The 187,034-nt window shown below is 73.6% G+C and carries 188 protein-coding genes, 4 tRNA genes and 3 pseudogenes (1 of these 195 cut by a window edge); 96 read left to right on the plus strand and 99 right to left on the minus strand.

Going from position 1 to position 187,034, the window contains the following annotated elements; genetic code table 11:
* Positions 1-552 carry the end of a C39 family peptidase gene (locus tag FXF50_RS12705; RefSeq protein ID WP_148427467.1) on the plus strand. 789 nt of this gene lie to the left of the window's left edge, so 552 of the gene's 1,341 nt are visible here — the last part of the coding sequence; the start codon falls outside the window, past its left edge; its stop codon occupies positions 550-552.
* Between the two features lie 55 nt (positions 553-607).
* Here FXF50_RS12705 and FXF50_RS12710 read toward each other — a convergent pair whose 3' ends face one another.
* Genes FXF50_RS12710 through mqnE form a run of 4 tightly spaced genes read right to left on the minus strand, consistent with a single transcriptional unit; the run spans position 608 to position 3,060 of the window.
* Entirely contained in the window at positions 608-1,093 is a 486-nt protein-coding gene (locus FXF50_RS12710; RefSeq protein WP_148427469.1) for a hypothetical protein, read from the minus strand.
* Positions 1,094-1,146: 53 nt separating this feature from the next.
* Positions 1,147-1,425: a DUF4229 domain-containing protein gene (locus FXF50_RS12715; protein WP_148427471.1), complete on the minus strand. Its 279-nt coding sequence runs from the start codon at positions 1,423-1,425 to the stop codon at positions 1,147-1,149.
* A 26-nt stretch (positions 1,426-1,451) separates the two neighbouring features.
* Complete coding sequence (locus tag FXF50_RS12720) at positions 1,452-1,880, minus strand: hypothetical protein (RefSeq protein ID WP_148427473.1); 429 nt, start codon at positions 1,878-1,880, stop codon at positions 1,452-1,454.
* Positions 1,881-1,890: 10 nt separating this feature from the next.
* A complete protein-coding gene (gene mqnE / locus FXF50_RS12725; RefSeq protein ID WP_091315414.1) occupies positions 1,891-3,060 on the minus strand; it encodes an aminofutalosine synthase MqnE in 1,170 nt (389 codons plus the stop codon).
* Positions 3,061-3,300: 240 nt separating this feature from the next.
* Here mqnE and FXF50_RS12730 point away from each other — a divergent pair, with 240 nt between their 5' ends.
* The 4 genes from FXF50_RS12730 to FXF50_RS12745 all read left to right on the plus strand — a co-directional run bounded on the left by FXF50_RS12730 (position 3,301) and on the right by FXF50_RS12745 (position 9,489).
* Positions 3,301-4,929: a C40 family peptidase gene (locus FXF50_RS12730; protein ID WP_187399644.1), complete on the plus strand. Its 1,629-nt coding sequence runs from the start codon at positions 3,301-3,303 to the stop codon at positions 4,927-4,929.
* 108 nt (positions 4,930-5,037) lie between these two features.
* Positions 5,038-6,555: a hypothetical protein gene (locus FXF50_RS12735; RefSeq protein WP_148427477.1), complete on the plus strand. Its 1,518-nt coding sequence runs from the start codon at positions 5,038-5,040 to the stop codon at positions 6,553-6,555.
* 187 nt (positions 6,556-6,742) lie between these two features.
* A complete protein-coding gene (locus FXF50_RS12740; RefSeq protein ID WP_148427479.1) occupies positions 6,743-8,728 on the plus strand; it encodes a DEAD/DEAH box helicase in 1,986 nt (661 codons plus the stop codon).
* Positions 8,729-8,868: 140 nt separating this feature from the next.
* Positions 8,869-9,489, plus strand: coding sequence for a putative glycolipid-binding domain-containing protein (locus FXF50_RS12745; RefSeq protein WP_148427795.1), 621 nt, complete (start codon positions 8,869-8,871; stop codon positions 9,487-9,489).
* Positions 9,490-9,493: 4 nt separating this feature from the next.
* Here FXF50_RS12745 and FXF50_RS12750 read toward each other — a convergent pair whose 3' ends face one another.
* From FXF50_RS12750 to FXF50_RS12760, 3 genes are read right to left on the minus strand one after another with little or no spacing between them, the layout of a single operon-like run.
* Positions 9,494-10,585, minus strand: coding sequence for a PLP-dependent cysteine synthase family protein (locus FXF50_RS12750; RefSeq protein ID WP_148427481.1), 1,092 nt, complete (start codon positions 10,583-10,585; stop codon positions 9,494-9,496).
* A gap of 10 nt (positions 10,586-10,595) precedes the next feature.
* Positions 10,596-11,438 carry an SDR family oxidoreductase gene (locus FXF50_RS12755; protein ID WP_148427483.1) on the minus strand — a complete coding sequence of 281 codons (843 nt, stop codon included), beginning with the start codon at positions 11,436-11,438 and terminating at the stop codon, positions 10,596-10,598.
* Positions 11,439-11,484: 46 nt separating this feature from the next.
* Positions 11,485-11,943, minus strand: coding sequence for an Lrp/AsnC family transcriptional regulator (locus FXF50_RS12760; protein WP_148427485.1), 459 nt, complete (start codon positions 11,941-11,943; stop codon positions 11,485-11,487).
* Positions 11,944-12,211: 268 nt separating this feature from the next.
* On the opposite strand from FXF50_RS12760, the gene FXF50_RS12765 reads away from it, so the two are divergent.
* Entirely contained in the window at positions 12,212-12,478 is a 267-nt protein-coding gene (locus FXF50_RS12765; protein ID WP_013473529.1) for a BldC family transcriptional regulator, read from the plus strand.
* A gap of 48 nt (positions 12,479-12,526) precedes the next feature.
* Here FXF50_RS12765 and FXF50_RS12770 read toward each other — a convergent pair whose 3' ends face one another.
* Positions 12,527-13,171, minus strand: coding sequence for a UbiX family flavin prenyltransferase (locus FXF50_RS12770; protein ID WP_148427487.1), 645 nt, complete (start codon positions 13,169-13,171; stop codon positions 12,527-12,529).
* 142 nt (positions 13,172-13,313) lie between these two features.
* On the opposite strand from FXF50_RS12770, the gene FXF50_RS12775 reads away from it, so the two are divergent.
* Positions 13,314-14,273, plus strand: coding sequence for a terpene synthase family protein (locus FXF50_RS12775; RefSeq protein ID WP_148427490.1), 960 nt, complete (start codon positions 13,314-13,316; stop codon positions 14,271-14,273).
* A gap of 7 nt (positions 14,274-14,280) precedes the next feature.
* On the opposite strand, the gene mqnP is transcribed toward FXF50_RS12775, so the two are convergent.
* The gene (gene mqnP, locus FXF50_RS12780) at positions 14,281-15,192 is read right to left on the minus strand and encodes a menaquinone biosynthesis prenyltransferase MqnP (protein WP_148427492.1); all 912 of its coding nucleotides are present in this window, start codon (positions 15,190-15,192) and stop codon (positions 14,281-14,283) included.
* Entirely contained in the window at positions 15,192-16,652 is a 1,461-nt protein-coding gene (locus tag FXF50_RS12785; protein WP_148427494.1) for a menaquinone biosynthesis decarboxylase, read from the minus strand. The genes mqnP and FXF50_RS12785 overlap by 1 nt, the downstream gene beginning before the upstream one ends.
* Positions 16,653-16,805: 153 nt before the next feature.
* Between FXF50_RS12785 and FXF50_RS12790 the strand changes: the two genes are divergently transcribed.
* Positions 16,806-17,678: an alpha/beta fold hydrolase gene (locus FXF50_RS12790; RefSeq protein WP_148427496.1), complete on the plus strand. Its 873-nt coding sequence runs from the start codon at positions 16,806-16,808 to the stop codon at positions 17,676-17,678.
* A 9-nt stretch (positions 17,679-17,687) separates the two neighbouring features.
* Here the strand turns inward: FXF50_RS12790 and FXF50_RS12795 are convergent, their stop codons facing one another.
* The gene (locus tag FXF50_RS12795; protein WP_148427498.1) at positions 17,688-18,248 is read right to left on the minus strand and encodes a carboxymuconolactone decarboxylase family protein; all 561 of its coding nucleotides are present in this window, start codon (positions 18,246-18,248) and stop codon (positions 17,688-17,690) included.
* Between the two features lie 64 nt (positions 18,249-18,312).
* Here FXF50_RS12795 and FXF50_RS12800 point away from each other — a divergent pair, with 64 nt between their 5' ends.
* Entirely contained in the window at positions 18,313-18,783 is a 471-nt protein-coding gene (locus FXF50_RS12800) for a MarR family winged helix-turn-helix transcriptional regulator (protein ID WP_148427500.1), read from the plus strand.
* Between the two features lie 53 nt (positions 18,784-18,836).
* Entirely contained in the window at positions 18,837-19,049 is a 213-nt protein-coding gene (locus tag FXF50_RS12805) for a hypothetical protein (RefSeq protein WP_148427502.1), read from the plus strand.
* Here FXF50_RS12805 and ccsB read toward each other — a convergent pair.
* From ccsB to hemL, 6 genes are read right to left on the minus strand one after another with little or no spacing between them, the layout of a single operon-like run.
* A complete protein-coding gene (gene ccsB / locus FXF50_RS12810; protein WP_148427504.1) occupies positions 19,034-20,005 on the minus strand; it encodes a c-type cytochrome biogenesis protein CcsB in 972 nt (323 codons plus the stop codon). The genes FXF50_RS12805 and ccsB overlap by 16 nt on opposite strands.
* The gene (locus FXF50_RS12815; RefSeq protein WP_148427506.1) at positions 20,005-21,624 is read right to left on the minus strand and encodes a cytochrome c biogenesis protein ResB; all 1,620 of its coding nucleotides are present in this window, start codon (positions 21,622-21,624) and stop codon (positions 20,005-20,007) included. Before FXF50_RS12815 ends, ccsB begins: the two co-directional genes overlap by 1 nt.
* A complete protein-coding gene (locus tag FXF50_RS12820) occupies positions 21,624-22,463 on the minus strand; it encodes a cytochrome c biogenesis CcdA family protein (RefSeq protein WP_148427508.1) in 840 nt (279 codons plus the stop codon). Before FXF50_RS12820 ends, FXF50_RS12815 begins: the two co-directional genes overlap by 1 nt.
* Positions 22,463-23,035 (minus strand): TlpA disulfide reductase family protein, encoded by a 573-nt coding sequence (locus tag FXF50_RS12825; protein ID WP_148427510.1) that lies wholly within the window; start codon positions 23,033-23,035, stop codon positions 22,463-22,465. The genes FXF50_RS12820 and FXF50_RS12825 overlap by 1 nt, the downstream gene beginning before the upstream one ends.
* Positions 23,035-23,682, minus strand: coding sequence for a histidine phosphatase family protein (locus FXF50_RS12830; RefSeq protein ID WP_091315477.1), 648 nt, complete (start codon positions 23,680-23,682; stop codon positions 23,035-23,037). The genes FXF50_RS12825 and FXF50_RS12830 overlap by 1 nt, the downstream gene beginning before the upstream one ends.
* Positions 23,683-23,686: 4 nt before the next feature.
* The gene (gene hemL, locus FXF50_RS12835; RefSeq protein WP_148427512.1) at positions 23,687-25,024 is read right to left on the minus strand and encodes a glutamate-1-semialdehyde 2,1-aminomutase; all 1,338 of its coding nucleotides are present in this window, start codon (positions 25,022-25,024) and stop codon (positions 23,687-23,689) included.
* A gap of 150 nt (positions 25,025-25,174) precedes the next feature.
* Here hemL and FXF50_RS12840 point away from each other — a divergent pair, with 150 nt between their 5' ends.
* Positions 25,175-25,507 carry an STAS domain-containing protein gene (locus FXF50_RS12840; RefSeq protein WP_148427514.1) on the plus strand — a complete coding sequence of 111 codons (333 nt, stop codon included), beginning with the start codon at positions 25,175-25,177 and terminating at the stop codon, positions 25,505-25,507.
* Between the two features lie 87 nt (positions 25,508-25,594).
* On the opposite strand, the gene FXF50_RS12845 is transcribed toward FXF50_RS12840, so the two are convergent.
* Together FXF50_RS12845 and FXF50_RS12850 are read right to left on the minus strand one after the other, a co-directional pair.
* Positions 25,595-27,187, minus strand: coding sequence for an ABC transporter permease (locus FXF50_RS12845; RefSeq protein ID WP_148427516.1), 1,593 nt, complete (start codon positions 27,185-27,187; stop codon positions 25,595-25,597).
* A 76-nt stretch (positions 27,188-27,263) separates the two neighbouring features.
* Positions 27,264-28,166: an ABC transporter ATP-binding protein gene (locus tag FXF50_RS12850; protein WP_148427518.1), complete on the minus strand. Its 903-nt coding sequence runs from the start codon at positions 28,164-28,166 to the stop codon at positions 27,264-27,266.
* Positions 28,167-28,233: 67 nt separating this feature from the next.
* Here FXF50_RS12850 and FXF50_RS12855 point away from each other — a divergent pair, with 67 nt between their 5' ends.
* Positions 28,234-28,755, plus strand: coding sequence for a GbsR/MarR family transcriptional regulator (locus FXF50_RS12855; protein WP_255510011.1), 522 nt, complete (start codon positions 28,234-28,236; stop codon positions 28,753-28,755).
* A gap of 4 nt (positions 28,756-28,759) precedes the next feature.
* Here FXF50_RS12855 and FXF50_RS12860 read toward each other — a convergent pair whose 3' ends face one another.
* Positions 28,760-29,317, minus strand: a complete 558-nt coding sequence (locus FXF50_RS12860; protein ID WP_148427520.1) for a two-component system response regulator — start codon at positions 29,315-29,317, stop codon at positions 28,760-28,762.
* Positions 29,314-33,666, minus strand: a complete 4,353-nt coding sequence (locus FXF50_RS12865; RefSeq protein WP_148427799.1) for a HAMP domain-containing protein — start codon at positions 33,664-33,666, stop codon at positions 29,314-29,316. Before FXF50_RS12865 ends, FXF50_RS12860 begins: the two co-directional genes overlap by 4 nt.
* A gap of 182 nt (positions 33,667-33,848) precedes the next feature.
* Between FXF50_RS12865 and FXF50_RS12870 the strand changes: the two genes are divergently transcribed.
* Entirely contained in the window at positions 33,849-35,912 is a 2,064-nt protein-coding gene (locus tag FXF50_RS12870; protein WP_148427522.1) for a SpoIIE family protein phosphatase, read from the plus strand.
* A gap of 123 nt (positions 35,913-36,035) precedes the next feature.
* On the opposite strand, the gene FXF50_RS12875 is transcribed toward FXF50_RS12870, so the two are convergent.
* Positions 36,036-37,511 carry an FAD-binding oxidoreductase gene (locus FXF50_RS12875; RefSeq protein ID WP_255510012.1) on the minus strand — a complete coding sequence of 492 codons (1,476 nt, stop codon included), beginning with the start codon at positions 37,509-37,511 and terminating at the stop codon, positions 36,036-36,038.
* A 100-nt stretch (positions 37,512-37,611) separates the two neighbouring features.
* On the opposite strand from FXF50_RS12875, the gene FXF50_RS12880 reads away from it, so the two are divergent.
* Entirely contained in the window at positions 37,612-39,708 is a 2,097-nt protein-coding gene (locus FXF50_RS12880) for a S9 family peptidase (RefSeq protein ID WP_148427526.1), read from the plus strand.
* A 72-nt stretch (positions 39,709-39,780) separates the two neighbouring features.
* Here the strand turns inward: FXF50_RS12880 and FXF50_RS12885 are convergent, their stop codons facing one another.
* Positions 39,781-40,722 carry a threonine/serine dehydratase gene (locus FXF50_RS12885; protein ID WP_148427527.1) on the minus strand — a complete coding sequence of 314 codons (942 nt, stop codon included), beginning with the start codon at positions 40,720-40,722 and terminating at the stop codon, positions 39,781-39,783.
* 63 nt (positions 40,723-40,785) lie between these two features.
* Between FXF50_RS12885 and FXF50_RS29305 the strand changes: the two genes are divergently transcribed.
* The gene (locus FXF50_RS29305; RefSeq protein WP_187399645.1) at positions 40,786-40,944 is read left to right on the plus strand and encodes a hypothetical protein; all 159 of its coding nucleotides are present in this window, start codon (positions 40,786-40,788) and stop codon (positions 40,942-40,944) included.
* A gap of 34 nt (positions 40,945-40,978) precedes the next feature.
* Here FXF50_RS29305 and FXF50_RS12890 read toward each other — a convergent pair whose 3' ends face one another.
* The 3 genes from FXF50_RS12890 to FXF50_RS12900 form a co-directional block, all read right to left on the minus strand.
* Positions 40,979-43,096 (minus strand): bifunctional polysaccharide deacetylase/glycosyltransferase family 2 protein, encoded by a 2,118-nt coding sequence (locus FXF50_RS12890; RefSeq protein WP_148427529.1) that lies wholly within the window; start codon positions 43,094-43,096, stop codon positions 40,979-40,981.
* Between the two features lie 2 nt (positions 43,097-43,098).
* A complete protein-coding gene (locus tag FXF50_RS12895) occupies positions 43,099-43,518 on the minus strand; it encodes a hypothetical protein (RefSeq protein WP_148427531.1) in 420 nt (139 codons plus the stop codon).
* Between the two features lie 163 nt (positions 43,519-43,681).
* Complete coding sequence (locus FXF50_RS12900) at positions 43,682-44,248, minus strand: TIGR03086 family metal-binding protein (protein ID WP_148427532.1); 567 nt, start codon at positions 44,246-44,248, stop codon at positions 43,682-43,684.
* Positions 44,249-44,280: 32 nt separating this feature from the next.
* Between FXF50_RS12900 and FXF50_RS12905 the strand changes: the two genes are divergently transcribed.
* Positions 44,281-45,117 (plus strand): AraC family transcriptional regulator, encoded by an 837-nt coding sequence (locus FXF50_RS12905; protein ID WP_148427534.1) that lies wholly within the window; start codon positions 44,281-44,283, stop codon positions 45,115-45,117.
* Between the two features lie 9 nt (positions 45,118-45,126).
* Here FXF50_RS12905 and FXF50_RS12910 read toward each other — a convergent pair whose 3' ends face one another.
* The 6 genes from FXF50_RS12910 to FXF50_RS12935 are packed head-to-tail and all read right to left on the minus strand — an operon-like array spanning position 45,127 to position 50,725.
* Entirely contained in the window at positions 45,127-46,665 is a 1,539-nt protein-coding gene (locus FXF50_RS12910; protein ID WP_148427536.1) for a SpoIIE family protein phosphatase, read from the minus strand.
* Between the two features lie 2 nt (positions 46,666-46,667).
* Positions 46,668-48,032 (minus strand): sensor histidine kinase, encoded by a 1,365-nt coding sequence (locus FXF50_RS12915; RefSeq protein WP_148427538.1) that lies wholly within the window; start codon positions 48,030-48,032, stop codon positions 46,668-46,670.
* Positions 48,029-49,042: an ATP-binding SpoIIE family protein phosphatase gene (locus tag FXF50_RS12920; protein ID WP_148427801.1), complete on the minus strand. Its 1,014-nt coding sequence runs from the start codon at positions 49,040-49,042 to the stop codon at positions 48,029-48,031. Before FXF50_RS12920 ends, FXF50_RS12915 begins: the two co-directional genes overlap by 4 nt.
* A complete protein-coding gene (locus FXF50_RS12925; RefSeq protein WP_148427540.1) occupies positions 49,039-49,458 on the minus strand; it encodes an ATP-binding protein in 420 nt (139 codons plus the stop codon). Before FXF50_RS12925 ends, FXF50_RS12920 begins: the two co-directional genes overlap by 4 nt.
* Complete coding sequence (locus tag FXF50_RS12930) at positions 49,455-49,865, minus strand: STAS domain-containing protein (RefSeq protein ID WP_148427542.1); 411 nt, start codon at positions 49,863-49,865, stop codon at positions 49,455-49,457. The genes FXF50_RS12925 and FXF50_RS12930 overlap by 4 nt, the downstream gene beginning before the upstream one ends.
* Positions 49,865-50,725 (minus strand): STAS domain-containing protein, encoded by an 861-nt coding sequence (locus FXF50_RS12935; protein WP_148427544.1) that lies wholly within the window; start codon positions 50,723-50,725, stop codon positions 49,865-49,867. The genes FXF50_RS12930 and FXF50_RS12935 overlap by 1 nt, the downstream gene beginning before the upstream one ends.
* A 162-nt stretch (positions 50,726-50,887) precedes the next feature.
* Here FXF50_RS12935 and FXF50_RS12940 point away from each other — a divergent pair, with 162 nt between their 5' ends.
* Positions 50,888-51,244 carry an STAS domain-containing protein gene (locus tag FXF50_RS12940; protein WP_091315546.1) on the plus strand — a complete coding sequence of 119 codons (357 nt, stop codon included), beginning with the start codon at positions 50,888-50,890 and terminating at the stop codon, positions 51,242-51,244.
* A gap of 10 nt (positions 51,245-51,254) precedes the next feature.
* On the opposite strand, the gene FXF50_RS12945 is transcribed toward FXF50_RS12940, so the two are convergent.
* Positions 51,255-52,547 carry an MFS transporter gene (locus FXF50_RS12945; protein WP_148427546.1) on the minus strand — a complete coding sequence of 431 codons (1,293 nt, stop codon included), beginning with the start codon at positions 52,545-52,547 and terminating at the stop codon, positions 51,255-51,257.
* Positions 52,548-52,596: 49 nt separating this feature from the next.
* Between FXF50_RS12945 and FXF50_RS12950 the strand changes: the two genes are divergently transcribed.
* From FXF50_RS12950 to FXF50_RS12970, 5 genes are all read left to right on the plus strand, one after another.
* Entirely contained in the window at positions 52,597-53,280 is a 684-nt protein-coding gene (locus tag FXF50_RS12950; RefSeq protein ID WP_148427548.1) for a FadR/GntR family transcriptional regulator, read from the plus strand.
* Between the two features lie 41 nt (positions 53,281-53,321).
* A complete protein-coding gene (gene mscL / locus FXF50_RS12955; RefSeq protein ID WP_148427550.1) occupies positions 53,322-53,792 on the plus strand; it encodes a large conductance mechanosensitive channel protein MscL in 471 nt (156 codons plus the stop codon).
* Positions 53,793-53,869: 77 nt separating this feature from the next.
* Positions 53,870-54,118, plus strand: a complete 249-nt coding sequence (locus FXF50_RS12960) for a hypothetical protein (RefSeq protein WP_148427552.1) — start codon at positions 53,870-53,872, stop codon at positions 54,116-54,118.
* 29 nt (positions 54,119-54,147) lie between these two features.
* Positions 54,148-54,513, plus strand: coding sequence for a hypothetical protein (locus FXF50_RS12965; RefSeq protein ID WP_148427554.1), 366 nt, complete (start codon positions 54,148-54,150; stop codon positions 54,511-54,513).
* Positions 54,514-54,535: 22 nt separating this feature from the next.
* Positions 54,536-54,811, plus strand: a complete 276-nt coding sequence (locus tag FXF50_RS12970; protein WP_148427556.1) for a hypothetical protein — start codon at positions 54,536-54,538, stop codon at positions 54,809-54,811.
* Here FXF50_RS12970 and FXF50_RS12975 read toward each other — a convergent pair whose 3' ends face one another.
* The gene (locus FXF50_RS12975) at positions 54,812-56,026 is read right to left on the minus strand and encodes a benzoate/H(+) symporter BenE family transporter (protein WP_148427558.1); all 1,215 of its coding nucleotides are present in this window, start codon (positions 56,024-56,026) and stop codon (positions 54,812-54,814) included.
* Between the two features lie 58 nt (positions 56,027-56,084).
* On the opposite strand from FXF50_RS12975, the gene FXF50_RS12980 reads away from it, so the two are divergent.
* The 5 genes from FXF50_RS12980 to FXF50_RS13000 all read left to right on the plus strand — a co-directional run bounded on the left by FXF50_RS12980 (position 56,085) and on the right by FXF50_RS13000 (position 60,777).
* Positions 56,085-56,648, plus strand: a complete 564-nt coding sequence (locus FXF50_RS12980) for a helix-turn-helix domain-containing protein (RefSeq protein WP_148427560.1) — start codon at positions 56,085-56,087, stop codon at positions 56,646-56,648.
* Positions 56,649-56,741: 93 nt separating this feature from the next.
* Positions 56,742-57,461: a PP2C family serine/threonine-protein phosphatase gene (locus FXF50_RS12985; protein WP_148427562.1), complete on the plus strand. Its 720-nt coding sequence runs from the start codon at positions 56,742-56,744 to the stop codon at positions 57,459-57,461.
* 51 nt (positions 57,462-57,512) lie between these two features.
* Positions 57,513-58,712 carry an enhanced intracellular survival protein Eis gene (gene eis, locus FXF50_RS12990; protein ID WP_148427564.1) on the plus strand — a complete coding sequence of 400 codons (1,200 nt, stop codon included), beginning with the start codon at positions 57,513-57,515 and terminating at the stop codon, positions 58,710-58,712.
* Positions 58,713-58,752: 40 nt separating this feature from the next.
* Positions 58,753-59,502, plus strand: coding sequence for a ZIP family metal transporter (locus FXF50_RS12995; RefSeq protein ID WP_148427566.1), 750 nt, complete (start codon positions 58,753-58,755; stop codon positions 59,500-59,502).
* Positions 59,503-59,589: 87 nt separating this feature from the next.
* On the plus strand, positions 59,590-60,777 hold the full coding sequence (locus FXF50_RS13000) for a hypothetical protein (RefSeq protein ID WP_187399646.1): 1,188 nt from the start codon (positions 59,590-59,592) through the stop codon (positions 60,775-60,777).
* Positions 60,778-60,796: 19 nt separating this feature from the next.
* On the opposite strand, the gene FXF50_RS13005 is transcribed toward FXF50_RS13000, so the two are convergent.
* Positions 60,797-61,879: an NAD-dependent epimerase/dehydratase family protein gene (locus FXF50_RS13005; RefSeq protein ID WP_148427568.1), complete on the minus strand. Its 1,083-nt coding sequence runs from the start codon at positions 61,877-61,879 to the stop codon at positions 60,797-60,799.
* Positions 61,880-61,915: 36 nt separating this feature from the next.
* The gene (locus FXF50_RS13010) at positions 61,916-62,215 is read right to left on the minus strand and encodes a hypothetical protein (protein WP_091315588.1); all 300 of its coding nucleotides are present in this window, start codon (positions 62,213-62,215) and stop codon (positions 61,916-61,918) included.
* A gap of 128 nt (positions 62,216-62,343) precedes the next feature.
* On the opposite strand from FXF50_RS13010, the gene FXF50_RS13015 reads away from it, so the two are divergent.
* Positions 62,344-62,415, plus strand: a tRNA-Lys gene (locus FXF50_RS13015).
* A gap of 278 nt (positions 62,416-62,693) precedes the next feature.
* Here FXF50_RS13015 and FXF50_RS13020 read toward each other — a convergent pair.
* Complete coding sequence (locus tag FXF50_RS13020) at positions 62,694-63,518, minus strand: LLM class flavin-dependent oxidoreductase (RefSeq protein ID WP_148427570.1); 825 nt, start codon at positions 63,516-63,518, stop codon at positions 62,694-62,696.
* Between the two features lie 415 nt (positions 63,519-63,933).
* Between FXF50_RS13020 and FXF50_RS13025 the strand changes: the two genes are divergently transcribed.
* On the plus strand, positions 63,934-64,332 hold the full coding sequence (locus FXF50_RS13025; protein ID WP_148427571.1) for a hypothetical protein: 399 nt from the start codon (positions 63,934-63,936) through the stop codon (positions 64,330-64,332).
* 276 nt (positions 64,333-64,608) lie between these two features.
* Positions 64,609-64,794 (plus strand): annotated as a pseudogene (locus FXF50_RS13030) (NUDIX hydrolase); the annotation flags it as partial.
* Positions 64,795-64,901: 107 nt separating this feature from the next.
* Here FXF50_RS13030 and FXF50_RS13035 read toward each other — a convergent pair.
* Positions 64,902-65,411: a hypothetical protein gene (locus tag FXF50_RS13035; RefSeq protein WP_148427573.1), complete on the minus strand. Its 510-nt coding sequence runs from the start codon at positions 65,409-65,411 to the stop codon at positions 64,902-64,904.
* Positions 65,412-65,487: 76 nt separating this feature from the next.
* Positions 65,488-65,712, minus strand: a complete 225-nt coding sequence (locus FXF50_RS13040; RefSeq protein ID WP_091269831.1) for a winged helix-turn-helix domain-containing protein — start codon at positions 65,710-65,712, stop codon at positions 65,488-65,490.
* A 699-nt stretch (positions 65,713-66,411) separates the two neighbouring features.
* Here FXF50_RS13040 and FXF50_RS29310 point away from each other — a divergent pair.
* The 3 genes from FXF50_RS29310 (at position 66,412) to FXF50_RS13060 (ending at position 68,818) form a co-directional block, all read left to right on the plus strand.
* The gene (locus FXF50_RS29310; protein ID WP_187399647.1) at positions 66,412-66,585 is read left to right on the plus strand and encodes a hypothetical protein; all 174 of its coding nucleotides are present in this window, start codon (positions 66,412-66,414) and stop codon (positions 66,583-66,585) included.
* 434 nt (positions 66,586-67,019) lie between these two features.
* Complete coding sequence (locus FXF50_RS13055) at positions 67,020-67,529, plus strand: SigE family RNA polymerase sigma factor (RefSeq protein ID WP_148427807.1); 510 nt, start codon at positions 67,020-67,022, stop codon at positions 67,527-67,529.
* Positions 67,530-67,546: 17 nt separating this feature from the next.
* The gene (locus FXF50_RS13060) at positions 67,547-68,818 is read left to right on the plus strand and encodes a hypothetical protein (protein WP_148427577.1); all 1,272 of its coding nucleotides are present in this window, start codon (positions 67,547-67,549) and stop codon (positions 68,816-68,818) included.
* A gap of 135 nt (positions 68,819-68,953) precedes the next feature.
* On the opposite strand, the gene FXF50_RS13065 is transcribed toward FXF50_RS13060, so the two are convergent.
* Positions 68,954-69,250, minus strand: coding sequence for a hypothetical protein (locus tag FXF50_RS13065; protein ID WP_187399648.1), 297 nt, complete (start codon positions 69,248-69,250; stop codon positions 68,954-68,956).
* Positions 69,251-69,388: 138 nt separating this feature from the next.
* Here FXF50_RS13065 and FXF50_RS13070 point away from each other — a divergent pair, with 138 nt between their 5' ends.
* The 3 genes from FXF50_RS13070 to FXF50_RS13080 are packed head-to-tail and all read left to right on the plus strand — an operon-like array spanning position 69,389 to position 71,964.
* The gene (locus FXF50_RS13070; RefSeq protein ID WP_148427579.1) at positions 69,389-70,333 is read left to right on the plus strand and encodes an ATP-binding cassette domain-containing protein; all 945 of its coding nucleotides are present in this window, start codon (positions 69,389-69,391) and stop codon (positions 70,331-70,333) included.
* Positions 70,333-71,073 carry an ABC transporter permease gene (locus FXF50_RS13075; RefSeq protein ID WP_148427581.1) on the plus strand — a complete coding sequence of 247 codons (741 nt, stop codon included), beginning with the start codon at positions 70,333-70,335 and terminating at the stop codon, positions 71,071-71,073. The genes FXF50_RS13070 and FXF50_RS13075 overlap by 1 nt, the downstream gene beginning before the upstream one ends.
* A 54-nt stretch (positions 71,074-71,127) precedes the next feature.
* Entirely contained in the window at positions 71,128-71,964 is an 837-nt protein-coding gene (locus FXF50_RS13080; protein WP_148427583.1) for a DUF4097 family beta strand repeat-containing protein, read from the plus strand.
* 3 nt (positions 71,965-71,967) lie between these two features.
* Here FXF50_RS13080 and FXF50_RS13085 read toward each other — a convergent pair whose 3' ends face one another.
* Complete coding sequence (locus FXF50_RS13085) at positions 71,968-75,087, minus strand: BTAD domain-containing putative transcriptional regulator (RefSeq protein WP_148427585.1); 3,120 nt, start codon at positions 75,085-75,087, stop codon at positions 71,968-71,970.
* 44 nt (positions 75,088-75,131) lie between these two features.
* Positions 75,132-76,211, minus strand: coding sequence for a hypothetical protein (locus FXF50_RS13090; protein ID WP_148427587.1), 1,080 nt, complete (start codon positions 76,209-76,211; stop codon positions 75,132-75,134).
* A gap of 183 nt (positions 76,212-76,394) precedes the next feature.
* Here FXF50_RS13090 and FXF50_RS13095 point away from each other — a divergent pair, with 183 nt between their 5' ends.
* Positions 76,395-77,276, plus strand: a complete 882-nt coding sequence (locus FXF50_RS13095) for an SdrD B-like domain-containing protein (RefSeq protein WP_148427589.1) — start codon at positions 76,395-76,397, stop codon at positions 77,274-77,276.
* A 103-nt stretch (positions 77,277-77,379) separates the two neighbouring features.
* Here FXF50_RS13095 and FXF50_RS13100 read toward each other — a convergent pair whose 3' ends face one another.
* Complete coding sequence (locus FXF50_RS13100; protein ID WP_305069334.1) at positions 77,380-78,177, minus strand: SAM-dependent methyltransferase; 798 nt, start codon at positions 78,175-78,177, stop codon at positions 77,380-77,382.
* A 115-nt stretch (positions 78,178-78,292) separates the two neighbouring features.
* Between FXF50_RS13100 and FXF50_RS13105 the strand changes: the two genes are divergently transcribed.
* Complete coding sequence (locus FXF50_RS13105; protein WP_148427592.1) at positions 78,293-78,775, plus strand: hypothetical protein; 483 nt, start codon at positions 78,293-78,295, stop codon at positions 78,773-78,775.
* Here FXF50_RS13105 and FXF50_RS13110 read toward each other — a convergent pair.
* Positions 78,748-81,132: a glycoside hydrolase family 65 protein gene (locus FXF50_RS13110; RefSeq protein ID WP_148427594.1), complete on the minus strand. Its 2,385-nt coding sequence runs from the start codon at positions 81,130-81,132 to the stop codon at positions 78,748-78,750. The two genes, FXF50_RS13105 and FXF50_RS13110, sit on opposite strands and share 28 nt — an antisense overlap.
* A 136-nt stretch (positions 81,133-81,268) precedes the next feature.
* Here FXF50_RS13110 and FXF50_RS13115 point away from each other — a divergent pair, with 136 nt between their 5' ends.
* Positions 81,269-81,898: a phosphatase PAP2 family protein gene (locus FXF50_RS13115; protein WP_148427596.1), complete on the plus strand. Its 630-nt coding sequence runs from the start codon at positions 81,269-81,271 to the stop codon at positions 81,896-81,898.
* A gap of 21 nt (positions 81,899-81,919) precedes the next feature.
* Here the strand turns inward: FXF50_RS13115 and FXF50_RS13120 are convergent, their stop codons facing one another.
* A complete protein-coding gene (locus FXF50_RS13120; protein WP_148427598.1) occupies positions 81,920-82,693 on the minus strand; it encodes an A24 family peptidase in 774 nt (257 codons plus the stop codon).
* 590 nt (positions 82,694-83,283) lie between these two features.
* On the opposite strand from FXF50_RS13120, the gene FXF50_RS13125 reads away from it, so the two are divergent.
* Genes FXF50_RS13125 through FXF50_RS13180 form a run of 12 tightly spaced genes read left to right on the plus strand, consistent with a single transcriptional unit; the run spans position 83,284 to position 92,263 of the window.
* On the plus strand, positions 83,284-83,850 hold the full coding sequence (locus FXF50_RS13125; RefSeq protein WP_148427600.1) for a hypothetical protein: 567 nt from the start codon (positions 83,284-83,286) through the stop codon (positions 83,848-83,850).
* A complete protein-coding gene (locus tag FXF50_RS13130) occupies positions 83,844-84,812 on the plus strand; it encodes a hypothetical protein (RefSeq protein WP_148427602.1) in 969 nt (322 codons plus the stop codon). The genes FXF50_RS13125 and FXF50_RS13130 overlap by 7 nt, the downstream gene beginning before the upstream one ends.
* Positions 84,809-85,471 (plus strand): SAF domain-containing protein, encoded by a 663-nt coding sequence (locus FXF50_RS13135; protein WP_148427604.1) that lies wholly within the window; start codon positions 84,809-84,811, stop codon positions 85,469-85,471. Before FXF50_RS13130 ends, FXF50_RS13135 begins: the two co-directional genes overlap by 4 nt.
* The gene (locus tag FXF50_RS13140; RefSeq protein ID WP_148427606.1) at positions 85,471-86,304 is read left to right on the plus strand and encodes a ParA family protein; all 834 of its coding nucleotides are present in this window, start codon (positions 85,471-85,473) and stop codon (positions 86,302-86,304) included. Before FXF50_RS13135 ends, FXF50_RS13140 begins: the two co-directional genes overlap by 1 nt.
* Complete coding sequence (locus tag FXF50_RS13145) at positions 86,294-87,823, plus strand: CpaF family protein (protein WP_148427608.1); 1,530 nt, start codon at positions 86,294-86,296, stop codon at positions 87,821-87,823. The genes FXF50_RS13140 and FXF50_RS13145 overlap by 11 nt, the downstream gene beginning before the upstream one ends.
* Before the next feature lie 4 nt (positions 87,824-87,827).
* On the plus strand, positions 87,828-88,727 hold the full coding sequence (locus tag FXF50_RS13150) for a type II secretion system F family protein (protein ID WP_148427610.1): 900 nt from the start codon (positions 87,828-87,830) through the stop codon (positions 88,725-88,727).
* The gene (locus FXF50_RS13155) at positions 88,727-89,587 is read left to right on the plus strand and encodes a type II secretion system F family protein (protein ID WP_148427809.1); all 861 of its coding nucleotides are present in this window, start codon (positions 88,727-88,729) and stop codon (positions 89,585-89,587) included. Before FXF50_RS13150 ends, FXF50_RS13155 begins: the two co-directional genes overlap by 1 nt.
* A 27-nt stretch (positions 89,588-89,614) precedes the next feature.
* Complete coding sequence (locus FXF50_RS13160; RefSeq protein ID WP_148427612.1) at positions 89,615-89,818, plus strand: hypothetical protein; 204 nt, start codon at positions 89,615-89,617, stop codon at positions 89,816-89,818.
* Positions 89,818-90,306 (plus strand): TadE family protein, encoded by a 489-nt coding sequence (locus FXF50_RS13165; protein WP_148427614.1) that lies wholly within the window; start codon positions 89,818-89,820, stop codon positions 90,304-90,306. The genes FXF50_RS13160 and FXF50_RS13165 overlap by 1 nt, the downstream gene beginning before the upstream one ends.
* Complete coding sequence (locus tag FXF50_RS13170) at positions 90,303-90,773, plus strand: TadE/TadG family type IV pilus assembly protein (RefSeq protein WP_148427616.1); 471 nt, start codon at positions 90,303-90,305, stop codon at positions 90,771-90,773. Before FXF50_RS13165 ends, FXF50_RS13170 begins: the two co-directional genes overlap by 4 nt.
* Positions 90,774-90,826: 53 nt before the next feature.
* Positions 90,827-91,201: a hypothetical protein gene (locus tag FXF50_RS13175; protein ID WP_255510020.1), complete on the plus strand. Its 375-nt coding sequence runs from the start codon at positions 90,827-90,829 to the stop codon at positions 91,199-91,201.
* Positions 91,202-91,216: 15 nt separating this feature from the next.
* Positions 91,217-92,263 carry a LysM peptidoglycan-binding domain-containing protein gene (locus tag FXF50_RS13180; RefSeq protein ID WP_148427620.1) on the plus strand — a complete coding sequence of 349 codons (1,047 nt, stop codon included), beginning with the start codon at positions 91,217-91,219 and terminating at the stop codon, positions 92,261-92,263.
* 22 nt (positions 92,264-92,285) lie between these two features.
* Here FXF50_RS13180 and FXF50_RS13185 read toward each other — a convergent pair whose 3' ends face one another.
* The 3 genes from FXF50_RS13185 to FXF50_RS29315 form a co-directional block, all read right to left on the minus strand.
* Positions 92,286-93,137: a Rieske 2Fe-2S domain-containing protein gene (locus FXF50_RS13185; RefSeq protein ID WP_148427622.1), complete on the minus strand. Its 852-nt coding sequence runs from the start codon at positions 93,135-93,137 to the stop codon at positions 92,286-92,288.
* 51 nt (positions 93,138-93,188) lie between these two features.
* Positions 93,189-93,830: a 5,6-dimethylbenzimidazole synthase gene (bluB, locus tag FXF50_RS13190; RefSeq protein WP_148427624.1), complete on the minus strand. Its 642-nt coding sequence runs from the start codon at positions 93,828-93,830 to the stop codon at positions 93,189-93,191.
* A 63-nt stretch (positions 93,831-93,893) separates the two neighbouring features.
* The gene (locus FXF50_RS29315) at positions 93,894-94,040 is read right to left on the minus strand and encodes a hypothetical protein (RefSeq protein WP_187399650.1); all 147 of its coding nucleotides are present in this window, start codon (positions 94,038-94,040) and stop codon (positions 93,894-93,896) included.
* Here FXF50_RS29315 and FXF50_RS13195 point away from each other — a divergent pair.
* Positions 94,040-94,873, plus strand: a complete 834-nt coding sequence (locus FXF50_RS13195; RefSeq protein WP_148427626.1) for an SDR family oxidoreductase — start codon at positions 94,040-94,042, stop codon at positions 94,871-94,873. The genes FXF50_RS29315 and FXF50_RS13195 overlap by 1 nt on opposite strands.
* 53 nt (positions 94,874-94,926) lie before the next feature.
* Complete coding sequence (locus FXF50_RS13200) at positions 94,927-95,691, plus strand: crotonase/enoyl-CoA hydratase family protein (RefSeq protein WP_148427628.1); 765 nt, start codon at positions 94,927-94,929, stop codon at positions 95,689-95,691.
* 4 nt (positions 95,692-95,695) lie between these two features.
* Here FXF50_RS13200 and FXF50_RS13205 read toward each other — a convergent pair whose 3' ends face one another.
* Positions 95,696-97,180, minus strand: coding sequence for an NAD(P)/FAD-dependent oxidoreductase (locus FXF50_RS13205; protein ID WP_148427630.1), 1,485 nt, complete (start codon positions 97,178-97,180; stop codon positions 95,696-95,698).
* A 92-nt stretch (positions 97,181-97,272) separates the two neighbouring features.
* On the opposite strand from FXF50_RS13205, the gene FXF50_RS13210 reads away from it, so the two are divergent.
* Positions 97,273-98,373: a serine hydrolase gene (locus FXF50_RS13210; protein WP_148427632.1), complete on the plus strand. Its 1,101-nt coding sequence runs from the start codon at positions 97,273-97,275 to the stop codon at positions 98,371-98,373.
* Here the strand turns inward: FXF50_RS13210 and FXF50_RS30245 are convergent.
* Both FXF50_RS30245 and FXF50_RS13220 read right to left on the minus strand, forming a co-directional pair.
* Positions 98,289-98,525 (minus strand): deoxyribodipyrimidine photo-lyase, encoded by a 237-nt coding sequence (locus tag FXF50_RS30245; RefSeq protein WP_370464095.1) that lies wholly within the window; start codon positions 98,523-98,525, stop codon positions 98,289-98,291. The two genes, FXF50_RS13210 and FXF50_RS30245, sit on opposite strands and share 85 nt — an antisense overlap.
* Complete coding sequence (locus FXF50_RS13220; RefSeq protein WP_148427634.1) at positions 98,522-99,448, minus strand: phytoene/squalene synthase family protein; 927 nt, start codon at positions 99,446-99,448, stop codon at positions 98,522-98,524. Before FXF50_RS13220 ends, FXF50_RS30245 begins: the two co-directional genes overlap by 4 nt.
* A gap of 64 nt (positions 99,449-99,512) precedes the next feature.
* On the opposite strand from FXF50_RS13220, the gene FXF50_RS13225 reads away from it, so the two are divergent.
* The 10 genes from FXF50_RS13225 (at position 99,513) to FXF50_RS13270 (ending at position 106,724) form a co-directional block, all read left to right on the plus strand.
* Complete coding sequence (locus tag FXF50_RS13225) at positions 99,513-100,670, plus strand: polyprenyl synthetase family protein (protein ID WP_148427636.1); 1,158 nt, start codon at positions 99,513-99,515, stop codon at positions 100,668-100,670.
* 29 nt (positions 100,671-100,699) lie between these two features.
* A complete protein-coding gene (gene crtI, locus FXF50_RS13230) occupies positions 100,700-102,181 on the plus strand; it encodes a phytoene desaturase family protein (protein WP_187399651.1) in 1,482 nt (493 codons plus the stop codon).
* On the plus strand, positions 102,178-102,783 hold the full coding sequence (gene idi / locus FXF50_RS13235; RefSeq protein WP_148427640.1) for an isopentenyl-diphosphate Delta-isomerase: 606 nt from the start codon (positions 102,178-102,180) through the stop codon (positions 102,781-102,783). The genes crtI and idi overlap by 4 nt, the downstream gene beginning before the upstream one ends.
* Complete coding sequence (locus tag FXF50_RS13240) at positions 102,773-103,720, plus strand: MerR family transcriptional regulator (protein ID WP_148427641.1); 948 nt, start codon at positions 102,773-102,775, stop codon at positions 103,718-103,720. The genes idi and FXF50_RS13240 overlap by 11 nt, the downstream gene beginning before the upstream one ends.
* 76 nt (positions 103,721-103,796) lie before the next feature.
* A complete protein-coding gene (locus tag FXF50_RS13245; protein ID WP_148427643.1) occupies positions 103,797-104,591 on the plus strand; it encodes a polysaccharide deacetylase family protein in 795 nt (264 codons plus the stop codon).
* A 155-nt stretch (positions 104,592-104,746) separates the two neighbouring features.
* Positions 104,747-104,819, plus strand: a tRNA-Glu gene (locus FXF50_RS13250).
* A 32-nt stretch (positions 104,820-104,851) separates the two neighbouring features.
* Positions 104,852-104,925 (plus strand) — tRNA-Asp (locus FXF50_RS13255).
* Between the two features lie 75 nt (positions 104,926-105,000).
* Positions 105,001-105,074 (plus strand) — tRNA-Phe (locus FXF50_RS13260).
* Between the two features lie 220 nt (positions 105,075-105,294).
* Positions 105,295-106,308 (plus strand): hypothetical protein, encoded by a 1,014-nt coding sequence (locus FXF50_RS13265; RefSeq protein ID WP_187399652.1) that lies wholly within the window; start codon positions 105,295-105,297, stop codon positions 106,306-106,308.
* A 155-nt stretch (positions 106,309-106,463) separates the two neighbouring features.
* A complete protein-coding gene (locus FXF50_RS13270; protein WP_148427645.1) occupies positions 106,464-106,724 on the plus strand; it encodes a hypothetical protein in 261 nt (86 codons plus the stop codon).
* 467 nt (positions 106,725-107,191) lie between these two features.
* On the opposite strand, the gene FXF50_RS13275 is transcribed toward FXF50_RS13270, so the two are convergent.
* Entirely contained in the window at positions 107,192-107,605 is a 414-nt protein-coding gene (locus tag FXF50_RS13275) for a VOC family protein (protein ID WP_148427647.1), read from the minus strand.
* Positions 107,606-107,809: 204 nt separating this feature from the next.
* Here FXF50_RS13275 and FXF50_RS13280 point away from each other — a divergent pair, with 204 nt between their 5' ends.
* Positions 107,810-109,027 carry a low temperature requirement protein A gene (locus FXF50_RS13280; protein ID WP_187399654.1) on the plus strand — a complete coding sequence of 406 codons (1,218 nt, stop codon included), beginning with the start codon at positions 107,810-107,812 and terminating at the stop codon, positions 109,025-109,027.
* A gap of 97 nt (positions 109,028-109,124) precedes the next feature.
* On the opposite strand, the gene FXF50_RS29840 is transcribed toward FXF50_RS13280, so the two are convergent.
* Complete coding sequence (locus FXF50_RS29840; protein ID WP_255510023.1) at positions 109,125-110,093, minus strand: hypothetical protein; 969 nt, start codon at positions 110,091-110,093, stop codon at positions 109,125-109,127.
* Between the two features lie 195 nt (positions 110,094-110,288).
* Between FXF50_RS29840 and FXF50_RS13290 the strand changes: the two genes are divergently transcribed.
* Positions 110,289-110,804, plus strand: a complete 516-nt coding sequence (locus tag FXF50_RS13290) for an SRPBCC family protein (RefSeq protein WP_187399655.1) — start codon at positions 110,289-110,291, stop codon at positions 110,802-110,804.
* A 10-nt stretch (positions 110,805-110,814) separates the two neighbouring features.
* On the opposite strand, the gene FXF50_RS13295 is transcribed toward FXF50_RS13290, so the two are convergent.
* On the minus strand, positions 110,815-111,522 hold the full coding sequence (locus FXF50_RS13295; protein WP_148427653.1) for a DUF2786 domain-containing protein: 708 nt from the start codon (positions 111,520-111,522) through the stop codon (positions 110,815-110,817).
* A gap of 30 nt (positions 111,523-111,552) precedes the next feature.
* On the minus strand, positions 111,553-111,942 hold the full coding sequence (locus FXF50_RS13300; RefSeq protein ID WP_091315731.1) for a hypothetical protein: 390 nt from the start codon (positions 111,940-111,942) through the stop codon (positions 111,553-111,555).
* 166 nt (positions 111,943-112,108) lie between these two features.
* Here FXF50_RS13300 and FXF50_RS13305 point away from each other — a divergent pair, with 166 nt between their 5' ends.
* Positions 112,109-113,458 carry an ABC transporter substrate-binding protein gene (locus FXF50_RS13305; RefSeq protein ID WP_148427655.1) on the plus strand — a complete coding sequence of 450 codons (1,350 nt, stop codon included), beginning with the start codon at positions 112,109-112,111 and terminating at the stop codon, positions 113,456-113,458.
* A 56-nt stretch (positions 113,459-113,514) separates the two neighbouring features.
* On the opposite strand, the gene FXF50_RS13310 is transcribed toward FXF50_RS13305, so the two are convergent.
* Positions 113,515-114,258 carry an enoyl-CoA hydratase/isomerase family protein gene (locus FXF50_RS13310; RefSeq protein ID WP_148427657.1) on the minus strand — a complete coding sequence of 248 codons (744 nt, stop codon included), beginning with the start codon at positions 114,256-114,258 and terminating at the stop codon, positions 113,515-113,517.
* A 52-nt stretch (positions 114,259-114,310) separates the two neighbouring features.
* Positions 114,311-115,168: a 3-hydroxyacyl-CoA dehydrogenase family protein gene (locus tag FXF50_RS13315; RefSeq protein ID WP_148427658.1), complete on the minus strand. Its 858-nt coding sequence runs from the start codon at positions 115,166-115,168 to the stop codon at positions 114,311-114,313.
* 168 nt (positions 115,169-115,336) lie between these two features.
* Here FXF50_RS13315 and FXF50_RS13320 point away from each other — a divergent pair, with 168 nt between their 5' ends.
* Positions 115,337-115,624, plus strand: coding sequence for a hypothetical protein (locus FXF50_RS13320; protein ID WP_107075368.1), 288 nt, complete (start codon positions 115,337-115,339; stop codon positions 115,622-115,624).
* Positions 115,625-115,669: 45 nt separating this feature from the next.
* On the opposite strand, the gene FXF50_RS13325 is transcribed toward FXF50_RS13320, so the two are convergent.
* Complete coding sequence (locus FXF50_RS13325) at positions 115,670-116,446, minus strand: bifunctional 2-polyprenyl-6-hydroxyphenol methylase/3-demethylubiquinol 3-O-methyltransferase UbiG (protein WP_148427660.1); 777 nt, start codon at positions 116,444-116,446, stop codon at positions 115,670-115,672.
* Positions 116,447-116,559: 113 nt separating this feature from the next.
* Here FXF50_RS13325 and FXF50_RS13330 point away from each other — a divergent pair, with 113 nt between their 5' ends.
* Positions 116,560-116,937, plus strand: coding sequence for a PPOX class F420-dependent oxidoreductase (locus FXF50_RS13330; RefSeq protein WP_091315749.1), 378 nt, complete (start codon positions 116,560-116,562; stop codon positions 116,935-116,937).
* A gap of 93 nt (positions 116,938-117,030) precedes the next feature.
* Here the strand turns inward: FXF50_RS13330 and FXF50_RS13335 are convergent, their stop codons facing one another.
* Together FXF50_RS13335 and FXF50_RS13340 are read right to left on the minus strand one after the other, a co-directional pair.
* The gene (locus tag FXF50_RS13335) at positions 117,031-117,240 is read right to left on the minus strand and encodes a BldC family transcriptional regulator (protein ID WP_007073996.1); all 210 of its coding nucleotides are present in this window, start codon (positions 117,238-117,240) and stop codon (positions 117,031-117,033) included.
* 257 nt (positions 117,241-117,497) lie between these two features.
* The gene (locus FXF50_RS13340; protein WP_148427662.1) at positions 117,498-118,337 is read right to left on the minus strand and encodes a hypothetical protein; all 840 of its coding nucleotides are present in this window, start codon (positions 118,335-118,337) and stop codon (positions 117,498-117,500) included.
* A 175-nt stretch (positions 118,338-118,512) separates the two neighbouring features.
* Here FXF50_RS13340 and FXF50_RS13345 point away from each other — a divergent pair, with 175 nt between their 5' ends.
* Together FXF50_RS13345 and FXF50_RS13350 are read left to right on the plus strand one after the other, a co-directional pair.
* Complete coding sequence (locus tag FXF50_RS13345; protein WP_148427664.1) at positions 118,513-119,595, plus strand: Glu/Leu/Phe/Val dehydrogenase; 1,083 nt, start codon at positions 118,513-118,515, stop codon at positions 119,593-119,595.
* A 300-nt stretch (positions 119,596-119,895) separates the two neighbouring features.
* Positions 119,896-120,114 carry a DUF3073 domain-containing protein gene (locus FXF50_RS13350; RefSeq protein ID WP_091315761.1) on the plus strand — a complete coding sequence of 73 codons (219 nt, stop codon included), beginning with the start codon at positions 119,896-119,898 and terminating at the stop codon, positions 120,112-120,114.
* 143 nt (positions 120,115-120,257) lie between these two features.
* On the opposite strand, the gene amcA is transcribed toward FXF50_RS13350, so the two are convergent.
* The 5 genes from amcA to FXF50_RS13375 form a co-directional block, all read right to left on the minus strand.
* Entirely contained in the window at positions 120,258-120,494 is a 237-nt protein-coding gene (amcA, locus tag FXF50_RS13355; protein WP_139131895.1) for a multiple cyclophane-containing RiPP AmcA, read from the minus strand.
* Positions 120,463-121,566 (minus strand): cyclophane-forming radical SAM peptide maturase AmcB, encoded by a 1,104-nt coding sequence (gene amcB, locus FXF50_RS13360; RefSeq protein ID WP_187399665.1) that lies wholly within the window; start codon positions 121,564-121,566, stop codon positions 120,463-120,465. Before amcB ends, amcA begins: the two co-directional genes overlap by 32 nt.
* Before the next feature lie 124 nt (positions 121,567-121,690).
* Positions 121,691-122,845, minus strand: a complete 1,155-nt coding sequence (gene purM / locus FXF50_RS13365; protein ID WP_148427667.1) for a phosphoribosylformylglycinamidine cyclo-ligase — start codon at positions 122,843-122,845, stop codon at positions 121,691-121,693.
* 60 nt (positions 122,846-122,905) lie between these two features.
* Positions 122,906-124,435, minus strand: coding sequence for an amidophosphoribosyltransferase (gene purF, locus FXF50_RS13370; RefSeq protein WP_148427669.1), 1,530 nt, complete (start codon positions 124,433-124,435; stop codon positions 122,906-122,908).
* 171 nt (positions 124,436-124,606) lie between these two features.
* Complete coding sequence (locus tag FXF50_RS13375; RefSeq protein ID WP_148427671.1) at positions 124,607-124,960, minus strand: sterol carrier family protein; 354 nt, start codon at positions 124,958-124,960, stop codon at positions 124,607-124,609.
* 159 nt (positions 124,961-125,119) lie between these two features.
* Here FXF50_RS13375 and FXF50_RS13380 point away from each other — a divergent pair, with 159 nt between their 5' ends.
* Positions 125,120-127,144 carry a carboxypeptidase-like regulatory domain-containing protein gene (locus tag FXF50_RS13380; protein WP_148427673.1) on the plus strand — a complete coding sequence of 675 codons (2,025 nt, stop codon included), beginning with the start codon at positions 125,120-125,122 and terminating at the stop codon, positions 127,142-127,144.
* 106 nt (positions 127,145-127,250) lie between these two features.
* Here FXF50_RS13380 and FXF50_RS13385 read toward each other — a convergent pair whose 3' ends face one another.
* The 4 genes from FXF50_RS13385 to purS form a co-directional block, all read right to left on the minus strand.
* Complete coding sequence (locus FXF50_RS13385) at positions 127,251-128,000, minus strand: 2-phosphosulfolactate phosphatase (protein WP_148427811.1); 750 nt, start codon at positions 127,998-128,000, stop codon at positions 127,251-127,253.
* Positions 128,001-128,010: 10 nt separating this feature from the next.
* Positions 128,011-130,764 carry a phosphoribosylformylglycinamidine synthase subunit PurL gene (gene purL / locus FXF50_RS13390; protein WP_255510014.1) on the minus strand — a complete coding sequence of 918 codons (2,754 nt, stop codon included), beginning with the start codon at positions 130,762-130,764 and terminating at the stop codon, positions 128,011-128,013.
* A 61-nt stretch (positions 130,765-130,825) separates the two neighbouring features.
* Positions 130,826-131,509 carry a phosphoribosylformylglycinamidine synthase subunit PurQ gene (purQ, locus tag FXF50_RS13395; RefSeq protein WP_091315779.1) on the minus strand — a complete coding sequence of 228 codons (684 nt, stop codon included), beginning with the start codon at positions 131,507-131,509 and terminating at the stop codon, positions 130,826-130,828.
* Positions 131,506-131,769: a phosphoribosylformylglycinamidine synthase subunit PurS gene (gene purS, locus FXF50_RS13400; RefSeq protein ID WP_091315782.1), complete on the minus strand. Its 264-nt coding sequence runs from the start codon at positions 131,767-131,769 to the stop codon at positions 131,506-131,508. Before purS ends, purQ begins: the two co-directional genes overlap by 4 nt.
* 470 nt (positions 131,770-132,239) lie before the next feature.
* On the opposite strand from purS, the gene FXF50_RS13405 reads away from it, so the two are divergent.
* Together FXF50_RS13405 and FXF50_RS13410 are read left to right on the plus strand one after the other, a co-directional pair.
* Entirely contained in the window at positions 132,240-132,923 is a 684-nt protein-coding gene (locus tag FXF50_RS13405) for a DUF1986 domain-containing protein (protein ID WP_148427675.1), read from the plus strand.
* A gap of 13 nt (positions 132,924-132,936) precedes the next feature.
* Complete coding sequence (locus FXF50_RS13410) at positions 132,937-133,515, plus strand: YbjQ family protein (RefSeq protein WP_187399657.1); 579 nt, start codon at positions 132,937-132,939, stop codon at positions 133,513-133,515.
* Between the two features lie 10 nt (positions 133,516-133,525).
* On the opposite strand, the gene purB is transcribed toward FXF50_RS13410, so the two are convergent.
* From purB to FXF50_RS13425, 3 genes are all read right to left on the minus strand, one after another.
* Positions 133,526-134,947, minus strand: coding sequence for an adenylosuccinate lyase (purB, locus tag FXF50_RS13415; protein WP_148427676.1), 1,422 nt, complete (start codon positions 134,945-134,947; stop codon positions 133,526-133,528).
* Between the two features lie 54 nt (positions 134,948-135,001).
* Positions 135,002-135,253, minus strand: coding sequence for a hypothetical protein (locus tag FXF50_RS13420; RefSeq protein ID WP_148427678.1), 252 nt, complete (start codon positions 135,251-135,253; stop codon positions 135,002-135,004).
* Positions 135,254-135,396: 143 nt separating this feature from the next.
* Entirely contained in the window at positions 135,397-136,689 is a 1,293-nt protein-coding gene (locus tag FXF50_RS13425) for an acetyl-CoA C-acetyltransferase (protein WP_148427680.1), read from the minus strand.
* A gap of 54 nt (positions 136,690-136,743) precedes the next feature.
* Here FXF50_RS13425 and FXF50_RS13430 point away from each other — a divergent pair, with 54 nt between their 5' ends.
* The 7 genes from FXF50_RS13430 (at position 136,744) to FXF50_RS13460 (ending at position 143,984) form a co-directional block, all read left to right on the plus strand.
* Complete coding sequence (locus tag FXF50_RS13430) at positions 136,744-138,102, plus strand: 3-oxoacyl-ACP reductase (RefSeq protein WP_148427682.1); 1,359 nt, start codon at positions 136,744-136,746, stop codon at positions 138,100-138,102.
* Positions 138,103-138,407: 305 nt separating this feature from the next.
* Complete coding sequence (locus FXF50_RS13435; protein ID WP_255510021.1) at positions 138,408-139,319, plus strand: MaoC/PaaZ C-terminal domain-containing protein; 912 nt, start codon at positions 138,408-138,410, stop codon at positions 139,317-139,319.
* A gap of 85 nt (positions 139,320-139,404) precedes the next feature.
* Positions 139,405-140,157 carry an NUDIX domain-containing protein gene (locus tag FXF50_RS13440; protein WP_148427686.1) on the plus strand — a complete coding sequence of 251 codons (753 nt, stop codon included), beginning with the start codon at positions 139,405-139,407 and terminating at the stop codon, positions 140,155-140,157.
* On the plus strand, positions 140,154-141,128 hold the full coding sequence (locus tag FXF50_RS13445; RefSeq protein ID WP_148427688.1) for a serine/threonine protein kinase: 975 nt from the start codon (positions 140,154-140,156) through the stop codon (positions 141,126-141,128). The genes FXF50_RS13440 and FXF50_RS13445 overlap by 4 nt, the downstream gene beginning before the upstream one ends.
* A 10-nt stretch (positions 141,129-141,138) precedes the next feature.
* A complete protein-coding gene (locus FXF50_RS13450) occupies positions 141,139-142,095 on the plus strand; it encodes a hypothetical protein (protein WP_148427689.1) in 957 nt (318 codons plus the stop codon).
* Positions 142,092-143,342 carry an adenylosuccinate synthetase gene (locus tag FXF50_RS13455; RefSeq protein ID WP_148427691.1) on the plus strand — a complete coding sequence of 417 codons (1,251 nt, stop codon included), beginning with the start codon at positions 142,092-142,094 and terminating at the stop codon, positions 143,340-143,342. The genes FXF50_RS13450 and FXF50_RS13455 overlap by 4 nt, the downstream gene beginning before the upstream one ends.
* Positions 143,343-143,366: 24 nt before the next feature.
* Positions 143,367-143,984: a DedA family protein gene (locus FXF50_RS13460; protein ID WP_148427693.1), complete on the plus strand. Its 618-nt coding sequence runs from the start codon at positions 143,367-143,369 to the stop codon at positions 143,982-143,984.
* Between the two features lie 9 nt (positions 143,985-143,993).
* Here the strand turns inward: FXF50_RS13460 and FXF50_RS13465 are convergent, their stop codons facing one another.
* The gene (locus tag FXF50_RS13465; protein WP_187399658.1) at positions 143,994-144,632 is read right to left on the minus strand and encodes a TetR/AcrR family transcriptional regulator; all 639 of its coding nucleotides are present in this window, start codon (positions 144,630-144,632) and stop codon (positions 143,994-143,996) included.
* Between the two features lie 77 nt (positions 144,633-144,709).
* Here FXF50_RS13465 and FXF50_RS13470 point away from each other — a divergent pair, with 77 nt between their 5' ends.
* From FXF50_RS13470 to FXF50_RS13485, 4 genes are all read left to right on the plus strand, one after another.
* A complete protein-coding gene (locus tag FXF50_RS13470; protein WP_091315823.1) occupies positions 144,710-145,162 on the plus strand; it encodes an SCP2 sterol-binding domain-containing protein in 453 nt (150 codons plus the stop codon).
* Position 145,163: 1 nt separating this feature from the next.
* On the plus strand, positions 145,164-146,378 hold the full coding sequence (locus FXF50_RS13475) for an acyl-CoA dehydrogenase family protein (RefSeq protein ID WP_148427697.1): 1,215 nt from the start codon (positions 145,164-145,166) through the stop codon (positions 146,376-146,378).
* A gap of 174 nt (positions 146,379-146,552) precedes the next feature.
* Positions 146,553-148,118 (plus strand): AMP-binding protein, encoded by a 1,566-nt coding sequence (locus FXF50_RS13480; protein ID WP_148427699.1) that lies wholly within the window; start codon positions 146,553-146,555, stop codon positions 148,116-148,118.
* 93 nt (positions 148,119-148,211) lie between these two features.
* Positions 148,212-149,777, plus strand: coding sequence for a N,N-dimethylformamidase beta subunit family domain-containing protein (locus tag FXF50_RS13485; RefSeq protein WP_255510015.1), 1,566 nt, complete (start codon positions 148,212-148,214; stop codon positions 149,775-149,777).
* A gap of 103 nt (positions 149,778-149,880) precedes the next feature.
* On the opposite strand, the gene purD is transcribed toward FXF50_RS13485, so the two are convergent.
* The 4 genes and pseudogenes from purD to FXF50_RS13500 form a co-directional block, all read right to left on the minus strand.
* Positions 149,881-151,128 carry a phosphoribosylamine--glycine ligase gene (purD, locus tag FXF50_RS13490; protein WP_148427701.1) on the minus strand — a complete coding sequence of 416 codons (1,248 nt, stop codon included), beginning with the start codon at positions 151,126-151,128 and terminating at the stop codon, positions 149,881-149,883.
* Between the two features lie 88 nt (positions 151,129-151,216).
* On the minus strand, positions 151,217-151,783 hold the full coding sequence (locus FXF50_RS29845; protein ID WP_255510022.1) for an endonuclease domain-containing protein: 567 nt from the start codon (positions 151,781-151,783) through the stop codon (positions 151,217-151,219).
* A gap of 216 nt (positions 151,784-151,999) precedes the next feature.
* Positions 152,000-152,209 (minus strand): annotated as a pseudogene (locus tag FXF50_RS29850) (type IV toxin-antitoxin system AbiEi family antitoxin domain-containing protein); the annotation flags it as partial.
* Positions 152,210-152,296: 87 nt separating this feature from the next.
* Complete coding sequence (locus FXF50_RS13500; protein WP_148427705.1) at positions 152,297-153,586, minus strand: adenylosuccinate synthase; 1,290 nt, start codon at positions 153,584-153,586, stop codon at positions 152,297-152,299.
* Between the two features lie 122 nt (positions 153,587-153,708).
* On the opposite strand from FXF50_RS13500, the gene FXF50_RS13505 reads away from it, so the two are divergent.
* Complete coding sequence (locus FXF50_RS13505; protein ID WP_148427707.1) at positions 153,709-154,707, plus strand: diacylglycerol kinase family protein; 999 nt, start codon at positions 153,709-153,711, stop codon at positions 154,705-154,707.
* A 74-nt stretch (positions 154,708-154,781) separates the two neighbouring features.
* The gene (locus FXF50_RS13510; protein ID WP_148427709.1) at positions 154,782-157,004 is read left to right on the plus strand and encodes a chromosome partitioning protein; all 2,223 of its coding nucleotides are present in this window, start codon (positions 154,782-154,784) and stop codon (positions 157,002-157,004) included.
* 46 nt (positions 157,005-157,050) lie between these two features.
* On the opposite strand, the gene FXF50_RS13515 is transcribed toward FXF50_RS13510, so the two are convergent.
* Positions 157,051-157,479 carry a DUF3151 domain-containing protein gene (locus FXF50_RS13515; RefSeq protein WP_148427711.1) on the minus strand — a complete coding sequence of 143 codons (429 nt, stop codon included), beginning with the start codon at positions 157,477-157,479 and terminating at the stop codon, positions 157,051-157,053.
* A gap of 261 nt (positions 157,480-157,740) precedes the next feature.
* Between FXF50_RS13515 and FXF50_RS13520 the strand changes: the two genes are divergently transcribed.
* Positions 157,741-158,952: an LOG family protein gene (locus FXF50_RS13520; protein ID WP_148427713.1), complete on the plus strand. Its 1,212-nt coding sequence runs from the start codon at positions 157,741-157,743 to the stop codon at positions 158,950-158,952.
* A 55-nt stretch (positions 158,953-159,007) separates the two neighbouring features.
* Here FXF50_RS13520 and fbaA read toward each other — a convergent pair whose 3' ends face one another.
* The gene (gene fbaA, locus FXF50_RS13525) at positions 159,008-160,033 is read right to left on the minus strand and encodes a class II fructose-bisphosphate aldolase (protein ID WP_148427715.1); all 1,026 of its coding nucleotides are present in this window, start codon (positions 160,031-160,033) and stop codon (positions 159,008-159,010) included.
* Positions 160,034-160,170: 137 nt separating this feature from the next.
* Positions 160,171-160,548, minus strand: a complete 378-nt coding sequence (locus tag FXF50_RS13535; protein ID WP_148427719.1) for a phage holin family protein — start codon at positions 160,546-160,548, stop codon at positions 160,171-160,173.
* Between the two features lie 138 nt (positions 160,549-160,686).
* Here FXF50_RS13535 and FXF50_RS13540 point away from each other — a divergent pair, with 138 nt between their 5' ends.
* A complete protein-coding gene (locus FXF50_RS13540) occupies positions 160,687-160,899 on the plus strand; it encodes a hypothetical protein (RefSeq protein WP_148427816.1) in 213 nt (70 codons plus the stop codon).
* Positions 160,900-160,932: 33 nt separating this feature from the next.
* Here the strand turns inward: FXF50_RS13540 and FXF50_RS13545 are convergent, their stop codons facing one another.
* A complete protein-coding gene (locus FXF50_RS13545; protein ID WP_148427721.1) occupies positions 160,933-161,988 on the minus strand; it encodes an LCP family protein in 1,056 nt (351 codons plus the stop codon).
* Positions 161,988-162,470: a SigE family RNA polymerase sigma factor gene (locus tag FXF50_RS13550; protein ID WP_148427723.1), complete on the minus strand. Its 483-nt coding sequence runs from the start codon at positions 162,468-162,470 to the stop codon at positions 161,988-161,990. The genes FXF50_RS13545 and FXF50_RS13550 overlap by 1 nt, the downstream gene beginning before the upstream one ends.
* A gap of 177 nt (positions 162,471-162,647) precedes the next feature.
* On the opposite strand from FXF50_RS13550, the gene FXF50_RS13555 reads away from it, so the two are divergent.
* The 4 genes from FXF50_RS13555 (at position 162,648) to FXF50_RS13570 (ending at position 169,160) form a co-directional block, all read left to right on the plus strand.
* Entirely contained in the window at positions 162,648-164,192 is a 1,545-nt protein-coding gene (locus tag FXF50_RS13555; RefSeq protein WP_148427726.1) for an LPXTG cell wall anchor domain-containing protein, read from the plus strand.
* Between the two features lie 113 nt (positions 164,193-164,305).
* The gene (locus FXF50_RS13560; protein WP_148427728.1) at positions 164,306-165,781 is read left to right on the plus strand and encodes a 3' terminal RNA ribose 2'-O-methyltransferase Hen1; all 1,476 of its coding nucleotides are present in this window, start codon (positions 164,306-164,308) and stop codon (positions 165,779-165,781) included.
* Positions 165,778-168,294 carry a polynucleotide kinase-phosphatase gene (locus FXF50_RS13565; protein ID WP_148427730.1) on the plus strand — a complete coding sequence of 839 codons (2,517 nt, stop codon included), beginning with the start codon at positions 165,778-165,780 and terminating at the stop codon, positions 168,292-168,294. The genes FXF50_RS13560 and FXF50_RS13565 overlap by 4 nt, the downstream gene beginning before the upstream one ends.
* A 50-nt stretch (positions 168,295-168,344) precedes the next feature.
* Positions 168,345-169,160, plus strand: coding sequence for a DedA family protein (locus FXF50_RS13570; RefSeq protein WP_148427732.1), 816 nt, complete (start codon positions 168,345-168,347; stop codon positions 169,158-169,160).
* 239 nt (positions 169,161-169,399) lie between these two features.
* On the opposite strand, the gene FXF50_RS13575 is transcribed toward FXF50_RS13570, so the two are convergent.
* From FXF50_RS13575 to FXF50_RS13655, 17 genes and pseudogenes are all read right to left on the minus strand, one after another.
* Positions 169,400-169,777 (minus strand): helix-turn-helix transcriptional regulator, encoded by a 378-nt coding sequence (locus FXF50_RS13575; protein ID WP_007073957.1) that lies wholly within the window; start codon positions 169,775-169,777, stop codon positions 169,400-169,402.
* 57 nt (positions 169,778-169,834) lie between these two features.
* On the minus strand, positions 169,835-170,374 hold the full coding sequence (gene pyrE / locus FXF50_RS13580; RefSeq protein WP_148427734.1) for an orotate phosphoribosyltransferase: 540 nt from the start codon (positions 170,372-170,374) through the stop codon (positions 169,835-169,837).
* Positions 170,375-170,540: 166 nt separating this feature from the next.
* Positions 170,541-171,347: an SDR family oxidoreductase gene (locus tag FXF50_RS13585; protein WP_148427736.1), complete on the minus strand. Its 807-nt coding sequence runs from the start codon at positions 171,345-171,347 to the stop codon at positions 170,541-170,543.
* A 185-nt stretch (positions 171,348-171,532) separates the two neighbouring features.
* Positions 171,533-172,141 (minus strand): annotated as a pseudogene (locus FXF50_RS13590) (hypothetical protein); the annotation flags it as partial.
* A gap of 72 nt (positions 172,142-172,213) precedes the next feature.
* Positions 172,214-172,945: a hypothetical protein gene (locus tag FXF50_RS13595; protein WP_148427738.1), complete on the minus strand. Its 732-nt coding sequence runs from the start codon at positions 172,943-172,945 to the stop codon at positions 172,214-172,216.
* 84 nt (positions 172,946-173,029) lie between these two features.
* The gene (locus FXF50_RS13600; protein ID WP_148427740.1) at positions 173,030-174,052 is read right to left on the minus strand and encodes a hypothetical protein; all 1,023 of its coding nucleotides are present in this window, start codon (positions 174,050-174,052) and stop codon (positions 173,030-173,032) included.
* A gap of 10 nt (positions 174,053-174,062) precedes the next feature.
* Positions 174,063-175,631, minus strand: coding sequence for a polyamine aminopropyltransferase (locus FXF50_RS13605; RefSeq protein ID WP_148427742.1), 1,569 nt, complete (start codon positions 175,629-175,631; stop codon positions 174,063-174,065).
* Complete coding sequence (locus tag FXF50_RS13610; RefSeq protein ID WP_148427745.1) at positions 175,628-176,401, minus strand: hypothetical protein; 774 nt, start codon at positions 176,399-176,401, stop codon at positions 175,628-175,630. Before FXF50_RS13610 ends, FXF50_RS13605 begins: the two co-directional genes overlap by 4 nt.
* Positions 176,401-176,823 carry a DUF350 domain-containing protein gene (locus FXF50_RS13615; RefSeq protein WP_148427747.1) on the minus strand — a complete coding sequence of 141 codons (423 nt, stop codon included), beginning with the start codon at positions 176,821-176,823 and terminating at the stop codon, positions 176,401-176,403. The genes FXF50_RS13610 and FXF50_RS13615 overlap by 1 nt, the downstream gene beginning before the upstream one ends.
* Before the next feature lie 38 nt (positions 176,824-176,861).
* Positions 176,862-177,290 (minus strand): DUF4247 domain-containing protein, encoded by a 429-nt coding sequence (locus FXF50_RS13620; protein WP_148427749.1) that lies wholly within the window; start codon positions 177,288-177,290, stop codon positions 176,862-176,864.
* The gene (locus FXF50_RS13625) at positions 177,287-177,778 is read right to left on the minus strand and encodes a DUF2617 family protein (protein WP_148427751.1); all 492 of its coding nucleotides are present in this window, start codon (positions 177,776-177,778) and stop codon (positions 177,287-177,289) included. The genes FXF50_RS13620 and FXF50_RS13625 overlap by 4 nt, the downstream gene beginning before the upstream one ends.
* Before the next feature lie 2 nt (positions 177,779-177,780).
* Positions 177,781-178,413, minus strand: coding sequence for a DUF4178 domain-containing protein (locus FXF50_RS13630; RefSeq protein ID WP_148427753.1), 633 nt, complete (start codon positions 178,411-178,413; stop codon positions 177,781-177,783).
* Between the two features lie 93 nt (positions 178,414-178,506).
* Positions 178,507-178,884, minus strand: a complete 378-nt coding sequence (locus FXF50_RS13635; protein ID WP_148427755.1) for a hypothetical protein — start codon at positions 178,882-178,884, stop codon at positions 178,507-178,509.
* A gap of 100 nt (positions 178,885-178,984) precedes the next feature.
* Positions 178,985-181,576 carry an ATP-dependent chaperone ClpB gene (gene clpB / locus FXF50_RS13640; protein ID WP_148427757.1) on the minus strand — a complete coding sequence of 864 codons (2,592 nt, stop codon included), beginning with the start codon at positions 181,574-181,576 and terminating at the stop codon, positions 178,985-178,987.
* An 85-nt stretch (positions 181,577-181,661) separates the two neighbouring features.
* Positions 181,662-182,303 carry a TetR/AcrR family transcriptional regulator gene (locus tag FXF50_RS13645; RefSeq protein WP_148427759.1) on the minus strand — a complete coding sequence of 214 codons (642 nt, stop codon included), beginning with the start codon at positions 182,301-182,303 and terminating at the stop codon, positions 181,662-181,664.
* Between the two features lie 89 nt (positions 182,304-182,392).
* Positions 182,393-183,496 (minus strand): hypothetical protein, encoded by a 1,104-nt coding sequence (locus FXF50_RS13650; protein WP_148427761.1) that lies wholly within the window; start codon positions 183,494-183,496, stop codon positions 182,393-182,395.
* A 35-nt stretch (positions 183,497-183,531) separates the two neighbouring features.
* Complete coding sequence (locus FXF50_RS13655; RefSeq protein WP_148427763.1) at positions 183,532-184,614, minus strand: hypothetical protein; 1,083 nt, start codon at positions 184,612-184,614, stop codon at positions 183,532-183,534.
* Between the two features lie 31 nt (positions 184,615-184,645).
* Here FXF50_RS13655 and FXF50_RS13660 point away from each other — a divergent pair, with 31 nt between their 5' ends.
* The 3 genes from FXF50_RS13660 to FXF50_RS13670 all read left to right on the plus strand — a co-directional run bounded on the left by FXF50_RS13660 (position 184,646) and on the right by FXF50_RS13670 (position 186,961).
* Positions 184,646-185,146, plus strand: coding sequence for a cation:proton antiporter regulatory subunit (locus tag FXF50_RS13660; RefSeq protein ID WP_148427765.1), 501 nt, complete (start codon positions 184,646-184,648; stop codon positions 185,144-185,146).
* A 7-nt stretch (positions 185,147-185,153) separates the two neighbouring features.
* Positions 185,154-186,362: a cation:proton antiporter gene (locus FXF50_RS13665; protein WP_148427767.1), complete on the plus strand. Its 1,209-nt coding sequence runs from the start codon at positions 185,154-185,156 to the stop codon at positions 186,360-186,362.
* A gap of 170 nt (positions 186,363-186,532) precedes the next feature.
* The gene (locus FXF50_RS13670; RefSeq protein ID WP_148427769.1) at positions 186,533-186,961 is read left to right on the plus strand and encodes a hypothetical protein; all 429 of its coding nucleotides are present in this window, start codon (positions 186,533-186,535) and stop codon (positions 186,959-186,961) included.
* Positions 186,962-187,034 lie beyond the last annotated feature (73 nt).

Here is a 187,034-nt window from a genome sequence, read left to right on the forward strand (position 1 = left end):
TCGACCGAGATGGTGGTCGAGTACTGGGGCCGGAAGCCCTCCGCCGAGGACACCGCCTGGGTCGACCCGAGCTACGCCGACCCGACCGTCGACCACGCCGCCCGGATGACCTACGACTACGAGTACGAGGGCGCCGGCAACTGGCCGTTCAACACCGCGTACGCGGCCAGCTTCCCCGACCTGGACGCCCGGGTCACCCGGATGCACTCGCTGGACGAGGTGGAACGCTTCATCAAGGCCGGCATCCCGGTGGTCACCTCGCAGTCCTTCCTGGCCAGCGAGCTGGACGGGGCCGGCTACGGCACCTCCGGGCACCTCTTCGTGATCGTCGGCTTCACCGCCGACGGTGACGTGATCGTCAACGACCCCGCGTCCTCGTCCAACGACGCGGTGCGCAACGTCTACAAGCGGGAGCAGTTCGAGCAGATCTGGCTGCGCACCAAGCGGCACCGGGCGAACGGGACCGTGGCCTCCGGCTCGGGCGGCATCGCGTACCTGATCAAGCCGACCGACAAGCCCTGGCCGGTCGTGCCGGGCTCGACCAACTGGTGAAACGCCGCGGGCCCGGCGCGGTCCCCTCTCGGGATCGCGCCGGGCCCGGTGCTTGTCAGACGGACGGGGCGAACGAGGCCGGCGGGGCCGCGGGCTCCTTCGCCCGGCGGCGGTTCCGGATCGCCCGCACGATGATCCACACCCAGGCCACCAGGGCGGCCACGCCGGCCAGCGCGAGCCCGGTGACCAGCAGGTAGGTCGAGCCGCCGGCGGTGGAGAAGACGCCCTTGCGGGCACCGGAGTCCAGCGCCGGGGCGGTGGCGCCCGCGGTCAGCCCGTCCGGCGCGTCGTAGAGGATCACGTCGGCGCGCTGGGCGCCGCCCTCGGTGGCGACGAAGGTCCCGTGCCACTCGCAGTTACGCCGGCCGCATTCCTCGTTCACCGCGGTGAACGTGCCCGGCGTGCCGCCACCGTTCTTCGCCTCCCAGGCCGGGGCGAGGTCGGTGACGCTCAGCATCAGTCCGATGGCGGCGATGACCGGCAGGCCGATCCAGACGAAGACCTTCGTCCGCCACCCGTTGATCGTATTCAGGAAACTCACGGCGGCAGACCCTAGCGGTCGGGGTGCGATCCCGCTGCCCCGTTTCCGGCCGCTCAGCTCTCCCGACGCTCGTCGGTGCGCTCGGCCTGGTCGTCGCCGGCCAGCGCGGAGCGCAGCCGGTCCTTCTCGGCGCGGCGCCGCTCCGACGCCTCGGCCATCTCCCCGGCCATCTCGTCCCGCCAGCCGCGGAGCAGGAAGAACGACAGCGCGGCGGAGAAGACCAGCGCCAGCATCAGCCGCAGGAACATGTTCATCTCGACGAACCAGAGGGCCGCCAGCACGCCGACGAACAGCCCGATCCGGCCCAGCGTGTACTTGACCGCCGCACTCAAGCCCGTACTTCCTTCTCTCTCACGCCTCAGCCCGTCCGCCGGGCCAGCCAGTGCACGCCATGAAACCAGATCACCGCGTAGACCACGGTGAACACCGCCGCGGCCAGCGCGCCGGACACCAGCGGCGGCAGCCCGGCGGCGAGGCCCGCCGCCAGCAGACCGGCGAGGAGGCCGACGGCGATCCCGGCCAGCGCCGCGAGCACCCGGGCCGCGCCGAACTCCCAGGCCCGGAAGTCGTCCCAGAACAGCCAGAGCGGCAGGATCACCGCGAGCCAGCCGTTGGTCCGCCCGAAGCCGCCCGCACCCATGGTGGCGAAGGCCCACTCGAAGAGCACCAGCGCCAGCACCCCGATCACCAGGCCGGCGAGGCTCACCCCGAGCAGGTCACCCAGGGTGAGGATGCGTCCCTCGGCGTCCCGCCGGGGAAAGCTGCGCGGCTGCTCCTCGGTGCTCATCGACGTGCGGTCAGGCCCAGACCTGCTGCGGCTCGGCGCGGCGCTCGGCCAGCGACGGGGCCGCGTCGTACTCGCGGACGATCTCGTAGCGGGTGTTCCGCTCGACCGGGCGGAAGCCCGCGTCCCAGATCAGGTTCAGCAGGTCCTCGCGGTGCATGGTGTTCGGCGTGCCGTACGAGTCGGCGTCGTGGGTGATCTTGTATTCCACGACCGAGCCGTCCAGGTCGTCGACCCCGAAGTTCAGCGAGAGCTGGGCCACCGAGAGGCCGTGCATCACCCAGAAGCACTTCACGTGCGGCACGTTGTCGAAGAGCAGCCGGGAGACGGCGAACGTCTTGAGCGACTCGGCCGGCGAGGCCATCGTGGTCTGGGCCTGGATCCGGTTACGGACCTTGCCGTCCGCCGAGTCGACGAAGTCGTGCTGGTAGCGCAGCGGGATGAAGACCTGGAAGCCGCCGGTCTCGTCCTGCAGCTCGCGCAGCCGCAGCACGTGGTCGACCCGGTGCCGGGGCTCCTCGATGTGGCCGTAGAGCATCGTCGACGGGGTCTTCATGCCCTTCGAGTGGGCCAGGCGGTGGATCCGCGACCAGTCCTCCCAGTGGCAGGCGTGGTCGACGATGTGCTGCCGGACCTCCCAGTCGAAGATCTCCGCGCCACCGCCGGTCAGCGACTCCAGGCCGGCGTCCATCAGCTCGTCGAGGATCTCGTCGGCGCTCAGGCCGCTGATCTTCTCGAACCACTGCACCTCGGTCGCGGTGAACGCCTTCAGGTTGACCTTCGGCAGCGCCGCCTTCAGCTCGCGGAGCACCTTCGGGTAGTAACGCCACGGCAGGGTCGGGTGCAGGCCGTTGACGATGTGCAGCTCGGTGAGCTGCTCGTCCTCCATCTCCTTGGCCTTGCGGACCGCCTCGTCGATGCGCATCGTGTAGGCGTCCTTCTCACCCGGCTTGCGCTGGAAGGAGCAGTACGCGCACGAGGCGGAGCAGACGTTGGTCAGGTTGAGGTGCCGGTTGACGTTGAACATCACCCGGTCGCCGTTCATCTCGGTGCGCTTGTGGTGCGCCAGCCGCCCCAGCCAGGCGAGGTCGTCGCTCTCGTAGAGGGCCACCCCGTCCTCGCGGGTCAGCCGCTCCCCGGCGTAGACCTTCGCTTCGAGCTCGCGCTTGAGTCCGGCGTCCATCGAAAGCCACGTCCCTTCCACCTGCGGTCCCGGTCGAGCGTACGTCGCGCGTCGGACGAACCGGCGACCCGGTCAACCGCAGCGACCCACTTCACCGGTCTTCCGGTCGACCGTCACGCTCCGCGCATCGACATAGCTGCGTTGGTGAGGTAAGACAGGATGGGGCGGAACACACACCGGTACCGTCCTGGCTCACCGCGCCCACCTGGCGCGGAACACACCAGACCGGACGGGGAGCGAATGGTCGACAGCACGCAGGGCCGACGCCGACGAAGCCGGAATCCGGTGATCTCGCCGGTGCTCCGCCCGGCGCTCTGGTCCGCTCTGCTCGGGGCGGTCGCGGCCGCGGCGCTCGCCACGCCGGCCTGGGCCGACCCGCTGCCCGACACCGTTCCCGACACCGGCTCCCGCCCCCGGGTCACCGGCGCCCTCCAGCTGCCCACCGTGCCCGGCGCCGTCCCCGGCGTGCCCGGCACCATCCCCGGCCTGCCCGGCACGGTGACCGGCGGGCCCGGCCGCACCGCGGGCCTCCCCGGTGCCACGCCCGGCGTGACCAACCCGGCCGACGGCCCGCTGATCGCCCAGATCAACCAGGTCGACGCCCAGGTCGCCCAGCTCGGCGACAACCTGCTCACCATCAAGGGCGAGCGGGACAGCGCGCAGGCGGACCTGGCCCTCGCCGCCACCCGGCTCAAGGAGGCCCAGGACGCGCTCGTCCGGGCCCAGGAGAACGCGAAGACCGCCGCCGCCGACGCCGTCAAGGCCGACGCCGCGCTGCCGCCCGGCGAGTTCGGGGCCAACCTGCGCGAATTCGCCAACCTCCAGCGGATCACCCGGGGCGACAAGGCCGAGGGCGCCACCACGGCGGTGACCGGCGAACTCGCCCGGGCCACCGCCGCCGAGCGGGTCGCCCGGGAGGCGCACGCCTCGGCCGAGCGGCGCGCCGCCGAGAAGACCGCGCAGTACACCCGGGTCGAGACCGACCTGCACAAGCAGGAAGCGGCTCTGCTCAAGCTCCGCAGGGACAACGCCGCCCGGCTGCTCGAGATCGAGCGCCGCGAGGACGCCGCCGAGCAGCAGCTCGGCAGCCCGTACGTCGTCAACCAGAGCGTCAGCGGGTTGGTCGCCGACCCGAAGGCCCTGGCCGCGGTGCGGTACGCCCTCGCCCAGCTCGGCGACCCCTACCTCTGGGCGGCCGAGGGGCCGGACCGGTTCGACTGCTCCGGCCTGATGCTCGCCTCCTACCAGGCGGCCGGCTACCAGGGGCTGCCCCGGGTCTCCCGGGACCAGTACTACGCCACGCGCTCCCGCACCGTCGACCCCAATGCGCTCCTCCCCGGCGACCTGCTCTTCTTCGCCTCGGGCAGCAGTTGGACGAGCATCCACCACGTCGCCATGTACATCGGCAACGGCAAGATGGTCGAGGCGCCGCGCACCGGCGACGTCGTGAAGATCTCGGTGGTCCGGTGGTCCCGGCTGTACGCGGCCACCCGGGTGATCGGCGCGGTCCCCGCTCCCGCCACCCCGGCACCGACGGTGCCCACCACGCCGCCCACCACGCCGCCGGCCAACCCGTCGAAGCCCGGCGCGACGCCCAAGCCCACGAGGACGGCGACCCCGAAGCCCACGAAGACGGCCACGCCGAAGCCGACGCCGAGCACGTCGAGCCCGACGCCCACCCCGTCGACCTCGCCGAGCACCACCACCCCGCCGCCGCCGACGACGCCGCCGCCGAGCCCGACCGAGTCGCCGACCTCGACGCCGACCAGCACCGAGGGAGCCGGGAGCGTCGAGCCGAGCACCAGCTCCGCCGCCCCGGCGAGCAGCGCGGCCGAGAGCACCTCGGTCAGCCCGAGCGCCACCGACTGACCAACCGCCGCTCCGGCTGTGCTCCCGGGCCGGAATGTGGCACGGTGAGATCCAGGCACGCCCGGCCGGCGCCACGGTCGGGGGCGAGCGTGGGCACGGAGGGGCGAGATGGGCGAGCACGACGTTCCGGCGGAGACGGTCCACCCTGGACCCGTCCCCGACGCCGCCGACCGGCCGGCCGGCCCCGCCGAGGAGCGTCCGGGCCAGGTCCCTCCGGTGGCCGTGGCCCGGGTCAGCGTCGCCGGCGCCACCGCGCCACCCCCGGACGTGGAGCGGCCCAGCACGCCGGCCACCGGCAACACCTACCGGGCGGGTGGCTCCCCGACGGGGCCCGCCCCGGCGCTGGACCGGCGCCAGCCGGGTGCCTCCGTTCCGCCACCCTCGACCTGGTCCGCCTTCGCCGCCGCCGAGCGCTCGCCGGCCGACGGCGCCGCCTCGACCGAGGGCGAACCGGCACCCGGCGCGGACTCCCCCGCCGGTGGCGCCGGCTCGGCACCGGTCGCCCCCGCGCCCCGGGCCGCCGGCTCCGCGGCGGTGCCCGCGCACCGCACGGATGAGGCCGCGGCGGTGCCCGCACCTCGCGTGGAGGAGCCGGAGGTCGAGGCCGCATCCGCTCCGGCGGGCCAGCCGCCGGCCGACGCCGCCCCGGCGCCCGGCCCCGAGACGCAGCCGCGGGCCGGCGCGGGGCACGCCCGGGCCAGCGCGTCGGTGCCCGGCCTGACCCGCGTCTCGGCCGACGAGGTCGCCTCCGCGCTCGCCGGGACGCCCGGCGGCGCCAAGGTCTACCGGGCGGGCCCGGTGAACCCCGAGCCGCCCGAGCCCGCCCAGCCGCCGGAGCCGGCCCAGCCCCCGACGCCGCCCGTGCCGGAGCCCGAGCCGGCGCCGACGCCCGTGCCGGGTCCGACCCCGCCCTCCCCGGCGCCCCCCGTGCCGGCGCCCGAGCCCCCGTTCCGGCCCACGCCGCCGGTGCCCGCACCGCCGCCCGGTCCGACCCCGCCGGGGCCGGTGCCCCCGGTGCCGGGTCCGCCGGCGCCGCCACCCGGACCGCCGGTGCCCGCGCCTCCGCCGCCGCCCGGCCCGATGCCGGCGCCGCCGTTCCCGCCGCCGCCCGCCATGGCCGGCGTGCCGGGGTCCACGCCGTTCCCGGGCGCCGCGCAGCCGGGACCGGCCGCGCCGGCCTGGGCCGCCGCGCCGACCTCCGCTCCGCCGCTGCCCACCGCGCCGCCCGTGGTGCCGGCACCGGCCCTGCCGGCCTGGCCGCCGTCGGCCGACCCCACCGAGTACCGGGCCGGCCAGCCCGGTCAGGTGCCCGTGCCGAGCCGCCCGGTGAACCGCCCGCCGGCCGGTCCCGACCTGGCCGGCACCGCGTACGGGGGCACCGACGGGCCGGGCTTCGCGACGGTCGCCCTCCCGCAGGGCAATCCGCTGGAGAACTCGGGCTCGCTGACCGGGCACATCCTGGCGCAGGGCTGGGCCGAGGACGCCCCGGCGACCCGGTCCAGCAACACGAAGGTGGTGATCGTGCTGGCCGCCGCGCTGGCGCTGCTCGTCGCGATCAGCCTGGTGGTGGTCTTCCTGGCCAACGACGCGCTCAGCGGGATCACCGGCACCGTGCTGACCCGGTGACCGGGGTGAGCCCGCCCACTACGCACTCGCGGTGCGGTGGCAGGTTCGCCGCACCGCCGTACACTTGTGGAGATCACTGACCCGGCGCGCCCGTTGCGCGCCCATGGGCGATCTTGCGGGCGAATCGGCGGCGTGACGAAGCCGCGGCGGGCCATCGCGAAGATGCGCCCCGCTCGAAAGGCATTTCTTGACCACCTTCGCTGCCTCCGGCACGTCCCCGTCCGCCGACCCCACCATCGACACCCCTGACTTCGCCGCGCTCGGCTTGCCCCGGCAGCTGGTCGAGGCGCTCGCCCGGCAGGGCATCACCACCCCGTTCGAGATCCAGCGGGCCACCCTGCCCGACGCCCTCGCCGGTCGCGACGTGCTCGGCCGGGGGCAGACCGGCTCGGGCAAGACCCTCGCCTTCGGCCTGCCGGTGATCGCCCGGCTCGCCGACCGCAACCGGGCCCGGCCGCTGCACCCCCGCGCCCTGGTCCTGGTGCCCACCCGCGAGCTGGCCATGCAGGTCAACGACGCGCTCGTGCCGCTCGGCAAGTCGGTCGGCATCTTCCTGAAGACCGCCGTCGGCGGCGTCCCGTACGACCGGCAGATCGACGCGCTGCGCCGCGGCGTGGAGATCGTGGTGGCCACGCCGGGGCGGCTCGGGGACCTGATCGAGCGGGGCGTCTGCATCCTCGACGACGTCGAGATCACCGTGCTCGACGAGGCCGACCAGATGGCCGACATGGGCTTCCTGCCCGAGGTCACCGAGCTGCTGGCGAAGACCCCGGCGGACGCCCAGCGGCTGCTCTTCTCGGCCACTCTGGACAACGACGTCGACTCGCTGGTCAAGCGGTTCATGACCGACCCGGTCACGCACTCGACCGCGCCGGCGACCGCCGCCGTGTCCACCATGGACCACCACCTGCTGCTGATCCCGCCGCACGACAAGTTCGCCGTGGCGGCGTCCATCGCGGCCCGCGACGGTCGCACCATGCTCTTCGCGCGTACCCAGCTCGGCGTCGACCGGCTGGTCGAGCAGCTGGCGGCCGTGGGCGTACGGGCCGGTGGCCTGCACGGCGGCAAGACCCAGCGGATGCGCACCCGGACCCTGGCCGAGTTCCGCGAGGGCCGGATGAACGTGCTGGTCGCCACCGACGTGGCGGCCCGGGGCATCCACGTCGACGGCGTGACGCTGGTGCTGCACGTGGACCCGCCGAAGGACCCGAAGGACTACCTGCACCGGGCGGGTCGCACCGCGCGGGCCGGGGAGTCCGGGGCGGTGGCGACCCTGGTGCTGCCGAAGCAGCGCCGGACCACGCTGGCCATGCTGGAGAAGGCGGGCGTCGAGCCGGCCGAGACCCGGGTCCGCGCCGGCGATGCCGCGCTGGCCGAGCTGACGGGCGCCCGCGAGCCCAGCGGCGTGCCGGTCCGCGACGAGCCGGAGCCGCGCCGGGGCGGCCCGCGCCGCTTCGGCGACCGGGACGGGCGCGGCGAGCGCCGCTTCGGCGACCGGCCGCGGAGCTTCGACCGGGGCGACCGCCGCGACGACGACCGCCGCTTCGGCGACCGGCCGAGCGGGCGGGGCTTCGACCGCGGTGAGCGCCGCGAGGACGACCGTCCGGCCGGCGGCCGCGGCTACGACCGGGGCTTCGGCGAGCGGCGCCCCGCCGAACGGGGCGGCTTCGACCGGGACGGGCACGGCGACCGGCGCTTCGGCGACCGTGACGACCGGCGCTTCGGTGGCCGCGACGAGCGCGGCTCCGGCCGTCCCTCGGGCGACCGCCACTTCGCCGACCGGACCGGGCGCGACCAGCACCGGCCGACCGGCGCGGGTCGCGGCTACGACCGGGACGTCCGCGGCGACCGGCGACCCGACGACCGCCCCACCGGCGGCCGGACCTTCGGCGACCGGGACGGCGGGCGCGCCTACGGCGACCGGCCCACCGGCGGCCGCTCCTACGGCGACCGGGACGGCGCGCGCAGCCACGGCGGGCGGTTCGAGGACCGCCCGCAGGGTGAGCGGCGCTTCGGCGACCGCGACGGCCGTGGCGAGCGGCGCTTCGGCGAGCGGGGCGAGTTCCGTCCGGCCGAGCGCCGGGGCGGTTTCCGGCCGGAGGCGCGGGGCCGGGACGACCGGCCGCGCGACGACCGGCGTGGCTTCGGCCGCCCGCCGGCCCGCACCCACTGACCCACCCGTCAGGCTGCGCCCCGCCGGACCAGGCGGGCCCGCGAACACCGACGCCGCCGCCGAGCCACCGCTCGGCGGCGGCGTTCGCGCATCCGCTGCCGGTGTCCGCCGGGTCGCGTAACGTCCGGTTCATGCCGAACATGCCGAAGTCGCTCTTCTGGTCCCGGACCGACACCGCCGGCTCCGAGCACGTCCTGCTCGACGATCGGCAGGGGCTCGCCGCGCAGGGCGTGGCGCTGGCCGTCGACCCGATCCCGTACACCTGCCGCTACCAGCTGACCGTGGGCGCCGACTGGTCGACCAGCCGGCTGGAGGTCGCCGCGGAGGGTGCGGGCTGGTCGCGGAGCGTACGCCTGGAGCGCACCGGGGACGGGTGGCGGGTGCGCACCGGCGAGGAGGGTGACCTGGACGCGGCGCTGCGCGCGGCCGGGCATCCGCCGGCCGGGCTGCCGGGGACCGACGACCCGGACCGGTTGGCCGAGGCGCTCGACGTTGACCTGGGCGGCTCACCGCTCACCAACACCCTGCCGGTGCGCCGGCTCGACCTGAAGCGCGCCCCCGCCGACCAGGCGCGGACCGTCACCGTCGCCTGGGTGCTGCTGCCCAGCCTGGCGGTGCTCCCCGCCGAGCAGGTCTACACCTCGCTCGGCCCGGGCCGGGTCCGCTACGCCAGCGGCTCGTTCTCGGCCGACCTGGACGTGGACCCGGAGGGCTTCGTGGTGCGCTACCCGGGGCTGGCCGAGCGGATCGACCCGCGCTGACCGCTCAGGCCGGCCAGGCGCCGGTGGCCAGGAAGCGGTCGATGGTGGCCAGGTGCGGGGCGAGGTCCAGGCCCTGCGCGGCCACCCACCCGTCGTCGTAGTAGGTGTGCGCGTAGCGGTCGCCCGGGTCGCAGATGAGGGTGACCACCGAGCCGGTCCGGCCGGCGGCGAGCAGCTCGGCGATCAGCCCGAACGCGCCCCAGAGGTTGGTGCCGGTGGAGCCGCCGACGCGGCGGCCGAGCACCGCCGAGCCGGCCCGCATGGCGGCCAGCGACGCGGCGTCCGGCACCTGCGTCATCCGGTCGACCACGCTGGGCAGGAAGGAGGCCTCGACGCAGGGCCGGCCGATCCCCTCGATCCGGGAGCCCTTGTCGGTGCGGACGGACCAGTCGCCGGCCTGCCAGGCCGGGTAGAACGCGGAGTTCTCCGGGTCGACGACGCAGAGCTTGGTGGGCAGCCGGCGGTAGCGGGCGTACCGGCCGATGGTGGCGCTGGTGCCGCCGGTGCCGGCGCCCACCACGATCCAGGCCGGCACGGGGTGCCGCTCCAGGGCGAGCTGCGCGTAGATCGACTCGGCGATGTTGTTGTTGCCCCGCCAGTCGGTGGCCCGCTCCGCGTAGGTGAACTGGTCCATGTAGTGCCCGCCGCTGTCCTCGGCGAGCCACCGCGCCTCGACGACCACCTTGGCCGGGTCCTGCACCAGGTGGCAGCGGCCGCCCTGGAACTCGATCTGGGCGATCTTCTCGGGCGAGGTGGAGGCGGGCATGACGGCGATGAACGGCAGCCCGAGCATCCGGGCGAAGTACGCCTCGGAGACCGCGGTCGACCCGGAGGACGCCTCGACGATGGTGGTGTCCGGGCCGATCCAGCCGTTGCAGAGCCCGTAGAGGAACAGCGAGCGGGCCAGCCGGTGCTTGAGCGAGCCGGTGGGGTGCACCGACTCGTCCTTGAGGTAGAGGTCGATGCCCCACTCCCGGGGCAGCGGGAAGGGCAGGAGGTGGGTGTCGGCGGAGCGGTTGGCGTCCGCCTCGACCGTGGCGATCGCCTCGGTCACCCAGCTCCGGCTGGCCTCGTCACACCGGTCGAGATGAGTCACGCCGGCAACGTTACAAGCGAGGTGCGCTCGCGTCGGGACGGACCCGGCGTGCCTGCCGGCGCTGACCGGCCCGGCCGGCGGCCCGGACCACCGGGGTGAGGGCCAGGGCGAGCCGGGGGAAGGCGTCCAGGAGCCGCACCTGGGCGCCGCGCCAGCGCGGCAGGCTGACCACCGGCCGGGGCCGCCGGGCGAGCCGTACGGCCCGGGCGGCGACCCGCTCGGGCGTCAGCAGCGACCCGGTGAAGGAGGCCAGGGCCCCGGGGTCGTCGAGCTTGTCGTGCAGCATCGGCGTCCAGATCCCGTCCGGGCACAGACACGACACGTGTACGCCCCGGACGCCGGCCATCCGCAGGTCGGACAGGGTGCCGAGGCTGTACGCCAGCAGGGCGTGCTTGCTGGCCGCGTAGACGGTCTCGCCGGGGGCGGCGATGAGCCCGGCGAGCGAGACGACGTTGAGCACGTGCCCGTGGGCCTGCGCCCGCATCACCGTGAGGGCGGCGTGGGTGCCGTTCATGGCGCCCAGCGCGTTCACCTCGACCAGCCGGCGCCGGGTCGCCGCGTCGTGCGCCCAGGACGGTCCGGTGGCCAGGATGCCGGCGTTGTTGACCCAGAGCCCGAGACCGCCGGGCGCCCCGGCCGCCTCGGCGGCCACCGCCGCGCAGGCCGCCTCGTCACGGACGTCGAGCGGGCGGGACCAGCCGCCGAGCGGCGCCGCGGCGGTGGCCACGGCCTCGGCGTCCACATCGGTGAGCAGCACCCGCCAACCGTCGGCGTGCAGCGCGGCGGCGATGGCCCGGCCCAGCCCGCCGGCCGCCCCGGTCACCACGGCCGCGCCCCGCCCTGGAGTCGTCATCGGCGCACGGTAACGCCCCGGGCCGGCCGGGACCAGAGCGCGCGGCTCAGGAGGTGGCGGGCTGGAGCGGCTGGGGGCGGTTCTCCCACTTGGTCGACAGCGCGATGCCGGTGCGGGTGGAGGCCACCCCGGGGGTGCGGTTCAGCCGGACGATCAACTGCTCCAGCTCGGCGATGGTGCCCACCCGGGCCTTGAGCAGGAATGACTCGACGCCCGCCATGAAGTAGCAGGACTCGATCTCGGGCATCTGCCGGAATGCCTCCAGCACGTCGTCCGTGTCCGCGGTCGAATCCTCCACGATGCCGATGAGCGCCGTGACCCCGAGCCCGATCGCCTCCGGCTCCACCTCGGCCCGGTACGCCCGGATGACGCCGCCCGACTCCAGCTTGCCGACCCGCTCGTGCACGGCCGGGGCGGAGAGGCCCACCTGGCGGGCCAGTTCGGCGTACGAGAGGCGGGCGTTGCCCCGCAACAGCTCCACGAGGCTCAGGTCGATCGCGTCCACGGAGAGTGACCCTATCCTTTCGGGCGTAACGCCCGACGGTCGGCATCAGTTGAACGTGACGTCGCGTTGCCATTCACAAACATGTCGTCACGGGGGTTCTGCGCCGGTAGCATTTACTAACTTCTCACTGTGTGCGTTTTTCGCGTTTGGCGGACACGCCAGGTCGCTGGTGCTGTAATTGCCATACGTCCCTCATGACGGCTCTGGGCTCGCACCGGCCGGGGGCAGTGTGTTCAGCCGGGGGCTTCGTCGACGCGAGGAGGGGGCTGTGGACACTGGAGATCGCCTGCTGACACCGGGTGAGGTCGCCGCGCTGTTTCGGGTTGACCCGAAGACCGTGACCAGGTGGGCAGCGGCCGGCCGGATCGGCAGCATCCGGACTCCAGGCGGGCATCGCCGGTTTCGGGAATCCGAGGTGCGGGCCCTGCTTGAGGGGGAGGGCATGCTGGACGAGGCGGAGGACATGGGCAAGGCGCGCAACATGGGCCCGACCGCCTCGACCGGCCCGGGGCCGGCGAACGCCGGAATGTACTGAGGCGACGCCGGTCGGGACGCGGCCGGTCCGCGTCCCGACCGGCGTCCTTCAGCTCCGGTCCGCGTCCCGCCGGGCGGCGGCCAGCTCACCGGACCAGCGGCGGAACAGCGTGTGCGGCACGCCGAGCGCGTCCAGCACCTTTCCGGCCACGAAGTCGACCAACTGCTCGGCGGAGGCCGCCGCCCCGGCCCCGTAGAAGCCGGGGCTCGCCGGCAGCACCACGGCACCGGCGTCGTGCAGCGCGATGAGGTGCTCCAGGTGGCTGCGGGTCACCGGGGTCTCCCGGGGGACCACCACGACGGGCCGGCGCTCCTTGAGGTTCACCTCGGCGGCTCGCTGCAACAGGTCCTTGGAGAGCCCGATGGCGATGCCGGCGCAGGCCGCCGTGCTGGCCGGGACGACGGCCATGCCACGTACCCGGTAGGAGCCGCTGCTCGGGCCGGCGGCCAGGTCACCGGCCGGCCAGTGCCGCAGGTCCGCGTCGCCGAGGTCGCGGCCCAGCCAGGCGGCCAGGTCCTCGGCCCAGTGCCCGTCGCGGAACGGCTTCCCGGTCTCGTCGAGGATGGTCAGCCGGGCGGCCCGGGAGACGATCAGGTCCACCGCCTGGCCGGCGTCGAGCAGGCCCCGGACGACCGCGGCCGCGTACGGCGTGCCGGAGGCGCCGGAGACGCCGACCACCCATGGTTCGCGCATACCGTCCAGCCTGCCTGGTCCGGCTGAGCGCCGGGCGGCGACCCCCGGCGGAGAGTGTCCCGGTTGTCCGCCCAGGTCGGCGGGAGTGCCGGGAACATGCGATTCTTCCCCTCGGCGATCCACGGCCATGGAAGGACCGGTGATGACGGCGGCGGTGCTGCGGGAGTTACGGTCCGAGTGCCCGATCCCGTCGCGGCTCTCCCCGCACGCCGACGCGGTGCAGGGGTGGCTGATCGGCCAGCTCGACCGGCTCGGCCTGCCGCTGGACCCGGTCATGCGGGACCGGCTGGCCCGGGCCGGTTTCGCCCGCTACGCCGGCCGCCTCTATCCCGACGCCAGCGAGCCCGACCTGCGGTCGCTGGCCGCCCTGTTCACCTGGTTCTTCCTGGTGGACGACGCCTGCGAGGGGCCGGGCCGGCTGGCCCCGGCGCAGATCCGGGCGCTGCGCGACGGTGCGCTGGCCCTGCTCCGCGAGGGCCCCCGGGCGCGCCACCCGGGCTTCTCCGGCCCGCTGCGCCGGCTGCTGGTCCAGGCGTGGCGGGAGCCCCGGCGCCGGATGCCGGCCCGCTGGCGGCTGCGCTTCGCCGACGCCGTGGCCGACCACCTCGACGGCGCCTGGCGGGAGGCGGTCGCCACCGTCGCCGGGCGGCCACCGGGCGTCGCCGAGTACGTGCAGCTGCGCCGGGCCACCTCGGCGGCGTACGTGTCGTACCCCTTGATCGAGTTCGCGGCCGGGCGGCCGCTGCCCGACGCGGTCTACCACCATCCCGCGCTGCGCCGCCTCGCCGACCTCGCCAACGACCTGCTCTCCTGGTACAACGACCTGGCCTCGCTGGAGCGCGACCGGGCCACGGCCGGGGGGCACAACCTGGTGCTGGCGGTGGCCGCCGAGCGGGGCGTGCCGGTGCCGGCCGCCGTCGACCTGGTGGCCACACGCTGGCGCGCGGAGATGACCCGCTTCATGGCGCTGCGCGCCGCGGTGCCGTCGTTCGGCCCGGCGCTGGACGAGTCGGTCACCGCCCACCTCGACGGGCTGGCCAACGCGGTCCGCGGCACGGTCGACTGGACGCTGGAGAGCGCCCGCTACCCGGTGGCCGGGTGACGCCCGCTCAGGGGCGCAGGCCGAGGCGGACCACCAGGTCCAGCAGGGCGAAGACGAACAGCGCGATGCCGACGAAGCCGTTGGCGGTGAAGAACGCCCGGTTGACCTTGCTCAGGTCGGTCGGGCTGACCACGAGGTGCTGGTAGCCGAAGGCGACCGCCGTGAACGCGAGCCCGATCCACCAGAGCCAGCCGAAGCCGACCAGCGCGCCGAACCAGATGAACAGCGCGAAGGTCACCACGTGCGCGACGGTGGAGGCGTGCAGCGCGAAGCGCCGGCCGTAGCGGGCCGGGACGCTGTGCACCCCGATCTCCCGGTCGATCTCCGAGTCCTGGCACGCGTAGATCAGGTCGAAGCCGCCGATCCAGAGGCCGACGGCGGCGCCGAGCAGCCAGGCCGGCCAGGAGCCGTCGAGGGTGCCGGTGACGGCCAGCCACGCGCCCACCGGGCCGACCGCCTGGGCGATCGCCAGGATGGCGTGCGGCCAGTTGGTGAACCGCTTGCCGTAGGGGTAGACGACCAGCGGCACCACGGCGAGCGGGGCGAGCGCCAGGCAGAGCGGGTTGAGCAGGGCGGCGACGGCCAGGAAGACCACCAGCGCGACGACCGCGCCGGTCCAGGCCGTCCGCACGCTCACCGCCCCGGTCACCAGCTCCCGGTTGGCGGTACGCGGGTTCCGCGCGTCGATCCGCCGGTCGAGGATCCGGTTGGCGGCCATGGCGAACGTGCGCGCCCCGACCATCGCCACGGTGATGAGCAGCAGGTCGAGCCAGCGCACCCGCCCGCCGTCGACCTGCATGGCGGTCAGCGCCGACAGGTACGCGAACGGCAGCGCGAAGACCGAGTGCTCGATCGCGACCAGCTTGAGGAAGGACTTGACCCGTCCCGGGCGTTCCGCCGGGGCCTCGGTGACGGCCATCAGATCCCGTACTCCTTCCAGCGCTTGTCGACCAGCGAGACCACCTCGGGCGACATGGTCATCTCCTCGGGCCAGCCCCGGGTGTAGCCCTCGGTGGGCAGCTTGCGGGTCGCGTCGAGGCCCGCCTTGCCACCCCAGAACTGCTGGTACGAGGCGTGGTCCAGGTGGTCGACCGGGCCCTCGGTGACCAGCAGGTCCCGGGCGTAGTCGACGTTGCCGAAGGCGCGGAACGCGACCTCGTTGTAGTCGTGCACGTCGCAGTCCTCGTCGACGATCACGATCAGCTTGGTGAGCGACATGAGGTGCGCGCCCCAGATCGCGTTCATCACCTTCTGCGCGTGCTTCGGGTAGCGCTTGCGGATGGAGACGATCGCGCAGTTGTGGAAGACGCCGGCGGCCGGCAGGTCGTAGTCGACGATGTCCGGGATCATCATCTTGAGCAGCGGCAGGAAGATCCGCTCGGTGGCCTTGCCGAGGCCGTGGTCCTCCTGCGGCGGCTTCGAGGTGATGATCGAGTGGTAGACCGGGTCGCGCTGCATGGTCATGGTCTCGACGTGCAGCACGGGGAACGGCTCGACCGGCGTGTAGAAGCCGGTGTGGTCACCGAACGGGCCCTCGGGCAGCCGCTCGCCCGGCTCCAGGTAGCCCTCCAGCACCACCTGGGCGTGCGCCGGCACCTGCAACGGCACGGTGAGGCAGTCGACCATCTCGACCCGCTCGCCGCGCAGGAAGCCCGCGAACAGGTACTCGTCGATGTCGCCGGGGAGCGGCGCGGTCGCCGCGTACGAGACGACCGGGTCGCAGCCGATGGCGATGGCCACCGGGAGCCGCTGGCCGAGCCGCTCGGCGACGGCGTGGTGCGCCGTGGAGTCCTTGTGGATCTGCCAGTGCATGCCGAGGGTGTTCCGGCTGTGCTGCTGGAGCCGGTAGAGGCCGAGGTTGCGCTTGCCGGTCTCCGGGTGCTTGGTGTGGGTCAACCCGAAGTTGTGGAAGATCCCGCCGTCGCCGGGCCAGACCTGGAGGCCGGGCAGCCGGTTGAGGTCGACGTCGTCACCGCGGTAGACCACCTGCTGGCAGGGCGCGGTCTTGACCTTGCGCGGCGGCAGGGACTTGAGCTGCATGACCTTGCCGAGGCCGTCGCGGATGCCGGACCAGCCGACCGGCAGCTCCGGCTTGATCATCGCGCCGATCCGCTCGCCGATCTCGTCGAGCGTCTCGACGCCGAGCGCCATGGCCATCCGCTTCTCGGTGCCGAACAGGTTGATCGCGACCGGCATCTCACCCCGGGTGGGCCGCTCGAAGAGCAGCGCCGGCCCGCCGTCGCGGACGGTCCGGGTGACCACCTCGCTGATCTCCAGCGTGGGGTCGACCGGAACGCCCACCCGCCGCAGCTCGCCCGCGGCCTCGAGGGCCGCGAGGAAATCCTTGAGATCGGTGTACGGGAAGCCACGAGCCGCCATGCCCGCCAGTCTCCCGCACCGGTGTTCTCAGCGTCCAAGCCGGGTGGTGTGAGCTGAGCCGTAGCGTCGGGCGAGCGCACCCGGCGCGGTCGGCGGGCCGGCATGGCTCCCCACTCACCGGGTAGTCGAGCCGCCGGACGAGAGGGGGCGTCGATGGGCGACGGACGGATCCCGGCAGGGTTCACCGAGCAGCGGACCCGGGTCGGTGACGTCACGATCAACCACGTCCGCGGGGGCAGCGGGCCCACCCTGGTGCTGCTCCACGGCTACCCGCAGTGCTGGCGGATGTGGCGGCACCTGCTGCCGGTGCTCGCCGAGTCGTTCGAGGTGGTCGCGCCCGACCTGCGCGGCTTCGGCGACAGCGACGCCCCGACCGACGGCTACGACAAGAAGACCGTCGCCGCCGACCTGCACGGGCTGCTGACCGGGCTCGGCCTGGTCGAGGACATCCGCCTGGTCGGTCACGACCTCGGCACGATGGTCGCCTACGCCTACGCCGCCGCCCATCCCGACCGGGTGTCCCGGCTGGCGCTCACCGAGGCGCCGATCCCCGACGAGAGCATCTACGCGATTCCGGCCCTCACCGCCGCCGGCCCGGCCGTGTGGAACTTCGGCTTCTTCAACCTGACCAACGGCCTGCCGGAGCAACTCGTCACCGGCCGGGAACCGCTCTGGGTGGATCGGTTCACCGACTCGATCATGGTCAACAAGGGCAGCATCGGTCCGGAGGAGACGGCGGAGTACGCCCGGCACCTGCGGGACCCGGCCCACCTCTGGGCGAGCTTCGCCTACTTCCGGGCGTTCGGACAGGACGTGGCGGACAACGCCGCGTACCGGGCGACGAAGCTGCCGATGCCGGTCCTCGCCGTCGGCGCCCGGGCCAGCCTCGGTGAGCAGGTGGCCGAGCAGGTCCGCCGGTACGCCGACACGGTCACCGGCGAGGTGGTGGAGGAGTGTGGCCACTGGCTCTTCGAGGAGCGGCCGGCCGAGCTGGCGGACCTGCTGCTGCCGTTCCTGCGAAACTGAGGCCGCCGGTCAGGAGGCCGGGGACCAGGCGTACGCGGCCAGCGGGGGGTCGAGCGGGGCGTCGGTGAGCCGGTTGGCGAAGGTCGAGATCGTGTACGTGCCGACGCCGAGCACCACGTCCAGCGCGTGCCGGGGCTGCCAGCCGCCGGCCAGGAAGGCGTCCAGGTCGCCGTCCGGCACGGCGCCCCGGTGGTCGAGGACGGCGACGGTGAACCGGCGCAGCGCCTCCAGGCGCGGGTCGGGCAGGGCGGCGCCGGCCCGCAGCGCCTCGATCAGCTCGGGCGCGGCGCCGTGCCGGGTGAGCGTCGCGGTGTGCATGGCCACGCAGAGGTGGCACTCGTTGCGGGTGGCCACGGTCAGCACCACGACCTCCCGGGCGACCGGGTCGAGGTCGGTGGATTCGAAGACGGCGTTGGCGGTGAGGAAGCCCTTGAGCAGTTCGGGCGACTCGGCCATGAGGGCCACCGCGCCGGGCAGGTGGCCGAGCTTGCGGTGGACCGTGGCCATCGTGGGCCGGGCGGCGGCGGGCGCGGTGTCGGGCGTGTGGGCGGTGAAGGCCGGACGGGACATGACGGGTACCCCTCACGTACGATAGTCAACGTGGTTGACGAAATAGTAAACGAGGTTGTCGAACATGGCAACGCCTGACCGCCCGGGCTTCGTGCTCCCGCTGCTCCTGCTCGCCGGCTTCCGCACGCTCATCGACGACCTGCACGCCGAACTGGCCCGGCAGGGGCACCCCGAGCTGCGGCCGGCACACGGCTTCGTGCTCCAGGCCGTCGGCCCCGCCGGCACCACCGCCTCCGACCTGGGCCAGCGCCTGGGCGTCTCGAAGCAGGCGGCCGGCAAGACGGTGGACCGGCTGGTCGCACTCGGCTACCTGGAACGCGCCGACGACCCCGCCGACGCCCGGCGCAAGCTGGTCCGGATGACGGCGAAGGGCCACGACGGGCTGCGCCGCTCGGCGGTCGTCTTCGACGAACTGCGCGGCCGCTGGGCGGCGACCCTGGGCGCGGACCGGGTCGCGGCCATCGAGGACGACCTGCGCCGGATGGTCCCGTCCGACGTCTTCCGCCTCGACGTCCCCGGCTGGTTCGGCGGGTGACAAACATCGTCGCGCCTTGACCCTCCGGCGGGGCCGGCGGCGACGATGTCCACATGGATGACGCGTACGTGGTGGGCGATCCGGACGGGCTCAGCCCGCTGCAGGCCGAGATCCGGGACGCCGTGGCCCGTGAGCTGCACGCTCAGTTCGCGCTCCGGGCCGACCGCCTCGACCTGGCCGACCTGCCCGAGGTGGCGTACCAGATCACCCTGCGCGTCGACGGCGTGCTGACCGGCAGGAAGCGCTCGGGTCAGACGCCGGCGTAGGAGTGCAGGCCGGTGAAGAAGAAGTTGACCCCGAACAGGTTCATCAGCATGGTCAGGAAGCCCACCACCGCGATCCAGGTGGCCACGTTGCGCCTGACGCTCGGGGTGGCCCGGGCGTGCAGGTAGCCCGCGTAGACCACCCAGGAGATGAACGCCCAGGTCTCCTTCGGGTCCCAGCCCCAGGCGCGACCCCAGGCCGCCTCGGCCCAGATCGCCCCGGCGATCACCGCGAAGGTGAAGATCGGGAAGGCGAAGGCGTGCAGCGTGAAGGTCAGCCGCTCCAGGCCGGCCGCCGCCGGCAGCCGCCGGGCCAGCGTGTACGGGAAGCTCCGCTTGCCCTGCTCCCAACCGGACCGCATCAGGTACGCCATGGCCGGCACCACGCCCAGCAGGAAGATGCCCGAGGCGAAGATGATCGTCGACACGTGGATGATGAACCAGTACGACTGGAGGGCCGGCATCAGCGGCACGACCTGCACGTAGAGCTTCAGCTCGGCGAACGCCAGCAACAGCACCATGACCAGGGTCAGGAACAGCCCGAGCCGGCGCAACGACGGCTGCTTCCAGAGCACCGCGAGCCAGGCCGCCGCCCCGATCCAGGTGACCGTCAGCACGAACTCGTACATGTTGCCCCAGGGCATCCGCTCGGCGGCGATGCCCCGGGTGACCACCGCGCCCAGGTGCAGCGCGGCGGCCAGCACGGTGATCCAGGCGGCGATCCGCCCGGCGAGCGCGGCTCGGGCGGCCGAGCGGTCGGGCCGGGTCGGTGCCGGGGTGGCCGGCTCCTCGACCGTGCCACCGGGGCCGCCGGCGCCGGCGCCGACCAGCTCCCGGGCCGGGGCGGCCGTCGGCACCTTCCGGGCGTTGCCCAGGGCGTACTCGACGGCGTGGCTGATCATCGCGACCAGGTACGCCAGGATCGCGAACGTGACCAGCTGGTCGGAGAGTGCGGACATCACTCGTCTCCTTCTCGCGCCCGCCGGTCGTCCCGCCCGCCGTCGCTGACCGCGGCGACGAGCTGCGCGAACTCGGGGGCGAAGCCCGGGTGCTCGGTGCGCGGCAGCCCACCGGCCTCCACCAAGCTACTACCGCTCGTCGGAGATCCACCCTCCGGGGGCGTCACCCGGAACCAGATCCGGCGCCGCCGGCCGAAGAGCGAGCCCATCAGGCCGAGCAGCAGCGTCACGCAGGCGACCAGCATCATGGTCTGGCCGGGGGCGTGCCGGACCGCGATGGTGATGTACGGCTGGGTGCCCACGAACTCCAGCGTGCTGCCGTCGTCCAGCTTCCACTTCTCGCCGAGGCCGAGCTTCCGGTCGCCGATCTGCTTCAGCTTGCCGTTGCCGAGCTGCCGCTTGTCGAGCTGGTAGACCGAGCCGGGGATGCCGGCGTCCAGCCCCAGGTTGCCCCGGTACGCGGCCAGCACCACCGCTGGGTTCCGCTCCTCCGGGAACTGGGACGAGACGAACGGCGCGGTGTCCGGGGCGGTGGGCAGGTAGAGCCCGTCAAAGGCGACCTGCTGGTCGGGGGCGCGCTTGCCGGTCTTCGGGTCGACGTTCGCGTCGGGGAAGAGGGCGACGCCCTCCTCGGTGGCGTTCTGGTCGCCGGTGCGCAGGAACGGCGCGGTGCTGGTCTGGGTGCGGCCGTACTTGTCGGTGTACCGGAGGATCGGCGCGTACCCGTTGCCGAGCAGGTAGACGTTGGCCGAACCGAGCCGCAGCGGGGAGTTCACCGAGAAGCCGGCGGTCCGCTCCGACCCGTCCGGCTCGTCCACCTTGACCGTGGCCCAGTAGCGGGACGCCTGGCCGGACGGCAGGTAGTCCGCCTCGAACTTCTCCAGGGTGAGGCAGAACGACGGCAGGTCGGCGCTGTCCACCCGCGGGCCGAGCGACGCCTCGGCGTACTGCTGCCGGGTGTTGCAGAAGGCGTTGTCCGCGCCGGACACCAGGATCCGGTTGCCGTGCCAGCCGTACCAGGAGCCGAGCGCGACCCCGAGCAGGACGGCGACCAGCGAGACGTGGAAGAGCAGGTTGCCGGTCTCCTTGAGGTAGCCCTTCTCGGCGGAGACCTCGTTGCCGCGGACGGTGACCCGCCAGCGGCGCCGGCGCAGCACCGCGGCGATCGCCTCGGGATCGGCGGCGGCCGGCGCCTCCAGCACGGCGTGCTGGGGCAGCCGCTCCAGGCGCTTCGGGGCGGCCGGCGGCCGCATCCGCAGGGCGCGGACGTGGTCGCGGGCCCGGGGCAGGATGCAGCCGACCAGCGAGGTGAACAGCAGCAGGTAGATCGCGGAGAACCAGACCGAGCCGAAGACCTCGAACATGCCGATCTGGTCGAGCCGGGGCGCCAGGTCGGGGTGGTCGACGAAGTACTGGTTGACCTTCTCCGGGTTGACGCCGCGCTGCGGCAGCACCGAACCCGGGATGGCGGCGATCGCGAGCAGGAAGAGCAGGATCAGCGCCGTACGCATGCTGGTGAGCTGCCGCCACGAGTTGCGCAGCAGGGCCAGCACCGGGTTGACCCGGCGCCGGGGCGCGCCGGCGGGCGGGGCGGCCGGCCGGTCGTCCACGCTCGTCATCAGATGCTCACCTCGCCCACGCCCACGTGCGTCTGCAACCAGATCACGAAGTCCTGCCAGCCGCCGGTGACCAGCGCCACGCCGATGAGGATCAGCAGCGCGCCGCCGATCCGGGTGACCCAGCGGCTGTTGCGCCGGACGGCGCGGAACACCCCGAGCAGGCGGTGGAAGCCCAGCCCGAAGACGACGAACGGTACCCCCAGCCCGAGGCAGTACGCCACGGCGAGCAGCACGGCCCGGTCGGTGCGCCCGTCGACCGTCGCCATGCCGAGCACCGCGCCGAGCGTCGGCCCGGTGCACGGCAGCCAACTGAGCGCGAAGACCGCACCGAGGACGGGGGCGCCGAGCAGCCCCGCGGCGGGCAGCCGCCGGATGCGGAACTCGCGCTGCATGCCGGGGATCACGCCGAGGTAGCCGAGGCCGAGCACCACCACGAGCGCGCCGATGACGATCTCCAGCGTGCGCTCGTACTGGAAGAGGAGCCTGCCGACCCCGGAGAAGAGGATCGCGGTGGCGGTGAAGACGGCGGTGAAGCCCGCGATGAAGAGCATGGTGCCGGCCAGCACGCGGCCCTTCACGGCGACCGCCGGCCGGGCCGCCGGCGGCGCCGCGACCGCCACCCCGCCGCCACCCGTCGCGTCCGGGACGGGCGCCGGGGTCGCCGGCCGGGCGCGACCCTCCAGGTCCGCCCCGGCCAGCCCGGTGACGTACGACAGGTAGCCGGGCATCAGCGGCAGGACGCACGGGGAGAGGAAGCTGACCAGCCCGGCGAGGGCCGCGGCCCCGACGGCCAGCAGCAGCGGGCCGGACTCGGCGAGCTGGCGGAACGTCTCGCCCATCAGCGTGATCCGGAGGCGGGCTGCTCGGCCGCGACCCGTTCGACGACGGGTTGCAGCTCGTCCCGGGTGACGGCCCGGCGGATCACCACCGCGACCCGGCCCTCCCGGTCCAGGACGACTGTCGCCGGGGTGGTGTTGGGCGGGATGTCGAAGTTGAGCGCCTGCCGGCTGGCCGGGTCGAAGAGGCTCGGGTAGGTGACCCGGCCCTCCTCGAAGGCGATCGCCTTGTCCTTGCTGTCCTGCACGTTGATGCCGAGGAAGGTCACCCCGGACGCCTTGGTGGCCTGGTAGGTGGCCTCCAGGTCGTCGACCTCGGCCCGGCAGGGCGCGCACCAGGAGCCCCAGAAGTTGACCACGACCACCTGGCCGCGGGCCTCGGAGACGTCGTAGCTGCCGCCGGTGAGCAGCTCACCGCTCACCTTCGGAGTCTTCGACCGCTGGTCGGGCGCGCAGGTGATGGTGACGCCGTCGCTCTCGCAGCGGCTCTCCTCGGTGCCGGAGGAGCAGCCGACCAGCGCCGTACCGGCGGTGACGGCGGCGAGCAGGGCGGCGACGAGCCTCCGGGAGCGCATCAGGCGCCCTTGGCCGTCCGGGCGGTCGGCGAGATCGCGATCAGGTGGGCCGCCGGCTCGGAGTAGCCGATGCCGGAGATCTTCGCGCCGTCGAAGTGGAACGAGGTGAGGCTGGCCAGGCCGCACTGCCGCTTGCGCGGGTCGTGCCAGAGCCGCTTGCGCTCGACGTAGCGGCGCAGGGTCCAGATGGGCAGCTGGTGGGAGACGAGCACGGCCTCGCGTCCCTCGGCGGCGATCCGGGCGGCGTGCAGGGCGGCGAACATCCGCTCGGCGATCACCCGGTAGGCCTCACCCCAGGACGGGGTCACCGGGTCGCGCAGCACCCACCAGTTGCGCGGGTCGCGGAACGATCCGTCGCCCGGCGAGACCTTCTTGCCCTCGAACCAGTTCGCGCTCTCGATCAGCCGCTCGTCCACCCCGACGGGGAGGCCGAACTGCGCGGCGATCGGCTCGGCGGTCTGCTGGGCGCGTTCGAGCGGGCTGGCCACCACGTGCACCACGGTCCGCTCGGCGAGCGCCTGGGCGGCCGCCTTGGCCATCTGGACGCCCAGCTCGGAGAGGCGGAAACCGGGCAGCCGGCCGTAGAGGATGCCGTCCGGGTTGTACACCTCGCCGTGCCGCAGCACGTGGACCACCGTCTCGCTCACCGTTCTAACCCCCGTGTCCTGCCGCCGCTGCTGCCGTCGCCGCCTCGGGCAGGGCCGCGGCGATCTGCTCCAGGGCGGCGTCGTCGATCGCCGCCGACACGAACCACGACTCGAACGCGCTCGGCGGCAGGTAGACGCCGGCGGCGAGCATGGCGTGGAAGAACGCCTTGAACGCGGGCACCTGCTGGGTGCGGGCGCTGTCGTAGTCCGCCACGTCGGCGTCGGTGAAGAAGATCGAGAACATGTTGCCCGCGTACGAGAGCCGGTGCGGGACCCCGGCGGCGGCCAGCGCCTCGGTGGCGAGCTTGCCCACCGTGGCGGCCGTCTCGTCGAGCCGGCGGTAGAGCGCGTCGTCGGCGAGCCGGAGCGTGGCCAGGCCGGCGGCGCAGGCCAGGGGGTTACCGGAGAGCGTGCCGGCCTGGTAGACCGGGCCGGCCGGGGCCAGCTTCGCCATGATCACCGCGCGCCCGCCGAACGCCGCGGCGGGCAGCCCGCCGCCCATGACCTTCCCGTACGTCCACAGGTCGGCGTCGGACGGGTCCAGGCCGTGCCAGCCGGCGCGGGAGACCCGGAACCCGGTCATCACCTCGTCGACGATGAGCAGCGCGCCGTGCGCGTGGGCGATGCGGGCGAGCTGCTGGTTGAAGCCGTCGCGCGGGGCGATGACACCCATGTTGCCGGCGGCCGCCTCGGTGATGATCGCCGCGATGTGCGGGCCCTCGGCCGCGAAGGCCTCCTCGACCGCGCGCAGGTCGTTGTACGGCAGCACGATGGTGTCGCCGGCGGCCGCCCCGGTCACGCCGGGCGAGTCGGGCAGGCCGAAGGTGGCCACGCCGGACCCGGCGGCGGCCAGCAGCGCGTCGGAGTGGCCGTGGTAGCAGCCGGAGAACTTGATGATCTTGGCGCGGCCGGTGAAGCCGCGGGCCAGCCGGATCGCCGACATGGTGGCCTCGGTGCCCGAGTTGACCAGGCGGACCTGCTCCACGGGGGTACGGGCGACGATCTCCGCGGCCAGGTCGACCTCGCCCGGGGTCGGCGTGCCGAAGCTGGTGCCGAGCGCGGCGGCCTCGCGCAGCGCCTCGACCACCGCGGGGTGGGCGTGGCCGAGGATCAGCGGGCCCCAGGAGCAGACCAGGTCGACGTAGCGGCGACCGTCGGCGTCGAAGAGCCAGGGACCCTCCCCCCGGACCATGAAGCGCGGGGTGCCGCCGACGGCACGGAACGCGCGCACGGGGGAGTTGACCCCGCCGGGCACGATGGCCTTGGCGCGGTCGAACAGGGCCTCGGAGGCCGGGGCGTCGGCCGGGTAGCGGCCGGATCCGGCGGAAAAGGTATCGCTCACGATGCCGCCATTGTGTCAGCGCCGGGCGGCTGATCGGCAGCCACCCCGCACCGGGGGTTACCGGACTCACGCCTCGTCCGTTCGGCGCGGCCCGGCGACCGGTGGGTCGCTCGACGGGCCCGTTGGTCGAGATCGCGATAGGCTGACCGGGTGGATCGTGCCGAACTGTCCATCGCGCTACACCGGACGGGTGACGAAGCCGTGCTTCGCCTCGCCGGTGAGATCGACATGCTCACGGCCGCCCAGCTGTCGACAGTCGTCAACGAGGTGCTGGCCGACCCTCCGCCGCGCATCGTGCTCGACCTGGGCGGGGTCACCTTCTGTGACTCCCAGGGCCTCGGCACCCTCGTGGTGCTCAGCCGCAAGGCCAGCCACGCCCAGAGCCTGCTGGTCCTGAGCAACGTCGGCGACTTCCTCCTCCGCGTCCTGGACATCACGGGCCTACGCAGCGCCCTGATGATCCGCAACGAAACCGCTTCCTGACCCGCCGCCCTTTCGCGTTGATCATGGAGTTGGCGGCGGTGTGGATCTCCATAGGTGCCGCCAACTTCATGATCGACGGGGCGGGGGTCAGGTGACCGGGACGTCGCGGCGGCGGAACGCCGCCAGGCCCGCGGTCGCCAGGGCCAGCGCCATGATGGCCAGGGCCCACAGGGGGGTTGCGCTCCAGGTGTCGCGGAGGACCTGGGGAGTGTGGGTGAACGGGGACAGGTCCAGCAGCCACTGGTCGAGTTCAAGCACGGCGCCCAGTTGGCCGAGCAGCACGCAGACCGCCAGCACCGCCCAGGCCACCGGGGCGAGCCGGGGCAGCAGGCCGTAGAGCAGCACGGCGAGCCCGGCCAGCACCCAGGCGGCGGGCACCTGGGCCAGCCCGGCGCCGAGCATCCGGGGCAGCTCGCGCGGCACGTCCTGCACGCTCAGCCCGTACGTCAGGCCGGTGGCCAGGCCGGTCACGGCCAGCACCACGGCCGGGCCCACAAGCGCGAACACCACGTGTGACAGCAGCCAGGTGGAGCGGTGCGTGCCGGTGGCGAGGACCGGTTCGGCGTGCCCGGCGGACTCCTCGGCGCGCATCCGCAGCGCGGCCTGGATGCCGTAGCCGGCCGCGGCCAGCCCCGCCAGGCTCAGCGTGGCGCCCAGGTAGGCGTCGGCCAGGCCGGAGGCCCCACCGATCCGGGCCATGATCTGCTCCAGCTGCGGGTTCCCCTCGACCGAGCGGCCGGCCGCCTCCGCGGCGCCCCCGAGGATCAACCCGAGCAGGCCGAAGCCGACCGACCACCAGAGGATCTGCCCCCGGTGCAGCCGCCAGGCCAGCCCGAACGGGCCCGCGAGCCCCCGGCCCGCGGTGGCCGGCCCGAGCCGCGGCGGCAGCACCCCGGCACCCAGGTCGCGGCGCACCGAGACGGGGTACGCGACCGCGGCGAGCAGCGCCGACGCGACCAGCGGCAGCACCGGCACCCACCAGCGCTCCCCCTCGTACGGCCGGATCCGGGGGGCCCAGCCCAGCGGGGAGAGCCAGCTCGGCCAGTCGTTGCTGGCGGTGTCCCCCACCATCCGCAGCGCGAACGAGGCGCCGAGGACCGCGATCCCGATGCCCCGTGCCCCGCCCGCGGTCTCGGTGAGCTGGGCGGCCAGCCCGCCGAGGGTGGCGAAGACAACGCCGGTCAGCGCGGCGCCGAGGCCGTACGCGTACGAGCCGGCGGCCGGCAGCCCCGTGGAGGCCAGCCCGGCCGCCGTGAGCAGGCCGAGCAGCAGGTCTGCCGCGTACGTGACGAGCAGCGCGGCGGTCAGCCCGGCGTGCCGGCCGAGCACCCCGCCGCCGAGCAGTTCCCGCCGGCCGGCCTCCTCCTCGACCCGGGTCTGCCGGATGACCGTGAGCAGGCTGGCCAGCGCCACGATGACCAGCAGGAAGCCGCCACGCTGGGCGGTCAGCGCGCCGACACTCTCCCCGTAGACCGGGCCGAGCAGCGCGACGATCGAGGGGTTGCGGGCGGTGCCGGCGGCGTACGCGGCCCGCTCGGCGTCGGTCGGGAACAGCTCGAAGAAGCTGGTCGCGTACGTCATGGGCAGCACGGCGAGGACCAGCACCCAGAGCGGGAGCACGAGGCGGTCCCGCCGCAGGACGAGCCGGGCCAGGTGCCACGTGCCGGTCAGGGAGCTCATGCGACCACCTCGCTTCGCTCGGCGGCCGCACGAGGCTTGACCGCGCTGTACTGATGATTCGCTCGCTGACGCTCGCTCATCGGGTCAGCTCCTCGGGGACCGCCTCGTAGTGCCGCAGGAACAGCTCCTCCAGGGTGGGTGGGGTGCTGACCAGGCTGCGGACGCCCAGCTCGGTGAGGCGCCGCAGGGCGACGTCCAGCGCGGCCGAGTCGACGTCGAAGCGCACCCGGTTGCCGTCCACCCGCAGGTCGTGCACGCCGGGCAGGTCGGCCAGCCCGTCCAGCGGGGCGGCGACCTCGGCGTCGATCGAGGTGCGATGCAGGTGGCGCAGCTCGGTGAGGGTGCCGGACTCGACGGCCCGGCCATTCCGGATGATCGTCACCCGGTCGCAGAGCGCCTCCACCTCGGCCAGGATGTGGCTGGAGAGCAGCACGGTGCGGCGGTCCTGCTTGGCCCGGCGCACCCAGTGCTGGAAGACCTCCTCCATGAGGGGGTCGAGCCCGGAGGTCGGCTCGTCGAGGATGAGCAGCTCGACGTCGGAGGCGAGCGCGGCCACCAGGCCGACCTTCTGCCGGTTGCCCTTGGAGTAGGCCCGGCCCTTCTTGCGCGGGTCCAGCTCGAAGGACTCCAGCAGCTCGGCCCGGCGCTTCGGGTCCAGCCCGCCGCGCAGCCGGCCGAGCAGGTCGATCACCTCGCCGCCGCTCAGGTTGGGCCAGAGCGTGACGTCGCCGGGCACGTACGCGAGGCGACGGTGCAGCGCGACGGCGTCCCGCCAGGGGTCGCCGCCGAGCAGTCGGACGGCCCCCGCGTCCGCCCGCAGCAGACCGAGCAGCACCCGGATCGTGGTCGACTTGCCGGAGCCGTTGGGGCCCAGGAAGCCGTGCACCTCGCCGGCGCGGACGGTCAGGTCGAGTCCGTCGAGCGCTCGGGTCCGGCCGAAGGTCTTCACCAGGCCGGACACCTCAATGGGAGTTTCCATACTTCGGAAGCTACGCTCGTTTCACAAACTTGTGAAGACAGTGAGATCTGAGAGACGATCAGGTGTGATGAGCGAGACGACGGCGATGAACGAGCCACCCCACCGGAACGAGGAAGAGGTCCACCTCTTCGTCGAACGGATGGCGATGGCCTTCGCGGACGTCGGCTTCCCCCGGATGGCCGGCCGGGTGCTCTTCACCGTCATGAGCGCGGACGAGCCGCTGACCGCCGCCGAGATCGGCGAGCGGCTGGGGGTCAGCGCGGCGGCCGTGTCCGGCGCGGTGCGCTACCTCACCCAGTTCGCGATGCTGGTCCGCGAGCCGGTCAAGGGCTCCCGGCGGGACCGCTACCGGATGCCCGACAACCCCTGGTACGAGGCCACCATCACCAAGACCGGCCTCTACAAGAACTTCATCGACATCGCCAACGGCGGGGTGGACGCGCTGCTCGGGCGGGACACCCCGGCGGGCGAGCGAGTGGCCGAGATGCGGGACTTCTTCCTCTTCGTACAGGAGGAGATCGACGCCCTCGGCGAACGGTGGCGGGCCCGGCGCGCCGCGACGGGACACGGCGACCGGGCCGACGCCTGACGGCTCAGGCGGTGTTGCCCCAGCGGGCCTGCTCCAGCAGGTCCACCGCGCGCTCCCGGGACTCCGCGTCGTCCTCGGCGCGCAGCAGCGCGGTCGCCTCGTCCACCGCGTCGGTCAGCGCCCGCCACTGGGCGTCGCGCTCCCGCACCAGGTCGGACTGGGCGGCGAGCTGCCGGGTCTTCACCCACAGCTCGACGAAGACCGACACCTTGGCCCGCAGCACCCACGGGTCGAACGGCTTGGTCAGGTAGTCGACCGCGCCCACCGCGTAGCCGCGCAGGGCGAGCTGAGCGTCCTTGTCCGCCGCGGTGAGGAAGATGATCGGCACGTGCCGGGTCCGCTCCCGCCGCTTGATGTGGGTGGCGGTCTCGAAGCCGTCCATGTCCGGCATCTGGGCGTCCAACAGGATCACCGCGAAGTCGTCCACAAGGAGCTGCTTGAGCGCCGCCTCGCCGCTCTCCACGGCGACCGACTGGACCGGAAGCCCCTGGAGGATCGCCTCCAGAGCCATCAGGTTCTCCCGCCGGTCGTCCACCAGCAGCGCCTTGGCCATCTGGGTCACGGATTCTCCTCGCCTCGGCTCCGGCCGATCCAGGACGCCATCATCTCGATCAGCTCGTCCAGGTCCACCGGCTTGGTGATGTAGTCACTACCCCCGGCCGCGATCGCCGACTCCCGGTCACCGGGCATCGCCTTCGCGGTCAGGAACACGATCGGCAGGTCGGCGAAGCGGTGGTTCCGTCGGATCTGCGCGGTCGTCTCGTACCCGTCCTGGTCCGGCATCATGGCGTCCATCAACACGATGTCCACCTCCGGATGCTCGGCCAGTTGGCGGACTCCGTCCGCTCCGTTGTCCGAGTACAACACGGTCATACCGTGAAGTTCCAACGCGGAGGTCAGCGCGAACACGTTCCGGACGTCGTCGTCGATGATCAGAACGGTCACGCCCTCCAGCCGGCGGGTCGCCGGGGTCTCCTGCGGCTGCGGCAGTTCCATGGGCATGAGCAGGGAAGACGGCAGGCCCGCGCGCTGCGGCGAGGGCGGCGCCGGTGCCACCACCGCGTCCGGCGCCAGCACATCGGGTACGAAGAGGGTGAACGTCGAACCCTGCCCGGGCGCGGAGGACACCGTGATCGTGCCGCCGAGCAGGCGGGCCAGGTCCCGGCTGATCGACAGGCCCAGGCCCGTGCCGCCGTAGCGCCGGCTCGTGGTGCCGTCGGCCTGCTGGAACGCCTCGAAGATCAGCGAGAGCTTGTCGTCCGAGATGCCGATGCCGGTGTCGATCACCGAGAACGCGATGACCTGCCGGGCGTTGGTCAGCGCCGGCACGTCGAAGACCGCGTTCTCGGCGGCCGGCGCGATCCGCAGGGTCACCGCGCCGTTGTCGGTGAACTTCACCGCGTTGGAGATCAGGTTGCGCAGGATCTGCTGCAGCCGCTGGGCGTCGGTGACCAGCGCCGGCGGCAGGTCCTTGCTGATCCGCACCTGGAAGTCGAGGCCCTTCTCCTCGGCCTGCGGGGCGAACGCCTGCTCGACGTAGCCGCGGATCTCCGAGAAGTGGATCTCGGTCGGCTCCACGTCCATCCGGCCCGCCTCGATCTTGGACAGGTCGAGGATGTCGTCGATCAGGGACAGCAGATCCGAGCCGGCGCCGTGGATCGTCCGGGCGAACTCGATCTGCTTCGGGCTGAGGTTCTGCTCCGGGTTCTCGGCCAGCAGCCGGGCCAGCAGGAGCAGCGAGTTCAGCGGCGTACGCAGCTCGTGGCTCATGTTGGCCAGGAACTCCGACTTGTACGCCGACGCCCGGGTGAGCTGCTGCGCCTTCTCCTCCAGGCCGAGCCGGGCCAGCTCGATCTCCCGGTTCTGCGTCTCGATGTTCGTCTTCTGCTCCGAGAGCAGCTTCGCCTTGTCCTCCAGCTCGGCGTTGGTGCGCTGGAGTTCGGCCGACTGCTCCTGCATCTCGTGCGCCAGCCGCTGCGACTGCGCCAGCAACTCCTCCGTACGCCGGTTGGCCTGGATGGTGTTGACCGCCACGCCGATGGTGAGCACCAGCCGCTCCAGGAACGCCAGGTGCAGCTCGGAGAAGGTGCTCACCCCGGCGAACTCGATCACGCCGAGCAGCTCGCCCTCGAAGAGGACCGGCAGCACCACGAGGTCGGCCGGGGGCGTCTCGGCCAGGCCGGACCGGAGCACCAGGCGCCCGTCGGGCTGGGCGTTGACCCGGATGGTCCGCCGGGACAGGGCCGCCTGCCCGACCAGCCCCTCGCCGGGCCCGAAGGTCACGTCGTGCCCGCGCGCCACGTAGCCGTAGGAGGCGGTGAGCCGCAGCCGCATGCTCCCCTCGGAGCTGTCCGCCAGGAAGAACGCGCCGAGCTGCGCGTCCACCAGCGGAGTCACCTCCATCATGATCATGCGGCAGACCTCGCCGAGGTCCCGCTGGCCCTGGAGCAGGCCGCCGATGCGGGCCAGGTTCGAGTCGAGCCAGCCCTGCTCGGCGTTCTTCTTGGTCGTCTCCCGGAGGGTGACGATCATCTGGTTGATGTTGTCCTTCAGCTCGGCGACCTCGCCCTGCGCCTTCACGCTGATCCGCTGCGTAAGGTCGCCGCGGGTCACCGAGGTGGAGACCTGGGAGATCGCCCGCAGCTGGGTGGTCAGGGTCGAGGCGAGCTGGTTGACGTTCTCGGTGAGGTCGCGCCAGGTGCCGCTGACCCCCTTCACCTGCGCCTGGCCGCCCAGCTTGCCCTCGATGCCGACCTCGCGGGCCACCCGGGTGACCTCGTCGGCGAACGAGGAGAGCTGGTCGACCATGGTGTTCACGGTGTTCTTCAGCTCCAGGATCTCGCCCTGCGCGTCCACCGTGATCTTCTGGCCCAGGTCGCCCTTCGCCACGGCCGTGGTGACCGAGGCGATGTTCCGCACCTGGCTGGTCAGGTTCGACGCCATCGAGTTCACGTTGTCGGTCAGGTCCCGCCAGGTGCCGGAAACACCCTTCACCTGCGCCTGGCCGCCGAGCTTGCCCTCGGTGCCCACCTCACGGGCCACCCGCGTCACCTCGTCGGCGAACGACGACAGCTGGTCGACCATCGTGTTGACCGTCGACTTCAGCTCCAGGATCTCGCCCTGCGCGTCCACCGTGATCTTCTGCGACAGGTCGCCCTTGGCCACCGCCGTGGACACCTGGGCGATGTTCCGCACCTGGGCGGTCAGGTTCGACGCCATCGAGTTCACGTTGTCGGTCAGGTCCCGCCAGGTGCCGGCCACGCCGCGTACCTGGGCCTGGCCGCCCAGCTTGCCCTCGGTGCCCACTTCGCGGGCCACCCGCGTCACCTCGTCGGCGAACGACGACAGCTGGTCGACCATCGTGTTGACCGTCGACTTCAGCTCCAGGATCTCGCCCCGGGCGTCCACCGTGATCTTCTGGCCCAGGTCGCCCTTCGCCACGGCCGTGGTGACCGAGGCGATGTTCCGCACCTGGCTGGTCAGGTTCGACGCCATCGAGTTCACGTTGTCCGTCAGGTCCCGCCAGGTGCCGGAAACACCCTTCACCTGCGCCTGACCACCCAGCTTGCCCTCGGTGCCCACCTCACGGGCCACCCGCGTCACCTCGTCGGCGAACGACGACAGCTGGTCCACCATCGTGTTCACGGTGTTCTTCAGCTCCAGGATCTCGCCCTGGGCGTCCACCGTGATCTTCTGCGACAGGTCGCCCTTGGCCACGGCCGTCGACACCTGCGAGATGTTCCGCACCTGGCTGGTCAGGTTGCCGGCGAGCTGGTTCACGTTCTCCGTGAGGTCCCGCCAGGTGCCGGAGACCCCGCGTACCTGGGCCTGACCGCCCAGCTTGCCCTCGATGCCCACCTCACGGGCCACCCGCGTCACCTCGTCGGCGAACGACGACAGCTGGTCCACCATCGTGTTCACGGTGTCCTTCAGCTCCAGGATCTCGCCCTGGGCGGCCACCGTGATCTTCTGCGAGAGGTCGCCGCGGGCCACCGCGGTGGAGACCTGGGCGATGTTGCGGACCTGGCTGGTCAGGTTCGACGCCATCGAGTTGACGCTGTCGGTCAGGTCCTTCCAGGTGCCGGCCACGTTCGGCACCTCGGCCTGGCCGCCGAGCTTCCCGTCGGTGCCCACCTCGCGGGCCACCCGGGTCACCTGCTCGGCGAAGAGCCGCAGCGTGTCGGTGAGCGAGTTCATCGTGTCGGCCAGCTCGGCCACCTCGCCCCGGGCGCCGACCGTGATCTTCTGCGACAGGTCGCCCTTCGCCACCGCCGTCGCCACCTGGGAGATCGACCGCACCTGGCCGGTGAGGTTCGACGCCATGGTGTTCACCGAGTCGGTGAGGTCCTTCCAGGTGCCGGCGACGCCGCGGACGTCGGCCTGGCCACCCAGCTTGCCCTCGGTGCCCACCTCGCGGGCCACCCGCGTCACCTCGTCGGCGAACGACGAGAGCTGGTCGACCATCGTGTTCACGGTCCGGCCGATCCGCAGGTACTCACCACGCAGCGGGCGGCCGTCGATCTCCAGCGCCATGTGCTGGGACAGGTCGCCGTCGGCCACCGCCACGATGACCCGGGCGATCTCGGTGGTCGGGCGGCCCAGGTCGTCGATGAGGGAGTTGACGGCCCGCTGCCCCTCCGCCCAGGAGCCGTCCAGGCCCTCGTCGTCGAGGCGCTCCGTCAGCCGGCCGTCGCGGCCGACGACCCGGCTGATCCTTCGCAGGTCCAGGTGCTGCCGCTCCTGGAGCGACACCACGTCGTTGAAGGTGTCGGCCACCTCGCCGGCCAGGCCCGCCCGCCGGGGCAGCCGGACCCGGAGGTCGCCGCGACGCACCCGCCGCAGCGCCTCGACCAGCTCACCGAGAAGCGCCTCGTGGTCGTCCGCGGCCACCGGTTTTTTCGCCGTGGTCATCAGTTCCTCGCTCAGCTCGGGGGCCATCAGGCTCGTGCCGACACGCGGCCATCCCACCATTCTGCCGCGCGTCACGTCGAGGGCACCGGCAGCGAGCCCGCGCCACGCCCGATCTGTCCCCCACCGACCGGAATCAGCCGAGCGGCTTGGCACCCGGGGTGGCGGCGGTGGAGGATACGAAGGTGTCAGCGGAGGCGGGGCCGTCCATGAACGGCGGCTCGGACGAGCACATCCGGCGCGTCCGCCTCCCCGCGGACCGGCGTACGCCCGCCGCGGCCCGCGCGCTCGTGCGGTCCGTGCTCGCCGAGGCGGAACTGCACGAACTGCTCAACGAGGCGCTGCTGCTCACCACCGAACTCACCACCAACGCGGTCGAGCACGCGCGCACCGAACTGGACATCGAGGTCGAAGCCGACCCGGCCGGGCTCACCGTCACCGTGACCGACTTCGCCGCCGGCCCGGTCGACGAACTGCTCGTCGGCGTCCGGAGCACGACCTCCGACATCACCGAGGTCGCCGAGCGCGGGCGCGGGCTGCTGCTGGTCGACCACTTCGCCAGCCGGTGGGGCACCACCTACCTGCCCACCGGGAAGGGCGTCTGGTTCCGGCTCGACCGCCCCGGTGCGGGGGCGGCCACCGGGCCGGCCGAGGCCCGCGCCGCGCTCAACGCCTCACCGGCGACCGACGCGGGCACCCCGAGCGCCGCCGCCATGAGCGAGCTCATGCAGACCAACCCCGACCCGTACGCCGACGACCCGCTGCCCGAGTTCGCCGCCGGGCTGCTGACCCGGGTCGCCGAGATGGTCGGCGCGGCCGGCGGCGTCGTACGGCTGGACCGGGGCGACGGCCAGGGCAGCCAGGTGCTCGCCCGCTACGGCCGGCAGCCCCGCCAGGGCAACGAACTGCTGCGCGTTCCGCTCGCCGTGCACCGCCCGTACGCCGGCGAGCTGGAACTGGACGCGGCGCCCTCGGCGTACGCCCGGCCCCTCGCGATGCTGGCCGGCGAGCGGCTCTCCCTGCACCTGGAGAACGACCGGCTGCGCCGCGCCGACGTACGCCGGTCCGCCTGGCTCACCTTCCTCGCCGAGGCGAGCGAACTGCTCGCCCAGTCCCTCGACGTCGAGCTGACCATGGCGCTCGTCCCACAACTCGTGGTGCCCCGGCTCGGCCAGTGGTGCGCCGTGCACACCACCGACGAGTGGGGGCGGCTGCGGCTCGCCGCCGCCAGTCACGCCGACGAGGCGTTGCTGCCGCAGCTGCACCGCGTGCTCCAGGAGACCGGGCCGGATTCGATCCAGGCCCGGCTGCGGGAAGCGTCCCGGAGCGCCGCGCAGGTGCCGCTGGGCGCGCCGATGGAGGGCTTCGCCGTACCCCTGGTCGCCCGCGGGCAGCGGCTCGGCACCCTGGCCGTGGGCCGCCACCAGCGGCACCGGCACGACCCCGACGAGGTCTCGGTGCTGGAGGACGTGGCCCGCCGGGCCGCGCTGGCCATCGAGAACGCCCGGATCCACGCCGAGCGCCGCCGGGTCGCGCAGACCCTCCAGCAGTCGCTGCTGCCACCGGTGCTCCCGGTGGTCGAAGGCATCGGCTTCGCCGCCGAGTACGTCCCGACCGGCGACGAAGCCGAGGTCGGCGGCGACTTCTACGACGTGGTGCCGCTGCCGGACGGCCGGTGGCTCGTGGTGGTCGGCGACGTCTCCGGCAAGGGCGTCCAGGCGGCGGCGGTGACCGGCCTGGTCCGGGACGTGATCCGGGTGCTGGTCGGCGACGGCAAGCCGCTGCCCGAGGTGCTCGGCCGGCTCAACGAGACACTGGTCGAGCGGGGCGGCGGCCGCTACTGCACGCTGGCGCTGGCGGCGGTCGGCCCGGGCGACGGCGACCAGCTCGACGTCTCGCTGCACCTGGCCGGACACGACCGGCCGGTGCTGCTGCACGGCGGGGGCGGAGCGGGCTTCGTCGGCACCGGCGGCACGGCGCTGGGCCTGCTCGACGCGATCGCCACCCCGACCGCCGAGATCGCGCTCAAGCCGGGCGACGCGCTGATCTTCTACACCGACGGTGTCACCGAGCGGCGGCGCGGCCGGGAACTGTTCGGCACCGACCGGCTCCGCGAGTCGGCCGCGCCCCTGGCCGGCTACTCGGCGGACGTGATCGCCGCCCGCCTCCGCGCCACCGCCATCGCGTTCTCGGTGGAACCCCCACGCGACGACATAGCCGTCCTGGTCCTCCGCAACGACGCCCTCTAACCCCAGAACTCCGCCCCCACTCCTTCGCCCCGGCGCCTGCCCGGGCGGCTGCCCGGGCGGCTGCCGCGACCAAAGGCGGACCAGGGCGCAGGGCAGGCGCGGCGCGGGCGTCGGCGGCGGGGGTTACAGGCCGCCGGGGAGGCGGCCGGGGGCCAGGCGGTGGTGGGGATCGAGGTGGGCTTTGGCGTTGCGGAGGCGGGGCAGGGTGGGCAGCTCGCCCCAGAGGTCGACGGCGCGCCGGACCGGCGCCGGCGCCGACACCACCACGCATCGGCCCTGGCGGGCGAGGAGCACGCCCCGGACGGCCGCGAGGATCGAGGCGACCCGCTCGGGCGGCAGTGAGCCGGGCAGCGCGGCGTGCACGGCGCCGATCCCGGCGGAGCCGCGGACCGGCACCGGGGTGCCGGCCGCGTCGCGCAGCGCGTAGACGGCGGCGTGCAGGTCGTTGATCGGCACCTCGATCCGCAGCGCCGTGTCGCCGGGGGCGAACGGGTAGCGGCCCCACCACTCGGGGGCGGCGTGGTTGACCACGGCCTCGGGGCCCAGCAGCGCGGTGAGGCGGTCGGCCCGCTCCGCCACGTCGGCCGGACCGCCCTCCAGCAGCACGACGAGGCTGCCGGCGGCGGCGGGCCGCGCCGGGCGGCCGGTGATCGCCGGGTGGTCGGGCCGGCCGGCCACGGAGGGGTGGGACGCGGGGATCCGCCGGCGCGGCAGCGACACGGGCACGGGCAGGTCCAGCTCGACGGCCGCCGGGTCGAGCCGGGCGGCGAGCACGGCCCGGACCAGGTCGTGCACCTCCAGCGGGGTCCACACGGGACGGGACACCCAGACCCGGCCGGCCGGCACGGCCTGCACGCGCATGGTGGCCGAGACGAGCACCCCGAGGCCGCCCTGCGAGCCGCAGAGCAGCCGTGCCACGTCGAGGCCGGGCACCTCGGCCCCGCCGAGGACGGCCGAGGCGCCACCGGGCGCCGCACCGCCACCGGGGCCGGCGGCCGGACCTGCGCCCCGCCGGGCGGACGGGGCCGCCTGCCCGAACTGGGCGGTGCCGGGCAGGCCCACGCTGACCAGCTCGCCGTCGGCGTCGAGGTAGCGCACCCCGACGAGTTGGGCACACGGGCTGCCGTGCCGGTGGCGCAGCGGGCCGGCCTCGTCGGCGGCCAGCACCCCGCCCAGGGTCGCCCCGGGGGACGGCGCGTCGACGGGGAGGCGCCGGCCGGTGCGTTCCAGGGTGGCCTGCACCGCCCGCAGCGGAGTGCCGGCGCCGATCTCGGCCACCGAGGAGCCCTGCGGCTCGTGCCAGACCCCGGCGAGCCGGCCGGTGTCGAGCATGATGTCGACCTGCGCGGGGGCCGCACCCCAGTCGATCTTCGTGCCGGCGCCGCGCGGCACCACGGTCAGGTCGTGCGCCGCGGCGAGGCGGAGCACCTCGGCCGCGGCGTGCGGGCCGCCCGGCACGGCCACCCAGCGGGCCGTCCGGCCGGCCACCTCGTCGGCGGGGCCGGCGAAGCGGGCGAACGGCGGGCCGCAGATCTCCGCCAGCTTCCGGGTTATCTCGAGGGCTCCGGGTCGATCGGTGGAACTCGCTGCAGCCGCCATGGCGGTTATCGTACACATGTTCGAAAGACCTGTCGGCGAGTCGCCGCGTTCGCACGGCGCGCGACCCCGGCGGCGGCCCGGCGGCCGGTAACGTGACGCCGTGACCACCGAGAATCCAGCGCCCGTCGCCAAGCGCGTTCCGGCCGACCGGACCCACCACGGCGACACCGTCGTCGACGAGTACGCCTGGCTCGCCGCCAAGGACGACCCGGACACGATCGCCTACCTGACCGCGGAGAACGCGTACACGCAGGCGCGCACCGCGCACCTGGAAGGGCTGCGCGCGGACCTGTTCGAGGAGACCCGCCGGCGCACCCAGGAGACCGACCTGTCGGTGCCGACCCGCAAGGACGGCCACTGGTACTACACCCGCACGGTCGAGGGCCAGCAGTACGGCGTGCAGTGCCGCCGGGCCGTCCGCGACGGCGAGACCACCCCGCCGGTCAGCGAGGACGGCGCGCCGCTCGACGGCGAGGAGGTGCTGCTCGACGGCAACCAGCTCGCCGAGGGGCACGACTTCTTCGCGCTCGGCGCGTTCGACGTCAGCCCGGACGGCCGCTGGCTGGCCTACTCCACCGACTTCTCCGGCGACGAGCGCTTCACCCTGCGGATCAAGGACCTGTCGACCGGCGAGGTGCTGCCCGACGAGATTCCGGACACCTTCTACGGCACCGCCTGGTCGAGCGACGCCTCGACGCTGTTCTACGTGACCGTCGACGACGCCTGGCGGCCGAACCGGGTCTGGCGGCACACGGTGGGCACCCCGTCGGGCGAGGACGTGGTGGTGCACCAGGAGGACGACGAGCGGTTCTGGGTGGGCGTCGAGCTGACCCGCTCCGAGCGGTTCGTGGTCATCGACATCCACAGCAAGATCACCAGCGAGGTGCGGGTGATCCCGGCGGCCAACCCCACCGGCGAGCCGGCGATCATCGCGCCGCGCCGGCAGGGCGTGGAGTACGCGGTGGAGCACCACGGGCACCGCTTCCTCATCCTGCACAACGACGGCGCGGAGGACTTCGCGCTCGCGTACACCTCGGCGGACGCGCCGGGCGACTGGACGCCGCTGATCCCGCACACCCCGGGCACCCGGCTGGAGTCCGTCGACGCGTTCGAGAACCACCTGGTCGTCTCGCTGCGCAGCAACGGGCTGACCGGCCTGCGGGTGCTGCCGGTCGGCGGCGGGGACAACTTCGACATCGACTTCCCCGAGCCGCTCTACAGCGTCGGGCTCGACGCCAACCCGGAGTACCGCACCAGCGAGGTCCGGCTGCGCTACACCTCGCTGGTCACGCCGGACTCGGTCTACGACTACGACCTGGTCACCCGGCAGATGGTGCTGCGCCGGCGCAAGCCGGTCCGGCCCGGCCCGGACGGGCGGGAGTACGACCCGGCCGACTACGAGCAGCACCGGGACTGGGCGCTCGCCGACGACGGCACCCGGGTGCCGATCTCGCTGGTGTGCCGGAAGGACACGCCGCGCGACGGCTCCGCCCCGGCCGTCATCTACGGCTACGGGTCGTACGAGGCGAGCATGGACCCCTGGTTCTCCATCGCCCGCCTCAGCCTGCTCGACCGGGGCGTGATCTTCGCGGTCGCGCACATCCGCGGCGGCGGTGAGCTGGGCCGGCGCTGGTACGACGAGGGCAAGCTGCTGGCCAAGAAGAACACCTTCACCGACTTCGTGGCCTGCGCGCGGCACCTGGTGAAGGCGGGCTGGACGGCGAGCGACCGCCTCGTCGCCCGGGGCGCCTCGGCCGGCGGCCTGCTGATGGGCGCGGTGGCCAACCTGGCCCCGGACGCGTTCGCCGGGATCGTCGCGCAGGTGCCGTTCGTGGACGCGCTCACCTCGATCCTCGACCCGTCGCTGCCGCTCACGGTCACCGAGTGGGAGGAGTGGGGCAACCCGCTCGACGACCCCGAGGTCTACGCGTACATGAAGTCGTACACGCCGTACGAGAACGTGACCGCGGTGGACTACCCGGCGATCCTCGCGGTGACCAGCCTCAACGACACCCGGGTGCTCTACCACGAGCCGGCCAAGTGGATCGCCCGGCTGCGGGCGGTCGCCCCGCGGGGCGACTACCTGCTCAGGACCGAGATGGGCGCGGGCCACGGCGGCCCGAGCGGCCGGTACGACGCCTGGCGCGAGGAGGCGTTCATCAACGCCTGGATCCTGGACCGGCTCGGCCGCGCCTGACCCGTCGGCGGAGGGGCCGGGCACCGGCCCCTCCGCACCGACGCTGCGGACCCCGGCGCGGTCGGGACGGTCTCAGCCCAGCACCGCGGCCAGCACGTGCGGGTCGGCGTTGCCGCCGGTCACCACCGCGACGGTACGCCCCGGCGGCAGCTCGTCCCGGTGGAACAGCCGGGCGGCCAGCGCGACCGCGCCGCTCGGCTCGGCCACCAGCCGGGCGTCGCCCAGCAGCCGCCCCAGCGCGGCGACGATCTCGTCCTCGGTCACGGTGACGATGCCGTCGAGCCGGTCCCGCAGGTGGGCGAGGGTCAGCTCGGACAGGTTGGTCCGCAGCCCGTCGGCGCAGGTCCGGTAGGTGCGTTCCACATCCCAGACGACCACCTCCCCGGCCGCGAGGGAATCCCGGGCGTCGGCGGCGAGCAGCGGCTCGACCCCGACCACGGCGGCGGACGGGCGCAGCGCCTTGACCGCGGTGGCCACCCCGGAGGAGAGCCCGCCGCCGCCCACCGGCACCAGCACCACGTCAACGTCGGGCAGGTCGGCGACGATCTCCAGCCCGACGGTGCCCTGCCCGGCGATGATCCACGGGTGGTCGAACGGCGGCACCAGCACCGCGCCGGTGTCCACCACGACCTGTTCCGCCTCGGCGAGCCGGCGGGCCGGCGGGACGAGCCGCACGTCCGCGCCGAGCGCCCGCATCCGCGCCACCTTGACCTGCGGCGCGCCCTCCGGCACGACCACGGTGCACGGCACGCCGAACGCCCTCGCCGCGTAGGCCAGGGCCTGGCCGTGGTTGCCCGAGGAATGGGTCACCACCCCCCGGGACCGGGCGGCCGGGTCCAGCCGGGCCACCGCGTGGGTCGCGCCGCGCAGCTTGAACGACCCCACCGGCTGCAGGTTCTCCGGCTTGAGCCACAGCTCGTCGTCCCAGAGCGTCGGCAGCAGCGGGGTACGCACCACGGCGCCCGCGACGTCCTCGGCGGCGGCCCGCACGTCGGCGATCGAGATCAGCTCCATCGCCCCATCCTGCCGCGCCCCGGGTCGGGCCGCCGCCCCGCGCCCGGCGCCTAGACTGCCGGGGTGAGCGAGGAGCAGGCGGGGAGCGGACCGGGGCCGGCCCGACGCGCGCCCGTCTGGCTGATCCTCGGTGTGGTCGCCTCCGCCCTGGTCGTCTGCTGCTGCTCGGCGCTCATCGGCCTCGCCGTCTCCTGGTCCGCCGGCCTCCTCGGCACGCGCTGACCGCGCGGCCGGGGGCCGGACCAGCACCGCCGCATCAGCGGGCGGGCGCCCCGCCCACCAGCGCCGCCGCCTCGCCCGTACGCACCATCCGCTGCCAGCGCAGCCGGTTCCCGACCACGGCCGTCACCACCGACTGCACCACGACCAGGTACATGACCTGGCGGTAGACGAGCTGCTGGAGCGGCAGCGTCCAGAGCGGGCCGAAGCGCTCCCGGTCCAGGCGCAGCGCGTACGCGGCGGTGGCGGCCTGGAGCAGGAGCAGGCCCAGCCAGGCCAGCGCCAGCTGGGACCAGGGCAGGAAGAGCAGCCCATAGAGGGCGAAGACGTCGACGGCGGGCGCGGCCAGCGGCAGCACGATCTGGAACACGGCCAGGTAGGGCAGGCCGCGCCGGCCCAGCTTCCCGCCGGCCCCCGGCTCGCGCAGCGCGTGCCGGTGCTTCCACATGGCCTGCATGGTCCCGTAGCACCAGCGGTAGCGCTGCCGCCACAGCTGGCGCAGCGACGAGGGCGCCTCGGTCCAGGCGATCGCGCCCTCCTCGTACACCACCCGCCAGCCGGCCCGGAGCACCTTCATGGTCAGGTCGGTGTCCTCGGCCAGGGTGTCGGCGGGCACCCCGCCGATCGCGAACAGCACCTCACGGCGGAACGCGCCGATCGCGCCGGGGATGGTCGGCATGCACTCCAGCACGTCGTACATCCGGCGGTCGAGGTTGAACCCGATCACGTACTCCAGGTGCTGCCACCGGCCGAGCAGCCGGCGCCGGTTGGCCACCTTGGTGTTGCCGCTGATCGCCCCCACGGTCGGGTCGGCGAAGCCCTGGACGAGCCGGTAGACGGTGTCCGGCTGGAAGACGGTGTCGCCGTCGACCAGCACCAGCAGGTCGGCGCGGGCGGCCCGGATCCCGGTGTTCAGCGCGGCCGGCTTGCCGGCGTTGGCCTGCCGGATGACGCGTACCCCCCGCAGCCCCATCCGTTCGACGATGTCGGCCGTGCCGTCGCTGGAGCCGTCGTCCACCACGATCACCTCCAGCGCCGGGTACGCGCTGGCGACCAGGGACCGCACGGTGGCGGCGATGTTGGCGGCCTCGTTGTACGCCGGCACGATCACCGACACCGGCGCGATCACCTCGGGCAGCCGGCGCCGGGGGCGGCGTACCCGGCGGACGTGCCGCTGGGCGCAGGCCACCTGCACGGCGAGGCGGACGACGCCGAGCACCAGAGCCACCCCGAGCAGCAGGTTCATGGCCGAGGTCAGCCAGTCGGCGCCGGTCTGCGCCCACCGCAGCGCGGTGCCGCTCAACCGGGCGCCGGTGGTGGCCGGGACCATCGAGTCGGGGGCGCCGATCCCGGCGGAGACGGTCGTGAACGTGTAGCCCTGCGCCCTCAGCCGGGTCAGCAACTGGTCCACGGCGGCGACGGTCTGGCCGCGGTCGCCGCCGCCGTCGTGCATCAGCACCACCGCGCCGGCGCCGCCCTGCGGGGTGGCCGCCTTGAGGATGGCCGGCACGCCGGGGCGCTGCCAGTCCTTGGCGTCCCGGTCGGCGAGCACCGCCACGTGACCGCTGCCGGCGGCGTTCCGCAGCGCCTCGTACTGCGCGTCGGTCATGGCGGCCGTGGTCGACGAGAAGGGTGGCCGGAACAGGGTCACCTCGCGGCCGGTCACGCCGGCGATCGCGTTGCGGGTCCAGGAGAGCTCGGCCCCGGCGCGCCAGCCCGGCGCGGCCGTGACGTCGACGTGGGTGAAGGTGTGCGAGCCGATCTCGTGACCCTCGGCGAGGATCCGCCGGACCAGTTCGGGGTGCTCGTCCACGCGCGCGCCGACCACGAAGAACGTGGCGTGGGCGTGGTGCCGGCGCAGCACGTCGAGGATCTGCGGCGTCCAGCGCGGGTCCGGGCCGTCGTCGAAGGTGAGCGCCAGGGTGCGCGCCGGCAGCCGCCGGCTGACCGGCGTGGGGCCGTCCAGCCGCAGCACCGGCCCGCCGGTGGCGACCGCGCGGGGCGCGGGCGAGGCGGGCGCCCGGTCCGGGCCGGAGCCGCCGCCGACGGCGCTGACCAGGCCGTGGAAGCTCAGCGCGGCGAGCAGGGTGACGAGGCCCAGCAGGAGCAGCACCCAGTGCGCCCGGGGGTCGGGGCGGGCGACGTGTCGCGCCATGGTCAGGGCTTGCCCGGTGTCCTGCTCGGCCTGGCCGTGTTCCGCCGCTCGTCGCCCTGCCCGGGCACGGTGGCGGACGGGCGGGGCGCCGCCGAGGTGGTGGTCCGGGTGGGTGCGGCGGTGCGGGTCGCGGTCGACACGGGCGCCGGGCTGGTGCTGGTCACCGGCGAGGGCCGGGGGCTCGGGCTGGTCCGCTCCCCGCCCCGGGACGGCGCGTCGACGCCGGCCTCGATGGGCGGCACCTTCGTGTCGGACCAGCCGGGCAACGGCACCGTGGAGTCGAAGAACAGCCCGGCCAGGATCAGGCCGAAGCTGGTGAGCAGGCCGAGGCCCATCGCCGTGCCGGCGATCACGGTCAGCCGGCGACGCCGGCCGCTCCGGTCGACGAACACCGGCGGCGCGCCGCCCGGCTGGTTCTGCATGGTGCTGATCTCCCGCTGTCACGCTCGCGCCGGCTCGGGAGACCGCCCCGGCCTCCCGAGGCGAACAGCGCCGCCGGGGGCGGTGGCGTCACGTCAGGTCGTGCGCAGCTCCTCCACCGTCGTGCTGGCGCGCAAAAAGAGCAGGCCGCACGGGCCGGTCGGGTCAGGGGGTCCAGGCGGGGTCGCGGCCGGTCCGGCCGAGCAGGGCGTCGAGCGTGGTGGGCGCGGCGCTGGTCGGAACCGGCTCGCCGAAGGCGCCCATCTTCTGCCCGGTGTCGCCCATCCGGTCCATGAAGCCATGCCCCTCGGCCAGCACCGACGGGTCGACCTCCAGCCGCTGCCCGGTCGCCCGGGCCAGGTCCCAGCCGTGCACGGTGAGGTCGATGAGGGCCATCTGGCCGACGGTCTCCTGGGGCAGCCCCATGCCGGGCGAGACGCCCTCCAGCGCGGCCGGGTCCGACCACGCCTGGGCCAGGCGTACGGCCTCGGTCGCGAACCGGTCCCGCCAGCCCTCGGTCAGGTGGTCGGTCTTGGCCGACCAGTCGACCTCCCGCCGGCGGGCCAGGTCCTGGAAGTTGACCACCACGTCGAAGAGGTGGTTGAGCAGGTCGCGCACCGTGTAGTCGGGGCACGGGGTGGGCAGGCCGAGCTGGTCGTCGGAGATGCCCTGGACCACCGCCGCCGTACTGGGCGCGGCGGCGGCCAGCAGCTCACTAGTCTTCGTGGTCATAGGGACCAGCGTATGAGGGCGGTCTTGAAGAAATGCGACACGAGCCGCGGCGGGACAGCAGGGGGATCCTCGACCCCGGCCGGCTGCTGCGGCGGGTCCACTTCCGACGCCGGCTGCCCGCACCGGCGCTGCGCCCCTGGGTCGAGCACTACTGGCTCATCGACTGGGCGCTGACCGACCCGTTCGACCAGCGGGTCGTCCCGCACCCGGCGGTCAACGTGGTGTTCCAGGCCCAGGCCGGCGAGGCCGAGCACGGCGAGATCGCCGGTGTGGACACCGGCCTGTTCACGGTCTCCCTGCACGGCACGGGCCGGGTCACCGGGGTGCAGTTCCGCCCCGGTGGGTTCCGCCCGTTCTGGGGCCGCCCGGTGGCCGAGCTGACCGGCCGGCGCCTCCCGCTGCCCGCCGGGCCACCGCCGTCCGGCGCCGCCCCCACCGAGCCGTTCGCGGCCGGGCCGGTCTGCCCGGGCACCGACGAGCAGCGGTGCCGCCGGCTGGACGACCTGCTCGCCGCCTGGGAGCCGACGCCGGACCCGCTCACCGCCGAGGCCGTCGACCTGGTCGAGGAGATCCGGGCCGACCGCACCGTCCTGCGTGTCGACGACCTCGCCCGGCGGCACGGGGTCTCCACGCGGCGGCTCCAGCGGCTCTTCCTGGACCAGGTCGGCGTCGGTCCGAAGTGGGTGATCCGCCGCTACCGGCTCCAGGAGGCGATCGAGCAGGCCGCCGCCGGGCCGCTGGACTGGTCCCGGGTCGCCGCCGACCTGGGGTACGCCGACCAGGCCCACCTGGTCCGCGAGTTCACCGCCGTGACGGGGGTGTCGCCGGCCGCGTACGCCCGCTCGCTGGCCGCCCCGCCCGAAGGGTGACCCGGGGGTTCACCGGCGGCGGACGGCGACCACCGCGACGTCGTCGTGGATCTCCGGCGGCGCCAGCTCGACCAGCAGCCGCTGGCAGAACCGGTCGAGGTCGTCGTCGACCCGGGTGGCGACCACGCCGAGCGCCGCCATACCCTCGTCGATGGTGGCGTCCCGCCGCTCGATCAGCCCGTCGGTGTAGAGGACCAGCGTGGCGCCGGCCGGAAGCACGAACTCCAGGTCCGGCGGGCGGGGCGCGCGCACCCCGAGCAGCGGGGCGGACTGCTGCACGAACTCGATCCGCCCGTCGTTACTGATCAGGGCCGGCAGGTGCCCGGCGCTGGCCAGCCGGATCAGTCCGCTGCCCGGGTCGAGGAGCAGCAGGCAGATGGTGGCCAGCTCGGTCGGCAGCAGGGTGCGCATCAGCTCGTTGACCCGGTCCAGGATCACGCCCGGCGGATGCCCCTCGACCGCGTACGCCCGCACCGCGTGCCGCAGCTCGGCCATCACGGTGGCGGCGTGCAGGGAGTGCCCGGCCACGTCGCCGATCGCCATCAGCAGGTGGCCGTCGAGCATCACCAGCTCGTAGAAGTCCCCGCCCACCTCGGTGTGGGCGCTCGCCGGCTCGTAGCGGACGGCCAGGTCGAGGCCGGCGATCTCGGGCAGCCGGCGGGGCAGCAGGCTGCGCTGGAGGGTCACCGCGATGCGGTGCTCCTGGTCGAAGGAGCGCTGGGCCTCGACCGCCGACGCGACGGCCTGGGCGAGCTGCACCAGCACCGGGGTCCGTACGGTCTGGGTGGCGGTCGGCACCACCACGTAGAGCGGGGCGCGGTCCTCCCGGAGCCGGGCGGCGGCCACGGTCACCGTGTCGTCGGCGGGCCAGGCGGTCAGGTCCCACGCGCCGGGGTCGTCGACCCGGACCCGGGTGCCGATCGGCAGCCCGGTGTCGTCCACCGTCCACGGCACGATCACCGGCGCCGCCTCCGGCCCGGCGGCCACCCCGGCCAGGCAGTCCCCGTCGAACGTCTCCGCGACCACGGCAGCCGGGCTCTTGAAGATCCGCGCCGCGCCGGACGCCGCCGCCTCCAGCAGCCGGACGAAGTTCGGCGCCGCGTGCATCTCGACGGTGGCGTCGGCCAGCGCGGCCAGCCGCTCGGCGAGCTGTTCGGCGCGCTGCCGGGCCTGGTAGTAGCGGAGCACCGCGTGCGCGGTGGCGACCAGTTCCTCGGGCTCGATCGGCTCGGCCAGGTACGCGTCCGCGCCCCGGGTCAGCCCCTGCGCCCGGTCCACCACGTCCACGGCGTGCGCGGAGACGTGGATGACCGGGGTCGACGGGCGGGCCTCCTTGATCAGCTCGCAGACCTCGAAACCGCTCATGTCCGGCAGGCGGACGTCGAGCACCACCAGGTCGACCCGGTCCTTGCGCACCCGGTCCAGCGCCTCGGCGCCGTTCTCCGCCTCGATGGTCGTGAAGCCGGCCCGGGTCAGCCAACTCACCAGCAGGTACCGCTTCGGACTGCTGTCGTCGACCACCAGAACGGTCGCCGGCCCGCCCTCCACCGTCAGGCTCCGCCCACGGGAAGGACCACGGTGAAGGTGCTGCCCCGACCGGGTTCGCTGGTCAGCTCCAGCGTGCCGCCGAGCAGCGTGACCAGCCGGCGCGCGTACGGCAGGCCGAGGCCGGTGCCGCCCACCCGGGTCGTGCCGGGCACCTGGTAGAACTCCTCGAAGATCCGCTCGTGCAGCTCCGGCGGAATGCCCGCGCCGGTGTCGGTGACCGACAGCGACCAGACGTCGCCCCGGCGCTCGGCCCGCAGCCGCACCTCGCCGCGCTCGGTGAACTTGAGGCCGTTGTGCAGCAGGTTGCGCAGCACCTGGGCGAGCAGCACCTCGTCCGACCGGACCGTCGCCGGGGTCGGCGGCTCCTCCACGACCAGTTCGACCTCGGGCCGGGTGGCCAGCGCCCGCAGCGTGCCGCGGAGCTGACCGAAGAGCCCGCGCAGGTCCACCTCGGCCCAGTTCGGCTCGAGCCGGCCCGACTCGGCCTTGGCCAGGTCGAGCAGCTCGTTGACCAGGCCGAGCAGGTCGGCCGCGGACGACCGGATCAGCCCCACCTGCCGGGCCTGCTCGGCGGTGAGCGGATCGGACGCCGAGTCGGCGAGCAGCCGGGACAGCCCGATGATCGCGGTGACCGGGGCGCGCAGCTCGTGGCTCACGTTGGCCAGGAACCGGCTCTTCGACTCGCTGGCCGCACGGAGCTGGGCCGACTTCTCGTCCAACTCGGCGTAGAGCGCCACCACGCCGCGGTTGGTCTCCTCCAGCTCCTCGGTGAGCTGGTTGTAGAGCGCCATGACGCCGCGGTTGGTTTCCTGGAGCTCGGAGTTGAGCACCTCCAGCTCGTCGCGCTGGCTGCGCACCTCGTCGAGGGCGGAGATGAGCTGCGCGTTCTGGGTGGCCAGCTCGTCCAGGGCGGTGCCCGGGGCGCTGCTGGCCAGCTCGGTCCGGAGCTGGGCGAGGCGCTCCGGCGTCAGCGGCTGCACGTTGGCGGGGACTCGTCGGGACATCCTCACGACCGTATCGTCCCCCTCGGTCACCACGCCCAGCATGTCCACCAGACGCGCCACCGCGCCGGACTGCGGCTGGTAGCGGCCGTCGGGCAGCGGGCGGGCCGGGGCCAGGTCGACCCGGAGCACCGACTGGCCGGTGCGCACGTCCCGGTTCAGCACGAAGGTGACGTCGGCGCCGTCGACGGTGCGCAGCAGGTCCCGGGCCACCTCACTGAGCGCGGTCGCCAGGCGTACCTGGTCCTGGTGCTCCAGCCCGACGGCGGCGGCCACCTCCCGGCCGCGCTGCCGGACCAGGAAGATGTCCTGCTCCACCCGGAGCGCCATCTGCAGCAGCGGGTCCGGGCCGGCGGGGCGGGTCATGACTCGGCCCGGGCGACCAGGACGCAGGCGTCGTCGCGGCGGACGCCGGCATCGCGGAGCAGGGTGGCGGCGGTCAACAGCGGGGCGTGGCCGGTCAGGCCGGGGTAGTCGGCCAGGTCCCACCGGTCCACCACACCGTCGCTGTGCATCACGAGGGTCGCCCCGGCCGGGAACGGGTAGTCGTACTCCCGCACCGAGGGGCGCTGGTGTCCGGCGATGCCGGGCAGCGAGACGAGACCGCGCCGCCGCTCGCCCGTCGCCACGATCATGGCTGCGATGTTGCCCAGCCCGGCGTAGCGGAGCAAGCCCGACACGGGGTCCGGTTCGGCCACCGCCAGCGCGGCGCCGCGGGTGTGCGAGATGGACCGGTGCAGGTGCTGCACCACGGTGCCCGGCGGCCCGGCCGGCGCGGCCCGGAACGCGGCCAGCGCGGCCCCGGTGGCGGCGGCGGCCAGCGGGCCGTGTCCCAGGCCGTCGCAGACCAGCACCTGCCGCCGCCCGTCGGCCAGCCGCACCGCGTACCCGTCGCCGCTGACCTGCTCGCCGGTCATCGGCCGGACCAGCGCGCCGGCCCAGTCCGGCGCGGGGACCGGACCGTTCCAGACCTGGACGGCGAGCACCGTGCCGCGGCCGGGCAGGGAGTAGCCGTCGAACCAGCTCGCCTGCCGGGCGATCGCGCCGAGGCCGATGCCGAGGGTGCCGGTGGTGGAGTGCCCGTCCGCCGAGGAGAGGGCGAGGTCGGCCATGCCGGGGCCGCAGTCGATCACCACCAGCTCCACCCCGGCCCGCCCGGCCCGGCGGACGGGGCGGAGCAGCAGGGTGCCCTCCTGGGCGTGCTTGACCAGGTTGCTGGCGACCTCGGCGGCCACGATCGCCAGGTCGGCGACCCGCTGCTCACCGAGTTCCAGCTGCCGGCCGAGGCGCTCGGCGGCGCGCCGCACGCCGCTCGCCGTGGCGCCGCTCTCCAGGCGGAACCAGAGACCGTGGTCGGCGACCACGTCGGCGTTCATCGGGACCACTTGGTGACGGTGATCCGGGTGCCCTCACCCACGACGGTCCAGATGTCGAAGTCGTCGACCAGCCGGCGGGCGCCGCTGAGCCCCAGGCCGAGCCCGCCGCCGGTGGTGAAGCCGTCGGTGAACGCCTGGTCGAGGTCGGGGATGCCCGGCCCCTGGTCGGCGAAGACGATGCGGACCCCGCGCCGGCGGCCGTCCTCGACGGTGGCCACCTCGGCGGTGCCCCCGCCGCCGTAGATCAGGGTGTTGCGGGCCAGCTCGCTGGCGGCGGTGACCAGCTTGGTCTGGTCGACGAGCGAGAGCTTGACCGCGACGGCGGTCGTACGCACCAGCTGCCGCACCCGGACCACGTCCTCGTCGCTGCTGATCGCCTGGGTCGCCGGCACCCCCAGGTCGACGCCGGCGGTCATGGCGTCGCCGTCGTCTCGGCGTCCTCGTCGACGTCCACCTCGTCCCACTCGTCGCTGCGGCTCGCCGCGATCAGCTCCATGCCGCGCTCTACGTTCAGCGCGGTGCGGATGCCGTTGAGCGACAGCCCCAGCTCGACCAGGGTGATGGCGACGGCGGGACGCATCCCGACCACCACCGTCTCGGCGTCCAGCACCTTGGAGATGGACGCGATGGTGGAGAGCATCCGGCCGACGAAGGAGTCGACGATGTCCAGCGCCGTGATGTCGATGATCACGCCGTGGCAGCCGGTGGCGACGATCCGCTCCGCGAGGTCCTCCTGGAGCTGGATCGCCGTCTGGTCGGACATGTCGACCTGGATGGAGACCAGCAGGATGTCGCCGATCTTGAGGATCGGCACCCGCTCCATCAGGACTCCCGGCGTGCGCGGCGGGAGGTCGTCTCGACGCCGGTCAGGCGCAGCACGTGGCGCAGCGCGTCGGCCAGGCTCGCCTTGGTGGCGATGTCGCCGAACTCGATGCCGAGGGCGACGATCGTCTGCGCGATCTGCGGCCGGATGCCGGAGATGATGCAGTCGGCGCCCATCAGCCGGGCGGCCACCACGGTCTTGAGGATGTGCTGGGCGACCTGGGTGTCCACGGCCGGCACGCCGGTGATGTCGATGATCGCGTACGGCGAGCCGGTGTCGACCAGGGTCTGGAGCAGCCGCTCCATCACCACCTGGGCGCGGGCCGAGTCGAGGGTGCCGACCAACGGGACGGCGACCACGCCCTCCCAGAGCTTGACCACCGGCGTGGAGAGCTCCAGCAGCTGCTCGGCCTGGTCGGCGATCAGGCCCTCGCGGGTGCGCACGAAACTCTCGAAGGTGAACAGGCCCATCTGGTCGATCAGGGCGGAGTAGGCGACGAAGTCGCGGAGGGTGCCCGCGTCCTGGTCCTCCTCCATGAGCTCCAGCAGCGCGTCCTTGAACGCGAACACGCTGATCGCGGTCTCGGTGGCGCTGAAGCCCTGCCGCGCCCGGCTGGTGGAGAGCTCGGCCAGCACGGCCCGCAGCTCGCCGCCGTGCTGGTCGGCCAGGTCGGTGAGACCCTGCCCGGCGGCATCGACCATGCTGCGGTGCAGCTCCCCCGCCTGGCGGGACAGTTCCGCCTGGCTGAGCCGGCCGCGCAGCGAGCTGGCCACGATCTCCGTCCAGCGCGTGGTCAGCCGGTCGGCGTGCTCGGTCAGCAGGCGGGCGAGCCGACCACTCTGTTCGGCGCTCAACGCCATTGTGACCTCCCTGAACTCTGGACGGGCCGGACTCTATCACCGGCAACTGCGGGAATACTTGCCACGAAGCAAAGGAATGATCGACCGCACCCTTCTCCGCTCCCGTTCTGCACGCTGCCAGGTTCGTGGGATACCGTTCCACCGAACACAGGAGGTCGACGAATGTCCTTGACGGTGCACACGGAACAGCGCGGCGACGTGGTCGTCGTGTCGGTCGCGGGCGAGCTGGACATGGCGACGGCACCGCAGCTCCAGGACCAGATCACGGACCTGCTGGACAAGGGGCGCAACCGCCTCGTGTTCGACCTGGCCGAGGTGTCGTTCTGCGACTCCACCGGGCTGTCGGTGTTCGTCCGCGCCAAGAACAGCTGCGACGAGGCCGGCGGCGTGGTCCGGCTGGCCGCCCCGCAGCGTGGCGTGCTCCGCATCCTCGAGGTCAGTGGCCTGGTCGAGGTGCTGCACACCTACCCGACGGTGGAGCAGGCCGTGGCGGGCGACCCCACACCGGCCTCCTCCTGACCGTCGCACCTCAGCGCTCGTCCTCGATGTGCCGGGGACGGGCGATCACCATGCCCGCAGCCGTCTGCACGGTGAGCGCCACCAGCAGGAAGCCGATGGGCGCGGTCCAGCCCCCGGTCGCCTCGTAGAGGATGCCGACCAGCAGCGGGCCGAGCGCGGCGATCACGTAGCCGGTGCTCTGCGCGAAGGCGGACAGCGCCACCGTCCCCTCGGCGGTCCGGGCGCGGAGCCCGATGGTGGTCAGGATCAGCGGGAACGCGCCCTGGCCGAGGGCCAGCAGCAGCACCCAGAGCGGCGCGAGGCCGCGCGGCGCGAGCGCCAGGCCCACGTACGCGGCCGTGGAGAACGCGGTCAGCGACAGCACCAGCGGACGCAGCGTGGGCAGCCGGCCGGCCAGCGTGGGCATCATGAGCGCCACCGGCACGCCGAGCGCGGTCACCCCGGCGAGCAGCAGGCCGGCCGCCTCGGGCGCGTAGCCGGCGTCCCGGAAGAGCTGGGCCAGCCAGCCCATGATCGCGTACCCGCTGAGCGACTGCGCCCCGAAGTAGACCGCCATGGCCCAGCCGAGCCGGGTCCGCGCCGGGCGTACCCGGACCGCGCCGACGGCGGCCACCGCCGGGGTCGCCGTCCGTCGGGAAGCCCGGGCCCGTAGCGCCAGCGGCACCCACGGAAGTACGGCCACCGCGGCCAGCCCGGCCCAGACGCCGAGCCCGGCCCGCCAGGAGCCGAAGGCGTGGGCCACCGGCACCGCCGAGGCGGCGGCCACCGTCGTGCCCACGGTCAACGCCATCGTGTACGCCCCGGTGACCAGCCCGGTGCGGCGCGGGAAGTGCTGCTTGACCAGCATCGGCAGCAGGATGTTCGCGACCGCGATGCCGGCCAGCGCCAGCGCGCTGGTGAGCACGAAGACCGCCGCCGAGTCGGTGACCACGCGGAGCACCTGCCCGGCGGTCAGCGCCAGCATGGCGACCACCAGCACCCGGGCGGCGGCCCAGCGGCGGACCAGCCACGGGGTGAGCGCGCCGAGCCCGGCGAAGGCGATGGTGGGCAGCGTGGTGACCAGTCCGGCCATCGCGCCGGAGAGGCCCAGCCCGTCGCGGATCTCGTCGAGCAGGGCGCCCAGGCTGGTCACCGCGGCACGCAGGTTGACCGCGACCAGGAGCATGCCGACCAGGACCAGCAGGCCGCCGTGGGCCGGGACGGCCGGGGGCGCGGGGGCGGCGGCCGGGGCCGGCCCGGGGGTCACGTCGGTGGTGGGCACGTCGGTGACGGGAGCCGCGGTGGACGTGGGTGGCGGGGTCATGACCTCGAACCTACAATCATGGGATGAATTTCGGCAGGAGGTGTAACCGGTGACACCCGCCGTCGATTCCGTCGCCGTGCCGCCGCGCGGTCACCGGGTGCGCCAGACCATCGAGCAGCTCCGGGCCCGGATCCTCGGCGGCGAGTGGCCGGTGGGCGCGAAGATCCCCACCGAGCCGCAGCTCGTCGCCGCGCTGGGCGTGGGGCGGAACACGGTCCGCGAGGCGGTCCGCGCGCTGGTGCACGCCGGGGTGCTGGAGTGCCGGCAGGGCTCCGGCACCTACGTGGTGTCGACCGACGAGCTGGCCCCCGTGGTGGCCCGCCGGCTCACCGACGACCGGATGGCCGAGGTCATCGAGGTCCGGCGCGCCTTCGAGGTGGAGGCGGCCCGGCTCGCCGCGCTGCGGCGTACCCCCGAGGACCTGGCGGCGCTCGACCGCGCGCTCGCCACGCGGGAGGCCGCGTGGCGCTCCGGCCGGGTCGGCGAGTTCGTCGAGGCGGACGCCGCGCTGCACACCGCCGTGGTGGCCGCCGCGCACAACGCCATGCTGGCCGAGCTCTACGCCTCGGTCGGCGCCGCGCTGCGCAGCACCGTCGCCCAGGCCATGGGCGAGGCCCTGGAGCCCGAGCGGTACGTGGACCACGGCCGGCTGCTCGACGCCATCCGGGACGGCGACCCGGCGCGGGCGGCGATCGAGGCGGGCGCTTTTCTCGAGGCCCCCTCCCGGGCATAGGTTGTGCCGGACCCCGAAAACCGGACAGCACGGGAGTGCGGATGCTCAAGGGCTTCAAAGACTTCATCATGCGCGGCAACGTCGTCGACCTGGCGGTCGGTGTCGTCATCGGCGCCGCCTTCACCGGCGTGGTCACCCAGCTCACCAAGTCGTTCCTCGAACCGCTGGTTCGGGTGTTCATCGCGCTGATCACCGGCAGCAAGGACGGCCTCAGCGGCTCCACCCCGAAGTTCCGGGGCATCCCGTTCGACTGGGTGGCCTTCGTCAACGCCGCGATCACCTTCCTGCTCACCGCGGCGGCGCTGTACTTCCTGGTCGTCTACCCGATGAACCGGCTCGCCGAGCGGCGCAAGCGCGGCGAGGAGCCGCCGCCCGCGGCCCCCAGCGAGGAGGTCAAGCTGCTCACCGAGATCCGGGACGCGCTGCTCGCCGGCAACCACGGCACGCCCGCCCAGCGCGGCGCGCTGGACGACGTGCTCGGCCGCCGGCAGGAGCCCCCGGCCGCGCGCTGACGCCATAGCCGATCGGCCCCCGTGGGAATCCCGCGGGGGCCGACGCGTGTCGAACACATGTTCGATAGAGTCCGGGCATGGAGCAGCGCAGGCACTGGTGGAACGGGAAATGGGGGCGACTGGCCCGGCGGGACGTCTTCCTCCGGGTCGACGGCGACCGCTGGCACGTCGAGCAGCGCGCCGGCGGCGCCGAGGGGGTCTCCCAGTTCTACGAGTACGCCAGCGTCGAGGAGGCCGAGGAGACGGTCCGGGCGCTGCTGGAGGGGCCGGACACCTGGCGCGAGCTGTCCCCCCGGCCGCCGAGCGGCTGGACCCCGCCCGTTTAGCGCCCGCGCGCCTCGGGAACCGCGCCTGTATGAGCCAGCAGCAGGACAGCGTCTCGCGGGTCACCACCGGCATGCGGGTGGTCGACTCCACCGGCGTCGAGGTGGGCACCGTGGATCTCGTCCAGCGCGGCGACCCGGCCGCCGTGACCGTGCAGGCCCCCGCCCCGGTGGACCCGGGCAGCAGCCTGGACGAGCTGATCGAGTCGGCGGCCGCCGAGGAGCCGGACGTCCCCGCCGACCTGGCCGCCCGACTGCTGCGCGAGGGCTACCTCAAGGTCTCCACCGAACTGGCCCGCACCGGCGCGGTCTACGTGCTGGCCGACCGGATCGCCGCGGTGACCGACGACGGCGTACGCCTCACGGTCCCCGCCGCCGAACTCCCCCCGGAGGAGTGACTCCCCGCCTACCGTGGGCGGCATGTGGATGGTGATCGGAGAGCAGGGCGGCACGCCGACCGACCCGGTGGCGCGGGCCGCCCAGTTCGCGCACATGGCCGAGGTGACCCGGCGGAGCCCGGGCTTCGTCCGGGGCTGGTGGGGCGCGGACGACGACGAGCCGGACCTCAGCCACGTGCTGGTCGTCCTCGACACGCTGGAGCACGCGCAGGCGCTCCGGCGGATGGTCGAGGAGAACGTCACCGGCGCCCGCCTGCGGATCATGGAGATCGCCGCCGAGGCGCAAGGCGCCGCCTGATCAGCCCGCCCGGGCCGGAGCGGCCGGTTCCGGCTCGACCGCCGGTTCCGCCGGTGGTGGCGTGGTGGCGCGACGGCGGCGGAACAGCAGCAGCATGAGCCAGCCGGCGACCAGCCCCCAGAACGCGCCGCCCACGCCGAGCAGGCTCACCCCGGAGGCGGTGACCACGAGGGTGACGATCGCGGCCTCCCGGGCGTCCGGCTCGGCGACCGCCGCCGCGACCGCGCCGGCCAGCGCGCCGAGCAGCGCGAGCCCGGCCACCGCCTCGACGAGGACCGGTGGGGAGAGCAGCACCAGGGCGGTCGCCGCGCCGGCCCCCAGGCCGAGCAGCGCGAGGCCGATCCCGGCGGTGACCGAGGCGATCCAGCGCCGCTCCGGGTCGGGGTGGGCGTCCGGGCCGGCGGCCAGCGCGGCGGTGATCGCGGCGAGGTTCACGGCGTGCCCGCCGGCGGGCGCGCCGAGCGCGGTGGCGAGCCCGGTCACCCGCAGGGCGGAGCCCAGCGGGGCGCGGTAGCCGTAGCCGGCCAGCACGGCGGTGCCCGGCACGTTCTGCGCGGCCATGGTGACCAGGAACAGCGGCAGCGCCAGCCCGACGATCGCGGGCAGGGTCCAGGCCGGGGCGGTCAGCGCCACGGTCGGGGCGGCGTCGATCCGGGCCGGCCCGTGCGCGGTCAGCGCGATCGCCACCACGGCCACGGCGAGCGCGCCGGGCACCGCCCAGCGGCGGGCGAACCGGTGCAGCAGCAGCCAGGCGAGCACCACCGGCCCGGCCAGCCGGGGCACCTCGACCAGGGCCCGCACGGGCGCGGTGCACAGCGGCAGCAGCACCCCGGCGAGCATGGCGCTGGCGATCGGCGCGGGGATCGCGGCGACCGCCCGGCCGAGCGCGGGAACGAGCCCGGCCGCGACGATCAGCAGGCCGGTGAGCAGGAACGCGCCGACCGCCGCGGGCCAGCCGCCGGGCACCGGCCCGGTGGCGACCAGCAGCGCGGCGCCCGGGGTGGACCAGGCGATGGCGAGCGGCAGCCGGTGCCGCAGGCCGAGCCAGACCGCGCAGCAGCCGCTGGCGACGCAGAGGGCGAGCAGCCCGGAGGCGGCCTGCGCCTGGTCCGCGCCGACCGCGCGGAGCCCGGCGAGCACCACCGTGAACGAACTGGCGAAGCCGACCAGGGCGGTCACCACGCCGGCCAGCACGGGTTGCAGTCGACCGGCCATGCTCTCCCCCTCACCGCCGTTCCGTTTACGGAACGGGCCGATGTAGCACGATAGCCCCATGGCAGCTGCCCCACCAGCCGGTGACCGGACCGCGGAAGCCGTCGGCCGGCGCATCCGCGCCCTCCGCGAGGAGCGGGAGATGTCCCTGTCCACGCTCGCCCGCCTCGCCGGCGTCGGGAAGGCCACCCTCTCCGGGCTGGAGAACGGCACCCGCAACCCCACCCTGGAGACCCTGTACGCGATCACCGCCCAGCTCGGCGTGCCGCTCACCGCCGTGCTCTCCGGGCCGGCGGAGACGCCGACCGTACGCGGCGCCGCCGTGGGGGCCACGCTGCTGGAGGTCTTCAGCGACACCGACGCCACCTACGAGCTGTACCGGATGCGGGTCAGCCCCGGGCCCCCGCAGCTCTCCCCGGCGCACCAGGCCGGCGTCACCGAACACGTGACCGTCTTCTCCGGCGTGCTCCGCGCCGGCCCCGTGGACGCCCCGCTGACCGCCGGCCCGGGCGAGTACCTGCGCTGGGTCTCCGACGTGCCGCACAGCTACGCCGCCGTCGGCGACGAGGTGGTCCGGGCGAGCCTGCTCCTGCGCTATCCGCGAGTGACCACAGTGAATGCGTGATACATACCCCGTGTGCAAGCCGGCGACATTTCTTTCAGCAGACCCAGCAGTGCGTAGAGACGCGGGGCGGGTGTTCTTGGCAAGCTTGTCCCCATGACGCTCATCCTCCGCTCGGCCATCCTGAACGACGTCGGCCTCGTCCGGACCAACAACGAGGACTCCGCCCTCGCCGGCGACCGCCTGGTGGCGGTGGCCGACGGCATGGGCGGGCTCCCCGCCGGCGAGGTGGCCAGCGAGATCGTCATCCGCATCCTCGACGAGCTGACCCCGCCGACCGTGCCGGACGAGGCCGCCGACGCGCTGCGCGCCGTGGTGAGCACCGCGAACCAGCGGATCCGCGCCGCCATCACGGTCGACCCGGCACGTGACGGCATGGGCACCACCCTCACCGCCGGCCTGCTCGCCGGCGACACCCTGGTCCTCGCGCAGGTCGGCGACTCCCGGTGCTACCTGCTGCGGGACAACGAGCTGAGCCAGCTCACCCGGGACGACACCTTCGTGCAGGCGCTGGTCGACCAGGGCGCGCTCTCCCCCGACCAGGCCCGCCACCACCCGCAGCGCTCCCTGGTCACCCGGGCGGTGCAGGGCTCGGACGCGCCGCCGGCCGTCGGGGTGCTCACCGTGTTCGCCGGCGACCGGCTGCTGCTGTGCAGCGACGGCCTCTCCGACTACGTGGAGGACACCGCCATCGCCTCGGCGCTGGCCACCTACGGCGACCGGCAGCAGTGCGGCGAGCAACTGGTGAAGCTCGCCCACCAGGCCGGCGCGCCGGACAACGTCACCGTGGTGGTCTCCGACGTCTCCGAGGCCTGAGCCCGCCCGATTCCGGTTGCGCCACCCGGTGGGTCGGGTTGGGATGAACGGATGCGCATTCGCCGGTTGGCCGCCGAGGAACGCCTGACCACCAGCTTCCCGCTCCAGGCGTACGCCTTCGAGACATCGCCGATCGCGGCGACGCGGACCGAGGAGTTCCGCGCGTACCTGCCGTACAACGCGGGCAACCGGACGCTGGTGGTCGAGGAGGACGGGGTCACCACGGCCGCCGTGTCCGCGGTGCCGATGCGGCAGAACCTGCGCGGCGCCGTGCTGCCCATGGCCGGCGTCGCCGGGGTGGCCACCCACCCGCTGGCCCGCCGGCGCGGGCACGTGCGCGCGCTGCTGGACCGGCTCCTCGACGAGATGCGAGACGAGGGGCACCCGCTGACCGCGCTCTACCCGTTCCGCGCCTCGTTCTACGAGCGCTTCGGCTACGTCGGGCTGCCCCGCCGGCGCACCGCGGTCTTCGCCCCGGCGGACCTGGCGCCGCTGCTCCGCGCCGACCTGCCCGGCGAGGTGGTCTGGGAGCGGGTCGGCGCCGGCTACGACCGGTGGCGGGCGTACACCGAACGCTGCCTGCGCGAGCGGCACGGGTTCGCGGTCTTCCCGGACTTCCGGGCGGTCGGGCTGCGCGACCGGGACGACCGCTGGCTGCTCACCGCCGTCCGGGACGGCGCGACGGTCGGCGCGGTCACCTACCGGATCGACGACCACGGCGGCACGTTGGTCGCCGACGACCTGCTGGCCGACGACCCGTACGCCCGGGCGTCGCTGCTCCAGTTCTTCGCCCGGCACGTCGACCAGGTGGAGCGGATCAGCGTCGAACTGCCCGCCGACGAGCTGCCCGAGCTGTGGCTCACCGACCTCGCCGTGCACGTCGAGGCACGGGTGTCCCGGCCCGGCTCGCCCGCCCCCATGGCCCGGCTGCTCAGCCTGGACGCGCTCGCCGACCAGCCGGTCGGCACCGGCCGGGTCGTCGTCGAGCTGGTCGGCGACCGCTGGCTGGCCGGCACCCACCTGCTCGACGGCGCCACCGGCACGCTGGAGGTGCTCCCCGGGGACGCCGCCGCCGTGGGCAGCGTGCCGGCCGCGCGGCTCACCGCCGCCGGACTCTCCGCCCTGGCGTACGGGGTGCTCGACCCCGCCGAGGTCGCTGTGCGGGGGCTCGGTGAGGTGCCGGTGGACGCCGCCGCCGAGCTGCGCCGGATCTTCCCCGGGGAGCTGCCCTACCTGTTCGCCGACTTCTGAACCCGTTTTCCGTTTTCGGCCCGGGGGTAGGGTCCTGCGCGTGCCGGAGTGGTTGGAAGCGGGATTCTGGGGTCTGCTGGCCGGGTCGGCCCTGCTGATCGGTGCGCTCGTCGGGTTCTTCGCGCGGGTGCCGCGCCGGGTGATCGCCTCGGTCATGGCGTTCGGCGCGGGGGTGCTGCTCTCCGCGGTCTCGTTCGAGCTGATCGCCGAGGCGCACGAGCAGGGCGGGCTGAGGCCGGTGGTGATCGGCGCGACGTTCGGCGCGCTCGCGTACACCGGGGCGAACATCCTGCTGGCCCGTCGCGGGGCGCGGCACCGCAAGCGCTCCGGCGACGAGCAGCCCTCCGAGCAGGAACAGCCCGGCTCGGGCACGGCCATCGCGGTGGGCGCGCTGCTGGACGGCGTACCGGAGTCGGTGGTGATCGGCGCGAGCCTGCTGGCCGGCGGCCCGGTCAGCCTGGTCACGGTCATCGCGGTCTTCCTCAGCAACGTGCCGGAGGGGCTGTCCAGCGCGGCCGGCATGCGCCAGGCGGGCCGCACCCGGCGCTACGTCTTCCTGCTCTGGACGGCCATCGCCCTGGTCTCCGGCGCGGCGGCGCTGGTCGGCTACACGCTGCTCGGCGGCGCCCCGCCCGAGGTGCTGGCCACCATCACGGCGCTCGCGGCCGGCGCGATCCTCGCGATGATCACCGACACCATGGTCCCGGAGGCGTTCGAGGACGCCCACCTGCTGGTCGGCCTGATCACCGTGCTCGGCTTCCTGGTCGCGTTCGCGCTGTCCCACGCCTGACCGGCCTAGCCCGGGGCCGGCTTAGCCCCGGGTTAAGGATTTCCCGCCGAGTCGTGCCGGGGCGGCCGGCGCTCCTAGCATCGTCCGGTGCGCGTGAAGTCCGCTGTCGCCCTCCTGGTCCTCGGTGTCGCCACCGCGACCCTGCCCGCCTGCGGAGGTGACCAGCCGGCGGGCTCGCCCGCGCCGACCGCGGCCACCGGCACCGCCGCCGGCCCGACGCCGCCCGCGACCGCTGACCCGAGCGCGCGCGCCGGTCTCGGCAGCGCCAAGCCCAGCGCCACCCCGTCGACGGTGGCGTTCCGGGCCGGCAACCCGGACGGGCACGCCGCCGTGCCGGCCGAGGCGCGGGCGGTGGACACCTCGCGCCCCACCCGTACGGTCGGCGCCGGCACCCCGGCGAGTTGCACCTCCGAGGCCGTGGTGAAGGCCGTGGCGGCCGGCGGGATCATCACCTTCGACTGCGGCCCGGCCCCGGTGACCATCCGGATGAAGGCGACCGCGAAGGTGGTCAACTCGCACGGCCCGCGGGTCGTGCTGGACGGCGGCGGCAAGGTCACCCTGAGCGGCGACGGCCAGCGCCGGATCCTCTACCAGAACACCTGCGACCAGGCCCAGGGCTGGACCACCTCGCACTGCCAGAACCAGGACCACCCGCAGCTCACCGTGCAGAACTTGACCTTCGCCGACGGCAACTCCACCGGCGACCGCACCGAGGGAGGCGGGGGCGGCGCGATCTTCGTACGCGGCGGGCGGTTCAAGGTGGTCAACACGCGCTTCGTGGACAACCGCTGCGACCGGACCGGCCAAGACCTGGGCGGCGCGGCGCTGCGGGTGCTCAGCCAGTACGAGAACAAACCGGTCTACGTGGTGAACAGCAGCTTCACCGGCGGCGTCTGCGCGAACGGGGCGGCGACCAGCAGCATCGGCGTCTCCTGGACCGTGCTGAACAGCGTCTTCCGCGACAACCGGGCGGTCGGCAGCGGCGCGAACCCGGCCCGGTCCGGCACCCCCGGCGGCGGCAGCGGCGGCGCGATCTACTGCGACGGCAACGAGTTCACCGTCCGCGTCGCCGGCACGATCATCGAGAACAACACGGCCAACGAGGGCGGCGGCGCCATCTTCTTCGTCAGCAACAACCGCACCGGCACCCTCCGCATCGAGACGTCGACCCTCCGCCGCAACCCGAGCAAGGGCTTCGAGACACGGGGCTACCCCGGCATCTTCTTCCTGGGCGCCCACCCACCCACGGTGACCGGCTCCCGCCTCTCGCGCTGACGACGCCCGCCTCGCGGCGTCAGTAGGGGTTGGGGTGGCCGGGGAGGCGGGCCTTCAGGAGGGCGGTGGGGCGGCCGGGGAGCATCGGGTTCGCTGACATCGGTGGGGACGTGGTTCCGGTGCGGCTGGACATGCCGTCGAACAGCTCCTTCAGGGCCGTCACGCTGTCGACCGCCGGCGTCCAGCCCAGTTCCTTCTCGGCGCGCTCGCTCGACATGAGTGGGGCGTTCAGGGCCAGGTCGACCCAGCCCGTGTCGACCGGTTGCAGCCGCGCGCGCCAGGTCAGCGCCGCCGCCGCGCGCAGCACCGGGGTGGCCACCGGCACCGTCCAGCCGTGGAAGTGCCGGGCCACCAGCTCCGGGGTCAGCACCGGGTCCGCGGCGACGTTGAAGGCGCCGTGCGCATCACCCAGCACGGCCCGGGCGTACGCGTCGGCCACGTCGTCGGCGTGCACCGCCTGCATGCGCAGCCGCCGGTTCGTCGGCACCAGCGGGATCCGGCCGTACCGGAGCAGCCGGACCGGCGCCAGCGGGCCGAGGAAGTAGCGCCGGATCTCCGTGCCGGCGTCCCGCTGGAAGGTCAGCCCCGGGCGCAGCCGCACCACCCGCAGCTCCGGGCGCTCCCGCTGCAACCCGTCCAGCAACGCCTCCACCTCGGCCTTGTCCCGGCTGTACGACGACGTCTCCACCCCGGTCGCCGGCCAGTTCTCGCTCACCGGATGGTCCTTCGGGCCGGGCGCGTAGGTGCCGACCGACGAGGCGTACACCAGGGCGGGAACGCCGGCCCGGACGGCGGCCTCGATCACCGCGCGGCTGCCGCCGACGTTGGTCCGGTGCAGCGTGCGCTGGTCGTGGCTGGGCTGGATCTGCCAGGCCAGGTGCACCACGGCCCGCGCCCCCGCGAAGGCCGCCGCCAGCTTCTCGACCGCGTCCGCCGCCCCGATGTCGCAGGAGTGCCACTCCACCTTGTCGTACGGCTCCCCGGCCTCCGGCCCGGGCATCCGGCGGGCCACCCCGACCAGCTCCGCCCCGGACTCCCGCCGCAGCCGGCGCAGCAGCGCCGTCCCCACGTTGCCGGTCGCCCCCACGATCACGATGCGCATACCGGTGCCGTACCCACTGAAGTGAACAGCAACCGCTCACGGACGGGGGTTGGTACGCACCCAGCCCTTCTCCCCCTCGCGGCGGCCCTGGGTGGCGGCCAGGCAGCGCGGGCAGACGTAGCCCTCCGGGTCGGCCTCGGTGAGCACGTCGGTGTCCGAGTAGTCGAACGGCACGTGCGGGAAGCGGCGCAGCCGGGTACGGCTCAACTGCAGCCCGCAGACCGTCTGGTTCTGGCCCGGCAACCAGGCGTGCACCTCGCCACCGGGCCGGCGTACGCCGTCGTCCCCGGCCACCTCGCTCGACGCCGCCACGGCGGCGGTGGTGCTGACCTTCATGTCTGTTCCGGTTCCCCACCGGGAGCGCCGTCATGCCCCGTCGGCCGCAGTGCTGCGCGAGTCTGAAGATCGACAGGTGGCGGAAGCCGGAAGCCCCGCGCGGGCGGGTTCCGGTAGCCTGGGCGGACGGGCCGCTAGCTCAATGGCAGAGCTGTGGACTTTTAATCCATAGGTTCAGGGTTCGAGTCCCTGGCGGCCCACTCCTCCGCAGGTCAGCGGTCCCGTCCGGGGCCGCTGTTGCCATGATCGGGGCCGGTACAGCAGTGGACCAACCGCCAGAACGGCCGGGGGCACTGGCACGGGCGGGTCGACGAGGACCGGGTCCAGGCCGTCGGACTCGATTCGTGAATGACCAACGTCGACCAATGGTGACGACGTCTGCCCGGGTGGCAGGCGTGGCCGGCACGAGGACCAGGCCGGCCGTGGCTTCGTTACCTGTAGTTGGTGAACTGAGGGGCCGAGACGCCGATGTCGGGATTCAGGCAGGCGGGCCAGCGAGGATGCGCTGCCATGCGTCGTCTCTCCCGCCGCGCCACCAGCCCATGGCTTCGATCCACCAGGTGAGCCCGACGGCGGCGTACGGTGCGATGATCTCGGCGGCGTTGTCCGGGGAAGTCCAGCCCTCTAGCCCGACGTCGAACCCGTCCAGCGACCCCCGCTGTGAGGCGACGAACTGTACCGCGGCGGCGAAGTCCTCGAGCGGCACGGGAACCGTCCTGCCCGCGTCGACGAACGTCGCTACGATCCCGTCCCAGCGGGCAGAACGTCGAAAGCCCGGCCGGTTGGGCCATCGGCCAGCACACCAGACCGGTATGCGCGGCCGTTGTACAGGTGTCGGCAGCATCCGTACCCGCCCGCCGGAGGGCATGGGCACTTCCTGGCCCGACCACAGGTCTGTGAGCTGATTCAAGGACTCGTCCAGGCGTCTACCGCGGCTTCGCAGGTCGGGATCCTCCCCGAAGGCGGCGTACTCGCTATCCATCGAGCCGATACCCGCCCCGAAGACGAGCCGCCCGCCGGAGAGAGTGTCCAGGGTGACGGTCTCCCGAGCGACGGTCTGCACCCGACGTCTGGGTAACGCCATCATGAGTACGCCGAGCCGGATACGCGACGTTCGGGCCGCCATCGCGGAGGCGACGACCACCGAATTCATCACGGGCCAGTCCGCCTGGTGATGGAGCACGTGATCCCACAAGAAGACCCCGTCCCAGCCCTGCTCCTCGGCCGCGACGGCCATGTCCACGAGTAACCGGGCATCGGCGAAGGGTCCGACATTCGGCAGGCCAACAGCGTATCGAGGCACTTGCGTAACCCTAGCCAACTGTCGATGTCACCGACAGTCGTCATGGTCCCGCAGTTCGCGACAGCCGTGGGCAAGCGGCGAGAAGTCGGACCCGGCCGTCGCTGGGCGACGGTCTGAGGAGATCGGGCGGGGCCGCCGACAGCAGCGCTGACAGGCATCCCATGAGAGCTGAGGTCGAGCAGCGACGCCACCCTCCTGCCTTCGTCTCACTTGTCGTCTCGTTCGTGACCGTGCGGGCGCGACCGTAGAAGAACGACTGGTGGGGTTCGCCTTGGTAGCGAACCGACCCGGTGAAGCGCGTACGGGGACGAGCAGACTTGGAAAGCGTGCCTAGCCGCGTTCGGGACGAAGAGGTCGCTGCCCACGTGCAACTGGTCGGTCGACGGGGATGCATGTCCCTCTTCACACTTGAGGCATGCGAAGGTCGCTGGGCGATGGTTGGTCGATCGAGCTGTGCGGTCCTTGGAACGCGGAGGGCACCACGTCCGGTGTCACAACGTGGCGCGCGCCGGGTCGGACGATGCGCGTCGCCCCTGGAGACCAATGGCGCTGCGCCGACGGGGCCGACATTATCGCCTCGCTCGATGCCGCGCTTCCGCCGGACCCAACCGGCAAGGTGGGTGAGGGCGGCCGCAACGGCGTGGGTCATCGCGCCGCCTGGCTCTACCGCCAGAACGGCGATACCAAGTACACCCTCTACGGCTACACCTTCATCGGCGCGATGTACTTGGAAACAGTCTTCATGAGCGCAGACACCACCGACCTCGCGTGGGCGTTAGACGCTTGGCGGTCAGTGACTCGATCGATCGATTAGCAAGTGGCAGTCTCGGCCCGCCTGCCCAGTCATTCAGTAGCGAACAGGATGCCCGCAGCAGCGGCGACCTGACATCAGCGGTTGACATCAACGGTGGCGGCCCGGGCCGGACAAGTGCGGACGGACCCCGCCTCGGAGCCGAACCCTTTGGACCTCAGCGGACGCGGCGACCTCCGCCGAAAGCGCCTTGTAAGCGAGGCGTCAGGCTGCCGTCGCCGAGGGAGCCACCGGTGACTGTGCTGGTTGCTTCGCCAGCGGTGGTCGGATACTGGCCAGGTGACGGAGGAGCAGGTTGCCGGGTTGACGCGATGGACGATTCACGGCGAACGGATGCTGGACGGGAGCCGGCGGGCACGGTTGAGCGTCGCCGATGTGGAGTTGCCGGACGGAGGCCGCTTCGAGCAGTACGTGATCCGGGCACCCCGATCGGCCATGGTCGCTGTCCTTGACGGGCAGGAGCGCGCCGGCCGCTGGCGGTGTGGGGCACACACCGGTCATAAGACACTGCGAACGTCGTGGGATCAGCCATCAACGGTGGCAGCCCGAGACGCGTTGTAGTCAGGCGCCAGTCACCGTTCCCGCTGGTGGCGGGATGGCGAGCCGATGGACCGCGCGTCCAGAAGGTCGGCCGCTTCCTCGACGACGGAGGCAAACTCGTCCGGCGGGATTCTGGCGGTGAAGACTTTGCCCAGGTCCCCCGGAACGGGATGGCCTGCCCGCCAGAACGCAAAGACGATCACTAGGTCGTCTTCGAGGTAGGCGTACCTGGAAAGGTTGTCGACGGTCTCACCCCACTGCATGAACCAGAACTGCTCCCGGAACTCCGTGTCATCCCCCTGAAGCAGCCGGAAGATCTCCTCTGGGGTGTGCCCCGGGAACGGGCAGGGCTTGATGTCACGTCGACGCACCTGTGCGGCGCTCGACCTCAGGGCGGAGGCGAAGAACGGAACAAAGACCGAGTTGTCGTCGGTGGTCAGCCGTTTGCCAGCCACCCACAAGTCGACAACGCGAAATGAGGGCGGCTGGATCTCGCCTACCTCGATAGCGAAAGCGGCCCGGTCACCGAAGCAGCGTGTCATCAGCCCGCCCGCGAGACTAGCAGCGACATACCGACCGACCTGCCCTTCGAGGCGTCTCAGGAAGGGCGACCTCGGCCTACCGGGGAAGCGGGTTGGCGACGTAGACGCCCTTGCCCTGCCGGCCGTCGATCAAGCCCTCGGCTTTGAGCAGGAGCATGGCAGCACGGATGACCGTGTTGCTGACCTTGTAGTGCTCGCAGAGGGCAGCGAACGACGGCAGCTTGTCGCCCGGCTTCAACTGGCCGGAGCTGACCTGCTCGCGGATATCCCGGGCGACCTGTAGGTAGGCAGCTTCAGACATAGGTGGTGCTCCCAGCTTGGCGGCTGGTGCAAGCAGACCACATCGCGGACTCGACTTACAACGCTATGTGTCGTAGCTGTTGACCCTGCGCACATTGCGTCCTAAGTTGCTCGTGGGGCTACCCAGCTTGGCGGCCGGGTCGTCCTGCCGTGGGTGCCCTGTCTCCGGACACGGCTGACCGGGTGCCCACGGGTCCGCAAGCGTCGGCGGGAGGCACGGTGACCAGACCGAGCGATGCAACTGACGCGACCGCAGGTGCGGTGCCGGATACCGGGTACCAACAGAGGCAGGACAACAGCCGGCGGCGCGTCTCCTACGACGAGTACGTCTGGGCGGTGGCGCTCACCCTCGCCCGCCGGCACCGCCCCGTGTGGTCATGGCAGCACTGGCGGCGCATCTGCCGCTGCGGAAGCGACCTGCCGTGCCGTAGCCGTCATCCCATCCCGATCAACCGCGGCCACTGGCCGAGCCAGGACGGGCCGCGATGACGACCCACCTCCCGATCACACCGGCTTGGAACTGCGGCGGTTGTGGTGCCGACTGGCCATGCCAGACCCGAAGGCGGGAGCTGCGAGCCGAGTACGACGGCGCCCCCGTGTCGCTGGCCTTCTACCTGGCGGCGCAACTCGTCGACGCCGCCCAGGACCTGGCCCACGTCCCCGCCGGCCACCTGCACCACCGCTTCCTCGGCTGGACCCGATGAGCATCCTGCGACCTGGCGACGAGAAGTTCCACTACACCGACGGCTCCCACAAGTGGATCCCACCGGACCCCGACTACGACCAGGAGGTCTGGGACGAGCAGGTCCGCCAGCACAAGCAAGGCCATCTCAGGAACGAGCGCCCGAAGGTCCGCATCAAGCGCCTCGTCTGATGCCAGCAGTACAGCAGCGAAGTACAGCAACCGTGCCAGCCGAGCCAGGCCGAGAAGCATGCCAGCAGCCCGGATGACCTCGTACCGCACCCGATTCGGCCGGCTCGCCGGCAATCCATAGGTTCAGGGTTCAAGTCCCTGGCGGCCCACTCTGTTGCAGCTCAGCGGCCCTTGTAGGGCCGCTGTATTTGTCAGCACGGCTCGTACAGCAGAAGTGCGGCCGTAGCGCCGCCGGGCCATCCCGCAGCCGACGAGCCGGCGAGATCACTCGGCCGGGACTGCTTGACACGCCGCCCGCCGAGACTGCTGCCCACCATGCCGCCGGAGCGCAGGCGGCACCAGAAAAGATCTCTGCAACCGACGGGAGTGCCCGTACGTGTTCGTGCTGCCCGCCCACGAGGGTGGCACCACGGGAGGAAGGAAACGTGACCGCAGTGATGACCGCAGCCGCGGCCGCACCTCGAGCCTCGACAACAGACGGCCAGCGCGATTTCGACGAGTTCTATGCGGCGAAGTTCGATGTCCTCCGGTCGCAGCTCTACGCGTACCTGGGTGACCGAGCAGAGGCACAGGACCTGGTCCAGGAGGCATTCTGCCGCGCTTACACGAGGTGGGCCAGGATCAGAAAATACGAAGACCCTTATGCCTGGGTGCGTCGGGTCGCATGGAATCTCGCCACCAGCAGGCTCCGGCGGCAGAAGACATCCGCGATGTTCCTGCGCCGCCAGCGTGAAGAGCACCACGACGGCCCGTCACCGGATCGGGTTGCGCTGGTCGCGGCCTTATCCAAGATACCGCCGAAGCTTCGCAAGGCCGTCGTCCTGCACTACCTGGGCCAGTTGTCCGTCGCGGAAATCGCTCTGCAGGAAGACGTGGCCGAGGGCACCGTCAAAAGTTGGCTCAGCCGCGGGAGAACCGCCCTCGCTGAGCACCTCCAGGGATGACCGGAAAGGAAAATCTCATGTCCGAGAACTTCGACAACCTCCTCAACGACGCGCTCGCCGAATTCGATGCGGTGGAGCGCTCCTCCTACCTGCCGGCGCCGGGCGCCCCCGCAGTCCGCCACACGGTTGCGGTCCGGCGGAGAGTCCGCCTCACGGCATTCAGCGTGGCCGGTGCGCTACTGATCGCCGTGCCGATCGCTGCCTACGCCGCCAGTCCACGGGGCAACAACTCGCCACCGAATCTGATCGGATCCGCCAGCCCTGTCGTATCGGCCAATCCGACTCCCTCGCTCGCCCCGTCGTCGGCTTCGCCGTCGTCGGCTCCAGCGTCGTCGGCTCCGACGGTGGCCGATCCGCGCAATGCCACCCTCACCCTCCCGGCCTTTCCTGGCATGGAAGACGGGTGCAGGGCGAAGGGGACGAGGACGTTTGTCAACGGGACGACGACGCCCGCGGAGGGCACGAAACTGGTCATCGGGGAGTTGGCTCCGATCAGGGCCGACCTCGATGGCGTGCCAGGCGACGAGGAACTCACCACCATCCGATGCCAGAACGACGGGTCGGTGAACGTCACCCAGTTGCTGGCGCTGAAGGTCGCCTCGGACGGTGCACTGACACCGATGGGATACGTGATCAACTCGGCGGACACCCCCAACGTGGCCGCGACGTTCTCCCGCGAGGCCATCACGGTCGATGACGGCGTCGTCCGGCTCGCCGTCTACGGCCCGTACCAGACCAACGGGTGGCCGGCCTGCGACCGACAGGTGCGGGGCTACGCGTTCCGGGATGGTGTCTTCCGCCAGGTGAGCGGTCCGACCACCTTCAAGGCACCGTCCAAGAACTTCCACGAGGTCGACTTCCGCAACACCGGCCTGCTCATGGGCCGCGCGAATCCTGACGGTTCCGGTCGGGTCTACTGCGTGCCGATGGTGAACGGGGTCGGCGAAGCCGACCTGGACAACGGCGACGACAAGGGCACGACCAACTACACGATCACGATCGGCGGCGTTTCCTTCGCCGACGCCAGCGACGGGGAAGCGACGTTCGCCATCCTCACGTTGCGGTCCCCCAGCGGTGAGACCTCGCAGACGCTGCAGTCCTTCCAGCAGGACGGGGACTACCCGCTCGGCTGGGAGGTGCTCCGGTCGGGCACCAACGGAGTCAAGCGTATCGAGAAGGCGGAAGTCAGCGGGAAGACCGTGCAGGTGACCGTCACGACCAACAGTGGAGTGCAGGTGTGGTCGTACCGTCCCTCCGCCACGAATCAGGCCTGGCAACGAGTCAGCTGACAGCTGCTCCAGAAGCGCCGGGCCCGCCCGACCAGGGCGGGCCCGGCGGCAGTGCCTCCACTCGCTGTCGCCACCAGCCCGGGCAGGCGCCGCAATGGGCCGGTCACCGCCCGAGCCACCCATCCTTCACGCGGGCTACCGGCACATTGAGCCGATCAACTCGTCGAAGCCGGGGAACTCTTCCCGCGCCGCAGTGATGACCTCACCCGCCGACCTGCGCTGCGACGGCGCCCAGCGTTGGGCGATCTCGGTGAGTCGGGCATCCGTGCGGGGCTCGTGTTCGTGGTCGGGGTATGCCGTCGCCTCCCAGGGACCGAAGCCGCCGGCGAGGAGCCACAGGTAGGCCCACAGGTTCTGGGCCACGACGCCCGTCTCACCCTCGGAACCGAGGAACACCACCGGCTGCTGCTCGATCGGCTCACTCTGACGCACCAGCCAGAACGCGGCTAGGCCTCCCGTGCCGTCCTGCCCGAAGAACCGGAACTCGTAGTAAGAGGGCGGCGGCCGTGTCAGCTGTCGTGTCAGGCGCGTGTCAGGGGGGTGGCAGGCCGGCCGCCGATCGTGGTCCGCATGACGAGTTCAGCGATCGCGGCCTCGGGGCTGCGGAAGGCGTACAAGGAAAAGGTCGTTCTCGACGGCATCGACCTCGATGTCGCCGCGGGCACGGTCTTCTCCCTGCTCGGCCCCAACGGGGCGGGCAAGACGACGACGGTCAACGTGCTGACCACCTTGATGAAGGCCGACGGCGGCACGGTCCGCGTCGCCGGCCACGACGTGGCGACGGAGACGAAGGCCGTACGCGCGGCCATCGGGGTCACCGGCCAGTTCGCGGCGGTGGACGACCTGCTGACCGGCCGCGAGAACCTGCAACTGATGGCGGCGCTCAAGGGTCTACGCCCGGGCGAGAGCAAGCTGGTGGTCGACGACCTGCTGGAGCGGTTCGACCTGGCGGAGTCGGCGCAGAAGATGGCGGCGACCTACTCCGGGGGTATGCGCCGGAAGCTGGATCTGGCGATGACCCTGGTCGGCAAGCCGCGGATCATCTTCCTGGACGAGCCGACGACGGGCCTGGACCCGCGCAGCCGCCGGACGATGTGGGACATCATCCGCCAGCTGGTGGCCGAGGGCGTGACCATCTTCCTGACCACGCAGTACCTGGAGGAGGCCGACCGGCTCGCGGACCGGATCGCGGTGCTCGACCAGGGCAGGCTGGTCGCCCAGGGCACTCCCGCCGAGCTCAAGCGGCAGATCCCCGGCAGTCACGTGCGGCTCCGATTCGCCGGTGACCTCGAACTCGACTCCGCGATGCGGGTCCTCACCGACGCCACGCGCGACGACGAGGAGGACCTGATCCTGCGGGTTCCCAGCGACGGTGGGGCCAGGTCACTGCGCGCCCTGCTGGCGCAGCTCGACACCCATTCCATCGAGGTCGAGGAGTTCTCGGTGCACACGCCGGATCTCGACGACGTCTTCCTTGCCCTGACCGGCCGTACTAGCACGAAGGTGAGCGCGTAATGAGCCACTCCACGACCATGCTCGGTCGCAACTTCAAGCACACCCTCCGCAACCCGGTCGCGGTGTTCAACGGGGTCCTGTTCCCGATCGTCATCATGTTGATGTTCGTCTACGTGATCGGCGGCGCCTTCGACATCGACGGCAAGTACATCGACTACATCGCGCCCGGCATGATCGTGTTGACGATCTGCTATGGGCTGAGCGCCACCGCGCTGGCCGTGAACTCGGACATGACCAAGGGGATCATCAACCGCTTCAAGGTCATGGACATCTCCCGCAGTGCCGTACTGACCGCCCATGTCGCCGCCAGCATGCTCCGCAGCCTGATCGCCATCGCCGCCATCATCGGGGTGGCGTTCGCGCTGGGGTTCCGGCCGGCCCCGAGTTTCCCCGACTGGCTGGGCGTGATCGGTCTCATCGTGCTGGTGGCCTTCGCGACCAGCTGGATCACCGTGGCCCTGGGGCTGGCCGCCAAGACCCCGGAGTCGGCGGGGCTGACCTCCGTGCCGCTGGTCATGCTGCCGTTCCTGAGCAGCGCGATCGTGCCGGCCGAGACGATGGGGGCGGGCGTGCGGCAGTTCGCCGAGTACCAGCCCTTCACCCCGATCATCGAGACCCTGCGCGACCTGCTGACCGGCGCGCCGTCCGCGAGCAGCGCGGTCGCCGCCGTCGCCTGGTGCGTCGGGATCGCCCTCGTCGGCTACGTGTGGGCGCTCTCCACCTTCAAGAAGCGAGCCTGACCGACCGGATCCATCGCCCCGCCGCCCAACACACGCACCCGAGGAGAAGTTGTCATGCCTACTTTCGCCACGCCAGGCCCCATCGCCGCCACCGTGGAGGTCGCCGGCGCCCAGGTGCGGATCACCGCGACCGACCGGACCGACACCGTGGTGCTGGTCGAACCGATCGACCCGGCGAGCCGCAAGGACGTCAAGGTGGCCGAGAAGACCACTGTCGAATTCGCCGACGGCCGGCTGTCGGTCAAGACGACCGTCTCCGGGGACAAGGACGGGTCGGTCGCCATCACGATCGACCTGCCCACCGGCTCCAGCCTGGCCACCTACCTCGCCCACTCGGAGGTCCACGCCGACGGCGCGTTCGGCGGGTGCGAGCTGCACCTGGCGTCGGGCCGGGTCCAGGTCGACCGGGTCGACGCGCTGCGGGCGAACATCGCGTCCGGTGAGGTCGCGATCGGCCACGTCGCCGGGCGCGCCGACATCGACGGCGGGGCGTTCGGGATGCGGGTCGGCGAGGTCGAGGGCGCTGTCGCGCTGTCCAACTCGGGCGGCCAGACCTGGATCGGCCACGCCTTCGGCGACCTGGAGCTGAGCAGCGCCGGCTGCGGCTTCGACATCGACCGCGCCGACGGCAGCGTCACCGCCACGACGGCCAGCGGCGCCATCCGGATCGGCCGGATGACCCACGGTCAGGCGAAGCTGATGAACGGCTCGGGGAACATCGAGGTCGGCATCAGCGAGAGCGCCGCCGCCCACATCGACGTCGTCAGCGAACGCGCGTCGGTGCGGGACACCGTCTCGACCGGCGGAAACCCCGACCCGTCGGACGGCACGGTCTCCGTCCACGCCCGCACCCGGCACGGCGACATCGTCGTCCAGCGCGTCGCGGGCTGACCCTCACGAAGCGAGCGCGACCTCGACCAGCTCACCCGCGCTCGACCGCGCACCCTCCTGCGTCACCTCGGCGAACCGGGCTTCGCCGAGGTGACGCCGTGCGTCCCGCTCGATCCGGGCCGCGTCCGGGTGGGCGCGATCCGGCAGTCCGCGTACGCCGACGCTGGCCGCGAGCAGCCGCGCCGCCTGCTCGTGCTGGTCGCGGCGGAGTGCGAGGTCGGCGACACCGACGAGTATCTGGGCGAGGAGGAACTGGTGTCCCGCCTCGGACGCCGCCTGCCAGGCCGCCAGGCGGTGCGTACGGGCCTCACGGAGATCGTCGGCCAGGTAGCCGAGCGCGTCGTGGATGGCCGCGCTGATGTGCGGCTGCTCCGCTTCCTCGCCCAGCACGGCGGTCGCGATGCCGAGTTGGCGGCGTGCCTCCGCGGCGTCACCGTCCCGGCGCGCCAGCTCCGCCTTGGCGAGCGCCAGCTCGACCAACGCGTGCGGCCAGGTGACACCTTCGGCGCAGCGCTCGGCCTCGGCGATGGCCGCCGCGCTGGAGTCCCGATCGCCTTGGAGCCGGTACAGCAGGGCCTGCTGGGTCCGTAGCCGGATGACGTCCTCGACGGCGCCGACCTCGGTGACGACCGCGACCGCCTGCTCGTAGTGCTCGCACGCGCCCGCGAACTCACCGCGCGTCGCGAGTTGGCCCGCCAGCTCGGCCAGGGCCAGTGAGATCCCGAACCGTTCGCCGAGCGCCCGGAACTCGGCGAGCGCCAGCTCCAGGTTGGCCTCCGCGTCCCGGCCGCCCTGGCCCAGCATGATCCGCATCTTGCCGGTCTGCCAGCGCGCCAGGGCGCGTACCCAGGGGTCCTCGTTGTCCAGCACCGACTCGAACGCGGACACGGCGGTCTCCGGCGCCTGGAGGATACGCTCCAGCGGAGCGACCAGGTCCAGCAGTGGGTTGCGGTGTCGGCTCTGCTGGCTGAACCGGTACGCCTTGTGGATCCACTCGGCGCCCTGGTGCTCGTCGCCGCGCCCGGAGGTCACGAAGAGCACCACCAGCCCGTACGTCATGGCCCGGACGTCGTCGGTCACCTCGCCGGGTACGCGGGTGGCCGCGATCATCAGCTCGATGCCTTCGGCCCGGCGCCCGCCGAGCCACCAGTACCAACCGGTGGCCGCCGCGAGCCGCATCGCCGCCTGCGCCTCACCGGCGGCGATCGCTCCGCGCATCGCGGCGGTGATGTTGTCGTGCTCCGCCTCGAGCGTGGCGAGCCAGTCCAGTTGCTCGGCGCGGCGGAGATGCGGCTCCGCGGTCTCGGCCAGCTCGGTGAAGTAGGCGAGATGCGCCCGACGAGCCAGGTCCTCCTCTCCCGCTTCGGCGAGCCGGTCCGCGGCGTACTCCCTGATCGTGCTGATCATCCGGTAGCGCGGCGCGCTGTCGCCCTCGCTGACCAGCAGCGACTTCTCGGTCAGGGAGGTGAGCAGGTCGAGTACGTCGTCGCCGGCGCAGACCCGCTCGGCCGCGTCCAGGCTCGCCCCGCCGGTGAACACCGAGAGCCGGCGCAGGACGATCCGTTCGGCGTCGGTGAGCAGCTCCCAGCTCCAGTCGACCACCGCGCGCAGCGTCTTGTGTCGCGGCAGCGCGGTGCGGCTCCCGCTGGTCAGCAGACGGAACCGGTCGTCGAGCCGGTTGGCGAGCTGGTTGACGGACATGGTGCGCAGCCTGGCGGCGGCCAGTTCGATCGCGAGCGGCATCCCGTCCAGCGCGCGGCACACACGCGCCATCGTCGCCAGGGTGTGTTCGTCGGCTCCGAGGTCCTTGCGCACCGCGCCGGCCCGGTCGCGCAGCAGGCGGACGGCCGGCGAGGACGCGACTTCACTTGGGCTGGCGTCGGTCGGCACGGCCAGCGGCTCGACCGACCACAGCGCCTCACCGGTGATGCCCAGCGCCTCCCTGCTGGTCGCCAGGATCCGCAGCCGCCGGCACTCCCCGAGCACCCGGTCGGCGAACCTCGCCGCCGACTCGATCACGTGCTCGCAGTTGTCCAGGATGAGCAGCGCCTCCCGCTCGCGGATGGCAGCGATGAGCCCGTCCGCCGGGTCGGCGCTCGGTCCCGAGCCGAGCAGCGCGTCCCGGAGACCGAGCCCCGCGAGCGTCGCCTGTGCGACGTCACCGTCGGCGCCGATGGCGGCGAGCTCCACCAGCCAGACCCCGTCGGGCAGGTCGCTGGCCATCGTGCGCGCGGTTTCCGTGGCCAGCCTGGTCTTGCCCGAGCCGCCGGGACCGATCAGGGTGGTCAGCCGATGCTCCGCGATGAGCCCGCGGACGGCGGCGACATCCGCGTCCCGGCCGACGAAGCTGGTCAGCTCGGCACGCACGTTGGTCTTCCGGTTCTCCTCCCGCCGGCCCAGTTCGCCGCGCAGCAGCGCGGTGTGCAGGGCCGACAGCTCCGGCGAGGGGTCGACACCCAGCGCGTCGGCCAGGGCCTCCCTCGTGCGTTCGTAGGCGAGCAGGGCGTCGGCGTCGCGGCCGGCCGCCACGAGCGCGCGCATCAGCGCGGCGACCAGCGGTTCCCGCAGCGGATGGGCGGCCACCGCGTCGGTCAGCTCCGCGACCACCTCCGCGCCGTGGCCGAGACCGACCTCCGCGTCGAAGCGATCCTCCATCGCAGCCAGGCGCAGCCCGTCGAGCCGCGTCACCGCCGCGTCGAACGCCGTGCTGTTCTCCAACCCGACGTCCTGCAGGGCGGCGCCGCCCCACAGGGCGAGGGCCTCGCGCAGCAGCCGGAGCCGTGGCAGGCCCTCCTCCTGGCGGGCCCGGCCGACGAGGCGTTCGAAGCGCAGGGCGTCGACGGCGTCGGGGTCCACCGCCAGTCGGTAGCCGCCCGGCTGCCCCTCGACCACGCCTCCCGGCAGCGCCTTCCGCAGCCGGGAAGCCAGGCGTTGCAGGGCGTTCGCGGCATCCGCGGGCGGGTTCTCGCCCCAGATCCAGTCGATGAGCGTCGCCTTCGGCACGACCCGGCCGGGCTCGACCGCCAGGGCGATCAGCAGCGCGCGCAACCGGGCGCCCGGCACGTCGGCCAGGATGCCCTCGTCCGTGCGAACCTCGAACGGTCCGAGCATCCTGACCTGCACGCGCTGATCCTCCCACGACGGCCCGCCCGCGCCGGAACGCATTACTAGCCGCCCCGCTGCCACCAGCGACGCTTGGGGACCGGCGCGGGCGCCGGCTCCTCGTCCTCGTCGTCGTCCTGCTCGGCGCGGGCCAGCACGGCGGTCGCCAGCGCCCGGTCGTCCGCACGGCAGCCCGGCGTGACGAGCATCAGGTTCGCCAGGGACTCCTCGATGGTGACCAACCGGTTCGCCGCCACCGCCGCGTCGAGCCGGGCACGGACGAGCTGGCGTACCTCCGGGCGCAGGTCCGGTTCGCGGTAGGCGGCGGTGACGAGCGCGAACAGCGCGGCGTCGGCGACCCAGTCCTCGACGCCGAAGGCGAGGTCCACCAGCACCTCCCGCCGCGTCGAGGTCGGCCACGGCTGGTCCGTGGCCTGGTGCAGGATGCCGAGACACACCCACGGCTGCATGAGCCGGTACCAGTACGTCGGCGTCGACCGGGCCAGGTGCTGCCAGCGTGGGGTGTCCGGCGGGCCGGGCAGGTGCGCGACCAGCCCGAGCAGGTCGTCGAGCGGCAGCCCGCCAAGCGGGGCGGCCTTGACGTACCCCGAGAGCGGCGACTGCCACGGCTCCCCCGCGACCTCCCGCAGCAGGCTCACCGCGGCGGCCGACGGCGCCGGCCCGGCGGGCACCGGCTCGGTGCCGTCGTACCGCCAGACCGCGTACCGGCCGGGCCGTACGGGCGTGCGGATGTCGGGGGGCGGGAACTCGGCGATGCCGATGTCGACCGGGCCGGTGATCCGGCGGCACGCCGTGATGGCGCTGGCCGGCTCCGCGGCCGACAGTCCGAGGCCGGTGACCTCGAGCTGCTCGCCGCGCGCCCGGCGGCCACCGAAGTCGTTGGCGATGTTGCTGATCGCCTCGCTCGGCATCGGCACCCAGTTGAGCCAGGGCCGCTTCGATCCGGCCAGGGCGAACACCACATCGGTCATCCCGCACGGGTGCGGATCGTCGTGCACGGCGACCAGGTCCGCCACGTCGCCGGAGGCCCGGAACCGCACCGCGTGCCGGGCCGCGTCGCGGTGCGGGAAGGTGGTGTCGTCGGCCAACTGTCGCAGGTCGGCATCCGCATCGCCCGAAAACATGGCGCGGAGCCTAGCAACGCGGACAGCTGGGCAGGGGGCGGAGATCAACCGCGCAGCCCGAGCGGAACGGGCCGGAGGCCGCGTAACGCCGGAGGGATCGACGACGCCGGATGAGCGGAGACGCAGTTGATCTCCGCGGTCCGCCGTCCCGGTCGGGCCGTGACCCCACGACGTGAGGAAGTCATGCGACCGAACTCCCTGTCCCGCTCGCTCCGACGTGTCGTCCCCACCACCCTGGCCGCCCTCGCCCTCGGCGCGGCGACCCTTCCGACCGACGCGGTGGCGGCCGGGAGGACCCAGCCCGACCTGGTCGTCGACCTTGTGACGACCGACGTGCTCAACCCGGCGGAGGGCGAGACCTTCAACGCCCAGGTCGACCTGCGCAACTACGGCAACGGCGACTCGGGCCCGGTCAAGGTCACCGTCTCGGTGCCCGCCGGCCTCCGCACCACGACCCCGTACGCCGACACGGGCTGGACCTGCACGGTGGCGGGCGCGACCAGCTACTCGTGCGCGTACCCGGCACTGACGGCCGGACAGCGCAGCCAGCTGAACGTGCCGTTCGAGGTGGCGGGCGCCACCCCCGGCACCACCGTGCCGATCACCGCGACGATCGCCCCCGACAAGCGGGAGTCGAACACCGGCAACAACACCGGTTCGGTGACCGTGGCCATCGCGGGCACCTGCGTCATCCGTGGTGTCGTGTGGCACGACCTGGACGGCGACGGGCAGCGCGAGGACGGCGAGCCGGGCATCGGGCCGGACGGCGTGCTCCAGGTGACCCTCTGGCGGCCGCAGGGGCAGACGATCGGCGGCGGGTCGGCCACCGTGAACCCGGACGGCACCTGGTCCATCACGGCCCGGACCGAACTGCTCTACCAGGTACGGGTGGAGGCGACCAGCCAGTACGACAAGACCGCCGGCGACGTGGGTGACGACGCCACCGACTCGGACCTGGTGACGGCGTACCAGTGGGACCCGACCCTGCTCGCCGCCAGCGCCGAGTTCTCGGCCCACGCCGGTGGGGAGTACGTCGTCGACGCCGGTCTGATCACCCGGAGCTGACCTCGGCCGCCGCTCGCCCGGGGGAGACACGCGCCCGGGCGGGCGGCAGCCCTCTCCCGCTTGTCCACCTGCCGCCCGGGACGCGGTGGACTGGCCGGACGGGTCAGCGGCGCAGGCCGACGCCTCCGTAGCCGTGCGACACGGCTGAGCGGGGCTCGCCGTCCGGCCGCCAGTCGGCCAGCCAGACCAGGCCCGGCTCGACCAGGTCGTACCCGTCGAGGAAGCGCAGGGCGGCGGCGTGCGAGCGCGGCACGAGCGGTGCGCTGCTGCGCTGGTAGACCGCGGTGCCCTGCCGGGCGGGCAGCGGCGGCGCGCCGTCCATGGTCAGGTGGGAGAGCGCGAGCAGGCTGCCGGGGGCGGTGGCGTCGCGCAGCCGGGCCACCGCCGCCCACGGGTCGTCGGCGTCGGGCACGAAGTGCAGCACCGCGACCAGCAGCAGCGCCACCGGCTCGGCGAGGTCGAGGGCGCCCCGCACGTCGGGGTCGGCCAGCAGGTCGTCGGGGCGCCGCAGGTCGCCCCGGACCACGACGGTGCGGCCGTCGGCGGGCACCAGCCGCCGGGCGTACGCGACGGCGACCTCGTCGTTGTCCACATAGACCACCCGCGAGCCGGGGGCGACCTCGCGGACGATCTCGTGCACGTTGCCCTGGGTGGGCAGCCCGGCGCCGATGTCGAGGAACTGGCGTACGCCCCGTTCGGCCGCGTGACGCACGGCCCGGCGGAGGAAGGCGCGGTTGGTCTGGGCCGCCACGCCGGTGTCCGGGAAGAGCGTCAGGATCTGCTCGGCGGCGGCCCGGTCGGCGGCGAAGTTGTGGCAGCCGCCCAGGTAGTAGTCGTACATCCGGGCGACGTTCGGCCGCGCCTCGGCGTCGGTCGCGGTGGTGGTCGGCTCTCCCGTCACGCCCTGATATGTAGCACCCTGGGCGACACACCGTTGACCCGTCGTGTCCGTGATCCGGCTGCCGAGCCCGTTCACCTGGTACGACGGTGGGACCAGCCGACCCGAGGAGGTACCCATGACCGGTGGACGGGAGACCGTGGAGGTCGACCCGGTGGTGTTCCGCGCCGTCTACGACTCGCCCGCCTCGCTACCGGGCCGGCACCGCTGGACCACGCCGGAGTCGGACGTGCGCCGGCTGGAGAAGCTGCTGAACATGCCGGCGCGCAGCATCGGCGCCCCGCTCTGGGTCAGCGGCGACGAGCCGGACTGCCCGAAGTGCGGCCGCCGGGTGAACTGGTACGACATCGTCTCCTCGGCCCTGCACGGCGTGCACGACCGGGGCATGATCGCGCGGGTCATCCTCGGCGAGCGCAAGTACGTCAACACCGAGGTGCCGGACGCCGTCCCCGGCGTGCACTGCGCCGACTGCCGCACGCCCATCGAGGGGCTGCGCAGCTTCAAGTGCCACAACTGGGCGTACGCGTTCGAGGCGCTGGAGGAGATCGTCGAGCGGATGTCGGGCGTGCCGACTCACCCCGCGCCGCCCACGTCCTCCTGACCGCGCCGGGTCGGCCGGCGGCCGGGCGGTGACGGCGGCTCCGGACCCGGATCGGGCACCGGCGGCATGGGCCGGGTGACCGGGGCGTCGCCGGTCACCCGCAGCCGCTCGCCGTGGTGCCACAGCTCGACGGCGTCGGCCGGGCCGGCGTCGGGCAGCTCGTAGCGGGCCGCCTCCGGGGTGAGCGTGACCCGCAGCCGGTGCCCGTGCCAGCGCAGGTGGAACGCGAGCCGGCTGATCCGGCGGGGCAGCCGCGGGTCGAAGGAGAGCACGCCCCGGTCGTCGCGCAGCCCGCCGAAGCCCTGCGCCACCACGAGCCAGGCCCCGGCCAGCGAGGCGAGGTGCAGCCCGTCGGCGGTCTTGTCGCCGAGGTCCTCCAGGTCCTGCAACGCCGTCTCGGCGAACAGGTCGTACGCCAGGTCGAGGTGACCGACCTCGGCGGCGAGGATCGCCTGCGCGGAGGCCGACAGCGAGGAGTCCCGGACGGTACGGGCCTCGTAGTACGCGAAGTTGCGGGCCTTCTCGTCGGCGGTGAACTCGCCGGGGCAGCGCAGCATCGCCAGCACGAGGTCGGCCTGCTTGACCACCTGCCTCCGGTACAGCTCCAGGTAGGGGAAGTGCAGCAGCAGCGGGTAGTCGTCGGCGCGGGTGTTCGCGAAGTCCCACTCGGGCTGCTCGGTGAAGCCCGCCGACTGCTGGTGCACCCCGCGCTTGCCGTCGTACGGGACGTGCACGGCGTCGGCGGCGGCCCGCCAACCGGCGATCTCGGCCGGGTCGACGCCGAGCCGGGCGGCCGCCTCCGGAAGGCGCTCGGCGGCGTCGGCCGCCCCACGCAGGTTGCGCCGGGCCATCAGGTTCGTGAAGAGGTTGTCGTCGACCAGCGCCGAGTACTCGTCGGGGCCGGTGAGCCCGGTCAGGTGAAAGGTGCCGGTGTCGGACCAGTGGCCGTACCGGTGCCAGAGCCGGGCCGTCTCCACCAGCAGCTCCACGCCGCACTCGGCGAGGAAATCTTCGTCGCCGGTGGCCGCGACGTGGCGCAGCACCGCGTCGGCGATGTCGGCGTTGACGTGCAGCCCGGCGCTGCCCGCCGGCCAGTAGGCCGAGCACTCCCGGCCGCCGAGGGTCCGCCACGGGAAGGTGGCCCCGGCCAGTCGCAGCTCGGCGGCACGCTCCCGGGCCTCGGGCAGGTGCGCGTGCCGCCAGCGCAGCGCCGAGCGCGCCAGCCCCGGCGCCAGGTACGTGAGCACCGGCAGCACGTAGCCCTCGGTGTCCCAGAGGACGTGGCCGTCGTAGCCGTTGCCGGTGAGCCCCTTGGCCGGGATGGTCCGGTCGCCGTCGGCCCGGCCGGACTGGAGCAGGTGGAACACCGCGAACCGGAGCGCCTGCTGGAGTTCCGGGTCGCCGTCCAGCTCGACGTCGGCGGTGGCCCAGGCGGCGTCGAGGGCGGCCCGCTGCGCGTCGAGCAGGGCGGCGAAGCCCTCGGCCCGGGCCGCGTCCGCCTCCGCGACGACCAGGTCGGCCAGCTCGCCGGCCGGGGTGCCGTCGACGTGCGCGCATTCGTACGCGGCGAACTTCGTGACCCGGATCCGTTCGCCGGGGCGCAGCGGGCCGGTGACCGCCAGCCGGAACCGGTCGGGGGTCAGCTCGGTGTCGGTCGCGGCGGTGCCCGGCGCGTCGACCCGGTGGGCGACCGCGACGGCGACCCGCTGGGCGCTGCGTTCGGTCCGGTGCACGAGCAACCCGTCGGTGCCGTCCTGCCGGCCCGTCTCGGCGGTGAGCGGGTCGTGGATCACCGACGCGGCGCGCGGGTCGTCGGCGCGCTCCGGCACCCGTTCGTTGGCGAGCAGGTCGGCGCAGACCCGCACCTCGACGGAGCCGTCCAGCGGCTCGACCTGGTAGTCGACCGCGGCGACCGGCCGGCGGGGCAGCGAGACCAGCCGGGTGCTGCGGACCCGGACACCCCGGCCGCCCGGCGAGATCCACTCGGTCTCCCGGCGGACCACCCCGGCGCGCAGGTCGAGGACCCGCTCGTGCCGCCGGACCGTCCCGGTCCGCAGGTCCAGCGGCTCACCGCCGACCCAGAGCCGGACCAGCGCGGCGTTCGGGGCGCTGATCACGGTGTCGCTGTGCTCGGGGAAGGCGTACCCGTACTCCGGGTAGCTCAGCTCGCGCCGCTCGTGGAACCCGTTGAGGTAGGTGCCGGGCATCTCGTACGGCTCGCCCTCGTCGAGGGTGCCGCGCCAGCCCACCCAGCCGTTACCCAGCGCGAAGATCGACTCGGTCTCGCCGAGCCGGTCCAGGTCCGCCGCGGTGCGGCGGATCCGCCAGGTCTCGTCGCCCTGGGGGCTGTGCGGCACGGGTCCTCCCGAGGTCGGTACGTCGCGGCCACCGGATCAGACCCGGCTGAGAGGCGCCTGAGACTTGGGTGCCCCGACAGTCATTCCCCCACCACCCTCCAGGTGAACGGAGTATGAACGGTTGGTGAGGTGATTCATGACTGACGCCGTGGTGACCGACGTTCCGGATGTCAGTGCCGACTGGTACCACGACATCGTCGAGTTCGCCGACCGCACGCCGGAACCGGTGCACTGGTTCGCCGTGCACTTCACCGAGGGGGCCGTGGTCCTGCTCGGGGTGCTGCTGGTGCTGGCCGCGCTGTCCCGGCTGGTCGGGGGCGACCTCCGCGGCCGGGCGCTCGCCCTGGCCGCACCGGTTGCGGTGGTCTGCGCGTACGTGTCCAGCGAGGGGTTGAAGACCCTCGTCGCCGAGGACCGGCCCTGCCGCAGCCCCGCCGACCTGGTGATCGTGGCCGGGCACTGCCCGCCGGCCGGCGACTGGTCGTTCCCGAGCAACCACGCCACCATCGCGGGCGCGCTGGCCGCCACCGTGCTGCTGCTGCACCGCCGGATCGGCCTGGTGGCCGTCCCGCTGGCCGCGCTGGCCGCGTTCTCCCGCACCTTCGTGGGCGTGCACTACCCGCACGACGTGGCCGCCGGCCTGCTGCTCGGCGTGCTGGTGGGCACCCTGCTCACCCCGGTGCTGGCCCGCCCGGTGGCCGACGTGCTGCGCTGGCGGGTCCGCCGCGCCGCCGCCCGCCCGACCGTCCGGCCCGCCCGGCGCTGACCGGTTCTCCGCCGCCGGCGCTCACGTCGTCAGGACGAGGGTGAGGGCGGTGCCGAGGATCAGGGAGGGGCCGAACGGCAGGTGGCTGGACCAGCGGACCCGGCGGGCCGCGAGCAGCCCCAGGCCGGCCACCGCGGAGAGGGTGACGGCGAGCACCAGCCCCGCCACCAGCACCGGCCAGCCGTGCCAGCCGAGCAGCGCCCCGGCGCCGAGCGCCAGCTTGGCGTCGCCGAGGCCGAACCCGCGCCGGCCGAGCAGCAGGGTGGTCGCCGCGAAGCCCGCGCCGAGGGCGAGCCCGGCCGCCGTGGCGCGCAGCCAGGGCGCCGGGCCGGGCCCGGCCAGCCCGGCGACACCGAGCAGCACCCACACCCCGGCCGCCGCCGGCCAGGTCAGCCGGTCGGGGAGCCGGTGCACCGCCGCGTCGACCAGGGCCAGCGGCACCGCCCAGGCGAGCCACCAGGCGACGGCCGCCCGCACGCCGGCCGGCCCGCCGGTGAGCGCCACCGCCGCCACGGCGGCGACCAGGGCCACCTCCACCACCATCGGCGCGGCCCCGACCCGCGCCCGGCAGGACGGGCAGCGGGCCGCCGGCCCGAGCGCCGGCAGCGGCCGGTCCAGGCCGATCGGCGCGCCGCAGCCGTCGCACCCCACCCGGTCCGGCACACCCGGGGGTACGGCGTACCGGGCGACCGCCAGCCGCAGCAGCGGTACGACCGTCAGCGCGGCCCACAGCCGGACGGCCGGACGGCGGGCGGGGGCCGTCGGTGCGGCGGCCCGGACCCGTTCGGCGGTCATGCCGGCGCCCCGGGGCGGTCGCTGAGGGTTCCACTCTGGAGCACGCAGAGTGAATTTCGCCCGACCGCCGTGTCGCGGATGGCGCGGAAAACGGCGTCGGACCCGGGGCGGGCCGGGGCCGGATGACCGGCTGCCGGGGAGGGGCGGGCGGGCCGCCGGCCGAGGGGACGGATCGGACCAGAGGGGCTGTTGCCCCCCAATCCGCCGCCCGCCGCTACGCGCCCGGGACGCCCGACAACGCGTGCGGGTGAACGCACTCCTGCCGGCGGTCGACCCGCCCGCGGGCCGTTCGTCGTCGTCCGGACACCCACCGGCCGCCACCACCTGTCATCACGCAGAGTGTTCGGATCAATTGCCTCTGTTGCATCGGCGGACGTCAGCCTATGCTCGCCCCTTGGGTACGACGCAACCCCCGATCAATTGGCGTCGGAGGCCAACCGGAGACACCAGGTTTCGAATTCGTTAAAGATCAGTCCAGGTAAATGCAGCGGTAGCAGATGCGGCCCGGCCGGACACATCCGGGCGCACTTCCGCATGCCCGGAGTGCGTTGACGCGGCCACTCCGGGCCGCCACCGAGGAGGGCCCGGCGTTGCGCACACGGCAATCCCGACGATGGGAAACCTGCCTGCTCAGCCTTGCTCTACTGGCCGCGACCGCCGGCTGCGGCAGCGAGCCGGAGGCGACGACCCGCCCGCTGACCGGGGGCGCCGCCGCACCCGTCGCGCATTCCAGCGCCGAGGAGGAATCAGCCGGAAAGGCCGCGCTCGCCGCCTATTCCGGCTATCTCGACGCGTCCCGGGCGGCGAGCGCGCGCAGCGATCCCGGCCATCCGGCACTGGCCCGATTCGTGGCGGATCCGTTGCTGACCCGGGTGCGGGTGGCAATTCGCGAGGCGAAGGAGCACGGCGCCATGCGTACCGGAAGACTCGTTTCGGATCCCACCGTGGTCGCGGTCGACCTGGCCGCCGATCCGCCCACCGTGGAGATCCAGGACTGCCTGGACGCGACCGGCTACCGCCTCGTCTACGCCAAGGACCGCCGGGTCGTCCCCGGCACCCGCGGCGGGCGCTACCTGGCCACCGCCACGGCGACCCGCTACCCCGACGGCCGGTGGCTGATCAGCGCCGGCGCCGGACACCAGGACCAGCCGTGCTGACCTGGGGAGGAAGGGGTGTCCCGGCCCGGCCGACCCCGGCCGGGACGCCCCGCCGGCTGCTGCTCACCGCCGGCCTGGCGCTGCTGCTGGCGCTGACCGGGGCGCCCGCGCTGCTGGTGACCGGCGCGTCCGCCCGCGCCGGCAACCCCGGCGGCGAGTGCCCGCCCGGGCAGAACGACTGCAACGTCTGGGACGACGAACCCGGCACCCCGGGCAGGCCCGGCGGAGGCGGCGACCCCGGCGGCGGAGGCGGGAACGGCGGTGGCACGGCGAAGTGCCAGTGGAACGGCCGGGTCATCCCCTGCTACGACGACGTGCTCGGCTGGTTCAACAACGGCGACGGCTGCTACTACAAGCTGGCCGAGCCCCAGCCCACCGCCCCCGAGGGCCAGCAGTGGTACGTCCGGACCTGCAACGGTGGCGACCTCGGCGAGCAGAGCGTCGTGCTGCGCGACGGGCCGCCGCCCGGCTACGGCGCGCCGCCCGACCCGGAGGAACTGGCCCGCCGCGCGCTGGCCTCGATCTCGCTGCTGCCGCCCCGGGTCGCCGTCGCGCCCCGGCGCAGCAAGGGCCCCGGCCTCGTCGGGCTGCCGGTCTGGATGTGGGCCAGCGGCGGGGCGTCCTACTTCGGGCCGCTGCGCGCCTCCGCCTCGGACCGCGGGCTGACCGTCGGGATCACCGCCCGGGTGACCCGGATCGTCTGGACCATGGGCGACGGCACCCAGGTCACCTGCATGGGACCCGGCACGCCGTACGCCGCCGACGGCCCCCGGGCCGGGCGGACCTCACCCGACTGCGGCTACGACCGCGGCTACGCCCGGGCCGGCACCTACCAGGTCAGCGCCACCACGTTCTGGACCGTCGCGTGGTCCGGCGGCGGCGAGAGCGGCGAGATCGCCCAGAGCCGGGTCAGCGGGACCGTCCCGGTGCAGATCAACGAACTTCAGGTGGTGACGCGATGAGTGTGGCGACCCGTAACGGGATTCCCCTGGACGCGCCGGTGGCGCCGCCCAAGGTGGTCCGCCAGCGGCGGATCCGCCCCGGCCTGCTCGGCCTGGCCGTGCTGCTGATCGCCCTCGGCGGGCTGGGCGCGGCCTTCGCGGTCACCTCGGTCCGCTCCACCGGCAGCTACCTCGCGGTGGCCCGGCCGGTCGAGGTCGGTCGGCAGCTCACCGCCGACGACCTGGTCCCGGTGCGGGTCTCCGGCGGGCGGGAGCTCCAGCCGGTGCCGGCCGACCGGATCAAGGAGGTGCTGGGCCGGCGGGCCGCCGTCCGGCTCACCCCCGGCACGCTGCTGACCCCGGCCCAGCTCACCGACGCGCCGCTGCTCGGGCCCGGGCAGCAGCAGCTCGCGCTGGGGCTGGAGCCGAGCCAGGTGCCCGCCCGCAGGCTGCACCCGGGCGACAAGGTGCTGCTGGTCAGCATGCCCGACACCAGCCCCGGCGGCGCCGAGGCGACGCGCGCCGGCGGCACCCGCTTCGAGGCCACGGTGATCGACACCGCCACGCCGGAGAACGACGACGTGGTGGTCTACCTGGCGCTGGCCGTCCGGGACGTGCCGGCCGTGGTGGCGCTGGCCGCGGACGACCGGATCGCGCTCGTGCTCACCGAGGCGGCCTGATGGCGATCATCGCCCTGGTCTCGGCGAAGGGTTCGCCGGGCGTCACCACGGCCGCCCTGGCCGCCGCGCTGAGCTGGCACCGCCGGCTGGTGCTGGCCGAGTGCGACCCGGCGGGCGGCTCGATCCTCGCCGGCTACCTGGGCGGGGCGCTCGACGGCCCGCGCGGCCTCGGCGAGCTGGCCGTCGGGGAGCTGCGCGACGGCAACCTGGAGAGCGCCTTCTGGTCGCAGCTCGTCGACCTGGACGCGCCGAGGCGGGAGCGGCTGCTGCTGCCCGGCGTGGTCGACCCGGCCCAGGCCGGCAGCGTCACCCCGCTCTGGCAGCGCTTCGCCGACTTCTTCACCAGTTTGGAGCGGGGCGTCCCGCCGTACGACGTGCTTGTCGACTGTGGTCGGTTGCAGGTGGGCGGTCCACCGTGGCCGGTGCTGCGGGCGGCGGCCGTGGTGCTGCTGGTCACCCGGGCCCACCTGCCCGACCTGTCCGCCACCCGCGCCACCGTGAAGGCCATCGAGCGGGACTTCGCCGAGCACCGGGTCCCCCCGGGCACCCTGCGCCTGCTGGTCGTCGGGGACGGGCACGGTGGCAGCGAGATCAGCAAGGCGCTGCGGCTGCCGGTGATCGCCCGGCTGCCGCACGACCCGCGTACCGCCGAGGTGCTCGGGCACGGGGGCACCGTACGCGCCAACCGCCCGCTCATGCGCGCGGCCGGCGCGCTGGAGGTGCCGGTCCGGGCGCTGCTGGACCGGCGGCGGGCCCGGCTGGCCTGGCCGGGCGCCCCGGCCCCCCGAGCGGTGACCGCGCCGAGCACGCCGGGGGTGTCCGGTGCGGTTTGAGCCGGTCTCTCACGACCCGCGTGGCCAGCAGCCCGGGGCCACCTCGACGGCGCCGCCGCTGGTCCCGCCGAACGCGCGGCACCATCTGCCCCCGGCGCCCGCCGTGCCGGCCGCGCCGCCACCCCCGTCGCCCCGCCCCCGGGTCGACTTCGCGGTGGTCCGCGAACTGCGCCGGGAACTCAGCGAACGGCTCACGCTCTGGCAGCGCGGCCGGGAGTTCGACGCGGACGCGGAGGAGGTCGAGCGGGCCCGGCTGGCCGTCTCCGTGGTCTCGGCGTACGCGGACTCGGTCCGCCGCGCCGGCACGCCGATGGCCGCCGACGAGGAGCGGCTGCTGCTCGACCAGGTGACCGCCGAGCTGGTCGGCCTGGGCCGGCTCCAGACGCTGCTGGTCGACGACACCATCGAGGAGGTGCACATCCTCGGCTGCGACCAGGTGCGCATCACCCGGCACGGCGGCGGCGTGGACTGGGCCGAGCCGATCGCCGACAGCGACGACGAGCTGGTGGAGATCCTCCAGGCGGCGGCCCGCCGGGCCGGGGCGACCGAGCGGTCGCTGTCCACCGCCAAGCCGACGCTCGACCTGCAACTGCCCGACGGCAGCCGACTCGCCGCGGTCTTCCTGGTCAGCCACCGCCCGTACGCGGTGATCCGCAAGCACAACACGCTCGCGGTGAGCCTGGAGGACATCGCCGGTGGCCGGCCCGACCTGGACGAGATGATCGATCCGCTGCTGCGCGACTTCCTCCGCGCGTCCATGCGGGCCGGGCTGAACATCATGGTCGCCGGGCTGGCCGGGGCCGGGAAGACCACGGTCATCCGCGCGCTGATGGACGAGATCCCGGCCGACGAGCCGTACGTGCTGCTGGAGGAGAGCCGGGAGCTGCTGCCGGCCCGGCGCGGGCACAAGCACCGGGCGGTGATGAGCTTCGAGTCCCGGGAGGGGCACGGCGAGCGCGGGCTGGACGGCCGGCCCGCCGGCGAGGTGAGCATCGCCGACCTCATCCCGGTGTCGCTGCGGATGGGCGTGCTGCGGATCATCGTCGGCGAGGTGCGGTCCCGGGAGATCGTGCCGATGCTCCAGGCGATGACCACCAGCCGCGGGTCGATGTGCACGATCCACGCGCGTACCCCGGCCGGGGTGGGCGAGCGGATCATCGAGCTGGCGCTGGCCCACGGCCGGGAGATGACGGTCGACCAGGCCCGCCGCATGGCGGGCAACGCGCTGGACCTGATCGTCTACGTCACCGTCGAGGACGAGACCGCGATCGGCGGCCGCAAGCACCGCTTCGTCTCGCACGTCGAGGAGGTCATCGGCGTCGGCGAGGGCAACCGGATCACCACCACCAGCGTCTTCGGCCCGGGACCGGACGGCCGGGCGGTGCCCCGCCACCTGCCCGAACGGATCCGCGACCAGCTGCTCCGGGTCGGCTACGACGCCCGGCTGCTGACCCGGTTCATCGAGGCCGGCACGGGCGCGTGGCGACGGCCCCGGCACACCCGACTGGGTCGGCGGTGACCTCATGACGACGATCGAGTTGATCGCGCTGGTCTCCGGGGCGGCGTGCGTGGCGGGGCTGGTGCTGGCGGTGGTCGCGCTGGTCGGCACCCGCCGGCCGCCCCGTTCGACGGCGGGCGCCGGGCCCGGGCTGAGCCGGCTCTGGACCGGCTCCGGGGCCGGCCGCCGGGAGCAGCACCGCCACCAGGTGCTGCTCGGCGCGGCCGTGGTGGCCGGCGCGCTGGCCTTCCTGCTCACCGGGCTGCCGGTGGTCGGCCTGCTGGTGGCGCTCGCGGTGCCCGGGGTGCCGTGGCTCTTCGCGGTGGGCCGGGCCGAGCAGCGGGCCATCGCCCGGATCGAGGCGGTCGGCGAGTGGACCCGGCGGCTCAAGGACATCTCCAACACCGGCCAGGGTCTCCAGCAGGCCATCATCGGCACCATCGCCACCGCGCCGGAGGAGATCCAGGAGGAGGTACGCACCCTGGCGGCCCGCCTTCAGGCCGGCTGGCTGGCGAGGTCCGCCCTGCTCGCCTTCGCCGACGAGATCGCCGACCCGGTCTGCGACCAGGTGGTGGCGGCGCTGATCCTGCACCTCACCGACCGGGGCGAACGCCTGGGCGACGTGCTCGGCTCGATCGCCTCCGCCGCCTCGGCCGAGGTGGCCACCCGGCGCGAGGTCGAGGCGAAGCGGACGCAGCCGCGGTTCGCGGTCCGCTTCCTCACCGGGATGACCCTGGCCACGCTCGCGTACGGGCTGGTCAACAGCGACTACGTCCGGCCGTACGGGACGGTCTTCGGGCAGCTCGTGATGGCGGTGCTCGGGGCGGCCTTCGTCGGGCTGCTGGTCTGGGTGCGGTCGATGAGCCAGCCGCCCCGCCCGGCGCGCTTCCTGCCGGCGCCCGACCCGGAGGAGGCGATCGCGTGATGGTCAACTGGCAGTTGGCGATGGCCGTGCTGGGCGGGGCGGCCGTCGGGCTGGGCCTGTTCCTGGTGGTCCGCGAGGCCCTGCCGGCCACCCCGGCGCTCGGCCCGGCGCTGCGCCGGCTGCACCAGCCGCCCGGCCAGGCGCCGGTGGTCGGGAGCGGGCCGGACTGGCTCGGCGGCGTCTCGCGCTGGCTGCGCCCGCCGCACCGGCAGCTCGCCCTGCTCGACCGGACCCCCGAGCAGTACGCCCTGTCGGTGCTGCTCTCCGCGCTGGTCGGGTTCGCCACGCCGGCGGTCGCCTCGGCCGTGCTCTTCCTGGGCGGGGTCGCGCTGCCACTGGCCGTACCGGTGGTGGGGAGCCTGGGGTTGGCGCTGGTCGCCGGCCTGCTCGCGCACCGGGCGGTGCTGGCCCGGGCGGACGCCGCACGGGACGAGTTCCGCCAGGCGGTCTGCACCTACCTGGACCTGGTGGCGTTGCAGCTCTCCGCGGCGCACGGCCCGGTGCAGTCGCTGGAGCGCGCGGCGGCGGTCTGCGACGGCTGGGTCTTCGACCGGATCCGGGAGGCGCTGCGGATCGCCCAGCTCCAGATGCACTCGCCCTGGGACGAGCTCCAGGAGCTGGCCGACCGGATCGGCATCCCGGAGCTGGGCGACGTGGGGGCCATCATGCGCTCCTCCGGCAGCGAGGGCGCCCAGGTGCACGAGACCCTGCGCAGCCGCGCCGACTCGCTGCGCGACCAGATCCGCACCGACAACCTCGCCCGGGCCGAGGGGGTCACCAGTCGGCTGGACATCCCCGGCTCGCTGCTGGTCTTCGTCCTGCTCGGCTTCGCCGTCTACCCGTTCCTCGCCCGTCTGTGAGCCCCAGCCCCGACAAAGGAGACGACCATGCACCTCTACGCCTACCTGCACGCCGCGCTCAGCAGCCGCCTGGCCGAGCTACGGCGGGACACCGAGCGGGGCGACAGCCCGGTGCCGACCGCGGTGATCATCTTCGGCCTGGTCGCGGTGGCCATGGCGGTCACCGCGCTCGCCCTGACCAAGGCCAACGACTGGATGAACGCCATTCCGAACCACACGGATCCAAAGTGATGTCCCGCCCCGCCCGTACGGACCGGAGCCGACCGGCGCCCGCCGGCCGGCCCGCCGGTCGGCGCGGCCCGGGGCGGATCATCGCCGTCCTGCGTGGACGGCTCGCCGCCGGCGGGGACGAGCGGGGAGCCAACCCGGTCGAGCTGGCGGTGGTGATGCCGGCGATCCTGGTGCTGCTCTTCGCCTCGATCCAGCTCGCCGTCTGGTTCGTCGCCCGGTCCACCGCCCTCAACGCGGCGCAGACGGGGGTGAACGCCCAGCGGGTGCTCCAGGCCCCGCCGAACGCCGGCCGGGACCGGGCCACCACCTTCCTGCGTGCCGCCGGGGACTGGCTGGTCGACTGGGAGGCCCCCGGCCCCACCTGCACGACGACCGCCACCGAGGTCACCTGCACGGTCAGCGGGCGCTCCCTGTCGGTGATCCCGGGCGTGCGCTTCGCGGTCTCGCAGCGCGCGCACGGCCCGGTCGAACGCTGGACGACGGGGTGAGGCGGGTGGCGCGGGACCGGGGTTCCGTCTCGATCGAGGTGGCGGTGCTCGCCCCCGCCTTCATCGGGTTGATGGTGCTGGCCGGGGTGGCCGGCCGGACGGCCGTCGCCGACGAGGCGGTGGAGTCGGCCGCGCACGACGCCGCCCGCGCCGCCTCGATCGCCCGGGACGCGCGGACCGGCCGGACCGCCGCCACCGACGCCGCCCGCCGTCAGCTCGACTGGTCGGGGCTGCGCTGCACCGCCCCGCCGGCGTTGACCTTCCGCGGCTCGGTGGGGGACGCCGGGACCAGCTTCGCGGCCGCGTACCGCAGCGCGCCCGGGGTGCCGGCGACGGTAACCGTCACGGTGACCTGCACGGTCTCCTTCGCCGACCTGCGGGCGCCGGGGCTGCCCGGGGTGCCGGGCGGCAAGACCGTCTCGGCGAGCTTCACCTCCCCGCTGGACACCTACCGGAGCCGCCGGTGAGCGGGCGACGCGCGTCGGAGAGCGGCCGGGTGAGCCTCTTCCTGGCCGTGGCCATGACCGGCGTGCTCGCGATCATCAGCCTGGCGTACGACGGCGCCGGGCAGCTCCGCTCGTTGCAGCGCGCGGACAACCTGGCCGCCGAGGCGGCCCGCAGCGGCGGCCAGATGATCGACCGGGCCCACGCCATCGAGGGCGGCCCGAAGCAGATCGACGAGGTGGCCGCCCGGAAGGCGGTCGCCGACTACCTGGGCGCCGCCGGCGGGGTCCGCGACCACGACGTCAGCTTCCCGGTGGTCGCCGGCGAGCGGCAGATCCAGGTACGCGTCCGCATCACCTACCGCCGGGACCTGCTCGGTCTCCTCGGCTTCCAGAACACCGCCACCGTCACCGGTGAGGCCACGGCGCGGGCGCTCACCGGAGCCCCGTAGGAAGGGAAGGCAGCCATGGGTGCATCGCAACGCTCGGCCGTCCGGCGGACCGGCGAGGTCCTCACCGGCCTCGGCGCCCTCGTCGTGCTCTGCGCGGTGCTGGGCGGCGGGCCGATCGCCCTGCTGGCCTTCGCCGGCAACCCCCTCCCCGACCACCTGCCCACGCTGGCCGAGGTGGGTACGGCGTTGACCAGCCGCGACGACGGCCAGCTCTTCCTGCGGGCGCTCGCCGTGGTGGGCTGGTTCGGCTGGGCCACATTCGCCTTCTCCGTACTGGTGGAACTCCTCGCGGGGGCGCTGCGCCGGCCGGCGCCGCGGCTGCCCGGGATGCGCCGCCAGCAGCGGGCCGCGGCCGCGCTGGTCGGCTCGGTGGCGCTGATCCTGGCGGCCAGCCCGGCCGCGGCGAGCGCCGCCACCCTGGCCGCGCCGCAGCCGGTCGCCGCCGCGCCGGCGGCGGTCGCCCCGCAGGCCGGACACGCCGCCCCGCCGGCCCGGGCCGCCTCGGTCACCACGAGCCCGGCGGTGTACCGGGTGGCGAAGGGCGACTACCTGGGCGAGGTGGCCGACCGCTACCTGGACGACTTCGACCGCTACCGCGAGGTGGCCCGGCTGAACCGGCTCGCCGACCCGGACCGGATCCGGCCGGGGCAGCTGCTCAGGCTGCCCGAGGGGGCGGTGGACGCGGGCGCCCGCCGGCACGCCACCGGCCGGCTGGTCGTCACGCCGGCCAGCCCGTCCGGCCCGGCTGCCGGTCCGGCCGCGACGCCGGGCGGTGGCGACGCGTCCTCGACGACGCCGAAGGGCAAGCCGTCCCCGCACCCGGCCGGACGGGACACCACGCCCACCGTGGAGGCGCCCGCGGGGCAGCAGCCGGCCATGTCGACGGGGGCCTCCCGGGCCACCGTTGAGGACGGGATCAACCGCCCGCTGGCCATCTCGGCGGTGCTGGCGGTGGCGAGCATCGTGGGCGCCCAGATCGGCGCGGTCCTCGGCCTGCGCCGGCGCGCGGTGCCCCGGACCACGGTCCGCGACCTCGTGGGAGGCCGCCACCGCAGGGGCTGACGCCACCGGCCGGCGACGGCGGTCAGGGGAGGCGGGCCTCCAGGCGGCCGTTGACCACCCGGGTCGGGAGGACGACCTGGTCGTTGCCCGAGGGGCCGTGGACGACCTCGCCCCCGTTGAGACGGAACGTGCTGCCGTGCCAGGGGCAGACCACGCAGGCGTGCCCGTCGATCTCCTGCACGTCGCCCTCACCGAGCGGGCCGCTCTGGTGCGGGCAGCGCTCCAGCATCACCGTGACGTCGTCACCGTGCCGGTAGAGGATCACCGAGACGTCGTCGATCTCCCGGGTGAGGAGCTGCCGCTGCGGCAGGCTCGACATGTCGCCGAGCGGGTGCCAGCCGTCGCTGACCAGGTGCAGCTCGGAGATGCTCTGGCTGACCTGCGCGCCCTGCTTGTACGCGAGGTGCCCACCCAGGTACGCCCCGGCGCTCGCCGCCGACAGCCCCAGGTAGGCCAGCGCCCGGCCCAGGTTGTGCCGCCCGTTCATCCGGGCCGCCAGCGAGCCGGCGTAGAGGCTCAGGCCGATGGTGTTCGCGGCGGCGTGCACGAGGCCGATCCGGCGCTGGTCGCGGGAGAGTGCGGCCCAGTCGTTGAGCCCGGCCACGGCGGCCGGCAGCGCGCTGACCGTGCCGACCCCGACGAGCGCGGTGGCCGCCCGGCGCTGGCCGGGCATCAGGTCCACGACGGCGGCCGAGATCCAGGCGCCGACCGGGACCTGCACCATGGCGGGGTGCAGCGGGTGCCCCAGCCAGACGCCGTGCAGGAAGTCCCGGACCCGCTGGGGACGCAGCGTGCCCTGGACGGCGCGCTGCAACCGGTCACCGACCCGGTCGAGTCGGGTGTTCTGCTCGATCTTCGTCAATAGTTCGCGCACGCGGTCCGACTTCCCGGCAGGAGAGGCCCCAAACCGGGCGGCGACCACGGATCACCCCATCGGGTGGTCCCCGTCCGCCCGCCAGCGGTCGGCGTGCACGGCGGCGGCCAGCGGCCGGGGCGTACGCCAACCGTGCCGGACCAGGTCCGGAACGGTCTGGAGATGGCTCACCGGGCCCACGCAGAGCCAGGCCACCGGGCGGATGCCGGGCGGGATGCCGAGCAGGTCGGCGAGGAACGGCTCCCGGTAGAAGGAGACCCAGCCGACGCCCAGCCCCTCGGCGGTGGCGGCCAGCCAGAGGTTCTGGATGGCCAGGCAGACCGAGTAGAGGCCGGCGTCGGCGATGGCGTGCCGGCCGAGCACCGCAGGCCCACCCCGCCGTGGGTCGTACGTGACCACGACCGACAGCGTCGACTCCAGCACCCCGTCGATCTTGATGCGGGCGAACCGCTCGGCCGCGTCGCCGTCCAGCGTGGCGGCGAAGGTGTCCCGCTCGGCCTGCACGTGGGCGTGGAACCGGCGCCGGGTCCCCGGATCCCGGACCAGCACGAAGTCCCAGGGCTGCGAGTTGCCGACGCTCGGCGCGGCGTGCGCGGCCGTGAGGATCCGGTCCAGGACGCCGTCCGGCACCGGCTCCCCGGTGAACTCGGCGCGCACGTCGCGGCGGCGGTGGATGACGTCGTACAGGTCCACAGGCAGGCTCCCGCCGCACTCGGCCCACCCTCGCGGTGGGCGACTCAACGCTAGAGGGAGCCGTCAGCGCACGGGCGGGGCGGGCGGGGCCAGTTCGCGCAGCACCTGGCTGAGCCGGTCGATGCGGGACTGGGCCTCGGCGCGCAGCCGCTCGGCGAGCGCGTTCCAGTCCCGGATCGCCGACGCGGAGACGCCGCTGCGCTCCGCCACTGGTGACGGGCGCGACGGGCAACGTCGGGCGGCGCGTGGTGGAGCGACTGGTTGCGGCGGGCCACGGCGTACGGGCCGTGACCCGCGACCCGGGCCGCGCGAAGCTGCCGGCGGGTGTCGAGGTGGTGGCCGCCGACCTGGCCGATCCGGAGACCCTCCGACCGCACCTGGCGGGCGTCGACGCCGTGTTCCTGATCTGGCCGTTCGTCGAACCGGCCACGGCGGCGCGGCTCGCTCCGCGCGTCACCGCCGTGCTCGCCGCCGCCGGGTCGCCCCGGGTGGTGTACGTGTCGGCCGCCACCGCCGAGGCCGACCCGGACTCGTTCTGGGCCGTGGTCGAGCGCGCCGTCATCGCGTCCGGCCTGCCCTGGACGATGCTGCGTCCCACCGGGATCGCCACGAACACGCTGGGCTGGGTCCCGGCCATCCGCGCCGAGGGCGCGGTGCGCTGGCCGTACGGCGCGGCGGCCCGTTCGATGGTCCACGAGGACGACATCGCGGCCGTGGCGGTCGACGCCCTGACCAGCGACCGGCACGACCGGCGGACCTACGTGCTCAGCGGCCCGCAGACGGTCACCCAGGCCGAGCAGGTGCGCCTCATCGGCGCCGCGATCGGCCGCGACCTGCGCTGGGAGGACGTGCCCGCCGAGGCGGTGCGCCCCATGCTGGCCGCGGCGATGGGCAGCGCAGCGTTCGCGGACGCGGCACTGGCCGGCTGGGCGGCCATGGCGGAGACGCCGGAGCAGGTGACCGGCGACGTGGCGGCGGTGCTGGGCCGTCCGGCGCGTACGTTCGCCGACTGGGCCGCCGACCACGCGGCCGACTTCGCCTGAACCCGCCGCGCGGAAGCTGGCGCGGCGGGCGCCGGCGAGGGCATGCTGACGGGATGGGGGTACGCGTCGAGCACGCCGGGCCGGTGACCACGGTGATCCTGGACCGGCCGGAGGCCCGCAACGCCGTCGACGGACCGACCGCCCGGGCCCTGGCCGACGCCTTCCGCGCCTTCGAGGCGGACCCGGACGCGGCCGTCGCCGTGCTCTGGGGCGCGGGCGGCACGTTCTGCGCCGGTGCCGACCTCAAGGCCATCGGCACGCCGCGCGGCAACCGGGTCGAGCCCGAGGGCGACGGTCCGATGGGCCCGACCCGGATGCGCCTGTCCAAGCCGGTGCTCGCCGCGATCTCCGGGTACGCGGTGGCCGGCGGCCTGGAACTGGCGCTCTGGTGCGACCTGCGGGTCGCCGAGTCGGACGCGACGCTCGGGGTGTTCTGCCGGCGCTGGGGCGTGCCGCTCATCGACGGCGGAACCGTGCGGCTGCCCCGGCTCATCGGCGAGAGCCGGGCCATGGATCTGATCCTCACCGGCCGCCCGGTCCCCGCCGACGAGGCGTACGCCATGGGTCTGGTGAACCGGCTGGTCGCGCCGGGCACGGCCCGGGCGGAGGCCGAGCGGCTGGCCGCCGAGATCGCCCGGCACCCGCAGACCTGCCTGCGCAACGACCGGGCGGCGGTGCTGGCGGGCGGCGGCCTGCCCGAGCCGGAGGCGCTGGCGACCGAACTCGCCTTCGGGATGGAGTCCCTGGTCACCGACGCCATGAAGGGCGCGGCCCGGTTCACGGCCGGCGCTGGCCGGCACGGCGCACCGGCCGACTGACCGGCTACTTCAGGTTGCGCAGGGCCTCCTCGATGGCGCGGTGGAAGGTCGGGTACGCGTAGATCATGTGCCGGAGCTGGCTGACCGGGACGGCCGCGTGCACCGCCACGACCAGCGCGGAGAGCACCTCGCCGCCGGCCGGGCCGACCGAGGTGGCGCCGATCAGCACGCCCTGGTCGGCGTCGGCGACCAGCTTGATGAAGCCTGCGTTGCCGGCCTTGTGGATCCAGCCTCGGGTGGACGCGGTCAGGTCGGCGTACCCGGTCTGGACGTTGACGCCCCGCTCGCGCGCCTGGTGCTCGGTGAGGCCGACGGCGCCCACCTCGGGGTCGGTGAAGGTGACCCGGGGCAGCGCCCGGTAGTCGGCGACCGGGACGCTGCCCGGGGCGGCGGTCGACCCGCCTGCGCTCATCGCCCCGCCGACCGCGCTGACCACGCCCGCCGCGCCGCCGACCACGCTCGCGGTGCCGCTGGCGTCCGCCCCGCCCTTCATCCGCCGCATGTGGTCGAGCACGTCGGCGACGACGATGCCCGCCTGGTACATGGCGATGTGGGTGAACGCGCCCTCGCCGGTGAGGTCGCCGACCGCCCAGAGCCCCTCGGCGGCGTGCATCCGCTCGTTGACCGGCAGGTAGCGCTGCGTGCAGTCGATGCCCACCGAGTCCAGGCCCAGCTCCTCCAGGTGCGCCTTGCGGCCGGTCACCACGAGCAGCTTCTCGCCGCTGAACGCGGCGCCGTCGGCGTGGACGGTGAAGGCGCTGCCGTCGTGGCTGACCCGCCGGGCCCGGACGCCGGTGTGGATCTCGACCCCGTCGGCCCGCAGCGCGCCGGCGGCGATCTCCGACGCCTCCGGCTCCTCGAGGGCGAGCACCCGGTCGGCCGCCTCGACCACGGTCACCCGGACGCCGAACCGGGCGAAGACCTGGGCCAGTTCCAGGCCGATGGCGCCGCCGCCCAGCACCAGCAGCGACTCCGGCAGCTCCTCGACCTCGATGGCCTGGTGGTTGGTCCAGTACGGGGTGCCGGCCAGCCCGTCGATCGGCGGGACCGAGGGGCGGGTGCCGGTGCCGAGGACGATCCCGTAGCGGGCCTCGAACACCTGGTCGCCGACGCGCACCCGGTTCGGACCGTCGAGCCGGCCGCTGCCCCGGAGGAACCGGCCGCCCTTGCCGGTGAACCGGTCCACGGCGACCTTGTCGTCCCAGGTGTCGGTGGCCTCCTCGCGGATCCGCCGGGCGACCGGCGCCCAGTCGGGCCGTACCTCGGCGCTGCCGGCAAGCTCGTTGACCCGGTGCGCCTCGGCCAGCGCGTTCGCCGCCCGGATCATCATCTTGCTCGGGATGCAGCCCCAGTAGGGGCACTCGCCGCCGACCAGGTCCCGCTCGATCCCGACCACGGTGAGGCCGGCCTCGGCGAGCCGCCCGGCCACCTCCTCGCCTCCGACCCCGAGCCCGACCACGACCACGTCCACCAGTTCCGGCTGCGCCATCCCGCCAGCATTCCGCACCGCCGGGCCGCCGGCCAACGCGTCGGGCCGGAATTCCCGCGCTGGTAACCAGCCCGACCGCCTACCGTGGCCGGATGCAGGCACGCTTCGCCCCGGTCCGGGACTGCTTCCACGACCTCTTCGCCACCGGCCGGGAGACCGGGGCCGCGCTGGCCGTCTGGCACGACGGCACGCCCGTGGTCGACCTGGTCGGCGGCACCCGCGCCACCGTCCCGCCCGGCGCGGCCGTCCCGGCCGACGGGGCCGGGGAGCCGTGGCGGCCGGACACCCTGGTCAACGTCTTCTCGGTGGGCAAGCCGGTGGTCGCGCTCTGCCTCCTGCTCCTGGTCGACCGGGGCCGGGTCGACCTGGACACGCCGGTGTCGGCGTACTGGCCGGAGTTCGCCGCCCCGGCCACCGTGCGGCAGGTGCTGGACCACACTGCGGGGCTGCCCGCGTTCCCGGTGCCCCGGCCGGCCGCGGCGATCGCCGACTGGGGGCTGCTCTGCGCCGACCTGGCCGCCGCCGAGCCCGAGTGGGCGCCGGGCAGCGTCGCGGGCGAGCACGCCTGGACGTACGGGCACCTGGTCGGCGAGCTGGTCCGCCGGGTGGACGGGCGGCCGGTGGGGCGGTTCCTGGCCGAGGAGATCGCCGGACCGTGGCGCCTCGACCTGGCCTTCGGGCTGGGCGCGGCGGACCAGCGGCGCTGCGCCGACGTGTCGTACGGCGACCCGGACTGGGCGGTCCGGATGCTGGGCGAGCCGGGGTCGCTGCGCGCCCGGGCGGTGGGAAATCCCGCCGGCGGGCTGGACCTGGCGGTGCTGAACAGCCGGCTGTGGCGCGGCGCCGAGGTCCCGGCGGTGAACCTGCACGCCACCGCGTCCGGCCTGGCCCGGCTCTACGTGGGCCTGCTCGCCGGCGGCACCCTCGACGGGGTACGCCGGTTCAGCCCCGAACTGGTCGCCGAGGCGACCCGGGTGCAGTACGACGGGCCGGACCTGGTGCTGGACCGGCGGGCGTCGTGGACGTTGGGCATGCAGTGGGAGCCGGACGGGAGCTGGGGCATGGGCGGGATCGGCGGCAGCAGCGCCTGGGCCGATCCCGAGCGCGGCTACACCTTCGCGTACGCGACCGCCCGGCTGGCCGACCACGACCGGGTGGAGGAGCTGGTCGAGGCGGTGCACTCCTGCCTCTGACGGGAAGCGGTCGGCGAGAGCCGTTGCAGCGCCGGGTCGAGCACGTGGAGCGGCACCACCCGGTCGAACGCCGAGCACGCCGACGCCAGCGCCGGGTGGTCGTGTACCCGCAGGTCGCGGGTGAGGAGCACGACCGCCGTGCGGTCGCTCACGCGACCAGTGCCGGCCGGAGGGCGGGACCGGGGATCCGCACCGGCGCGCCGGCCGGGGTGAGCAGCGCGCGCGCGGCCACCGCCATCCGCCGCCGACGGGGTACGAGGGCCCGGCGGGTGAACACGTCGAAGTCCTGGGCGGCCACCTCGTCGAGGATCCCGCCGTAGAGCGCGTACGCGGTGCGCATGCAGCCCTGCGAGGCGGGGGCGAGCAGCGGGATGCCGGGCGCGGCGGCTTCGTAGTGTGCCTGGGCGCGGGTCACCTCGTACTCGATCAGCTCGCGCAGCCGTGGGGTGGCGCGGCCGGCGGCCCGGGCGGCGAGCAGGTCCTCGCGGGTGACGTCGAACCTGGCCAGGTCCTCGTCGGGCAGGTAGGTCCGCCCCCGGTCCAGGTCCTCGGCCACGTCCCGGATGAAGTTGGTGAGCTGGAAGGCGAAGCCGAGCTGGCGGGCCGGCTCCCGGGCGGCGGCCGGGTCGGAGCTGCCCAGGATCGGCAGCATCATGGTGCCGATCACCGCGGCCGAACCGTCCATGTAGTCGAGCAGGTCGTCGTACGTCGGGTAGGACGTCACGGTCAGGTCCATCGTCATGCTGCGCAGAAACGACGCGAAGTCGCCGCGGTCGAGGTCGAAGACGGCGATGGTGTGCAGCACGGCGGGGAGCAGCGGGTCGTCGACCGACGCACCGTGCAGGCCGGCGACGAAGCGGGCGGACCACTCCTCCAGCCGGGCGGCGCGCTCGGCCGGCGGCAGGTCCTCGGTGCGGTCGACGATCTCGTCGGCGTAGCGGGTGAAGCCGTACAGGGCGTGCACGTGCCGTCGTTTCCAGTCGGGGAGCAGCCGGGTGGCGAGATAGTAGGTACGGCCGTGACGCCGGTGCAGCTCGCGGCAACGCTCATAGGCAGCGGTGAGATCGGTGTCCACCGGCCCTCCTCGAATTCGATGCAGCAATCGACGCAACTCGTAACTCTAGGGTACGCTCGCCCGCATGGCCAACGACGCAGTTGCGGACAGTTCGCTCCGGGTGGTCGCGCCAGCTCAGCCCGGAACGCCGGACGATCCGGTCCGCGGTGTGCTGGCCGCGTTCACGAACGACCTGGTGAACGGTGTCGACAAGACTCTCGCGGCGTTCCTGGCCACCGAGGTCGACTCGCTCGCCGAGATCGACGCGGCGATGGGCGGGTTCGCCGCGAGCGCCCGCGACTGCGTGCTGGCCGGCGGCAAGCGGGTCCGGCCGACCTTCGCGTACTGGGGCTGGCGCGGGCTGACCGGCGGCGACGCGCCGCTGCCCGCGGTGCTGCCGGCGCTCGCCGCGCTGGAACTGCTGCACACCTTCGCGCTGGTGCACGACGACGTGATGGACGCCTCCGACACCCGGCGCGGCCGGCCCACCGCGCACCGGGCCGCCGCCGACCGGCACCGGGCGGCCGGGCACACCGGCGACCCCGAACGGTACGGCGAGGCGGTCGCCGTGCTCATCGGCGACCTCTGCCTGGTCTGGGCCGACCGGCTGATGGCACACGCGACCGTGCCGCCGGCCCGGATGCTCGACGTGCGCCGCTGCTACGACCAGATGCGGGTGGAAACCGTCGCCGGGCAGTTCCTCGACGTGCTCGGCGAGCACGACGCGGCGCACTGGTCGGTGGACCGGGCGCTGCGGGTGGCCCGCTACAAGACCGCCGGCTACACCGTCCAGCGACCACTGCTCTTCGGCGCCGCCCTGGCCGGGGCCGAGGCGGACACCCCGCTGATCGCCGCGTACACCCGCTACGGGCTGGCCGTCGGCGAGGCGTTCCAGCTGCGGGACGACCTGCTCGGGGTCTACGGCGACCCGGTCACCACCGGCAAGCCGGCCGGTGACGACCTGCGGACCGGCAAGCCCACCGTGCTGCTGACGCTGGCCCGGCAGTTGGCCGACCCGGCCCAGCGCCGCGCCCTGGAACGGGCCGGCACGGTCACCGGGGCGCGCGAGGTGGCGCGCCTGGCCGACGTGGTGCGGGACACCGGGGCGGTGGCCCGGGTCGAGCGGATGATCGCCGACCGGGTGACCGAGGCGCAGGCCGCGCTCGACGCCGCGCCGATCGACGGCACCGCGCGGACCGCGCTGACGGGCCTCGCCACCGCCGCCACCACGCGGCGGGCATGATGGGCAACTTCGCGGACAAGGAGGCTGGGATGCGCACCGTGAGCGGGCCTAGCGACCGGGTGGTGGTCGTCGGCGCCGGGCTGGGCGGGCTGGCCTGCGCGCTGCACCTGGCCGGCAGCGGCCGGCAGGTGACCGTGCTGGAACGCGAGCCGGTGCCGGGCGGGCGCGCCGGCCGGCTCGGCGTCGACGGATACGAGTTCGACACCGGACCGACCGTGCTCACCATGCCCGACCTGATCGCCGAGGCGCTCGGCGCGGTGGGCGAGGAGCTGAACGACTGGCTGGACCTGACCCCGCTCGACCCCGCCTACCGGGCGTACTACCCGGACGGGTCGACGCTCGACGTCATCACCGACACCACCCGGATGGCCGCCGAGATCGCCCGGGTCTGCGGGCCCCGCGAGGCGGACGGCTACCTGCGCTTCGTCGACTACGCGCGGGACCTGTGGCGCTGGGAGCGGACGGACTTCATCGAGCGCAACCTGGACGCGCCCACCGACCTGCTCACCGGCAACCTGCTCCGGCTGCTCGCCAACGGCGCCTTCCGGCGACTCCAGACGAAGATCAACCAGTTCTTCCGCGACCCGCGTACCCAGCGCATCTTCTCCTTCCAGGCCATGTACGCCGGCCTCGCGCCGCACGACGCGCTGGCCATCTACGCGGTCATCGCGTACCTCGACTCGGTGGCCGGGGTGTGCTTCCCGCGCGGCGGCATCCACGCGGTCTCCCGCGGCATGGCCGGCGCGGCGGAGAAGCACGGCGTGCAGATCCGGTACGGCACCACGGTGACCCGGGTGGAGACCGCGCACGGCCGGGCCACCGGCGTGGTCACCGCCGACGGCGAGTTCGTCCCGGCGGACGTCGTGGTGCTCAACCCCGACCTGCCGGTCGCCTACCGGGACCTGCTGCCGGAGAGCCGGCAGCGCACGCTCACCTACTCGCCCTCCTGCGTGGTGCTGCACGTCGGTTCGACGCAGGGCTACAGCCGGATCGCCCATCACAACATCCACTTCGGGCGGTCCTGGAAGGGCACGTTCGACGAGGTGATCCGCCGCGGCGAGCTGATGACCGACCCGTCGCTGCTGGTGACCAACCCGAGCCGGACCGACCCGTCGGTGGCGCCGGCCGGGCGGCACACCTACTACGTGCTCGCCCCGGTGCCCAACCTCCACCGGGCGCCCTTCGACTGGCCGGGTGACCTGACCCGCCGCTACGCCGACCAGCTCGTGGCGACCCTGGAGGAGCGCGGCTACGTCGGTTTCGGCGACGGCATCGAGGTGCTGCGGGCGGTGACGCCGGCCGACTGGGCGGCGCAGGGCATGGCCGCCGGCACCCCGTTCGCCGCCGCGCACAGCCTCTTCCAGACCGGCCCGTTCCGCCCCTCGAACCTGCACCGGACGCTCGGCAACGTGGTCTTCGTCGGCTCCGGCACCCAACCCGGGGTGGGCGTCCCGATGGTCCTGATCAGCGGCAAGCTGGCCGCCTCGCGGATCACCGGGACGATGTCATGACGGCCCGGGAGAAGCACCTGGTCGAGCTGGTCGACGACGGCGGGCGCGTGCTCGGCGAGACCACGGTGGCCACCGCCCACCAGCCGCCCGGACGGCTGCACCGGGCGTTCTCGGTGCTGCTGGTCGACCCGCGGGGGCGGATCCTGCTCCAGCAGCGGGCCGCCGTGAAGACCCGGTTCCCGCTGCGCTGGGCCAACGCCTGCTGCGGACACCCCCTGCCCGGCCAGTCGCTGGTCGAGGCCGCCAACCGCCGGCTCGCCGAGGAACTCGGCGTCGAGCCGGTCGACCTCACCGAGGTCGGGGTCTACGTCTACTACGCCGAGGACCCGGCCACCGGTCGGGTCGAATTCGAGTACGACCACGTGCTGCGCGCCGACGTGCCGGCCGACCTGCCCATCCGGCCCGACCCGGACGAGGTGGCCACCCTGCGCTGGGTCGACCCGCGCGAGCTGGAGCAGGAGCTGGACGCCGACCCCCGCGCGTACGCGCCCTGGCTCGGCGGGGTGGTGAACCGGCTGCTGCGGCCGGCCCGTCCCGCCGTCGACGCGGCCCGGGCGGGCGCGCCGGACAACGAGGTACCGGAGCGGTCGGGTGGCGGATGAGGCGCTGAGCGCGGGGGCCGTCGCGCGCCGGCTGGGGGTCGCGGTCACCACGCTGCGGACCTGGCACCAGCGCTACGGCCTCGGTCCCGGCGAGCACGTGCCGGGGCACCACCGGCGCTACACGCCGGCCGACCTCGCGCGCCTGGAGATCATGCGGCGGCTCACCGCGGAGGGGGTCGCTCCCGCCGAGGCCGCCCGCTGGGCCCGGCAGGCGCCGGCCGTCCTGCCCGCCGAGCAGGTGGGCCCGAAGCGGCGGGACACGGCGGTCCGGGACGGCGGCGGGACGACGATCCCGGTCGGCCGGGCCGGACCGGTGGCCCGTGGCATGGCCCGCGCGGCCATGCGGCTGGACTCGGTGGCGATCGGCGAGACCGTCGCGCACGCCCTCGCCACCGACGGTGTGGTGCGGACGTGGGACGGGCTGCTCAGGCCGGTGCTCGCCGGCATCGGCGAACGGCACGCCGCCACCGGCGGGCTCGTCGAGGTGGAGCACCTGGTCTCCCGGTGCGTCTCCGAGGCGTTCGCCACCGTGGCCCGGGCGCACGCCGCCGCCGGACCCGCCCGGATCCTGCTCTCCTGCGCCGACGAGGAGCAGCACACGCTGCCCCTGGAGGCGCTGGCCGCCGCCCTGGCCGAGGCCGGGGTCGGCTACCGGATGCTGGGCGCCCGGGTGCCGGTGGCCGCCCTGCTCGAGGCCGTCAACCGGACCGGCCCGGCGGCCGTGGTGCTCTGGTCGCACACCCGGGCCACGGCCGACCCGGACCAGCTCACCGCGGTGCTCGCCGCCCCGCGCCGGCCGCTGCTGGTGCTCGCCGCCGGGCCGGGCTGGCGGTCCGACACCCTCCCGGCCGGGGTGGTCCGGCCGGTGGACCTCGCCGAGGCGCTGTCGCTGGCCGTGGCGGTACGGGACTCCCTGGGCCAGTCCACAACAGGCTGAGGGGCCCTCCCCATTCGGCGCGACGTCCACTACGGTCGGAAAGTCCGCCCGACCCGACCCCCTCTCGGGAGCGACGATGCGCCCACGCGCCGTGCTGGCGTTCGCCCTCGGCCTGATGCTCCTCCTGGCCGGCTGCGGCGAGCCCGGCAAGACCCCGACCCAGGCCGGCGCCCCGCCGACCGCCTCGGCCGCCCCGACGCCGCCGAAGACGCCGACCCCGCGGCCCAGCCCGAGCCGCACCACCCCGCCGAAGCCGAAGCTGCGCCCCCTGCCGAAGACCCTGCCCGCCGGGCTGCACCGCACCAGCGGCGACCGGGGCGTGGCACTGACCTTCGACGACGGGCCGGACCCCCGGTTCACCCCGCAGATCCTCGACCAGCTCCGGGCGGCCCACGTCACGGCGACCTTCTGCCTGGTCGGCAAGCAGGCCCGGCGCTACCCGCAACTGGTGGCGCGGATCGTCCGCGAGGGTCACCAGCTCTGCAACCACAGCTGGCACCACGACATCAACCTCGGCCGGCGGCCGCTCGCCGAGATCCGGGCCGACCTGGTCCGCACCAACCAGGCCATCCGGGCGGCCGCGCCGCACGCGCCGATCACCTGGTTCCGCCAGCCCGGCGGCCGGTGGACGGCCGAGGAGCTGATCGTGGCCCGCCAGCTCGGCATGCGCCCCCTCCACTGGAGCGTCGACCCGCAGGACTGGGACCACCCGCCGGCGAAGACGATCATCAACCGGGTGACGGCGGCGACCCACCACGGCTCGATCGTGCTGATGCACGACGCGGGCGGCGACCGCACCCAGACGATGGCCGCCTGCCGGCACCTGATTCCGGACCTCAAACGGCGGTACGGGATCTCCCGGCTCCGATGACACCGCCTCTGACCTGCGGTTTCGCCCGGCAGTGTGCGGGTGGCCATACCGGTTTGGCCGACCCAGGAGGCATGGCATATGCTTCTCATGCCTCCGGCGGGGCCGGATGGGAGCAAGTCCGCTTGAAGTTGCGAGTGTGCAATGATGGCGGGGCCGCCCTCATCGTCTAGCGGCCCAGGACGCCGCCCTTTCAAGGCGGTAGCACGGGTTCGAATCCCGTTGGGGGCACGGTCCGGCTCAGCCGGATGCAACACCAGCCAGGTCCTGTGGAGCAGTTGGAGTGCTCGCCGCCCTGTCAAGGCGGAGGTCGCGGGTTCAAGTCCCGTCAGGACCGCAAGCGCTGACGCCGCGCCCTTCACGCGCGGCGTTCTGCGTATCGGCCTGTGCGGTAGCATGAGCCGAGCAGCACGGCCAGGTAGCTCAGTTGGTACGAGCGTCCGACTGAAAATCGGAAGGTCGGCGGTTCGACCCCGCCCCTGGCCACATAGCCTTTCGCCGGGCTACCAGAGCGCCGACCAGCGGAAACGCCGGTCGGCGCTCTTGCGTTGCGCCCGGAATCCCGCCTGTCCGCTCTGACCCTCGTTGACCCCGGAATCCCGCTGACGCGTCCAGCGCGGCGACCGAAGAATTGCGAGATCAAGTTTCCCACCACGGATAGACGGCCGGGGCTAGCCTGTACCGCACTGTGACAGGGGGTGGGCCGGTGGTGCATCGGCTGCGGCGCGTCGCGATGCTGCTGCTCGGCGCGGTGCTGCTGGGCACGGTCGGCCTGAGTGTCGGCTCCTGGTACGGCGGCCGCGGCGTCACGCCACCCAGCTACGACCAGGCGCGGAGCGTCGCGGCGGAGCTGCTGCCCGAGGCGGTGCTGGGCAACTCGGATCGGGTCGTGCATGGCTCCCGGTGGGGCGTCGATTTCGCTGCCGACGACCTCGGCTCGGGTCAGGTGAACTTCTGGTACGACGACGCCGACTGCGCGCTCTCCGAGCAGCTGCGGCGCAACGCGCCGACGCAGGGGTGGCAGCGTCTCGGCCGCGTGCCGGGCTACGCGTGCGACGACTGGCGGGCCGAGAGGGACGGACTGACGGTCACGCTCAGCCACTCGGCGGGCGCGTCAAGGCTGACCGTCGCACCGGCCGCGCCCACCAAGTTCCTCGCCGCCACGATCACCGGCACCCTCCTCGGCGCCGCCAGCGGCGGGGCGCTGTTCGGGCTGCTGGCACGGCGACGTCCACCCGTACCCCTGCTGGTGGGCGCCTTGGTGACGGTCGGCCTACTCCCCGGCGTCGCGTTCACCTGGGCGGCCTTGCCCAGGGGATTCAGCGAGCCGGTGTGGCCCGTCTGGCCGGCGCTCGCTCCCCTGCTGGTGCCGTTATGGCTCGTCCTCCTGCCGGTGGGCGTGTACGCCCTCCGGTGGCCACAGAACCGGACCGACCCCACCACCGACTCTCCCGACATGTCTGCCGAAGCGGGGATCAAGACCCTGGAGCCTTCTCGCAACAGCACTCGAATCACGGTGGTGGTAACAGTCGCGTCCGTCCTGACCCCCGTCGTGATGGGTGCCGCCCTGCTCCTCCTGTTCCTTCGAGCGCAACCCGATCGTCCGGAGCCCGAACCCCTTGTGCCGTGGCCTGTCGAGGCGACTGGAAGTACCACCTCCAACCCGTCTCCGACCGCCCCGGAGCCGGGAACTACCCCAAGTGCCAGCAGGGGTGGCTGAGCCGGCCGCCTGCCGAGCGGGGGGCGGGCTGGAACCTTGCGCCTCAAGGGGCTGCGCGGACCTCCTCGTCGGGCAGTCGTAGACCGTCCAGCCTCCCCGGACGGAAACAAGGTGTACGGATGGCTGTATGGCGGCGGGATGCAGGAGAGGCGGCAATGGCTGAGGACGACAACCGCCCGCTGAAGCGGGTCGACAGCCTGGACGACTTGGTTACCTGGCTGCGGTGGATAGCTGATGATGTCGCTCGCGATCCAGACGCCGTCGAGAACATGACCACAGACCGCTACTTGGAGGCGTGCGCGGCGTACCTACAGGACCGAAGCCGTCTACAGAAGCGTGCCGGCCACCCTCTCCCGGCACAACCGACCTGGCAGCTTCTGGCGGACGCCCTGCACGCCGGATGCTTCTACGAGTAAGCGCTACGCCTTCGCCGCACCGTCAGTTTGGAAGAGCGTGCTCAACCGGTTGTGATGCCCGAAACGGCTGCGGTCGGCAGTCGGCGCGGCTGCGCCTCGCGCCCCCTCGTGACCACTGCCCACCCCGGCTACTGGCCCGTGGATGGCCCGTGATGGTGCCGGACCTGGGCCGATAAGATCCCGCGCCATGAGACGAGCGATGATCGCGTTGGTGAGCGCGGGGGCAGGTGATCCAGCAGCACCGATCCGAGGGGGAAGCAGACATGGCGATCTGCGATCTTGCTGGCGTTAAGGCCGAGGACTGTTTGGTTGCGGTCGGCTAATCAGTGCGGATCTCCGTCAGTGTGGCCGGCCGGCCCGGCCGATGCCGGCCGGAGGTCGCCAGCAGGCCGGGGCCGGGCCGGCACGGCCCGCTTTGCGAGCCGCGAACGGAAAGTCTCCAAGATCGATGCGTCCGGCCCGCGCGGCTACTCGGCGTAGGGCTGGTCCGTGCCCTGGGCGCTGTAGCCGAGACTCCAGATGTAGCCGTCCGGGTCCGCGAAGGAGCCGCCGTACCCGCCCCACGGCAGGGCGCCGGCGGGCTTGAGGATCGTGGCGCCGGCCTTCTCGGCCTCCGCGATGATCTCGTCGACCCGCGCCTCGCTACGGACGACGTAGGTGAGGACGAGCCCGCTGAAGCCGCTGCCTTCCGGGTCGGCGCCCACCTGGCCGGCCAGGCCCTCCCGACGGTAGAAGCCGACGAGGGAGCCTGCGTCGGATTCGAAGAACACCGAGATGCCGTAGTCGTCCTTGATCTTCCAGCCGAGGCCCTCCGTGTAGAACTGCTTGGACCGGGCCAGATCCCGGACGCCGAGCAGGATCGAGCTGACGTTCGCCTTCATGCCTTGTCTCCTTGTGCTTGAGGAACGAGTGCTTGAGGAATGACGTGCACGCGGATCACGCTACGAACGGCCCCCTCCCCGGTGCTTCTCGATTCCTGACCGGTTGGTCGCCGGTCGCCGCCCAGGTGGCCTGCCTACCGCCCCTCCGTGTGCACCACGCTCAACCTCGGGTCTGCCGGAGGTGGGCGGGCGAGTATGAGCGGTATGGGACGTCCGGAAGGCGGTGAACGGAGTCAGGACCTGTTGCAACGGCGCGAGGACGTGCGGCAGGCCAACTTCCTGGAGCTGTTCGTCGACCTGGTGCTGGTGTTCGCCCTGGCCGGCGTGGTCACCCGGGTCGCACGGGACATCGTCAGCGAGGAACTGGTCGTCCGGTGGCGGGCGATGGCCTTCCTGCCGGTGCTGTCACTGCCGCTGATCTGGCTGTGGATCACGACCGCGCACATCACCAGCTGGTTCGACCCCCGCCGTCGCAAGATCCAGTGGATCGTCCTGGCCAGCGCGTTCGGGCTGCTGATCATGTCGACGTCCCTGCCGTACGCGTTCGTGGGCCGCGGCTGGGCGTTCGTGCTGCCGTACGTGATCCTGCTGTGCGGCCGGCCGCTCATCCTGATGCCCGCGCTGCGCGGCCACCCCCTGCGGCAGCTCTACCTCCGGTCGCTGCTGTGGTGCGCGGTCTCGGCGGTGTTCTGGTTCGCCGGCGCGGCCGTCAGTGGTGGCGCCCGGGCCGCCCTGTGGGCGACCGCCGTGATCATCGACTACCTGGGCGCGCAGCTGCGGTGGGCCGTGCCGGGGATGGCCCGTTCGCCGGTCAGCGCCTGGGCCACGGACAGCCGCCACCACCTGCCCGAGCGTTACCAGCAGTTCCTGCTGATCGCTCTCGGGGAAACCGTGCTCGCCGTCGGCACCACGCTGACCAACCAGAAGGTCACCGTGGCGACCGCCGCCGGGCTCGTGGTGGCGTTCCTGTCGACGGTGCTGATGTGGCGGATCTACTTCTACCGCTCCGGCCAGGTCCTCGCCGAGACCGTCGCCGCGGCGGGAGACCGGGATGCCGCCGGCCTCGCCATCGGCACCGCGCACGTCGTCATGGTGTTGGGCATCGTGGCCACCGCCGTCGGTTTCGAGGTCATGCTGAAGCACCCGGACGGCGCACCGGAGCCGGCATGGCTCCTCGCGAGCCTCGGTGGTCCGGCGCTGTTCCTCTACGGGCGCATCCGTCTGGAACGCGTCGTGTTCGACCGGCTCTCGCTCCGCCGGGTCGTCGCCATCGCCGCACTGGCGGTCGCCGCCGTTCCCCTGCACCTCGCCCCGCCGCTGGCCGCGGGGGTCGTGGCCGCGCTCGTCCTGCTCGGCGTGGCCCTGGCCGACGCCCGCCACGCCGCCGGCCGTCCCCAGGAGCCTCCCTCCCCGGCGCACTGACTCGCTCGGCACGAGAGGCCGGGACAGGGGTACGGGCTCGGCGGGCTGGCCGCAATGGTTCACGGGGCCGACCGCTCAGATGCGGTGGCCTCCCGGGCTACCGCTTCGGGCGGTGCTGGCCCATGCCGCTCTGAATCGCCTCCCAGACGCTCCGGCCGGCCTGCAACAGTGTCTCCCCGGCCTGCCCGGCGAGCTGCGCCGGCCCGGGCTGGCCACCCGGCGACTTCTCCGCTTCCTCCGGCTTCCCGGCGGCGGCCGGCGTCCCCGGCTCCGAGGTCTTGCCCGAGCCGGCCGGCGTCCCCGACTCCGAGGTCTTGCCCGAGCCGGCCGGCTTCCCCGACTCCGGGGTCTGCCCTGGACCGGCCGGCTTCCCGGCCTCCGGGGCCTGCCCAGGACCGGCCTCCGGGGCCTGCCCGGAGCTGGGGGGCTTGCCGGGGCCGGTGGGCGCCTGGCCGGCACCCTTCCCGGTGGACGGCGGGCGTTCTTCGGGGCTCTTCGACGGCCCCTGGGCGCCGGTGGGCGGCTCCGGAGAACGCGCCCCGCCCGGCCGCCCCGGGGAGGGCGGCGAGGGTCGGCCGACGCCCTCGCGCAGGGCCCGGTCGGCCACCGCGCCCACCGTCCCGATCCGCTGCCCGCTCTCGTCCACGACGGGCGCGCTGGCGAGCTGCTGCGCCGCCCGGTTCACGTCGTCGATGCTGCCGCCGACCGAACGGGCCAGCGCGTCGATGAGGTGCGGGTTCCGGTCGATGGTGCTCAGCGCGCGGTCCAGGATCTGCATGAGCTTCTCCAGGCGTACCTTGAGCAGCGCCTCGGCGCTGACGCCCGTGACGTCCAGCTCCACGCCCTCCAGGTGCACCCGGACCCCCGCGTCGAGCTGGAGCAGGTTGGCCAGGCGGGCGCGCAGCGACAGGTCGGCGTCGAGCCCCTCGACGGACAGCCGGATCTGGTCGACCGTCACCTCGGGGATGTCGAGCAGGACGTCCGGCTCCGACTCGCCGGCGCCCCGGTGGGCGGGCCGCCCGCTCGTCGGGTCCGGCTGCCGCTCCGTCGCTCCGCTCTCGCTCATGCTCCCCGCTCCCCGCTGGCCCCGCCCCCTCGGCCGGATCAGGGGCGGTTACCCGGTTTCCGGCCCGCCATCCCTGGCCGTCCGTGAAGGGGGCAGTACGGCCCGAGCGCTGTCCAGAAAACGTTCTCCCGCTGTCCGGAAGCGGGCGAAGAGGAAAGCTGCACAGCGAGGCATGAGCCGGTATGGTCCGGGCCTATGGGACAGGGGATGGCCGATCCGGATGAGGTCCACCAGGAATTCGACCGTTTCTCCCTCCGCAGCACACTGTTCGCCCCCGCCTCCGCCGACCGGGCGTACGCCGTGTTCACCGGGTCGCTGGCCGACTGGTGGGTGCGCGAATACACCTGGTCCGGGCCGGAGGCGCTGGCCGAACTGGGCATGGAACCGCGGGCCGGCGGCATGCTCTACGAGATCGGCCCGTACGGCTTCCGGAGCGACTGGGGCCGGGTGCTGACCTGGGATCCGCCCCGGCGGCTCGTCTTCACCTGGCAGATCGGGCCGGACCGGGTGCCGGTGCCGGATCCGGCGCGGGCCAGCGAGGTCGAGGTCCTCTTCCAGCCCGAGGGGCCGGAGCTGACCCGGGTGGACGTCGAGCACCGCTACTTCGACCGGCACGGCGAGGCCGCCGAGGGCTACCGCAAGGCGCTCACCGCCGGTTGGCACGAACTGCTCTGCCGCTACCTGGCGACCGTCACCCGCGCCACCGACTGACCACGGCGGGTCAGCCGCCGATGCCCCTCGTGGGGGCTCCGGCGCCGGTCACCCCGGTGCCGCCGAGGTCGGCCCGGCGGCCCGCGGCCGCGCCCGGACCGAAGCCGCTGCCCGCGAGCCGGCGGCGCGGGGCGGTACGCAGCCGCGGGTACACCTCGGCGAGCCGGCGCTGGACCCGGTCGGAGCGGTCGGCGAGCACCAGCGCCACCGAGGGCGCCCCGGATTCGGCCACCGCGCCGGCCTCGGCCGTGCGCAGCCGCTCGGCGACCACGTGCGCGAAACCGGCCAGCCAGGTACGCCGGAACGCGGCCGGATGCTCCCCCGCGGGCACGGCGGCACCGGCCAGCCCGTGCGCGGCCTGCACCAGCAGCGAGGTGAAGAGCAGCTCGACCCGTTCCAGGTCGCTGGCGAAGCCGAACAGGTGCAGGTCGAAGCCGCTGCCCTGCCGGCGGCGTACGCAGCGGCAGCGCAGCGGTTCGGCGACCGCCGCGAGCAGGCCGGCCTTGTCCCGGGCGTACGGGGCGACCACCTCCACGACCCGGTCACCGACCGGATCGGTGGCCGGCTCCCGCGCGGCGAGCAGCGCCCGGTCGACGCCGTAGCGGGCGATCAGCTCGGTGGCCTTGGCCATGAAGGCGGCCGACTCGGCGGGCGTGCAGGCCGGGTCCTCGGCCTGGGCGAGCAGCTTGCGGACCTTGCTCAGCATCGCCTCGGACATGCACCAGAGCTATCACAGGGCGGGGACGGGTCAGCCGGCCCGGCTGCGCAACGTGGCGACCGTCGAGCCGGCGAGGGTGAGCAGGCAGTCGGGCAGCAGGCCGTCGGCCGCCGCGGCCCCGAACAGCGCCTCGCCGGTGTCGGCGTCGTCGTTGGCGTACGCGCTGACGAAGCGGGCCACCCAGCGGGTGTCGTAGTCGGCCTGGTCGATGCCGGGAAAGTCGAGCACGGCCCCGCCCCCCGGGGCGTCGTCGCCGACCATCGTGGCGGCCAGGCACCACGCCACCCCGTACGCCCCGGCGAGCCCGGAGCGGTCCACCACGGCGTCGAAGGTGTCCACCACGCCGGCCCCGTCACCGGCCAGCGCCGAGCGGAGCACGGCGGTCGCATCGTCCAGCGTCTGCTGTGCCTCGTCGCTCACCTGTCGAACAGTAGTTCCGGGGGTCAAGCGGTGACCCCGGAACAGCGCCGCCATCACACAGAGTGATACCAGCAGTCGGGGTGCCGACGGACCGACCTCCACGGTCCCGCGCGCCGCGCCGGCACGCTAATGTGCGCAGCGGACCCTCGCCGGAGGAAGGACGACAATGCTCAGAACTCGCGCGTCGCGTGCGGCCCTGTCCACGGCCTGCGCGGCGCTCCTGCTCGCCACCAGCGCCTGCGGGAGCGACAAGCCCGAAGAGGCGGCCAACACCCAGGTGCGCCTCTACGGCACCGACGGCAACATGCTCAACTCGTACGCTGACGGGCTGAAGGACCGCGCGGACCTCATCAACGGCATGAAGGGCACCACCCCGCTCACGCCGCTGCCCGAGAGCTTCAAGGATCGGCTACGCACCGTAGACCCGAAGCTCCAGGACTACCTCTACTCGGGGGAGACCTACGACGCGGTCGTGATAAGCGCGCTGGCCGCCCAGCTCGCCGGCACGACCGAGCCGGGCGACATCGCCAAGCAGATCGTCGGGGTGACCACCGGCGGCCAGCGCTGCGAGGAGGTGGCGACCTGCCTCCAGCTGGCCCGCGCCGGCCAGGACATCGAGTACCGCGGGGTGTCGCTGAACCGGGCCGGATTCACCGACGTCGGCGAGCCGGCCACCGCCAGCTACGCCACCCTGCACTTCGACGACCGGCAGATCGACGACGGCAAGACCGAGTTCGTCGGCGCCGGGAGCGATTCGTCGGCCAGCACCAAGACGCCGCCGCGGGGCCGGAAGTCACGTCCGGCCAAGTCCTACAAGGAGGACGGCTCCCCGCTGGTGCTCGGCGGCCTGCTGCCGAAGACCGGCGACCTGGCGATCGCGTACCCGCCCATGGCGGCCGGCGCGGTGCTGGCGATCCGCGAGATCAACGCGGCGGGCGGCGCGCTCGGCGACCCGGTGACCTGGATCGAGGGCGACGACGGCACCGACCCGAAGGTGGCCAAGGCGACGGTGGCCTCGCACGTCCAGCAGGGCGTGCACGTCATCATCGGCGCGGGCGCGTCCGGCATCTCCCGGGCCGTGCTGCCCGACGTGGTGGCCGCCGGCCGGATCCTCTTCTCCCCGTCGAACACCGACGCCGGGCTGAGCACCGTGGACGACAAGGGCCTCTACTTCCGCACCGCGCCGCCGGACAGCCTCCAGGGTCGGGCGCTGGCCGACGTGATAATGCGTGACGGACCGCACAAGATCGCGATCGTCGCCCGCAAGGACTCCTACGGCGAGGGCCTCCAGGAGAATGTCCGCGCCGAGCTGGAGCGGGCCGGAATGGGCGCCGACAAGGTCAAGCTGCTCTCGTACGTGCCCCCGGAGGGCGCGTCCCCGCCGCCGGTGGACTTCGCCGCCGGGGCCAGGGAGATCAAGGACTACGGGGCGGACGCCGTGCTGCTCATCGGCTTCGGCGAGTCGGCGAAGGTGATCACCGACCTGGCCGACGCCGGGGTGCAGATCCGGAACTGAGACGACGACGAGGGCCGCACCGGGCGAACCGGTGCGGCCCTCGTCGTGTCCGCCGGTCAGCGGGAGCGGCGCCGCTCCAGGAACTCGGTCATCCGCCGGTGCTTCTCCTCGTCCTCGAACAGCACCGCCTGGCTGAGCAGGTCGAGCTGCGGGTGCGCGGCCGCCGGGGCGTCCACCGCGAGCTTGGTGAGCCGCAGCGCCAGAGCCGAACCCTTGGCCATCTCGTCGAGCAGGCCGTGCGCGGTGGGCAGCAGCTCCACCGGCTCGGCCACGACCCGGTTGACCAGCCCGATCCGCAGCGCCTCGTCGGCGTCCACCCGCCGGCCCGTGAAGAGCAGCTCCTTGGCCCGGGCCTCCCCGACCAACGCGGGCAGCCGGTAGGTCGCGCCGGCGCCGGCCAGGATGCCCAGCCGCACCTCGGGCTGGCCGAACACCGCCCGCGCCGTGCACACCCGCAGATCGCAGGCGTACGCCAGCTCGGCGCCGCCGCCCAGCGCCGGGCCGTCGACGGCGGCCACGGTCGGCATCGGGAGCGCCCGGATCCGGGCGAAGGCGGCCTGGTTGATGGCGGCCAGCGCGTCCAGCCGGCCGCGCTCGCGGAGCTGGGCGATGTCCGCGCCACCGGCGAAGATGCCCTCCGTCCCGCCGGTGAGCAGCAGCAGCCGGGGCCGCGCCTCCAGCTCGGCGCAGACGGCGTGCAGCTCGGCGATCAGGTCCGCGTCGATCGCGTTGCGCTTCTCCGGCCGGTCCAGGGTGACCACCAGCCGGTCCGGCAGCTCCTCGATCCGCAGCCCACTCACTGTGCCCGCCTTTCGTTCGCGACTGCGGGGCTCGCGAGCTCACTCCTCGCGCTCACTGCTTCACCCCGCCTTCCCAGCTGTAGAAGCCCTGGCCGGACTTCTTGCCCAGCCGGCCGGCGGCCACCATCTCCACCAGCAGCGGCGGCGGCGCGAAGCGGTCCCCGTACGCGGCCTGGAGGGTGCGGGCGATGTCGAGCCGGACGTCCAGCCCGACCAGGTCGGTCAGCTCGAGCGGGCCGACCGGGTGCCGGTAGCCGAGCACCATGGCCTTGTCGATGTCGGCGGGGCTGGCCACCCCGTCGGCGACCATCCGGATCGCCTCCAGGCCGAGGGTCACGCCGAGCCGCGAGGTGGCGAAGCCGGGCATGTCGCGTACCACGACGGGGTCCTTGCCCAGCCGGCCGGCGAGCGCCACGGCCGCCTCGGTGGTCTCCGACGCGGTGGCCGGGCCGACCACGACCTCGAGCAGGGCCATGACCCAGACGGGGTTGAAGAAGTGCAGGCCGAGGAAGTCGCCCGGCCGCTCCAGCCCGTCGGCCAGCTCGGCGATGGGGATGCTGGACGTGTTGCTGCCGAGCAGGGCGGGCCGGCGGCCCTCGGCGTCCCGCAGCACGGCGCGCTTCAGGTCGAGCCGCTCGGGAACCGCCTCCACGATCACGTCCGGGCCCTCGGCCACCTCGGCGAGTCCGGCCCGCAGGGTGACCCGCTCGCGGTTCGCCGTCGCCGCCTCGGCGGTCAGCTTGCCGCGCTGCACGCCGCGCTCCCACAGCTCGCCGAGCCGCCGCAGGGCGTCGGCGCCGCGCGCCGGGTCCACCTCGACCAGCTCGACCGCGTACCCGGCGCCGGCCGCCACGTACGCGATGCCGAGGCCCATGGTGCCGGCCCCGACGACCACAAAACGACCACTCATCGATGTCCCTTCGGCGCGGACCCGTGAACGGGCGGGGTCTCCGCCGCGCCGGACGAGTCCGCTCGCTCGCTCCTGGGTGCGACCCTATGCAGGGCCGGCCCGCGGGGCATGCGTGGGGGCGCGCCGGATCGGGTACAGACGGCCGTCAACGCCGAGGGAAGGATCGAGATGAGCCAGGCACCGGAGAGCGCGGAGGGCACCGAGACGGTGGAGACCCGCGGCGACGAGCGGGTGGACCTGCTCCGCGCGGACACCAACAACGACGGGAAGACCGACGTCTGGGTGGTGGACACCGACGGCGACGGGAAGGCCGACCTGTTCCAGTTCGACACCGACGGCGACGGCAAGGTGGACATCACCATGGTCGACATCGACGAGGACGGCACCCCGGACGAGGTGGTCGACGGCGACGGCGGCCTCCCGCCCGAGCAGACCACCCCCACCGTCCGGGTCTGACGCGTACGCCGGCGGGCGCCCCGGCCTGTCCGGGCGCCCGCCGGCTCAGGCCAGCCTCAGCGTGGCCAGGTAGTACGGGTGGTCCTGGTCGTCCACGTCGACCAGTCGCCACGGCGAGCCGTGGACCAGTTCGGCGAACTCCTCGACCGAGCACACCAGATAGTCGAACCACTCGGTGCCGAGCAGCCGGTAGCGCAGCCGCAGCCGGAGCTGCCCGCCCAGCCGCCCCCGCCGCCGGTTCAGCTCGTGGTAGCCCGTGTGCACCGGATCCGTGGTGCCGTACGGGTCGGTGCCGTGCGCGATGACCTGCGCGCCGGGACGGGCCAGCGCGGCGAGCGCGGCCAGCAGCGCGGGGGCCCGCTCCCGGCCCTCGAACAGCCCCAGGTTGTTGCCGAGCAGCAGGAAGGTGTCGTAGCGCCGGCCGTCGGCGACGTGCTCGTCGACGGTGCCGAGCACCAGGTCGCGGACGCCCCGGTGCCGGCTGACCCGCAGCGCGCCGACCGAGGTGTCCAGGCCGGTGACCGGCACGCCGCGCTCCTGGAGGTGCAGCGCGATCCGGCCGGCGCCGACCCCGATGTCCAGCACCTGCCCGTGCACCCGGTCCACGGCCCGGTGGTCGTACGGCTGCCACCGCTGCGGCGGGTCCAGGTAGTGCTCGGCGGGGGCGCCGTTGACCAGCCCGTCGTCGCGCTCGATGATCTCGATGACCGGCCGGGGCAGCCGCCCACCGACCAGCGGCCGGGGCCCGATCCCGGTGGTGACGGCGTACGCGTCGCGGATCATCTCACCGAACACGTCGCCGATCGTGGGTTCCCCGGTCACAGTGCTGTCTCTGTTCCCGACTGCGGGGCTCGCAGACCCGGCTCACTCCTCGCGCTCACGGCGATCACGCTATCCGGGCTCAGTCGGCCTGTCGCCGCCGTATCCTGAGCGGCGTGACAGACCTGGACCGCCTGGCGGCGGAGAAGTATGTCCTGCTCACCACGTTCCGCAAGGACGGGCGGGCGGTGCCGACTCCGGTCTGGGCGGTGCGCGACGGCGAGGCGCTGGCGGTGTGGACGGTGTCGGACTCCGGCAAGGTGAAGCGGATCCGGCGCGACGGCCGGGTCACGGTGGCCCCGTGCGACGTGCGCGGGCGGCCGCACGGCGAGGCGGTGCCGGGGCACGCGACGATCAGCGGCCCCGAGTCGACCCGGCGGATCCGGGGGCTGCTCAAGCAGAAGTACCGGCTGATCGGCCGGCTGAGCCTGCTGGGCAGCCGGCTGCGCCGGGGCGAGGGCGGCACGGTGGGTCTGCGCATCGTGCTCGACTGAGCGAACCGGCCCCGGACGCGATTCAGGGCGGCGGATCGTCGCTGTCGCGACGTCCCACCGCCCCTGATCGAACGCCTGAGAAACGTCCGGCGGTCAGTCCCCCTGACGCTGCTGGGGAATCTGCCCCTGCAGCAGGGCGCGAACCTCCGACTCGCGGTAACGGCGGTGGCCGCCCAGGGTCCGGATGGCGCTGAGCTTGCCAGCCTTGGCCCACCGGGTCACCGTCTTCGGGTCGACACGGAACATCGACGCCACCTCGGCCGGTGTGAGTAGCGGCTCTGGTTCGTGCGTTCGCGATGCCATCGGGGTCACTCCTCCACATGTATAGACATCGGCCGGGGTCCCGCCGGCCGACGCGTCTCCCATGGTCCGGCTAGTCCCCGATGTCCGACATGGGCCGAACGGCTGAAGGTCCCTAGACGGACGGATGAACCATGCCCGATTTTTACGACTTTTATACCGCAGAAACTACCTTATTCGGACTCATGATCACGGTTCGTGAAGCGTCGACTACGAGACAGTCTCGCATCGAGAGGGCTCAACTGGGCAAACCGGGCGGCCTAGTTGCAGCGCTCCAGCAGCTGCACGGCACGCCAGCGGGCGACCAGCTTGTCGTACGCCGCCGAGGCCTCCTCCGCCTCGCCCCGGGAGAGCCCGGCCAGCCCGGTCGCCACCAGCTCGGTCGAGTCGTCGGCGGCGAGCGTCTCGTCGGGCAGCAGCTGCACCAGGCCGCCGTAGTCCAGCTCCACCACCGAGCGGGGGTGGAACTCCTCCAGCCAGCGGGCAGCCTCCTCGACCGCCTCGGTGATCGGCGCCTCGCCGACCGACTTGCGCAGCACGGACAGCGCTCGCGACGACCGGCGGCGCGCCTTGGAGATCTCCGTCCGGTAGCGCAGCGCCCGCCGCTCCGGCTCGGTGACCAGGTGCCGCTCCTGCGCGTCGAAGAGCACGAACCAGCGCAGCGGCACGCCCCAGGTGGCGATCTGCTCGTGCACCCGGGGCACCCCGTGCTCCAGCACCCGCGCCCCGCTGCGCCAGTCCTCCACCACCGCCTTGGCCTGGCCGGCCAGGACGGGCGGGACGAACGCGTCGGCCAGCACCGTGGGCACCCCGTCGCGGGCGCTCAGCGCCGCCTCGGCGACCCGGATCCGCAGGTTCCAGGGGCAGACCAGCAGCGTGTCGTCGGCCTCCAGGACGTACGCCTCCTCGGGCAGGTCGGGCAACCGGGTCCAGCCCGCGCCCAGCGCCTCGATCACCGCCGTCCGCTGCCGGACCGGCCCCTCCAGCGGGGCGACCGCCCGGCCCTCGTTGACGTAGCGGCGCCAGTACGACTGGCGATCGCGATCGAAGGCGGTCAGCGGCTCGTACACGCGCAGGTATGAGGCGAAGAGCGACGGCACGGCGACGATCCTCCCACGAGACGGGACTTGTCCGCCGCCGCCGTCACGAGGCGTCGTGACGTGCGCGACAGTACGGCTGCGGCCGATATTAGGCTCAGCAGCACCGGCACCATCCCGCCGGCTTGCCAACAGGTTCCGCGCCCCACAAGGACGCACACCGACACAGGAGTCAGCCATGGGCGTATTCGCCAGCACCGACGACCCGGGATCCACCGGTCACGAACAGGTCGTGTTCTGCCAGGACAAGCAGTCCGGCCTGAAGGCGATCATCGGGATCTACTCCACCGCGCTGGGCCCCGCCCTCGGCGGCACCCGGTTCTACCCGTACGCCAGCGAGTCCGACGCCCTCGCCGACGTGCTCGACCTCTCCCGGGGCATGGCGTACAAGAACGCCCTGGCCGGCCTCGACCTCGGTGGCGGCAAGGCGGTCATCTGGGGTGACCCGGAGCAGATCAAGAGCGAGGCGCTACTGCGCGCCTACGGCCGTTTCGTGGAGTCGCTGGCCGGGCGCTACTACACCGCCTGCGACGTCGGCACCTACGTCGCCGACATGGACGTGATCGCCCGGGAGACGAGCTACGTCACCGGCCGCAGCGTGGAGCACGGCGGCGCCGGCGACTCCTCCGTCCTCACCGCCTGGGGCGTCTTCCAGGGCATGCGGGCCGCCGCCGAGCACGTCTGGGGCACCCCGACCCTGGCCGGCAAGCGGGTCGGCGTGGCCGGCCTGGGCAAGGTCGGCAAGTACCTCACCGGCCACCTGCTGGAGGACGGGGCGGAGGTCGTGGCGACCGACGTCAACCCGAAGGCCCTGGAGTGGGTGCGCACCACCCACCCGCAGGTCACGCTGGTCGACGACACCGCGGCGCTGGTCGCGTCCGACATCGACGTGTACGCCCCGTGCGCGCTGGGCGGCGCCCTGAACGACGACACGGTGCCGGTGCTGCGCGCGAAGGTGGTCGCCGGGGCGGCCAACAACCAGCTCGCCCACGCGGGCATCGAGAAGGTCCTCGCCGACCGGGGCATCCTCTACGCCCCCGACTACGTGGTGAACGCCGGCGGCGTCATCCAGGTGGCCGACGAGATCGAGGGCTTCAACTTCGAGCGCGCCAAGCTGCGGGCCACCCGGATCTTCGACACCACCCGGGAGATCCTGCGACTCGCCGACGACGAGGGCGTCCCGCCGGCGGTGGCCGCGGACCGGCTCGCCGAGCGGCGGATGGCCGAGGTCGGCCGGCTGCGCACCATCCACCTGCGCTGAACGTCACCCCGGGGGCGGGCACCGGCTCGCCCCCGGGCCGCGCCGGCTCGCGCGCCGGCGTTAAGCTGCGATTGGGATGTTTCGTGCCGGTTTGACCGCTGTCATGGCCGGCCCCGGTGCCCACTCCTTACCGGGTACACTTTGTGACGGCCGGATCACTGCGACGCGCAGGCCCGGTTGACGGTAACCCGAGGTGCCGAACGGTGGCATCCCCATGTACCGTAAGAGCCACGAGAGATGCCTGACGTCATCGGGGCCCGCCTTCGGGCTGCCCCGCATTCTGTGCGAGGGGGTCGAGCCATGGGGCGCGGCCGTGCTAAGGCCAAGCAGACGAAGGTGGCGCGGGAGTTGAAGTACCACTCCCCGAACACCGACCTCACCGCCTTGCAGCGCGAGTTGGCGGGTGCTGGTGGGAAGTCTGAGCAGCACTTCGACGACGACTACAAAGAGTATGTCGACGACGATGATGAGGATCACGCGGACGACGACCCGGACACCTGGGTCCGTCCGACCCGCTGACCTCCGGTCGCATCTGAGCACGCGGTGACTCCCCGCGTGCTCACGCATGTGCCCATCCAACGCGGCGCACCGACGATCAGGGACCTCGCCGTCCCGGAGCCACTCCGGCGGACCGGCAGGTCCCTGATCGCGGACGCGTGCCCTCAGCGGGGCCGGTTGTTCCAGTTGTAGAACGTCGGGATGTTCTCGAAGTGGTTCCAGGCGCACACCGCGCTGGCACCGTCGCCGCCCGACACCTCCGCCCGCAGCAGGCGCGCGGCCTCGGCCTCGTGGAGAAGTGCGGTCAATCCAGCGGCGGCTTCCCGCACCCGGTCCACGACGGGATCGGGGGCGGCTCCTCCGACGCGCTCAGGCTGCCGGTGACTCGTGGTCTCGGGCATGCTCCAACACTCCCTCCAGTAAGCGGATCTTGCTGTTGCGGCAGTGCTCGGTCTCCGTACCGTCAAAACGCCCCAGCTCGAAGTAGCGGTTGGCCGCGTGGCCGCCGCCGCAGAAGCCGAAGTAGGGGCAGGAGGAGCGGCACGCCTCCACGCCGGTGAGGAACTCGCCCACCCAGGGCGTCCGCCCGGCGCCGGCCAGGATCTCGGCCAGCGGGGTGGTCAGCACGTTACCGCTGCTGAAGTCGCCGTAGTGCGGGTCGGTGAAGCCGGCCAGCTCCGGGGAGAGCACGACCACCGAACCGTCGTGGCCCACCGTGGGGATCGGGTCGAGCCGGCGGGGCAGCAGGTCGTCCGACGTGCCGGCCAGGACGGCGCCGGCGTACCGCAGGGACCACTCGATCTCGCGCAGGTGGATCCGGGGATCCCGGCGCCAGGCGCCGACCAGCTCGGCCCAGAACCCGGTCACCGCGGCCGCGTCCCGGGCGTTCGTGCGGGTGTTCACGCCCTCGGTCTCCTCGATGTTGATCCCCAGCACGTCGCAGCCGAGGTCGAGGAAGTAGCCGTAGAGCTCGGTGGCCAGCCCCGGCTCCGGCCGGGAGACCACGGCCAGCGCCGAGAAGGGCAGCCCGTGCCGGCGCAGCGCCGCCACCCCGGCCAGGATCCGGTCGTACGCCGGCCGGCCGCCCCGGGTGACCCGCTCGCCGTTGCGGGCCCGGGGGCCGTCCACGCTCACACTGACCCGGATCCCGTGCTCGGCGAAGAACGCGCACCAGGCGTCGTCGATCAGCGTGGCGTTGGTCTGGACGTGGTGCTCCACCGCCGGGCCGAACGGGGCCAGCAGAGCCGCCAGGTGCTCCCGGCCGGCCGCGAGCGGCTCCCCGCCGTGCCAGACCACCGAGAAGCGCCCGGAGGCCGCCCAGGGGTTCACCGAGGCCGCCACCGCCTCGGCGACCGTGAGCGGCATCCGCCGGTCGGCCGCGCGCAGCGGCAGGTAGCAGTAGACGCAGTCGAGGTTGCAGAGCGTGGTCGGCTGCATCACCACGTAGGAGGGGACGGCGGCGATGCCCCGCATGCCGGTGTGCGTACGCGCAGCCATCAACCCTCCCCCGCCTAGCCTGAACCGCCCTTCAGGCTAGGCGGCGGTGACCACTCGGGTGAAGCCCCGATCAGGTGCCCGGATGATCACCGGAGAGTGATCATCCGCGGGTGTGCTGCCCGATCATCTGCACGTTGCCGGTGCCCTCGATGATCTCGCCGGCCTGCCAGGCGTCGACGCCGCGGCCGGTCAGGGTGGCCAGCGCACGGTCCGCGTCCTCGGCCGAGACGATGGCGAACATGCCGACGCCCATGTTGAACGTCGCCTCCATGTCCGGGTCCTCGATCCGGCCCTTGGACTGGATCAGGTCGAAGATCGGCTGCGGCTTCCAGGTGGAGCGGTTGACCACCGCGTCGACGTGCTCGGGCAGGACCCGGACCAGGTTGCCCGGGATGCCGCCGCCGGTGACGTGGGCCAGCACCCGCACCTCCGCCTCGGTGATCAGCTTCAGGCAGTCCTGCGCGTAGATCTTGGTGGGGGTCAGCAACTCCTCGCCGAGGGTGCGCTGCCGGCCGAAGTCCTCGATCACCACGTCCAGCCGCATCCGGGCGGCGCCCAGCAGCACGTGCCGGACCAGCGAGTAGCCGTTGGAGTGCAGGCCGGAGGACCGCATGGCGATCACCACGTCACCCACCTCGACCCGCTCCGGGCTGAGGATGTCGCTCTCCTCCACCACGCCCACGCCGGTCGCCGAGATGTCGTACTCGTCGGGGCGCAGGACGCCCGGGTGCTCGGCGGTCTCGCCACCGAGCAGGGCGCAGCCGGCGTACCGGCAGCCGTCGGCGATGCCGGCGCCGATCTCGGCGACCTTGTCCGGGACGACCTCGCCGGTGGCGATGTAGTCGAGCAGGAAGAGCGGCTCGGCGCCGCACGCCACCAGGTCGTCGACCACCATGGCGACCAGGTCGATGCCGACCGTGTCGTGGATGTCGAGCTGCTGGGCGATCACCAGCTTGGTGCCCACGCCGTCGGTGGAGGAGGCCAGGATCGGGTTCTTGTACTTCTTCGTGTCCAGCCGGAACAGGCCGGCGAAGCCGCCCAGGTCACCCATGACCTCCGGGCGCCGGGTCTGCCGGACCTTGGACTTCAGCAGCTCGACCGCGCGGTCGCCCGCCTCGATCGACACCCCGGCGTCGGCGTACGAGACCGAGCGTTTGCGCTGCGTACGGCCGGTCCCCGCCGACCAGGGCTGGCGGTCGCCGCCGGCGCCCGTCGGGCTGGATCCTGCGCCGCTGCGCTCGGACACGTGCGTCACGGTTCTCCCCTTTGTGGTTCCCGCGGGCCGGTCGGTGCGGCCGGACCCGCGTCGGTGGTGCTACGGGCGGTTGCTCGGCGTGGCGACGAGCGCGGCGGTGGTTGCGACGGCGGCCTCGGACGCCTCGGCGGCGACCCGGCGGCCCACTCCTTCGAGCACGTGCTTGCCGATCAGGTTCCCGGCCGGCAGCTCGATCGGGTATTCCCCGTCGAAGCACGCCCGGCAGAGTCGGGTCTTCGGCTGCTCCGTCGCGGCGATCAGGCCGGGGAGCGAAACGTAGCCCAGCGTGTCGGCCCCGATCGACCGGCGGATGCCCTCGTTGTCCAGCCCGTTGGCCAGCAGCTCGGCGCGGGTGGCGAAGTCGATCCCGTAGAAGCAGGGCCAGCGGACCGGCGGCGAGGAGATCCGGACGTGAACCTCCAGCGCCCCCGCCTCGCGCAGCATCCGCACGATGGCCCGCTGGGTGTTGCCCCGGACGATCGAGTCGTCCACCACCACCAGGCGCTTGCCGCGGACGTTCTCCCGCAGCGGGTTGAGCTTGAGCCGGATGCCGAGCTGGCGCAGGGTCTGCGAGGGCTGGATGAAGGTGCGCCCCACGTAGGGGTTCTTCATGAGGCCCTGGCCGTAGGTGATGCCGGACTCCTCGGCGTAGCCGATCGCGGCCGGGGTGCCGGACTCCGGCACCGGGATGACCAGGTCGGCCTCGACCGGGTGCTCCCGGGCGAGCTGGCGGCCGATCTGCACCCGCGCGGAGTGCACGTTCCGCCCGGCGATGGTGGCGTCCGGGCGGGCGATGTACACGTACTCGAAGAGGCAGCCCTTGGGCTCCGGGGCGGCGAACCGGCTGGAGCGCAGCCCGTCCTCGTCGATGGCGATCAGCTCACCCGGCTCCACCTCGCGGACCACGCTCGCGCCGACGATGTCCAGCGCGGCGGTCTCGCTCGCCACCACCCAGCCGCGCTCCAGCCGGCCGAGCACCAGCGGGCGGACGCCGTGCGGGTCGCGGGCCGCGTAGAGGGTCGACTCGTCCATGAAGACGAAGCTGAACGCGCCGCGCAGCTGGGGCAGCACCTCCAGGGCGGCCGCCTCGACGGAGAGGTCGGGGCGGCTGGCCAGCAGCATGGTGACCAGCGACGTGTCGTTGGTCGAGCCGTCGGAGTCCACGCCCCGCTCGGCCACCTCACGCTGGAGCTCGGCGGTGTTGACCAGGTTGCCGTTGTGGGCCAGCGCGATCGTGGTGCCGGCGCTGGTGGCCCGGATGGTCGGCTGGGCGTTCTCCCAGGTCGAACCGCCCGTGGTCGAGTACCGTGCGTGCCCGATCGCCACGTGCCCGCGCAAGCTGGCCAGCGTCGGCTCGTCGAAGACCTGGGCGACCAGGCCGAGGTCCTTGTAGACCACCACACCCGAACCGTCGCTCACCGCGATGCCCGCGGCCTCCTGGCCGCGGTGCTGGAGGGCGTAGAGCCCGAAGTAGGTCAGGTTGGCGACCTCCTCCCCGGGCGCCCAGACGCCGAAGACGCCACACGCGTCCTGGGGGCCGGGTCGCTGGGGGTCAAGGTCGTGGCTCAGCCGGCCATCGCCTCGGGGCACCTGCCGCTCCCTCAATGCTGGGGTCTGGACTGGCCTGGCGGAGGTCGGGGGGGCAAGCTCCGCACGGTGGGCCGGGGACCGTGGTCGCCTCACAGTGTACGCGAACAGCCGACGACACCGACAGTCACGATCCGGCCGCACAGCGTGATCGGCCCGAGCGCGTCGCCGCAGCTATAGCGGCAGGTGCTCGGAGAGATCCGCCCGGGTGCCGGACACGCGTACGCGACCGTCGGTGACGGCCTCCGCCCAGCCGAGGCGGCCCGTGGCCAGCGCCAGCCAGGTCTCCGGGTTCATTTCCACCACGTTCGGGGGCGTTCCGCGGGTGTGTCGCGGCCCCGCCACGCACTGCACGGCACCGTAGGGTGGAACCCGCACCTCCACCGATCGGCCGGGGGCGCGCTCCGCGAGGACGGCCAAGAGGGTACGGACCGCCTCCCGGTACACCGGCCGTTCGGGCGTACGCCCCTCATCCAGCGCCGTCAACGTTGCCGCGACCGCGGCCGAATAAGTGTGCGGAGAGGACACGACGGGACGATACGACCCGGCAGCATCCCGCTCGACGCTGGCCCTGGGTAGAGATGATCCGGTCAGACAAGGCATAGTTGCCGACGGCGTATTCGTACCGTGAGTGATCACCCTGGCCGGACCGGCCGGCGGGGAGATCAGACCCGGAAGGCGGTGGACGTGTCAACACACCGACGTGCCTGGAAGCAGCGGGCCGGTGTGGTCGTGGCGCTGGTCTTCGGCGCGCTGCTCGCCGTCCCCGCCACACCCGCCCTGGCAACAAATCCCGACGTGCGGATCACCAGTCTGTCGACAGGAACGTTGCAGAGCGGTCAGCAGACGCCCATGACCTTCACGGTCACGAACAAGAACGACTCGCCGACCGCCTTCAGCATCAACGTTGACACCTTCAACGGCCTGACCTGCCAAGGCGAATGCAACGTGCCTGCCCGCCTGATCCCTGGGGGCAAGGAAGAGTCGATCACGGTAAACCTCGTCGCCGGCACCCTGAACCCGGGCGACACGAAATCGGGGCAGGTCCGCGTCTCCGCCAAGTCAGGCGGCGATCAGGCCAGCGATGCGCGGGACATGACCGTGCGTGGTCCGGCCGCGCCGCAGCCCACTCAGGCGCAGACCGTGAAGTCGATCTCCGGCAAGGTGGTCGCCGAGGCCAACGGCGATCCGGTGGCGGGTGCCGTGGTGATGCTCCGGGACAGCGTGGGCAAGCAGCGCCAGACCAGCACGGACGGCAGCGGCAACTTCCGGTTCAGCGGCTCGACCTCCGAACCGATCGCACCGGGTCGGATCGACCTCGGCGCCAACAAGGACGGCAAGATCGGCACCAAGTCGTTCGACGCCGCGGCCGGCCAGTCGGTGACCGGGCAGCGGATCACCGTGCCGGTCAAGGTCGAGGCCAGCCCCAGCGCCACCCCGTCCGCCACCGAGGAGCCCCTGCCGACCGACGAGGCGACCGACGAGGCGACCGACGAGCCGGCCAGCGAGCAGCCGGCCGCCCAGCAGCCTGCCGCCAACGAGGACTCCGGCGGCTCCTGGCTGCTGATCCTGCTCGGCGGGCTCTTCGTCGCCGTCGGTGTGGGCACCATCGTGCTGCTCTACATGCGGCGCAAGAACGAGGACGGCGACGGCGACGGGGACGGCCCGCACGGGCCGACCGGCCCCGGTGGCCCGGCCGGAGCGGCCGCCGCGGTGCCGGGCGCCCGGGGCGCCTACCGGGGCGCGGACGACCAGACCCGGGTGGTCAACGGCATGGGCGCCGGTGCGGCGCCGACGATGGCCGGTGGCACCTCGCTGAGCGACGCGCCGACCATGATGCACCGCCCGGTCGTCGACGACGTGCCGCCGGACCCGTACGGCGCGCCGCCCGGCCCGGCCTACGGCGCCGGGGCCGGTGCCGGTCAGGCCGGCTGGGCCGGCAACGGCTACGGCGACGGGGCGCCCGGCCAGGGCGGCTACGGCGGCGGCGACAACGGCTACGGCGCGGCGCCGTCCTCGGGCGGCGGCTACGGCACCGCCCCGTCCTCCGGTGGCGGCTACGGCAGCCGGGACTACGGCGCCGGCGCCGCCGGTTACCCGCCCGCACAGGGCGGCGGCTACGGCGGCGAGCGCTACGACGAGCCCACCGGCCGCTACACCGGCGACAGCACCCAGTACGCGCCGCCGGCCGACCCGTACCCGACCAGCACCTACCAGCCCGACCAGGGCCGGGGCTACGACCAGCCCGGTCAGGGCCAGTACGGCCGCGGCCCGGAGCAGGGCGGCAACGGCTACGGCTCCGGTGGCGGCTACGGCGGCGGCCAGCAGGGCGGCTACGACAACGGTCCGGCGGGCGGCTACGGCGGCCAGCAGGGCGGCTACGAGAGCGCACCGGCCGGTGGCTACGACAGCGGCCAGACCGGCGGCTATGACGGTCGCCAGGCCGGTGGCTACGACGGCGGCCAGCAGGGCGGCTACGACGGTTACGACCAGCGCGGCGGCTACGGCGGCGGCGACGGTTACGGCCAGCCCCAGCAGGGTGGCTACGGCCCGCAGGGCGGCTACGGCCAGGAGCAGCCGCCGCAGCAGCGCGGCGGTGGCTACGACAACCAGGGCTACGACCAGGGTGGCTACCCGGCCGAGGCCGGCCGGGGCCGACCGGACGCCCCGCAGGACCGCGGCGGCCGCCGCCTGGACTGGCTGGACGACTGACCGCGGGGGCGCGAGCGACCTCGACCGAGCACGACGAGAGTGGCCGTCCGGCTGAGCCGGGCGGCCACTTCGCGTCGCGGGTTGGTGGAGTGCGAGGGGGCCGGCGTCAGGCGGGGGCGAAGTAGCCCTGGCGCAGCACCGGCACCACGTCGGAGACGCCGACCTCGACGGCGACGTCCACGTCCCGGGCGAAGCCACCCTCGATGAGTTCGCGGCCGGAGACGCAGCCACGGACCGCCGCCGGCACGTCGGGCGTGCTGGCCAGCGCGGCCAGGGCCATGGCCGCCTCCACGGAGAGTCCGCCGGGAACCCCGGACAGGGTGTCCAGCACGCTGGCCGCACCGAGCTGATCCTCCACGCCGGGGCGCAGCGACCCGTCCGGCCAGCGTTCACCGGCGGCCACCACACCGACCGGGGCGTCGGTCGAGCCGTACCCCTGGGCGCGGAGCCAGCGCCCGACGGCGGGCGCGTTGCGCAGGCAGGCCGCGACCACCGGCACGCCCGTGGCGCTCGCGGCGGCGCTGATGGCCGAGCCGTTCGGCGACGGCAGCACCAGGTCGGCGACGACCGGCGCGGTCCGCAGCGCCGCCGGGGAGAGCGACCACGGGTGTTCCGGGGTCGTCTTCCGGCGGCCGACCGCGGCGACGGCGCCGACCCGGCGGGCGTAGTCCGCGGCCTGCTCGCCCCACGGGAACGGGTGCACCCGCATGCCGCGGCTGACCGCCACCTCCACGGCGGTGGTGAACGAGAGCACGTCCACCACCACCAGGGCGGCGCAGACCCGGCCGAGCTCTGCCGCCCCGCTCAGCCCCCAGTCGAACCGGGCGCCGGCGCCGGGTTGGGCGAAGACGGCCAAGGCCAGGGCCTCAGCGCTGATCCGGCGCGGGGCGCTGGTCGTCGTCACCGTTAGCCGTAGCGGAGCCCTCCGGGCCGGACGCCGCCTCGGGAGCGTCGTCGGCGCCGTCGGTCGTGGCGTCGGCGACCTCCGCCGGAGCCTCGTCGGCCGCAGTCTCGTCTGTCGGAGTCTCGTCCGTCGTGGTGCCCTCGGCCGTCGGAGCGTCCGCCACCGCCACGGGAGCGGCCTCGGCCTCGACCTCGGTCTCGGCGGGAGCGGAGCCGGCCCGCGCGATCGGCTCGGCGTTGACCTCGGCCGGGTCGACACCGACCGGCTGCTCGGCGGTGGCCGGCAGGACGGTGGTGGTCCCGGTGCGGGTGGCCTCCACCTCCACCTGCGCCGCCCCCGCGCCGCCGAAGAGGCGCGGCAGGGTGGCGGTGTGCGCCTCGCGCAGCTCGTCGAGGCCGATCCGGAACTGGCCGTGCACCTCCAGGGCGCCGCCGGCCGGGTCGGTGACCCCGATGAGCTCCCACGGCACCCCGCGCTCGGCGCAGAGGGCGGTGAACGCCTTCTCGTGGCCGCGCGGCACCGACACCAGCACGCGGCCGGCGGACTCGCTGAACAGGAAGACGAACGGCATCGAGCCGTCGGCGAAGTGCTCCGGCAGCACGATCCGGGCGCCGACCCCGCGTCGCAGGCTGGACTCGACCAGGCTCTGGGCGAGACCACCGTCGGAGAGGTCGTGCGCGGAGCTGAGGTGCCCGACCCGTGCCGCCTCGGCGAGCAGCTCGGCGAGCTGTCGCTCGCGGGCCAGGTCGACCTGCGGCGGGATGCCGCCCAGGTGCTCATGGGTCACCCAGGCCCACTCCGAGCCGGAGAGCTCGACGTGCGTCTCGCCGAGCAGGAAGAGCTGGTCGTGGTCGCCGGCCGGCCGCGGCACGAAGCCCATCGGCACCCGGTCCGCCACGTTGTCCAGCACGCCCAGCACGCCGACCACCGGGGTCGGGTGGATGGCCGCCGCGCCGGTCTGGTTGTAGAAGCTGACGTTGCCGCCGGTCACCGGGATGCCCAGCTCCAGGCAGCCGTCCGCCAGGCCGCGCACGGCCTCGGCGAACTGCCACATCACGCCCGGGTCCTCCGGCGAGCCGAAGTTGAGGCAGTCGGTCACGGCGATCGGCTTCGCGCCGGTCACCGCCACGTTCCGGTACGCCTCGGCCAGCGCGAGCTTCGCCCCGTGGTACGGGTCGAGGCGGGCGTACCGGCCGTTGCCGTCGACGGAGAGGGCCACACCGAGGCCGGTCCGCTCGTCGATCCGGATCACGCCGGAGTCCTCCGGCTGGGCGAGCACGGTGTTGCCCAGCACGTACCGGTCGTACTGCTCGGTGACCCAGGTCTTGTCGGCCAGGTTCGGCGACGCGATCATGCGGAGCACGGTCTCCCGGAGCGCGTCCGGGTTGCTCGGCCGGGGCAGAGTCTCGGCACGGTCGGCCTGGAGCAGGATCAGGTCGGCCGGCTCGCGCATCGGGCGGGCGTAGACCGGCCCGTCGTCGACCAGCGAGCCCGGCGGCACGTCCACCACGAGCTGGTCGCGCCAGGTGATGACCAGCCGGCCCGGCTGGCCGTCCGGCGACGGTGCGGTGACCTCGCCGATGGCGGTGGCCCAGACGCCCCACTTCTCGGCGGTCTTGAGCACCGCGTCCAGCTTGTCGGGGGAGACGACCAGCAGCATCCGCTCCTGGGACTCGCTGGCCAGGATCTCGTGCGGCTCCATCGAGGGCTCGCGCAGCGGCACCCGCTCCAGCCAGACCCGCATGCCGGTGCCGGCGGAGGCGGCGGTCTCGGTGAGCGCGCAGGTGAGGCCGGCGCCGCCGAGGTCCTGGATGCCGACGACCAGCTCGGCGTCGTACAGCTCCAGGCACGCCTCGATGAGCAGCTTCTCCATGAACGGGTCGCCCACCTGCACGGACGGGCGGCGCTGCTCGCTGCCCTCGTCGAAGGTGGCGCTGGCCAGCACCGACACGCCGCCGATGCCGTCCCGGCCGGTCTTGGCGCCCATCAGCACCACGACATTGCCGGGGCCGGTGGCGTCCTTCTTCTGCAGCCGGTCGACCGGCAGCACGCCGAGGCAGAGCGCGTTGACCAGCGGGTTGCCCTGGTAGCAGGGGTCGAAGACCACCTCGCCGCCGATGTTGGGCAGGCCGAGGCAGTTGCCGTAGCCGCCGACGCCGGCCACCACGCCGGGCAGCACCCGGGCGGTGTCCGGGTGGTCGGCCGCGCCGAAGCGCAGCGGGTCCATGACGGCGACCGGGCGGGCGCCCATGGCGAGGATGTCCCGGACGATGCCGCCGACACCGGTCGCCGCGCCCTGGTACGGCTCGACGAAGCTCGGGTGGTTGTGCGACTCGACCTTGAAGGTCACCGCCAGCTCGTCGGAGACCCGGACCACACCCGCGTTCTCCCCCATGCCGGCGAGCATCCGGTCGCTCGGCGGGGCCTTCTCGGTGAACTGGCGCAGGTGCACCTTGCTCGACTTGTAGGAGCAGTGCTCGCTCCACATGATCGAGTACATGGCCAACTCGGACTGGGTGGGTCGGCGGCCGAGGATGTGCCGGATCCGGTCGTACTCGTCGTCGCGGAGGCCCAGCTCGGCGTACGGCTGGAGCTCCTCGGGGGTGCCGGCGGCCCGGGGCACGGTGTCCACGCCGAGGGCCCAGTCCTCGGACGGGCCGGCCTGCGGCACCACGCCCGGCGTCTCCCGCAGGGCCGGGTCCGGATGGGTGGTCATGACCTCTCCTCGCTGCGCTCGCCGCCGTGGCGGCGGGTGGACCGACCGATGATCCCGCCGGTCACGCCGGGGCCCCCACCAGGTGCTTCAGCACCGAGGTGAAGAAGCCGAGGCCGTCCAGGGAGGGGCCCGTGAGCGCCTCCACCGCGTGCTCGGGGTGCGGCATGATGCCGACCACGTTGCCGGCCTCGTTGGTGATCGCGGCGATGTCGCGCTGCGATCCGTTGGGGTTGCCGCCGACGTAGCGGGCGACGACGCGGCCCTCGGCCTCCAGCCGGTCCAGCGTCGCCGGGTCGGCGACGTAGCAGCCCTCGCCGTTCTTGACCGGGATGAGCACCTCCTGGCCGGGCTGGAACGCGTTGGTCCAGGCGGTGCCGACGGCCTCGATCCGGAGGACCTGGTCGCGGTTGCGGAAGTGCAGGTGCTGGTTGCGGGTGAGCGCGCCGGGCAGCAGGTGGGCCTCGCAGAGGATCTGGAAGCCGTTGCAGATGCCGAGGACCGGCAGGCCGCCGCGGGCGGCGTCGACGATCGTCCCCATCACCGGGGCGAACCGGGCGATCGCGCCGCAGCGCAGGTAGTCGCCGTAGGAGAAGCCACCGGGCAGGACGACGGCGTCGACACCGTGCAGGTCCGGGTCGCCGTGCCAGAGCCGGACCGGTTCGGCGCCGGCGATCCGGACGGCCCGGGCCGCGTCGCCGTCGTCGAGCGAGCCGGGGAACGTCACCACACCGACCCGGGCGGTCACGAGCGCGCGTCCGCGGTCTCGTCGGCCTCGACCAGGTGGACGGTGAAGTCCTCGATGACCGGGTTGGCGAGCAGCTTGTCGGCGATCTCCCGGGCCCGGTCCAGGTCCGGTTCACCGGTGAACTCGATCTCGATCCGCCTGCCGATCCGGACCGAGGCGACGTCGCTGACGCCGAGCCGGGGCAGCGCGTTTGCGACGGCCTGGCCCTGAGGATCGAGGATCTCGGGCTTGAGCATGACGTCGACGACGACGCGAGGCACGGGGCACTCCTGACTGTGTACGCAGTTGGGTGCCGGCCCACAACGGGCGAGCGCAGCCAGCCTACCTGGCAGATACGGCCCCGCCCGCACCGCCCGGGGCCGGGTCAGGCAGTGATCGGCGTGACCGGCCGCCGTGACGGAAGGCCGATGCGAGTTCGTTGCGGCGTCGATACGAATTTGTTGCCCGGCGGGGCCGCCCGCTCGCGGCGACAGGCCCCTCACCAGGCATTTCGCCGTACGGCCCCGGCGGCGGGACCGGTTTCCGACAGACGGCGGACCGACCCCCGCACCGCCGGCCACCAGATCCACGGATTTCGATCGGAGTCTTGTGACGAACATCGGCCGGCCCTTAGCATTCATCGCCAGACGTCGATGAATTCATCGACCGGCCCACCGGGTTCACCCCGCCCCGGTCAGGTCACCCCTGCCCGGCGACCCCGGGCGCCCCCTCCGCAGAAGGAGTCCCGAACATGCGCCTCCGTCCCCTGCTCGCCGTGGTGACGACCGCCCTCGCCGGCGTGCTCGCCACCGCCTCCGGCGCCGCCGCCGCACCGGCCGGCCCGCAGCCGATCATCGGTGGCAGCACCGTCTCGTCCGCCCCGTGGGCCGCCGCCGTGTTCAGCAACGGCTCGTTCACCTGCTCCGGCAGCGTCATCGCCTCCCAGTGGGTGCTCACCGCCCGGCACTGCGTCAGCGGCTCGATGTCGGTCCGGGTCGGCAGCGTCTACTACGCCTCCGGCGGGGTCACCCGCACCGTGAGCGCCTCCTACACCCGCTACGACCTGGCCCTGCTCCGCCTGTCCAGCGCGGTCAGCACCTCCACCGTGACGCTGGCCAGCAGCAACCCGCCGGTCGGCTCGACCAACTCGATCTACGGCTGGGGCATGACCTGCTACAGCGGCTGCGGCGCGTCTCCCCAGCTCAAGACCGCCAGCGTGCAGGTGACCAGCACCAACGCCACCGACGCGTACGGCGGCCAGGCGATCCGCAGCACCCGGATCAACGGCAACGCCTGGCGGGGCGACTCGGGCGGCCCGCAGTTCTACAACGGCCGCCAGGTCGGCGTGGCCTCCACGGCCGACGGCTCCAGCATCCAGAACTACGGCAGTGTCGCGTACAACCGGTCCTGGATCACCTCGGTGGCCGGTGTCTGACGGTTAGCGCCCGGTGCGGCGCGGATGGGCCGGTGGCACCCCGCCCGTCCGCGCCGCGCCGTTTTGCAGCATCCGATCAGGTGAACACGGCTCACGAACGGGCCGCTCCACGGCTGACAGCATCGGAAGCGTGCTGGTCGTGACGACGGATCAACTGCCCGGCTACGAGATCCGCCAGATCCTCGGCGAAGTGGTCTCCTCGATGGCGAGGACGCGCAACCCCTACCGCGAGGGGGTGAAGAACCTGCGCGGTGGCGCCTACGACCCGATGGCGCCGGACAACCTCACCCGCTGGCGCACCGACTCCGTGGCCCGGCTCGGCGAGGAGGCCATGCGGCTCGGCGCGAACGCCGTGATCGGCATGCGCTTCGACAGCCGGGACTGCGGCGAGATGTGGATGGAGATCTGCGCGTACGGGACGGCGGTGATCGTCGTACCCAAGACGCCCGACATCATGCCGCCGGACCAGCCGATGATCGCGGCCGAGACCGCCCACGACCCGGAGATCGCCTCCGCGCCCGGCGGCATCGCCGAACCGGCCAGCGCCCCGAACCTCCGAACCGCCGCCGAGACCCCCACCCGCGACTCCTGACCCACCCGGGTCAGAGGATCGGGGGCGGGGAGTAGGCGGCGGCCTCGGGGTGGGCTTCGACGATCCTGGCGATGCGGGCCGTCACCCGGTCGACCTGGGCACCGGCGGCGCCCACGAAGGCGTTGCGGTCGGCGACCAGGGCGTCGATCTCCGCCCGGGTCAGGCCGAGCCGGCCGTCCGCGGCGAGGCGGTCGAAGAGGTCGTTCTCGGCGGCGCCCTTCTCCCGCATGGCCAGCGCCACGGCGACCGCGTGCTCCTTGATCACCTCGTGGGCGACCTCCCGGCCGACGCCCCGGCGGACCGCCGCGACCAGGATCTTGGTGGTGGCCAGGAAGGGAAGGAAGCGCTCCAGCTCCCGGTTGATCACCGCCGGGTACGGGCCGAACTCGTCGAGCACGGTGAGGAACGTCTGGAACAGCCCGTCGGCGGCGAAGAAGGCGTCCGGCAGGGCCACCCGGCGGACCACCGAGCAGGAGACGTCCCCCTCGTTCCACTGGTCGCCGGCCAGCTCGCCCACCATCGACAGGTAGCCCCGGATGATCACCGCGAAGCCGTTCACCCGCTCCGACGAGCGGGTGTTCATCTTGTGCGGCATCGCGCTGGAGCCCACCTGGCCCGGCTTGAAGCCCTCGGTGACCAGCTCCTGCCCCACCATCAGCCGGATCGTGGTGGCCAGCGACGACGGCGCGGCGGCGACCTGGGCCAGCGCGGAGAGCACGTCGAAGTCCAGCGACCGCGGGTAGACCTGGCCGACGCTGTCCAGCACCCGGGCGAAGCCCAGGTGCCCGGCGACCCGGCGCTCCAGCTCGGCCACCTTGTCGGCGTCGCCGTCGAAGAGGTCGAGCTGGTCGGCGGCGGTGCCCACCGGCCCCTTGACGCCGCGCAGCGGGTAGCGCTCGATCAGGTCCTCCAGCCGCTCGTACGCGATCAGCAGTTCCTCGGCCGCCGAGGCGAAGCGCTTGCCCAGCGTCGTGGCCTGCGCGGCGACGTTGTGCGACCGGCCGGTCATCACGAGGCCGGAGTATTCGTGGGCGTGCCAGGCCAGCCGGGCCAGGGTGGCGACCACCCGGTCCCGGATCAGCTCCAGCGAGGCCCGGACCTGGAGCTGCTCGACGTTCTCGGTGAGGTCCCGGGAGGTCATCCCCTTGTGCACGTGCTCGTGCCCGGCGAGCGCGCTGAACTCCTCGATCCGGGCCTTCACGTCGTGCCGGGTGACCCGCTCGCGCTCGGCGATCGAGGCCAGGTCCACGTCGTCGACCACCCGCTCGTACGCCTCGACCACCCCGTCCGGCACCGGCACGCCGAGGTCCCGCTGGGCCTTCAGCACGGCGAGCCAGAGCCGCCGCTCCATGCGTACCTTCTCCTCCGGCGACCAGAGGGCGACCAGCTCGGGCGAGGCGTAGCGGTTGGCGAGCACGTTCGGGATCGTCACGGGCCCATTCTCCCGTACGCGCCGACCAGCGCTCCGGTCGGCCCAGGGGCCGGATCAGGTGGGAGCGGGGCGGCCGGTGAGGGCGTGGTAGAGCCCGGCGCAGGCGTCCTCCTCGGTGTCGAAGTGTTGGCGGACGTCGTGCACCCCGCGCTCGTAGAGGCCGATCTCCCAGCCACCGCCGGTGGCGTGGCGGAGGAACCAGAAGTCGGGCGGGACCGGCACGTGCTCGTGCAAGCCTTCCAGCTCGAAGGCGTCCGGCGACAGTCCCGCCGCCAGCAGGGCCCCGCGTACCTGGTGCCGATCCACGCCGGACCTCCTGTCCGTCGAACCGCCGGGCTGACCGCGACCCTGCGTACCCCTGCCGGGCCAGGCAAACCACGCGACGTTCGTCGCAGGACGACCGACGCCCGCCCGGGTGCGACCCGGGCGGGCGTCGGTCAATGTCGGGGTCAGCGCTCCAGGATCGCCGTCACGCCCTGCCCGCCGGCCGCGCAGATGGAGATCAGGCCACGCCCGCTCCCCTTCTGGTCGAGCAGCTTGGCCAGGGTCGCCACGATCCGGCCGCCGGTGGCCGCGAACGGGTGCCCGGCGGCCAGCGAGGAGCCGTTGACGTTGAGCTTGTCCCGGTCGATCGACCCGAGCGGCGCGTCCAGGCCGAGGCGCTCCTTGCAGAACTCCGGCGACTCCCAGGCGGCCAGGGTGGCCAGCACCTGCGAGGCGAACGCCTCGTGGATCTCGTAGTAGTCGAAGTCCTGAAGGGTCAGCCCGGCCCGGGCCAGCATCCGGGGCACCGCGTACGCGGGGGCCATGAGCAGCCCTTCGTCGCCGTGCACGAAGTCGACCGCCGCCGTCTCCGACCAGGAGAACCAGGCCAGCACCGGGAGGTGGTGCTCGCGCGCCCACTCCTCGGAGGCCAGCAGCACGGTCGACGCGCCGTCGGTGAGCGGGGAGGAGTTGCCGGCTGTCATGGTGGCCTGCTCGGCGTCCGGCCCCTTGGTGCCGAAGACCGGCTTGAGCGAGCCGAGCTTCTCCAGGCTGGTGTCCGGGCGGAGGTTCTGGTCGCGGGTGAGCCCCAGGTAGGGGGTCATGAGGTCGTCGAAGAACCCCTTCTCGTACGCGGCGGCGAGCCGCTGGTGCGAGCGGAGCGCCAACTGGTCCTGGGCCTGCCGGTCGACGTTCCAGCGCAGCGCGGTCTTCGCGGCGTGGTCGCCCATCGACAGCCCGGTCCGCGGTTCGGCGTTGCGCGGGATCTCCGGCTTGAACGGCTGGAGCGGGCGGAGCTTCGCGGCGATCTTCAGCCGCTCGCCGAGCGTGCGGGCGGAGTTGAGCTGGATCAGGGTGCGGCGCAGGTCCTCGTTGACGGCCAGCGGCGCGTCGGAGGTGGTGTCGACGCCGCCCGCGATGCCGACGTCGATCTGCCCGAGCGCGATCTTGTTGGCGACCAGGATGGCGGCCTCCAGCCCGGTGCCGCAGGCCTGCTGGATGTCGTACGCCGGGGTGTGCGGGTCGAGGCGGGAGCCGAGGACCACCTCGCGGGTGAGGTTGAAGTCCCGGGAGTGCTTCAGCACGGCGCCGGCCACCACCTCGCCGACCCGCTGCCCGGCCAGCCCGAACCGGGCGACGAGCCCGTCCAGCGCCGCGCCGAGCATGTCCGCGTTGGACGCGTGCGCGTAGCGCGAGTTGGACCGGGCGAAGGGGATGCGGTTGCCGCCGATCACCGCGACCCGCCGGACACTCTGCACGATCGGCCTCCTCGAAGCTGTTGCCCGAACCCTACTCGCCAGTAGGCTACGCCTATGACCGACAGGTACGCGAGCTTCGTCCAAACGGGGGCCGGCCGCACGCTGGTCAAGCGCCTCGGGCTGCCCGATCCGCCCCGCCTGCGCCGGCACACGCCGGGCGACCCGCTGGTTCCCGGGCCGGTCCTGCTCGGGTCGTCGACCGGTGGCCGGCTCGCCGAGCCGGTGGGCAAGGTCCTGACCGCCGCCGGGGTCGAGCTGGTCGATCCGGCCGCCGCCACCGACGCCGCCGCCCGCTTCGCGGCCCTGGTGTACGACGCCAGCGGCATCACCGACTCCACGGAGCTGCGCCAGCTCTACGACTTCTTCCACCCGCAGGCCCGGGCGCTGCTGCCCAGCGGCCGGGTGATCGTGCTGGGCACCCCGCCGGCCGAGTGCGGCTCACCCCGCGAGGCGACCGCCCAGCGCGCGCTGGAGGGGCTGACCCGCAGCATCGGCAAGGAGTTCGGCCGGGGCGTGACCGCCCAGCTCGGGTACGTCACAAAGGACGGCGACGCCGGCACCCAGGTCAGCCTGGAGTCCACCCTGCGCTTCCTGCTCAGCGGCCGGTCCGCGTACGTCTCGGGTCAGGTGATCCGGGTCGGCGCGGGGACCGCCACCGCGCCGGCCGACTGGGACCGGCCGCTGGACGGTCAGGTCGTCCTGGTCACCGGGGCGGCCCGGGGCATCGGCGCGGCGCTGGCCCGGGTGCTCGCCCGGGACGGCGCCACGGTCGTCGCGCTGGACATCCCGGCCGCCGGGGACGAGCTGGCCGCGGTCGCCAACGAGGTGGGCGGCAGCGCCGTGCAGCTCGACCTGACCGCGCCGGACGCCCCGACCCGCCTGGCCCAGCATCTGGCGAGCCGGCACGGGCGGGTCGACGTGGTGGTGCACAACGCCGGCATCACCCGGGACAAGACGCTGGGCCGGATGGACGCCGACCGCTGGGACTCGGTGATCGACGTGAACCTCTCCAGCCAGGAGCGGATCAACGACGTGCTGCTGGAGCGCGACCTGATCCCGGCCGGCGGCCGGATCGTCTCGGTCTCCTCGATCGCCGGCATCGCCGGCAACCGGGGCCAGACCAACTACGCGACCAGCAAGGCGGGGGTGATCGGCCTGGTCGACTCCCTCTCGCCGGTGCTGCGGGAGCGGGGCATCAGCCTCAACGCCGTCGCGCCCGGCTTCATCGAGACCCGGCTGACCGCCCGGATCCCGCTGATGATCCGCGAGGCGGGCCGGCGGATGAACAGCATGGCGCAGGGCGGCCTGCCGGTGGACGTGGCCGAGACGATCGGCTGGCTGTCCTGGCCGGCGAGCGGCGCGGTCAGCGGCAACGTGGTCCGCGTCTGCGGCCAGAGCCTGCTGGGGGCGTGATGGCGCGACGGAAGCAGCGGCCGGAGGAGCCGGCCGAGGAGCTGTCGGTGCACGAGCTGATCGAGGGGCCGACCCAGGACCTCACCTCGGCCCGGGCGGCACTCGCGGCGCGCGGCGCCCCGGAGCCGCCGGGCGATGCGACCCGGGACCTGTCCGCGCTGGCCGAGGACCGCACGCAGGACCTGTCCGCACTGGCCGCGGACCGCACCCGGGACCTGTCAGCCCTGGCCGAGGACCGCACGCAGGACCTGTCCGCGCTCGCCGACGACCGCACCCGGGACCTGTCCGGCGCCGCCGCGGCCGTCATGGCGGGCGGGGCGGCCACACTGGCCGCCCCGGAGCGCACCGGGCCGGAAGGGCGCCTGCGCATCGACCTGCCCAGGCTGCCCGCGCCGGGGGCGCTCTACCGGCGGGCCCTGCTGGGGGCGCTGCCCGGCATGGGCGGCCGGCGGCGGCCGGACGTGCCGGCCGTGGAACTGGGTGTCACCGGGGTGCCGGTCGACCCGGCGCACCTGGCGGACTACGACCGGGTCTGCGGGTTCCGGCTGGCCGACCGGCTGCCGGCGACGTACCTGCACGTGCTGGGTTTTCCGCTCTCGCTGCGGCTGATGACCGCGCCGGAGTTTCCCATCCCGCTGACCGGCGTGGTGCACGTGGCGAACCGGATCACCGTGCACCGGCCGGTCGAGGTGGGCGAGACGGTGGACTTCCACACGTACGCCGAGAACCTGCGCCCGCACGAGCGGGGCCGGCAGCTCGACGTGGTGCTGGTCGGCTCGGTGGCCGGCGAGGAGGTCTGGCGGGGCGTCTCGACGTACCTCGGGAAGGAGCGCAGGGCGGGCGGCGGCCCGCGGGCCGACCGAGGTGACCGCCCGACCCCGCCGGCCGCCTCGGCGCGCTGGCGGGTGACCCCGCGGGTGGGGACGGACTACGCCCGCGTGTCCGGCGACCACAACCCGATCCACACCTCGAAGCTGGGCGCGCGGCTGTTCGGCTTCCCGCGCCCGATCGCCCATGGCATGTGGAGCAAGGCCCGCTGCCTGGCGGCGCTGGAGAGCCGGCTGCCGGAGGCGTACACGGTGGAGGTGGCGTTCAAGCTGCCGGTGCCGCTGCCGTCCACCGTGGCCTTCAGCGCCTCCGGCACCGGCGGGAGCTGGGACTTCGCGCTGCACGACGCGCGGCAGGGTCGGCCGCACCTGGTGGGCACCGTCCGCTGAGGAAAGAGGGGCTTGAGGTCCCCTCTTTCATGCGCTAAGTTGTTCTCGGATTGAGTTGTTCTCAAGGTGAGAGAGACGAGACGACGTGAACGAGCAGGACTTCCTCGCCGCGTACGACCCCCGGGACTACCCGGCGGTCGCGGTCACCGTCGACGTGGTCGCGCTGACCATCCGCGACGGCGCGCTGCACCTGCTGCTGATCCGCCGGGCCGCCCTGCCCTACGCGGGGCACTGGGCGCTGCCGGGCGGGTTCGTCCGTCCCGACGAGGACCTGGCCGCCGGCGCCCGGCGCGAGCTGGCCGAGGAGACCGGCCTCGGCGGCGAGCGGCTGCGCCGGGTCCACCTGGAGCAGCTCGCCACCTACGGCGGGCCCGACCGCGACCCGCGGATGCGCGTCGTCTCGGTCGCCCACCTGGCCTTCGCCCCCGACCTGCCCGACCCGGTGGCCGACACCGACGCCGACGACGCGATCTGGCTGCCGGTCACCGCGCTGACCAGCCGGCAGCTCGCCTTCGACCACGGCCGGATCATCGACGACGGGCTGGAGCGGGCCCGGTCCAAACTGGAATACACGCCGCTGGCCACCCGCTTCCTGGAGCCCGAGTTCACCATCACCGAGCTGCGGGCCGTCTACGAGACGGTGTGGGGGCACCCGCTGCACGCCGGCAACTTCCACCGCAAGGTGCTCTCGGTGCCCGGCTTCGTGGAGAGCACCGGCGCCAGCACCGAACGTGGCGGCGCGCGCGGCGGTCCCCGGGCCAAGCTCTACCGGGCCGGCGACGCCCGGCTGCTCCACCCGGCGCTGCTGCGCCCCGCCCGGGAGGAGACGGTGCGGTGAGGACCGAGGACGCGATCCGGCTGGTCGCCACGGCGCGCGGCGACGCCGACCTGTTCGGCACGGACGCGCCCGCCCGCCGCTACCGGGAGCTGGTCACGGCGCTGCACCCGGACCGGCTCGGCGCGGTGGACCCGGGGGTACGCGCCGCCGCCACCGACGCGCTCATGGCCGTGACCGCCCGCTGGCGTGGCGGCCGCGGCGCCGAACTCGGCGACTACGTGTTGCGCCGGATCGCGTACGCCGGGGACCTGGCCGACCTCTATGCCGTCGGGCGGGACCGGCTGCTCAAGCTGCCCCGCGACCCGGCCGACAACGACCTCATGGCCCGCGAGGCCCGCGCCCTGCGGCGGATCGCCGAGCGGGGCGACCCGCGCCACCTGCCCTACGTGCCCCGGCTCGTCGACCACCTGCCCGCCCGCGACCCGGCGACCGGCGCGGAACGGCTGGTCAACGTGGTGGCCGCCGCACCGGGGCTGCACAGCCTCGACGAGGTACGCCGGGCGTACCCGGACGGGCTGGACCCGCGCGACGCGGCCTGGATGTGGCGGCGGCTGCTGGTCGCCCTCGGCCTGGCCCACCGGGCCGGGGTGGTGCACGGCGCGGTGCTCCCCCGGCACGTGCTCATCGAGCCGGACGCGCACGGCGTGGTCCTGGTCGACTGGTGCTTCGCGGTGGTGGGCGAGGGCGCCGTCCCGGCGCTGGTCCCCGGCCACGAGGAGTGGTACCCGGCCGAGGTAACCGCGCGGCGGCCCGCCGGCCCGGGCACCGATCTGGCCATGGCCGCGCGCTGCATGACCTGGCTCATGGCCGACCGGGCGCCGCGCGAGCTGCGCGCCTTCGCGGCCGGCTGCACGCGCCCGAAGCTGGCCGCCCGCCCCGACGACGCCTGGCGGCTGCTCGGCGAACTCGACGAGGTGCTGGACCGCCTCTTCGGCCCCCGCACCTTCCGCCCCTTCACCCTCAATCCCTAGGGAGGCTGCCATGGGCAGCGGAATCTGGTCCACCGACGTGTACGACGCCGCCGACCGCTACCGGCGGGCCACCGGCGCGAGCGCGTTCTCGTACAGCGACAGCGGGGCGCGGACCGTGCACCCCGCGCTCGACCCTCGCGGCGCCGTCCGGGAGAGCCGCGACTCGGCCGAGCACCCGCGGTCGACGCCCATCGCGGTGCTCTTCGACGTGACCGGCTCCATGGGCCACGTGCCCCGGGTGCTCCAGAGCAAGCTGCCGCAGCTGCTCGGCCTGCTGCTCCGCCAGGGGTACGCCCCCGACCCGCAGATCATGTTCGGCGCGATCGGTGACGCCACCTGCGACCGGGTGCCGTTGCAGGTGGGCCAGTTCGAGTCCGACAACCGGATGGACGACGACCTCGGCCGGATCGTGCTGGAGGGCGGCGGTGGCGGTCAGATGTCCGAGTCGTACGAGCTGGCCCTGTACTTCATGGCCCGGCACACGGTCACCGACAGCTGGGAGAAGCGGGGGCGGCGCGGCTACCTGTTCATCATCGGCGACGAGCTGGCGTACCCCCGGGTGGACCGGCGGCAGGTGGCCCGGCTGATCGGCGACGACCTGCGCGAGGACGTGCCGCTGCGGCAGGTCGTCGATGAGGTGACCCGGCGCTGGGACACCTACTACCTGCTCCCGGCCGGCAGCGCCTACGCGGGCAGCCGCAAGGTGCTCGACTTCTGGCGCGGTCTGCTCGGCCAGCACGCCGTCGAACTGGACGACCTGGACGCGGTCTGCGAGACCATCGCGCTCACCGTCGGCCTCGGCGAGCAGGCCATCGACCTGGACACCGGGCTGCGCGACCTGGACCGGGCCGGGTCGACGGCCGGCCGGACCGTCTCCCGGGCGCTCGCCCGGCTCGGCGGCGACCGGCGCGCGGTGGCCACGCTGCCGTTCACCCCGAGCGACGGAAGCGGGGTCACCCGGCTGTGAGACACGTGATGGTGGTCGACCTCGGCTACGGCGACGCCGGCAAGGGCACCGTCGTCGACTGGCTCTGCGCGAGCCGGCCGGTGCACACCGTCGTCCGGTTCAACGGGGGCGCGCAGGCGGCGCACAACGTCGTGCTGCGCGACGGGCGACACCACACGTTCGCGCAGTTCGGCGCCGGGACGTTCCGCCCCGGTGTCCGCACGCACCTGTCGCGGCACGTGGTGGTGGACCCGCTGGCGCTGGCCGCCGAGGCCGACCACCTCACGGCGGTCGGGGTGCCCGACGCGCTCGACCGGCTGACCGTGGACGGGGAGGCGCTGCTGGCCACCCCGTACCACCGGGCCGCCAACCGGGCGCGGGAGATCGCCCGGGGAGCCGACCGGCACGGCTCCTGCGGGCTGGGGGTGGGCGAGGCGGTCGCGTACGGCCTCGCCCACCCCGACGAGGCGCCCCGGGTGGCGGACTGCGCCCGCCCGGCGATGCTGCGCCGCCGGCTCACCGCGCTGCGGGACCGGCTCACCGCCGAACTCGGCCCGCTGGACGCCCCGCCGGTCGAGGACTGCCTGCCCGCGTACGCGGCCTTCGCCGACCGGGTGGCGATCGTCGACCGGGCGCACCTGGCGGGCGTGCTGCGGGCGGGCACCTGCGTCTTCGAGGGGGCGCAGGGGGTGCTGCTGGACGAGTGGCACGGCTTCCACCCGTACACCACGTGGAGCACCACCACCTTCGCCAACGCCGAGGCGTTGCTGGCCGAGGCCGGGTTGGCCGGCACCGCGCAGCGGCTCGGCGTGCTGCGGGTGACCACCACCCGGCACGGTCCCGGGCCGCTGGTCACCGAGGACCCGGCGCTGCCCTTCGCCGACCCGCGCAACCCGACCAACCCCTGGCAGGGCCGGTTCCGGTTCGGCCACTTCGACGCGGTCGCCCACCGCTACGCCCTGGCCGCCGCGGGCGGGGTGGACGGGCTGGCCCTCACCCACCTCGACCTGGCCGGCCCGGCCCTGCGCATCTGCCGCCGCTACGACACCGTCGACCGGCTCACCCCCGGCCCGGCCGGCGACCTGGACCGCCAGGCCGCGCTCACCGCCCGGCTGCTCCGGGCCCGCCCGGTCCTCGACGAGGCGCCCACCGACTGGCCGGCGGCGGTCGCGGCCGAGCTGGGCGCGCCCGTGCTGCTCACCTCGCACGGCCCGACCGCCGACGACAAGGTCCCCGCCCTCGCCGCCGCCGTTTCCGCTCCCCGCTGACACCGCACGACCGAGCATGGGGGCATGGGGGACGCGCTCGACCTGCTGCACCAGACGGTGACCTCGCCGTGGGTGTACCTGGTGATCATCGTGGTCACCGCGGTCGACGCGTTCTTCCCCGCGGTGCCGGGCGAGACCGTCGCGATCACCGCCGGGGTCTTCGCGGCCGACGGGGAGCCGCACGTGGTCGGGGTGATCGTGGCGGCCGCGTTCGGCGCGCTCGTCGGCGACCACGTCTCGTACGCCATCGGGCGCGGCGGCGGCGCGCACCGCGTGGCCCGACTGCCCGCCGACAGCCGGCGCCGGGCGGGTTCCGAGTGGGCCCGCCGGGCGGTCGACCGGCGCGGCGGCATCATCCTGACCACCGCCCGCTACGTTCCCGGCGGGCGGACCGCCGTCACCCTGACCATGGGCGCGGTCCGCTACCCGGTCCGCTCCTTTTTCATGTACGACGCGCTGGCCTGCGCCACCTGGGGCATCTACTGCGGCCTGCTCGGCTACTTCGGCGGGCTGGCCTTCGCGCACAACCCGATCCAGGGCCTGCTCGCCGGCGTCGGCCTCTCGGTGGCGGTCACCGGCCTGTTCGAGGCCGCCCGCTGGGCCCGCCGCCGCGCCCGCGCCCGCGCCGCCGCACGCCGCTGAGCACGCCGGTCAGCCGGCCGGCGGATGCCAGGTGATCCCGCGCAGCAGTTGGTCGGCGCCGAGCCAGGCCACGTTCATCATCCGGGTGGCGGTCTTCTCCGGGTCGGCCTCCGGGTGGTCGGCCAGCCAGTCGGCCAGCGACTCGGTCGCGCCGACCAGGGCGTACGCGACGACCTCCAGATCGGTGGCGCGGACCTCGCGCCCCTTGGCGCGCAGCGCGTGGTCGAGCATCCCGGCGACCACCTCGACCAGCCGTCCGCGCATGGTGGCCAGCTCGGCGGCGAACGGCTGCTCGCCGCGGGCCTGCCGGTAGAGCACGGCCCAGCCGTCCCGGTGCGCGCCCACGAAGCCGAAGAAGGCCCGCAGCCCGCGCCAGAGCCGCTCGTCGGCGGGCAGGTCGGAGGCGGCCGCCCCGGCGATGGCCTCCATCATCCGGGTGCCCTCGCGGCGCAGGCAGGCGACGAAGAGCTCCTCCTTGGTGCCGAGGTACGCGTAGACCATGGGCTTGGAGATGCCGGCGTCGTCGGCGATCTCGTCCATGCTGGCCGCGTGGAACCCCCGGCGGGAGAAGACCTTGACCGCCGCGTCGAGCATCTGCTGCTCGCGCACGGCACGGGGGAGGCGCTTGAAGGACGGTGTGCTGGACACCCTTGCGAGCATACCTACTCGTGCGTAAGGTTACGCCTGAGTAACCAAAGTCGGCTCGCCCGAGAGGTGCATCCCCCATGAGTGACTTCGACCCGGCCAACTTCGCGAACGTCGGCCCGAAGGAGTTCGCGCAGCTGGTCAAGTCCACCCCCGACGACAAGCTCGCTGAGATCATGTCCGGCGACCTGCGCGGCAAGATCCTGAGCGAGGTCTTCAACCGGATGCCGAGCCTGTTCCGGGCCGACCGGGCGGGTTCCACCAACGCGGTCATCCACTGGAACATCACCGGCCGTCCCGACGGTGGCACCGACACCTACGAGATCGTCATCGAGAACGGCACCTGCACCGTCTCGGAGACCCCCACCCGGGACCCGAAGCTCAGCCTCACCATGGGCCCGGTCGAGTTCCTGAAGATCGTCTCCGGTGGTGGCAACCCGGTCATGATGTTCATGACGGGCAAGCTGAAGGCCAAGGGCGACCTGGGCCTCGCCGCCAACATCGCCAACCTGTTCGACATCCCCAAGGCCTGAGATGGCCGAGTTCTCGCTCGACCTGAACGAGGAACAGCGGGACCTTCGCGACTGGGTGCACGGCTTCGCCGCCGAGGTCGTGCGCCCGGCCGCGGCCGAGTGGGACGCCCGCGAGGAGACGCCCTGGCCGCTCATCCAGGAGGCGGCGAAGGTCGGCCTGTACGGCTTCGAGTTCCTCGCCACCTGCTGGGCCGACCCGAGCGGCCTCTCCCTGCCGATCGCCAGCGAAGAGCTGTTCTGGGGTGACGCCGGCATCGGCCTGAGCATCTTCGGCACCTCGCTGGCCGTCGCCGCCATCTACGGCGCCGGCACCCCCGACCAGCTCGTCGAGTGGGTGCCGCAGTGCTTCGGCGACGTCGACCAGCCCGCCGTCGCGGCGTTCTGCACCACCGAGCCGGAGGCCGGCTCCGACGTCGGGTCCATGCGGACCCGGGCGGTCTACGACGAGGCCACCGACGAGTGGGTGCTCAACGGGCAGAAGGCGTACGCCACCAACGGCGGCATCGCCGGCGTGCACGTGGTCACCGCCTCGATCGAACCCGAACTGGGCTCGCGGGGACAGGCCGCGTTCGTCGTGCCGCCGGGCACGCCGGGGCTCAACGCCACCCGCAAGCTGCGCAAGCTCGGGCTCCGCGCCTCGCACACCGCCGACGTCTTCCTCGACGACGTACGGGTGCCCGGGCGCTGCCTGCTCGGCGGCAAGGAGGCGCTCGACGAGCGGCTCGCCCGCGCCCGCACCGGCCAGCGCGCCTCCAGCCAGGCCGCGATGCGCACGTTCGAACTGTCCCGGCCGACCGTCGGCGCGCAGGCGCTCGGCGTGGCCCGCGCCGCGTACGAGTACGCCCTCGACTACGCCAAGGAGCGGGTCCAGTTCGGTCGGCCCATCATCGAGAACCAGGCGGTCGCGTTCGCGCTGGCCGACATGAAGATGGAGATCGACGCGGCCCGGCTGCTGGTCTGGCGGGCCTCCTGGATGGGTCGCAACAACCGGCCGTTCACCGCGGGCGAGGGCTCGATGTCCAAGCTCAAGGCCGGCGAGGTGGCCGTGTCGGTCACCGACCGGGCCGTCCAGCTCCTCGGCGGAGCCGGCTTCCTGCGCGACCACCCGGTCGAGCGGTGGTACCGGGACGCCAAGATCTACACCATCTTCGAGGGCACTTCCGAGATCCAGCGGCTGGTCATCTCCCGGGCCATCTCCGGTATGCAGATCCGCTGATCGCCGGCGGACCCCGACCCGACCCGCGGTGGCACCGCCTGCCGCGGGTCGGGTCGCCGGTCCACCCGGCACGTTCAGAGTGTCCGCAGGCTGGGCACCTGATCACACGGGCTGGGCCCCGCGCCGCCCCGGGTGCATGATCGGGAGAACACGAACGCGAAGGAGGGTCGCGACTTGGACCTGCCGTTCATCGTCGCCACGCTGACCCGACGCGGACTGCTCAACCCGGGCCGCCCGATCCGGGTGGCCTCCCAACTCAACGCGCTGCGCCGGTGGGGCTGGAGCCTCGCCGGGGAGCTGCGCCAGGCCGCCGCCCGCGACCCGGGGCGGACCGCCGTCGTCGACGAGCACGGCGCCGCGCTCACGTACCAGGAGCTGCTGGACCGCTCGCAACGGCTGGCCCGGTCCCTGCGGGCCGGGCTCGGCGTCCAGGCCGGCGACCGGGTGGGCGTGCTCTGCCGCAACCACCACGGCCTCATCGAGGCGATCGTCGCCGCCACGCTGCTCGGCGCGGACGCCGTCCTCGTCAACACCGGTCTCTCCGCGGCCCAGCTGGCCACCGTCGCCGAGGAGCAGGGCCTGCGCGTGCTCGTGCACGACGCCGAGTTCGCCGAGCTGGTCCTCGGCCTCCCCGCCGAGCTGCACCGGGTCGACGAGCGCCGCCAGGAGGAGCTGATCGCCGGCGCGCTGCCCGGTGACGAGCTCCAGCCGCCGGAGCGGGACGGCCGGACCATCGTGCTCACCTCCGGCACCACCGGCGCGCCCAAGGGCGCCCGCCGGCCCACACCGCACGGCTTCGGCCCGCTGGTGTCCATCATCGACCGCATCCCGCTGCACGTGCACGACACCGTGCTGATCGCCGCGCCCATCTTCCACACCTGGGGGTACGCCGCCCTCCAGGTGTCGTTCGCGCTGCGCGCGACGATCGTGCTGCACCGCCGGTTCGACCCGGCCGCCACGCTGGCCGCCCTGGCCGCGCATCCCTGCGACGCGCTCTTCGCCGTACCGGTGATGCTGCAACGGCTCATGGAGGTGCCACCGCCCGCGTCCCGGCCGCCGCTCAAGGTGGTCGCGGTCAGCGGCTCGGCGCTCCCCGGCGGCCTGGCCACCGCCTTCATGGACCGCTACGGCGACGTCCTCCACAACCTCTACGGCTCGACCGAGGTCTCCTGGGCCTCCATCGCCGGCCCGGCCGAGCTGCGCACGGCCCCCACCACGGCGGGTCGACCCCCGCACGGCACCCGGCTGGAGATCCTGGACGACGCCGGCGAACCGGTCCGGGACGGCCGGGTCGGCCGGATCTTCGTGGGCAACGAGATGCTCTTCGAGGGCTACACCTCGGGTGCCGGCCGGGAGAGCCACGACGGCCTGCTCGACACCGGCGACCTGGGCCGCGTGAACCCCGAGGGCCTGCTCTTCATCGACGGGCGCGCCGACGACATGATCGTCTCCGGCGGCGAGAACGTCTTCCCGTCCGAGGTGGAGGACCTCATCGCCCGCCTCCCGCAGGTCCGCGAGGTCGCGGTGATCGGCGTGCCCGACACCGAGTACGGCCAGCGGCTGGCCGCGTTCCTCGCCCTGCACCCCGGCGAGACGCTCGACCCGGAGGCCGTCCGCGAGTACGTCCGGCACTACCTGGCCCGCTTCTCCGTACCCCGGGACGTGGTGTTCGTGAAATACCTGCCGCGCAACGCCACCGGCAAGGTGCTCAGCCGGGAACTCCGCCGCTACTACGGTTGAGCCACAGGGGACGGACGGGCCGCCGTCGCCGGTGATACCTTCCCTGCGCCGGCTGTCCCGGCAGTGCCTTCCATCCCCTCGGGAGCTGCTCGCATGGTCCGGATCCGTCGGCGTTGGGCCCTCGGTCTCCTCCTCGGTGGCGTGTCGGCCACGGCGCTCGGCACCTCCGAGCCCGTGCTCAGCCGGCGCCGCGCCGTCACACCGGTCCGCCGCGAGTCCCCGCCCGTCGAGGTGGAGAACCGCGCGGCCGGCGAACCCTGGTGGCCGCCGGACGGCGCCCGGGCCACCGACGACCGGCGGCGGCAGATCCAGGGGTACGCCTCGACGACCAGCCTCGCCCCCGGCGAGTCCGTCGACTTCCACGTCGCGGTCAATCCGGCCGGCCGGTTCCGGATCACCGTGCACCGGCTCGGCTGGTACGACGGCGCCGGCGCCCGGACCATGCTGACCAGCCCGGACCTCGACGGCACCCCGCAGCCGGTGCCGCCGGCCGACCCGGCGACCGGCGCCATCGCCTGCCGCTGGCCGGTGTCCTGGACCCTCCGCATCCCCGAGGACTGGACCTCCGGCCTCTACCAGGCGGTCTTCACCTCCACCGACGGCTGGCGCGCGTGCACCCCCTTCGTGGTGCGGGACGACCGGCGGGCCGCCGCGCTCTGCGTGGTGCTGCCCGTGACGACCTGGCAGGCGTACAACCAGTGGCCGCGGGACCGGCGGGCCGGCAAGAGCCTCTACAACGGCTACGCGGCCAGCGGGCGGCGGGATCCGGCGCTGCGGGCGCGCGAGGTTTCCTTCGACCGCCCCTACGCCAACGCGGGCCAGCCCACCCAGTTCAGCCGGGACCACGACGCCGTCCAGTGGCTGGAACGCAACAGCTACGACATCAGCTATGCCACCAGCTTCGACCTGCACTCCGGACGACTCGACCCGGCCCGCCACCGGGGGCTGGTGTTCTGCGGGCACGACGAGTACTGGTCGGCGGAGATGCGCCGGGCCGCCGAAGCCGGGCTGGCCGACGGCACCAGCCTCGCCTTCCTCGGCGCCAACAGCGTCTACTGGCACATCCGGGTGCGCCCTTCCGCCGACGGCCGCCCGGAACGGGTCGTCGCCTGCGCCAAGACCACCCCGGACCCGGACGAGGACGCCGCCGGGCCGACGGTCACCTGGCGCGGCCTCGACAAGCCCGAGCAGGCGCTGCTCGGCGTCCAGTACAACGGCATCGTCGTCACCCCGCAGCCGCTCGTGGTCCGGTCGGCCGACCACTGGGTGTGGGCCGGCACCGGGGTGGCCGACGGCGACCGCATTCCCGGCGTCGTCCAGGGCGAGGCGGACGGCGTCCACGCCGGCGCCGCCCGGCCCCTCGGGCTCCGCGAGACCCTGCTCAGCGGGTCGCTCTACCCCGCACAGCAGGGCGGGCGGCGGATGCAGAGCAGCCACGTGTACGAACGGCCCGGGGGCGCGGTGGTCTTCGCCACCGGCACGCTCGGCTGGACGATGGCGCTCAACCGGCGCGGATACCGCGACGAGCGGATCGAGCGGGCCACCGCCAACGTGCTCGACCGGATCGTCGGCCGCATACCCCGCGGCGCGGTGCCGGACGAGACCGGCCTCGGGACGGCGGATCAGCCGGAGGTCACGCCCGGCCCGACCAACCGCTGACGACGGGCGTCGGCCCGAACGGGCCCTTGGTCTTCTCCGAACGGCCGGTGGTCGCCTCGTCGCCGCCATCGTTCAGGACGGGGACGAGACGGGCCGGGTCCGGTCAGGCGGGAAGACCGATCTGGCCGTCCACGGCGGCGGCGGCGATGTCGGAGCGGTGGTGCGAGCCGGCCAACCCGACGCCGCGTACCACCTCGTAGGCGGCATCCCGTGCGGCGGCCAGGTCCGGGCCGGTGGCCGTACCGCAGAGGACCCGGCCCCCGGCGGACCGCAGGGTGCCGTCGGCGTCCCGGCGGGTGCCGGCGTGGATGACCCCGGCGCGGTCCGCGCCGGTGATCACGTCACCGGTACGCGGCGCCGCCGGGTAGCCCTCGGCCGCCACCACGACGGTGACCGCCGCGCCGTCGCGCCAACGCAGCGGCGGGTGCGCGGCCAGCGTGCCGGTGGCGGCGGCGTGCAGCAGCCCGCCCAGCGGCGTCTCCAGCAGGGCGAGCACCACCTGCGTCTCCGGGTCGCCGAAGCGGGCGTTGAACTCGATCACGCGCGGACCGGCGGCGGTGATCGCCAGGCCCACGTAGAGCAGGCCGGTGAACGGGGTGCCCCGGCGGCGCAACTCGGCCAGCGTCGGGTGCACCACGTCGCGCATCACCTCGTCGACCAGGCCGGGCGGGGCCCAGGGCAGCGGCGTGTACGCGCCCATGCCGCCGGTGTTCGGCCCGGTGTCGCCGTCGCCGACCCGCTTGAAGTCCTGGGCGGGCAGCAGCGGCACGGCCGCCTCCCCGTCGGTAACCACGAAGAGCGAGACCTCGGGACCGGCCAGGTACTCCTCGATCACCACCCGGCCGCACTCCTCGGCGTGCCGCGCGGCGGCGGCGCGGTCATCGGTCACCACGACGCCCTTGCCCGCGGCCAGCCCGTCGTTCTTCACGACGTACGGCGCACCGAACTCGTCCAGCGCCTTCCCGACGCTCGCCGCGTCCGTGCAGGTGTACGCCCGGGCGGTCGGCACGCCGGCCGCGGTCATCACGTCCTTGGCGAACGCCTTCGAGCCCTCCAGCCGGGCCGCCTCGGCCGACGGCCCGAACGCCGCGATGCCCTTGGCGCGGACCGCGTCGGCGACCCCGGCCACCAGCGGCGCCTCCGGACCGATCACCACGAGATCCGCGGCCACCTCGACGGCGAGCGCCGCCACCGCCGCCGGATCGGTGGCGTTGACGTCCCGCACCTCGGCCACCGCGGCGATCCCCGGATTCCCCGGAGCCGCCACCAGCGCCTCAACGGAAGGATCAGCGACCAGCCCGAGCGCGAGCGCATGCTCCCGCCCTCCACCACCCACAAGAAGAACCCGCACGACGGCATCCTACTGACCACCCCACCCAGCCTTGTTGATCAAGAAGTTTGCGTCTCAATTCCGGCCCTCGGTGACGCAAACCTCTTGATCAACGAGGCCGTCGGAGGGCGCGTGCCACCGTGTGGGGGATGTAGTCGGGGCGGAGGGTGTCGGGCCAGGTGAAGCGGAGGACGGTCCAGCCGGCGTTGGTCAGGCGGTTCTGGCGTCGGCGGTCCTCGTAGATGGCCTGGGGTGTCTGGTGGGGGGTCTGGCCGTCGGCCTCGGCGATGACTCGGGCGCCGCGCCAGCCCAGGTCGCCGATGCCGAGCAGGTAGCCGTCCTCGTCGCGGACCTCCAACTGGAGGGCGTCGGGCGGCACGCCGCCGTCCACGCATCGCAGCCGGACCCGGGTCTCCAGGGGTGACTGGGCCCGGCCGTCGGACTGCGCCAGGCAGAGTCGGGCCCCCACGGCACCCCGCCGCCGGGCGATGAGCGCCGCCACCAGGGACAGGTCCGACTCGTCGATCAGCTGCCGGTTGAGCGCCGAGTCGAGGACGCACACCGCGGGGTAGCGGTCGGCCCGGAGAATGACGTCGGCCACCGTGCGGACCGGGGTCGTGACGGGAAGCCCGGCGACGGTGCCGACATCACCCGGACCGAGTTTGAGCTGATGCACCACCAGATCCGGGTCAGCCGGCCGCTGCGGCCGTGGCCGACCTGGAGGCACCGAGACGTGAACCGCTGACACGGCGCGCAGGCCACCGATGCGGTGCAGTTCGGCGGCGGTGTCGAGCACGGCGACGGCACCGGGACCGAGACTCTCGACGGCCGCCCGGATGCGGGCCCGTCGGAGTGCCGCCACGTCCACCTGCGGCGCCGGCACGAAACAGCCGCGCGCCACCCTGATCCACCGCCCCGATCGTGCGAGATGACGGATCTGGTCCCGACTGAATCCCAGGGCAACGGCCTGGGAGGCGGTCACCACCCCACCCTGCCGGCCAGCAAGCCGACTCAACCCGACACGATCAGCCACCCACCCAGGCTGCCCAGACCCCCCACACCCCCGAAAGCCCCTGTGGACAACCCTGTGGACAACGCACACCCTAGCCGTTGTTGATCAAGAAGTTTGCGTCAGAACTCGCGCCGAACCAGACGCAAACTTCTTGATCAACTCGCGGAGTCGGGGTGGCTACGGGAGGAGGGGGTGGCGGGTTACGTTTTCCTCGCGGCCTGGGCCTACGCCTACGATGCTGACCTTCGTGCCGCAGAGTTCTTCGATGCGGGCGATGTAGCGTCGTGCGTTTTCCGGCAGGTCAGCCTCGGTTCTGGCCTTGGTGATGTCTTCCCACCAGCCGTCGAGCTCTTCGTAGATCGGGGTGGCGTGGTGGAAGTCGGTCTGCGTCATCGGCATGTCGTCGAAGCGCTCGCCGTTGATCTCGTAGCCCACGCAGATCGGCACCTTGGGCATGCCGGTCAGCACGTCCAGCTTGGTGATGACCAGGTCGGTGACGCCGTTGAGGCGGCAGGCGTACCGGGCCACGACCGCGTCGAACCAGCCGGTGCGGCGCTCGCGGCCGGTGGTGGTGCCGTACTCGTGGCCGATCTTGCGCAGGTGCTGGCCGTTGTCGTCGAACAGCTCGGTCGGGAACGGGCCCGAGCCCACCCGCGTCGTGTACGCCTTGCTCACCGCGATGACCTTGGTGATCGCGGTCGGCGGGATGCCCGCGCCCACGCACGCCCCGCCCGCCGTCGGGTTCGACGAGGTGACGAAGGGGTAGGTGCCGTGGTCCATGTCGAGCATGGTGGCCTGGGCACCCTCCAGCAGGACGGTCTCGCCGCGGTCCAGCGCGTCCCAGAGCATCACCCGGGTCTCCGCGATGTACGGCCGCAGCCGCTCCGCGTAGCGCAGGTACTCCTCGACGGTCTCGTCGACGTCGATCGCCTTGCGGTTGTAGACCTTGAACAGCACCTGGTTCTTCTCGCGGAGCGCCAGCTCCAGCTTCTTGCGCAGGATGCCAGGGTCGAGCAGGTCCTGGAGCCGGATGCCCATCCGGGCGACCTTGTCGCCGTACGCGGGGCCGATGCCCCGGCCGGTGGTGCCGATCCGCGAGCTGCCCAGGTAGCGCTCGACCACCCGGTCCAGCGCCCGGTGGTGCGGCATGATGAGGTGCGCGTCACCCGAGATCCGCAGCCGGGAGACGTCCACGCCCCGCTCGGCGAGACCGTCGATCTCCTCCAGCAGCACCTTCGGGTCGACCACCACGCCGTTGCCGATGACGATCATCGCGTCCGGCGAGAGCGCGCCGGACGGCATGAGGTGCAGCGCGTACTTCTGGCCGTCCGGGGTGATCACCGTGTGGCCGGCGTTGTTGCCGCCGGAGTAGCGCACGACGTAGTCGACCCGCTCACCCAGCAGGTCGGTAACCTTGCCCTTGCCCTCGTCGCCCCACTGAGCGCCGATGAGCACGATCGCTGGCATCTTCTCCGCCTCCAGAAGGCTCGGGTGCCAGGTGGCGACCGGTCGGCGAGCCCGGGGTGTCAGGCTAACAAGTAGTGACGGCGGGACCGGCAGGGGTTCGTCGAGAAGCAGGAGGCTCCTTCGTGTACGACGTGGTGCTGCTCACCCTCGGCTCGGAGCGCGACGCTTCCGGTGGGGGCTGCGGCAGCGGTGGGGCCTGCTGCGGTGGCGCGTCCGAGGCGGCCGGCGAGCGGCCCGAGGAGCGCTGCGAGACGCCGCGCGTACCGGTGCTGGCCTGTGCGGACGCGCTGACCGCCCGGGGCGCCCGGGTGGAGACGGTGACCGCCCGTTCGGACGCGGAGATCGACGAGGTGCTGGCCCGCCTCGACGGCCCGCCCCGCGCCGACGGCCTCACCTGGCCGGACCCGGACTCCAAGACCCGGCTGGTCGTCGCCGCAGCCAGCGACGGTCAGTTGCGCGCCGTGCTACGCCGGCTGGTCCGGCGGTACGCTCCGCCGCCCAGCCGCCGCCCCGCCGACCTGCCCGAGAACCGGACCGTGCCGGACCTGCCGCCGGTCGGCGTACTCCCGCTCGACCCGGCCCGGTCCGGGACGGGGCGGGACCTGGCCGCGCAGCTCGGCCTGCCCCGCGACCCGGCCGCGGTGGCCGCCGCGGTGCTGGACGGCACCCCACGGCGGCTCGACCTGCTGCGCAACGACGGCGGCTCGGTGACGCTGGACGGCGCGCTGCTCGGCGCGGCCGACGACGCGGGGCGGCCACTGCACTGGCGCGCCCGGGTCGAGGTCGACGGCAAGCTGCTGAGCACCGGCGAGGAGCCGATCATGGCCTGCGCGATCGGCAACGCCGGCGGTTACGCGAGCCTGGGCGACGTGGCGCTGCTGGCCGACCCGGACCCGTCCGACGGCCGGGTCCAGGTGGCCGTGGCCGTGCCCGTGGTCACCCGGTCCGCGTTGGGCAGGAAGAGGGTACGGCTGGAGGTGCGCCGGGCCCGGGGCCGGGCGGCGGCGGTCGTACCGCGCGACGAGAAGGTGCCCTTCCTCGACGACGGCGTCGAGGGCGAGCTGAGCCGGAAGCGGTCCTGGTGGACCGAGCCGGGTGCCTGGGCGGTCTGGACGGCCTGACCTCCGTCGATCCCCGCTCGGGCCACCCGGCAGACCGGACGGCCTATCCTCGGCGGGAGGAATGGGGAGGAACCGTGGTGCACGAACACGCCGACCGGGCCCACGTGCCGGGTCAACCGCAGGTGCCGGAGCGGGACATCGAACCGCTCTGGCCGCCCGAGCAGGCCGACCCGGCCGTCACCGCCCCGCCGTGGGCGGCCCCGGCCCAGCCGAGCGCGGCGCCCTGGCCCGTCCCGCCCAGCGACGCCGCACCGTCGACCCCGTGGCCGCAGCCACCCGCTCCCGACGAGGCCCAGGCGGGTGAGACCGTGCCCGCACCCCGCGCGGCGCAGCCCCCGGTCGACCTGGACCTGCCGTTCACCCTCGACCAACCGCCATCTACCCCCAGCACCCCCGATGCGACCGCCCCCCGACCGGCCACCGACGGCGGCCCGGAGGACACGGCTCGCGGTTCCGGGGCCACGCCCGCACCTGGCACGCCGCGAGGGACCGCCCCTCGACCGACGACGGCCGGCCCGGACGACACGGCTCACGGTTCCGGGGCCACGCCCGCACCTGGCACGCCCGGAGGGACCGCTCCCCGGCCGGCCACCGCAGCAGCGGACGGAACCGGGGCCGACGCCTCTGCGGACGACGGCGACACGCCTGCCGGAGAGGCGGAGAGCCCCGGTGGCCGTGTGGCTGGCACGCCGTCGAACGGCCGGCCTGACTCCCCCTGGGCTCAGCCTCCGCAGCGCGCGACCGCCGACCCCGCCACGCCGACGCCGCACGCCGATCCGGTTCCGCCAGCGACCCAGCCCATCACCAACTCGGCCGCTTCCGGGCCGGTGGCACCTGCGGCCGGAGCCACCCCACCGGCGCAGGATGAGGATGGTCCCCACGAAGGCCCTGAGAGCGAAGCCCTGACCGCCGACGGACCGCCCGAGGGCGAGACGCCGCGGCTCGGCCCATTCCCGCCCTCGCCCGGCGTGCCGCTCCCGCAGTCCTACGGCGACGGGACGGCCTACCCGCCCGGACCGGTCGGCTACGGGCAGCCGGCGCCCGGGCCAGGTGGCTACGGGCAGCCGACGACGGGACCAGTCGGCTACGGGCCTCCCGGGCCAGCGCCGCAGGCTGGCCCAGCCGCGCCACCGCCGCACGCCGGGCCACCTGCGCCGGGGCCACAGGCCGACCCCGCCGCGCCGGCACCGCAGGCCGGGGCGCCGGGGTGGTATCCGCCGGCCTGGCCCCAGCAGGCGACCCCGCCCCCGCAGCCAGGCGCGCCGCAGCAACAGTCCGCACAGGCGCAGCCGGCGCCACCACAGCAGCCCGGGATGCAGCAGCCCGGGCCGGCCGCGTACCCGGAGCAGGTCTGGACGCCGGCGAGCGGTACCCCGCCGACGGCGGAGGACTTCGCGCGGCGGCGGCAGGTCCGGCCGGTCGACCCGGTCGCCACCATGGGCGTCCGGGCGGTGGTCAACAAGATCGGGCTGGTCCGGCTCGCGCCGGGGCGGCAGGAGCAGGAGATGCGGCGGGACATCGAGATGGTGCGCCGCAACTTCGGCGGGCTGCGCCAGGTGACGGTGGTCAACCCGAAGGGTGGCGCCGGCAAGACCGTCGCCATCCTGCTGCTCGCCATGACCTTCGGCCAGAAGCGCGGCGGGTACGTGCTGGCCTGGGACAACAACGAGACCCAGGGCACCCTCGGGATGCGCGCCCAGCAGGACTTCCACTCCCGCACCGTGCGGGACATGCTGCGCGACCTGGCCCAGTTCCAGGGCCCGCACGGCCGGGTCGGCGACCTGTCGCAGTACGTCCGCTCGCAGGGCGAGGGCATGTTCGACGTGCTCGCCTCGGACGAGTCGGCGACCGGCGGCGAGATGCTGACCGCCGCGGCGTTCGCCGAGATCCGCGAGGTGGTCAGCCGCTTCTACAAGTTGATCTTCGTGGACACCGGGAACAACGTCCGGGCGCAGAACTGGCAGGCCGCCATGGACGCCACCGACCAGTTGGTGGTCACCATGTCGGCGCGGAACGACTCGGCCGAGACCGCCGCCCGGATGCTCGACCACCTGGAGCAGAGCGGCCGGCAGCGGCTGGTCCGGCAGGCGGTGACGGTGGTGTCGATGCCGCCGTCCCGGAAGGAGATCGACCTGCCGGCCATCCAGGAGCACTTCGCCGCCCGGACCCGGGCGGTGCTGCTGGCGCCGTACGAGCGGCTCATCGACACCGGGGAGCCGATCCGGTACGGCCAGCTCTCCTCGGCCACCCGGGACGCCTGGTTGAAGATCGCCGCCTCGGTGGCGGAGGGGCTGTAGGAAGGCGCGACGGCCGGCTCCTCGCGGGGAACCGGCCGTCGCGTCGTCAGTGGCTGGCCAGGGCGTCCCCGGCGGCCGGGTCGCAGTCGCGGAGGAACTGGGCGCAGCGCGCCGCCTCGTCCGCCTCGCCGATCTCGCCGGCCGCACGGGACAGCACGTAGAGGCAGCGGAGGAAGCCCCGGTTGGGCTTGTGCGACCAGGGCACCGGGCCGTGGCCCTTCCAGCCGCTGCGGCGCAGCTGGTCGAGGCCCCGGTGGTAGCCGGTGCGGGCGTACGCGTACGCCGGGATGACCTGGCCCGCGGCGAGCGCCCGGGTGGCCAGCGCCGCCCAGGCCGCGCTGTAGGTCGGGAAGCGGGCCGCGACCTCGGCGTACGCCTCGTCGGTGTCCTGCTCGGCGGCGGCCGCCAGCGCGGCGTCGGCCTCCTCGTGTGCGGGGAGCAGGGTGGCCGGTGGCTCAGGCAACAGGTTCTGCATCGCCCCATTCAACCCGCTTCGCCCGGGGGTATGCGAGGGGGTCCGGCCAGCCGGTCGGCTGAACGGCTGAGGGTTTCGTCACGCCTGCGGCGTCGCGCCCACGTACCCGCGGCCCATGCCGCGGCGCGACTTTTTCCACTACAACTACAGATCCGGAGCCTCCCCAGGACCCGGTACGCAGGAGCCCGGTGGCCTGGCCGCCGGGCTCCTGTCCGTGCCGCCCGCGTTTGCCGGCTTGCCGCCGCGGGGCAGGATGATCTGGTGCCGACCCCACCACCCGCGGACGTCATCGAGCCGCACGCCAATCCCGACGAGATCGAGACCCGGACCGCGTTCGACCGGCGGCTGGCCGAGGGCAGCCTCGCCGGCCTGACCGTGCAGGGCCTCCGCCTCGACCTGGACCCGGTCCCCGACCTGCGCGGCGTGGAGGTCGCCGGCACCCTCTTCGTGGGCTGCCGGTTCGCCGACCGCGAGGTCGGCGCGGACCTGGTCCGGCGGGGCGCGAACGTCGTCCCGCCCTTCTCCGGGCTGCCCTACCCGACCCAGCCGTCCCACCTCTACACGGCCGACGACCTGGCCGCCGGCTTCGCCGAGGGCGGCTTCGAAGGGATGTACGACACCCGGGTGTACGCGCACTTCCGGGCGCACGGCGGCGCCCTGCCCGACGTGCGGGAGGCGCTCGGTCAGCGGCTGCACGACCACGGGGTGGACAACGCCCTGGCCGACGCCACCCGGGCCTGGCTGGCCGTGCACGGGCCGCAGTCCGTGGTGGGCGTGATGGGCGGGCACGCGGTGCCGCGCGGCAGCGCCGCGTACCGGATGGCGGCGGTGCTGGGCTGGGAGCTGGCGCGGGCCGACCGGCTGGTGGTGACCGGCGGTGGGCCCGGCGTGATGGAGGCGGCCAACCTGGGCGCGTTCCTCGCGGCGTGGCCGGCGGAGGAGCTGACCGCGGCGATCGACCTGCTGGCCACCGCGCCCGACTTCACCGACCACGACCGCTACACGGACGCGGCGCTGCGGGTCCGGGAGCGGTACGCGGCCGGGCCGGCCCTGCCCACGCCCCGCCCGGCGGCGGCCGGCACCGAGTGGGCCCGCTCGGGCGGCCTGGCCATCCCCACCTGGCTGTACGGGCACGAGCCGGCGAACCTGTTCGCCGGGCGGATCGCCAAGTACTTCTCCAACGCCATCCGGGAGGACACCATCCTGCGGCTGGCCCGGGGCGGGATCGTCTTCGCGCCGGGCCGGGCCGGCACGGTGCAGGAGGTGTTCCAGGCGGCCACGAAGACCTACTACGGCACCGACGGGGCGAGCGGGGCGTACGTCTTCCTGGACCGGACGTACTGGACCACCGAGCTGCCGGTCGAGTCCCTGCTGCGCCCGCTCTTCGCCGCCTCCCCGTTCGGTGACCTGTCGGCCACGGTGCACCTCACCGACGACGTGCGCGAGGCGGTCCGGGTGTTGACCGCCGGCTGAGACGCGCGGAGGCCGGCCCCCCGGGCGGGGAGCCGGCCTCCGGTCGAGCGGTTCGTTACTTGTTCATCGTGGTGCCGGTGGAACGCAGGGCCTCGCAGGCCTCCACGACGCGGGCGGCCATGCCGGCCTCGGCGGCCTTGCCCCAGACGCGCGGGTCGTACATCTTCTTGTTGCCGACCTCGCCGTCGACCTTCAGCACGCCGTCGTAGTTGCGGAACATGAAGTCCACCACGGGCCGGGTGAAGCAGTACTGGGTGTCGGTGTCGATGTTCATCTTCACCACGCCGTAGTCCAGCGCCTCGCGGATCTCCGACAGCAGCGAGCCGGAGCCGCCGTGGAAGACCAGGCTGAGCGGCTTCTCCTTGCCGTACTTGGCACCGACCGCCACCTGGATGTGGTTGAGCACCTCGGGGCGGAGCTTGACGTTGCCCGGCTTGTAGACGCCGTGCACGTTGCCGAAGGTCAGCGCCGCCATGTAGCGGCCCTTCTCGCCGAGGCCGAGCGCGTCGACCATGGCCAGGCCGTCCTCGACGGTGGTGTAGAGCTTCTCGTTGATGGCGTTCTCGACGCCGTCCTCCTCGCCGCCGACGACGCCGACCTCGATCTCGAGGACGATCTTGCCCTTGGCGGCCTCGTCGAGCAGCTCCGCGGCGATCTGCAGGTTCTCCGGCACCGGCACGGCGGAGCCGTCCCACATGTGCGACTGGAACAGCGGCTCCTCGCCGCGCTGCACCCGCTCCTGGGAAATCTTCATCAGCGGCCGGACGAACTTGTCCAGCTTGTCCTTCGGGCAGTGGTCGGTGTGCAGCGCGATGTTGACCGGGTAGTTCTTCGCCACCTCGTGGGCGTACTTGGCGAACGCGACCGCGCCGCTGACCATGTTCTTCACGGACGGGCCGGACAGGTACTCGGCGCCACCGGTGGAGACCTGGATGATGCCGTCGCTCTCCGCGTCGGCGAAGCCCTTGAGCGCCGCGTTCAGCGTCTGCGACGAGGTCACGTTGATCGCGGGGTACGCGAAGTGGCCGGCCTTGGCCCGGTCCAGCATCTCCGCGTAAGCCTCGGGGGAAGCGATGGGCATGTCGAACGCTCCTTACTTACCGCTATCGGCCGCGCAGGCCGCTGTCTTCCTTGGATGCGCCGGACCGCGCTGTCCACCGCGGGAAGTATCCCGTAGGAGCGCGCGGCGGACACAACCGACCCGGGAACCGCTCACCGCTAATCCAGGCTGTCCGGCACCACGACGCTGATCAGCCAGCTCACCACGGCCATCACGATGGCGCCCCAGAACGCCGCCCAGAAGCCGTTGACGTGGAACGACAGGTCCAGCCCGCGGGCGATCCAGTCGGTGAGCAGGAACAGCAGCGCGTTGACCACGAGCGCGAACAGACCGAGCGTGAGCAGGTAGAACACGCAGCCGATCACCTTGATGACCGGCTTCAGCAGGGCGTTGACCGCGCCGAAGATGAGCGCCACCACGACCAGGGTGAACACGGTGTTGAAACCGTTGTGGCCGGTCACCTCCACCCCGGGCACGATGAGCGTGGTGACCCACAGCGCGACCGCGGTGATCGCCAGCCGGATCAGGAACCCCACGTCACCATCCTGGCACCGGGTGTTCCCCCCGGAGGGGACAATCGCCGACTCCACCGTTCCGCCCGCCACCGAGCGCGGGCCCGGGTGAGCCCGTACGGTGTGGTGGTGACTGTCCGCACCGAGATCCAGGGAGGGACGATGGGTCAGCCCGAGGAGGACTTCGCCCCGAGCCACCACCTCGCTCCGGAGGAGCGGGACCTGGAGGCGGAGCCGGCCGACGCGGTCGAGCAGGCCGCGGTGGTCACCCCGGAGGAGGGTGACGGCGAGCCGCAGCGGGGGCTGGAGGTCGACGACTGGGACGCCATGGAGCAGGCCCGGGTGGTCACCGCCGACGAGGACGACTACCGCTGAGCCAGGCGGGCGGGGCCGCCGGCCCCGCCCGCGTCAGCGCAGGCCGGTGACCTGGTCCGGGTGTGCCGCCGTCCACTCGCCGAGGCGGTCGGCGCGCAGCGCGTCGAGGAAGCCCGGGGCCCGCGCGGGGTCGGGCCGGAACCCGTACGGCTGCTTCTCCTGGTAGCGGACCGGCAGGCCGACCGCGACCGGCTCAGCGGCGGCCGCCTTCCCGGCCGCCGAGACCAGCGCCGACAGGGACAGCTCCCCGGTGTCGGTCACCAGGCTCGGGCCGACCTTCGTGATCAGCCGGCTGAGCAGCACCGGGTTGGTCAGCGCCCCCTGCTCCTGCATCCGCTGGAGCAGCCCGGCCGCGTACCGGCTCGCGTTGCGGTCCCGGTCCAGCACGGCGTCCCGCAGGCCGTAACGCTGTCGGAGCAGGTCCACCGCCTCGGTGCCGTCGAGCCGCTGGCAGCCGGCCGGGAAGCGCCGCCCGGTGTGCACCGAGCGCACCGGCGCGGGTAGACAGACCGGCACCCCACCGACCGCATCGGTGAGTTCGCGGGTCGCCCGGTAGGTGAGCACCGCGCCGGCGTCGATCCGTACGCCGGTGGTGTCGCTGACCACCTGCCTGGTCAGCGCGTAGCCGCGGGCCAGGTCCGGGCGCGGCTCACCGGCACCGGCCAGAAAGGCGGCGTTGAGCTTGTCCCGGCCACGACCGGGGATGGACACCTCCAGGTCACGCGGCAGCGAGACCAGGTAGAGCCGACTCCGGTCCGCCGGGACGTGCACGAGCAGCACGGAGTCGGCGAGTCGGTACTGTCGATCCGCCGACCCGTCCACCCCGACGAGCAGCAGGTTCAGCGCCCCGGTGGGTGTCGGCGAGGGTCCGGCCAGCAGGTGCGCGGTCTCCGGCTGACGCGGCGCCATCGCCGTGAAGCCGGCCAGGGTGGCGGCGGCCACCGCCAGCGCCGTACCCGCGAGCCGCACCCGGAGGCGGCGGCGCCGGCGGCGGACCACGGCCCGGTCGATGGCGGCGCGCAGCGGGCCGGGCGGCGGGGCGAGTTCCTCGTGCCGCGCGAAGGCGGCCCGCAGGTCGTCCTCGATCATCAGTAGACCTCCACGTACTCGGCTCGAAGGGTGGCCAGGGCGCGGGAGATGCACGAGCGCACGGTGCCGACGGCGCAGCCGAGGATCTCCGCGATCTCCGCGTCGGGCAGGTCCTCGTAGTAGCGGAGCACCAGCGTGGCCCGCTGCCGCCGGGGCAGCCGGGACAGCCACGACCAGACCTGGTCGCGGTCCACCGCGGACTGCGCGTGGTCGCTCGGCGCCGGCACCGCCTCGTCCGGTTCGCCGCGCAGCAGCACCCGGCGCGCCCACGAGCCCCGCCGCCAGTCGATGAACTGGTTGGTGAGCATCCGGCGCACGTACCGTTCCGGCGCGTCGCTGCGGGCGACCCGGCGCCAGTTGAGCTGGACCCGGACCATGGTCTCCTGCACCAGGTCCTGGGCCTGGTGCGGATCGCCGGTCAGCATGACCGCGTACCGCAGCAGGGCGCTCAGCCGCGCGTCGGCGAACTCCTCGTACGTCACTGCACCTCCCGGTGTCCCGCCCTGTTGACGGGCACGGGCCGGCGGAACATTGCACCGCGCTGATCAGCCGTTCGGTCAATATCTGCCGGTGATGGCGTCCCGGGATAGCGGAGCGACTTAAGGCTTCTTTAAGCTCCACGGGCTCCACCTGATCATTCACGGGAGGAACCCCCAACCATGCTTTCCCACTCCACCCGGCGCTGGCTCGCCGGGCTGGGCGTCGCAGGCGCGTTCGTCGCCGCCTCCGCCACCCCCGCCGCCGCGGCGGACTCATTCCAGCTCGTCTCGTACGACATGCTGGTCGCGCCGGGCCACACGGCCTCCAACTTCCTCTACGCCTACGACCCGGAGAGCGAGAACGAGCTCCAGAAGCTCACCCTCGACCTGGACCTGTCGAAGGTCGACGACTTCGCCACGCTGGACCTGGCGAGCGGCGGCTGGGACTGCGCCACGACCGACGCCAACCTGCACTGTGAGGCGGTGGCGGGCGAATGGGGCGTGCCGATCTTCGACTACTACCTGACCGCGAAGTCCGACGCCACCCCCGGGCAGAAGGCCGAGATCGCGGTCAAGGCCAACGGCGACGGCAAGGTCGCCACCGGCTCCATCACCGTCACCGTGGCTGAGGGCGTCGACCTCCAGAGCGAGCCCGAGGACAGCGTCGACGGCGCGCCGGGCGCCGAGGTCGGCCTGCCGAGCACGGTCCGCAACGGCGGCGAGAACACCGCCCACGGTGCCGTGTTGCGGCTGCAGAGCGACTGGTTGACGCCGTACGTCGGCAACTTCAGCAACTGCGAGTACGACGACGGCCTGCCCGCCATCTGCCGCTTCGACACGGACCTGGAGCCGGGCAAGAGCTACAAGCTCTCCGCGCCCCTCCCGGTCAAGGTGGACAAGACGGCACGCACCGGCAGCAGCGTGGACAACTTCGTGGACTGGTGGACCAAGGACGACTGGGCGCTGATCGAGAAGGACCCGACCTGGCCGCTGCCGCAGGGCAAGCCGGGCACCGGCGACGAGCTGCGCCTGGTCGAGGTGGGCGCCGCACGGCAGTCCGCCCCGCAGACCGACGTGGACCGGTGGAACAGCTTCACCGACATCAGCGTCGTGGTGACCGGTGACAACGGCGCGGACCTCGCCGCCGTGGGCAGCACCGCCACCGGCAAGGTCGGTGACCAGGTGAAGGTCTCCGCCGGCGCCCACAACCTCGGCCCGGCCGTGGTGGAGACCTGGCGCGAGGAGGGCCCGCTCACCGTGGTCGAGGTGCCGCAGGGCACCACCGCGGTCAAGGTCTCCGAGGACTGCGCTCCGTGGGTCCAGGACGAGCCGTGGAACCCGTGGGACCACGCGGGTGAGCCGGGTGCGGCGAAGTACGGCTGCATCGGTTACGGCGACCTCGCCAAGGGCGACACCACCAGCTGGGAGTTCACCCTCCGCATCGACAAGCTGACCGGCGAGACCTCCGGCAAGGTGGCCACCAAGCTCGCCGGGGACCCGAACGAGTCCAACAACTACGCCTCCATCACCGTCAAGGCGGGCACCGCCGGCAACGGCGGCGATGGTGGCAACGGCGGCAACGGCGGCGGCGAGGGTGACGGCGGCACGCTGCCGATCACCGGTTCCAACACCGCCCTGATCGCCGGCGTCGGCGCGCTCCTGCTGGCCGCCGGCGCGGCCGGCTACGTGGTGTCCCGCCGCCGCAAGACCCGCTTCGTCGCCTGACCGGAGCACAACGGAACACCGGTGCCCCGCCGACCATCCCGGTCGGCGGGGCACCGTCATGTCCGCCCGAAAACCGGACGACGCAAGATCGCCGGAGCTGACACCATCGACGGGTGCTGCTGACCCTGACCACGACTCACCGCCCCGCCACCGACCTCGGCCACCTCCTCGTCAAGCACCCGGACCGCGTGCAGAGCTTCGACCTGCCCGCCGGCACCGCGCACGTGCTCTACCCCGAGGCGGACGAGGCGCGGTGCACGGCGGCGCTGCTGGTCGAGGTCGACCCGCTCAAGCTGGGCGGCGGCCGGGGCCGCCGGCAGGCCACCACCCCGGACAGCTTCACCCTCGGGCAGTACGTCAACGACCGCCCGTACGCGGCGTCCAGCCTGCTCTCCTCGGCGCTGGCCAAGGTGTTCCGCTCGGCCCTGCGTGGCGAGTCCCGGGACCGCCCGGAGCTGGCCGCCGCCGCCATCCCGCTGGAGGTGCGGGTGCCGGTGCTGCGCTGCCGGGGTGGGGTCGAGCTGGCCGTACGGGTGTTCGCCCCGCTCGGCTGGACCGTGACGGCCATCCCGATCCCGCTGGACGAGGCGTACCCGGAGTGGGGCGACAGCCGCTACGTCGACCTGACGCTGACCGGGACGCTGCGGCTCGCCGACGCGCTCAACCATCTCTACGTGCTGCTGCCCGTGCTGGACGACGCCAAGCACTACTGGGTGGCCCCGGACGAGGTGGACAAGCTGCTGCGGGCTGGGGCCGGCTGGCTGGCCGACCACCCGGAACGTGCCCTCATCACCCGCCGCTACCTGGCGCACCGGCGCGCCCTGGCCGGGGAGGCGATGGCCCGCCTGGCCGAGCTGCGCCTCGCCGACGAGCCGCCCGCCGACGACAGCATCGAGGGCGGGCCGTCCACCGGCGACGGCGTCGAGAGCGCGCTGCCCGCCGAGGCGCCCCGGGCCTCCCTGGCCGTACGCCGGCGCGAGGCGGTGCTGGCCGCGCTGCGCGACAGCGGGGCGTCCCGGGTGCTGGACCTCGGCTGTGGGGGCGGCGCGCTGCTCACCGCGCTGGTCGCCGACCGGCGGTTCGCCGAGGTCGTCGGCACCGACGTGTCCAGCCAGGCGCTCGCCCTGGCCGCCCGGCGGCTGCGGCTGGACCGGCTGCCGGAGCGGCAGCGGGACCGGATCCGGCTGTGGCAGTCGGCGCTGACCTACCGGGACGACCGGCTGCGCGGCTACGACGCGGCGGTGCTCATGGAGGTGGTCGAGCACCTCGACCCGCCGCGGCTGCCGGCGCTGGAGGACGCCGTGTTCGGCCACGCCCGGCCCGGCACGGTCGTGGTGACCACGCCGAACGTGGAGTACAACGTCCGTTACGAGGGGCTCGGGGCAGGCCGGTTCCGGCACGCCGACCACCGCTTCGAGTGGACGCGGGCCGAGTTCGCCGCCTGGGTGGACCGGGTGGCGACGGCGCACGGCTACACGGCCACGATCGGCGGCATCGGCGACGAGGACCCCGAGCTGGGCTGTCCGACCCAGCTCGCCGTGCTGAACAGAACGGACACCGACATCCGGAAGGAGGAGACGACGCGATGACCACCCTGGACATTCCCGAACTCGCCCTGGTGGCGCTCGTCGGCGTCTCCGGCTCCGGCAAGTCGACGTTCGCCGCCCGGCACTTCCGGCCCAGCCAGGTGCTCTCCTCGGACACCTTCCGAGGCATGGTGGCCGACGACGAGAACGACCAGTCCGCCTCCGGCGACGCGTTCGACGCGCTGCACCACGTGGCGGGGATCCGGCTGCGCCGGGGCCGGCTCACCGTGGTCGACGCGACCAACCTCCAGCCGCACGCCCGGGCCGGGCTGATCAAGGTGGCCCGGGAGCACGACGTGCTGCCGGTGGCCGTCGTGCTGGACGTGCCCGAGGCGGTGGCCTGGGAGCGCACGCAGTCCCGGGCCGACCGGACGCACGGCCGGCAGGTGCTCAGCCGGATGCAGCGGGACCTGCGGCAGTCGTACGGGCGGCTGGCCCGGGAGGGCTTCCGCAAGGTGCACGTGCTGCGCGGCGTCGAGGAGATCGAGGCCGCCGAGATCCGTTACGAGAAGCTGTTCAACGACCGCCGCGAGCTGACCGGGCCGTTCGACATCGTGGGTGACGTGCACGGCTGCCGCGAGGAGCTGGAGGCGCTGCTGCTCCGGCTGGGCTGGGCACTGCGACGCGACGACGCGGGCCGCCCGGTGGACGCCGTGCACCCGTCGGGGCGTACCGCGGTCTTCGTGGGTGACCTGGTGGACCGCGGCCCGGACTCGCCCGGGGTGCTGCGCCTGGTCATGGGCATGGTGGCGGCCGGCCACGCGATCTGCGTGCCGGGCAACCACGAGCAGAAGCTGCTGCGCAAGCTGCGCGGCCGCGATGTGCGGCTCACCCACGGCCTGGCCGAGACGATGGCGCAGCTGGAGTCGGAGCCGGCGGAGTTCGTCACCGAGACGGCGGCCTTCATCGACGGACTGGTCAGCCACTACGTGCTGGACGACGGCCGGCTCGTGGTGGCGCACGCCGGCCTCAAGGAGGCGTACCACGGTCGGGCGTCCGGGCGGGTGCGGTCGTTCGCGCTGTACGGGGAGACCACGGGCGAGACCGACGAGTACGGCCTGCCGGTGCGCTACCCGTGGGCGCGCGACTACCGGGGCTCGGCCATGGTCGTCTACGGCCACACCCCGACTCCCGAGCCGGAGTGGGTGAACAACACCATCTGCCTGGACACCGGCTGCGTCTTCGGCGGCAGGCTCACCGCGCTGCGCTACCCGGAGAAGGAACTGGTCGCCGTCCCGGCGGTCAAGGAGTGGTACGCCCCGGCCCGCCCGCTGGTCGCGCCCGCCCCGACCCGGCCGGACACCGTGCTGGACCTGGCCGACGTCACGGGACGGCGGCACCTCACGCACGCGTACGGGACGCTGACCGTGCCGGCCGAGAACGCGGCCGCCGCGCTGGAGGTGATGAGCCGGTACGCGCTGGACCCGGACCGGCTGGTCTGGCTGCCGCCGACCATGGCGCCCTGCTCGACCTCGACGGTGGAGGGGTTCCTGGAGCACCCGGCGCAGGCGTTCGCCGACCACCGGGCGGCCGGCGTCGACCGCGTGGTCTGCGAGGAGAAGCACATGGGCTCGCGGGCCGTGGTGCTGGTCGAGCGGGAGCCGGGACGGTTCGCCGGCGGGGCGGTGCACACCCGCACCGGCCGGCCGTTCTTCGGGCCGCCGCTGGTCGGGGAGCTGCTGGCCCGGGTCCGCGCGGCGGTCACCGCGGCCGGCCTCTGGGCCGAGCTGGGCACCGACTGGCTGCTCCTCGACTGCGAGCTGCTGCCCTGGTCGGCGAAGGCGGGCGGGCTGATCCGCGAGCAGTACGCCGGGGTCGGCGCGGCCGGCCGCGCGGCCCTGCCGGCCGTGCTCGGCACGCTGGACGCCGCCGCCGGGCGCGGGCTGCCGGTGGGCGAGCTGCGGGGCCGGATGGCCGACCGGGCGGCCGAGGTCGAGGCGTACTCGGCCGCCTACCGGGCGTACGTCGGGCCCACCGACGGGCTGCGCGGGGTGACGCTGGCGCCGTTCGCCGTGCTGGCGGGGGCCGGGGTGAGCTACGCCGACCGCGACCACGGCTGGCACCTGGCGCTGGCCGACCGGCTCTGCGCGGCCGACCCGGAGTTCTTCACCCCGACGCGGCGGCAGGTGGTCGACCTGGCCGACGAGGCGGCGGTGGCCGCGGCGACCGACTGGTGGCTGTCGCTCACGGCGGCCGGCGGGGAGGGCATGGTCGTCAAGCCGTACGCCGGCCTCGCCGCCCGCTCGCCGAAGGGGTCGCTGCTCCAGCCGGGGATCAAGTGCCGGGGCCGGGAGTACCTGCGGATCATCTACGGTCCCGGGTACACCGGTCCGGGGCAGCTCGCCGCGCTGCGCAAGCGGTCGCTGGGGCGCAAGCGCGGGCTGGCCCTGCAGGAGCACGCGCTGGGCCTGGCCGCCCTGGACGCGCTGGCCGAGGACGCCCCGCTCTGGCGCCGCCACGAGCTGGTGTTCGCCATCCTCGCCTGCGAGTCGGAGCCGGTCGACCCGCGGCTCTAGACCCGTACGCCCGGTCCGGCGCGGCGCCGGACCGGGCCCGGGTACCCTTTGTGGCCGTGGACACAGCAGAGAAGACCCGGGTGCTCTCCGAGAGCGTGGCCCTGAACCCGCTCGATCCGAAGGACCTCATCCACACCTTCGGGATGATCGGCGTCTGGGCGATCCTCTTCGCCGAGACCGGCCTGCTGGTCGGCTTCTTCTTCCCGGGCGACTCGCTGCTCTTCCTGGCCGGGGTGGCCGCCTCGCCGGTGGCCGACGCGATCTTCGGATCCGGCACCCGGCTCTCGCTGGCCGGCCTGCTGATCGGCGGCCCGCTCTGCGCGATCGCCGGCGCCCAGCTCGGGCACTGGCTCGGCGCCCGTTACGGCAAGCGGATGTTCGACCGCCCCAACTCCCGCCTGTTCAAGCGCGAGTACGTGGAGAAGGCCGAGTACTACTTCCAGAAGTTCGGCCCGGCGAAGGCCGTGGTGCTGGCCCGGTTCATCCCGATCGTGCGGACCTTCCTCAACCCGGTGGCCGGGGTGCTCGGCATGCCGGCCCGGCAGTTCCTCCTGTGGAACGTGGTCGGTGCGATCCTCTGGGTGGACGGCATCCTGCTGATCGGCTACCTGCTGGCCGACCAGATCTACAACGCGATCGGCGACAAGATCGACCGGTACATCCTGCCGGTGGTCGCGCTGATCATCCTGATCTCGGTGCTGCCGATCTTCTTCGAGTTCCTCCGCGACCGGCGGGCGCGCAAGCGCGGCGAGGCGGTCGCGGTGATCGCCGCGGCCAGCGCGGCGGGCGCCCTGGACGCGGTCCGGGACGCGGTCGACGGCGACGACGACCAGCACCACGGGCGCGGCGGGCAGCACCGCCGCTGACCCCGGCCGGACACACCGAAGGCCGGCTCCCTCTCGGGGAGCCGGCCTTCGACTACGACCTGTCGACCTGCGGGTGGTACGGATGACGGCAGCCGTCACCTGTGGCCATCCGGGCTCGGCGCGTCTGACGCCGCGCCACGACCCCGGACAGCCATCCGGTGGGTGGCGCCACCCCTGGCACGCCACCCATCGCCGCCGCATTCAGCGAGGCGGCCACCCGGACCCGGACACGTCCGGATTCAGCGGGCCTTCTTGGTGGCCCGCTTCCGCGGCGGGGTGAGCAGATCCGCGATCGTGGCGATCGCGGTCGGCACCAGCCGGTAGTACGCCCAGACACCGCGCTTCTCCCGCTCCAGCAAGCCGGCCTCGGTGAGGATGCGCAGGTGGTGGCTGACCGTCGGCTGCGAGAGGCCGAGGGGCGCGGTGAGGTCACACACGCACGCCTCCCCCTCGGGAGCCGACTGGATCAGGCTGAGCAGCCGCAGCCGGGCGGGGTCCGCGAGGGCCTTGAGGACCCCCGCGAGCCGCTCGGCGTCGGCACGTTCGATCGGCTCGCCGGCAAGCGGCGAGATCTGAGGCATGGTCATTTCAGCCAACGCAGTTCCCACGTATTCCATCCTTCCACCAGCAGCATCGATCCGCCTGCATATCAGCAGATCCGAATCGGTAAACTTTTACGCCACAAGGCCGAGGTCAGCCAACGTATAGGCCGCCCGATAAGGCAGTCCGGCGGCTCGCACCGCGTCGCCGGCGCCTCGATCAACAATAACCGCCACGCCCACCACCTCGGCCCCGGCCTCGCGCAATGCCTCGACAGCGGTCAACACGCTGCCGCCGGTGGTCGAGGTGTCCTCGACCGCCAGGACCCGCCGCCCGGCGACCTCCGGGCCCTCGATCCGTCGCTGGAGACCGTGCGCCTTGCCCGCCTTGCGCACCACGAAGGCGTCCAGCGGGCGGTCGGTGCCGGCCGACGCGTGCAGCATCGCCGTGGCGACCGGGTCGGCCCCGAGGGTCAGCCCGCCCACCGCGTCGTACGCCCAGTCGGCGGTGAGGTCGCACATGACCCGACCGATCAACGGCGCCGCCCGGTGATGGAGCGTGACGCGACGCAGATCGACGTACCAGTCGGCCTCCCGACCCGACGAGAGCACCACCCGGCCGTGGACGACAGCCAGGTCAGTGATGAATTTACGCAGGTCGTCGTGGTGCCCCATGGCGATAGAGGGTACTTCGCAAGTCTGGGAGGCGGGCGCGGGGTCCACCCACGTCAACCCTGCGGGCGACCGATGGGTGGCGATGTCCGACTACGTTGTGCGACCGTCCATCCCGGTCAGCGGGCGGGCATCCCCGCGACGGGACACCCGCCGGGCCGGCCCGCGGTCAGTCGCCGGCCCGGCCGACCCGGCCGCGGGTGTCCCGGGAGACCCCGCGCAGCAGCCGCCGCGGCGCGTGCCGCAGCCCCGCCACGGCCAGCTTGTACTTCCAGCTCGGCACGCTGACCGCCTTGCCTTTTCGCAGGTCACGCAGCCCTTCGGCGACCACGTCGTCGGTCCGCAGCCACATCCACGCCGGAGTCCGCGACATGTCGATGCCGGCCCGCTCGTGGTAGCCGGTGCGGGTGTAGCCAGGGCAGAGGGCCATCACGCGAACGCCCAGCGGGGCCACCGACTGGCCGATCGATTCACTGAAATTCGTCACCCAGGCCTTGCTGGCCGAGTAGGTCGATCCCGGCATGGGGACACCGAAACCCGCAACCGAAGAGACATTTATCACTGCCCCGTGGCCCCGCTCGACCATCGGACCGAGCGCCGCGTGGGTCAGCCGCAGCACGGCCAGCACGTTCAGCCGGACCAGGCGGGCCTCGTCCGCGACGGCCGACCGGACGAACGGGGTGTTGAGGCTGATCCCTGCGTTGTTCACGAGCAACTCCACCGGCGGGTCGGCGGTCAGCCGCCCTTCGACCGCGGCGCAGCCGTCGTCGGTGGACAGATCGGCGGCGATGGTCTCGACCCGGTGGCCGTGCCGGCCGGTCAGCTCGGCCGCCAGGGCGTCCAACCGGTCGGCGTCCCGGGCCACCAGGACGAGGTCCCAGCCGTCGGCGGCGAGCCGGCGGGCGAACGCCTCGCCGATGCCCAGGCTGGCCCCGGTGATCAGGGCCCGGCGCGGGGAGGGGGGTGCGTCGGTCACGGGCGGTCCTCGGGGGGTGGGGTCGGCCCGGGCGGGGCCGACGGCGGCGGGGTGGGGGGCGCGCCGGGCGGGGCAGACACCGGCCCGGTCGGCGGCGCCCAGGGCGAGGGGTGTCCGTAGGCCGGGGCAGAGGGACCGTGGTACCCGGGTGCCGGCGGACCGGCCGTCGGTGTGGAGGCGGGCGGGGGCCCGTAGGCCGGTGGCGGGACCGGGCCGGCCGGGCGCGGCGGGCGGCGGTGGAAGAAGGCGCCGGCCGTGGGCAGCGTGAGCAGGGCCGCCACCACCAGATAGCCGAGGATCTGCGCCACCGACACCGCCGCGTTCACCGGGATCCACCAGCCCGGGTAGGCGTCGCCGACCCGGGCCAGCAGGTCGGCGGTGACCCGGTCGTCGGCGCCCAGCCGGAGCGGGGCGGCCCGCTGCCCGACCAGCACAGCCAGGCCGCAGCAGCCGCAGAACAGGCCCAGCCCGGCGACCACCCAGGTGGTCACCCGGGCGCCGGCCCGGCCGGAGAGCAGGCCGAGGGCGAGCCCGACGAGCAGCAGCGCGACCAGCACGCCGAGCACCGCCGAGAGCACGGTGGAGCCGCGCAGCAGGGACGCCACCCCGTCGATCTCGCCGTTGCCCGCGCCGGTCGCCCGCGCCGCCTCCCGGAACCGGTCCACCGTGCCCGCCGTGACCAGCAGGTTGGCGACCGCGTACGCCACGGCGCCCACCGCCATCAGCAGCAGCAGCGCCGCCGCCGAGACCACCGCGCCGGGCCGGCGGGGCGGTGCCTGATGGGGGTACGACACGACAGATCCCTCCGGTAGGCGTCGGCTTGCAACCTACTCGGAGGGATCGTCGGCGTCGCTCTTATCCGGGCGTCAACTTCCGGATGGCGGCTCGCCCTCGCGGCGCTCGCCCGGCCCCGGCGCGGGCGGCTGGCCGGGGGCCGGCGGGTAGGCCGGGTCGGCGGGCTGGCCCGGGGTGGCCGGGTAGCCGGGGGTGGCCGGGTAGCCCGGGTAGGCGGCGCCCGGGACGGGCGGCTCCCAGGTCGCCTGGGGCTTGCGGAAGAACTCGTTGGCCTTCGGCAGCGCCAGCAGGATCAGCGCGGCCAGCAGCGCCAGCAGCGAGACCAGGCCGAGCAGCAGGCTGACCGGGCCGTACCAGGACGGCAGCGCGTCCTGCAGCCGGCGCTGGATCTCCTCGCCGCTCGGCAGGTCGCCGTTGGTGGACCCGCCGCCGGTGAGCCCGCCGGAGACGCCGTTGAGCAGACTGCCGCCGGTGCAGCAGAGGAGGACGCCACCCAGCACCCAGGTGGTGATCCGGGAGGCGTTCTTCCCCCGGTTGTTCAGCAGCGCGAGCACGACCAGCCCGACCGCGAGCAGCAGCGAGAGCACGGCGCCGCCGAGGCTGGCCGCGTAGGCGAAGTCGCCCAACTGCTCGGCCGACGTGCCGGCGTACGCGTCCTTGAGCACGTCCCGGATGGTGCCGAGGGTGGACAGCGTGACGATCAGGCTCACCACCTGGATGACGGCGACGAGGATGAGCAGCCAACTGGAAACCGTCACCACGCCCGGACGCGCGCGGGGCGGGGTGCCCGGAGCATCGACCATGATTCTCCCTCCCTTGATCAGAGGACCACCGTAACGAAGCCGGGCCAGGTGGGCACGACGCGACAGCGGGGAGCGGTGCGGGATTCAGCGGCCGGACGGCTGCCGGCGGCAGAGCCGGCGGTACTCGGCGGTCACCACCGCGAGCAGGAAGAGGTCCACGCCGAGCGCGAAGACCGCGCCGAACTGGTTGACCGTGAAGCTGAAGATCTGCCCGAACAGCAGGTCCACGAGGAGCGCGAGCTTGAAGAGCCGGAAGGCCCGCACCTGGTCGCTGGGGAGCAGCAGGGCCCCACGGATGCTCAGCACCGCGGTGATCAGCGCGGAGACCGAGACTCCGACCACCGCACCCCACTCCTGCTGGTCGGGCAGTTCGCCGGTGATCGCATCCAGCAGGACCCGCAGCACGATCACGAACGGTTCGCCGACCAGGTAGAGCACCACCACGGCCACGACCCAGCGGTGCGTGGTCACCCAGACCGCCGCCCGGCGGGCCCGGAGCAGCCAGGGCTGCCAGAACCGGGGCGCGGGTGGCTCCCGCCGGGGCACCGCGTCCAGCAGCCGGGCCACCGCCTCCTCGACGTCCGGGCCGCAGCCCCGGACCAGCCGCAGCACCGCCGCCCGACGCCGGGCGGTGAGGCCGGTGGTGAGCCCGCCGACCACGGTGTAGAGGGCGTTCGCCGTGCGCTCGGGCGGGGAGAGCCGGGTCCGGCCGCGCAGCGCCTGCGTGATGACGACCAGCAGCGCGAAGGCGACGTAGATGATGCTCGCGGCCGGGGCGTAGAAGTAGTCGGTGCCGGCGGTGACGAACTTGCCGACCTCGTCGATGAAGAGCCCGAAGCCCATCCCACCCAGGATCGCGCCCAGGATGCGCGCCGCGCTGCCCAGGAAGACCAGCCCGACCCCGAGGCCCGCGGTCATCAGCAGGCCACCCCAGAGCACGTGCGCGATGTGCAGGCCGCCCCCGCCGAGCTGCGGGAAGCCGGTCGCCTGGAGGTACGCCCGGGTGACCAGCACGGTCACCACCCCGGACAGCACGAACGCCTGAAGGTACGACGGCGCCTCCAGTGCCCGAGGCGGTCGCGACCAGCGGGGCGGACGGGCGGCCACCCGCCCGACGTTAGTAGCCGCGCCACTCCACGCGGGCGTACTCCAGGACTCTGGGCTGCAACAACGTGGAGGCGGGCACGTCCAGCCGGGCCCGGTCGGCGGGAAAGGTGGCCGCCGCGGCGAGCACCGACGGGGTGAGGAACCGCAGCGCCGGCGCGTCCTCCGGCAGCCCCAGCGCGGGCGGCGTCCCACCCGGCGCGGCGAGCACGAAGCCCCAGTCGCCGAAGCTCGGCACGTCCACGTGGTACGGCACCGTGGCGAAGCCCGCCTCCCGAATCGACCGCTCGATCGACCAGTACGACCGGGGCGCGAAGTACGGCGAGCCGGACTGCACGACGAGCCGCCCGCCGGGGGCGAGGACCGGGCGGATCAGCGCGTAGAACTCGATCGTGTAGAGCTTGGCGGTGGCCGTCTCGTCGGGGTCGGGCAGGTCGGCGATGACGACGTCGAAGCGTTCCGTGGCGGTCCGCAGCCAGCCGAACGCGTCGACGTTGAGCACCCGTACCCGGGGGTCGGCGAGCGAGTGGTGGTTGAGGTCCCGCAGCTGCGGCTCGGAGCGGGCCAGCCGCACGACCGCCGGGTCGAGGTCGACCAGGGTCACCTGGCGCACGTCCGGGTACTTGAGGATCTCCCGCAGCGCCAGCCCGTCACCCGCGCCGAGCACCAGCACGTTCCCGTGCGGCCCGCGCATGGCCGGGTGGACCAGCGACTCGTGATAGCGGTACTCGTCGATCGAGCTGAACTGGAGGTCGCCGTTGAGGAACAGCCGCAGGTCGGTGTCGGCGTGGCCGACCTCCCGCACCGACCGGGTCAGCACGATCTCCTGGTAGCGGCTGCGCTCGGCGTGCACCACCGGGTCTCGGTAGAGCTGCTGCCGCGCGGTCACCTCGAAGTCGTGCGCGGTGACCCAGGCGTACCCCAGGCAGAGGGCGACCACGACGCTGCCGGCGCCGAGCGCGACCCGCGCCCGGCGGCCCAGGTCGCCGCGGAAGACCGTGCAGACCAGGGCGAGGCCCGCGACGGCGTTCACCGCGCCCACCACGAGGGCGCCCTTGAGCTGGCCGAAGACGGGCATCAGCAGGAACGGGAAGGCCAGCCCACCGAGCAGCGCGCCGACGTAGTCGGCGGCGAACAGGTCGGCCACGGCGCTGCCCGCGGACTGCTCGCGGATGCGTTGCAGCAGCACCATGAGCAGCGGGATCTCCGCGCCGATCAGCAGGCCGAGCACGAACGCCGTGCCGACCAGCGCCGGCCCGTAGAGGTCGAGCCAGGCGAACGCGGCGTAGAGGCCGAGCACGGAGAGCCCGCCGAGCAGGGCCAGGGTCAGCTCGATCGCGGCGAACGCGGCCGCCGCCCGGGACTGGAACGGCTTCGCTACCAGCGCGCCCACGCCCATCGCGAAGACCATCACGCCGAGCACGATCGACGCCTGCCCGACCGTGTCGCCGATGAGGTAACTGCCGAGCGCGACCAGCGCCAGCTCGTACACCAGGCCGCAGGCCGCGCACACGAAGACCGCGAGCAGGACCGCCGCGCGGGCCGGGCGCCACCGCGGCCGCGCGGGCGCGTCGGCGGTCACGCCTTCTCCCGGGTACGCCCGGCGGCGCCCGCCCCGGCGCGCTGCGCGGGCACGACCACCCGGCGCTGGCGGCGGCGCTGCACCACGCCCACGGTGACGAAGAGCGCGGCGAGCAGGAGCAGCCCGACCGTGGCGAGCAGCCAGCCCCACCGGTCCCGCAGGTAGTCGCTGCCGGCGTCGGGCAGCGGCGACGGGCTGGCCGCCGCCGGGACCGGGGTGTCGGCCGGCTCGGCCAGCCCGGCCTCGACGGCGAGCAGCGGCAGCATGACCGCGGCCCGGGTGACCGCCCAGCCGGGGTCGTCGACGAAGACGTCCTCGGTGAGGCCGAGCCGCTCCAGCCCCCGCTCGACCTGCCAGAGGTCCGCGGAGTCGATGTCCGGCGAGCCGGTCACCTGGATCCGGGCGAAGTCGTTGCTCTCGCTGCTCTCCGAGACGTAGCCGATGTTGGCCGTCACCTGCACCCAGCGCGGGCAGGCCGGGTTCTCCTCGACCGCGACGCCGTCGCCCAGGTTGGAGCCGACGTTCAGCGGGTCGCCGTAGTCGTAGTAGTCCACCAGCTCCCAGCCGTAGCAGAGGCCCTGCTCGGCGCTGGTGCGCTGGAGGATCGCCACGCTGTCGGCCCGCTCGTCGGCGGCCGGGGCCGCCACCGTGGTGTCCCCGTCGTTGTTGAGCACCCCCGCCGCCACGCAGCCGGCGACGACCAGGCCGATGGTCAGCCAGACGGCCCAGGCGGCGGCCCTGTTCTTCGCCGCCGGCTTGCCCGGCGCCATCAGCTGATCGCGGCGGCGATGATCGCGCCGGTGGCGAGGTGCACGACGGCGGAGACCCAGACCGCGGGGTGCGGCTCCGGGTCGACCAGGATCTCCCCGAGCTTGCCCGGGGTGGCCATGTCGAGCAGCAGGAACGCCGCGGCCATGATGACCAGCCCGAGGATGCCGTACGCGGCCGCGCCGACCAGGCCGAGGGCGAAGTCGTCGGCGCTGGCGGCGATCGCGGCGACCACGATGATGCCGACACCGGCCAGGTTCGAGGCGAGCAGCAGCGCGGCGTTGCGGTTGCGCTCCGCCCAGATCAGCTCGTGCAGCTTGCCGGGGGTGGCGACGTCGACCAGCACGTAGCCGACGGCCATCAGGGCGACGCCGACCACGCCGTAGGCGAGCGTGACGAGCAGGTCGGTGACCAGGGTCTGCACAGGGACTCCAGGATTCGTCGGGGTGGGGGGAGGTCAGCTCACTTGCCGGAGCCGGGGCCGCCGCCGCGGACCGTGCTGCCCCGCCCCCAGCCCCAGTGGCTGCCCACCCGGGAGTGGTAGCGGGGGTAGGCGGTGGTCATCCGCTCCAGCAGGATCACCGAGCCGACGGCGGCGAGCGGCAGGATCACCACCGAGTCGTCGTCGTAGCGCAGGTAGACCCCGCTGCCGTCGACGTACTGGTCGGCCGGCTGCCAGGCGTCGGTGATCTCCTTCGACACCTGGCTGGGCGTGCGGTTCGACGTGTACGCGATCGCGTCGGAGCCGAGGTCCCGGCTGGTGGCCCGGGTGTAGCGGTCCTCCACGTAGCCCCGCGGCGAGAAGTTGCCGTAGAAGATCGCGAAGGCGGCGACCACGGCGCCGATGACGGCGAACGCCACCCCCACCACGAACCACCGTCGGTACGTCACAGCTCCACCACCGTGTCGGTCAGGACCAGCTCGTTGGTCTGCGGGTACGCGTGCCAGGTGCGCCAGGCCACCGAGCCGTCCGGCGGCGCGGGGCGGACGGCGAGCGCGGTGACCGCGTCCTCGTCGCCGGGAAAGACCCCGACCAGCGCGTACGGGTCGTCGGCCAGTTCGGCGCGGAGCGCGGCGACCCGGGTGCGCAGGCCGTCGCCCGCCGGCCGGAGCACCGTGGCGGTGAACCGGTAGCCGGCGGTCTCGTCGTGCAGCGCGTCCGGCAGGTGCGGGGGGCGGCCGGGCAGGCAGGCGACCGTCTCGGTGAGGTCACCGCAGATCACCTGGTGGGAGGCGCCGAGCAGGCGCAGCCGCAGCCGCAGCCCGCCGGGCAGGGTCAGCTCACGCACGTGCAGGGCGGGGCGCTCGGGGCCGCCGAGGGCCAGGCTCAGGTCGGCGGCGCGGGTGTCGACGTACGGGGCGTCCAGGGCGACGAGCACGCTCAGCCGACCTTCTCCGGACCGCCCTGCGGGTAGATCATCACCTCGGCGCGGTGCAACTGCTCGCCGAGGTTCACCTCCCAGCCGGCCTCCCCGTACGCCTCGAAGGAGAGCCGCGCGCCGCCGGGCGCCTGGTAGTCGTGGTAGCGCATGGTGCCGCGCGGGTCGAGGCCGGTGCCCTCGGTGGCCGTGTACTTCGCCTGGCCGGACTCGTCCCAGTTGTAGCGGCGGCCGGCGATCTCCAGCGTCGGCGCGCCCGGGGTGACGGTGGCCGACGGCTCACTGGTCCAGAGCACCATCTCCAGGTCGGGCTCCGACTCCACGGAGAGCCAGCGCTTCACTCCGCCGGCGTCGTCGAGCAGGTGCTCCGCCCAGCTCCAGCCGCCCTCGACCAGGTGCACCGAGCCGCGCACGGTGTAGGGCACCTGGCGGATCTCCACGATGTCGCCGGGCTTGAGCCCGCGGGGGTCACCGCGCAGCGCGTCGGCGTCCCGGTCCCGGAACGGGTCGCCGGGGGCGGCCGCCGGGCGCGGCGCGGACCGGGCCTTGCGCAGCGCGATCACGGCGATCACCACGCCGGCCACCCCGACCAGGCACCCCAACGTGGTCACGACGTACGCCAGCGAACCGTTCACGGTCGTCTCCCCCCAAGGTGTTTCGGCGGCGACGGTAACAACCGGACGCACATGCGCCGAAGTGCCGTTCGCTGAGTGATCGACCAGCTACGGTCAGGCTCCGGTGAGGCGTTCGGTGGCGTACTCGCGGAGGGTGGCGCGGCCCATGATGCAGCCGCTGAACGTGGTGAACTCGCCGTCGTCGTCGCGCAGCCGCTCCCAGGCGGCCCGGCCCACCGCCGGGTCGACCGTGTCCAGCAGCGCGGCCGCGTACGCCTTCCCGGCCGGCGACCCGTGCTTCAACAGCCGGTCGACCTTCTTCCGGGCCGCCTCGGGATGCTCCCGCAGGGCCCGCTCCACGTGCCGGTACGCCTCGGTTTCCGGCAGGATCTGCCCGGCGATCCCCACCCCGCCGAAGGCGAGCGTGTCCGCCCGGCCGAGTTCCTCGACGGCCGCGTCCAACTCCCGGTCCTTCTTCCCGATCCCCAACATGCCCTCACTATTGCCCGGGCCGGCCGCCTTCGACGCTGTTGATCAAGAAGGAGATCGGCCCGGCCGGACCCGTGCGGGTCCGGCCGGGCCGGAAGGGTGGTCAGGCCGCGGCGACGGTCAGGCCGTCCTTGCTGTCGGCCAGGTCGACCCGCACCGTGTCGCCGTCGCGGATCTGGCCGGCGAGCAGCGCCTTGGCGAGCTGGTCGCCGATGGCCGACTGCACGAGCCGGCGCAGCGGCCGGGCTCCGTAGATCGGGTCGTAGCCGTGCTCGGCGAGCCACGTCCGGGCGGCGTCGCTGATGTCCAGCGTCAGCCGGCGGTCCGCGAGCCGCTTCCGCATCCGGTCGAGCTGGATGTCGACGATCGCCCGCAGCTCCTCGCCCTGGAGGGCGGCGAACACCACGATGTCGTCGAGGCGGTTGAGGAACTCCGGCTTGAAGTGCGACCGGACCACCGCGAGGACGCCCTCCCGGCGCTGCTCCTCGGCCATCGTCAGGTCGCTGATCACCGACGACCCCAGGTTCGAGGTGAGGATCAGGATCGCGTTGCGGAAGTCCACGGTGCGACCCTGCCCGTCGGTGAGCCGGCCGTCGTCGAGCACCTGGAGCAGCACGTCGAACACGTCCGGGTGGGCCTTCTCCACCTCGTCCAGCAGGATCACCGAGTACGGCCGGCGGCGCACCGCCTCGGTGAGCTGGCCGCCCTCCTCGTAGCCGACGTAGCCGGGCGGGGCGCCGACCAGGCGGGCCACCGAGTGCTTCTCGCCGTACTCGCTCATGTCGATGCGGACCATGGCCCGCTCGTCGTCGAAGAGGAACTCGGCGAGCGCCTTGGCCAGCTCGGTCTTGCCGACACCGGTCGGGCCGAGGAAGAGGAAGCTGCCGGTCGGGCGGTCCGGGTCGGCGACGCCGGCCCGGGCGCGGCGGACCGCGTCGGACACGGCGCCCACGGCCTCGGCCTGGCCGACCACGCGGGCCCGCAGCGACTCCTCCATCCGGAGCAGCTTGGCGGTCTCGCCCTCCAGCAGCCGACCGGCCGGGATGCCGGTCCAGGAGGCGACGACCGCGGCGATGTCGTCCGCGCCGACCTCCTCCTTGAGCATCGCGCCGTCGGCCTGGAGCCGGGCCAGTTCCTCCTCGGCCCGCTTCAGCTCGGCCTGGAGGGCGGGGATCCGGCCGTAGCGCAGCTCTGCGGCGCGCTCCAGCTCGCCGTCGCGCTCGGCCCGCTCGGCCTCGCCGCCGAGCCGCTCCAGCTCCTCCTTGGCGGTGGAGAGCTTCGTGATGTGGCTCTTCTCCAGCTGCCAGCGCTCGGATAGCGCGGTGAGCTGCTCACGCTTGTCGGCCAGCTCCTTGCGCAGCCGGGCCAGCCGCTCGGCGGAGGCGGCGTCCGGCTCCTTGGCCAGCGCCATCTCCTCGATCTCCAGCCGGCGGACCGCCCGCTCGATCTCGTCCACCTCGACCGGGCGGGAGTCGATCTCCATCCGGAGCCGGGAGGCGGACTCGTCGACCAGGTCGATGGCCTTGTCCGGCAGGAACCGGTCGGTGATGTAGCGGTCGGAGAGGGCGGCCGCGGCGACCAGCGCGGCGTCGGTGATCCGGACGCCGTGGTGCACCTCGTAGCGCTCCTTGAGGCCGCGCAGGATGCCGATGGTGTCCTCGATGGTCGGCTCGCCGACCAGCACCGGCTGGAAGCGGCGCTCCAGCGCCGGGTCCTTCTCGATGTGCTCGCGGTACTCGTCCAGCGTGGTGGCGCCGACCATCCGCAGCTCACCGCGGGCGAGCATCGGCTTGAGCATGTTGCCGGCGTCCATCGAGCCCTCGCCCTTGCCCGCGCCGACCACGGTGTGCAGCTCGTCGAGGAAGGTGATGACCTGGCCGTCGGAGTTCTTGATCTCCTCCAGCACCGACTTGAGCCGCTCCTCGAACTGGCCGCGGTACTGCGCGCCGGCCACCATGGCGCCGAGGTCGAGCGAGACGAGCTTCTTGTCCCGCAGCGACTCCGGCACGTCACCGGCGACGATCCGCTGGGCCAGGCCCTCGACGATCGCCGTCTTGCCGACGCCGGGCTCGCCGATCAGCACCGGGTTGTTCTTGGTACGCCGGGACAGCACCTGGATCACCCGGCGGATCTCCGAGTCGCGGCCGATGACCGGGTCGATCCTGCCCTCGCGGGCGCTCGCGGTCAGGTCGACGCCGTACTTCGCGAGGGCCTGGTAGGTCTGCTCCGGGTCGGCCGTGGTGACCCGCCGGTCCCCGCCGCGCACGGTCGGGAAGGCGGCAACCAGGTTCTCCTCGGTGGCGCCGGAGTTCTTCAGTGCGACGGAGACCGCGCCACCCACCCGGGCCAGCCCGGCCAGCAGGTGCTCGGTGGAGGTGTACTCGTCGCCCAGCGGCCGGGCGATCTGCTCGGCGGCGCCGATGGCGTTGACGAACTCCCGGGCCAGGGTCGGCTCGGCGATGCTGGAGCCGCGCGCCGCGGGCAGGGCGTCGACCGAGCGCTGGGCGACCCGGCGCAGCTCGGCGGGGTCGGCCCCGACGGCGCGCAGCAGGCCGGCGGCGGTCGAGCCCTCGGTGTCCAGCAGCGACAGCAGCAGGTGCCAGGGCTCCACGGTGGCGTGCCCGCGCTGGTTCGCCAGCGCGACGGCGCCGGTGATGGTCTCGCGGCTCTTGGTGGTGAGTCGTTCCGTGTTCATGGGCTCCCCCGGATCGGCGTGTCCACTGGGAGAGACACAACCAGAGTTGAGTCTATTCCGCTCAACTCCGCCGGTGTGACCCGGCTCACTCCCGGCGTTTCCACCGCCAGTCGAACTCCCCCGCGGCCGGCGGCGGCCCGGGCAGCGGGGGCTCGGCCTGCGCGAGACCAGCCAGCAGCAGCGCCAGGTGGCGGCGGCGCAACTGCCGGGTCCGCTCCGGATCGGGTACGCGAATCGCGGCGCACCCCTCCAGCAGCAGCCCGACGTCCTGCGCCACCACGTCCGGCCGGAGCCGCCCGGCCTCCCGCGCCCGCTCCACCAGCCCCTCGACCAACTCGTTCGCGCGTATCGCGGCCCGACCCATCTCCTCGGTCGGGGTGAAGGTGCCGGCCAGGTGCACGGTGAGGGAGTGCACGTCCGCGTCGACGACGCGCGCCAGGAAGCCGGCGAAGGCCGCCCAGTCGTCCGGCTCGGCGGCGGCCTCCTCGCCCGCCGCGATGAACCGCCGCAACCCGTCGTCGCAGAGCTTGCGCAGCAGGTCCTCCTTGCCGGCGTACCGACGGTAGAGGGCGCTGATGCCGACGCCGGCCCGCTCGGCGACGGCGGCGATGGGCGCCTTCGGGTCGTCGAGGAAGACGGCGCGGGCGGCCTCCAGGATCACCGCGTCGTTGCGGGCCGCCTGGGCACGTCGGCCGGCGAGCGGCGGAGCGTCGGTCGGATTCGGCATGCACCGAGATTAGCACCGGAACGGATCGTTCCGCTCTGCTACCTTTGAAACGGAACCCTGCCGGGCCGAGGCGGCCCGGCGACGAACCGTCAGCCCTCGTCCAGCACCACCCGGACCCAGCGCCGGTTGGCGGTCCAGCCCGTGCCCACCACCACGTCGTCCGGGCCCCTTGCGAGGATCGTGCCGTCGCCGAGCACGGTGAGGTGGTGCTCCCCGGTGAGCGGCCAGTCGACCCGGTAGTAGCGGCCCCCGGCCACCACACCCACCCCGTCCGGGCTGGTCACCGCCACCAACTCGGCCCCGAGCGGCGCCACCGAGCGGGCCTGCGCCGGATGTCCGACGGCGCGGACCAGCGCCCACTCCCGGCCGCCCACCAGCCGCCAGAGCGCCGGGAAGCCCGTCCGGTCCGGGCGCTCCCCGACCAGCCACGCGCCGCCGTCCGGGGCGATCACCGCGCGGAGCACCCCCGCCTCGTCGCCCAGCCAGGGCAGCGGCGTCGACAACCAGTGCCGGCCCGCGTCCCGGGACACCGCGGCCGCGGGCCGGCCGTCCCGCGCGCCGGCCGCCACCACGAGCTCCCCGGAGTGGCCCACGGTGGTCAACCCCGGTACGGCCGGCTGGGCGGGCAACGGCCGCAGGGCGGCGCCGTCCCACTCGGCCACCGCACCGAGCCCCTCGACCATCTGGAAGCGACCCCGGGCCGCCACCAGCGCCGCCGGCTCCCCGCCGGTGCTGTGGACGAAGCTGGCCCCACCGTCGGTCGAGGTGTACCAGCCGTACGGCTCGGCGAGCAGCACCAGCGCCCCCGGCACCGCGTAGAGCTGCTGGTCCTCCGCCACCGGACGGGGATGCCGCAGTGCCTGCCAGCTACGGCCGCCGTCCACGGTGGCGTACAGCAGGGCGGTGCAGCCGCGGCCGGGTGGCACGCCGTCGCAGGCGGCGAAGAGCGCGTACCCGTGGTCGGCGTCGACGAACTCCACGAACGGGCGGTCGTACCGGCGGTCGACGGCGACCCGGACGTGGCGTACCTCGTCGAAGCCGACGGCCCGCGACGGCGCCGGCGCGGTCGGCGCCGGCCGCGGGGACGCGGACGACCGGTCGGGTGGGGGCCGGCGGACATCGCCGATCGAGCAGCCGACCAGGACGGGCAGGAGCAACAGGAAGATCGCCTTGTGGCTCCGCAGCCGGTCCATCGGGCCTCCCGTCGCGCTTCACCAGTATGAGCTGCTCACTCGTCGGTGCGGGGTCGCCGGCTCTCCAGCACTATCCGCACCCACCCGGGCTCACCGCTCGCGCGGATCAGCAGGTCGTCCGGCCCGCGCGCCAGCAGCGCCCCGTCGGCGAGGACGGTGAGACGGTGGTCGCCGTGCAGCGGCCACGACTCCTCCCGGAGGTCGCCGTTTCCGTCGGCCAGCACCACCGCTCCGCCCTCCCGGCCGCTGACCGCCAGCCGGTTCTCCCCGAAGGGCACCGCCGACGTGTACGGCCCGGGATCGCGCGGCGGCACGATGGGCCGCCAGTCGCCGTCGTAGTGCCAGAGCGCGGGGAACCGGCCCGGCTCTGCCCGCTCGCCGATCAGCCACACGTCGCCCGCCACCGAGGCGGCCACCCGCAGCGTCGCGATGTCACCCTCCAGGGTGACCAGCCGCGGGCGTCGCCAGGTCACGCCCCCGTCGAACGAGACGGCGAGCAGTGGGCGACCACCGGCCACCGTGGTCACCACGACCAGTCCGTCCGCGCCGTACACGCTGGTGGGCCGGGCCAGCGGTGACCGGCTCGGCAGTGGTTGCCAGCCGCCGCCCTGCCATCGGACCAGCTCACCGGTGCGCGGGTCGACCTGCACCTGACCCCGCAGGGCGCGCAGCACCGAGGGCGTGACCGCTCCGGGCTCGCGCCGGAAGCTGGTCCCGTCGTCGAGGGAGTAGTACCAGCCCTCCCCGGCCACCAGGAGGGCCGGCACGTCGCTGGTCACCTCGAGCCGCTGCCCGGGCGCGAGTGGGCGGGGATGCGAGATCCGGCGCCAGGTCCGCCCACCGTCGTCGGTGGCGTAGAGGCGGGCCGGGCAGTCCGACGACGGCGGTCGCCCGGCGCAGGAGGCGAAGAGGGCGTACCCGTGGTCCGCGTCGCCGAACTCGACGTACGGCCGGTCGTACCAGCGCGGGACGCCGACCTCGACGCGGCGCACCTGGAGGTCGGCCGGGCGGGCCGCCAGCGGTGCCCGCACGCGGGCGGCCCTGCCGTCATTCCCGGTCGACGCCGTGCACCCGGCCAGCAGGAACACCGCGACCATCAGGAATGATCTTCGGTTCATCGGACCTCCTGCGCAGGGTAGCCTCACCTGGGTGCGAGTACGTGTCGAACAGACTGCCCTACCGGGGATCGGCGTCCGTCACGATCTGATGACGGAATCCGGCCGCCGGCTCGGCGTGGTCTCCCACCGCAATGGCCGCCGCGACCTGGTCCTCTACGACCCGGACGATCCCGACTCCTGCCAGCACGACATACCGCTGACCGACGACGAGGCGGAGGCGCTGGCCGACATCCTCGGCGCGTCGCTGATGCTCGGCCAGCTCGCCGGGCTGCGCGACCAGGCCGCCGGGCTGCTCACCGAACAGATCGCCATTCCGGCCGGCTCCCGCTACGTCAACAGGCGGCTCGGCGACACCAAGGCACGGACCCGCACCAGCGCCTCCATCGTGGCGGTGCTGCGACAGGGCGAGGTGATCGTCTCGCCCGACCCCACCTTCCGGTTCGAGGCCGGTGACGTGGTCGTCGTGGTCGGCACCCGGCAAGGGCTCGACGGGGTCACCGCGATCCTCGCCGAAGCCGACCCGGACGGCTGAGGCGCGGATGCACGAAACCACAACGCTGCTCGTCGAGGTCGGCGCGCTGCTGCTCCTGCTCGGCCTGCTCGGCCGCCTCAGCCGCCGCTTCGGTGTCTCACCCATCCCCCTCTACCTGCTCGCCGGCCTCGCCTTCGGCCACGGCGGCCTGCTGCCGCTCAACGCCAGCGAGGAGTTCTTCGCCGTCGGCGCGGAGATCGGCGTGATCCTGCTGCTGGTCATGCTCGGCCTGGAATACAGCGCCAACGAACTGGTGGGCAACCTCCGGTCGGCGGCGCCCGCCGGCCTCATCGACGCGGTGCTCAACGCGCTGCCCGGCTTCGCCTTCGCCCTCCTGCTCGGCTGGGGCTGGGTGGCCGCCGTGGTGCTCGCCGGCGTCACCTGGGTGTCCTCGTCCGGCGTGATCGCGAAGGTGCTCGGCGACCTCGGCCGGGTCGGTAACCGGGAGACCCCGGTGATCCTCTCCGTCCTGGTGATCGAGGACCTGGCGATGGCCCTCTACCTGCCGCTGGTCACCGCGCTGCTCGCCGGGGTCGGCCTCGTCAAGGGCGGCATCGCGCTCGCCGTCGCGGTGCTCACCGTGGTCGTCGTGCTGGCCGTCGCCATCCGGTACGGCCACCTGATCTCCAGCGCGCTCTCGGCGAAGGACCCGGAGGCGCTCCTGCTCGGGGTCCTCGGCCTCACCCTGCTCGTCGCCGGGGCCGCGGCCAAGCTCCAGGTCTCCGCCGCGGTCGGCGCGTTCCTCGTCGGCATCGCCCTGTCCGGGCCGGTGGCACACCACGCCACCGAACTGCTCTCGCCGCTGCGGGACCTCTTCGCCGCGGTCTTCTTCGTCTTCTTCGGCCTGGTCACCGACCCGCTGGACATGCCGCCGGTGCTCCTGCCGGCGCTGCTGCTGGCCGTGGTCACCATGGGGACGAAGCTGGCCACCGGCTGGCTGGCCGCCCGCCGGGCCGGGATCGCCGAGCCCGGTCGTTGGCGGGCCGGCTTCGCGCTCACCCCGCGCGGCGAGTTCTCCATCGTCATCGCCGGGCTGGCCGTCGCCGCCGCGTACCCGGTCGAGCCGCGGCTGGCCGCGCTCGCCACGGCGTACGTGCTGATCACCGTGGTGACCGGGCCGATGTTGGCCCGTCTGCCCGACCTGCCCTGGTTCAAGCTCTGGCTCCGGCGGCGCGCCGCGGCCCGCCGGCCGGTGCCGGCGACAGTGGCGGACTGACCTCGGCCGGGCCGGATCGACCATACGGTGGACCCGGCCCGGCCAACGGTTGTGGAATTGATTCCGGGAAGGTCTACCGCCGCCCCGCGAAACCGCGTTAACGTGTCGCCCCAGCAGCCAGGGACCGCGGGTGGCCGGTGCCCCCGCCTGCGTTAGCGGAAGGTTGGCCGGTGAGCGTGCAGGAAGAGACGTTCCACGGCTTCGCCAACCCCGTCGACCCCTCGCCGGCCGAGCTGCGGGCGTGGGCCTACCAACCGGACTCGGTCCCGCTCACCTCGATGCCCCCGGACTGGGACCTGCTGGTCGCCGGTGACCACCTGGTGCAGACGCTCTTCGAGCTGGCCATGGACCCGGCCTGCCCGGCCCGCCGGTTCGCCCTGCACTGCCTCTACATCTACGCCGCCGACGGCATCCGGACGAACTTCCGGGCCCACCCGAAGCGCCGCTTCCGCAAGCTCGTCGAGCAGGCCGAGCGGGCCGGCGACGAACTGATGCGCAACTGGGCGCACAACAGCCGGGTGCTCCTCGCCCGACCGGACCTGTTCGCCTACCGCGACTGGTGCGAGGGTGGGCTGGTGCGGGAGAACCGGCGGCTCTAGCTTTGCTCTTCCGGGTGGGGGTGTGGCCCCGCCCGCACGGTCTCTTGACGGCGAACGGGCCGGGACCCCCTGC

The sequence above is a fragment of the Micromonospora sp. AP08 genome (assembly GCF_008085935.1).
Lineage (GTDB): Bacteria > Actinomycetota > Actinomycetes > Mycobacteriales > Micromonosporaceae > Micromonospora > Micromonospora chersina.

What these genes read in the sequence shown, in the direction of transcription:
- FXF50_RS12720 (WP_148427473.1), bottom strand. Translation starts at nt 1,880, where the DNA reads ATGAGCACCGAGGAGCAGCCGCGCAGCTTTCCCCGGCGGGACGCCGAG.
- mqnE (WP_091315414.1), bottom strand. Translation starts at nt 3,060, where the DNA reads ATGGACGCCGGACTCAAGCGCGAGCTCGAAGCGAAGGTCTACGCCGGG.
- FXF50_RS12730 (WP_187399644.1), top strand. Translation starts at nt 3,301, where the DNA reads ATGGTCGACAGCACGCAGGGCCGACGCCGACGAAGCCGGAATCCGGTG.
- FXF50_RS12735 (WP_148427477.1), top strand. Translation starts at nt 5,038, where the DNA reads ATGGGCGAGCACGACGTTCCGGCGGAGACGGTCCACCCTGGACCCGTC.
- FXF50_RS12745 (WP_148427795.1), top strand. Translation starts at nt 8,869, where the DNA reads ATGCCGAAGTCGCTCTTCTGGTCCCGGACCGACACCGCCGGCTCCGAG.
- FXF50_RS12755 (WP_148427483.1), bottom strand. Translation starts at nt 11,438, where the DNA reads ATGACGACTCCAGGGCGGGGCGCGGCCGTGGTGACCGGGGCGGCCGGC.
- FXF50_RS12770 (WP_148427487.1), bottom strand. Translation starts at nt 13,171, where the DNA reads ATGCGCGAACCATGGGTGGTCGGCGTCTCCGGCGCCTCCGGCACGCCG.
- FXF50_RS12775 (WP_148427490.1), top strand. Translation starts at nt 13,314, where the DNA reads ATGACGGCGGCGGTGCTGCGGGAGTTACGGTCCGAGTGCCCGATCCCG.
- mqnP (WP_148427492.1), bottom strand. Translation starts at nt 15,192, where the DNA reads ATGGCCGTCACCGAGGCCCCGGCGGAACGCCCGGGACGGGTCAAGTCC.
- FXF50_RS12785 (WP_148427494.1), bottom strand. Translation starts at nt 16,652, where the DNA reads ATGGCGGCTCGTGGCTTCCCGTACACCGATCTCAAGGATTTCCTCGCG.
- FXF50_RS12790 (WP_148427496.1), top strand. Translation starts at nt 16,806, where the DNA reads ATGGGCGACGGACGGATCCCGGCAGGGTTCACCGAGCAGCGGACCCGG.
- FXF50_RS12795 (WP_148427498.1), bottom strand. Translation starts at nt 18,248, where the DNA reads ATGTCCCGTCCGGCCTTCACCGCCCACACGCCCGACACCGCGCCCGCC.
- FXF50_RS12800 (WP_148427500.1), top strand. Translation starts at nt 18,313, where the DNA reads ATGGCAACGCCTGACCGCCCGGGCTTCGTGCTCCCGCTGCTCCTGCTC.
- FXF50_RS12805 (WP_148427502.1), top strand. Translation starts at nt 18,837, where the DNA reads ATGGATGACGCGTACGTGGTGGGCGATCCGGACGGGCTCAGCCCGCTG.
- ccsB (WP_148427504.1), bottom strand. Translation starts at nt 20,005, where the DNA reads ATGTCCGCACTCTCCGACCAGCTGGTCACGTTCGCGATCCTGGCGTAC.
- FXF50_RS12815 (WP_148427506.1), bottom strand. Translation starts at nt 21,624, where the DNA reads ATGACGAGCGTGGACGACCGGCCGGCCGCCCCGCCCGCCGGCGCGCCC.
- FXF50_RS12820 (WP_148427508.1), bottom strand. Translation starts at nt 22,463, where the DNA reads ATGGGCGAGACGTTCCGCCAGCTCGCCGAGTCCGGCCCGCTGCTGCTG.
- FXF50_RS12825 (WP_148427510.1), bottom strand. Translation starts at nt 23,035, where the DNA reads ATGCGCTCCCGGAGGCTCGTCGCCGCCCTGCTCGCCGCCGTCACCGCC.
- FXF50_RS12845 (WP_148427516.1), bottom strand. Translation starts at nt 27,187, where the DNA reads ATGAGCTCCCTGACCGGCACGTGGCACCTGGCCCGGCTCGTCCTGCGG.
- FXF50_RS12850 (WP_148427518.1), bottom strand. Translation starts at nt 28,166, where the DNA reads ATGGAAACTCCCATTGAGGTGTCCGGCCTGGTGAAGACCTTCGGCCGG.
- FXF50_RS12855 (WP_255510011.1), top strand. Translation starts at nt 28,234, where the DNA reads ATGAGCGAGACGACGGCGATGAACGAGCCACCCCACCGGAACGAGGAA.
- FXF50_RS12865 (WP_148427799.1), bottom strand. Translation starts at nt 33,666, where the DNA reads ATGACCACGGCGAAAAAACCGGTGGCCGCGGACGACCACGAGGCGCTT.
- FXF50_RS12875 (WP_255510012.1), bottom strand. Translation starts at nt 37,511, where the DNA reads ATGGCGGCTGCAGCGAGTTCCACCGATCGACCCGGAGCCCTCGAGATA.
- FXF50_RS12885 (WP_148427527.1), bottom strand. Translation starts at nt 40,722, where the DNA reads ATGGAGCTGATCTCGATCGCCGACGTGCGGGCCGCCGCCGAGGACGTC.
- FXF50_RS12890 (WP_148427529.1), bottom strand. Translation starts at nt 43,096, where the DNA reads ATGGCGCGACACGTCGCCCGCCCCGACCCCCGGGCGCACTGGGTGCTG.
- FXF50_RS12895 (WP_148427531.1), bottom strand. Translation starts at nt 43,518, where the DNA reads ATGCAGAACCAGCCGGGCGGCGCGCCGCCGGTGTTCGTCGACCGGAGC.
- FXF50_RS12900 (WP_148427532.1), bottom strand. Translation starts at nt 44,248, where the DNA reads ATGACCACGAAGACTAGTGAGCTGCTGGCCGCCGCCGCGCCCAGTACG.
- FXF50_RS12905 (WP_148427534.1), top strand. Translation starts at nt 44,281, where the DNA reads ATGCGACACGAGCCGCGGCGGGACAGCAGGGGGATCCTCGACCCCGGC.
- FXF50_RS12915 (WP_148427538.1), bottom strand. Translation starts at nt 48,032, where the DNA reads ATGACCCGCCCCGCCGGCCCGGACCCGCTGCTGCAGATGGCGCTCCGG.
- FXF50_RS12920 (WP_148427801.1), bottom strand. Translation starts at nt 49,042, where the DNA reads ATGAACGCCGACGTGGTCGCCGACCACGGTCTCTGGTTCCGCCTGGAG.
- FXF50_RS12925 (WP_148427540.1), bottom strand. Translation starts at nt 49,458, where the DNA reads ATGACCGCCGGCGTCGACCTGGGGGTGCCGGCGACCCAGGCGATCAGC.
- FXF50_RS12930 (WP_148427542.1), bottom strand. Translation starts at nt 49,865, where the DNA reads ATGGAGCGGGTGCCGATCCTCAAGATCGGCGACATCCTGCTGGTCTCC.
- FXF50_RS12935 (WP_148427544.1), bottom strand. Translation starts at nt 50,725, where the DNA reads ATGGCGTTGAGCGCCGAACAGAGTGGTCGGCTCGCCCGCCTGCTGACC.
- FXF50_RS12940 (WP_091315546.1), top strand. Translation starts at nt 50,888, where the DNA reads ATGTCCTTGACGGTGCACACGGAACAGCGCGGCGACGTGGTCGTCGTG.
- FXF50_RS12945 (WP_148427546.1), bottom strand. Translation starts at nt 52,547, where the DNA reads ATGACCCCGCCACCCACGTCCACCGCGGCTCCCGTCACCGACGTGCCC.
- mscL (WP_148427550.1), top strand. Translation starts at nt 53,322, where the DNA reads ATGCTCAAGGGCTTCAAAGACTTCATCATGCGCGGCAACGTCGTCGAC.
- FXF50_RS12960 (WP_148427552.1), top strand. Translation starts at nt 53,870, where the DNA reads ATGGAGCAGCGCAGGCACTGGTGGAACGGGAAATGGGGGCGACTGGCC.
- FXF50_RS12965 (WP_148427554.1), top strand. Translation starts at nt 54,148, where the DNA reads ATGAGCCAGCAGCAGGACAGCGTCTCGCGGGTCACCACCGGCATGCGG.
- FXF50_RS12970 (WP_148427556.1), top strand. Translation starts at nt 54,536, where the DNA reads ATGTGGATGGTGATCGGAGAGCAGGGCGGCACGCCGACCGACCCGGTG.
- FXF50_RS12975 (WP_148427558.1), bottom strand. Translation starts at nt 56,026, where the DNA reads ATGGCCGGTCGACTGCAACCCGTGCTGGCCGGCGTGGTGACCGCCCTG.
- FXF50_RS12980 (WP_148427560.1), top strand. Translation starts at nt 56,085, where the DNA reads ATGGCAGCTGCCCCACCAGCCGGTGACCGGACCGCGGAAGCCGTCGGC.
- FXF50_RS12985 (WP_148427562.1), top strand. Translation starts at nt 56,742, where the DNA reads ATGACGCTCATCCTCCGCTCGGCCATCCTGAACGACGTCGGCCTCGTC.
- eis (WP_148427564.1), top strand. Translation starts at nt 57,513, where the DNA reads ATGCGCATTCGCCGGTTGGCCGCCGAGGAACGCCTGACCACCAGCTTC.
- FXF50_RS13005 (WP_148427568.1), bottom strand. Translation starts at nt 61,879, where the DNA reads ATGCGCATCGTGATCGTGGGGGCGACCGGCAACGTGGGGACGGCGCTG.
- FXF50_RS13010 (WP_091315588.1), bottom strand. Translation starts at nt 62,215, where the DNA reads ATGAAGGTCAGCACCACCGCCGCCGTGGCGGCGTCGAGCGAGGTGGCC.
- FXF50_RS13025 (WP_148427571.1), top strand. Translation starts at nt 63,934, where the DNA reads ATGCGAAGGTCGCTGGGCGATGGTTGGTCGATCGAGCTGTGCGGTCCT.
- FXF50_RS13035 (WP_148427573.1), bottom strand. Translation starts at nt 65,411, where the DNA reads ATGACACGCTGCTTCGGTGACCGGGCCGCTTTCGCTATCGAGGTAGGC.
- FXF50_RS13040 (WP_091269831.1), bottom strand. Translation starts at nt 65,712, where the DNA reads ATGTCTGAAGCTGCCTACCTACAGGTCGCCCGGGATATCCGCGAGCAG.
- FXF50_RS29310 (WP_187399647.1), top strand. Translation starts at nt 66,412, where the DNA reads ATGAGCATCCTGCGACCTGGCGACGAGAAGTTCCACTACACCGACGGC.
- FXF50_RS13060 (WP_148427577.1), top strand. Translation starts at nt 67,547, where the DNA reads ATGTCCGAGAACTTCGACAACCTCCTCAACGACGCGCTCGCCGAATTC.
- FXF50_RS13070 (WP_148427579.1), top strand. Translation starts at nt 69,389, where the DNA reads ATGACGAGTTCAGCGATCGCGGCCTCGGGGCTGCGGAAGGCGTACAAG.
- FXF50_RS13075 (WP_148427581.1), top strand. Translation starts at nt 70,333, where the DNA reads ATGAGCCACTCCACGACCATGCTCGGTCGCAACTTCAAGCACACCCTC.
- FXF50_RS13080 (WP_148427583.1), top strand. Translation starts at nt 71,128, where the DNA reads ATGCCTACTTTCGCCACGCCAGGCCCCATCGCCGCCACCGTGGAGGTC.
- FXF50_RS13090 (WP_148427587.1), bottom strand. Translation starts at nt 76,211, where the DNA reads ATGTTTTCGGGCGATGCGGATGCCGACCTGCGACAGTTGGCCGACGAC.
- FXF50_RS13095 (WP_148427589.1), top strand. Translation starts at nt 76,395, where the DNA reads ATGCGACCGAACTCCCTGTCCCGCTCGCTCCGACGTGTCGTCCCCACC.
- FXF50_RS13105 (WP_148427592.1), top strand. Translation starts at nt 78,293, where the DNA reads ATGACCGGTGGACGGGAGACCGTGGAGGTCGACCCGGTGGTGTTCCGC.
- FXF50_RS13115 (WP_148427596.1), top strand. Translation starts at nt 81,269, where the DNA reads ATGACTGACGCCGTGGTGACCGACGTTCCGGATGTCAGTGCCGACTGG.
- FXF50_RS13120 (WP_148427598.1), bottom strand. Translation starts at nt 82,693, where the DNA reads ATGACCGCCGAACGGGTCCGGGCCGCCGCACCGACGGCCCCCGCCCGC.
- FXF50_RS13135 (WP_148427604.1), top strand. Translation starts at nt 84,809, where the DNA reads ATGAGTGTGGCGACCCGTAACGGGATTCCCCTGGACGCGCCGGTGGCG.
- FXF50_RS13140 (WP_148427606.1), top strand. Translation starts at nt 85,471, where the DNA reads ATGGCGATCATCGCCCTGGTCTCGGCGAAGGGTTCGCCGGGCGTCACC.
- FXF50_RS13150 (WP_148427610.1), top strand. Translation starts at nt 87,828, where the DNA reads ATGACGACGATCGAGTTGATCGCGCTGGTCTCCGGGGCGGCGTGCGTG.
- FXF50_RS13155 (WP_148427809.1), top strand. Translation starts at nt 88,727, where the DNA reads ATGGTCAACTGGCAGTTGGCGATGGCCGTGCTGGGCGGGGCGGCCGTC.
- FXF50_RS13160 (WP_148427612.1), top strand. Translation starts at nt 89,615, where the DNA reads ATGCACCTCTACGCCTACCTGCACGCCGCGCTCAGCAGCCGCCTGGCC.
- FXF50_RS13165 (WP_148427614.1), top strand. Translation starts at nt 89,818, where the DNA reads ATGTCCCGCCCCGCCCGTACGGACCGGAGCCGACCGGCGCCCGCCGGC.
- FXF50_RS13175 (WP_255510020.1), top strand. Translation starts at nt 90,827, where the DNA reads ATGACCGGCGTGCTCGCGATCATCAGCCTGGCGTACGACGGCGCCGGG.
- FXF50_RS13180 (WP_148427620.1), top strand. Translation starts at nt 91,217, where the DNA reads ATGGGTGCATCGCAACGCTCGGCCGTCCGGCGGACCGGCGAGGTCCTC.
- FXF50_RS13200 (WP_148427628.1), top strand. Translation starts at nt 94,927, where the DNA reads ATGGGGGTACGCGTCGAGCACGCCGGGCCGGTGACCACGGTGATCCTG.
- FXF50_RS13205 (WP_148427630.1), bottom strand. Translation starts at nt 97,180, where the DNA reads ATGGCGCAGCCGGAACTGGTGGACGTGGTCGTGGTCGGGCTCGGGGTC.
- FXF50_RS13210 (WP_148427632.1), top strand. Translation starts at nt 97,273, where the DNA reads ATGCAGGCACGCTTCGCCCCGGTCCGGGACTGCTTCCACGACCTCTTC.
- FXF50_RS13225 (WP_148427636.1), top strand. Translation starts at nt 99,513, where the DNA reads ATGGCCAACGACGCAGTTGCGGACAGTTCGCTCCGGGTGGTCGCGCCA.
- crtI (WP_187399651.1), top strand. Translation starts at nt 100,700, where the DNA reads ATGCGCACCGTGAGCGGGCCTAGCGACCGGGTGGTGGTCGTCGGCGCC.
- idi (WP_148427640.1), top strand. Translation starts at nt 102,178, where the DNA reads ATGACGGCCCGGGAGAAGCACCTGGTCGAGCTGGTCGACGACGGCGGG.
- FXF50_RS13245 (WP_148427643.1), top strand. Translation starts at nt 103,797, where the DNA reads ATGCGCCCACGCGCCGTGCTGGCGTTCGCCCTCGGCCTGATGCTCCTC.
- FXF50_RS13270 (WP_148427645.1), top strand. Translation starts at nt 106,464, where the DNA reads ATGGCTGAGGACGACAACCGCCCGCTGAAGCGGGTCGACAGCCTGGAC.
- FXF50_RS13275 (WP_148427647.1), bottom strand. Translation starts at nt 107,605, where the DNA reads ATGAAGGCGAACGTCAGCTCGATCCTGCTCGGCGTCCGGGATCTGGCC.
- FXF50_RS13280 (WP_187399654.1), top strand. Translation starts at nt 107,810, where the DNA reads ATGGGACGTCCGGAAGGCGGTGAACGGAGTCAGGACCTGTTGCAACGG.
- FXF50_RS29840 (WP_255510023.1), bottom strand. Translation starts at nt 110,093, where the DNA reads ATGAGCGAGAGCGGAGCGACGGAGCGGCAGCCGGACCCGACGAGCGGG.
- FXF50_RS13290 (WP_187399655.1), top strand. Translation starts at nt 110,289, where the DNA reads ATGGGACAGGGGATGGCCGATCCGGATGAGGTCCACCAGGAATTCGAC.
- FXF50_RS13295 (WP_148427653.1), bottom strand. Translation starts at nt 111,522, where the DNA reads ATGTCCGAGGCGATGCTGAGCAAGGTCCGCAAGCTGCTCGCCCAGGCC.
- FXF50_RS13305 (WP_148427655.1), top strand. Translation starts at nt 112,109, where the DNA reads ATGCTCAGAACTCGCGCGTCGCGTGCGGCCCTGTCCACGGCCTGCGCG.
- FXF50_RS13315 (WP_148427658.1), bottom strand. Translation starts at nt 115,168, where the DNA reads ATGAGTGGTCGTTTTGTGGTCGTCGGGGCCGGCACCATGGGCCTCGGC.
- FXF50_RS13320 (WP_107075368.1), top strand. Translation starts at nt 115,337, where the DNA reads ATGAGCCAGGCACCGGAGAGCGCGGAGGGCACCGAGACGGTGGAGACC.
- FXF50_RS13335 (WP_007073996.1), bottom strand. Translation starts at nt 117,240, where the DNA reads ATGGCATCGCGAACGCACGAACCAGAGCCGCTACTCACACCGGCCGAG.
- FXF50_RS13345 (WP_148427664.1), top strand. Translation starts at nt 118,513, where the DNA reads ATGGGCGTATTCGCCAGCACCGACGACCCGGGATCCACCGGTCACGAA.
- FXF50_RS13350 (WP_091315761.1), top strand. Translation starts at nt 119,896, where the DNA reads ATGGGGCGCGGCCGTGCTAAGGCCAAGCAGACGAAGGTGGCGCGGGAG.
- amcA (WP_139131895.1), bottom strand. Translation starts at nt 120,494, where the DNA reads ATGCCCGAGACCACGAGTCACCGGCAGCCTGAGCGCGTCGGAGGAGCC.
- amcB (WP_187399665.1), bottom strand. Translation starts at nt 121,566, where the DNA reads ATGCGGGGCATCGCCGCCGTCCCCTCCTACGTGGTGATGCAGCCGACC.
- purL (WP_255510014.1), bottom strand. Translation starts at nt 130,764, where the DNA reads ATGACCACCCATCCGGACCCGGCCCTGCGGGAGACGCCGGGCGTGGTG.
- FXF50_RS13405 (WP_148427675.1), top strand. Translation starts at nt 132,240, where the DNA reads ATGCGCCTCCGTCCCCTGCTCGCCGTGGTGACGACCGCCCTCGCCGGC.
- FXF50_RS13430 (WP_148427682.1), top strand. Translation starts at nt 136,744, where the DNA reads ATGACCGACAGGTACGCGAGCTTCGTCCAAACGGGGGCCGGCCGCACG.
- FXF50_RS13435 (WP_255510021.1), top strand. Translation starts at nt 138,408, where the DNA reads ATGGCGGGCGGGGCGGCCACACTGGCCGCCCCGGAGCGCACCGGGCCG.
- FXF50_RS13450 (WP_148427689.1), top strand. Translation starts at nt 141,139, where the DNA reads ATGGGCAGCGGAATCTGGTCCACCGACGTGTACGACGCCGCCGACCGC.
- FXF50_RS13460 (WP_148427693.1), top strand. Translation starts at nt 143,367, where the DNA reads ATGGGGGACGCGCTCGACCTGCTGCACCAGACGGTGACCTCGCCGTGG.
- FXF50_RS13470 (WP_091315823.1), top strand. Translation starts at nt 144,710, where the DNA reads ATGAGTGACTTCGACCCGGCCAACTTCGCGAACGTCGGCCCGAAGGAG.
- FXF50_RS13475 (WP_148427697.1), top strand. Translation starts at nt 145,164, where the DNA reads ATGGCCGAGTTCTCGCTCGACCTGAACGAGGAACAGCGGGACCTTCGC.
- FXF50_RS13485 (WP_255510015.1), top strand. Translation starts at nt 148,212, where the DNA reads ATGGTCCGGATCCGTCGGCGTTGGGCCCTCGGTCTCCTCCTCGGTGGC.
- FXF50_RS13500 (WP_148427705.1), bottom strand. Translation starts at nt 153,586, where the DNA reads ATGCCAGCGATCGTGCTCATCGGCGCTCAGTGGGGCGACGAGGGCAAG.
- FXF50_RS13515 (WP_148427711.1), bottom strand. Translation starts at nt 157,479, where the DNA reads ATGCAGAACCTGTTGCCTGAGCCACCGGCCACCCTGCTCCCCGCACAC.
- fbaA (WP_148427715.1), bottom strand. Translation starts at nt 160,033, where the DNA reads ATGCCCATCGCTTCCCCCGAGGCTTACGCGGAGATGCTGGACCGGGCC.
- FXF50_RS13540 (WP_148427816.1), top strand. Translation starts at nt 160,687, where the DNA reads ATGGGTCAGCCCGAGGAGGACTTCGCCCCGAGCCACCACCTCGCTCCG.
- FXF50_RS13545 (WP_148427721.1), bottom strand. Translation starts at nt 161,988, where the DNA reads ATGATCGAGGACGACCTGCGGGCCGCCTTCGCGCGGCACGAGGAACTC.
- FXF50_RS13555 (WP_148427726.1), top strand. Translation starts at nt 162,648, where the DNA reads ATGCTTTCCCACTCCACCCGGCGCTGGCTCGCCGGGCTGGGCGTCGCA.
- FXF50_RS13565 (WP_148427730.1), top strand. Translation starts at nt 165,778, where the DNA reads ATGACCACCCTGGACATTCCCGAACTCGCCCTGGTGGCGCTCGTCGGC.
- FXF50_RS13575 (WP_007073957.1), bottom strand. Translation starts at nt 169,777, where the DNA reads ATGGAATACGTGGGAACTGCGTTGGCTGAAATGACCATGCCTCAGATC.
- pyrE (WP_148427734.1), bottom strand. Translation starts at nt 170,374, where the DNA reads ATGGGGCACCACGACGACCTGCGTAAATTCATCACTGACCTGGCTGTC.
- FXF50_RS13595 (WP_148427738.1), bottom strand. Translation starts at nt 172,945, where the DNA reads ATGGTCGATGCTCCGGGCACCCCGCCCCGCGCGCGTCCGGGCGTGGTG.
- FXF50_RS13610 (WP_148427745.1), bottom strand. Translation starts at nt 176,401, where the DNA reads ATGGCGCCGGGCAAGCCGGCGGCGAAGAACAGGGCCGCCGCCTGGGCC.
- FXF50_RS13635 (WP_148427755.1), bottom strand. Translation starts at nt 178,884, where the DNA reads ATGTTGGGGATCGGGAAGAAGGACCGGGAGTTGGACGCGGCCGTCGAG.
- clpB (WP_148427757.1), bottom strand. Translation starts at nt 181,576, where the DNA reads ATGAACACGGAACGACTCACCACCAAGAGCCGCGAGACCATCACCGGC.
- FXF50_RS13645 (WP_148427759.1), bottom strand. Translation starts at nt 182,303, where the DNA reads ATGCCGAATCCGACCGACGCTCCGCCGCTCGCCGGCCGACGTGCCCAG.
- FXF50_RS13650 (WP_148427761.1), bottom strand. Translation starts at nt 183,496, where the DNA reads ATGGACCGGCTGCGGAGCCACAAGGCGATCTTCCTGTTGCTCCTGCCC.
- FXF50_RS13655 (WP_148427763.1), bottom strand. Translation starts at nt 184,614, where the DNA reads ATGAACCGAAGATCATTCCTGATGGTCGCGGTGTTCCTGCTGGCCGGG.
- FXF50_RS13665 (WP_148427767.1), top strand. Translation starts at nt 185,154, where the DNA reads ATGCACGAAACCACAACGCTGCTCGTCGAGGTCGGCGCGCTGCTGCTC.